Annotated in this window: 151 protein-coding genes (1 of these 151 running past the window's edge); 87 read left to right on the top strand and 64 right to left on the bottom strand. The window is 39.0% G+C overall.

The genetic code is table 11. From position 1 onward, the window contains the following. Positions 1-638: 638 nt before the first annotated feature. From H6G59_RS05720 to H6G59_RS05630, 19 genes are all read left to right on the top strand, one after another. Positions 639-2,063: a sugar transferase gene (locus H6G59_RS05720; RefSeq protein ID WP_190712277.1), complete on the top strand. Its 1,425-nt coding sequence runs from the start codon at positions 639-641 to the stop codon at positions 2,061-2,063. 42 nt (positions 2,064-2,105) lie between these two features. Continuing rightward, on the top strand, positions 2,106-3,071 hold the full coding sequence (locus H6G59_RS05715) for a glycosyltransferase family 2 protein (protein WP_190712275.1): 966 nt from the start codon (positions 2,106-2,108) through the stop codon (positions 3,069-3,071). Between the two features lie 80 nt (positions 3,072-3,151). Next, positions 3,152-4,594 (top strand): flippase, encoded by a 1,443-nt coding sequence (locus tag H6G59_RS05710; RefSeq protein WP_190712273.1) that lies wholly within the window; start codon positions 3,152-3,154, stop codon positions 4,592-4,594. A gap of 2 nt (positions 4,595-4,596) precedes the next feature. Beyond that, complete coding sequence (locus H6G59_RS05705; protein WP_190712271.1) at positions 4,597-5,682, top strand: glycosyltransferase family 4 protein; 1,086 nt, start codon at positions 4,597-4,599, stop codon at positions 5,680-5,682. A gap of 83 nt (positions 5,683-5,765) precedes the next feature. After that, positions 5,766-7,433, top strand: a complete 1,668-nt coding sequence (locus H6G59_RS05700; protein WP_190712269.1) for an alkaline phosphatase family protein — start codon at positions 5,766-5,768, stop codon at positions 7,431-7,433. 64 nt (positions 7,434-7,497) lie between these two features. Beyond that, on the top strand, positions 7,498-8,133 hold the full coding sequence (locus tag H6G59_RS05695; RefSeq protein WP_190712267.1) for a hypothetical protein: 636 nt from the start codon (positions 7,498-7,500) through the stop codon (positions 8,131-8,133). A 160-nt stretch (positions 8,134-8,293) separates the two neighbouring features. Beyond that, a complete protein-coding gene (locus H6G59_RS05690) occupies positions 8,294-9,232 on the top strand; it encodes an aldo/keto reductase (RefSeq protein ID WP_190712265.1) in 939 nt (312 codons plus the stop codon). Positions 9,233-9,246: 14 nt separating this feature from the next. Continuing rightward, a complete protein-coding gene (locus tag H6G59_RS05685) occupies positions 9,247-10,293 on the top strand; it encodes a glycosyltransferase family 2 protein (RefSeq protein WP_190712263.1) in 1,047 nt (348 codons plus the stop codon). Positions 10,294-10,353: 60 nt separating this feature from the next. Beyond that, the gene (locus tag H6G59_RS05680; protein WP_190712261.1) at positions 10,354-11,793 is read left to right on the top strand and encodes an oligosaccharide flippase family protein; all 1,440 of its coding nucleotides are present in this window, start codon (positions 10,354-10,356) and stop codon (positions 11,791-11,793) included. A 3-nt stretch (positions 11,794-11,796) separates the two neighbouring features. Then, positions 11,797-13,035, top strand: a complete 1,239-nt coding sequence (locus H6G59_RS05675; RefSeq protein WP_190712259.1) for a hypothetical protein — start codon at positions 11,797-11,799, stop codon at positions 13,033-13,035. A gap of 24 nt (positions 13,036-13,059) precedes the next feature. Beyond that, on the top strand, positions 13,060-14,436 hold the full coding sequence (locus H6G59_RS05670) for a right-handed parallel beta-helix repeat-containing protein (RefSeq protein ID WP_190712257.1): 1,377 nt from the start codon (positions 13,060-13,062) through the stop codon (positions 14,434-14,436). A 231-nt stretch (positions 14,437-14,667) separates the two neighbouring features. Then, positions 14,668-15,927 (top strand): O-antigen ligase family protein, encoded by a 1,260-nt coding sequence (locus tag H6G59_RS05665; protein WP_190712255.1) that lies wholly within the window; start codon positions 14,668-14,670, stop codon positions 15,925-15,927. 93 nt (positions 15,928-16,020) lie between these two features. Then, a complete protein-coding gene (locus H6G59_RS05660) occupies positions 16,021-17,088 on the top strand; it encodes a glycosyltransferase family 4 protein (protein WP_242038793.1) in 1,068 nt (355 codons plus the stop codon). A 39-nt stretch (positions 17,089-17,127) separates the two neighbouring features. Beyond that, positions 17,128-18,321, top strand: coding sequence for a glycosyltransferase family 4 protein (locus H6G59_RS05655; protein ID WP_190712252.1), 1,194 nt, complete (start codon positions 17,128-17,130; stop codon positions 18,319-18,321). Positions 18,322-18,365: 44 nt separating this feature from the next. Next, the gene (locus tag H6G59_RS05650; RefSeq protein WP_190712249.1) at positions 18,366-19,544 is read left to right on the top strand and encodes an endo-1,4-beta-xylanase; all 1,179 of its coding nucleotides are present in this window, start codon (positions 18,366-18,368) and stop codon (positions 19,542-19,544) included. Between the two features lie 119 nt (positions 19,545-19,663). Next, positions 19,664-21,874: a GumC family protein gene (locus H6G59_RS05645; protein ID WP_190712247.1), complete on the top strand. Its 2,211-nt coding sequence runs from the start codon at positions 19,664-19,666 to the stop codon at positions 21,872-21,874. Between the two features lie 36 nt (positions 21,875-21,910). Further along, entirely contained in the window at positions 21,911-22,957 is a 1,047-nt protein-coding gene (gene lpxD / locus H6G59_RS05640) for a UDP-3-O-(3-hydroxymyristoyl)glucosamine N-acyltransferase (protein WP_190712245.1), read from the top strand. A gap of 492 nt (positions 22,958-23,449) precedes the next feature. Then, on the top strand, positions 23,450-24,337 hold the full coding sequence (locus H6G59_RS05635) for a TIGR02587 family membrane protein (protein ID WP_190712243.1): 888 nt from the start codon (positions 23,450-23,452) through the stop codon (positions 24,335-24,337). After that, positions 24,334-24,726 (top strand): TIGR02588 family protein, encoded by a 393-nt coding sequence (locus H6G59_RS05630; RefSeq protein ID WP_190712241.1) that lies wholly within the window; start codon positions 24,334-24,336, stop codon positions 24,724-24,726. The genes H6G59_RS05635 and H6G59_RS05630 overlap by 4 nt, the downstream gene beginning before the upstream one ends. Before the next feature lie 352 nt (positions 24,727-25,078). Here H6G59_RS05630 and H6G59_RS05625 read toward each other — a convergent pair whose 3' ends face one another. Next, the gene (locus H6G59_RS05625; protein ID WP_190712239.1) at positions 25,079-25,984 is read right to left on the bottom strand and encodes a CoB--CoM heterodisulfide reductase iron-sulfur subunit B family protein; all 906 of its coding nucleotides are present in this window, start codon (positions 25,982-25,984) and stop codon (positions 25,079-25,081) included. 286 nt (positions 25,985-26,270) lie between these two features. Between H6G59_RS05625 and acpP the strand changes: the two genes are divergently transcribed. The 3 genes from acpP to tkt all read left to right on the top strand — a co-directional run bounded on the left by acpP (position 26,271) and on the right by tkt (position 30,418). Then, positions 26,271-26,522, top strand: a complete 252-nt coding sequence (gene acpP, locus H6G59_RS05620; RefSeq protein WP_190712237.1) for an acyl carrier protein — start codon at positions 26,271-26,273, stop codon at positions 26,520-26,522. A gap of 259 nt (positions 26,523-26,781) precedes the next feature. Further along, on the top strand, positions 26,782-28,032 hold the full coding sequence (fabF, locus tag H6G59_RS05615; RefSeq protein WP_190712235.1) for a beta-ketoacyl-ACP synthase II: 1,251 nt from the start codon (positions 26,782-26,784) through the stop codon (positions 28,030-28,032). Between the two features lie 373 nt (positions 28,033-28,405). After that, positions 28,406-30,418 carry a transketolase gene (gene tkt, locus H6G59_RS05610; RefSeq protein WP_190712232.1) on the top strand — a complete coding sequence of 671 codons (2,013 nt, stop codon included), beginning with the start codon at positions 28,406-28,408 and terminating at the stop codon, positions 30,416-30,418. A gap of 242 nt (positions 30,419-30,660) precedes the next feature. On the opposite strand, the gene H6G59_RS05605 is transcribed toward tkt, so the two are convergent. The 4 genes from H6G59_RS05605 to H6G59_RS05590 form a co-directional block, all read right to left on the bottom strand. After that, positions 30,661-31,974: an MFS transporter gene (locus tag H6G59_RS05605; RefSeq protein WP_199331937.1), complete on the bottom strand. Its 1,314-nt coding sequence runs from the start codon at positions 31,972-31,974 to the stop codon at positions 30,661-30,663. Between the two features lie 298 nt (positions 31,975-32,272). Further along, positions 32,273-33,151 carry a ferric iron reductase gene (locus H6G59_RS05600; RefSeq protein WP_190712231.1) on the bottom strand — a complete coding sequence of 293 codons (879 nt, stop codon included), beginning with the start codon at positions 33,149-33,151 and terminating at the stop codon, positions 32,273-32,275. 121 nt (positions 33,152-33,272) lie between these two features. Beyond that, a complete protein-coding gene (locus H6G59_RS05595; protein ID WP_190712229.1) occupies positions 33,273-34,250 on the bottom strand; it encodes an iron-siderophore ABC transporter substrate-binding protein in 978 nt (325 codons plus the stop codon). Between the two features lie 139 nt (positions 34,251-34,389). Continuing rightward, entirely contained in the window at positions 34,390-37,419 is a 3,030-nt protein-coding gene (locus H6G59_RS05590; RefSeq protein WP_190712227.1) for a TonB-dependent siderophore receptor, read from the bottom strand. 605 nt (positions 37,420-38,024) lie between these two features. Between H6G59_RS05590 and H6G59_RS05585 the strand changes: the two genes are divergently transcribed. The 14 genes from H6G59_RS05585 (at position 38,025) to H6G59_RS05520 (ending at position 83,624) form a co-directional block, all read left to right on the top strand. After that, the gene (locus tag H6G59_RS05585) at positions 38,025-43,331 is read left to right on the top strand and encodes a non-ribosomal peptide synthetase (RefSeq protein WP_190712225.1); all 5,307 of its coding nucleotides are present in this window, start codon (positions 38,025-38,027) and stop codon (positions 43,329-43,331) included. Positions 43,332-43,402: 71 nt separating this feature from the next. Continuing rightward, the gene (locus H6G59_RS05580; protein ID WP_190712223.1) at positions 43,403-44,269 is read left to right on the top strand and encodes a TauD/TfdA family dioxygenase; all 867 of its coding nucleotides are present in this window, start codon (positions 43,403-43,405) and stop codon (positions 44,267-44,269) included. 89 nt (positions 44,270-44,358) lie between these two features. After that, positions 44,359-50,358: a type I polyketide synthase gene (locus tag H6G59_RS05575; protein WP_190712221.1), complete on the top strand. Its 6,000-nt coding sequence runs from the start codon at positions 44,359-44,361 to the stop codon at positions 50,356-50,358. After that, positions 50,355-51,782 carry a condensation domain-containing protein gene (locus H6G59_RS05570; protein WP_190712219.1) on the top strand — a complete coding sequence of 476 codons (1,428 nt, stop codon included), beginning with the start codon at positions 50,355-50,357 and terminating at the stop codon, positions 51,780-51,782. The genes H6G59_RS05575 and H6G59_RS05570 overlap by 4 nt, the downstream gene beginning before the upstream one ends. A gap of 42 nt (positions 51,783-51,824) precedes the next feature. Beyond that, complete coding sequence (locus H6G59_RS05565; protein ID WP_190712217.1) at positions 51,825-52,859, top strand: TauD/TfdA family dioxygenase; 1,035 nt, start codon at positions 51,825-51,827, stop codon at positions 52,857-52,859. Between the two features lie 23 nt (positions 52,860-52,882). After that, the gene (locus tag H6G59_RS05560) at positions 52,883-57,457 is read left to right on the top strand and encodes a non-ribosomal peptide synthetase (RefSeq protein WP_190712215.1); all 4,575 of its coding nucleotides are present in this window, start codon (positions 52,883-52,885) and stop codon (positions 57,455-57,457) included. A gap of 14 nt (positions 57,458-57,471) precedes the next feature. Then, complete coding sequence (locus H6G59_RS05555; protein ID WP_190712213.1) at positions 57,472-61,569, top strand: condensation domain-containing protein; 4,098 nt, start codon at positions 57,472-57,474, stop codon at positions 61,567-61,569. Positions 61,570-61,809: 240 nt separating this feature from the next. Beyond that, complete coding sequence (locus H6G59_RS05550) at positions 61,810-68,178, top strand: non-ribosomal peptide synthetase (RefSeq protein WP_190712211.1); 6,369 nt, start codon at positions 61,810-61,812, stop codon at positions 68,176-68,178. Beyond that, complete coding sequence (locus tag H6G59_RS05545) at positions 68,175-72,995, top strand: non-ribosomal peptide synthetase (RefSeq protein WP_190712209.1); 4,821 nt, start codon at positions 68,175-68,177, stop codon at positions 72,993-72,995. The genes H6G59_RS05550 and H6G59_RS05545 overlap by 4 nt, the downstream gene beginning before the upstream one ends. A 56-nt stretch (positions 72,996-73,051) precedes the next feature. After that, on the top strand, positions 73,052-80,692 hold the full coding sequence (locus H6G59_RS05540; protein WP_190712207.1) for a non-ribosomal peptide synthetase: 7,641 nt from the start codon (positions 73,052-73,054) through the stop codon (positions 80,690-80,692). 42 nt (positions 80,693-80,734) lie between these two features. Continuing rightward, a complete protein-coding gene (locus tag H6G59_RS05535) occupies positions 80,735-82,141 on the top strand; it encodes an aspartate aminotransferase family protein (RefSeq protein ID WP_190712205.1) in 1,407 nt (468 codons plus the stop codon). Between the two features lie 193 nt (positions 82,142-82,334). After that, a complete protein-coding gene (locus H6G59_RS05530) occupies positions 82,335-83,084 on the top strand; it encodes a class I SAM-dependent DNA methyltransferase (protein ID WP_190712203.1) in 750 nt (249 codons plus the stop codon). A gap of 36 nt (positions 83,085-83,120) precedes the next feature. Further along, complete coding sequence (locus H6G59_RS05525; RefSeq protein ID WP_190712320.1) at positions 83,121-83,345, top strand: MbtH family NRPS accessory protein; 225 nt, start codon at positions 83,121-83,123, stop codon at positions 83,343-83,345. Between the two features lie 90 nt (positions 83,346-83,435). Then, the gene (locus H6G59_RS05520; protein WP_190712201.1) at positions 83,436-83,624 is read left to right on the top strand and encodes a hypothetical protein; all 189 of its coding nucleotides are present in this window, start codon (positions 83,436-83,438) and stop codon (positions 83,622-83,624) included. Positions 83,625-83,723: 99 nt separating this feature from the next. Here H6G59_RS05520 and H6G59_RS05515 read toward each other — a convergent pair whose 3' ends face one another. The 4 genes from H6G59_RS05515 to H6G59_RS05500 form a co-directional block, all read right to left on the bottom strand. Further along, entirely contained in the window at positions 83,724-86,357 is a 2,634-nt protein-coding gene (locus tag H6G59_RS05515) for a CHAT domain-containing protein (protein WP_190712199.1), read from the bottom strand. Between the two features lie 90 nt (positions 86,358-86,447). After that, positions 86,448-90,269: a two-partner secretion domain-containing protein gene (locus H6G59_RS05510; protein WP_199331936.1), complete on the bottom strand. Its 3,822-nt coding sequence runs from the start codon at positions 90,267-90,269 to the stop codon at positions 86,448-86,450. Between the two features lie 197 nt (positions 90,270-90,466). Then, positions 90,467-92,218, bottom strand: a complete 1,752-nt coding sequence (locus H6G59_RS05505; RefSeq protein WP_190712194.1) for a ShlB/FhaC/HecB family hemolysin secretion/activation protein — start codon at positions 92,216-92,218, stop codon at positions 90,467-90,469. Next, on the bottom strand, positions 92,215-94,740 hold the full coding sequence (locus H6G59_RS05500) for a two-partner secretion domain-containing protein (protein WP_190712192.1): 2,526 nt from the start codon (positions 94,738-94,740) through the stop codon (positions 92,215-92,217). The genes H6G59_RS05505 and H6G59_RS05500 overlap by 4 nt, the downstream gene beginning before the upstream one ends. 719 nt (positions 94,741-95,459) lie before the next feature. Between H6G59_RS05500 and H6G59_RS05495 the strand changes: the two genes are divergently transcribed. The 6 genes from H6G59_RS05495 to H6G59_RS05465 all read left to right on the top strand — a co-directional run bounded on the left by H6G59_RS05495 (position 95,460) and on the right by H6G59_RS05465 (position 103,974). Beyond that, entirely contained in the window at positions 95,460-96,200 is a 741-nt protein-coding gene (locus H6G59_RS05495; RefSeq protein ID WP_190712190.1) for a hypothetical protein, read from the top strand. A gap of 341 nt (positions 96,201-96,541) precedes the next feature. After that, positions 96,542-97,954: a DUF4231 domain-containing protein gene (locus H6G59_RS27240; protein WP_242038792.1), complete on the top strand. Its 1,413-nt coding sequence runs from the start codon at positions 96,542-96,544 to the stop codon at positions 97,952-97,954. Between the two features lie 120 nt (positions 97,955-98,074). Beyond that, positions 98,075-98,410, top strand: coding sequence for a hypothetical protein (locus H6G59_RS05480; RefSeq protein WP_190712189.1), 336 nt, complete (start codon positions 98,075-98,077; stop codon positions 98,408-98,410). 620 nt (positions 98,411-99,030) lie between these two features. Further along, positions 99,031-99,903, top strand: coding sequence for a hypothetical protein (locus tag H6G59_RS05475; protein WP_190712187.1), 873 nt, complete (start codon positions 99,031-99,033; stop codon positions 99,901-99,903). Positions 99,904-100,033: 130 nt separating this feature from the next. Continuing rightward, positions 100,034-103,174, top strand: coding sequence for a TIR domain-containing protein (locus tag H6G59_RS05470; RefSeq protein ID WP_190712185.1), 3,141 nt, complete (start codon positions 100,034-100,036; stop codon positions 103,172-103,174). 35 nt (positions 103,175-103,209) lie between these two features. Beyond that, entirely contained in the window at positions 103,210-103,974 is a 765-nt protein-coding gene (locus tag H6G59_RS05465; RefSeq protein WP_190712183.1) for a DUF928 domain-containing protein, read from the top strand. Between the two features lie 202 nt (positions 103,975-104,176). On the opposite strand, the gene H6G59_RS05460 is transcribed toward H6G59_RS05465, so the two are convergent. The 7 genes from H6G59_RS05460 to H6G59_RS05430 form a co-directional block, all read right to left on the bottom strand. Further along, the gene (locus tag H6G59_RS05460) at positions 104,177-106,294 is read right to left on the bottom strand and encodes an acylase (RefSeq protein ID WP_190712316.1); all 2,118 of its coding nucleotides are present in this window, start codon (positions 106,292-106,294) and stop codon (positions 104,177-104,179) included. Between the two features lie 34 nt (positions 106,295-106,328). Further along, positions 106,329-107,126 (bottom strand): ABC transporter ATP-binding protein, encoded by a 798-nt coding sequence (locus H6G59_RS05455; RefSeq protein WP_190712181.1) that lies wholly within the window; start codon positions 107,124-107,126, stop codon positions 106,329-106,331. Positions 107,127-107,233: 107 nt separating this feature from the next. Then, positions 107,234-108,274, bottom strand: coding sequence for a FecCD family ABC transporter permease (locus H6G59_RS05450; protein WP_190712179.1), 1,041 nt, complete (start codon positions 108,272-108,274; stop codon positions 107,234-107,236). After that, a complete protein-coding gene (locus H6G59_RS05445) occupies positions 108,271-109,272 on the bottom strand; it encodes a FecCD family ABC transporter permease (RefSeq protein WP_199331935.1) in 1,002 nt (333 codons plus the stop codon). The genes H6G59_RS05450 and H6G59_RS05445 overlap by 4 nt, the downstream gene beginning before the upstream one ends. Positions 109,273-109,293: 21 nt before the next feature. Next, positions 109,294-109,692 (bottom strand): ExbD/TolR family protein, encoded by a 399-nt coding sequence (locus H6G59_RS05440; RefSeq protein WP_190712177.1) that lies wholly within the window; start codon positions 109,690-109,692, stop codon positions 109,294-109,296. Beyond that, a complete protein-coding gene (locus H6G59_RS05435; protein WP_190712175.1) occupies positions 109,676-110,329 on the bottom strand; it encodes a MotA/TolQ/ExbB proton channel family protein in 654 nt (217 codons plus the stop codon). Before H6G59_RS05435 ends, H6G59_RS05440 begins: the two co-directional genes overlap by 17 nt. Before the next feature lie 582 nt (positions 110,330-110,911). Then, a complete protein-coding gene (locus H6G59_RS05430; RefSeq protein WP_190712173.1) occupies positions 110,912-111,715 on the bottom strand; it encodes an ion transporter in 804 nt (267 codons plus the stop codon). Between the two features lie 89 nt (positions 111,716-111,804). On the opposite strand from H6G59_RS05430, the gene H6G59_RS05425 reads away from it, so the two are divergent. After that, positions 111,805-112,230: a nucleoside deaminase gene (locus H6G59_RS05425; RefSeq protein ID WP_190712170.1), complete on the top strand. Its 426-nt coding sequence runs from the start codon at positions 111,805-111,807 to the stop codon at positions 112,228-112,230. 101 nt (positions 112,231-112,331) lie between these two features. On the opposite strand, the gene H6G59_RS05420 is transcribed toward H6G59_RS05425, so the two are convergent. The 7 genes from H6G59_RS05420 to H6G59_RS05390 all read right to left on the bottom strand — a co-directional run bounded on the left by H6G59_RS05420 (position 112,332) and on the right by H6G59_RS05390 (position 118,189). Further along, positions 112,332-112,886 carry a protoglobin domain-containing protein gene (locus tag H6G59_RS05420; protein ID WP_190712169.1) on the bottom strand — a complete coding sequence of 185 codons (555 nt, stop codon included), beginning with the start codon at positions 112,884-112,886 and terminating at the stop codon, positions 112,332-112,334. Positions 112,887-113,083: 197 nt separating this feature from the next. Beyond that, the gene (locus tag H6G59_RS05415) at positions 113,084-114,001 is read right to left on the bottom strand and encodes a DUF4388 domain-containing protein (protein WP_190712167.1); all 918 of its coding nucleotides are present in this window, start codon (positions 113,999-114,001) and stop codon (positions 113,084-113,086) included. A 130-nt stretch (positions 114,002-114,131) separates the two neighbouring features. Then, on the bottom strand, positions 114,132-114,671 hold the full coding sequence (locus H6G59_RS05410; protein ID WP_190712165.1) for a GTP-binding protein: 540 nt from the start codon (positions 114,669-114,671) through the stop codon (positions 114,132-114,134). Between the two features lie 166 nt (positions 114,672-114,837). Continuing rightward, a complete protein-coding gene (locus H6G59_RS05405) occupies positions 114,838-115,209 on the bottom strand; it encodes a roadblock/LC7 domain-containing protein (protein ID WP_127052581.1) in 372 nt (123 codons plus the stop codon). Positions 115,210-115,313: 104 nt separating this feature from the next. Further along, complete coding sequence (locus tag H6G59_RS05400; RefSeq protein WP_190712163.1) at positions 115,314-115,784, bottom strand: hydrocarbon-binding protein; 471 nt, start codon at positions 115,782-115,784, stop codon at positions 115,314-115,316. A gap of 537 nt (positions 115,785-116,321) precedes the next feature. Further along, complete coding sequence (locus H6G59_RS05395; RefSeq protein ID WP_190712161.1) at positions 116,322-116,984, bottom strand: response regulator; 663 nt, start codon at positions 116,982-116,984, stop codon at positions 116,322-116,324. Further along, a complete protein-coding gene (locus H6G59_RS05390) occupies positions 116,984-118,189 on the bottom strand; it encodes a sensor histidine kinase (RefSeq protein ID WP_190712311.1) in 1,206 nt (401 codons plus the stop codon). Before H6G59_RS05390 ends, H6G59_RS05395 begins: the two co-directional genes overlap by 1 nt. Positions 118,190-118,506: 317 nt before the next feature. On the opposite strand from H6G59_RS05390, the gene H6G59_RS05385 reads away from it, so the two are divergent. Next, positions 118,507-118,986 carry a P pilus assembly/Cpx signaling pathway, periplasmic inhibitor/zinc-resistance associated protein gene (locus tag H6G59_RS05385; protein WP_127052585.1) on the top strand — a complete coding sequence of 160 codons (480 nt, stop codon included), beginning with the start codon at positions 118,507-118,509 and terminating at the stop codon, positions 118,984-118,986. Between the two features lie 508 nt (positions 118,987-119,494). Here the strand turns inward: H6G59_RS05385 and H6G59_RS05380 are convergent. Next, positions 119,495-122,326, bottom strand: a complete 2,832-nt coding sequence (locus tag H6G59_RS05380) for an ATP-binding protein (protein ID WP_190712159.1) — start codon at positions 122,324-122,326, stop codon at positions 119,495-119,497. Positions 122,327-122,380: 54 nt separating this feature from the next. On the opposite strand from H6G59_RS05380, the gene tmk reads away from it, so the two are divergent. Both tmk and holB read left to right on the top strand, forming a co-directional pair. After that, on the top strand, positions 122,381-123,010 hold the full coding sequence (gene tmk / locus H6G59_RS05375; RefSeq protein WP_190712157.1) for a dTMP kinase: 630 nt from the start codon (positions 122,381-122,383) through the stop codon (positions 123,008-123,010). A 175-nt stretch (positions 123,011-123,185) separates the two neighbouring features. Then, entirely contained in the window at positions 123,186-124,151 is a 966-nt protein-coding gene (gene holB / locus H6G59_RS05370; RefSeq protein ID WP_127052588.1) for a DNA polymerase III subunit delta', read from the top strand. A gap of 230 nt (positions 124,152-124,381) precedes the next feature. Here the strand turns inward: holB and H6G59_RS05365 are convergent, their stop codons facing one another. The 4 genes from H6G59_RS05365 to H6G59_RS05350 form a co-directional block, all read right to left on the bottom strand. Further along, positions 124,382-125,362: an ABC transporter ATP-binding protein gene (locus H6G59_RS05365; RefSeq protein WP_190712156.1), complete on the bottom strand. Its 981-nt coding sequence runs from the start codon at positions 125,360-125,362 to the stop codon at positions 124,382-124,384. Between the two features lie 227 nt (positions 125,363-125,589). After that, positions 125,590-127,263, bottom strand: a complete 1,674-nt coding sequence (locus H6G59_RS05360; RefSeq protein WP_242038791.1) for an AAA-like domain-containing protein — start codon at positions 127,261-127,263, stop codon at positions 125,590-125,592. A gap of 493 nt (positions 127,264-127,756) precedes the next feature. Further along, positions 127,757-129,400 (bottom strand): ABC1 kinase family protein, encoded by a 1,644-nt coding sequence (locus tag H6G59_RS05355; RefSeq protein WP_190712154.1) that lies wholly within the window; start codon positions 129,398-129,400, stop codon positions 127,757-127,759. Between the two features lie 258 nt (positions 129,401-129,658). Further along, positions 129,659-130,723 carry a mannose-1-phosphate guanylyltransferase gene (locus H6G59_RS05350; protein ID WP_190712307.1) on the bottom strand — a complete coding sequence of 355 codons (1,065 nt, stop codon included), beginning with the start codon at positions 130,721-130,723 and terminating at the stop codon, positions 129,659-129,661. A 238-nt stretch (positions 130,724-130,961) separates the two neighbouring features. On the opposite strand from H6G59_RS05350, the gene H6G59_RS05345 reads away from it, so the two are divergent. The 4 genes from H6G59_RS05345 to murJ all read left to right on the top strand — a co-directional run bounded on the left by H6G59_RS05345 (position 130,962) and on the right by murJ (position 136,033). Then, positions 130,962-132,479 carry an LCP family glycopolymer transferase gene (locus H6G59_RS05345; protein ID WP_190712152.1) on the top strand — a complete coding sequence of 506 codons (1,518 nt, stop codon included), beginning with the start codon at positions 130,962-130,964 and terminating at the stop codon, positions 132,477-132,479. A 130-nt stretch (positions 132,480-132,609) separates the two neighbouring features. Beyond that, a complete protein-coding gene (locus tag H6G59_RS05340) occupies positions 132,610-133,116 on the top strand; it encodes a pentapeptide repeat-containing protein (RefSeq protein ID WP_190712150.1) in 507 nt (168 codons plus the stop codon). Between the two features lie 209 nt (positions 133,117-133,325). Then, complete coding sequence (locus tag H6G59_RS05335) at positions 133,326-134,264, top strand: hypothetical protein (RefSeq protein ID WP_190712149.1); 939 nt, start codon at positions 133,326-133,328, stop codon at positions 134,262-134,264. Positions 134,265-134,428: 164 nt separating this feature from the next. Next, positions 134,429-136,033, top strand: a complete 1,605-nt coding sequence (gene murJ, locus H6G59_RS05330) for a murein biosynthesis integral membrane protein MurJ (protein ID WP_190712147.1) — start codon at positions 134,429-134,431, stop codon at positions 136,031-136,033. 140 nt (positions 136,034-136,173) lie between these two features. On the opposite strand, the gene H6G59_RS05325 is transcribed toward murJ, so the two are convergent. From H6G59_RS05325 to H6G59_RS05305, 5 genes are read right to left on the bottom strand one after another with little or no spacing between them, the layout of a single operon-like run. Continuing rightward, positions 136,174-136,569 carry a hypothetical protein gene (locus H6G59_RS05325; RefSeq protein ID WP_190712144.1) on the bottom strand — a complete coding sequence of 132 codons (396 nt, stop codon included), beginning with the start codon at positions 136,567-136,569 and terminating at the stop codon, positions 136,174-136,176. Further along, positions 136,533-136,865, bottom strand: coding sequence for a hypothetical protein (locus H6G59_RS05320; protein WP_190712142.1), 333 nt, complete (start codon positions 136,863-136,865; stop codon positions 136,533-136,535). The genes H6G59_RS05325 and H6G59_RS05320 overlap by 37 nt, the downstream gene beginning before the upstream one ends. A 40-nt stretch (positions 136,866-136,905) precedes the next feature. Then, positions 136,906-137,118 carry an antitoxin gene (locus H6G59_RS05315; RefSeq protein ID WP_190712140.1) on the bottom strand — a complete coding sequence of 71 codons (213 nt, stop codon included), beginning with the start codon at positions 137,116-137,118 and terminating at the stop codon, positions 136,906-136,908. A 58-nt stretch (positions 137,119-137,176) separates the two neighbouring features. Further along, positions 137,177-137,611, bottom strand: a complete 435-nt coding sequence (locus H6G59_RS05310) for a type II toxin-antitoxin system VapC family toxin (protein ID WP_190712138.1) — start codon at positions 137,609-137,611, stop codon at positions 137,177-137,179. After that, positions 137,608-137,910, bottom strand: a complete 303-nt coding sequence (locus tag H6G59_RS05305; protein ID WP_190712136.1) for a hypothetical protein — start codon at positions 137,908-137,910, stop codon at positions 137,608-137,610. The genes H6G59_RS05310 and H6G59_RS05305 overlap by 4 nt, the downstream gene beginning before the upstream one ends. Positions 137,911-138,001: 91 nt before the next feature. Between H6G59_RS05305 and H6G59_RS05300 the strand changes: the two genes are divergently transcribed. From H6G59_RS05300 to H6G59_RS05285, 4 genes are all read left to right on the top strand, one after another. Next, positions 138,002-138,583 carry a Uma2 family endonuclease gene (locus H6G59_RS05300; protein WP_190712134.1) on the top strand — a complete coding sequence of 194 codons (582 nt, stop codon included), beginning with the start codon at positions 138,002-138,004 and terminating at the stop codon, positions 138,581-138,583. A 437-nt stretch (positions 138,584-139,020) separates the two neighbouring features. Continuing rightward, positions 139,021-140,250, top strand: a complete 1,230-nt coding sequence (locus tag H6G59_RS05295) for an ARMT1-like domain-containing protein (RefSeq protein ID WP_190712132.1) — start codon at positions 139,021-139,023, stop codon at positions 140,248-140,250. A gap of 32 nt (positions 140,251-140,282) precedes the next feature. Continuing rightward, positions 140,283-141,851 carry a metallophosphoesterase family protein gene (locus H6G59_RS05290; RefSeq protein WP_190712130.1) on the top strand — a complete coding sequence of 523 codons (1,569 nt, stop codon included), beginning with the start codon at positions 140,283-140,285 and terminating at the stop codon, positions 141,849-141,851. Beyond that, entirely contained in the window at positions 141,815-142,555 is a 741-nt protein-coding gene (locus tag H6G59_RS05285) for a class I SAM-dependent methyltransferase (RefSeq protein WP_190712128.1), read from the top strand. Before H6G59_RS05290 ends, H6G59_RS05285 begins: the two co-directional genes overlap by 37 nt. Positions 142,556-142,743: 188 nt before the next feature. Here the strand turns inward: H6G59_RS05285 and H6G59_RS05280 are convergent, their stop codons facing one another. Further along, a complete protein-coding gene (locus H6G59_RS05280) occupies positions 142,744-143,025 on the bottom strand; it encodes a hypothetical protein (protein WP_190712126.1) in 282 nt (93 codons plus the stop codon). Positions 143,026-143,033: 8 nt separating this feature from the next. Continuing rightward, on the bottom strand, positions 143,034-143,480 hold the full coding sequence (locus H6G59_RS05275) for a VOC family protein (protein ID WP_190712124.1): 447 nt from the start codon (positions 143,478-143,480) through the stop codon (positions 143,034-143,036). Between the two features lie 71 nt (positions 143,481-143,551). Here H6G59_RS05275 and H6G59_RS05270 point away from each other — a divergent pair, with 71 nt between their 5' ends. Next, positions 143,552-144,013: a DUF4385 domain-containing protein gene (locus H6G59_RS05270; protein WP_190712122.1), complete on the top strand. Its 462-nt coding sequence runs from the start codon at positions 143,552-143,554 to the stop codon at positions 144,011-144,013. Between the two features lie 48 nt (positions 144,014-144,061). Here H6G59_RS05270 and H6G59_RS05265 read toward each other — a convergent pair whose 3' ends face one another. Beyond that, a complete protein-coding gene (locus H6G59_RS05265; protein ID WP_190712120.1) occupies positions 144,062-144,655 on the bottom strand; it encodes a Uma2 family endonuclease in 594 nt (197 codons plus the stop codon). Between the two features lie 106 nt (positions 144,656-144,761). On the opposite strand from H6G59_RS05265, the gene H6G59_RS27800 reads away from it, so the two are divergent. Then, positions 144,762-145,028 (top strand): TPR end-of-group domain-containing protein, encoded by a 267-nt coding sequence (locus tag H6G59_RS27800; RefSeq protein WP_422601876.1) that lies wholly within the window; start codon positions 144,762-144,764, stop codon positions 145,026-145,028. Positions 145,029-145,061: 33 nt separating this feature from the next. On the opposite strand, the gene H6G59_RS05255 is transcribed toward H6G59_RS27800, so the two are convergent. Genes H6G59_RS05255 through H6G59_RS05245 form a run of 3 tightly spaced genes read right to left on the bottom strand, consistent with a single transcriptional unit; the run spans position 145,062 to position 146,711 of the window. Continuing rightward, entirely contained in the window at positions 145,062-146,081 is a 1,020-nt protein-coding gene (locus tag H6G59_RS05255; RefSeq protein WP_190712118.1) for an aldo/keto reductase, read from the bottom strand. Positions 146,082-146,094: 13 nt separating this feature from the next. Continuing rightward, positions 146,095-146,430 (bottom strand): cytochrome c6 PetJ, encoded by a 336-nt coding sequence (gene petJ / locus H6G59_RS05250; RefSeq protein ID WP_190712116.1) that lies wholly within the window; start codon positions 146,428-146,430, stop codon positions 146,095-146,097. Between the two features lie 56 nt (positions 146,431-146,486). Next, positions 146,487-146,711, bottom strand: coding sequence for a hypothetical protein (locus H6G59_RS05245; protein WP_190712114.1), 225 nt, complete (start codon positions 146,709-146,711; stop codon positions 146,487-146,489). 188 nt (positions 146,712-146,899) lie between these two features. Here H6G59_RS05245 and H6G59_RS05240 point away from each other — a divergent pair, with 188 nt between their 5' ends. Continuing rightward, a complete protein-coding gene (locus H6G59_RS05240; RefSeq protein WP_190712112.1) occupies positions 146,900-147,694 on the top strand; it encodes a histidine kinase in 795 nt (264 codons plus the stop codon). Between the two features lie 235 nt (positions 147,695-147,929). Here the strand turns inward: H6G59_RS05240 and H6G59_RS05235 are convergent, their stop codons facing one another. From H6G59_RS05235 to H6G59_RS05220, 4 genes are all read right to left on the bottom strand, one after another. Further along, positions 147,930-148,121, bottom strand: coding sequence for a YqaE/Pmp3 family membrane protein (locus H6G59_RS05235; protein ID WP_190712110.1), 192 nt, complete (start codon positions 148,119-148,121; stop codon positions 147,930-147,932). 92 nt (positions 148,122-148,213) lie between these two features. Continuing rightward, positions 148,214-148,603 (bottom strand): phage holin family protein, encoded by a 390-nt coding sequence (locus tag H6G59_RS05230; protein ID WP_190712108.1) that lies wholly within the window; start codon positions 148,601-148,603, stop codon positions 148,214-148,216. 166 nt (positions 148,604-148,769) lie between these two features. Next, positions 148,770-149,096 carry a 2Fe-2S iron-sulfur cluster-binding protein gene (locus tag H6G59_RS05225; RefSeq protein WP_190712106.1) on the bottom strand — a complete coding sequence of 109 codons (327 nt, stop codon included), beginning with the start codon at positions 149,094-149,096 and terminating at the stop codon, positions 148,770-148,772. A 101-nt stretch (positions 149,097-149,197) separates the two neighbouring features. Continuing rightward, positions 149,198-151,357: a Tex family protein gene (locus H6G59_RS05220; RefSeq protein WP_190712104.1), complete on the bottom strand. Its 2,160-nt coding sequence runs from the start codon at positions 151,355-151,357 to the stop codon at positions 149,198-149,200. 398 nt (positions 151,358-151,755) lie between these two features. Here H6G59_RS05220 and H6G59_RS05215 point away from each other — a divergent pair, with 398 nt between their 5' ends. After that, positions 151,756-151,962: a hypothetical protein gene (locus H6G59_RS05215; protein ID WP_127052628.1), complete on the top strand. Its 207-nt coding sequence runs from the start codon at positions 151,756-151,758 to the stop codon at positions 151,960-151,962. A gap of 20 nt (positions 151,963-151,982) precedes the next feature. Here the strand turns inward: H6G59_RS05215 and H6G59_RS05210 are convergent, their stop codons facing one another. The 6 genes from H6G59_RS05210 to H6G59_RS05185 all read right to left on the bottom strand — a co-directional run bounded on the left by H6G59_RS05210 (position 151,983) and on the right by H6G59_RS05185 (position 176,463). Beyond that, positions 151,983-154,616, bottom strand: a complete 2,634-nt coding sequence (locus tag H6G59_RS05210; RefSeq protein ID WP_242038790.1) for a chloride channel protein — start codon at positions 154,614-154,616, stop codon at positions 151,983-151,985. A gap of 557 nt (positions 154,617-155,173) precedes the next feature. Next, on the bottom strand, positions 155,174-156,487 hold the full coding sequence (locus tag H6G59_RS05205; protein WP_190712102.1) for a TldD/PmbA family protein: 1,314 nt from the start codon (positions 156,485-156,487) through the stop codon (positions 155,174-155,176). 213 nt (positions 156,488-156,700) lie between these two features. Further along, a complete protein-coding gene (locus H6G59_RS05200; RefSeq protein WP_190712100.1) occupies positions 156,701-157,561 on the bottom strand; it encodes a Tab2/Atab2 family RNA-binding protein in 861 nt (286 codons plus the stop codon). Between the two features lie 62 nt (positions 157,562-157,623). Continuing rightward, positions 157,624-167,472 (bottom strand): non-ribosomal peptide synthetase, encoded by a 9,849-nt coding sequence (locus tag H6G59_RS05195; protein ID WP_190712098.1) that lies wholly within the window; start codon positions 167,470-167,472, stop codon positions 157,624-157,626. A gap of 163 nt (positions 167,473-167,635) precedes the next feature. Next, positions 167,636-174,691, bottom strand: coding sequence for an SdrD B-like domain-containing protein (locus H6G59_RS05190; RefSeq protein ID WP_190712096.1), 7,056 nt, complete (start codon positions 174,689-174,691; stop codon positions 167,636-167,638). Between the two features lie 887 nt (positions 174,692-175,578). After that, on the bottom strand, positions 175,579-176,463 hold the full coding sequence (locus H6G59_RS05185; RefSeq protein WP_190712094.1) for an alpha/beta hydrolase: 885 nt from the start codon (positions 176,461-176,463) through the stop codon (positions 175,579-175,581). A 220-nt stretch (positions 176,464-176,683) separates the two neighbouring features. Here H6G59_RS05185 and H6G59_RS05180 point away from each other — a divergent pair, with 220 nt between their 5' ends. Continuing rightward, positions 176,684-177,664 carry a lysophospholipid acyltransferase family protein gene (locus H6G59_RS05180; protein WP_242038789.1) on the top strand — a complete coding sequence of 327 codons (981 nt, stop codon included), beginning with the start codon at positions 176,684-176,686 and terminating at the stop codon, positions 177,662-177,664. A 69-nt stretch (positions 177,665-177,733) separates the two neighbouring features. Here the strand turns inward: H6G59_RS05180 and H6G59_RS05175 are convergent, their stop codons facing one another. Beyond that, positions 177,734-180,778 carry a leucine-rich repeat domain-containing protein gene (locus H6G59_RS05175; protein WP_190712092.1) on the bottom strand — a complete coding sequence of 1,015 codons (3,045 nt, stop codon included), beginning with the start codon at positions 180,776-180,778 and terminating at the stop codon, positions 177,734-177,736. A 137-nt stretch (positions 180,779-180,915) separates the two neighbouring features. Here H6G59_RS05175 and H6G59_RS05170 point away from each other — a divergent pair, with 137 nt between their 5' ends. Continuing rightward, positions 180,916-181,980, top strand: coding sequence for a DUF6765 family protein (locus tag H6G59_RS05170; RefSeq protein ID WP_190712090.1), 1,065 nt, complete (start codon positions 180,916-180,918; stop codon positions 181,978-181,980). A gap of 277 nt (positions 181,981-182,257) precedes the next feature. Here H6G59_RS05170 and H6G59_RS05165 read toward each other — a convergent pair whose 3' ends face one another. Beyond that, entirely contained in the window at positions 182,258-183,703 is a 1,446-nt protein-coding gene (locus tag H6G59_RS05165) for a hypothetical protein (protein WP_190712089.1), read from the bottom strand. Positions 183,704-183,960: 257 nt separating this feature from the next. Here H6G59_RS05165 and H6G59_RS05160 point away from each other — a divergent pair, with 257 nt between their 5' ends. From H6G59_RS05160 to H6G59_RS05125, 8 genes are all read left to right on the top strand, one after another. Next, positions 183,961-187,077 (top strand): alpha-mannosidase, encoded by a 3,117-nt coding sequence (locus tag H6G59_RS05160; protein WP_242038788.1) that lies wholly within the window; start codon positions 183,961-183,963, stop codon positions 187,075-187,077. Next, positions 187,074-188,228, top strand: coding sequence for a DUF58 domain-containing protein (locus H6G59_RS05155; RefSeq protein WP_190712087.1), 1,155 nt, complete (start codon positions 187,074-187,076; stop codon positions 188,226-188,228). The genes H6G59_RS05160 and H6G59_RS05155 overlap by 4 nt, the downstream gene beginning before the upstream one ends. Positions 188,229-188,405: 177 nt before the next feature. Further along, the gene (locus H6G59_RS05150; protein WP_016952086.1) at positions 188,406-188,771 is read left to right on the top strand and encodes a ferredoxin thioredoxin reductase catalytic beta subunit; all 366 of its coding nucleotides are present in this window, start codon (positions 188,406-188,408) and stop codon (positions 188,769-188,771) included. Further along, positions 188,768-189,157, top strand: a complete 390-nt coding sequence (locus H6G59_RS05145) for a DUF309 domain-containing protein (RefSeq protein WP_190712086.1) — start codon at positions 188,768-188,770, stop codon at positions 189,155-189,157. The genes H6G59_RS05150 and H6G59_RS05145 overlap by 4 nt, the downstream gene beginning before the upstream one ends. 290 nt (positions 189,158-189,447) lie before the next feature. After that, positions 189,448-189,945 carry an LptA/OstA family protein gene (locus H6G59_RS05140; RefSeq protein WP_190712085.1) on the top strand — a complete coding sequence of 166 codons (498 nt, stop codon included), beginning with the start codon at positions 189,448-189,450 and terminating at the stop codon, positions 189,943-189,945. A gap of 28 nt (positions 189,946-189,973) precedes the next feature. Continuing rightward, positions 189,974-190,702: an LPS export ABC transporter ATP-binding protein gene (lptB, locus tag H6G59_RS05135; RefSeq protein WP_190712083.1), complete on the top strand. Its 729-nt coding sequence runs from the start codon at positions 189,974-189,976 to the stop codon at positions 190,700-190,702. A gap of 377 nt (positions 190,703-191,079) precedes the next feature. Continuing rightward, positions 191,080-192,195 carry an LptF/LptG family permease gene (locus tag H6G59_RS05130; RefSeq protein WP_190712301.1) on the top strand — a complete coding sequence of 372 codons (1,116 nt, stop codon included), beginning with the start codon at positions 191,080-191,082 and terminating at the stop codon, positions 192,193-192,195. Between the two features lie 191 nt (positions 192,196-192,386). After that, on the top strand, positions 192,387-193,430 hold the full coding sequence (locus H6G59_RS05125; protein WP_190712081.1) for a hypothetical protein: 1,044 nt from the start codon (positions 192,387-192,389) through the stop codon (positions 193,428-193,430). Positions 193,431-193,570: 140 nt separating this feature from the next. On the opposite strand, the gene H6G59_RS05120 is transcribed toward H6G59_RS05125, so the two are convergent. The 3 genes from H6G59_RS05120 to mfd form a co-directional block, all read right to left on the bottom strand. Next, a complete protein-coding gene (locus H6G59_RS05120) occupies positions 193,571-194,323 on the bottom strand; it encodes a hypothetical protein (RefSeq protein WP_190712079.1) in 753 nt (250 codons plus the stop codon). 6 nt (positions 194,324-194,329) lie between these two features. Further along, complete coding sequence (locus H6G59_RS05115; protein ID WP_190712077.1) at positions 194,330-195,607, bottom strand: AAA family ATPase; 1,278 nt, start codon at positions 195,605-195,607, stop codon at positions 194,330-194,332. Between the two features lie 227 nt (positions 195,608-195,834). Continuing rightward, entirely contained in the window at positions 195,835-199,332 is a 3,498-nt protein-coding gene (mfd, locus tag H6G59_RS05110) for a transcription-repair coupling factor (protein ID WP_190712075.1), read from the bottom strand. 318 nt (positions 199,333-199,650) lie between these two features. On the opposite strand from mfd, the gene H6G59_RS05105 reads away from it, so the two are divergent. The 3 genes from H6G59_RS05105 (at position 199,651) to H6G59_RS05095 (ending at position 203,211) form a co-directional block, all read left to right on the top strand. Next, the gene (locus H6G59_RS05105; RefSeq protein ID WP_190712073.1) at positions 199,651-200,961 is read left to right on the top strand and encodes a hemolysin family protein; all 1,311 of its coding nucleotides are present in this window, start codon (positions 199,651-199,653) and stop codon (positions 200,959-200,961) included. Between the two features lie 112 nt (positions 200,962-201,073). After that, positions 201,074-202,549: an AAA family ATPase gene (locus H6G59_RS05100; RefSeq protein ID WP_190712071.1), complete on the top strand. Its 1,476-nt coding sequence runs from the start codon at positions 201,074-201,076 to the stop codon at positions 202,547-202,549. Positions 202,550-202,551: 2 nt separating this feature from the next. Then, a complete protein-coding gene (locus tag H6G59_RS05095; protein ID WP_190712069.1) occupies positions 202,552-203,211 on the top strand; it encodes a DUF4276 family protein in 660 nt (219 codons plus the stop codon). An 11-nt stretch (positions 203,212-203,222) separates the two neighbouring features. On the opposite strand, the gene H6G59_RS05090 is transcribed toward H6G59_RS05095, so the two are convergent. After that, on the bottom strand, positions 203,223-204,404 hold the full coding sequence (locus H6G59_RS05090; protein ID WP_190712068.1) for an aldo/keto reductase: 1,182 nt from the start codon (positions 204,402-204,404) through the stop codon (positions 203,223-203,225). Positions 204,405-204,479: 75 nt separating this feature from the next. Then, positions 204,480-205,190, bottom strand: a complete 711-nt coding sequence (gene rpiA, locus H6G59_RS05085) for a ribose-5-phosphate isomerase RpiA (protein ID WP_190712066.1) — start codon at positions 205,188-205,190, stop codon at positions 204,480-204,482. Positions 205,191-205,416: 226 nt separating this feature from the next. On the opposite strand from rpiA, the gene H6G59_RS05080 reads away from it, so the two are divergent. The 3 genes from H6G59_RS05080 to H6G59_RS05070 all read left to right on the top strand — a co-directional run bounded on the left by H6G59_RS05080 (position 205,417) and on the right by H6G59_RS05070 (position 208,926). Then, positions 205,417-206,088, top strand: a complete 672-nt coding sequence (locus H6G59_RS05080) for an S-layer homology domain-containing protein (protein ID WP_190712064.1) — start codon at positions 205,417-205,419, stop codon at positions 206,086-206,088. A 149-nt stretch (positions 206,089-206,237) separates the two neighbouring features. Further along, positions 206,238-208,145, top strand: a complete 1,908-nt coding sequence (gene dxs / locus H6G59_RS05075) for a 1-deoxy-D-xylulose-5-phosphate synthase (protein ID WP_190712061.1) — start codon at positions 206,238-206,240, stop codon at positions 208,143-208,145. A gap of 301 nt (positions 208,146-208,446) precedes the next feature. Further along, positions 208,447-208,926, top strand: a complete 480-nt coding sequence (locus tag H6G59_RS05070; RefSeq protein ID WP_199331932.1) for a helix-turn-helix domain-containing protein — start codon at positions 208,447-208,449, stop codon at positions 208,924-208,926. Positions 208,927-209,012: 86 nt separating this feature from the next. On the opposite strand, the gene H6G59_RS05065 is transcribed toward H6G59_RS05070, so the two are convergent. Together H6G59_RS05065 and H6G59_RS05060 are read right to left on the bottom strand one after the other, a co-directional pair. Next, positions 209,013-209,375: a hypothetical protein gene (locus H6G59_RS05065; RefSeq protein ID WP_190712059.1), complete on the bottom strand. Its 363-nt coding sequence runs from the start codon at positions 209,373-209,375 to the stop codon at positions 209,013-209,015. Positions 209,376-209,565: 190 nt separating this feature from the next. Further along, positions 209,566-210,276, bottom strand: a complete 711-nt coding sequence (locus H6G59_RS05060) for a hypothetical protein (protein WP_190712057.1) — start codon at positions 210,274-210,276, stop codon at positions 209,566-209,568. Positions 210,277-210,807: 531 nt separating this feature from the next. On the opposite strand from H6G59_RS05060, the gene H6G59_RS05055 reads away from it, so the two are divergent. The 4 genes from H6G59_RS05055 (at position 210,808) to hetR (ending at position 217,196) form a co-directional block, all read left to right on the top strand. Next, on the top strand, positions 210,808-211,854 hold the full coding sequence (locus tag H6G59_RS05055) for an alcohol dehydrogenase catalytic domain-containing protein (protein ID WP_190712056.1): 1,047 nt from the start codon (positions 210,808-210,810) through the stop codon (positions 211,852-211,854). 168 nt (positions 211,855-212,022) lie between these two features. Next, positions 212,023-213,282, top strand: a complete 1,260-nt coding sequence (locus H6G59_RS05050) for an inorganic phosphate transporter (protein ID WP_190712054.1) — start codon at positions 212,023-212,025, stop codon at positions 213,280-213,282. Between the two features lie 477 nt (positions 213,283-213,759). Further along, positions 213,760-216,042 carry a DMT family transporter gene (locus tag H6G59_RS05045; protein ID WP_190712052.1) on the top strand — a complete coding sequence of 761 codons (2,283 nt, stop codon included), beginning with the start codon at positions 213,760-213,762 and terminating at the stop codon, positions 216,040-216,042. Positions 216,043-216,296: 254 nt separating this feature from the next. After that, positions 216,297-217,196, top strand: coding sequence for a heterocyst differentiation master regulator HetR (hetR, locus tag H6G59_RS05040; protein WP_127052682.1), 900 nt, complete (start codon positions 216,297-216,299; stop codon positions 217,194-217,196). 366 nt (positions 217,197-217,562) lie between these two features. Here hetR and H6G59_RS05035 read toward each other — a convergent pair whose 3' ends face one another. After that, positions 217,563-218,138, bottom strand: coding sequence for a hypothetical protein (locus tag H6G59_RS05035; protein ID WP_190712050.1), 576 nt, complete (start codon positions 218,136-218,138; stop codon positions 217,563-217,565). A 515-nt stretch (positions 218,139-218,653) separates the two neighbouring features. Between H6G59_RS05035 and rpsD the strand changes: the two genes are divergently transcribed. Then, entirely contained in the window at positions 218,654-219,262 is a 609-nt protein-coding gene (gene rpsD / locus H6G59_RS05030) for a 30S ribosomal protein S4 (RefSeq protein WP_127052685.1), read from the top strand. A 120-nt stretch (positions 219,263-219,382) separates the two neighbouring features. Here rpsD and moaA read toward each other — a convergent pair whose 3' ends face one another. Beyond that, positions 219,383-220,369, bottom strand: a complete 987-nt coding sequence (gene moaA / locus H6G59_RS05025; RefSeq protein WP_190712048.1) for a GTP 3',8-cyclase MoaA — start codon at positions 220,367-220,369, stop codon at positions 219,383-219,385. Positions 220,370-220,472: 103 nt separating this feature from the next. On the opposite strand from moaA, the gene H6G59_RS05020 reads away from it, so the two are divergent. From H6G59_RS05020 to H6G59_RS05010, 3 genes are all read left to right on the top strand, one after another. Further along, on the top strand, positions 220,473-220,835 hold the full coding sequence (locus tag H6G59_RS05020) for a hypothetical protein (protein WP_190712046.1): 363 nt from the start codon (positions 220,473-220,475) through the stop codon (positions 220,833-220,835). Positions 220,836-220,840: 5 nt separating this feature from the next. After that, positions 220,841-221,671, top strand: a complete 831-nt coding sequence (locus H6G59_RS05015; RefSeq protein ID WP_190712044.1) for a FecR family protein — start codon at positions 220,841-220,843, stop codon at positions 221,669-221,671. Between the two features lie 520 nt (positions 221,672-222,191). After that, on the top strand, positions 222,192-223,205 hold the full coding sequence (locus tag H6G59_RS05010) for a hypothetical protein (RefSeq protein ID WP_199331944.1): 1,014 nt from the start codon (positions 222,192-222,194) through the stop codon (positions 223,203-223,205). A gap of 84 nt (positions 223,206-223,289) precedes the next feature. Here H6G59_RS05010 and H6G59_RS05005 read toward each other — a convergent pair whose 3' ends face one another. The 3 genes from H6G59_RS05005 to H6G59_RS04995 form a co-directional block, all read right to left on the bottom strand. Then, on the bottom strand, positions 223,290-223,583 hold the full coding sequence (locus H6G59_RS05005) for a 4a-hydroxytetrahydrobiopterin dehydratase (RefSeq protein WP_190712040.1): 294 nt from the start codon (positions 223,581-223,583) through the stop codon (positions 223,290-223,292). 46 nt (positions 223,584-223,629) lie between these two features. After that, entirely contained in the window at positions 223,630-223,911 is a 282-nt protein-coding gene (locus tag H6G59_RS05000) for a transporter suffix domain-containing protein (RefSeq protein WP_190712038.1), read from the bottom strand. 270 nt (positions 223,912-224,181) lie between these two features. Next, complete coding sequence (locus tag H6G59_RS04995; RefSeq protein WP_190712036.1) at positions 224,182-225,009, bottom strand: carbohydrate ABC transporter permease; 828 nt, start codon at positions 225,007-225,009, stop codon at positions 224,182-224,184. A 281-nt stretch (positions 225,010-225,290) separates the two neighbouring features. Here H6G59_RS04995 and H6G59_RS04990 point away from each other — a divergent pair, with 281 nt between their 5' ends. From H6G59_RS04990 to folE, 5 genes are all read left to right on the top strand, one after another. Continuing rightward, a complete protein-coding gene (locus H6G59_RS04990; RefSeq protein WP_190712035.1) occupies positions 225,291-225,980 on the top strand; it encodes an aldehyde oxygenase (deformylating) in 690 nt (229 codons plus the stop codon). A 330-nt stretch (positions 225,981-226,310) separates the two neighbouring features. Beyond that, positions 226,311-227,330, top strand: coding sequence for a long-chain acyl-[acyl-carrier-protein] reductase (locus tag H6G59_RS04985; protein WP_016952716.1), 1,020 nt, complete (start codon positions 226,311-226,313; stop codon positions 227,328-227,330). Between the two features lie 86 nt (positions 227,331-227,416). Beyond that, positions 227,417-228,397 (top strand): acetyl-CoA carboxylase carboxyltransferase subunit alpha, encoded by a 981-nt coding sequence (locus H6G59_RS04980; RefSeq protein ID WP_190712034.1) that lies wholly within the window; start codon positions 227,417-227,419, stop codon positions 228,395-228,397. A 345-nt stretch (positions 228,398-228,742) separates the two neighbouring features. Next, the gene (locus H6G59_RS04975; protein WP_190712033.1) at positions 228,743-229,468 is read left to right on the top strand and encodes an SDR family oxidoreductase; all 726 of its coding nucleotides are present in this window, start codon (positions 228,743-228,745) and stop codon (positions 229,466-229,468) included. A gap of 229 nt (positions 229,469-229,697) precedes the next feature. Beyond that, positions 229,698-230,405 (top strand): GTP cyclohydrolase I FolE, encoded by a 708-nt coding sequence (gene folE, locus H6G59_RS04970; RefSeq protein ID WP_190712032.1) that lies wholly within the window; start codon positions 229,698-229,700, stop codon positions 230,403-230,405. Positions 230,406-230,509: 104 nt separating this feature from the next. Here folE and H6G59_RS04965 read toward each other — a convergent pair whose 3' ends face one another. Further along, positions 230,510-230,686, bottom strand: the 3' end of a protein-coding gene (locus tag H6G59_RS04965) for a phosphoribosylanthranilate isomerase (RefSeq protein ID WP_190712031.1). The gene runs 453 nt beyond the window's last position; the window shows 177 of its 630 coding nt (coding positions 454-630); its start codon lies beyond the right edge, outside the window; the stop codon is at positions 230,510-230,512.

The following is a 230,686-nucleotide window of genomic DNA, read 5'->3' as shown; positions in this document are numbered from 1 at the left end:
CCCCTAGGGATACGTGCCTCAACCCAACCTTGTATCTTAGAGGTATTGGTTGAATAAATCAGACATCAGGTGGAAAAGGCTTAAGGAAAATTCATGTAGCCGCAGGCTTCCCAAAGGGTATTGTCCCTACTACAAGGGGTTTCGGGCAATACATAATGACTTTTGTCTCCTATGTCTAATTAATACTAAACATCCTTATGTGATGAAAATAACGTAAATTTTTGTGAAAGATACTGAAAAGTATTTCAAAATAAAAAAATGCTACGTGTTATGAAGATAACGTAAATCTTTGTGAAAGATACTGAAAAGTATTTCAAAATAAATAAAAAAAATGCTACTTTAGAAGGATGACAAATTTATACTAACTGTACTGTGAGTGTTCAAAATCTCAAGTATTACTTGATATTGACTCTCTCCTAGCACAAATAAATTTGGATCTTGCGTTGTTTTTATGGTGATAGAAGATTGATTATAACGAAATCCTTACGGGGCAAGGGTTATAAACAATTATGACCATATTTTTAATGAAATGCCTACACAATAAGGCTTTCAACGGTTTTAAAGCAGGTTTTTCATAAGAAAAACTGAAGAAGCATAAATTTTTACCCAAGACTACTTTATTGAAAATGAGAGGAAATATGTTAGATAAAAATGTAGCTAATAGCCAATTAAGTGAAGCGCCTCTAGACTTACGCGCTCCCATGTTTTCTAGAGTTAGAAAAGGAGGATGGTGGCTGCGACTGATCACACTAGTTACAGTAGATTTGACTGTTTTAATTAGTGCCTGGATATTAACAGAATTGCCTTCTCTGTTGTATACAGAAAGTGTTTATATCTCGATGTTTGCTGCTATATTTATTCAAATAGGGGCGTTAGCTATTCAAGGAATTTATGCTCCAGGCAATAAGCGTCATGACTACCTAAATATTATCAAAACCATGATTTTTGCTCATGGGATAATCCTACTAGTTTGTGTTTTGTATCAACCAATTGAAGATCTTTCCCGCCCAACATTAATAGTGTTTTGGTTCACAAGTACATCTTTTGTTTGTGCTGGAAGATTAATAATTAATTCTGCCCTGGAATATTGGCGACGTAAACAAGTATTAGGTAAAAATCCTATTTTCATTATTTGCAGTCAAGAGGAAAAAGAACAAGTTATTGGCTTTATCCAAAAAGAATCCCGTTACAATATTGTAGGCAGCGGCAATTGTGATTCATTAGATAAATTAAATCGTCTACAAACATTAGAAAAAATTAATGCCTTGGGGGCTACAGAAGTTTTAGTTTCTTGGAATGTTATCAAAGATAGAATGTATTTATGCTGGTTATTTCAAGCATCAGGAATCATGTTACACATTGTCCCTATGGAATTGAAACCCATCTATAGAGACATAGTATTTCATAATATTGGGGGCATGACCTGTTTAAGTTTTATTTCTCCAGTAATTACAGGTAGAGATTTTTGGTTGAAGAGAATTTTTGATTTTTGTTTTGCAGCTGTATTTCTGATCCTGACTTTCCCCTTATACATATCTATTGCTATAGCTATCAAATTAGATTCTCCAGGTTCAATATTCTACAGACAAACCCGCATAGGTTTACATGGGAAAAAATTTCAAGTTTGGAAATTTCGTACCATGAGACCTGACGCTGATAAACTGCAAAAAGAATTAGAAGCCTTAAATGAAGTCAAAGACGGCATTATTTTCAAAATCAAAGATGATCCTCGTGTGACTCGTATAGGTAAATTTCTCCGTCGTTATAGCTTAGATGAACTACCTCAAATATTTAATGTTGTTCTGGGAGAAATGAGTCTAGTGGGTCCTCGTCCTTTACCTACTAGAGATGTAGATAAATTTTCTGAACGCCATTTTATCCGTCAAGAAGTTTTACCTGGTATAACGGGAATGTGGCAAGTTTCAGGACGTTCCGATATTTTAGACTTTGACCAAGTGATGAAACTTGACCTTAGATACATTGAAAATTGGTCATTGTGGTTAGATTTTCAAATTTTGGTCAAAACAGTGCAGGTAGTTTTAAACAAAGAAGGAGCTTATTGAAAACAATAGTTATCAAGCAAATAATCCATGTAGAATAAGAATATGAATCCAGTAGTATCAGTCATCATTCCTGCTTATAATACAGAAAAATATATAGGCAAAGCCATTGAATCTGTATTGCAACAAACACTGGATAATTTAGAAATCATTGTAGTAGATGATGCCTCGACTGATGCTACATTAGCACTAGCTAAAAGCTTTAGTGATCCGCGAGTTAAAGTGCTAACTAATCCAGAAAATCTAGGTGCTGCTGCTGCACGCAACCGCGCTATCAGAGCAGCAACTGGAAAATGGATAGCCTTACTCGACTCAGATGATTGGTATGCTCCATATAGATTGGAAAAGCTTTTAGCTGTGGCAAATTCTCAACCAGTGGATATGGTCGCTGATGACATATATCATATCAATGACGGCGAGGAATTTCCTTGGAGTACATTATTCAGAGAAAGTGGGGAAAAATTTGATGAAATCATGCAAATTGAGCCGGTATTTTTTGTGGAAAGTGATTTACCTGGTGTAGGTGGATTAACTCTTGGACTTACAAAACCTATAATCAAAAGGGAATTTTTATTAAAACACAGAATTGAGTATCTCAATAATATTAGACTAGGGCAAGATTTCTGGTTTTATTTAAGCTGTTTAGCTAATGGCGCTCGTTTTTATATTATTCCCCAAGCCTATTATTTTTATCGTAGCCGTCCAGGGGCATTAACCAAGAAAACTAAAATAGAACGACTTAATCAATTTGTTACTGCTAACCTATGTTTCAGTGAACAACCCGTTGCCAAAAAAAATCCTCAGTTATTAGATGCTTTATCTAAGCGTATAACTAAATTAGAAAAAATTAGGTCATATTTTATTGTTGTTGATGCCATTAAGCAAGGTGAATTTTTAAATGTATTGTTGTTAATGAGAAATAATCCTTACTTCTTTCTTCACTTTATTAACCAACTTCCCAGGATACTATCAAGAAGATGGAATTATTTTCTAGCTAAATTAGTTCATTGAATAAATTAAATTGATCGATGAACATAGTTATCTTGTATCTAAGGCTTGCTAAATATATCTAAAGGAATTAACTTATTCAGATGGCATGGACAACAAAATTACTTGGAAATTCTATTTCATTACTGACTAATCGGGTTACACAAAGTGTAACAAGCTTTGTATTAGTTGCATTCATAGCTCGGATTCTTGGAGCTTATCAACTAGGACAGTATACTCTTGCGTTTAGCTATTACTTTGTGTTTATGACCATTACTGCTGGGGGGTTTAAAACACTATTTACTAGAGAAATATCGCGCCATCCCCAAGAAACACCACTTTACTTAGTAAATGGTACTCTATTGCAGTTAGTATTTAGTCTGATTGGTTATCTAGCAATGGTAGTGTTAGTATTTGCACTACCATATAATTCTGAGACATCTACTGTCTGCTACATTTTGGGCTTAATGATTGTCCCCTTTTCCCTTTCTAATATCACGGAGGCAATTTTTCAGGCTTACGAAAGAATGTACTTGATTACTATCAGTACAGTACCTATTTACATCCTGCGCTTGTTCCTCATGATCTGGGTAATGAATCTCAAGCATGGGGTGAACTGGTTAGTCGCAATTATGGTAATTTCTGAAACTTTAATTGTGTTGATTGAATGGGGTTTTATTCTACAATTTGTTACACCCCAATGGCAAATTAATAGTGATTTTATACGCAGGACTGTCAAAGCAGCTTGGATATTTTTATTCATTGAAGGAATGAATGTGATCAAGGATAGGATGCAAATTCTCATCCTCTCATTATTAGGAGGAGAGGTAGTTGTAGGAATGTATGGTGCTGTTGTACAGTTAATGCAACCTTTTCAATTGATTGCCTATAGCCTAGTAGTAGCCGTATTTCCAAGAATGTCAAAAACAGTTGATTTAGGGCGAGAAAAACAGCGTCAATTGTCAGAAAATGTAGTAGAAATGCTGCTAATTGTTTCCCTTCCATTAGTTGTCGGAGTTTTATTTCTTGGACAAGATTTACTAATTTTAATTTATAGTAATCCTAACTTTACTCAGGCAACTACGGCTTTGAATATACTTGCAGTGGGTCTAGTGGCATCATCTTATACCAGACCACTCAGTTATGCTTTGGTGGCAAATGGATTTGAGAAACTTAACTTAATTACAGTAATAATAACTTCTATTTTAGGGATATTATTGAGTATTATTCTGGTTAATAAATACCAGCTAAATGGTGCTGCTATTTCTAGCTTATTAATACAAATTATTGCCGGTTTCGCATATATTTATCACGTCTACAAAAACCTATTTCATCTACAAATATTAATAACTATAAGACGACCAATAATAATTACTATGTTGATGTTAAGCCTATTTGTGATTTTAGAAAGATTCAGTCTCAATATTTTATTAAAGATGCTGACTGCTACGTCGTTTTACATCGTCATAGTCGCTTACATAGCCATCCAATCCTCTGGTGGTTTTCGTGTAGTATGTGAGAAATTTTTATTTAAAAAGCGGTCATAATTATGAAAATTTCACTTTTGCATTTCTGTTTTAATGAATATACTATTGAACTAGCAAATGGGTTGGCCAACTATGTGGATTTAACCCTGATACATCCACAAGAATTATCTGCCAAATCTCAGAATTTACTAGATCCACGCATCCGCGTACTAAACTTTCAAAAACCTCGTATTCGCGACGTACGCAACCTATTAGCTATGGGTGAGATGATGGAGATTATTCATCAATCACAGCCGGATATACTCCATGTTCAGGAAACTAATGATCCTTGGTATGACTTGACTTTATTTCTTAACAAAATGCCCCCATTAGTAACAACAATTCATGATGTCTTTCGTCATCCTGGAGATCGAGGGAGTATTCCTGGTTCAGAGTACACCCGGCGGATAGCTTTCTACCGTTCCCAACAGATCATTATTCATGCTGAAAACTTGAGAGATGCGATGATCACACACTTTAAAATTCCTGCACAGAAATTAAATGTTCTTCCCCACGGAGAACTTGGTAGTTTGTATAAGCGATTAGCAAAAACAAAAGATGTAGTTAAAGAACCTTATACACTGCTATTTATTGGTAGGATTTGGCCATATAAAGGATTGAAATATTTATTAGAAGCTATGCCATTAGTCGCTGCCAGCATCCCAGAGGTTAAATTAATTATTGCGGGACGGGGAGAAAATTTAGACCGCTATTTTCCCCAAGGTTATGATGATCAACGCTATGAAATATTAAATCGTTATATTGAACGGGAAGAAATGCTAAGTTTGTTTCAGCGCAGTAAAATTTCAATTCTTCCTTATATTGAAGCATCTCAGAGTGGCGTAGCCGCTTTATCCTATGGCATGGGAATACCAGTCATTGCTTCTGACGTAGGAGGTTTAAGTGAGATAGTTCAACATAAAAAAGATGGATTATTAGTTCCACCAAGTGACGTTAAAGCTTTGGCAGATGGTATTATTAATTTATTGAAAGATAATCAATTATATAGCCAGATGCAAACAGCGACCGTCAGGCGTTGCCAAGAAGATTTGAATTGGGCGAATATTGCTAATAAAACGGTAGATGTTTACCGAAAAATATTGAAGTAAGTTAGCCTTATTTGCCTAGCTTAAGCATAGATTTTGCATCTTTATAAGAATAAATCCTAGCTAAATTGGAATTTGGAAATAACATGAAAAATCCTGTAATTGCAATTGGAATGGACGCTGGAGATCCAGTTTTAATAGATAAATGGATCTCCCAAGGACATCTAAAAAACATTAGTAAACTGCGACAGCAAGGAGCCTATGGATTGATAAAAAATACGGCTAAATACTGCGGTAATCCAACAGAATATATAGTAACTGAAGGATTGTGGGCGCAATTTTCCACAGGTTGTGGTGCAGATAAAACTGGATATTGGGACATCGTTAAGTATAAACCAGAAAACTATGAAATTGATTGTGATCTGTTTCTGAGTGGTTACGATTACAAGGAATACCCTCCTTTTTATGCCCTAGGAGATAACTATAAAGTTGCAGTTTTTGACTTACCTGTAAGCAGAATTTCTGAACAAGTTAATGGATTTCAAATGCTAGGTTGGGGAGGACATTTTCCCTATGCTACTAGTGGTTCAAACCCTCCTGAACTTTTCCCAGAAATCATTCGTCAGTATGGAGAAAATCCAATCCTGTTTAATGATACTGGTGTTTGGTGGGATCTAGATTATGTAAAATGGCTGCAACCAGCACTCAAAGAAAGTATTAGCAAACGCACAGCGATTTCTTGCGACTTACTACAGCGAGAACCTTGGGATTTATACTTAACTATTTTTGGTGAGCCACACACAGCAGGCCATGATATATACAATTACAGCCAATCAGATCACCCACTTTACCCGTACCTGAGCAAAAATGGTACTGTTCCTGACCCACTATTGGAAACATACCAAAATATTGATGCAGGGATAGGAAAAATATTAGCTGAAGCACCGGAAAACGCTTATATATTGTGTTTTTCACTGCATGGCATGGGTACTAATTACAGCGATATACCAAGTGCAGCATTTTTGCCAGAAATACTTTATCGCTTTAACTTTCCTGGCAAAACTGCTATTGGATCAGGAAATTTACAAGTTTCTCCTCCACCCATCACAACCAATCCTATTCGTAACTCTTGGCCAGGTGAAGTATGGATTAAGAACTATGAACCCAATCCCATCAAGCGGTTACTGAAACCCCTAACTCCTAGCAAGTTTTTACACTCTGATCAGAATGGTTTAGCTTCTCCCTACCGACTCATGGAAGAATCAGTTCCTTTTGGTTGGATGCCTGCTAGGTGGTATCAACCTCTCTGGTCTCAAATGAGAGCCTTTGCTTTACCATCTTTTGCTCATGGACATATTCGGATTAATCTGCAAGGAAGAGAGGGAAATGGAATTGTTTCACCTTCCGAGTATGAGGCTCTGTGTGATGAACTGACTCAAGTTCTCTATCGTCTCAAAGATGGTAGAACGGGTGAACCTTTAGTCAAACAAGTAGTCCGAACGCGGAAATCTGCGACTGAAAATAATCCTAAACTGCCAGATTCCGACTTGTTGGTATTATGGCATGAGCGGATGACAGATGTTGTCGATAGTCCTGATGTTGGACGCATTGGCCCTCTCACTTACTTCCGTGCTGGTAGTCATTGGAATCGGGGATTTTTGATGGCTAAAGGTCCAGGTATTACCCCTGGTTCTAACTTGCCAGATGGTGAAAGTGTGGACTTAGCCCCAACTATTTTGGAACTAATGGGTGCGCCAATTCCTGATTACTTTGATGGTAAGTCCCTTTTAAAAAATACTCCAGTTAATAACTAAAACAACAAGCCACTATTAGAGGATCTGAGATTTAACTTTAGGAATATAAATTGAGGAATAAGAGATGAAAAAGTCAGCAGAAATTGTGTCCTTGTTTAAAAGAGTCGCGGTTTATCTTCTGAGAAAGTTAAAACTAAAACAAAGTTTTAGCAAATCTGATTTACAAGTTCCTCCCGATTTTGAAGTTTCAGATGCTTCTCAGCATTTTACACGTAAATGGTTTGAACAACTATACAGTGAACTTAGTGATGGCACTCCCTGTTACCGCCCTTTAAATACTCCTAATTATGATGGTGGTGTTTTAAAGGGTTGCTATTGCTGCCCAGCCAATACGAGACTCAACCTCTTGCCTAATGAAGAAAAGATGTTTACAGATGTTATTAATGACTGGGATTTTCGTTTGACTGATCATGAGGAGTTGCCAGGGAGAAAAACTATTTACTGTAGCAAAATGGGTTTATGCAATGGAAATAAACCATTTATTTGTCGAACGCACCCAGTATACTTTTCTGAAGGGGCTATTTTATTTGTTGAAAGTCAATGCCGCTTACCTGCTTACAAATTTTTACAATTTCATCATGAGGCAAGTGAAAAAATTCGCAGTGTAGTATTTAAATATGGCTTAGAAAAAGTTATCCTTGGCTATGCTAAAAAAAGTGTTTTAGAAAATGGTCAAGAAGTTGTAGATTTCCATTGCTAATTCACAAACTTAGTCTCATCAGCCAATCAAACTCAAATTTGCATATTTCTGTTTTCTAGGATGGGCATTTTGCCCGTCCTTACTATATAAGTTAAATCTCCCCTAGCTTACCAATATGATCTGAAAATACAGCAAATTAAGAACAAGAGAGCTTAACTAAATGGAAATAAAAAAACTCGGTAATACCAGTGTTAGCATCAGTGAACTTTCCCTTGGAGCTATGGCACTATCTTTAATTACTAAACCACCTGAATTACAAGCAATAGAAACTATCCATCGTGGTCTCGATTTTGGCATCAATTTAATTGATACTGCCGACTCCTATTGCCGGGATGAGTCAGACAAACATGATAATGAGCGATTAATCCGCAAGGCTTTACAACAATACAACGGTGATACAAGTAATGTTTTCATAGTCACCAAAGGCGGTTACACTCGTTCAGGAGGAAATTGGATACTTAACGGTAATCCTGATCATCTGCGGCAAACAATTCGAGAAAGTTTTGAGGCACTCGGTGGTGATAAACCGATAGATATGTGGCTGCATCACAGACCTGATCCAAATTACACGATTGAGCGATCGCTTACCCCAGCTAAAGAAGCAGTCAAAGAGGGAATTATCCGTTTTGTGGGACTGTCCAACTATTCGGTAGAAGAGATCAAACGCGCCCGTGAAGTCGTTGAGATTGTGGCTATTCAAAATCAGTTTAATCCCTGGTATCGCCATCCTGAATTTGACGGAGTATTGAAATACTGTGAGCAAGAGGGATTAACCTTTATGGCCTCAAGTCCTTTTGGTGGTATTAAAGGTGCGCGTCGTACCAGCCCTCTAGAAAATCTCTCAGTTTTCACTCAAATAGCTGAAGAAAAAGGAATTTCTATATATAACTTGATGCTGGCATGGTTACGAACCAAATCACCTATAATTGTTCCCATTATTGGAGCTAGTAAGCCTGCTAGTGTGGAAGCATCAGTGAATGCTCTGACAATCAAGTTATCCAGTGAAGAAGTAAATCGGCTTGATAGATCAGTACCCTTTAATCACTTGAAGGAAAAACTGAAATTGATTAAAAAACAGTTGAAACAACTTATTAAATAATAGAAAAATTCAGCATGAATCCAGAAGTATCTGTAATTATTCCAGCTTATAATACCTCAGCCTATATTTCTCGTTCAATCGAGTCAGCACTGGGGCAAACTCTTAAAAATATTGAAGTAATTGTTGTAGATGATGCCTCGACTGATAACACATTAGAAGTTGTGAGTAGCTTTACAGATGAACGGCTGAAAGTATTTATTAACTCTGAAAACCTGGGTGCTGGTGGTACACGTAATCGAGCAATTGAGGAAGCTAAAGGCAATTGGATTGCTGTTTTAGATTCCGATGATTGGTATGCGCCCGAACGACTAGAAAGACTTGTGCAGTTAGCATACCAAGAAAATGCAGATATGATTGCGGATGATTTATATCTTATTAAAGATGGTGAAGAATCACCTTGGAGTACCCTAATTCAAGAAAGTGGAGAATCTATACCCACAACTAAGCAAATAGATCCAGTCTTTTTTGTGGAAACAGATATATATAGAAAACCAGGTCTGCATTTAGGCATATCTAAACCTTTATTCAGACGTGAATTTCTGATTCAACAAGATATTAAATATGATCCAGGCATAAAAGTATCTCAAGATTTTTGGTTGGCTTTAACTTGTTTAGTCAGAGGAGCGCGGTTCTTCCTTGTTCCCGAGCCATATTATTTTTATCTTTCTCGCTCAGGTTCTCTAGTTTTTACAGCTAAAGTAACACGTCTTACTCAAGATTGTGAAGCAACAATAACTTTCATGGATAAAGAAGAAATACTTAAGAAACAACCCCAGTTGGCTCATGCTTTATCCATAAACTATACAGTTTTTAAAAAACATTTAGCCTATTACCGTGTTATAGAACCTCTCAAGGACAAAAAATGGTTAACCGCATTGAAAGAAATGCTATATAACCCCTACTTTTTCACTTATTTAATTCGCAACATTCCCGGTATTATCAATCGGCGCATTCAATTATATCTTTTTGGTAACAAAGCAGCCTATGATATTTTTTATTCGACCAAAAAACAAAGAAAGTTATCAAATATTTCCGTAAAAGCATCAAATAAAATAGAGTAATTTTTATGAAAATAAGGATTTATGTCTATGTACTAGATAATAACTAAATTTATAAAAAAAATGGCAAAATACCAATTAGCAAAAAATACTGTATCACTGTTAGTCACCCGATTAGTACAAAGCATTACCACCTTTTTAATCACAGCAGCCATATCTCGTACTTTGGGAGCCTATGTATTAGGGCAATATATCCTCGCATTCAGCTACTACTTTATTTTTGTCAGTATTGCTTCACAAGGTCTCAAGACCTTATTTACACGAGAATTATCTCGCAACCCTGAAGAAATATCTGTTTATTTAGTAAGTGGTACTTTCTTACAGTTGGTATTAAGCGGTATTAGTTATCTAGTATTAGTTGTTGTGGTGTTCATACTTCCTTATAACTCTGATACCTCAACAGTTTGTTACATTATGGGTTTAGCAATCATTCCTTTTGCCCTTTCTAACATCACCGAGGCAGTTTTTCAGGCTGAAGAGAGAATGGATTTGATTGCCATTTCTACAGCACCTATTTATATTCTGCGATTGCTAGTAATGCTTTGGTGTATGCAACTGAATTATGGAGTGAATTATTTAGCTGGAATATTTGTAATTTCGGAAACATTAATTTGCCTAATTGAATGGATTTTTACTACACGAATAGTTACACTAAAATGGCAGATTAATAAAGATTATATATGGCGACTTTTCAAGTCAGCGCGTACATTTTTAGCTATTGATGCAGTAGGAATGATAGCTAGTAAAATGGAAATACTCATTATTTCACTTTTAGGTAATGAGCTTCTAGTCGGTCTTTGTGGTGCTATCGCGCAATTACAGCAACCTTTTATGATGATTGTCAATAGTTTAAGTTTAGCTATTTTCCCCCGCATCACCAAGGCAGTAGACAAAACACAGGAGAGCCAGCTTCATGTTACTGAAAATATTATTGAAATCCTGATGGGAATGTCATTACCATTTGTGATCGGAATTTTTTTTGTGGGGGGAGATTTACTCAAATTTATTTATCAAGATACCAATTTTAGCGATGCTACTTTAGCTCTTCAGGTCAGTTCATTAACACTGATTGTCTATCCTTTCGTAAGAATATTAAATTATGTTCTTTTAGCTAATGGACTTGAGAAGATAAATCTCATTGAAACGATTGCTACAACTGTTATCGGAGGGATGTCAGGTGTGATATTAATTTCTCAGTATAAGTTAATGGGTGCAGCCGTTATGGAAGTAGTAGCATCTACTACTGCTTTTTTAATACTCCTTTATACTGTTCATACTCGGCTATTTTATTTACGTTTATGGAAAATAATGTTTCGACCTATTTTGATGAGTATAGCAATATCAATAGTATTTATTATACTTAAAAAATGGCATTTAAATTTGGTTTTAAATATTACAATCGCTATGTTCTTCTATGGTTTATTTGGAATTGGTTTTCTAATTCATGAACTAGGAGGAATAACAGCTACATGGAAACAATTATTCAATCAAAACTCAAGGTAAATTATGAAAATTAGTAACTTTAGAAGTGAACAAGAAGGAAATTTATTCAAAGTAGCAGCGACTATAGTTTGGGAAGATCGAGATCGCTCTCCACAAGATATATACATTGCTACTACCCAAGAATTTGCTAAGGACTTATCATGCAATCCGCATAGTTTTTTAGTTGCTTGTATTATGGTGGCTTTCTACTATGGAGAAAAAAGAATTTACATAGATGCGGAGATTTGTCCACAGTTAATAGAAAATTTAAATACGGCGACGGCTTTGGTAAAACACTGGTACAAGAGTGACCGTTCAAGACTTAAAATTGAAGCCAAAATTAAAACCAGCATAGAAACACCAACCACAGATGATCGAGCAGCCATATTTTTTACAGGTGGGATAGATACATTAGCCACTTTACGACTGAACCGAACTAACTACCCCTTAACACACCCTGGATCAATTAAAGATGGACTGTTTATTTATGGGTTTGCGGACACTACTCTAGAAAATTTTGAAAAAGCATACAATTCTTTTGATGAAATTACAAAAGATGCGGGAATTACCCTCATTCCTGTTTATACAAATATCTATTCTCATATCAAAGATTTGGAATATGAAAGTATAGGATTTTGGAGAGATTATCAAACTGGTGCTGCCCTATCTGCTATTGCCCATGCTTTCAACAAGAGAATAACTAGTGCATCTATTAGTTCCAGCGATGAAATTCAGTACCTAGCACCCTGGGGAACCCACCCTCTGCTTGACCCCAACTATAGCAGTTATGATTTGAAAATTCGCCATGAATATATTAACTTTTCCCGATTTAGTAAAACCAAAATAGTCTCGGAATGGGATGTAGCTCTACAAAATTTAAGGGTGTGTGATGAGTTAAATTTGACTGCCGGATATTTAAATTGTGGTAAATGTGCAAAATGTGTGGTGACAATGACTCAACTATTGAGTTTAGGACTTTTAAAGAAAACTAATGTTTTTCCAGTTAATGATATTTCCGCAGAATTAATTATCAAAAAAGCCAACATTAAGCATTGGGATGAAGAAGCTTATTATCTAAAATTAGTTGATTTACTGCAAGATCAAAATCGTGATGACTTAATACAGGCGATCAAAAAAATAAGTGTTCAATTTCGTTTGAAACAAGGCATCAAAAAAGTAGACCATAAGATTTTTAATAATGCTTTGTACAATTACTACGAAAATACAATAAAAAAGATACTCTTAAAACAGAGTAATATATAATACATATCCAAGGATTTTGATTTTATGGCCATTCATGGATTCAGTTTGACAGCATCCCTTGTGCTTCCTTGTCTACTTAGCAGCATGGTTAGCACAGACAGTATCACAACTTCTTTGTCTGACCAGGTAAAATTATTCACCCAGAATAAACCAACACTTTACAGCCAAGCCACAAAGAAAACCTACTACGTCAGTGCTACTGGTAGCGATAGCAACAATGGACTCTCCGCTACATCCCCCTTTAAGACTATTCAGAAGGCCGCAAATCTCACTAATCCGGGAGATACAGTCTTGATTATGAACGGAGTATATACAAATACTGGCTCTGCTGGACAAGTAGTAAAAATCACTCGTTCTGGAACAGCAAGCGCATGGATTACTTACAAAGCGTATCCTGGACATTTCCCGAAACTTCAACACAACGTATGGAATGGCATTTTAATTCAGGATGGAGCATCTTATATTGAAATCAACGGTCTTGAGGTAATTGGTAACAATGCCAAAACAACCCTTGCTTACGCCCAGAGTCAGAAAACTAATACCTCCAACCCTCTAACAAGTGGTAACTGCATTAGTATTGATGGCCGCAAAAATGGTCGTTCACATCACATCCGTATTCTCAATAATAAGGTTCATGACTGTGGAGGGGCAGGTATTTCCTCCATTCAATCGGATTATTTGACAGTGGAAGGTAATGAAGTGTTTAATAACGCCTGGTACTCCCCTTATGGCAATAGTGGTATTTCTTTGTATCAAAATTGGCGTTTTGATAGCAATACAGGATATAAAATGTTTGTCAGAAAAAACAAAGTCTATAACAATCGTCAATACATTCCCTGGATTGCTACTGGAACTATCACAGATGGCAATGGTATTATCATCGATGATTCCAGAAATACTCAGAACGGCTCGACATTAGGTGCTTATACTGGACGGACTTTAATTGAAAACAATATCATCTACAAAAATGGCGGATCAGGTATTGTTACTTATTTAAGTCAGCGTGTTGATATTGTCCATAATACAGCTTATTTAAATATCCAGAGTCCAGAACTAGAAGCAGGAGAAATATTAGCCCATGTTGCATCTGACATCAAAATTTTAAATAACATTCTCTATACTTTACCTAACAAATATGTTAACAAAAATTGGCAGAATACCAACGTTATCTACAATTACAATATATACGCCAATAGCACTTTGATAGCTATCAAAGGAGCTAATGATATAGTGGCTGATCCGAAATTTGTTAATCTCTCAATTGGTGATTTGAGACTCCAGGCAACCAGTCCAGCAATTAATAAGGGTTTTGCTTGGACGAGCTTAAAATCCGATTATGCGGGAAATGTTCGTCCTTCTGGTACTGGGTATGATATTGGGGCTTACGAATACAAATTTTGATATAGCAGTCACCATAAAGATTAGGATATAAATTCCTGTTTACCCGATAATGATAAGCCTATTTTTTGTCCTAAACACTTTGTCCATTGCTATAACTTTTACTATAAATTAAGTGATGAGATGGGAACTTAAGCTTTTTCAAAAACCAGTTGAAATAGGTTTCTCTTGGTATCTGGTTTTTCTAGCCAAAACTGCAAAAAATAGAAATTTCAACCCGGATGAGGCTTAGTGATGAGAAAGGTAATAATTTTTGCAGAACAGGGCTTCACAGTAGCAGCTTTAATAATTTATACAGGTGCTATTTTAAACCTTGTTCTATCAGGAGGAGCGCAACAGAATGAGTTTGTTGAGTATGATAGCTCATTGATTAGGATTATTAATTTACTACTCTATATAGTCACATCATTACTTTTAGTTTTGCGTTGGAAAAAAACTCTCTTTGTTCTGATTAAAGACCGATGGATATTTCCTTTACTTCTGTTTTCCGCCTTTTCTATTTTTTGGTCTTTTGATCAAGCAACAACATTAAAAAATAGTGTTACTTTGATTGGTTCCAGTTTATTTGGGCTGTATTTAGCCTCCCGTTACACGATCAAGCAGCAACTGAATTTACTGGCTTGGGCATTTGGAATTATTATATTATTGAGTTTTATTTTTGCTGTAGCCTTGCCCTCCTATGGGATCATGGGTGGTGTTCATAAAGGAAAGTGGCGTGGAGTTTTCCTACACAAAAATGGACTAGGAGCAAAAATGGTCATGAGTAGTATGTTTTTTTTACTTCTTGCTTATAAAAGTAAAAAAAACAAGTGGCTTGTCTGGGGTGGATTCAGCTTATCAGTGTTGCTGATGTTGCTTGCCTCTTCAACTTCATCTCTTCTCAACCTATTAATGTTGATATGTGCATTTTTTATGTTTCAGACTGCCCGCTTACCATATCTACTGATGCTACCAACACTAACTTTAATAATAGCCATAGGTCAGGTTTTATATGTTTGGTTTGTCAGTAATTCTGAGAAAGTTTTTGCCTCATTGGGTAAAGATTCTACACTTACTGGTCGAGGCGACTTGTGGCCATTTGTGTTTGATATGATTTGGAAACATCCTTGGATTGGTTATGGTTATGGTGGATTTTGGCAAGGATGGGATGGTATAGGTTCTGCCTACATTTGGCGTGCAACTGGATGGTCACCAACCCACCCCCACAATGGTTTTTTAGCTCTCTGGCTTGATGTAGGTTTACTAGGGTTAGGGTTCTTTTGTTTAGGATGTTTGCAGACTTTCCTAAAAGCAATAGCTTGGGTACGGTTGACTAAAGATACAGCAGAAATGTGGCCTATTATGCACATAACATATATGATTATAGCTAACCTTACTGAAACCGATTTACTAAACTCAAATAGCATTGTTTGGGTACTCTATGTTTCTGCTTCTATGTCATTGTCAAACAATAGAATTACGAAACCAGATATAATGGTTGAAACTAGTTATTAATTAACTGGTAAGTACATGATATAGAGAAAATTCATTGAGTATTTAATAGTAGAAAATAAAAATAACCTAGTTATGCAGAAAATAAAAATTATTATGTTAGGTCCAAGTTTATCCCAGCAAGGAGGAGTTGCTAATTACGAGAAACTCTTCTTGCAATATGCCCCTGAACAAGTGCAAATATCTCATATTATTACTCATCAAGAAGGTTCAATAGCCGCTAAAATTTGGGTATTTTTAAGTGGTATATTCAAATTTATCGGAGTTTTATTAACTCAAGAAGTTGATATCGTTCAGTTAGAAATTTCCCAGCGTGGCAGTGCTTTCCGACAAGCAATTATGACATTTATAGCTTGGATATTCCGTAAGCCAATTATTGTTCATGCTCATGGTAGTCAATTTCATGAGTTTTACTTGGGACTATCTCAATGGATGCAGCAATTGCTGAGTTGGATATTTGGTAAATGTCAAAGGTTTATAGTCTTATCGGCAAGTTGGCAGGAATTTTATACAAATACCTTTGGGCTAAAGCCTGAACAAGTAGTAGTTTTATATAACCCAGTCAAAGTTCCGTCCTCAGTTCCACACCGTGCCGATGCTCAAAAAGTTAATCTCCTCTTTTTAGGAAGAGTGGGAGAACGAAAAGGAGCATTTGATTTAATTAGAGCTTTTTCTCTTTTACCTGAACAACAAAAGATTAAATCTAGTCTAATTATGGCAGGAGACGGAGATTTAGAAACAGCGCATAATTTGGTTAAGACTTTAAATCTGGAGGATTATATAAAATTGCCTGGTTGGATAGGGGCGGAAGCACGTGATATTCTTCTATCTCAAGCTAATGTTTTTATCTTGCCATCTTACAACGAAGGTTTACCATTAGCCATGTTAGAAGCAATGGCTTGGGAGTTACCAGTTATTGTTACTCCAGTGGGAGGTATATCGGAAATAGTCATTCATGGAGAAAATGGACTCATAGTTAAACCTGGTAATATTGAGCAGCTATCTAATGGGATAAACTCTTTAATTGAAAATGAAAACTTCAGACTTTCTCTAGGCTCTCAAGCCAGAGTAAGCATGATTCCTCTAGATATCAAAAAACATTGGGAATCTTGCCTAGATTTATATAACTTAGTGTTAAATCAGAAAGGTAAATTTTCCAGCTAACAAAGGTCTTTATTAAACTTATAAAGGATTTAGATTATTATGGCATCAGCAAAAAAAGTCTTAATCATCGTTGAGAATCTGCCAGTTCCCTTTGACAGACGGGTATGGATGGAAGCAACTACTTTAAAAAAAGCTGGATATGAAGTTGCTGTGATTTCACCCACAGGTAATGGCTTTGAAAAACAATATGAGGTAATTGAAGATATTCATATTTATCGTCATCCTTTACCGCCGGAAGAAAGCTCAGTTATTGGCTATCTTCGAGAATATAGTTGGGCAGTTAATTGGCAATTCCGTCTAGCTAAAAAAGTATGGCGAGAGCGTGGCTTTGATATTGTCCATATTTGTAATCCCCCAGATTTATTATTCTTAATAGCTGGATGGTTCAAATTATTTCATGGTGTAAAAGTTATTTTTGATCATCACGATCTCAGTCCAGAAATGTATGAAGCTAAATATCAAAGACGTGATATTTTTTATTATGGACTCTCCTGGGCTGAACGCTTAACTTATGCTACTGCAAACATAGCAATTTCTACCAATGAATCTCATAAAGAAGTGGCTCTCACTCGTGGACATAAGCAGCCAGAAAATGTTTTTGTGGTGCGTAGTGCGCCTGATTTGGGACGTTTTCAACGCATGACTCCTAACCCTGCATATCGTCAAGGTCGAAATTATTTAATTGGCTATATGGGTGTCATGGGTGAACCAGAGGGAATTGATTATCTGTTAAGAATGGTACGTTATATTGTGCGGGAAAAAAAACGCCAAGATATTCATTTTATGCTGATTGGTAGTGGACCAGCTATCGAAAAACTTAAACTTTTATCGGCAGAATTAGACATTACTGATTTTGTAGAATTTACAGGATTTAAACAAGGCGAAGAACTTTTAGAACGTCTTTCTAGTTGTGATGTTTGTGTAGAACCATCTCCAACTTCTTCTTATAATGAAAACTGTACAATGAATAAAATTCTTGAATATATGGCAATGGGAAAACCAATAGTTCAGTTTGATTTGCGAGAGGGAAGACGTTCTGCACAGGAAGCATCTCTCTATGCCAAACCTAATGATGAACTGGAATTTGCTGAGAAAATTCTCGAACTTCTAGCCTCTCCTGAACTCAGAGATAAAATAGGAAAAGAGGGCAGATATAGAATGGAAAAAATTCTGGAATGGAAATATCAAGCCCCAAAACTTTTAGAGGCTTATGAAAAGGTTTGCCAAAGTTGATAGTTACTTGAAATTATGAATATTGAAGTTAACTAATAATCTTTATGTCCAACAATTGGAAATTTAATAAACGGCGAGATTTCTTATTGGGATTAGCAGGTATAACGGGTATGGTTGCCCTGGGAAAAGGGCAATCTATATATCTAAATTATAGTATTCAATCTCTTGATAACCAAGCCAGAACTTTTTACGTTTATGGTGAAAAGTCGTTAAAAGAACGTGCTGCTACTAAAGGTTTAATTTATGGTGCAGCGGCTTCTCATGACAACTTAATCTCAGATTCTGAATTTGCCAAAGTTTTTATTCAACAATCTGGCATGATGGTTCCAGAATTGGAGTTTAAATGGTCTTCTGGTAATAAAAGACTGCGTCCTGATCAAAACAGTTTTGATTTTAAAGCAGCAGATTGGATGATAGAATTTTCCCAAAAAAATGATCTACTTTTTCGTGGTCATACTTTAGTTTGGCATCATGCTTTACCAAACTGGTTTGAAGAGCAAGTTAATCGCCAAAATGCTGAATTATTATTAACAAAGCATATTCAAACGGTGGTAGGACGCTATGTTGGAAAAGTTCATTCTTGGGATGTAGTTAATGAAGCAATTGCTCCCTCACATAATATCTTTAATGGTTTACGTAAAACGCCCTGGTTAGATTTGCTCGGAACGGATTACATTGATCTAGCTTTTCGTTTAGCTGCTCAAGCTGATCCTAGTGCTTTATTAGTTTATAACGATTTTGGATTAGACTATGATAATTCTAAAGATGAAGCTAAACGTCAAGCTGTATTAAGTTTATTAGAAGGTTTAAAGTCGAAAGGAACACCAATTCATGCTCTTGGTATTCAGGCACATTTATCAGGAGACAGTCATAGTTTTAATCCACAAAAGTTTAGGGATTTTCTCAGCAATGTGGCCAGTTTAGATTTAAAAATCCTCATTACTGAAATGGATGTCAAAGATCAAAATTTACCTTTTGATACAGCTATGCGCGATCGCACTATTGCCGCAGCTTATGAAGATTATCTCTCAGTTGCGTTGGATGAAAAAGCTGTAATTGCAGTTCTCACCTGGGGATTAAGCGATAAGTATACTTGGCTAAATGAATTTCAGCCTAGAAAAGATAAAACACCTGTCCGTCCATTACCTTTAGATGCTCAAATGCAGTATAAGTTAGCTTGGAATGCGATCGCTCGTGCTTTTGATCATGCCCCTAAACGCTGAGAACTTTTTCCTCTACTGAAATTATTAGTTTATACTATTCTATAAAAGTAGAATTACTGGGACTAGACCATCTTCGACAAACAATAACTTAGTTACTTTCTTAAAAAAATTAAAAAAATATGTCGAAAATATCTATGGAATCAAGAGAAGATATTGATTTAGACTTGAGTCGTTATCTATTGATGATCAAACGGCAACGTCTACCTGCTATCAGTATTTTTATCACTACAGTTGCTCTCAGTTTCTTTGCTACAACTTTGCTAAAGCCATCTTATGAAGCGGAAGGAAAACTATTATTCAAGCTTCCCTCTTTTCAAGTCTTAGGAGCCAATCTTTTGCCTAGTTCTGGGGGAGAAACAGGAGATTTAAAACCGCTAGTATCAAGTCAAAATCCTATTAATACAGAGATGGAAGTAATTTCCTCACCTGCTGTATTGCAAAATACCATAAACCAACTAAAACTGAAAAACCAAACAGGTGAACCCATAGAAGTTGAAGACTTAGCAGCATCTCTAACTTTGAAAATTGTTGGAGGCACGGATGTGTTAAAGATTTCTTATGCAAGCCGTGACCCTAAAGAAACTGCGGCAGTAGTCAACACAGTGATGAAACAGTATTTAGAAAATGATATTTTGACTAATCGTGCTGAAGCTGAAAAAACCTATAAGTTTATGGCTTTGCAACTGCCAACAACTCAAGCTGCTGTTAACAGGGCTGAAGTAGCATTACGCAAATTTAAACAACAAAATAATATTGTTGATTTACCGGAAGAAACTAAATCAGCCGTTGGGATTATCAGCAATTTAGAAAATGAGATTAATACTGTTCAAGCACAGCTAGAAGATTTAAATGCCCAAAGTAATATGCTGCGTCAAAAAATAGCTCTAAATTCTCAAAAAGCTATCGCTGTTAGTTCTTTGAGTAATTCACCCGCAGTCCAGGGAATTCTGGCACAACTCCAAGACATAGAACGACAATTAGCAAATGAACGTAGTCGCTACTTTGATGATAACCCAATTATTGTGAGTCTCGAAGCTAAAAAAGCTAATTTAAATAATCTCCTCAAAACCCAAATCGCCCAAACTACTGGTAGTTCTACACCAGTCCCAGAAAGACTATTGCAAATTGGAGAACTTCGACAAAAATTAATTCAGGATTTTTTACAAGCAGAAGTCCAACATATTGGCTTGTCCAAAAGATTAGCTTCTTTGTATGCTTCCCGTTCTGCATATCAACGTAGGGTGAAAGGAATACCCATGCTTGTACAAAATCAGCGTGATTTAGAACAAAAGGTGGAAGTTGCTCAATCTACCTACGAAACTATCTTGAAAAAGGTTCAAGAATTACAGGTAGCACAAAATAAAAATACAGCCAACGCCAGAATTATCTCCCTAGCTAAAGTTCCTGAAAAGCCAGCAGGAGGTAAAAAACCACTGGTATTAGCTCTTGGTGTGATGTTCGGACTGTTTTTATCAACTGGTTTTATTTTCTTGATCGAAATGCAAGATACCTCTCTCAAAACCCTGCAAGAAACAAAAGATATCTTTGGATATACCTTATTAGGGATTCTGCCATTATTATCAAAAAAATCTCTTTTCCGTCAGAATGCAGACTCTATAACTCCAGAAATTGCTGCTAAGGATGCACCCCAATCTTTAACTAGCGAAATGTATCGAGTTACTCAAGCTAATCTCAGATTATTGAGTTCAGATAAAGTAATTAAAAGTATTGTTGTTACTAGTTCTATTTCTAAAGAAGGTAAATCTACAGTTGCAGCTAATTTAGCCACGGTTATATCTCAATTAGGACGCAAAGTTTTACTAATTGACGCAGATTTAAGAGTTCCTACTCAACATCATTTCTGGCAGATAAGTAATTCACCTGGATTAAGTGAAGTCTTAGTTGCCCAGGCTGAATACAGCGATTCTATCTTTCGAGTAATGGATAATCTTGATGTTTTACCTGCCGGTGTTAGACCTCCCAACCCTTTAGCTTTACTAGATTCTAAACGAATGGCTGCACTAATTGAAGAGTTTTCATCGGCATATGATTTTGTAATTATTGACACTCCTCCTTTATTAGTTGGTGCTGATGCACTAACTGTCAGCCAAATGACAGATGGTATTTTGTTAGTAGCTCGACCTGGGGTGATTGATTATAATAATGCTCACACTGCTAAAGAAATGTTAAAACGCTCTAATTATAATGTCTTGGGTTTATTAGTTAATGGCATCATTGAGAAGAATGAGCCTAACAATTATTTCTATAGTCCAGAAGAATACTATTCTGCTTCTAAAACTGTAACCAAAAAAGATCGGATTAAGGCATGATTAGTTGGATAGTTATCAGATTCTGAACATTAAATTATGCGATTTAGTGAAATTATCAGTAAATTAAGCGACACGATTACAGACCACAGCCTGATTACTAACCGAGAACAAAACCCAGAAATTACTGGGGTAGCACCTGTGGATGAATCTAGTAGCGGTACTATTAGCTATATAGAAGGTGCAAAATTTGCCTCATTAGTCAGTTCTACGGGTGCTAGTGCTTTAATTTTGCCCCAGAATGAACAATTGCAGATGCAAGCCACAGAAAGAGGTATTGCCTGGTTATCAACCCCAGAACCAAGATTATTGTTTGCAAAAGCGATCGCTCTTTTTTATCAACCATACCGTCCCAATCCCGAAATTCACCCTACCGCAGTTATTCACCCCACAGCTAAAATCGGTAATGATGTTTATATTGGCGCTCATGCTGTGATTGAATCAGGGGTGGAAATTGGCAACGGTGTAGTTATCCATCCCAACGTCGTCATTTATCCAAATGCGAAAATTGGCGATCGCACTATCTTACACGCTAACTGTACAATTCACGAACGTACCATCATCGGTGCAGACTGCGTAATTCATAGCGGTGCTGTCATCGGTGCAGAGGGTTTTGGCTTTGTTCCCACCCGCACAGGTTGGTTGAAAATGGAACAATCTGGTTACACTGTCTTAGAAGATGGTGTAGAAGTGGGTTGTAACTCTGCTATTGATCGTCCCGCAGTAGGGGAAACCAGAGTCGGACGCAATACCAAAATTGACAACTTAGTGCAGATAGGACATGGGTGTCAAATTGGTGCTGGTTGTGCGATCGCAGGTCAAGCAGGTATGGCTGGAGGAGTGAAGGTTGGAAATCGGGTAATTTTAGCTGGACAGTCAGGAATTGCGAATCAGGTCAAAATTGGAGATGGTGCGATCGCATCTGCTCAAGCTGGCATTCACAACAATGTCGCACCAGGAGAGATTGTTTCTGGTAGTCCAGCAATGCCACATAAACTATATCTCAAAGTATCTGCTGTTTATAGTCGCTTGCCAGATATTTATCAATCTTTGAAACAATTGCAACGTCAATTAGGACAAAAGTAAACAGTTAACTCAACAGTCCTAGATAGTTTTTGGGAAGCACTGCTAAATAAAGTAGGGTTTCCCTGCCTGATTACAATACAGATTGACAGATGCGATCGCGCCTCCTCAAAAAATTAAAGGTTAGTATACAATCGTCCGCACGCTTTAGATTTACTTTATACAGCAGAATTCAGGAGTCAGGAGACGCTTCGCAGACCTATGGCTTACGCCACGCTGCGCTATCGGTTCAGGAGACGCTTCGCAGACCTCCGGTTCAGGAGTAAAAATGGTTTGGTGTCTAGGTTTCAATTTAGATTCTGTACCTCATTGATCTGCAATCTGCTGTAAATCAACTCTAACTTACCAAAAAGCAATTTCTTGTGTGTCTACCGCAGGAAGTATATAACCATATTTATAAAATAACGTAGGATAGATGTGAAAAATATATATTTCATGAGACATTCTACAACACATTAAAATATTACAAATAAAATAAAGAGGTATATATTAGTAGTGGCTAAAAAACATAATAAAAAAAATACTGGGAAACAAGAAATAAATGATATTGTGCGTGGTACTTGTGGAGGTTTTTTATTTGGTATTCCACTAATATATACTATGGAAGTATGGTGGATTGGATCGCTAGCAAAACCAAGGTTGATCTTCATAGCAATTGTCTTAATGTTTATTGTAGTTCTTGTACTCAATTATACAGAGGGTTTTCGTAAACGTAAAAATAACTGGCGAGTTGATGAAGCAGCGATAGATACTGTAGAGGCAATGGCAATTGGATTTGTTTGTTCTGCATTTGTGTTGTGGTTATTGCAAGAAATTACGCCAGAAACATCCATGAAAGAATCTCTGGGTAAAGTTGTATTTGAAGGTCTACCATTTACGCTAGGTGTGGCATTAGCCAACCAGTTTTTCCAAGAAGGTGATCAAAATAATTCAATATCAATCACTCCTCAAGATAACGGTATCCGCGAACATAAGCAAAATGATTTACACGCCACCTTTGCTGATTTAGGTGCAACTCTCATTGGTGCAATTGTGATTGGTTTTAATATTGCACCAACCGATGAAGTTCCTATGTTAGCAGCTGCCATTTCACCACCTTGGTTATTGGCACTAATGGCTGCATCTTTAGTAATTTCCTACGCTATTGTCTTTCAAGCTGGTTTTTCAGACCAACAAAAACGCAGACAGCAAAAAGGGATTTTTCAGCGTCCATTAAGTGAAACTACTATATCTTATTTAATATCTTTACTAGCAAGTGGATTAATGCTATTTTTTTTCCAAAAGGTAACTTTGGCAGACCCCTGGATGATGTGGTTAGAACATATTCTAGTATTGGGATTACCTACAACTATTGGCGGCGCGGCGGGTAGGTTAGCAATATGATAGAAACAGAACCAAAACGTTCTCTAGCTGAGTGGATAACATTCCTGATTTCCTTATCTATTCTCGCAGTCGTTATTAGCTTAGTAGGGTATATGTGGCTGAATGAAAAAAATCAACCTCCCATCTTATCGGTGCATAAAAAACAAATGATTCGAGAAATTGATGGTAAATTTTATGTTCCCTTTGAAATAGTTAATACTGGTGGTGAAACTGCTGAATCAGTGCAAATTGTCGCTGAGTTACAAATTGCTGATAAAGTTGTTGAAACAGGAGAGCAACAAATTGATTTTTTGTCTGATGGCGAAAAGGAAGAAGGAGCATTTATCTTTAGCCAAAATCCGCGTCATGGTCAATTAACTATGCGGGTTGCTAGCTATAAGTTGCCATAATCCAAATAAAAAGTGCAATCTCTAATATTGTAAATTGGGTTAAGAAGTGACCAGTTTTTGATGGGTTTGATGTCTATTCCTTGCACCTTGTTTCCCTTTTTCCAACCTCAATCCCTTGATTAATCTAGGTTCTATCTTTATTCAGAAAGCCCTATTTACAAATATTAACATTATTGCTGTTGTTGATATTTATTTGTTGGGTTTCATTTTATTCAACCCAACCTACAGTGCTTTAAATAAAACTGTCTGAATCAGGATTTCCAGGATTTAAGGATGAACAGGATGAAGTCAGGGATTTGATCACCAATTACCTTTTTCCCTGCCTCAACTAGATAACTAGCAACTTGGGTTATTAAAATCCCAATTTTTCTAAAACTGGTTTTGTGGAAACAATGTGACGTTCTAAACCCAATTCTTTGGGACTAACTCCTAAAGCCAAAGCAATTAATTGAGGTAAATGTAAAACAGGTAAACCTAATTTTTTACCAATTACCTTTTCTACTTCTGGTTGACGAGAATCTAAATTCAGATGACACAAAGGACAAGGGGTAACAATACAATCCGCATCATTTGCTAAAGCATCTTGAATATGCATTCCTGCCATTTTGAAAGATTCATTAGTAGCGTAGCTAGATAAAGGCCAACCACAACATTGGGTGCGACCACGATAATATACAGGTGTTGCACCTACTGCCCGAAACATATTTTCCATCGCTTCTGGCTGGAATGGATCATCATAGGGCATGGATTTTTGAGCGCGGAGGAGATAACAGCCATAAAAAGCTGCACATTTTAACCCACTTAACTTGCGGGTGACACGGTTGGTAATTTCTTCTAAACCGTAATCTGTGACTAAAGCATAGAGAAGATGTTTAACTTCAGTACTACCGCGATAAGGTGAACAGCCTTCTTTTTGTAACAATTCATTAACTTGATTGAGATAGGCTGGGTTATTGGACTGACATTGTTTCAAACTTTCATCTACATGACCAATCACACCTTGGCAAGTGCTGCAATGAGTCAAAAGAGGGAGATTTAATTCTTCTGCTAGAGCGATATTTCTGGCATTAACTGTATCTTCCAACAATTGGGAATCTTCTTTAAACGTACCCGAACCGCAGCAGGAAGCTTTTTTTAATTCAATTAGTTCAATACCCAGTTTTTGGGTGAGTGCCTGGGTTGATAAATATAGTTCCCGACAAGCACCTTGAGCAACGCAACCGGGATAGTAAGCGTATTTTAGCGTTTGAGATAGCATAGAATTATGTTTGGGTTAGAGCGATCGCACTAGATAATTACAAAAATCATTACTGAAAGCCCTACGGCTGTAACCCCCTGATCATATCGTTGATTGAGAATGGATACTTTATTTACGCCGTATTGTACTAGCTCCGGCGCGAACCAGGAACAGCAGCTAGAATTTTCTTTGATGAAAAACCCACAGCGGTATACGGAAGATCACGCTTTCCGATAAGATGTATATGCTCAAAAAAACATTTCCCATAAAGAGCAAATCATAGCAACTGGTTAAGGACTTTATATCTATGAGCCAAGCAGATATTTTTGATAAGGTAAAGAAAGTTGTCATCGAGCAACTAGACGTTGAATCTGAAAAAGTTGTACCTAGCGCTAATTTTGTCAACGATTTAGGAGCAGATTCCTTAGATATCGTGGAATTAGTGATGGCTTTGGAAGAAGAATTTGAACTCGAAATTCCCGACGAAGCTGCTGAAAAGATTTTAACGGTACAAGAGGTAGTGGATTACATTAATAGTAACGTTGCTGCCTCAGCCTAAAACTGTACTGAGTCTTGAGGAGCCAGTGCATTGAGTTTTGACAGTACCGTGGGTTCCCTGACTTGAGGTAACTTTGATCGGCGCTGCTGACTGATAGTAACTGGCATTGCTAAGTGCTGAGTATATAAACTCTAGACTTTTCTTGAGAAAAGAATCGAGTCAAAATGATCAAACCAATAGTAAACTCTTGACTCAGGACTTAGAACTCAGCACTCTTGATTGTTCTGCCTGCTGCTTTTTCGCCACCTTAAACTGAATCATGACAGACTATAAACGTAAACGCGTTGTTGTAACTGGTGTTGGCGCGATTACACCTATTGGTAACACAGCATCTGAATATTGGGAAGGATTATTAAGTGGACGCAATGGCATCGACTACATCACTGCTTTTGATGCGTCTAAGCATGATTGCCGCATTGCGGGTGAAGTAAAAAACTTCGATCCACATGACTACATGGAGCGCAAAGAAGCCAAGCGGACGGATCGGTTTGCTCAATTTGCGATCGCAGCTTCAAAACAGGCTGTGGGAGACGCGCAATTAGTTATCAATGACCTGAACGCAGAACATATAGGTGTCATGATCGGCTCAGGCGTTGGTGGGATTAAAGTGTTAGAAGACCAACAAACTATCTACCTAAATCGTGGGCCTGATCGCTGTAGTCCGTTTATGATCCCGATGATGATCGCCAACATGGCAGCCGGGTTAACGGCAATTCATACTGGTGCTAAAGGTCCAAATTCTTGTTCTGTAACAGCCTGTGCTGCTGGTTCCAACGCCATTGGGGATGCATTTCGCCTGATTCAAGGGGGATATGCCCAAGCAATGATTTGCGGAGGATGTGAAGCCGCAGTTACACCCTTATCTGTGGCTGGGTTTGCCTCAGCTAAAGCGCTTTCGACTCGCAACGATGATCCGGCTCATGCTAGTCGTCCTTTTGATCGCGATCGTGATGGCTTTGTCATGGGTGAAGGTTCAGGAATTTTAATTCTCGAAGAACTAGAACACGCCTTGAGTCGGGGCGCTCGTATTTATGCGGAAATGGTGGGCTATGGGATGACCTGTGACGCTTACCATATGACCGCCCCAGTCCCTGGAGGCTTAGGTGCGGCTAGAGCGATAGAACTGGCACTCAAGGACGCAGAACTCACACCAGAAATGATAAGCTACATCAATGCTCATGGGACTAGCACCTCAGCTAATGATGTCACGGAAACAGCAGCAATTAAGAAGGCTTTGGGCGATTATGCCTATCAGGTAGCAATCAGTTCCACCAAGTCAATGACAGGTCATCTGTTAGGTGGTTCAGGAGGAATTGAAGCAGTGGCTACAGTCCTAGCGATCGCTAATGACCAAATTCCCCCCACCATCAATCTAGAAAATCCTGACGAAGGGTGTGACTTAGATTATGTACCTCACGTGAGCCGCGCTCAAACAGTAGCGGTAGCACTATCCAATTCTTTTGGATTTGGGGGTCATAATGTCACCCTGGCTTTTAAGAAATACATCTAATAACTTAAGTTGCTAGTAAGGTAATAGGTAACAAGTGATAGGTGACAGGTGACAGGTGACAGGTGACAGGAAGAAATTTACCAATTACCAATCACCATATGCCTAACGGTAGGCTACCGCCAACACCAATCACCAATTACCAATTACCCTGCCTGAAATGAACATCGGAAAGTATCTCAGATATCATTCCCATCGACATTAAGGGTTCAGCCTTACCAAATTATCAGCCTTATTCATCACCAGAAACTCAGAAGATTTCGCTTGTCCATCGACAAGGGAGAATGGGATGATGAGGATAGTGGGATCACTTTAAAATGACCCCAGCAAGAGAAAGCTACAAACAATGTTAACCCGTCGTTAAAAACAAGAGATTATGGCTGTTGCAACCCAATCCATCCAAGAACTTTGTATTAATTCAATTCGATTTTTGGCTGTTGATGCCATAGAAAAATCCAAATCGGGACACCCTGGACTACCAATGGGCGCGGCTCCAATGGCTTTTGTCCTTTGGGATAAATTCATGCGGTATAACCCCAAAAATCCCAAATGGTTCAACCGCGATCGCTTTGTCTTGTCCGCTGGTCATGGTTCAATGTTGCAGTATGCCTTGCTGTACTTGACAGGCTACGATAGCGTTACCATAGACGACATCAAGCAATTTCGTCAATGGGGGGCTAAGACCCCAGGCCACCCCGAAAATTTTGTCACAGATGGTGTAGAAGTAACAACAGGCCCCTTGGGTCAGGGAATTGCCAATGCAGTTGGTTTAGCCGTAGCCGAAGCACACCTGGCTGCTAAATTCAACAAACCCGATGCCAAGATTGTTGACCACTACACCTATGTAATTCTTGGTGATGGTTGCAACATGGAAGGAATTTCCGGTGAAGCTGCTTCCATCGCCGGACACTGGGGATTAGGTAAACTCATTGCTCTTTATGACGACAACCACATCTCCATTGATGGTTCTACAGATGTAGCATTCACAGAAGACGTTTCCAAACGATTTGAATCCTACGGTTGGCACGTTCTGCACGTTAAAGATGGCAACACCGATTTAGAAGGAATTGCCAAAGCCATCGAAGCAGCAAAAGCTGTCACCGATAAACCCACCATGATTAAGGTGACAACCACCATTGGTTATGGTTCTCCCAACAAAGCTAATACCGCAGGTATTCACGGTGCTGCGTTGGGTGCAGATGAAACAGCATTGACTCGGACAAACTTAGGTTGGAACTACGCACCATTTGAAATCCCCGCAGATGCCCTCAACCATACCCGCAAAGCAGTAGAACGCGGTGCTGGTTATGAATCCGAATGGAATAAAACCTTTGCAGACTACAAAGCTAAGTACCCCACAGAAGCGGCTGAATTTGAACGCTTCGTTAGCGGCAAATTACCAGACGGTTGGGATAAAGTATTACCTACCTACACAACCGAAGACAAAGCCCAGCCCACCCGCAAACATTCAGAAATTAGCCTCAACAAACTAGCGACTGTTTTACCGGAATTAATTGGTGGTTCTGCTGACTTAACCCATTCCAACTTGACCGAACTCAAAGGGGCTGGGGACTTCCAAAAAGGACAATTCCAAAACCGCAACATTCACTTTGGTGTGCGCGAACACGCAATGGGTGCAATTTGTAACGGTATCGCCTTACATCGTTCAGGCTTAATACCCTACGGTGCGACCTTCCTGATTTTCACAGACTATATGCGGGCTGCTATTCGTTTAGCGGCTTTGTCTGAAGCTGGCTCAATTTGGGTAATGACTCATGATTCCATTGGCCAAGGTGAAGATGGTCCCACACACCAACCCATTGAAACCCTAGCTTCTTTGCGGGCTATTCCTGATTTAACAGTAATTCGTCCCGCAGACGGAAACGAAACCTCTGGTGCTTACAAAATAGCAATTGAGAAGTCTAAGGAAAATGCTTCCACTTTATTGGCGTTCACTCGTCAAAACGTCCCCAACTTAGCAGGTACATCTATTGCAGGTGTGGCTAAGGGTGCATACATAGTTGTGGATAGCCAAGGTACACCAGATATTATCTTAATTGGTACTGGTTCAGAATTGAGTCTAGCTGTCACCGCAGCGGAAAAACTCACAGCGGAAGGTAAGAAAGTTCGTGTTGTTTCTATGCCTTCTTCCACCTTGTTTGATACACAAGATGCAGCTTATAAAGAATCTATTCTACCTAAAGCTGTTACCAAGCGTTTATCTGTAGAAGCTGCTAGTAGCTTCGGTTGGCACAAGTATATCGGTAGTGAAGGCGACACCGTAAGTATTGATACCTTTGGTGCTTCCGCTCCTGGTGGTATTTGTTTGGAGAAGTTTGGCTTCACTGTTGATAATGTGTTAGCTAAAGCCAAAGCATTGTTGGGTTAATAGCAACAGTATATTCTCTGAATGTGTGGGGTGGGCTAAAAAGCTCACCTTTTTTTTGATAATTGCTTTTCCCAATTACCAATTTTCCTATCATATATAGCAGGAGTCAGGAGACGCTTCGCAGACCTCCGGTTCAGGAGTAAAACTGGCGAATGTGTATAGGTTTCAATTTTGATTCTGTACCTCATTGATCTGCAATCTGCTGTATTTTTTTGCTGAATGCCAAACCAATTCAAATAAACCTATCTACCATAGTCAGGTAGAATATCTTCCACATCCCGCAGCAGAGGTATAAAGAAACCTAAGAAACCAACCAGCAACATACATAGCGCACAAATCACATACAACAGCGCAATTCCTGCACCACTACCAGACCCAAATAATCCTCCAAGAATGCCAACTAGAACACCCTCTGATTGGAATGCAGGTGTAAAAACACGATCTGCCAAAGGTCCGGCTATTAAATAGCCTACAGCAGAAGCTATCTGTAAAAGTAGCGATCGCGCCGCAAAAACTCTTCCTTGTACATTTGCTGGTACTTTCTCTAACCAAATGGCAGTATTAGAACTACCATTTAAAGGAAAATTCAAAGAAGAAAAAAATTGTGCAGGAATCCAAATCGAAGGTGTTCTACCAAAACCAAAAACTATTTTACTGAAACCTGCACCTATCATTCCCAGTAAAACACCTTTGATTTTCCGTTTAAAACCGCCCCAAGTGCTAACAATTATTGCGCCCGTCACACCACCAAAACCAGCCGCAGCAGCTAAACTACCTAGCACTAAAGTATTGTTATTAGTCCGTGACAAAATCATGGGTGAGTAGAGGGAATTACCAATGTCATGGGGTAGCCAAAATAGCAAATTAATAATTAACAATGCCAGTAAAATCTGGTGAGTGGCAATATAACGCCAGCCACATCCCAAATCTTGCCATATATTAGCTACATTTTCATTTGTATTAGTTGGTACTGGTTGCGGAATCTTCACTAACAATAAACTGCCAATTGCGATCGCAAAAGTACAGATATCAATTAACCAAATTCCTGAAAAACCAATGATTGTGTAAAGATATCCTGCCAAAGCAGGTGCGATAATTTGACTACCGTAACCAGATAAGAATTCTAGGCTACTAGCACGGGTATAGTGTTGTTTAGGAATCATCAGTGATACCGATGCTGAATATGCCAAAGACTGAAATTGATTGAAAGTTCCGACAATTGCACCTGTTAGATAAAAGTGCCAAATTTGTAAATTATTGGTGAGATGTAACAACAAAATGATAATTGTGCTGAAAACGGCAACTGTATCACCCACCATCATTAAAAATTTGCGGTTAAATCTGTCTACAATTACACCACTGATGGGAGTAATAATAATACTAGGCAGCAAACTAAAAAAACCTACCAGAGTAAGTGTTGTTGCTTTACCTGTGATTTCCCATGCCCAAATTTCAATCGCAAAACCGGTCATATTACTACCGATGGTAGACACTAGTTGACCAAGCCAAACAATGAGAAAATTACGCATACTGGCTGGGTTTGGTTGTTGTGGCATTTTGATGTAAAAGGAGTGGGTAAATTTTGTTTACAGCAGATTGCAGATCAATGAGGTACAGAATCAAAATTGAAACCTATACACATTCGCCAGTTTTACTCCTGACTCCTGAACCGGAGGTCTGCGAAGCGTCTCCTGAACCGGAGGTCTGCGAAGCGTCTCCTGACTCCTGAATTCTGCTGTATTAATACGGCTATAGCAAATAAATCAGGTACAAATATCAATAGTAAAAATTTGTTGGGGCAGGTATCTTGCCTACCCTTTTCTACCTGATTCAGATGAAATTATCTGTATGACTTTAGTCAGTTTTTGTCATGTATTTTTTCATTTGGGCAATTCGTTCTTGTGGTTTGAATAGAGGACAGTTGGTGCATTTTTCATCACAAGGAGGAATAAAAGCATATAAACAGCAGGTGAGACGGACTGTAGTTGTAGCTGGTAAACCTGGTTCGTTAATTTTTTCAGTGCGGACTAAATTATAAAGTGGGTTACGTCCTGGCATAACTGAACTATAGGGTTGTTCATATAAAACGGAATAATCTGTTTTTATTGATTCTAAATTTGTACATTTACTAATTTCCGCAAACTGTCTTTCCGACGCATTTACCGCATTACCCCACATAGTTTTTTTAGAAAGTTTAGTTAAACTATAAACCTGTGCTATCATGGGTGAAAAATTGCGCTGGAATAAGCTAGTAAATACAGTTTCGTGTAAATCTTCCACGCTATTAACTATTTTTCCTGGGTAGTTTTGGGGAATAGGGATAGGTAATCTTGGCGGATAAATTACAGTATCACTCAGATCATGAAACCATAACGCCTTGGGTTCACCGTTTTCTAACACAAAACTCACATTATCCAGTTCAGCATTTAAGCCTATTCCCGCCCAAGTCATCAAAGCTAAAACACCCGGTAACGTTTTCCAGCTATATACTTTGTTCCAGATAGATGCAGTAATGCGAATGTCTTGAGTTTTTTGGTATATATCACTTGCTTGCCATTGAGATAAAAGTCTATTTGGTTGTAGGTAATCATTAACTGAGATCACCTCAGCACCATCAGGAGGCTGAGTCAAAATTATGAGGTCTGTATAGAAACTATCTAAATTTTTTTGAGCAAGAGTAAATATTTCTTCTAAGAAATCCAGTACAGTGTTGTTCGCTAGTTGCTGAAGCATTTTCAGTATTTCTCCATTATGGGAGGTAACAGGGAATAGCATTGAAAGTCTTTGGAAATTTGAGTTTGATGATGACTCTATATTCTCCATAAACTCACAACTGCTATATTCTAATTAATTATCATGATGCTTTCACTAAATATGTAAACAAATCATCTAAAATAGCATTGGCTGCAAGAATATTGCCAAAAATCCAGTAACTTGAATCAACAGTATAAACTCGTTGATTTTGAACAGCTTTCAGATTTTGCCATAGTGGACTATTTTGATACTTTTGAAAATTCTGTTCTGCACCGGGATCTAAAACTATAAATAAAATATCAGCATTGATTAAATCCAGACGTTCTAAACTAACTGAAACTAGAGGTTGATTTTCATTAGTAAGTTGATATTGAATTTCTGGTAGAACTATTCCCACCTCTGTCAGTAGACTGCCAGGAAATGAATATTTAGTGCGAAATTCCGTAAATTTATTACCAGCATAAAAGCGACTCACAGAAACAGTTTTCTCTTTGAGTTTATGATTTATAAACGTGCGCAATTCTTGAACTTGTTGCTGATATTCATCAAGTAATTTTTGTGCTTGTTCACTTTTGCCTGTGATTTCAGCAATACTTGAGAAAGCATCTTTCCAACCATTTTGAATATAATCAAGTGTAATTGTAGGGGCTATTTGGGAAAATAATTTGTATTGTTCTGCGTTGAGAGAAAAACCCAAAATTAAATCTGGATTTAACAGCACCATCTTTTCTATATTTGGTTGACTATTTTTTCCTAAATAAACTATTCCCTCAGCTTTTTTACCTAACTTGGGTATGATACTACCTGTAATATTCGGTTGTGTTGCTGCTATTGGTTTTAAGTCCAGTGCTAACAACGCTTCCATAGAAGTTTCATCCAAAGCAATAATGCGTTGAGGTTTTAAAGGAACACAAGTTTCTCCCCAAGTATGCTTGATTACTTTGCACTCAGCCGCATCTAAGTTTGCTCTGTTTAATTCTGTGATTTTAGTGAAATTGCTGTAGCAACCCTGTACTAAAATGACAATCAAAGTGATGAGAAAAAATATTTTAATATAACGATGCGAGAATTTTCTCATTATTTAAACTACAGTTCATTTTCTCTAGGGTTTGTTATGCTATGGGCTAACTTGCTACGATCATTAGTGTTGTATATTTAAGATAATTTAAAATGGTGCGTTACGCCACGCCACAACAAACCCTACTGAAACAGACTAATTAAAATTGCCAGCCCAATGTTAATTTTACAGTCAGCGGCGCGCCGTAAAAAACACGTAAGCGGTTTTCAGCCATTTCAAAATACTCAGTATCAAACAAATTTTGTAGGTTAAGAGCGGCTCGGAAGTTATTTCGGCGATAAAATAATGCTGCATCAGTGCGTAAATAACTAGGCAAACTAAAAGTATTGTTTAAATCTCCCTCCCTTTCTCCTACATAAAAGAGTCCTAAACCAAAACCTAAACCTTGTAAATTACCTTGTTGAATTTCATAGGTATTCCACAAACTAATAGCGTGTTCTGGAACGTTATTAATGCGGTTTCCAACTGGAATATCATTGTCTTGAGTTACTTGTGCATCAGTGTAAGCATAACCACCAATTATTTTCCATCCAGGTAGTATTTCACCAACAATATCTACTTCAAAACCACGACTTCTTTGTTCCCCGGTTTGGATAGAGAAATCCGGATCTCTTGGGTCAGAAGTAAGCACATTAGAGCGTGTAATTTGATACAGAGAAACTGTTGATGAAAGTTTATTTGTCCAATCAAATTTAGCTCCTACTTCATACTGAGTTCCTCGCTCTGGTTGAAATAAACCGCTATCAAAAGTTGTTCCTGTTACTTGCTGAAAGGAACGGCTATAATTAGCATAAAGTGAAACTAATTGACTAGGTTGATAAACCATACCAATTCGAGGACTAAATGCTGTATCTTCCTGAAAAGAAGTAACTGCACCTGCTGAATCTTCCTGCTTTTGATTTACAATATCCAAACGTCCCCCAATTACTAATTTAAAATTATCAGATAGGGAAATTTGGTCTTGTAAATAAAATCCTAAACCCTCTTGAGTATATGGTTCATTAGGAAATTCAGCAGTTACATCACCGATGTTTTGTGAACCGTATACAGGATTAAATAAATCTAGAGGGCTAATGTTAACTCTCTGACTAGTACCTTTATATATCTCTCTAGATAAATCAAACCCAAATAACAGCTTGTGTTTGATATTTCCAGTATTAAAGTTCCCAATCAAGTTAGTATCTAAAATGTAGCTATCGACAGATGCTTCAGCGATAATCAAGTTACGGTTTAAAGTGCGATTATCAGCTGCTAATGATCTGGGAGAACCAGAATTTTGCTGACTTGTTTGAAAGGAAGAACGAAAGCTATTTTGTATTTGCCAATCTTCATTAAAACGATGCTCTAGATTATAGCCTACTCGCCATATTTGGCGATTGTTCTTATCAATAGAAGGCTCATTTGTAAACCTATTTCTTGGTATTTTGCCGTTAGGGTTGGGTAAGATAGTACCAACTGCTGGTATACCTCTGTCATTACGTTGTTGTGTATCGAAATACTCTGCTTCAAAAGTCAGTTGAGTATCTTGACCAATTTTCCAAGTTAAAACCGGAGCAATCAAGTAACGTTGAATGTCAACAAAATCTACAAAGGTATCTGTACTAGAAGCAGAAGCATTGAAACGATACAACAGAGTTTTACTATCATTCAGAGGACCTGTTAAATCAACTGAACCACTATATGAATTGTAGTCGCCAATTGTTCCTTCTACTGAATAAAAGGGTGTTTCTAGAGGTTTTTTAGTAACAATATTTACTGTACCCCCTGCTCCACCTTGACCAAAAAGAACCGATGCTGGACCCCGCAGCACTTCTATCTGCTCAATGTTGGCAATTCCAGAACCAGCAGTAATGTTGGTGTCATCTCTTAAACCATTGCGGATAATATTACGATTGCTAAAGCCTCGAATGTCGAAACCATCAAATACATTTCGTTCTGAAGAGTTAGTAATTACACCAGCAGTATTTTTTAATGCGTCACTTAAACGTTGTACTTGCTGTTCCTGAAGGACTTGCTTGGGGATGACTTGAATTGCTTGAGGAATATCGCGGATTGGGGTGTCAGTTTTTGTACCAGTGGAGGCGTTAGGAACTCGGTAGGTGTCTTGTTCACCTGTGACAACCAATTCAATAGGTTCATCACTCTCGGCTGTTGGTTGTTCTGGTTGAGTTGGATTTTCTGACTGGGGCGTTGGCGTGGGTTGGGTTTCTGGTTGAGAAGTGGATGCAGTGGAAGTAACACCAAAAATTAAACCTTCCTCACTATCAAATAATTCTACTGCGGGTGTATTATCTGTTCCCGTAACGGTAACTCTAATGGTGTTGCTATTAAAGTTAGTAACTGTGATGTCGCTAACTCCTGCAATGGGTTGTTTTTGGCTAACTGTATCACCATTGGGTAGACTAAGTTGGGCTGAAGGAACGTCAACAATGAATGTGTTACCGTCTTTTTTCGGGGTTACTTGTAATTTTTCACCTTCTGGAGTCGCTAAGATTATTTCTAAGCCATTGGTTGTAGTGTTAAATTTAACTTCCCTAATTTTGACTAATGTTTGACTTTGCTGTGGTGGATTGGTAGCAGATGCCACGGGAGCAAGTTCAAAAATTAAGCCTTGATCACCATCAAATAATTCTGCGGTGGGTACACCTTTTTCACCTGTAACTGTTAGTTGGACGGTGTTAGCGTTAGTTTGGGTGACGCTGATATTGCTTATACCCGCGACTGGATTTTTTTGGTTAAAACTGTTTTGTTTACCCAGTGATAAGACTGTATTAGGTATCTCTACTATAAAATTGTTGCCTTGGCTTTTATTTACTGGCTTGAGTGCTTCTATATTAGGACTTTCTAAAATTACTTCAATTCCTTTATCAGTGGTATTAACTTTAATATCTGTGATTTTAGTAACTAATGTATTGCGGGTTTGTGCTAGTAATTGCGCGGCGCTGGTTGAATAATGTTCTTTGTCTTCAACGCTAGATATTTCTTTTGTTTGCTTTTCTGCATAAGCGGGTTGTATTAAGCTACCGATAAAAGCTAGTGCTAATCCCGCCGAACGTATCTCATTCATTAACTCAAACTTCATTACCGTTGCTCCTTCCCCTACACCTGTAAACAGAGTTTTCCCTAAGTTTTGTTGTTGTGCGTTTCCACATCCAGCAGAAACTTTCACGCCATTCATCTATGACGCAAGAATTTCTTAATAGTAAGTTCTCTCTTGTATAGAAGATTTCTCACTTAGTAGCTGCGAGCTATTTGCAGTTAAAGCTGTCGCTATTAAGAAGTATTATCATAAAGCTTTTGATAAAGCAAGTATTTTTTCCAACCGTCTATAGCTGTGCTGACTGAAGGGGACGCAATAGTACAAATGGATAAATTGTGTTTTAATCCTTATTTTACAAGGTTTTTATGCGATTGCGTAGACAAAAAACCTGTTGCTTTTAAGTGATAGCACTGTGATATGAGAGTTGATGATTTGTCTACAGAAGCAATTTGGGAGGGTGTAAAAAACTTATACTTGACCGGAATAGTGATAAGAGTTATTGATTAGTTTCTAGTTGTAATTTTTAGCTAATTGCTATAAGGTGAGATCTGTAATTGAAAATAAATAGCAATAAATACTGGCTGACTGCAAGCAACAGACTAACTCGAGGCGAATGAGACCCTGCTAATAACTGCAAACTCACAAGTCAGCACTGGCGCGATCGCTCTTAGAATCAGGTTTTTCAACTGGCTTCAATTCAATTTTCTTGTGTGCATCAAGGCTGTGAAAGTACAATGACTCAATCTGTCAATGATTTTTCTACCGTTGTAGAGTTACTGCGTTACAAGTGTTTAGAACAACTAAATACTGAGGCTTTTACGTTTCTGCCAGATGGAGAAGCACAAGCAAAGTCCTGGACTTATGGAGAATTGGATTGTCAAAGTAGAGCCATAGCTTGTCAGTTGCAAGGATTAAATTTAACTGGACAAAGAGCATTACTGCTATACCCACCGGGTTTAGATTATCTAGCTGCTTTTTTCGGTTGTCTGTATGCTGGAGTGGTAGCAGTTCCTGCTTATCCACCACGCAACCAGCGCAACACACCCAGAATTGTAGCGATTTTAAAAGATGCACAAGCCACAGTCATCCTGACGACATCAGGTATATTCTCACAAGTAAAAACTTTACTTATCGATAAATTTGATACAAATAATATTCATTGGCTGACCACCGATAACCTTAATCCAGGCATAGAAGCAGCTTGGCAACAGCCTTTAATCAATCAAGACACTCTAGCTTTTTTACAATACACATCTGGTTCTACTGGCACACCCAAAGGTGTAATGCTCAGTCACCGCAACCTGTTACACAACGCTGCTGTGACACGCCAATATATGGAACATACCTCCAGTAGTAAATTTGTAACTTGGCTACCTGCCTATCATGACATGGGACTCATTGGCGGCATACTACAACCTTTGTATGGTGGTTTTTCTTGTATCATGATGCCACCTGCATCCTTTTTGCAACGTCCCTATCGGTGGTTAAAAGCGATTTCTGATTACAGAGGTACAACCAGTGGCGCTCCCAACTTTGCCTATGAGCTATGTATTGAAAAAATCACCCCAGAACAACGGTCAACACTAGACTTAAGCAGTTGGAGTGTAGCATTTAACGGTGCTGAACCAATTCGCCAGGAAACCTTAGAAAGATTTGCCGAAACCTTTGCTGAGTGCGGTTTTCGTCCAGAAGCCTTTTATCCTTGCTATGGCATGGCAGAAGCAACCTTAATGGTTTCTGGTAGTGTTAAATCTGCGTTAGTCAGAACTAAGACAATACAAAAAACCGCTTTAGAATGCAACCATGTAATTGATGCTGCTGATAACGCAGAGAACGGTATGCAAATAGTTAGTTGTGGTCGAGTTGTACCGCAACAACAGATCGTTATTACCAACCCAGATACCTTAACCCGTTGCGCTGCTGATGAAGTTGGCGAAATTTGGGTATCAGGCCCGAGTATTGGTCATGGTTACTGGAACCGTCCAGAGGAAACAGAGCAAACATTCCACGCATATTTGCAAGATACGGGAGAAGGACCATTTTTGCGGACTGGAGATTTAGGATTTCTGCATAATGGTGAACTCTTCGTTACTGGACGAGCGAAAGATCTAATCATTATTAGAGGACGCAATCTTTACCCTCAAGATATCGAACTCACAGCAGAACGCAGCCATAAAATATTGCGTGTGGGAAGTGTTGCGGCTTTTGCAGTGGAAGTAGAAAAAGAAGAACGGTTAGTAGTAGTACAAGAACTAGAATTTCGTGCCAAACCGAATATAGAAGAAGTTACCGCAGCTATTCGTCAATTAATTACAGAAGAACATGAAATACAAGTTTATGCAGTTGTTTTAATCAAAGCTGGTACTATTCCCAAAACTTCCAGTGGCAAAATTCAACGTCGAGCCACAAAAGCCAGATTTTTAGAAGGTACATTAGAAGTTGTTGGTAGCAGCATTCTGGAAATTAACCAGAATACAGAAATAGAAGTTTTGACACGTGCAGAATTATTAGCGGTTCCATCAGAACAACAACAGCAGTTATTAAAATCTTATTTACAAAAGCTAGTTAGCAGTATTTTGGGGGTTAAACCTTCCCAGTTAAATTATCAACAGCCTTTGAGTGGTTTTGGTTTCGATTCCTTAAAGGTATTTAGTGTCAAAAACCAAATTGAGGTTGATTTAGAAGTAGTTATTTCTGTAGCGGCTTTCTTTGCAGGTGCGAGTATTGAAGATTTGGCAAATCAAATTTCAGACCAAATTAATAATAATCTTATTTGTAAGTATTTACCTATTACTAAATTAGAGCAAACTACTAACCAACATCCACTAGGCTTTACCCAACAGCAGTTATGGTTTATCAATCAACTGCAACCAGGTACACCAGTTTATAACATTTCCGTGGCTGTTCATATTCCAGGAACTCTGGATGTATCAGCGTTAGTTAGGAGTATTAATGAAATTATTCAAAGACATGACATTTTACGGACAAGCTTTGAAATAATAAATGGTGAACCAGTCCAAAAAGTTGCAGATGTTGTCAAATTAACTTTACCAGAAGTTGATTTACGCCATATACCTGAAGAACAACAACAGGCTGAAGTGCAAAAATTATCACTGCAAGCTGCTCAGGTCTCTTTTGAATTAGAACAACCTCCCTTATTAGCTGCAAAACTGCTGTACTTGCCAAAAGAATCAATATTAATTTTAACGGTTCATCACTTGATTGCTGATGGTTGGTCGATTGATATTTTAGTTCAAGAACTATCAGCAATTTATCAAGCTTTTGCTCATGGGAAGCCGTCACCATTAGCAGAACTTCCTGTACAGTATGCCGATTTTGTACATTGGCAAAGAAGCTTATTACAAGGGGAAATATTAGACAGTCATTTAAGTTATTGGCAGCAGCAGTTAAGCGGAAATCTGCCTGTATTGCAATTACCTACAGATCGTCCTAGACCTGCAATTCAAACTTTTAAAGGAGCGCAGCAAAAAATTGTCTTATCCCCGGCTTTAACTGAAGCAATTAAACAGTTAAGTCAGCAGGAAAATGTAACTTTATTCATGACTTTGTTGGCAGCATTTAAAACCTTACTTTACCGTTATACCAGCCAAAAAAATATTATTGTTGCCTCACCAATTGCTAACCGTAACCAAACTGAATTAGAAAAATTAATCGGGTGTTTTGTCAATACTTTAGTATTGCGTACCAGCTTAGATGGAAATCCCACCTTTAAAGAATTACTGGAACGAGTAAGAAAGATAGCAATTGATGGCTATACACATCAAGATTTACCTTTTGAAAAGTTAGTAGAAACCTTACAGCCAAATCGAGATTTAAGTTATAATCCATTATTTCAGGTGATGTTTGTTCTGCAAAAACAAGCATCAGCAAGCCTTTGGAAAACAGAAGAAATAGCGACAGAAACAGCCAAGTTTGATGTACTGCTATCAATGATTGAAAGTGAGGCAGGATTAACAGGAACACTGGAATACAACACCGATTTATTTAATGCCGATACTATTAGCAGAATGTTGGGGCATTTCCAATCATTGCTAGAGAGTGTAGTTAGTGATCCCAGTCAGCGTATTTATGAATTATCAATATTAACATCTGCTGAACGTCAAACATTGCTAGTAGATTGGAATAATACTCAAGTTGATTATCCGCAATTTGCTTGTATTCATCAGTTGTTTGAAGCTCAAGTAGAAAAGACACCGGATACTGTAGCAGTAGTATTTGAAAATCAACAACTTACCTATCAGGAGTTAAATAAAAAAGCCAATCAACTAGCGCATTACCTACAAAACTTAGGAGTTAAACCAGATACTTTTGTTGGTATCTGTATGGAACGCTCTTTAGAAATGGTAATAGGAATATTAGCAATTATGAAAGCTGGTGGCGGCTATTTACCATTAGATCCTAGCTATCCTCAAGAGCGTTTAACGTTCATGTTAACAGATGCTCAATTATCATTTTTGCTAGTACAAACCCATCTAGTTGAACAACTACCACCACACCAAGCTCAAGTTATAAATGTAGATAAAAATTGGGTAGAGTTTGCTAATTACAGTCAAGTTAATCCAGATAGTAATGTACAATTAGAAAATATTGCTTATGTGATTTATACTTCTGGTTCAACAGGAAAACCCAAAGGAGCAATTAACACCCATCAAGGTTTATGCAACCGCTTACTGTGGATGCAAGATACTTATAAATTGACATCCAGCGATAAGGTTTTACAAAAAACACCTTTTAGTTTTGATGTCTCTGTTTGGGAATTTTTCTGGCCTTTATTTACTGGTGCAACTCTAGTCGTAGCTAAACCAGGTGGTCATCAAGATGCGAGTTATTTAGTTGAGTGTATTCAGCAACAACAAATTACAACATTGCATTTTGTCCCATCTATGCTGCAAGTGTTTTTAGAAGCACTAGGACTGGAAAGTTGTCACAGTTTAAAACGGGTTATTTGTAGTGGTGAAGCATTACCTGTGGAACTACAAACACGATTTTTTGAATGTTTGAAATTTATAGGTTTAAATAATGTAGAATTACATAATCTCTATGGACCAACGGAAGCTGCAATTGATGTAACTTCCTGGAAATGTCAACCACACAATAAGGAAAATGTTGTTCCTATTGGTCGTCCTATTGCTAATACACAAATATACATATTAGATTCACAATTGCAACCTGTTCCTATTGGTATCGCTGGTGAGTTGTATATTGGTGGTGTGGGTTTGGCAAGAGGTTATTGGCAAAGGGCTGAATTGACTAAAGAGAAGTTTATTTCTAGTCCTTTTGATTCTGAAAAACGCCTTTACAAAACAGGTGATTTAGCACGCTATCTTTCTGATGGCAATATTGAATATTTAGGCAGAATTGACCATCAAGTGAAAATTCGTGGTTTCCGTATTGAATTAGGAGAGATTGAAACAGTATTAGTACAACACCCAAATGTTAGAGAAACCGTAGTAGTAGCTAGAGAAGATATACCCAAAAATCATCGCTTGGTCGCTTATGTAGTTCCGCATCCAGAGATGCCATTTTCTGCCCAGGAATTACGCGATTATCTCAAAGATAAACTCCCTGATTTCATGGTTCCTTCTGCCTTTGTGGAGTTAAACGCATTACCACTTTCACCTAATGGTAAAATAGATCGTCGAGCCTTACCTGTGCCAGACATTCAACGCCCTGATTTAAAAGAGGCTTATGAGGCACCAAATTCTGAAGTTGAAAGAGCGATCGCTCAAATTTGGCTAGAGATATTGTACATCAAAAAAGTAGGCATAAATGATAACTTTTTTGAATTGGGTGGTAATTCGTTATTAATGGTTCAGGTTAACCATAAATTACGAGAAGTTCTACACTGTGACATTTCAGTTGTAGAAATGTTCCAGAACCCAACTATTAAATCTTTGGCTAAGTATATAAATCTTAAATCAAAAGAAATATCACCTTTTGAATCTCTAAATAATCGCATTCAAAAGCAACGAGAATCTGTAAATAGGCAAAAAATATTGATGAAGCGCAGTAGAAATTAGAATAAATAACCAATTATGATTTTGGTTAAGTCAAAAAATACCAATCAATTAAATTCGGGATTCTGAGTATAATGATGGAAACTCATACATTATCAAATAGTAGTGCAAAACTAATTCACAACAATAAAGAACAATCAATTTCTCAACTACCCATTCCAGACACATTAGAGAGTTTTAAAACCTTTGGTGTTGTACTATTCCGAGGTTTTGGAGTTGATTATCAACAAATGAAGAATTTCGCCGAAAAATTCAGTTCCAGATTTGTCTTAGATAAAGACAGACCAATAGTTGATCCACGCAATAAATATGTCACTCTAGTAGACCCAGGAATGCACTATGTTAGCCCCCATTGTGAGAATGCTAACTCTCCATTTCGTCCCGACGTAATCTGGTTTTGTTGTGGGGTACCAGCTGCCCAAGGTGGTGAAACGTTATATTGGGATGGTATCAGAGTATGGCAAGAATTGAGTGAGGAATTGCGACAATTATTTATTTCTAAAAAAATTAAATTCTTACAAAAATTTCCTGCTGCTGACTGGAAGCGTTTTCTAGGAGTTGGTGCTACTGTAGCTGATGTTAAACGCACCCTCAATGGTATTCCCGGATTAACCTACAATATCAACGAAGATCAATCTATTTCTATAGAATATGTTTGCTCGGCTGTAGTTAAGACTAAATATGGTAATCAAGACGCATTTGCTAATAGTTTAATTGCTGAATATAAAAATCCTAGAGGAGTAGTTACTTTTGCCGATGGTTCAGCTATTCCATCCACAGTAATCAACCAAATTCAACAAGTAATGAATAATTTAACTGAAGTAATACCCTGGCAAGCAGGTGATTTAGTGATGATTGATAATTCTAGATTTCTCCACGGTCGTCGCTCATTTACTGACAAAAATCGGAGAATTTACTCTCTCCTGAGCTATTTAAAATAATTCTCAAAAACTCATCCTTCTCTCTGCGACTCTGCGCCTCTGCGTGAAAAAGAAAAAATATATTTTAAACTCAACCCAAGCGAAAGAAAATGGGTAACACAAATATTGACGAATCAATGGAAGGAATAGCAATTATTGGTATATCAGGGCGGTTTCCTGGAGCTAATAATATAGAAGAATTTTGGCACAACTTACAAGCTGGAGTAGAATCAATTTCTCGGCTGACAGATGAAGAGTTATTATCAGCAGGTGTTTCTCCTAGTTGTTTAGACGATAGTAACTATGTCAAAGCCGGCGGTGTGTTAGAAGATATTGATTTATTTGATGCTGCATTTTTTGACCTTAATCCTAAAGAAGCAGAAATTACCGATCCACAACACCGTCTATTTTTAGAATGTGCTTGGGAGGCTTTAGAAACTGCTGGTTATGACTCTAATAGATGTGAAAGTCGGATAGGAGTTTATGCTGGTGCTAGTTTGAATAATTATTTATCATTTGACTTAAATAGTGACCAATTTGGATCTGCACAATCTTATCAAAAATTAATTGGTAATGATAAAGATTTTCTGTCTACCCGTGTTTCTTACAAATTAAATTTAACTGGCCCAAGTCTAACTGTGCAAACAGCTTGTTCTACTTCATTAGTAGCAATATCTCTTGCTTGCCAAAGTTTAATTAATTATCAATGTGATATGGCTTTGGCGGGAGGGGTTTCGATTCGAGTTCCTCACAAAACAGGTTATTTGTATCAACCAGGCGGAACTTTATCACCTGATGGTCATTGTCGTGCTTTTGATGCCCAAGCCCAAGGTATAACTGTTGGTAATGGTGTGGGAGTTGTTTTGCTCAAGCGGCTAGAGGATGCGATCGCAGATGGCGACCATATCTATGCAGTCGTTAAAGGTTGGGCAATTAACAATGATGGTTCAATGAAAGTTGGTTATACAGCCCCTAGCGTTGATGGACAAGCAGAAGCGATCGCTGAAGCCATCATGTTAGCCGGGGTTAAACCGGAAACTATCAGCTATATTGAAGCGCATGGTACGGGTACAACTTTAGGCGATCCCATTGAAATTGCAGCTTTAAGCAAAGTTTTTCGCTCCAGCACAGACAAAAAAGGTTTCTGTGCCATCGGTTCTGTGAAAACAAATATCGGTCATCTAGATGCAGCGGCCGGAGTCACAGGAGTCATTAAAACAGCTTTAGCTCTGAAACATCAACAAATACCACCTAGCTTAAATTTTACAGAACCTAACCCCCAGATTGATTTTGACAACAGTCCTTTTTACGTCAATACAAAACTGACCCAATGGAAACCAGAACTATCTCCCCGTCGTGCGGGTGTCAGTTCCTTGGGAATAGGGGGAACAAATGCTCATGTAGTATTAGAAGAAGCACCAATTATTGAGCAGGGGTGCAAGGGTGCAGGGGTGCAGGGGAAAAAGCATAAATTATTGGTACTTTCTGCTAAGACTGAATCTGCATTAGACACAGCTACCGATAATTTGGCGCAACATCTTAAACAGCATCCTGAATTAGATTTAGCGGATGTTGCTTATACACTGCAAGTAGGGCGCAAAGAGTTTAATCATCGTCGTGTCTTGGTGTGTGAGGATATTGAAGATGCCATCAATACCTTAGAAAATAGAACTTCTCAACGAGTTTTCACTGCTGATCAAGAATCATGCGATCGCCCGATTACCTTCATGTTTCCAGGACAAGGTAGTCAGTATGTCAACATGGGCAAAGAACTCTATCAAACAGAATCAATCTTTCGTGAATCTGTAGATCGCTGCTGTTTAATACTTAAACCTCTATTGGATTTAGATTTACATACAGTCATCTATCCCAGTGAAGCTGACACAGAAACTGCACAAGAAAAACTCAAACAAACATCCCTCACCCAGCCAGCATTATTTGTCATTGAGTATGCCTTAGCGCGGATGTGGATGTCTTGGGGCATTTCTCCCAGTGCAATGATTGGTCATAGCATCGGAGAATATGTAGCTGCTTGCCTTGCTGGTGTGATGTCCTTAAAAGACGCATTAACTCTTGTTGCCATGCGTGGGCGATTAATGCAGCAATTACCCAGTGGGAGTATGCTGTCAATTCCCCTCCCAGAAGCAGAGGTTAAACCCTTATTAAACGAAAACTTATCTTTAGCTGCGAGTAATGCACCATCTTCCTGTGTAGTCTCAGGAACCCATGCAGCGATAGATGAGTTGTCTGAGCAACTATTAGCCCAAGGGATAGAATGTCGCCGTCTACATACTTCCCATGCTTTCCATTCTCAGATGATGGAACCGATTTTGCAGACATTTATCGCCGAAGTTAAGAAAATTACTTTAAATTCACCGCAAATTCCCTTTATTTCCAACCTCACCGGCACTTGGATATCAGCACAAGAAGCTACTGATGCGAATTACTGGGCAAGTCATTTACGGCAAACAGTGCGGTTTGCAGATGGTATCTCTGTGTTACTGCAAGAAGCAAACCGGATTCTTCTAGAAGTAGGGGCGGGGCGGACTTTATCAACCTTTGTCAAACAACAAGCAGGAATAACTCAGCAGCCAATACTGCCTTCCTTACCACATCCCAAGGAAGAACCAGCAGATGTTTTGTTCTTGCTAAATACACTTGGTCGTCTCTGGTCTTTGGGAGTATCAGTAAATTGGTCTAACTTTTATGCTTCTGAGCGCCGTTATCGTATTCCTTTACCTACCTATCCTTTTGAGCGTCAAAGTTATTGGATAGAACCCCAGAGAAAATCTAGTCACTCTCCTACTACCAACCAGAAAAAGCCCAATATAGGAGACTGGTTTTATATACCAGTTTGGAAACAAGCGATTCCCCTTTGGGGACGCTTCGCAAACGCACCCCAACCTGAGAAATGTAAAAAACAGGTGTTGCTATTTGCTGATAATTGCCAAGTAGGTACACAAATAGTCAAACGTTTAGAAAGTGAAGGTAACAACGTTGTTACTGTTTGGCAGGGAGGGCAGTTTAACAAACTGAATGATAGTGAATATACTATCAATTCCAGCCAGCCTGATGATTATGATTCTTTAATCGAAGAGTTGCAATTTTTTGGGCAAATTCCAGATACTATCCTCCACCTCTGGAGTATTACACCAACTGAACAAACAACATCAGGAATTGAGTATTTTGAAAATTGCCAAAACGCAGGTTTTTATAGTCTGTTATTCCTGGCACAGTCTCTTAGTAAACAAAATATTACTCAACCTGTAGATATCTTGGTCGTAACCAATGATATTTACGACGTGACAGGTTTGGAAAAATTAACTCCAGAGAAAGCAACCGTCTTAGGAATGTGTAAAACCATTCCACAAGAGTATGCAAATATTTCCTGTCGCAGCATTGATATTGTCATTCCTGCTGCTGGAACTGTTGCAGAAAACCAACTATTAAACCAACTTCTAGAAGAATTAAATACTAGAGAATTTGAGAGTTTAATTGCTTATCGTGGTCATCATCGCTGGGTGCAAACTTATGAACCACTACAGCTAGATAACGACCAACCGCCCAAACTGCGGCAACAAGGAGTGTATCTAATTACTGGTGGTTTAGGTGGTATCGGTTTGGAAATTGCTGAATATTTATCCAAGACAGTACACGCAAAATTAATATTAGTTATTTCTTCAAATTTCCCTCACCAAAATGAATGGGAAGAATGGCTGGAAAACCATGACGGACAAGATAAATTCAGCATTAAGATTCGCAAATTACAGGAACTAGAACAACTGGGTGCAGAGATTTTGACCTTGAGTGCTGATGTAGCCAATGCAGCCCAAATGCAAACCGTTATTACTCAAGCTATAAATCATTTTGGTCAAATCAATGGCGTGATTCATGCTGCTGGAATTAAGCTATTTAGAACAGTTCAAGAAATAACTAGAAGTGAATGCGAACAACAACTTAAAGCTAATGGTCATGGACTGTTAATTTTAGAAACAGCGTTGCAAGGAATAGAGCTTGATTTTTGTATTTTGGTTTCCTCCTTATCATCTGTTTTAGGTGCATTGGGCATGGCAGCTTATCCAGCAGCCCATCACTTCACTGATGCTTTTGTTTATAAACATAACCAAACAGGCTCAACACCTTGGCTGAGTGTGAATTGGGATAACTGGTTAACCAGTCAATTGGTTACAGAATTGGCGAATAAACCAGAAATTTCTACTGAATTGTTCATCAAAAATCAAGAAGGTGTAGAAGTATTTCAACGAGTCTTATCTTTAAATAAAGTCAACCAAATAGTTGTCTCAACAACAGATTTACAAGCCAGAATTGAACAGTGGATTAAGCCTTCAGAAATTATCAATCAACCTAATTTATTAACATTACACGCCAGACCACACTTACAAAATAATTATGTTGCTCCCCGCAACGAAATAGAGCAAACTATTGCTAACATCTGGCAGGAAATTCTCGGCATTGAACAGGTAGGAATTGAAGATAACTTTTTAGAATTAGGGGGTGATTCTTTACTCAGTATTCAGATTACTGCTAGAGCAAACAAAGCAGGATTGCGATTTACTAATCAGCATTTGTTTGAATACCCAACTATTGCCCAATTAGCAGAAATAGCAGGTAGAACGCAAACAGTTTTAAGTGAACAGGGAATAGTAGAAGGAGAACTGCCTCTGACACCGATTCAACACTGGTTTTTTGAGCAGAATTTAGTTGATGCACACCACTGGAATCAAACAGTAATTTTAGAAGTGCAACAATTTCTGGATTCAGAATTATTGCAACAAGCGGTTCAATATTTACTGATTCACCATGATGCTTTGCGTCTGCGTTTTATCAAAGAAGCATCGGGTTGGCAGCAAATAAATGCCAGTCCTGATGAAGTTGTACCTTTTAAAAAGATAGATTTATCAGGACTGTCACCACAACAGCAAGAACAGACATTTGAGGCATCTATTCAAGAGATCCAAAACAGTCTCAATCTTGCTTGTGGACCCCTAAAGCGGGTTGCCTTTTTTGACTTTGGAACTCATCAACCAAGTAGAATATTGTTTGCGGTTCATCACTTGGCCATTGATGTTGGTTCTTGGCGAATTTTGCTGGAAGATTTGGAAACTGCATACCAGCAACTCAGCCAAGGAAAAGTAATCAAGCTACAGCCAAAGACAACTTCATTTAAACAATGGGCAGCGCGGTTAACTGAATACGCCCAGTCAATAGAGTTACAAAGAGAACAGGTTTATTGGTTAGCCGCAGAACGTGACTGGGTAACACCTTTGCCAGTAGATTATCCAGAAGGTGCTAATACTGTAGCCTCTGCTGAGACTATTTCTGTAACCTTGAGTGTGGAAGAGACACAAGCACTACAGGAAGAAATTGCTGCAACTTATCGAGTGCAAACCGATGATATTTTACTTGCTGCTTTAGCAAAGGCATTTAGTACATGGACTAGTAAACAATCATTGCTAGTTGACTTAGAGGGAAATGGCAGAGACGTAATTTTTGATGATGTTGATTTATCTCGTACAATAGGCTGGTTTACTAATATTGCCCCCATGCTTTTAGATATTGGGGAGAGTGAAGAAACTGGGAAAATTTTAAAGCAGGTAAAAGAGCAACTCCGTAGTTTCCCGAATCAGGGTTTGGGTTATGGTGTGTTGCGGTACTTGAGTGGTGATGAAATTATTACCGAAAAATTGCGTTCTTTACAACCAGCAGAGGTACTTTTCCTTTATCTTGGCAACTTTGAACAAACTTTACCTGAGTCTTCTTTATTAAAAGCGCCAAAATCAAGTGGTTTATCTCGCAGTTCTCGCGCCCAACGCAGCCATCTCATAGAAATTAATGCCTTCATAGTCCAAAACCAACTCAAAATTGATTGGATTTATAGCACAAATGTCTATCGTCAAGAAACAATTGCCAGGTTAGCTGAAGATTTTAAAACAGCACTGCAAGCATTAATTACTAACATTCAGTCTTCTTCATCCAAAAACTTTACACCTTCCGATTTTGCGGAGTTTAAGTTAAGTCAATGGAATCAAGACGACATTGATAATATTTTGGCAGCCATTAATCAAGTTATCAATTATCAGACACTATGAACACCATTGAAGATTTCTATCCGCTTTCACCAATGCAGCAGGGCATACTCTTTCATACTCTTTCTGCCTCAAAATTCAAAATGTATTTCCTTCAGTTTGGCTGCACAATCTGCGGAGATTTTCATACTTTAGAGTTTAAGAATGCTTGGCAGCGAGTAGTAGAAGAATACCAGATATTAAGAACTTCATTTATTTGGGAAGGTTTAAAAGAGCCTGTTCAGGTGGTACACCGAGAAGTAAAATTACCTTGGGAGGAACTAGATTGGCGAGGCTTAGAAAGTCAAGAACAACAGGAGCGTTTACAAGCATTTATAAAAGCAGATCAGGAGCAAGGCTTTGAACTTGCTCAAGTACCACTAATTCGTTTTACGTTGATTCAGCTTACTGAAAAAGACTACCAATTTATCTGGAGCTATCATCATTTACTAGCAGATGCGTGGTCTGCATCATTAATATTAAAAGCAGTATTTGAATATTACAACGCATTTATTCAAGGTAAAGAATTAAATTTAGAAAATCCTCGCCCTTATCGTGACTACATAGCTTGGCTACAGCAGCAAGACTTGTTAAAAGCAGAGATGTTTTGGCGACAATGGCTCAAGAACTTTACTGCTGTTACTTCTTTAAGAAAAGACCAAAAAATCAGCAGTGTAGACAGTCAAGACGGTAGTTACAATCAACAGTTTATTCAGCTATCAACCGCAACAACAGCAAAATTACAGTCTTTAACTCAGCAACAACAGTTAACGCTCAACACCTTAGTACAAGGAGCTTGGGCTTTGATATTGAGTAGTTATAGTGGTAAAGAAGATGTTGTTTTTGGAGTTATTTGTTCTGGTCGTTCAGCGACACTACCAGAGATTGATTCTATGGTGGGTTTATTTTTCAATACTTTGCCAATGCGGGTACACATCGAACCGGAAAAAGGCCTTGTCCCTTGGTTAAAGCAACTGCAAGTGAAACAGGCTGAAATGCAACAGTACGAATTTAGCCCACTCGTAAAAATCCAAAGATGGAGTGACGTACCTCTCGGTTTGCCTTTATTTGATACCACCTTAAACTTTCATAACTATCCTCTAGATGTTGCCTTACGGGAAGGGCAGTATCAGAATTTCAAACTTGATAATTATTGGTCTTTTGCTAAAGTCAACTATCCCTTATGGGTAGAAATATTTTCAGGTCAGCAATTATTAATACGTATTACTTATGATAGTTGCTGTTTTGACACAGATATGGTCAATGGGATTTTAAAACAGTTTGAAAGTATTTTATGCACAATGGTGACTCAACCTCATATTAAACTCGATGCTCTGAAAGCAATTATGAATGAAGTGAACAAAAAACAACAAATTGCCAAGGAAGAAAAGCTGAAAGAAGCTCGCTTGGAAAAATTCAAAAAATTGAAAAAACAAAAAGTTAGCTAAAAATAACAGCAAATAAAATTGCACAATTTTGATGATAAAAAGATGAAAAAAAAGTTACCTGATCGTCAAAGACAAGCTGTGACTTTATCACGGCAAGAATTAATTAAATCCGAACCATTACAGGATAATAGGCTTCTACCTTTGTTGATTCAACCAACGGTAGAAAATTTGAATCTCTTAGGTTGGGCTAAAAGTAACCTAGATGTTATTGAAAGCAAGTTATTACAACATGGCGGAATATTATTTCGTAATTTCAAAGTCAATGGAGTAGCTGACTTCGAGCAGTTTATCAAAGATGTTTCTGGAACTGTGCTTGAATATCGTGAACGTTCATCACCCAGGAGTTTAGTTAGTGGTAGTATCTACACTTCCACGGATTATCCTGCTACTCAAAGTATTTTTCTACATAATGAAAATTCCTATCAGCATACTTGGCCTTTAAAAATATTTTTCTTTTGTATCACACCTGCACAACAAGGTGGAGAAACATGGATTGCTGACGTTCGCAAAATTTTTCAACATATTGATCCGAAAATTAGAGAACGTTTTGAACAGAAAAAGGTAATGTACATCCGCAACTTTGGAGAGAGATTTGGTTTACCTTGGCAAACAGTATTTCAAACCAATAACAAAGAAGAAGTTGAGGAATACTGCCATATTCATGGTATTGATTTTGAGTGGAAAGATGGTAATCGCCTCAGAACTCGCCAAGTTCGACAAGCTGTGATGAAACATCCTCAAACCGGTGAAGATATCTGGTTTAATCATGCAGCTTTTTTTCATGTATCAACTTTAGAACCAATGATCAGAGATGTTTTATTGTCAGAGTTTCCAGAAGAAGAACTCCCAAATAATAGTTACTATGGCGATGGTTCACCGATTGAAGTTTCTGTTTTGGATCAAATTCGTGAAGCTTATCGAAAAGAAACAGTCATTTTTCCTTGGCAACAACGAGATATTTTGATGCTGGACAATATGCTAGTAGCACATGGACGAGCGCCATTTATAGGGACAAGAAAAGTTGTAGTAGGGATGTCTGAACCCTATTCTTATTGTGGCAAAAACAACAATATATAGCACCAATACAAGGAGAAGTTGAGATGGTACAAGCAACAATTAAGGGTTTTCAGATTTCACCCCAACAAAGGCATCTATGGTTATTACAGCAAGCTCAGACAATACCTTATCTTGCCCAGTGTGTTGTGCAAATTGATGGCAATCTCAATCCAGAAATTTTCAAGAAATCAATAGAGAAGATCGTCAATCGGCATGAGATTCTTCGTACCTATTTTGACTGCTTACCTGGTATGGAATTTCCCATGCAAGTTATAAATATTAGTAGTATTCCTTTGATTAATAACCATGATTTTAGTCATTTAGATTTCCATCAACAGCAAGTAAAAATTGAAGATTTGTTTGAGGATGTAGGAAAACAAACTCTTAAGCTTAAACAAGATTCACTTTTGCATTTAGATTTAATTAAACTTGCATCTGACAAATATATATTGATTTTGAGATTACCTGCTCTTTGTGCTGATAAAATGAGCATGAGCAACATAGTTCGTGAAATGAGTGAATTATATGCAGCCTATTCCAATGGTGAGGAATTAATTAATGAAGATGAAAAAATACAGTACGCTGATATTTCGGAAATTTTAAATGAATTAATTACATCAGAAGACACAATAGCAGGTAAAGAGTATTGGTTTAAACAAGATATTTATGATTCTCTTGATCTAAAACTGTTGTTTGAAAACAATCAGAATAGTAAGCCAGAATTTTTACCAAAATCTTTGCTTTCATTAGTTGATTCAGAATTAACAGTAAAACTCAAGGCGATCGCATCGGAATATAATAGTTCAATTTGCGGAGTTATTTTAACTTGTTGGTTGATTTTAGTTGGACGTTTGACAGGAAAATCAAACCTAATCATTGGTACAGCTTTTGATGGTCGGGAATATGAAGGACTCGAAGAAGCATTAGGTTTATTTGCCAAGTATTTACCACTCCAATGTGAGCTAGAAGAAAATTTGCAATTTAGCGAATTATTGGAAAAAGTCAATGCTTTAACTTGTGAATTAGGTGCATGGCAAGAATACTTTGCCTGGGAAGAAATTAACCAAACAACAAATAATCAGAAAATAGCTATACCATTCTTTCCCCTTTGTTTTGAATTTGCAGAACAGCCGGAAACATACTCGATTGGTAATGTCTCTTTTTCTATCTGTAAAAGTTATGCAAATATTGATAGATTTAAATTAAAACTTGTCTGTGTTTGTAGAGAGGATGGGCTGAGTTTAGAATTTCATTATGATAGTCATGTTTTCTTAAGAGAAGAAATTCAACTGCTGGCAGAACGGCTGGAAACACTACTAAATAGTGTGGTGAAAAATAGCAATAGTGCCATTGCGGAGTTTGATATTTTGAGTCCTACCGAGCGGGAGCAATTATTATTTGAATTTAACAACACGAAAACCGTTGAACTAGCCTATCAATGCGTTCATCACTGGTTTGAATCTCAGGTAGAATCTACGCCCGATAAAATTGCGGTTGTATATGCAAATCAACAATTAACCTATAGTCAACTCAATCAAAGAGCTAATCAACTCGCCCATCACTTGCAAAAACTAGGAGTCAAGCCAGAAGTGTTGGTAGGGATATGTGTTGAGCGATCGCTTGATATGGTGGTGGGAGTGCTAGGTATACTCAAAGCGGGTGGAGCTTATGTACCCATAGATCCAACATATCCCAAAGAGCGATTAGCTTTTATTTTGGAAGATACCCAAGCGGCCGTATTGCTAACACAGCAACGACTATTAGAAATTTTGCCTCAACATCATGCTCAAGTCATCTGCTTAGATAGAGATGAGGAAAAATTTGCATCAAATCAGACTTTATCGAATCCCAGCAGCAAGACAAATTCTGAGAACTTAGCCTATGTTATCTACACCTCTGGTTCTACAGGTAAACCCAAAGGAACATTAATCACCCACAAAGGACTAGTCAATTATTTAAGCTGGTGTACCCAAGCTTATCAAGTCAACCAAGGAAACGGAACTATAGTTCATTCTCCTTTGGGGTTTGATTTAACAATTACCAGTCTTTTTTCTCCTTTGCTGGTAGGTTCTCAAGTAGAGCTACTTCCAGAAAATCAGAGCATCGAAAGTCTGAGTAATGCACTACACCGTAGTTCTAACCTCAGTTTAGTTAAAATTACGCCGGCTCATCTCGAACTACTCAAAGGACAATTCTCGCCTTCAGAAGCAGCAGGCCGGACACGGGCATTTATCATCGGTGGAGAAAACCTACTAGCTGAAAACATCAGCTTTTGGCAAAATGCGGCTCCCGATACCATGCTCATCAATGAATATGGCCCAACAGAAACCGTAGTTGGTTGCTGCGTTTATCAAGTACCAACGAAACAACATCACTCCGGTTCAGTTCCCATTGGTAAACCTATTGCTAACACCAAGCTTTATGTACTAGACCGACATGGACAACTAGCGCCTATTGGTGTGGCGGGTGAATTGCATATTGGTGGATTCGGACTTGCTAGGGGTTATTTGAACCGCCCTGATCTGAGCAATGAGAAATTTATCCCCAATCCCTTTAGCACAGAACCAGGAGAGCGCCTTTATAAAACTGGTGACTTAGCTCGTTATCAATTAGACGGAACTCTTGAATACCTTGGACGTATTGACGACCAGGTAAAAATTCGCGGCTTTCGTATTGAGTTAGGAGAAATTGAGGCGGTACTTTCTCAAGCTCCAGAGGTAGAAGATGCTGTAGTGGTAGTTAGAGAAGATATCCCAGGAAACCAACGGTTAGTTGCATATATTGTTTTTCACCAGGAATCGCCCTCCTCTATTAATCAGTTAAAAGTATTTCTCCAGCAAAAGCTACCTGATTACATGATTCCTTCAGCTTTTGTGTCATTAAATAAATTGCCACTCACCCCCAACGGTAAAGTTGATCGGCGAGCATTACCAGCACCAGACAAAGTTAGATCCGCACAAACTTACGTTGCACCACGCACCCCCGTGGAAGAGATTTTAGCTACTATCTGGACTGAGATACTTGGTCTTGAGCGAGTCAGCATTGATGATAACTTTTTAGAACTGGGGGGAGATTCTATTCTCAGTATTCAGGTGATTACCAAAGCCAAGCGGGCTGGTCTACAGCTTACCCATCAGCAAATTTTTGACCACCCGACAATTGCTGAATTAGCGACAGTAGTCGGAAGTAACTTGACTATTCATGCTGAACAAGGTTTGATAACTGGGACATTGCCCTTAACACCGATTCAGCATTGGTTTTTTGAGCAAAATTTGCCAGATCCACATCATTGGAACCAAGCAGTTCTACTGGAAGTAAATCAAGCACTTGATCCAGTTCTTTTGGAGAAGGTGTTAGATCAATTATTAGAACATCACGATGCACTACGTTTGCGGTTTGAATGCTCTGAATCTGGCTGGCGGCAGGTGAATGCTAACTTAGATCAGGCGATCGCGTTTACTGTGGCAGATTTATCAATGCGATCGCCAGAACAGCAAAAACTCATCATAGAGGAAACCACAGCAAAACTACAAGCCAGTTTGAATCTATCCCAAGGTCCACTTGTACAAGTCGCCTTATTTGATCTGGGACAGCAACAAACAGCCCGCCTGTTGATAATTATCCATCACCTAGCAATGGATGGTGTTTCTTGGCGGATTTTACTAGAAGATTTGCAAACCAGCTATCAACAACTTCAGCAAGGACAGAAAATAGATTTGCCTCCTAAGACAACTTCTTTTATGTACTGGTCTAAGCAGTTGCCAGGGTATGCCAATTCCACCTCACTACAACAAGAATTGAACTACTGGTTAGCTTTACCTCAGCAACAACCAACAATGACCGTAGACTTTATGAGAGGAATGAATACAGAAGCCACGAAAGCAACTGTATCACAAAGATTGAGTGTGTCAGAAACTCAAGCTCTGCTCCAAGAATTGCCAGTAGCTTATCGCACACAAATTAATGATGTCTTGCTAACAGCATTAATGTATAGTTTTAAACAATGGACAGAACAGACCTCACTGCTGATAGATTTAGAAGGTCATGGTCGTGAAGATATTTTTGAGGATGTTGATTTATCCCGCACCGTAGGCTGGTTTACCACTATTTTCCCAGTCCTGTTAGATATAGGAAATACTGCTGATCTCTCAGATGCAGTGCAGAAGGTCAAAGAGCAATTGCGTGGTATTCCCAATCGTGGCTTCGGTTATGGTGTATTGCGTTACTTAAATCACCAATTACCAGCACCACCACAGCCGCAGGTAATATTCAATTATTTAGGACAATTTGACCAAATACTGCCCAACTTGTCTTTATTTAGTCCAGCTAAAGAATCAATTGGCGCAACTCATAGCCCACTAGGAAATCGCTCTCATTTGCTGGAAGTAGAGGGAATGGTGATCAATGGTCAGTTGCAATTGCAATGGTCTTATAGTACGAACTTACATCGTCAAGAAACAGTGGAAAAATTGGCTGAAGGTATGGTGGAAGCATTGCGATCGCTAATTGTCCACTCTCAAACTACTGAAGTCAATAATTATACTCCAGAAGATTTTCCTGATGCAGATATCACTCAAGACCAACTTGATCAAGTTTTTGCAGAACTCGCTTTAGATTAATATCCAAATCTGCCATGAATAAGAAAAATATTGAATCAATTTATCCTCTGTCACCTACCCAACTGGGTATGCTTTTCAATACTTTATCTGCTGCTGATCACTCAGGCATTTATGTTGAGCAGCTAAGTTGTACCTTAAATGGTAATCTGAATTTGCCAGCTTTTGAGCAAGCTTGGCAACGGGTTATCGAGCGTCAACCAGTATTAAGAACAGTTTTTGTCTGGAAGAATTTAGATGAACCCAGACAGGTAGTTCTGCGACAGGTAGAAGTTAGCCTTGATTATCAAGACTGGCGAGGACTGGAAACATCACTTCAACAACAGCAACTAGAAGATTTTCTGAAAAGCGATCGTCAACAAGGATTTAACTTATCAAAACACCCATTGATGCGTTTAGCACTTTTCCAGTTAAGTAATGCCAGTTACCAGCTTGTATTGAGTCATCATCATATCTTAATAGATGGCTGGTGTCTGTCGATTCTCTTTAATGAATTACTGGCATTTTACCAAGCAATTAGTAATGGTCAAAATTTGTACTTAGAACCAAGCCGTCCTTATCAGGACTATATTACTTGGCTAAGACAACAAAATTTAGTCAAAGCAGAAGAGTTTTGGCGCAAGACGCTGCAAGGTTTTACCCAAACTACAGCCTTGGGATTACCAGTACAACCAGATAGTTTATTATCAAAAGCAGGAGAAGGCTATGGTGAATTACAAGCTTCACTGTCAAACTCAACTACAGCTGCCTTAAAATCTTTAGTCAGACAACACAGAATTACATTCAATACTCTCATTCAAGGTGTTTGGGCGTTACTCCTCAGCCGCTATAGTAACATAGCAGATGTAGTATTTGGAATAACAGTTTCTGGTCGCCCTGTGGATTTGGTTGGTAGCGAATCAATGATTGGTTTGTTTATCAACACCTTACCACTACGGATTAAAGTTACTCCCTCTGCGTCCCTATGGTCTTGGTTGCAAGATATTTACACCCATAATTTAGAACTTCGGCAATATGAATATAGCCCTGCCGGACAAGTATATCAGTGGAGCGAAATACAAGGGGGACTTTCTCTTTACGAAAGTCTGTTAGTCTTTGAAAACTATCCTATTGATGATTCTATTTTACAATCTTCTGACTTAGAAATTAATATCTCTAATATCTATACCAAAGGATCACAAACCCAATATGCGCTAACAATATTAGTTAGTGTTGATGCCGAATGCAAGTTTTCTATTATTTATGATCAGCATCGTTTTGACAGCATTAATGCTAATTTGATTTTGAAAACTTTTTTATTTTTACTTGAAAGCATTGTTGCTGATGAAAATGTCAATTTAGCAATGCTCAAAGAAAAAATTTCTCCTCACCAAATCCCTTATATTCGACCAAAATTAAACAGCAAAAATCGGGAATTAAAAGACACTGTATTTAATCCGCGTAATGCTGTTGAAGAAATTCTCAGCAAAATTTGGACTCAGGTATTAGGGCTAGAGCAAGTAGGTATTCATGACAATTTTTTTGAATTGGGTGGACACTCTTTGTTAGCTACACAGATGATGTCTCAAGTACGTCAAGTTTTTCAATTAGAATTACCCCTTGGACAACTTTTTGAAGCTCCCACCATAGCAGGTTTATCAAAGCGAATTGAGAACGCTCAACAAATAACATCTAGTCTTCAGAGTCCTCCCCTAGTTGCTGTAAGTCGAACAGATAAATTACCTCTCTCCTTCGCTCAAGAAAGATTGTGGTTTTTAGCACAATTACAGTCTGGTAATGCAACTTACAATGAATTATTTGCACTCCGATTAATTGGGTTTCTCAATAGGGAAGCCTTAGAGCAAAGCCTGAATGAAATTGTACGTCGCCATGAGGCTTTACGTACTGGTTTTTATACTGATGAAAATGGAAAACCATTTCAGGCGATCGCATCAAATCTAAATATAAAATTGTCAGTCATAGATTTGAGTCATCTGTCAGTAGCTGAACAGGAAATAGAAGTTCAGCATTTGATAGATAAAGAATATCAAAACCCCTTTAACCTTTCGCAAGTCCCGTTATTGCGATGTACGCTGCTACGCGCCCATGACCAGGAGCATATCGTATTATTTAGTATTCACCATATTGTTTCTGATGGTTGGTCAATGGGGGTATTTGTACGGGAAATAGCAACACTTTACACCGCTTTTGTATCTGGAGAACCTGCTGTTTTACGAGCTTTACCCATCCAATATGCAGATTTTGCAGTTTGGCAACGTCAACAGTTACAAGGAGAAAGACGAGAAACTTTACTCACTTACTGGAAGCAGCAATTAGCTAATTTACCTGTATTGCAACTTCCTACAACTCGTCCCCGTGCCGAGGTGAAAACTAACCGGGGTGCTATTCACAAATTCTTCATACCTGCTACAATATCACAGCAATTACAAAAGCTTTCCCAGCAAGAAAATGTCACCTTATTTATGACGCTGCTGGCAAGTTTTACAATTTTATTGCAACGCTACACCAACCAAGATGATATTGTTGTTGGTACTGATGTTGCTAACCGTAACCAAACTGAAATAGAACCATTAATTGGCTTCTTTATTAATTTATTAGTTCTTCGCACTGACTTAACCGGCAATCCCACCTTCCTAGAATTATTACAACGAGTTCGCACCCAAACATTAGCAGCTTACGCTCATCAAAATTTACCCTTTGATGAATTAGTTAGAGAATTACAACCTGAACGCCATTTAAGTAATACAGTTCCCTTATTTCAGGTGTTATTTGTCTTGCAAAATACACCAGATTCAGCCTTAGAATTACCAGGACTTACCTTAAACTTACTAGAGGTAGAAAGCAAAACAGCCAGATTTGATTTAGCCCTATTCCTCACAGAAACTGAGCAAGGTATAGAAGGTAAATGGCAATATAACGCTGATTTATTTGCTTTAGATACTATCACTAATTTAACTAATCATTGGCAAACATTAATAAATAGCATTGTGGCTAAACCTCAAAGTCGCATCAATACATTAGAAATGCTCACAGAAACAGAAAAGGAACAACAAACCATGCAACAACAGGAACGTAAAACTGCTAAAAGACAAAAATTCATGAATATTGCTCCTAAAGCAGTAAGTTTATCACTAGAGCAATTAATTAAAACCGATTATCTGCAAGAAGGGCAAAAATTCCCGCTCGTAATTCAGCCCAATAGTGCAGAAATTGATATAATCTCTTGGGCTAAAAATAATCGCGAATATCTGGAAACAGAATTATTTAAACATGGAGCGATTTTATTTAGAGATTTTGATGTAAAATCAGTTTCAGATTTTGAAAATTTCGCTCAAACAATTTGCCCTAATTTATTTGCTGAATACGGAGACTTACCCCGCACAGGTGAAGGTGGTAAAGTTTATGGCTCAACTCCTTACCCAGCAGATAAAGCGATACTTTTTCACAATGAAAGCTCCCATTTACATTGCTTCCCTTTAAAGATTTGGTTTTACTGTGTTCAACCAGCCGAGAAAGGTGGAGAAACTCCAATTGTTGACTGTAGAAAAGCTTATCAATTGCTCAGTCCCCAATTGCGAGAAAAATTAGCCACTAAACAGCTAATGTACACCAGGAATTATGCTGAAGGTTTAGATGTGAGTTGGCAAAACTTCTTCCAAACCACAGATAAAAATGAAGTAGAAAATTATTGTCGGCAAGCAAAAATTGAATTTGAATGGTATGATGATAATGGTTTAGTTACTCGACAAATTCGCCCAGCTTTAGCAGTACATCCCAAAACTGGTGAACCTGTATTTTTTAACCAAATTCAATTACACCATATCGCTTATTTAGATACAGACGTTAGAGACTCACTGTTATCTATTTTTGGAGAGTCAAAATTACCCCGTAACGTTTATTTTGGTGATGGTTCACCAATTACACCGGAAGAAATTTCCGAAATTAATGCAGTTTATCAGCAAGCACAAACTAGTTTCCCCTGGCAAAAGGGCGACATTATTATGTTAGATAATATGCTGGCTGCTCACGGCAGAAATCCCTTTGTGGGACAGCGTAAAATCGTTGTAGCAATGGCAGAAATGACTAATGCTACAGATACAGTAAATGTCGTGTGAGTGAGATACAGCTTGGCGGGCAAGATGCCCGCACCACAAGAGTTTTCTTATCAAGAATAAGTTTTTGTAGGTTGGGTTAAGCGACAGCGCAACCCAACAAAAGTCCCTAAATTTTGTCCATAAATGTTGTGTTTCCTAACGTCAAACGCCATTCGCCACAAGCTGGGAAACCCGTCCAAGGCGATGGCTCCCCAACCTACTGGTTAAAAAATAAGTTCAAAATAAGTATTCTTCAAAACTATGCAAACTCAAAAAATTAGTGGATTTCAACTTGCTGCTCAACAGAAACGTCTATGGCATTTACAACAACATAGTTCTGCTTTCTGCTCCCAATGTATTATTTTAATTGACGGTAATCTCCAACCAGAGATACTGCAAAATGCTATTGAGGAAATTATCAATTATCATGATATCTTGAAAACAAGTTTTTATTGTCCTCCTGGTCTAAAAACTCCAGTCATGGTAGTTGCAGATAAGGGTTCATTTAATTGGGAATATCTAGATTTAAGTGATTCCTCTCAGGAAGATATTGCTACAAAAGTTCAAGAAATATTCTGGCAAGAAAGACAAGAATATCAAAAATTTGAACAAGTTTCTCTACTGAGATTATATTTAATCAAATTGTCAAATAATCAGCATATTTTAATTATTTCTCTACCTGCTTTATGTGCTGATACTAAAACCATTAAAAATCTAGTTAATCAAATTAATCAAGCTTACGCTCAATATTGCCAAGGTCAAGCATTAAGCGCAGACTATGTACAGTATGTACAATTTTCTGAATGGCAGAATCAACTACTAGCAGATGAAGATGCAGAGAAAGCAAAAGCATATTGGCAAAAACAAAAAATTAGCTCTTTATCAGCATTAAAATTACCTCATGAACGGCAAGGAAAGAGTGAGCAATTTATACTCGATAGTTATCAGTTAGCTATTAGCCAAGAATTATCTGATAAAATTTATGACTTTGCCCAAAAGTATGATAAAACTTCTGATGTCATATTACTAGCCTGTTGGCAAATATTAATTTGGCGAATCACACGAGAGTCAGAAATTGTCATTGGTACGGCAACTAGTCGCCGTGAATATGAAGAACTTAATGACGTACTTGGTTTGTTAGCAACTTGGCTACCAATCAAAACTCAATTTACCCCTAATTTAAACTTTACAGAAGTATTATTTGCAGTAGCCCAAACATTAGACAACGCTGCTGAATGGCAAGATTATTTTGTTCCTGAAGCTGTAGAAGAAAATAACTGGATAGCTTTCCCTATTGGCTTTGAATTTGCCAACATTTCTGAAACTAAATCTGATAATAAAACTGTAAAATTCAGTTTACAAGATATCTATAGCGTTATTGAACCTTTTAAAGTCAAACTCACTTGCTTACAAGATAATCGTGGTTTGATTACAGAGTTTGACTATGATAGTAATTACTTTTCTCAGGAAACAATTCAACGAATAGCCAAAAATTTTCAAACATTATTGATAAATCTTATCAATAATTCTGACACACCTATTAGTCAATTAGGAATACTCAGCGCCAGTGAACGCCAACAGTTATTAATTGAATTTAACCAAACAACGTCTGATTATCAGAGAGAGATATGTATTCATCAGTTATTTGAAAAACAGGTAGAAAAAACACCTGATGCTGTTGCTGTGGTGTTTAAGAATGAAAAAATTACATATCAAGAATTAAACGATCAAGCTAATCAATTAGCGCACTACTTACAAAATTTGGGGGTTAAACCAGAAGTAGTAGTAGGAATTTGTGTAGAGAGAAATATCAAATTTATCATCTCTTTATTAGCTGTTCTCAAAGCTGGTGGTGCTTACCTGCCACTAGATCCCACCCTTCCCCAAGAGGCGTTACAGTTCCGCTTACAAGATGCTCAAGCAGCAGCGTTGATTAGGGAAACGGGAATAGTTGATGGGGAACATTTGTTAGACATTACAGAAGTAAATTTAGAGAATGATTGGGAAAAAATTTCTCAAGAAAATACAGATAATCCTGTTAATAATGTCCAGCCAAAAAATCTAGTTTATATCATCTATACTTCTGGTTCTACTGGTAAACCTAAAGGTGTGGCGGTTGAACATCAACAATTGCTTAATTATTTGTATGGAATTTTGCCAAAATTGCAACTTCCAACTAATGCTAGTTATGCAACTGTTTCTACATTTGCGGCTGATTTAGGTAATACCGTTATTTTCCCTTGTTTGTCTAGTGGTGGCTGTCTGCATATTGTATCTTGGGAACGCGCATCTGATCCGGCGGCATTAGCTGATTATTTCCGCCTTCATCCTATTGATTGTTTAAAAATTGTTCCCTCTCATTTAGCAGCTTTGTTAAGTTCTGAATTTTGGGAAATTGTACCCCGTCAGTTATTAATACTTGGTGGTGAAGCTGCTGATTGGAATTTGATTGAGAAAATAGAAAAGAATGCACCCCATTGTCGAGTTCTTAATCACTATGGACCGACAGAAACAACTGTTGGTGTACTTACCTATTGCTTAGGAGAGAAAATTCAGGATACTGCAACAGTTCCTATCGGTAAACCCATTGCTAACACCCAGGTTTATGTATTAGATGCAAATTTGCAACCAGTTCCTTTAGGAGTAGCAGGAGAACTATACATTGGTGGTGAATCTTTAGCAAGGGGATATTTAAACCAATCGGAATTAACTGCACAAAGGTTTATAAATTGTCAATTTATTGATAGTCAAAAAAGATTATATAAAACAGGCGATCGCGTCCGTTATCTATCCAATGGTAATTTAGAATTTCTCGGTCGTCTCGATGATCAGGTGAAAATTAGAGGTTATCGCATTGAACTAGGGGAAATTTCCACAGCTTTAAGTCAACACCCAGCAGTTAAAGAAAATGTAGTTATCGCTAGGGAAGAAACATCAACAGAAAAGCGTCTTGTTGCTTATATAGTTCCTACATCTCATGCAGTATCAGATCATGATTTCCGCGACTTTTTAAAAGCAAAGTTACCGGAATACATGATACCCACATCCTTTGTCATTCTTAAATCATTACCTCTCACCGCTAACGGTAAATTAGACCGTCATGCTTTACCTGCACCAGAAGAAGTAGTCAGTAGAGAAACAACTTTTATTGCTCCTCGTACACCTGTAGAAGAAGTATTAGCAGGTATTTGGACACAACTATTAGGAGTAAAACAGGTAAGTATTAATGATAATTTCTTTGAGTTGGGTGGACACTCCCTATTAGCTACTCAGGTAATTTCTCGCATTCGTACCACCTTTAATGTAGAAATACCTTTACCACAACTGTTTGAATCTGCAAATTTAGCAGCATTAGCAGCGCAAATTGAAATAGCAATGCGGGGTGAACAACAGGAAATTAAAACTATTACCCCCGTTCCTAGAAATCAAAATTTACCTTTATCTTTTGCTCAACAAAGACTGTGGTTTTTTGACCAATTTGAACCAGGTAGCCCATCATATAATCTGCCTAGAGCAGTCCGGTTACAAGGTAAACTCAACATTGAGGCACTTTCCACCAGCCTCAACGAAATTATTAAACGACATGAAATTTTACGGACAAGTTTTGTAATATCTGATGGGCAACCAATCCAAGTTATTTCTCCCTCAGTAAACTTAAAATTACCATTAGTAGATTTACAAAATATTCCCCAAAAACAGCAAAAAGCGGAACTATACCGACTCGCTAATGAAGAAGCACAAACAGGATTTAATCTCACCCAAGCACCATTATTAAGAGCGAAACTGCTGCAATTAAATGGGGAAGATTTTGTAATTTTGTTGACTCTACATCATATTGTTTCTGATGGTTGGTCAACGGATATATTAATTCGAGAAGTAGCTGCACTGTATACAGCTTTCTGTGCGGGTAAACCTTCTTTTCTGCCACAATTACCTATACAATATGCTGACTTTGCAATTTGGCAAAGACAATGGTTAGAAGGAGAGGGATTAAAAAATCAACTTGCTTACTGGCAACAGCAATTATCTGGTGAACTCCCCATATTACAATTACCTACTGACCGTCCTCGTCCCACCGTTCAAACTTATGCTGGTAAAACTCTATCATTCGTATTACCAACAAGTTTAAGTGAAGGATTAAAAACTCTTTCCAAGCAAGAAGGTGTCACTTTGTTTATGACACTATTGGCAGCATTTAAAACCTTACTCTATCGCTACACAAATCAGACTGATATATTAGTTGGTTCGCCTATTGCTAACAGAAACAGAGCCGAAATTGAAAATTTAATTGGTTTCTTTGTTAATACTTTAGTATTGAGAAGTAACCTTTCTGGTAATCCTACTTTTCGTGATTTTCTCAAACAAATGCGGGAAGTAGCCCTGGGTGCATACACTCATCAAGATTTACCCTTTGAAAAATTGGTAGAAGAAATTCAACCAGAACGTAATTTGAGTCATAATCCTTTGTTCCAGGTAATGTTTGTGCTGCAAAATGCGCCAATAAGACAATTAGAATTACCTGGATTAAAGGTAGAACCTTTAGAAAATAAAGGTACAACAGCGAAGTTTGACCTGACTTTAGTTATAGAAGATGTAGAGCAGGGATTAATTGCTAATTTTGAATACAATACAGACTTATTTGATGAAATAACGATTTCACGGTTAGCGGCAAACTTTGAAGTTTTACTAACAGGAATTGTTGCTAATCCTCAGCAGCAAATTAGGGAGTTACCTTTATTAACCGCTACTGAACAACAGCAGTTATTAGATTGGGGTAAAGGTGAAATTAGTTTACAACCAGAATTATGCTTACATCAATTATTTGAAGCACAGGTAGAGAAAACCCCTGATGCTGTAGCAGTGGTATTTGTAGACGCGCAAAGCGCGGCTTCTCAAAGAGTGAATCAGCAATTAACATATCGGGAACTGAACACCAGAGCAAATCAACTCGCACATTACCTGCAAAAACTGGGAGTAGAACCAGAGGTACTAGTGGGGATTTGTGTTGAAAGATCCTTAGAAATGGTAATTGGACTTTTAGCGATTCTCAAAGCGGGTGGTGCTTATATTCCCCTAGATCCAGCCTATCCCAAAGAACGCTTGGGTTATATGTTGGCAGATTCTCAATTATCAGTTTTACTCACACAAAAATCTTTATTAGAAAATTTACCAATCCATCATACTCAGGTAGTTTGTTTAGATGTGGAAGGGGATAAAATTTCCCAACAAATTGCTGACAATCCTATCAACAAAATTACTCCCGAAAACTTAGCATATTTAATTTATACTTCTGGCTCGACTGGTAAACCCAAAGGTGTACAAATTTCTCATGGTGCTGTTGTCAACTTCTTAATAGCAATGCGCCAAAAGCCAGGATTAACAGCACAAGATATATTACTCTCAGTTACTACATTATCCTTTGATATTGCTGGGTTAGAAATATATTTACCTTTAACTGTAGGCGCTCAAACAGTCATTGTCAGCCGTCAAGAAGCATCCGATGGAATTCAATTATCAAAGCGGTTAAATTCCTGTGGTGCTACAGTCATGCAAGCTACCCCAGCAACTTGGCGAATGTTGTTGTCTGCTGGCTGGATAGGTAATAAGCAATTGAAAATTCTTTGTGGTGGTGAAGCCCTTGACTACACTTTAGCTCAACAATTACAGGAACGGGGTAAAGAAGTTTGGAACTTGTATGGACCGACAGAAACCACCATTTGGTCAGCAGCATCTCAGGTACAAAATAGCGTTGCGATCGCCAATCCTATTGCCAACACCCAATTTTATATTCTTGACTCATATAATCAATTAGTACCTATTGGTGTAGCTGGTGAATTACATATTGGTGGTGCTGGTTTAGCTCGTGGTTATTTGCATCAACCAGAACTCACAGCCGAAAAGTTTATATCCAATTCCTTCAATCAAAATGCTGCTGATCGATTGTATAAAACTGGGGACTTAGTACGCTATCAACCAGATGGCACAATTGAATTTTTAGGACGCATTGATCATCAAGTTAAAATTCGTGGTTTCCGCATTGAGCTAGGCGAAATTGAATCAGGCTTGAATCAGCATCCTGATGTAGAAGCTTCTGTAGTGATAGTCCGGGAAGATAAACCGGGTGATCAACGCTTGGTAGCTTATATAGTTAGCAAATCACAGCCAGAAATTAATATTATTGAACTTCGCAGTTTCTTACAAGAAAAACTGCCTACCTATATGCGACCAACGGCGTTTGTCATATTAGATAAACTGCCTTTAACCCCTAATGGGAAAGTAGACCGTAAAGCTTTACCTGTACCAGATACATCAATTGGATTAGAAGCAAGCTTTGTCCCACCCCGCACACCCACAGAACAGATAGTAGCTGATATTTGGGCTGATATTTTAGGACTAGAAAAAGTAGGCATTTTTAACAACTTCTTTGAGTTAGGAGGACATTCGCTTTTGGCTACGCAAGTTATTTCTCGATTGCGTGAAGCTTTCAAAATTGATTTACCTTTACGTAGCTTTTTTGAAAATCCGACAATTAAAAATCTAGTTGAGCGCATAGAGGGAATTCTGGCAGTACAACAATTACAGGCTGTAAATGAGCAAATAACAGAAGACAGAGAGGAAATAGAACTATGAAAACAATTGAGAAATTTTTGTCTGACCTTTGCAGCCTAGATATAAAATTATGGGTGGAAAATGACCGCCTGCGTTGTAGTGCGCCAAAAGAAGCCCTCACACCAGATATCAAAGCAGAATTAGCAACACGCAAAGCAGAAATAATAGCTTTTATTAGCCAAGCGAATCAGGCTTTAGAATCAAAATCAGAATCTATCCAACCTGCTTCACGCCAGGGAAATATACCTCTGTCTTTTGCCCAGCAGCGACTGTGGTTTTTGAGCCAATTAGAACCAAATAGCAGTGCTTACAATATACCCGCAGCAGTCAGACTGACAGGTAAATTAAATGTAGCTGCATTGTCTAAAAGCATCAAGGAAATTATCAGAAGGCATGAGATATTAAGAACTACATTTACTGTAGTAGATGGGGAAGCTATACAGGTAATTAGTAAAGGTGAAAACTTTACTTTTTCAGTTATAGATTTACAGGCACTTGCGGAAGATGAAAAACAACAACAAGTACAAAATTTAGCTGTATTAGAAGCACAAAAACCCTTTGACTTAGTACAAGATTTATTAATCAGAGTCAGCTTACTCCAACTATCGGAAACAGACAATGTAATATTGTTGACCATGCACCACATAGTTTCTGATGGTTGGTCAACGGGGATATTCATTAAAGAACTCACAGCACTTTACACAGCCTTTTCTCAAGGTCAACCTTCCCCACTTGCTCAACTTCCAATTCAGTATGCTGACTTTGCTATTTGGCAAAGAAAATGGTTACAAAACGAGGTTTTGCAAACTCAAATCAATTATTGGAAACAGCAGTTGGGTGGTAATTTACCAATTTTAGAATTACCAACTGATAAACCCCGTCCAGCAATTCAATCTAAAAACGGAGAAACACAGTCTTTCCAATTATCTAAATCCCTAACAAAGCAACTTAAAGACCTGTCACAGCAGGAGGGTGTTACCCTATTTATGACTTTGCTGGCAGCATTTAAAGTGTTGTTATACCGCTACACCCAGCAGGAAGATATTATAGTTGGTACTCCCATTGCTAACCGCAATCGTCCAGAAATTGAAGGGTTGATTGGCTTTTTTGTCAATACTTTGGTACTGCGGACAAACCTTGGTAATAACCCCACTTTTAGAGAAATTTTGCAACAGGTACGCGAAGTAAATTTAGATGCCTATGCTCATCAAGATTTACCTTTTGAAAGATTGGTAGAAGAACTACAAATCAAGCGTGATTTAACTCATAATCCCTTGTTTCAGGTGATGTTCATTCTGCAAAATGCACCCGCAGAAGTTATTGAGTTACCAGAATTAAATCTGGAAATATTAAAAGCAGAAAAAAATACTACTAAATTTGATTTAACTCTCTCACTATCAGAGACACAAGCAGGATTAAAGGGAGATTTAGAATACAATACAGATATATTTAATGGTGACAGAATTAATCGAATGATAGGTCATTTTCAGGTATTGTTGGAGGGAATTATAGCCAACCCTGAACAACGCTTGTCAGCTTTGCCATTATTAACAGCAAATGAACAACATCAATTATTAATAGAGTGGAATAATACAGAAACAGATTATCCTCAAGACCAATGTATTCATCAATTATTTGCAGCACAAGTAGAAAAAACACCTGATGCTGTAGCAGTAGTATTTGAGAATCAACAATTAACCTATCGGGAACTCAACACCAAAGCAAATCAACTTGCTCACTACTTGCAAAAACAGGGAGTAAAACCAGAAGTATTGGTGGGGATTTGTGTTGAAAGATCCTTAGAAATGGTCATAGGACTTTTAGGCATCCTGAAAGCGGGTGGTGCTTACGTCCCCCTAGATCCAGCCTATCCACAAGAACGGTTAGGTTATATGTTAGCAGATGCCCAAGTTCAGGTATTATTAACCCAAAAACATCTATTAGAAACATTACCCACACACAACGCCCAAACCCTGTGTTTAGATCAAGACGAAAATATATTCATCACCCAAAGTACAGCTAACCCAATTAGCAACGCTACATCGGAAAACTTAGCTTATGTGATTTACACCTCCGGTTCTACAGGAAAACCCAAAGGTGCAATGAACACACACAAAGGCTTATGTAACCGCCTATTGTGGATGCAAGATACATATCAACTAACAGCCAGCGACAAAGTTTTACAGAAGACACCATTCAGCTTTGATGTCTCAGTGTGGGAATTTTTCTGGACTTTATTAACAGGTGCAAGTTTAGTCATAGCTAAACCAGGAGGACATCAAGATAGTAGGTATCTAGTTCAACTAATTGCTGAGGAGAAAATTACAACACTTCACTTTGTGCCTTCGATGTTGCAAATGTTTCTAGAAGACACAGAACTAGAGAAATATAGTAGTCTCAAACGGGTAATTTGTAGTGGTGAAGCACTATCATTTGACCTCAAACAACGCTTTTTTGAAAGATTAAATGCCGAGTTACACAACCTCTATGGACCTACAGAAGCGGCGATTGACGTAACATATTGGGCTTGTCAACCCAATACTAATGAGACAATAGTTCCTATTGGTCGTCCAATTGCCAATACACAGATATATATCTTAGATAAACATTTACAACCTGTTCCCATTGGCGTAATTGGTGAGTTACATATTGGTGGTGTAGGATTGGCGCGTGGTTATTGGCATAAACCTGAACTCACTCAAGAAAAGTTTATTTCTAGTCCATTTGCAACCGGAAAATATTTATATAAAACAGGTGATTTAGCTCGTTATTTACCTAATGGAAACATTGAATATTTAGGACGTATTGATTATCAAGTAAAAATTCGTGGTTTCCGCATTGAAATAGGAGAGATTGAAGCAGCAATTCATCAACACCCAGAAATCAGAGAAGTTGTAGTTATAGTCCGAGAAGACAAACAAGATGACAAACGTCTTGTAGCTTACGTTATTCCCCAGTCAACAGATGTTTCTGTATTAGAGCTACGTAACTTCTTAAAAGCTAAATTACCAGATTACATGATACCTTCTGCCTTTGTAGTGTTAGAAGAATTTCCTCTGACACCCAATGGCAAAATAGACCGTCGCGCTTTACCTGCACCAGAATGGTCACAAAGAGATTTAGAAGCAAATTATCTTCCTCCCCGTACTCCAGTAGAAGAAATTATCGCTAACACCTGGACTCAAGTGCTGGGTGTGGAACAAGTAGGAGTGAATGATAACTTCTTTGAATTAGGAGGACATTCTCTTTTAGCAACACAATTAATTTCTCGACTACGCCAAGTTTTCCAAATCGAATTACCCCTCCAAAAAATCTTTGAATTTCCCAAACTGGCAGATTTAGCAATGGTGGTAGAAGCTATCAAACAAGCACAGGAGTGTCTTGTATCTCCTCCCATCTTACCTGTGAGTAGAGAAAATCATCTGCCTTTATCTTTTGCCCAACAAAGACTGTGGTTTATAGAACAATTACAACCCAATAACGCCGCATATAACATTACCAGTGCTGTCCGTGTTCTTGGTAATCTCAACATCACAGCACTAGAATCTTGCTTGAATGAAATCATTAAACGTCATGAATCTTTACGTACTACCTTCATTGCTGTAGAAGGTTTACCCATACAGGTAATTACTGAAAACCTGCAATTATCTCTACCTGTAATTGATTTACAGACTCTATCAAAATCAGAACAAGAAACTCAAATACAGCAATTTATCAATCAAGAAACTCAACAGCCATTTGATTTAAGTCAACTACCCTTATTAAGGGTAATTCTTCTCAAACTAAGTTCAACAGAATATGTGGTTATATTCACAATGCACCATATAATTTCTGATGCTTGGTCTACGGCTGTTATGATTCGGGAAATATTAGCCCTATACCCAGCCTTTGCTGAAGGTAAATCTTTTGCTTTACCAGAATTACCAATTCAATATGCTGACTTTGCTGTTTGGCAGCGTCAATGGTTGCAAGGACAGGTATTAGAAAATCACCTTGCTTATTGGAAACAAAAATTAGGTGCTGCTTTACCAGTTTTAAAGTTACCCTATAACCAAAATCAAACAGTAACTCCAAGCAATAAAGCAGGTATTCAAACCTTCAGTTTATCACCGGAATTATCACAAGCACTAAACGCACTTAGCCGCCAGGAAAATGTCACCTTATTTATGACAATGGTAGCTGCTTTAAAAACTTTGCTATATCGCTACACTGGGCAAGATGATATTGTCATTGGTACAGATGTTGCTAATCGTAATCGAGGGGAAACAGAAGGTTTAATTGGCTTTTTTGTTAACTTGCTAGTATTACGCACTGATATATCAGGTTATCCTACTTTTAGAGAATTATTACAACGGGTCAGAAAAGTAACTTTAGAGGCTTACAACCATCAAGATTTACCTTTTGACAAATTAGTTGAAGAACTAAGACCAGAACGCCATTTGAGTAATACACCTTTATTTCAAGTGTTGTTTGTCATGGATAATGTGCCAACGCAAAACTTACAACTACCAGGATTAAGGTTGCCACCAATAGAGGTAGAAACTAAAACAGCGAAGTTTGATATAACTTTATTCATGTCAGAAACCGAAGCAGGAATTACAGGCAATTGGTTGTACAAAACAGATTTATTTGAAAAAGAAAAAATTGCTAGTTTGTTTGAGAATTTTCAAGCTTTACTGGCAAGTATTACGACTCAACCAGATGCCAGAATTAACACTTTAGACCTGCTCACAGAAACGCAAAAACAAGAACAGTTAATAACTGAAGCTAAACATGAGCAAGGCAAACTCAAAAAATTGATGAAAGTTAAACCTAAAGCTATGAAATTAGCTGAGTAGCAGCAATAAAATTTGTCAGTTTGCTAAAAACCAGAAATAAAAAGAGGACATACAAGATGACAGTTTCAACTATTGAAGGATTTCGTTTATCTCCACAACAAAGACATCTTTGGTTACAGCAAAAAAACAATGCCGATTATGTGGCTCAAGCTGCATTTTTAATTGCAGGTAATCTGAATATTGAAGTATTGCAAGAAGCTATAAAAGTAGTGGTTAATCGCCACGAAGTTCTGCGTACCACTTTCCACAGTTTACCCGGTGTAAAAATCCCTGTACAAGTAATTCACAATAATAAATTATCTGACTGGCAGAACATTGATTTCAGTCAGTATGATAGTGATGAACAATTAACAAAAATAGAGAATTATTTAATTACAGAAAGACGATTAGTTAATGAAAGTGATAATGACTCTCTTTTACGTTGGAGTTTACTTACTCTTGCACAAGATAAATATCTTTTAGTGCTAACATTACCGTCTGTATGTGCTGATGGTTGGACACTGAATAATTTATTTTCAGAAATCAGTCATACCTATAGTTTATGCTTAGAAAATCAAAATTTATTAGATATAGAAGAACCAATCCAATATATCCAATTTGCAGAATGGCAAAATCAATTATTAGAGGATGATGAAGCAGAAGCAGGAAAAGAATATTGGCAACAACAGGACTTTAGCAATCAGAATCCGTTAATATTGCCTTGGGAAAATAATTTAATTGGAGAAAGTCAATTTGCCTCGGTAATTTATCATCAAAAAATATCCGCAGAATTAACTGCTAAAATCTCTGATGTTGCGACTCAATACAATACTACAACTTCTAACTTTTTACTTGCTTGTTGGCAAACACTGATATGGCGACTAACCAAACAGTCTCATATAGTTATTAATACTGTATTTAATGATAGAAAATATGAAGAGTTGCTGGAACTAATGGGATTAGCTGCTAAATCTTTACCTGTGGAGTGTGCGTTTCAGCAAGACTTTAAATTTTCAGAAGTTTTAACTCAAATTAGTGAGAATATCCGCCAGATTAATAAATGGCAAGAATATTTTAGTTGGTCAGATAATGTAGAAGGTGTAACCAATTACCAAAATTTACCCATTGGGTTTGAATTTCAAGAGTTACCTGAAGATTATTTAACTGGCGATTTAACTGGGGATATTTTATTTTCTTTATGCCATCATTTTTCTAATTTTGCTCCTTTTAAATTAAAACTTAATTGTTTGCAAAAAGCAGCAGGAATAACTTTAGAATTGCAATATCAAACTGGTTTACTATGTGATAGTAACATTCAAAGGTTATTTACATATTTTTTAACTTTAGTCACCCATGCAATTCATAATATTTATGTTCCGGTTTCTGAACTAGAAATTATTAGTAATCAAGAACGTCATCAGTTATTAGTTGAATTTAATAATACGTACAAAGATTATTCGACTATTCAATTTATTCATCAACTATTTGAGCAGCAAGCACAAAAGAAATCTGAAGATATTGCTGTGGTTTTTGAAGGTGAAAAACTGACCTATTCTCAACTCAATACCAAAGCCAATCAACTTGCACATTACCTCAAAGGTTTAGGGGTTGGTGCTGATGTTTTAGTAGGGTTATATGTTGAAAGGTCTGTTGATATTATTGTTGGTATATTGGGCATTCTTAAAGCGGGTGCTGCCTACCTACCATTAGATCCAAAATTACCAGGAGAAAATCTAGCTTTTCGCTTACAAGATGCCCAAGCACCAATTTTATTAACACAACAGTCCTTAGTAGAAAAACTTCCCCAAACAACAGCGCAAATTATTTGTTTAGATACTGACTGGGAAACTATAGCGCAAGAAAATCAAGAAAATCCACAAATTTCTGTACAACCAGACAATTTAGTTTATGCTATTTTTACCTCTGGTTCTACTGGTAAACCCAAAGCTGTAGCTATAGAACATCAACAACTTCTTAATTACCTCTACGGCATTTTAGACAGACTTAATTTACCAGCAGCAGCGAGTTTTGCAACTGTTTCGACTTTTGCCGCAGATTTAGGTAATACAGTGGTGTTTGCTGCCTTGTGTACAGGGGGATGTTTACATATATTGTCTCAAGAAAAGGCATCTGATGCACAGGCGATCGCAAATTATTTTCAACAATATCCTATAGATTGTCTTAAAATTGTCCCCTCTCACCTCACTGCACTTTTAACAGCTTCTTCCACCCAATCAATTCTACCCCGTCAATGTCTAATTTTAGGGGGAGAAGCCAGCACTTGGGATTTAATTCAAACTGTCAAAAAACTAGCACCTAATTGTCAAATTTTCAACCACTATGGACCAACAGAAACTACAGTAGGTGTACTCACTTATCCAGTTGAATTTTCTCATCCTCAAACCAAAACAGTTCCGCTAGGAAAACCTTTAGCAAATACTCAGGTTTTCGTACTCGATGAACAATTGCAACCTGTCCCCATAGGTGTACCGGGAGAACTTTATATTGGGGGTGCTTGTTTAGCTAGAGGTTATCTACATCGTCCTGAGTTAACACAAGATAAGTTTATTCAAAATCCCTTTGTTAATTTACAATTACCCGCAGGTAAATTTAGTCAGAGAATCTATAAAACAGGTGACTTAGTTCGTTATTTACCAGATGGTGATTTAGAATTTTTAGGTCGAGTTGATAACCAAATCAAAATTCGTGGTTTTCGGATTGAATTGGGAGAAATAGAAGCCACACTCAAAGAAAATATTGATGTTCAATCTGCTGTAGTTATCCCAGAACAAAATCAGCGTTTAGCAGCTTATATCGTTCTTAATTCTGAATCAAACCGCAACCAGAATCAGCAGTCAGAAATCATCAATAAATTACACAGCTTTTGTCTACACAAACTGCTTGATTATATGATACCGTCAGCGTTTGTGCTACTCAAGGCATTACCTTTGACACCTAACGGCAAGGTAGACATCCAAGCATTACGATTACTAGAGAAAAGCCGTCCTGGATTAGAAAAAATATATGTAGCACCACGTACATCAGAAGAAACTCAACTAGCAGAAATTTGGGGAAAACTTTTAGGTATCAAACAAATTGGCATCCACGATAACTTTTTTGACTTAGGTGGACATTCGTTAATAGCTACTCAAATTATTTCCCGCATTCGCCAGAATTTTAAAGTTGAATTACCTTTGCGTTGTCTGTTTGAAACGCCAACTATTGCTGGGCTTGCTGCCAGTATCCAAGCATTACTACAACAAAAACAAAATACACAAACACCCCCTATATTAGTGTGTTCGCGTCATCAAGAATTACCCTTATCTTTTGCCCAACAAAGACTGTGGTTCTTGAGCCAATTAGAACCAGAAAGTAGTGCCTATAATATTCCCTCTGCCATCCGTTTAACAGGAAGGCTAAACATAGTTGCTCTCGAAAACAGCATTAATGAAATAGTCCATCGTCATGAAAATCTACGTACTACATTTACAGTTGTAGCTGGGGAAGCTGTCCAGGTAATTAATGCACCAACTAAGCTAAAATTACCAGTAATTAATTTGCAAAATATTCCTGAAACTGAAAGAGAAGCAGAAGCCATAAATTTAGCCAATTTAGAAGCACGAAAACCATTCAATCTTGAAAAAGATTCACTATTGCGGGTTAATTTATTACGTCTTGGTGAAACAGACCATGTAATCTTGTTCACCATGCACCATATTATTTCTGATGGTTGGTCAACAGGAATACTCATCCGTGAACTGACAACACTTTATACCGCTTACGATAGCGGTCAAGCATCCAATTTACCCCAATTACCAATTCAGTATGTAGATTTTGCAGTTTGGCAACGTCAATATTTACAAGGAGAAGTTTTACAAACTCAATTAAATTACTGGAAACAAAAACTAAGCGGTAATTTACCAGTATTAGAATTACCCGCAGACCGTCCACGTCCAGCAATTCAAACTAATAACGGTGCAACTCAAACTTTTACACTTTCCCCATCTTTAACAGCAGGTTTAAAAAACCTCTCCCAGCAGGAAGGAGTTACTTTATTTATGACTCTGCTGGCAGCATTTAAAGTCTTGCTGCACCGTTATACTCAGCAGGATGATATTTTAGTTGGTACTCCTATTGCTAACCGCAACCGTGCAGAAATAGAAGGATTAATTGGCTTTTTTGTTAATACTTTGGTACTGCGGAGCAACTTAGCAGGAAACCCAACTTTTAAACAATTACTAGCACAAGTACGCGAAGTTACTCTTGGTGCTTATGCTCATCAAGATTTACCTTTTGAAAAATTAGTTGAAGAATTACAACCGGAAAGAGATTTAAGTCATAGTTCTCTGTTTCAGGTAATGTTCATTCTTCAGAATGCACCTACAGAAGTTTTACATCTACCAGATTTAACCCTCAAACCCTTACAAGCAGAACGTAAAACAGCAAATTTTGATTTAACTATCTCAATGGTAGAAACAGATGCAGGTTTGATGGGGTCAATAGAATACAACACAGATTTATTTGATGCTGACAGAATTACCCGAATGTTAGGGCATTTCCAAACCTTATTAACGGGTATTATTGCCCATTCCGATCAAAATCTGTCTGACTTACCCTTATTAACAGCAACAGAACATCAGCAAATACTAACTACCTGGAATAACCATCACATCTCTGTACCTCGGCAGTGTATCCATACATTATTTGAAGCACAAGTAGAAAAAACGCCTGATGCAGTAGCAGTGGTATTTGTAGACGCGCAAAGCGCGGCTTCTCGAAGAGTAAATGAATCTTTAACCTATCAACAACTCAATCAAAAAGCAAATCAATTATCACATTATTTACAAAATCAAGGGGTAAAACCAGAAACTTTAGTAGGAATTTGTTTAGAACGCTCTTTAGAATTAGTAGTGGGAATTTTGGGAGTTCTCAAAGCAGGTGGAGCTTATTTACCACTTGACCCAGCATATCCCCAAGAACGCTTGGCATATATGTTAGAAGATGCTCAAGTATCATTTATTCTCACTCAAGCAGAACTGTTAGACAGTTTAAAATTTGCCAATAAAAACATTATTTGTATAGATTCAGATGGGAAAGAAATTGCTAACGAATCTATAGAAGATGCGGTCAGTAAGGTAGATATAAATAATCTTGCTTATGTGATTTATACTTCTGGTTCTACTGGTAAATCTAAAGGAGTAATGATTGAACATCGTAGTTTAGTAAATGCTTATCTTGCTTGGGAAAAAGATTATCAATTACCAAAAATTACTTCCCACTTACAAATGGCAAGTTTCTCCTTTGATGTCTTTTCTGGTGATTTAGTTCGCGCTCTTTGTTCTGGTGGTAAATTGGTACTCTGCCCCCGCGAGTTATTACTTGAACCAGAAAAACTTTATCAACTCATGCTACGGGAAAAAGTAGACTGTGCAGAATTTGTGCCTGGAGTATTGAGAAACTTAATCCAATATCTAGAACAAACTCAGCAACGTCTTGAATTTATGCAGTTACTAATTTGTGGTTCTGATAGTTGGTATGTGAAAGAATATGAAGAATTCCGTCAATTTTGCGGTGAGAAAACTAGATTAATTAATTCCTTTGGGTTAACTGAAGCAACCATTGATAGTACCTTTTTTGAAACCGATACAACTCAATTATCTGTAGAGCAGCTAGTACCCATAGGGAAACCATTTGCTAATACTCAAATTTATATTCTAGACCGCTACTTACAACCCTTACCTGTGGGAGTAGCTGGAGAAATTTATGTAGGTGGTAATGGTTTGGCACGAGGCTATCTCAATAGACCCGACTTAACCGCAGAAAAATTTATTCCTCATTTCTTCACCCAAGAACCGGGAGAATTTATTTACAAAACAGGTGATTTAGGGCGTTGGATAGCAGATGGAAATATAGAATTAATTGGTCGAGTAGATAATCAAGTTAAACTGCGGGGATTCCGTATTGAATTAGGAGAAATTGAATCTATAATTGGTAAACATCCGATGGTCAAGGAGTCTGTAGTTTTAGTACGGGAAGATAGACCCAAACAACAGCAATTAGTGGCTTATGTTGTGCCAGACTTAGCATATCTGAATCAGATAAAATCCAGGGATTTGCACCAGTTTTTACAAGAGCAATTACCTAGCTATATGATACCTTCTGCTTTTGTATTTTTGGAATCTTTCCCCATCACACCTAATGGTAAAATTGACCGTCGCGCTTTACCTAAACCTGACCTTCAAGAGATTGAAAATACTTTTACTGCTCCTCGCACTGAAACAGAAATCAAGCTCGTACAACTTTGGTCTGAAGTGTTGGGTGTGGAAAAAATAGGTATTAATAATAATTTCTTTGAGCTAGGAGGTAATTCTTTATTAACAACAAAATTAATCTTGAAAATTCGTGCAGCTTTTCAGGTGAATTTACCTTTACGTGTTTTATTTGAATCGCCTACTGTAGCTAGTTTAGCCATTCATTTAGACAAATCTCAACAACCCAACTCTACTAATGAATTAAGTCCAGAAAATATGATAGAGTGGGATAAAGAAACTATTCTTGACTCAACAATTTACCCCAAAGTTTCTTATCAAAAACCGGAAACTGAACCAAAGCATATTTTATTAACCGGTGTAACTGGCTTTTTAGGTGCTTTCTTATTATGGGAGTTATTGCAGCAAACTAACGCCAATATTTATTGCTTAGTCCGCGCTCAAAATTTAGAAGCAGGTAAGAAAAAAATACAAAAGACTCTAGACTCTTATTTAATCTGGAATCAGAGTTTTAGTCAGAGAATTATTCCTGTGATTGGAGATTTATCTCAACCATTACTGGGATTGAAAGACCTAGAATTTCAAGAGTTAGCTCATCAAATTGACATTATTTACCATAATGGTGCTTGGGTTCATCATATTTATCCCTACTCAGTTTTAAAAGCCGCAAATGTTCTGGGAACACAGGAAGTTTTGAGATTAGCTTGTGAAGTTAAAACAAAACCAGTACATTTTATTTCCACTGCTAGTATTTTTTCACCCTTGAAAAACTCGGAGGTTACAGTAGCCACGGAAGCAGATAATATTGATGATTATCCAGTACCTAATAATGGTTATGTGCAAACTAAATGGGTATGTGAGAAGTTAATTCAAACTGCTCAACAAAGAGGTTTACCAGTTAGCAGTTACAGAATTGGTAGGGTTTCAGGCCATAGCAAAACAGGAGTTTTTAACATTAATGATTTTCTCTACAAACTAATTATTGGCTGTATTCAACTTGGCAGTGTTCCCGACCGTGATATTCAAGAAGATATCATGCCTGTGGATTATGTCAGCCAAGCTATTATCCACCTATCAAAACAACAAAAGTTTCTAGGACAAGCATTTCATTTAGTGAACGATCAACTTTTACATACAAATACTCTACTTGAGGTAATTCAATCATTTGGTTATCAAATTCAACAACTGCCTTACGAAAATTGGCGATCGCAATTAATTAACATCGCTGGTGCTTCACCTGAACACCCTTTATATCCACTTGTACCGTTTTTCTCAGAGGATACTTCTCAACAGAAAAAACCTGTAAAATCAGGCAGTTTAAAAATTGATTGCCAAAATGCGATCACTGGCCTGTCTAATTCACAAATCATCTGTCCAGATATTGATGAAAAATTATTGTCTACCTATATTTCATATTTAGGTAAACAAGGTTTTTTCAACAATAAATAACTACCAATTCATAAATAACTTCAATACAACTAACTCAAAATCATGCAAACACAAGACAAATTACAACCCCAAGCTAATCAAACTCCACAGCAATATCTTAGTGATTTTATTCAACGCTACAACCAAAAAACAGCAAAATCTAAACAACAAGCGCAAACATACCGTCATGTTTTAGCTGATGTCAGAGGTTCAGCCGGCTTTCAGGCTGCTATTAAAGAAATAGTCTATCCTATCGTTGGTAAATATGCCTCTGGGTCGCGGATGTGGGATATAGATGGCAACGAATATATAGATTTAATGATGGGTTTTGGTGTCAATTTGTTTGGCTATAATCCTGAATTTATCAAAGAAGCTCTGACAGAAAGATTAGAACAAGGTATTCACATTGGACCACAGTCAGACTTAGCCGGTGAAGTAGCAGAATTATTTTCTGAACTAACAGGAATGGAGCGAGTTACATTTAGTAATACTGGCACAGAAGCTGTTATTACTGCTTTGCGACTAGCACGAGCAACCACAGGTCGTAACAAAATAGCGATGTTTTCTGGTTCCTATCATGGACATTCTGATGCTAGTTTAGTGAAAGTCCAAATTCAGGATGAAACTACACAAGTAGTACCAAAATTTCCAGGGGTATCTCCTAGCGTTGTTGCAGATGCCTTAGTTTTAAAATATGGTGATTCTGCATCTTTAGAAGTAATAAAACAACATCAAGAAGAATTAGCGGCTGTTATTGTTGAACCTGTACAAAATAGCCGTCCAGATATTCAACCAAAAGAGTTTTTACAACAGTTGAGAAAATTAACACAAGAGGCAGGAATAGTGTTGATTTTTGATGAAATGCTCACTGGTTTCCGTATTCATCCAGGTGGGGCGCAAGCATGGTTTGATGTACAAGCTGATATTGCTACTTACGGAAAAATTGTTGGTGGTGGTATGCCCATTGGTGTTATCGCTGGCAAAGCCGAATATATGGATAGAATTGACGGTGGAATGTGGAATTTTGGTGATACATCTAGTCCCCAAGTCAAGCAAACATTTTTTGCTGGTACTTACTGCAAACATCCTTTATCTATGGCAGCAGCAAGAGCAGTTCTTAAATATCTCAAAATACAAGGACCCACTCTGCAAGAACAATTAAATCAACGTACTTCCCAATTTATTCAACAATTAAATTCCTATTTTCAAGAGGATGGAGTGCCAATTAAATTGTCGAATTTTGGGTCAATTTTTAATGTTGTACCTTTCGGTAATCCATCTAATATTACCAATTCATCTGGGTCAGGAAACATGGATATAATTTACTATCACCTGATTCATAAAGGAGTTTTTCTACGTCCTGGTGGTGGTTTGTTATCTACAGCCCATACAGATGATGATTTAGATTTTATTATCCAAGCGGTAAATGAGAGCGTTAAAGACTTGAGAAATGGTGGTTTATTACCATAGTTATTAGGACTTACGCAAGATTGGACTAAAAACCTGATTCTTGCGTAGGGGTAATTCATGTAGCTTGCTTCCCGCAGGGTATTACCCCGACATTCGTTCTGTTTTGCGTAAGTCCTGGTTATGACAAATTATCAATTATCAATTATCAATTGATAACTCAGCCTTAACTTGCAAAAATTAGGAGATTAATAAAATGGTGACAGTCAACGCAGATGCTAAATATGATGCTTGGGCAAACATTTACAATCAATATTGGGGTGTAAGATATTGTGAAAATAACTTGCCACCATTTGAAGAATTACTACAAAAATATCAAATTCCTCAAAGAGCAAATATTCTTGATTTATGTTGTGGTACTGGACACATGGCACAACATTTAATTGAGCAAGGTTATCAAGTTACAGGTTTAGATATTTCCGAGGCAATGTTGCGATACGCCCGTGAAAATGCTCCCAATGCTCAATTTATCCTTGATGATGCTAGATTTTTTAATTTGCCACTTACTTTTAATGCTGTAATTTCTCCTAGTGGTAGTCTCAATCACATGATGACCATTGAAGAACTAAAACAGGTATTTACACAAGTGTATAATGCACTGCTAGATAACGGCATTTTTTTGTTTGGTTTGAATTTAGAAGATGGTTATAAATCATGGAATGGTGCAATTACAGATGGAGATGTAAAAGAAGATTTAGCTTGGGCTTGTTGTGATAATTATGATCCAGTAGAAAAAATAGGTTCATTTAAAATAACTATCTTTCAACTGTCAGAAAAAGGTTGGCAACGTTTTGATATTAATAACCTAGTAAGGGCTTATTCTCAAGCTGAAATTGTATCTGCTCTTGAGTGTGTGGGCTTTAAAAATATCAATGTCTATGAGCGCAATGGCAAATTAGCTGACTCTGAATGTAAGAAGTTTGCTATTTTTTCAGGTGGCAAATAGTGTCATAAATAAAAATAAGCTGGAGATAAATCAATAATAAGCAGTAAAGAATTAGAAGATACCACAATTAACAAAGTTGTAGTTAACCATGAGGAACAATATTCTATTTGGCCTGCTGATAGAGAAAACGCCCTGGGATGGAAAGATGCAGGTAAAAGTGGACTCAAATCAGAATGTCTAGAATACATTAAGGAAGTGTGGACGGATATGCGACCTCTAAGTTTAAGAAAGCAAATGGAAGAAGCTGCTAGTACAAATTAATCATCACTAAGTTCTCAATTGCTATTTGTAGAGAGGGTTAACTTCTCTACAATAATTGTATTTAGGAAAGAGCAAAGCAATTTTAATGTAATGAAATCCAATGTAAATACCCCAATTTTATCAGGACAAAATCTAGGTAAACAAATCCAAAATCAATGGTTATGGCGAAATTTAAATTTTGAACTTTTATCAGGAGAACAAGTTGCTGTGGTTGGTGCTTCAGGTTCTGGTAAGAGTGTAAGAATTCAGGAGTCAGGAGTCAGGAGTCAGAATGCTTAATATACCCCGCTATCGTTCACTATGTACTACTAGCTAGGCTTTTTTGATATGTGACAGTTCAGGGTACGGAATGTGGGATAAAATTCTTAAAGTTTGTCATCACAGCCAACTACCAACTAAGACATAGGGGGCCCAATAACGAGGGTGGTCATATTTGGGGTTTTTGAGTAGAGATTGCTGTGCTAAACGCAATGCTTCGGCTCTGCTAATATTGCGTTGCCCTAAATGTTGATATAATTCCTTAATAAATGGAACGCTGGCTTCATCGTCTAGATCCCACAAACTGGCGATCGCACTACTAGCCCCAGCTTGGACTGTAGTTCCAGCAATACCCATCACTTCTTGGTCGTTACCTGTAGCTGTTTGGCAAGCACTAAGGATTAGTAACTCAATTCTGTGATCACGCTTTTGCCCTTGGTTAAGAAACAATTGATCAAAGTCATCTATCTTCAACTTGCCATCTGCTGTCACCACAAAAGTATTTTCTCGGTCTGCACCAAATAGACCATGAGTAGCTAAATGTACAATTTCAAAATTAGCAGCATTGAGTTTATTGTTAAAGTTTTTCGTGGTAAATTCTTGTTCAGCGAGCCAGTTAACAGTCAATCCCGTATTTTTAATTTCTTTTATTTCTTGCTCAACATTTGCTAATCGAGAAAAGCCAGAGACTTCTCGATTATTTGGTGGTTGAGTCAAGCTAGCAGCCAAAACTTTGATTGTTGATCTACCTAAAGGAACAGGTTCACGTACTTGTAACCCCAAAGCTAAGGAGGCTGCATATTTTTCTACTAGATACTGCTGACCATCATAGAGACTAGCCATAGGAATTTTTCTCAAAGGGCCATCCAAGACAAAAATCAAATTCTTGATTTTACTCTCCTTTAGCTCTTTTTCTATTGGTTGAATCAGCCAGTTATAGACTTTTTGACCATCTTGTTGTAATTCTTCATAACTTCCCTCTTCTTGCAGATTTTCGTATAGTCGGCTGACAACTTCTTTAATTTTCTGTTGAGGTGGGGTAGCATAGTGGCTAAGTTTTTGATTAGGTCGCTTGAGGATAACTTCTAAACGGTCATCCAAAATAATTGCATAGATAACAGCCGATGTTTGGTCTTGAAAGTCAATCACCTTGTCGATTTCTAATTTCGTATCTTCACAAGCTTGTTGTAAATAGTTTTGCAATTTCGCTACTTGCAGTGCTTCAATAACATTACGGGCCTGGATCAGATTCTCTTGACTTGGCGTTGATGATTGCAGTAACAAATCTACTAAACGGCGATATACAGGTTCTACCGTTTCCCGAAAAGAAAACTGCACATTTTTATTGGTAGCAATCAAATCGCTACGGATATTTTGTAGAGTATTAAATGCTTGTTGATAGGCAGCGATGGCTCCTGTAATATCTCCCTGCTGATTACATTGGGGTTTACCTTGGCAAAGAATACGTCCTAGTTGCCAATACCAACGATAGGCGATATCTGGTGCTTGAATTGACTGGGATAAATTTAGCGCCTGTTTAGTCAAATCCTGGGCTATAGACCATTGTTGAGATAATTCATATAGATGTCCCAGATTACCTAATACAAAAGACTCTGAGCGTATATCTTGCAATTGTTGCGCCTGCTGACGTGCCACAGCCAGGATTTTACCAATTGTTTCTGGGTTGAGTTCAGGGAATTTCTGCCTCATTTCTAAAAGGCGTTGAGCCAAATTTACCTGAGCGTAAATCGCCGAACGACCAAGCGGCAGGTTAGCAATTTGACTTTGAATTTCGGGATATAATGCTTGTGCTGCTGACCATTGTTCCAACTCAATTAATAGGCGTAAATGGTTAAGTTGAGATGGGATTTTGCTAGTCGCAATAGTTGATGAAACAACTGCTTTTTTGTAATAAGCTAGAGCAGTCTTTTTTTGTTCTGATTTGCTACCGGGAATATAAGCAAGATTACCCAAACTCAAGTAAGCTGTAGCAATGGTTTCTGCTGATTGTAGTTTTTGGCCAATCTCCAGACTTTGTTGTAAATGTTTTTTTGCCTGCTCAATATCGCCAGCCAGCGCTAGCGCCTCACCCAAGTTGCGAAAACTAGCTGCCTTAACCAGAGAGTCTGGTTGTTTTTGCAGATCCTCTGTCAAATTCTGGAGTAGAGAAATTTCTCGGCGATAGAGTCCTAAAGCCTGCAATGCTTGTGCTTGGTTAATTTGGGTGAGGATAGCTCTATTGCTATCTTTTAATTGTTGGTAGAGTGATGCGGCTGTTTCCCAAGATGACAAAGCTGCTTGAGCTTTACCCTGTGCTAATTCCAGATTCCCTTTGATATCCCAAACTTGCGCCCAAACTGGCAGACGTTGTGGTGAATTGGGAGTATTTTGTAAGATAGCGATCGCTTTTTCAATTGCTTCGGTTGCGGCTTGCATCTGTCCTAATTGCTGGAAGTTCAAAGCCAGATTACTGAATACAACAGCCTGTCCAATGGTATTATCATTACCTTGATAAATCTGCAATACCTGCTGTAACACAGTCACCGCTTCGGCAAAGCGTCCTGCTGTATATAGGTTTTTAGCTTCTTGCTCTTGAGTAAGATTAGCAGCAATGGAGACGGTAAACCCTTGATTTGTGGTATCACGAGCTATAACAGGCGAGACAAATATACACAATAAAGCAGTTAGACAAGCCAAAATCACATAGGCAAATTTCTGGCGGGCATGGGGCATGGGGCATGGGGTATGGGGCATAGGTCATGGGTAATTGGTAATTGGTAATTGGTAATTGGTAATTGGTAATGGGAATTTCTCTCCTTGTTCCCTTGTCTTCTTGTCCCCCAACTACTTTTGTGTCAGGTGGCAGAACTGGGCAGGTAACGCAGATTGATGCAGGGTATTTACAGGTGGCTGGGTAGTGAAAACAATGTCACCATTGGCATTGCGGATCATACCTTGAGCTTCTACTAAAGGGGCAGAATCTAGGGGGGATGATACAGCGTTGCTGTTCACCAGTGGTCTTGCACTAGAATTATTGCTGAAAGTTTCTGTTTCACTTGTTACCCAAGTGTTTGGTACTGTCCCCGCAGTGAGGACATCATCAGGGCTGGGAGGCAGCCCACCCCTGCCAGTGATCACAAATTCACTTTGACCTTTGGCGGTGTGACTGTTGCCACCACAGGCAGAAGCAATCAACCCGGTAGGATCGATTAATTGAGTAGATAGTTGCACTAGTCCCTGGCTGGGGTCAACGTTGAGGTTTTCAACTGTGACTTGTCCTTGAGTACCGACATCAGAACTGGCGCTGATATCACTGCTGCCGTTTTTACGTATGTTGTCCAGTGCCTCTCGTCCCTGAAGTTGGAATCCTAAGATGCGGTTGGCTCTCATATTAATCTTGCCACCGTTGCCGCCATAGGCATTGGCAATGATATCGCTATTTTCCGACGGTACTGCAATCACAAACCCATCTTTGAGGTTGATATCAATGTTGCCGCCATTACCCTCGCTGTTTTGAGTTCCGGCTGAGGTGGAAATAGTGCTGTTGTCACGCAGCAGTAATAAATTGTTCAGCTTCAAATTGATATTGCCAGCCTCACTTTGCTTGCTTTCAGAGATGATTTGCCCTCGATCTAGCTTAAGGGTTTCGGCTTGGATGTCGATACTACCGCCTTTGCCAGTATTTTCCGCAGAGGCAGAAATTTTGCTATCACCACTTACAGTAACGGAGTCGCCAGTAATGTTGATATTACCCCCATTTCCTTGAGCGCTGGTGTTAGCGATAATTTGACTATTATTGAACGTTACTAGACCTGGGCTAGTTATCATTACATTCCCGGCTGAGGCGTTGCCTTTGGTGTCACTTTCAATGCTGCTATTGTTGAATGTGAGATTTCCTGAGCTTTTGATGGTGACATCTCCCGATTGACCTGCCTTACCAACATCTAAGGTGATTGTTCCATTATTAGGTATTTTCACCTTCAACTGCCCACTAGTCAAAATCTTGTTATCACTGAGCGATAAATTCCCCAAACCCTCTACTTCAACCTTCCCGGCTTCTGCGGAAGAAGAGAAAGTTAATATGTCTAGATTGCTGACATTGTTTTTAGCTTGTATAGTTATGTTTCCACCTTTTCCTGCGGTTCCGTGCTGAGAAACCGAAAAGGAGTTAAGCATTGGATTGCGAAATTTTTTTACAAAATCTTTTTGGGAATCATCATAACTGTAGGCTTCAATGGGAGTTCCCACAATTTCCCCATTTTTAGCACTTAGAAAAATCGCTCCCCCAGTTCCGCTATTACCAGATTTCGAGTACGAATACGAGAATGAGTTGAAATCACCTTTAGCTGTAATATTACCGCCAGCAGTCAGGGCGATTGCTCCCCCATTGCCAAAATTACGGTCAGAATATTCATAGAAGGAGGAGTTGATATCGTTGGTAGTGATGTTACCGTCAGCTTTGATGGTGATCTCTCCCCCATTTTTACCAGAGGAGTTGATATCGTTGGTAGTGATGTTACCGTCAGCTTTGATGGTGATCTCTCCCCCATTGCGATATAAGGAGTAGGAGTAGATCTGGGTGGTTTCGACGATGTTACCGCCAGCAGTCAGGGCGATCGCTCCCCCATTCCCCTCAACTGAGAAGGAGTAGATACCTTCGGTAGTGATGTTACCGTCAGCTTTGATGGTGATCTTTTCCCCATTCCCATACCAGGAGGAAGAGTTGATATTTTTGGTAGTGATGTTACCGTCAGCTTTGATGGTGATCTCTCCCCCATTCCTAGAACCGGAGGAAGAGTTGATATTTTTGGTAGTGATGTTACCGTCAGCTTTGATGTCGATCGCTCCCCCATTCCCAGCACCGGAGGAGGAGTAGATATCTTCGGTAGTGATGTTACCGTCAGCTTTGATGGCGATCGCTCCCCCATTTCTATACCAGGATTGGGAGACGATACCTTTGGTAGTGATGTTACCGTCAGCTTTGATGGTGATCGCTCCCCCATTCCCAGTACCGAAGGAACCGGAACCGGAGTCGATCTTTTCGGTAGTGATGTTACCGTCAGCTTTGATGGTGATCTCTCCCCCATTTCCAGAACTGTAGGAGGAGTCGATATCGGTGGTAGTGATGTTACCGCCAGCAGTCAGGGCGATCGCTCCCCCATTGCCATAAGAGGAGGAGGAGTCGATATCGGTGGTAGTGATGTTACCGCCAGCAGTCAGGGCGATCGCTCCCCCATTTGCCACATTTCCAGATTCAGAGTATGAGTAAGACAACAAATTACCAGTATTAACACTGCCCTTGGTAGCTTCAATATTAATCGCACCTCCGATGGCGATCGCGTCATCACCATAGTTAAGAACATCTTTTTGCCCATTGGTGCTAATGAGTTTGGTATTCACATCTCCCGATGCTGCCGTCAGGCTAACTATCCCCCCAATTTCATTAAACGGCTGTAAAACAACGTCTCCATCCAAAGTAATTCCCTCTGGCACAGTACCATTGCTATAACTAGGTACATTGCCAAAATTCACACCCCCATAAGCCAGAGTACTTTGTCCAGATCGCAGAATTAATGCGGAATTCTTTGTTAAAGTCTCAGTATCTGGCCCCAATGGCAAGCTGTTATTATCCGCCCCAGTAATGTTGATATCACCCTGAAAACGAATATTACCCGTTGCTTCCACTAACAGCGATGTTCCAGTATAAGAGGCTGCCACATCGACATCGCCATTGGTGCTAATAATTGGGTCATATAAACTGACAAAATTTGCCAGTCCCCCTGACACAGGAGAAATCGCAAAATTGCCACCACTACTAAAGTGAGCATCAAGCGAAATCTTGCCATCACTGATAAAGCTGAGATTTCCCCCACTCACAAATGGCGTTTGTGTCGGGTGGTTCAACGCTAAGATATCAATACCGCCATTTCCTTGAACTGTGAAATTCCTACCCGCAGAGGCAATAAAAGGTTTTGTGACACTATCTCGCACTTTTACAGTATCCTGAGCAAACAATGTCAAATCCCTGAGAGCGTGCAACTGTCCCTGCAAATCCAAATTTCCCGCCGACAGCGTTAAATCTTCTCCAACAGTTAAATTACCGCCTTCATTGGTAATTGTTCCTCCCGCCCCTGAAGCCCCCCACTGGACTCCGGGAGTGGCACTCATCGTCAATAATGGCGGTGCAGTCGGATTTTTGGCATTAAACTCGCTACCATCAGGAAACACAAAGCTGTTTGCTGTACTTGCTACAAATGAACCCTGAATATCTAACTGGGCATTTGTCCCAAACTTTATACCATGCGGGTTGAGGAGAAATAGATTTGCCCCACCATCAACACCCAAGGTACCTAAGATATGAGACAGATTCGCGCCAGTCACGCGGGTGAAGATATTGGTAATCCCAGCAGGATTGCTGAAATAAACGCGCTGTCCATTGTTGACATTAAACTCCGAAAAACTGTGGAACAACGCACTACCGCGAACTGCCCCGCCATCAATGCGATCTGCCTCCAATCCTCTAATCATCACATGAGAATTTACTTGCGAGCTTTCAGTCCCTAAAGTGGCATCAGGTGTAATTTGTCCTATGCAACTTGTATTAGTAAATATTAGTACTCCTAACAGTTGAGTGGTTGTGCTAAATCCTGTCTTCACCCAACTCATACCATTTTGGATTTTAGATTTTAGATTTTGGATTGGGAATTGCTGTCTAAGACTGAGTTTTGTCAATTCATTTGTCGCAATCATTTTTCCAATTGGTATCAAATATCTTCTTTTACTCTGGTTTTCCCCTCTGCTCCCTGCCCCCTGCCCCTTTTCCTCTTGATCAGCCAGAGGGTGGGGGTAACGGTGTCGCAACCTCAAAAAGGTTTGTAAATAACAGAAAAATACAAACCATTTTCTTGCCATGTGTCCCCCTTAGAATCTCTTGATGTCAGTGGAATTCCCCAATCTAAACGCGCCGTCAAATTATCACCTTGATGCCAAAGCAATCCCATTCCCGTACTAACTAAAGTGTTAGTCCGGGGATTTGAACCGCCATTATTCCAGCCTGTACCGATATCTACAAAAGGCGTGAGTTGCAAGACTCCTTGAGGAACTCGCAGAATCGGTAAGCGAACTTCTGCGGTTGCTTGCACACCATTATCTGTTAACAATTGATCCTGACGGTAGCCTCGTACAGTTGTTTGTCCGCCGATACCGATTTGTTCGAGTCCTAACAGTTTTCTATCTGATAATTGCATATCAGCTTGCAACAGAACTAAGGTATCAGGCGCTAGTTGGCGCAACCATTGTGCTTGTCCTCGCCAGCTAAAAAAACGGCTATCGGGTTCATCTTGATTGATTGTGGCATCTAAGACACCTAAGCCGAAACTAAATTGCGATCGCGCTGCTATTACTTGTTGGCTACTGCGTTGAGTCCATTCTTGAAAAAATCGGATCGCAGAAACCCTTGTGTTTCCTTGGTCATCAGCACCAACCGCTAGGGGAAACGCCCCGATATCGTCATAACCTAAAAATGTTTGACTTGCTTGGTGGCTGGCGGTAATTCCTAAAGTAAACTCTTGGTTGGGAGTTTGTAAAAGAGGTTGACGGAAGGTTAATTCATAGTAGCTGGACTGAGAATTAATATCCAAAGAGTTAAAAGGACGTTCTATAACATCACTATTAGTATTGCCATAGGTAAAAATCAGCTTACCGTTGCGTGGGTTAACTGGTAGGTTATAGCTAACATTAAAGCCATTACTACCATCTGTATTGGTGTAACCAACACTTAAACCGTCTCCTAGCCCTAACAAATTCGCTTCGGTAAGATTGATGCGCCGGCGAAAACTGCCCACACTCGGACTGCGTTGGTTATCTAGCACTAGCTGAGTGCTAAAAGAATTGGCTTCAGTAACTTTAACTTCTAATATATTAGTACCCGGACGTATGCCGGCTTGTAAGTCAGTAGATATACTTTTAATTAAAGGATTTAGTTGTAATAGTTGCAGTCCTGCGAGTAGGCGATCGCGTGATAGTGGTTTACCAGCAGCAATGGCGAGGCGATCGCGTATATAGCTGGGGTTGAGGCGGCGCGTACCTGTCACATTTATCTTTTCTATACTTCCTTCTACCACCTGCATTACCACTACTCCACCTTTCACCGTTTGGGGAGGAATAATTACTCCAGAAGTCACATAGCCTCTATCTATATATAACTTCGTCAGTTCTGAACGTAGTTGGAGTAAATCATTAAAGGTAATTGGGCGTTTGAGATAAGCATCTGTCACACTCGCCAGTTCTTTATTGCTAAAAACTGTGTTTCCCACAAACTCAAACCGTTCTACAACCAAGGTTTCCGCTAATGTCTGCGGATTAACATCTGGTTGAGTTGGTGACTGAGGTGCAGTGGGTAATAGCTGTTCTGGAGGTGGTAGTTCTGGTAAAGGTTGCGGTTCGGGTAATGGTTGTATGGAAGGCGGTTTTACCTCAATGGGAGCCTCTTGAGCAGCTAAGGGTTGTGGATAAAAGCCGAGAATGAACCCTGTCACTAAGAATAATATATACACCTTAGTTGAATAGTCTGGATATAGATTAGGCGATCGCCTACCCAGCCAGTCGTTGATCATCGGACATTCCCTTGAGTAACATTACAGGCTTGAGTAGATAACCCCGACTGCAACAAAGTAGCCGTTGTTGATTGAGCAGTCAAAACAATATCTCCATTTGCACTGCGTACCATACCTACTGCTTCTACTAAGGGAGCGGAAGTATTTGATGATAATTGCTTTAAATTCGTCTCAGTCATATTTTCAAAATTATTACTACCATTAACCGTATTATTGACTACCCATTCTGGTAAAATAGCCCCAGGCTTAAGAGTATCATCAGGACTAGGAGGTAGTCCGCCACGTCCAGTAATTACAAACTCACTTCGTCCTTTAGCAACGTTACTATTGCGATCGCAACCTTGGGCAATCAATCTAGAGGGGTCTACTAAATTTGTCGGCAGTGCAACAAGCCCTTGAGTAGGATCAATACTGAGAGTATTAAGCAATATTTCTCCATTTTCACCCACATCAGAACTGGCACTGATATCACTAATGCCATTATTCTCAAGATTCTTCAGTTGTTCTGAACTCAACTTTTCCTGGTTTTGAAATCCTAGAATGCGGTTGGCATTAATCTCAATCCTGCCACCATTACCTCCAAAGGCATTGGCAATAATATCGCTATCTTCCGATGGTACTGCTACAACAAATCCATCCTTGGCATCAATCGTAATGCCACCGCCATTACCAGGATGATTTTCTGAACCTGCGGTAGCAGTAATTTTGCTTTGGCGACGAAGTAACAAATTCTGTGCTTCAATAGCAATGCTGCCACCATCTCCTTTTCCATAGGTATCTGCCGACAAACGACCCCGATCAGTCATTATTAGCTTATTTGTCTCGATTGTAATGTTTCCTTTGCCATTAGAGGAACGCAATTCACCTTCTTTGCGAATTTGAGTGAAAATACCAGTCTGTTTATCATCTGTGTCCTTTAGTGTCAAATCGCCCTGGAGGAATATATTATTCGCCTTAATCGAAATAGTGCCAACTTGATTTCCTTTGCCAGTCAGACTGGAGTTAATCTGAGCGCCATTAGTCAGAGACAAGTTGTCTGTGGTGATCACAATATAGCCATTATTTCCCTGACTAAATATCTTGCTGCCGTTGAGAATAGATATTTGGTCACTAGCATTAATTATGATAAATCCAGCATCTCCTGAACCATTATTATTAGTATTTATTTCTGATTTATTATCAATCAAAACGTTTCGAGGTGTATATATTTTATTAAAATCCACATCAAGATTTATTGATTCATTATCCTTAATCAATACTATTGGATTAATACCAATCAATAGGACTCCATTATTTCCCTGACTAAATATATTGCTGCCATTGAGAATAGATATTTTCTCACTAGCATTAATCATGATACCTCCTGCCTCATTTGAACCTAAACCATTACTATTCGTATCTATTTTTGAATTATCAATAATAATGTTTTGAGGTGTATATATCTTATTACGATCAATAGCAAGTTTTATTGTTCCATTATTATCAGTCGATATTATTAGATTAATACCAATGAGTAGTGTTCCATTATTTCCCTGACTAAATATCTTACTGCCATTGAGAATAGATATTTCGTTACTAGCATTAGTTATGATATATCCTGCATAGCCAGAACTCTTGTTATTGGTATTTAATTGAGAATGATTTAAATCTAGTGAACCTTTCGTAGAATTAATGGTGATGTTATTATTATATGTTTCGCTCTCATTATTACTAATGGCTGTTATATTGCTATTAGCAATAGATATATTTCCTAACGCTTCAATAGTGACGCTTCCAGTAATTCCGTTGGGGGCTTCAGATATAATATGCCCATCTCTAACTTTTAAATTATTCTGCGCCTGTAATTTTAAATTACCACCAGCTTGCAGCGTTCCTTGTAAATCCAAATTTCCTGCATTCAGCGTCAAATCTTTTCCTGTTACCAAATGCCCTTGATTGGTAATACTTGCCGTTGGCTGTGAACCAAACTGCACACCAACGGGTACACTCATTGTTAAAAGTGGCGGTGCTTGGGGATTAGTAGCACTAAATTCACTACCATCAGGAAACACAAAACTGTTAGCTGTAGTAGCCAGGAATGAACCTTGAATATCTAACTGGGCATTTGTCCCAAAAATAATGCCATTGGGATTGAGCAAAAATAAATTAGCCGCACCATTTACGCCCAAAGTCCCCAAAATATTAGAAGGGCTACTGCCAGTAACTCGACTCAAAATATTATCAACGCCTGTAGGGTTGGCAAAGTATACTCTTTGGCCATTGTTGACATTAAATTCTAAAAAACTGTGATACAGGTTACTGCCTCTTTGGACACCACCTTCAATTAAGTCAGCCCCATGTCCTTTAATATTGACACCAGTCATTACACGGGAGTTTTGATTTCCCAATGTGGTGTCAGGTGTGATTTGCGCTAGGCAAGGACTGCTGGCCAATATCGATATTACAGCGATCGGAATTATAGTTCTCTTTGCTAGGAACAATCCAGGGTTACCGTAAGCAAAATTCCTACTGTGATGATTCACTGTGCGTTCAAAGTTATTTTACTGTAAAAGACAAAAAGCAGACATGACTTACGCATTGAAAAATAAGTCAATAAATAAATGTAGTGTAGAAAATAAGGAAAAAATAAATTACCCAAAAATCGTAGGGTGGGTTACGGACTACCGTCCTAACCCACCATAAAAGTAGGGCATTTTTCTATTTGGAAGTCCCTTACCCGACAGACATCGCTAATCAGTAGGGGACTGAAAAGATAGATTATTTACACTGTCTCTCTATTGAGGGAATGGGCAATCAGAGTAACGACATTCAAAGTATGCTTGACTTTTCAATTCAATAGTTCAGTTAAATTCAGGACTTTTAAAACTCAGTTTAACTCAGTTTAACTCAGTCAAACTCAGTTAAATTCAGGAATTATAGTAATTCTATTGAATTAATGTATAGTTTTGTCGTATGTTTAAAGTCAGAAGTGATGATAAAGTGTCACTAAACAAATGTAAATTAAATGAACTAAGCCTATGATTGCAGGTAGTTTGAAGAATTTTGACTATAGATATATTTGGCGAAGTTTTACAATACCAATTTTATGTGAAGTTGCACATAATTCTGAAATCCATTGATTTATCTGTCTTTATCCGCGTTTATCTGCGTGCATCCGCGTTAAATTATTCTATGCAACTTCATATTAATCTGGTATTAGTACTGTAAATACTTAAATTTTTGCAAGCTCTACTCCGAATAAATGGTCAATTTTTTCAGCCTATCTTTAAATCCCAAGCAAGCAGCAGTAGCAGTTACGGTATCCGAAGCCGCCGAATTACCCCAGGCTCTATCGCAATTAGGGCTAAGTAATTCCCGTCCCGTCTTAGTGATAGTAGGGGGCGCTAGTAAAATTAGCGAAGCAGACTTCTTGCGTATTCAAAAGCTATTTGTAGAAGTCTTAGCGCCAATAGCTCAACGCTTGGGGGCTTATGTGGTGGATGGTGGTACTGATGCGGGAGTGATGCAATTAATAGGTAAAGCCCATAGCCAAATCAATGCCGACTTTCCCCTAATTGGTGTAGCTCCTACAGCAAAAGTAATTTTACCTATGCAAACCACTGTCTTGAGTGAGGATGCTACACCTTTAGAAGCACATCATACTCATTTTGTGCTAGTTCCTGGCTGTAATTGGGGTGATGAATCTCCCTGGATAGTGCAGGTAGCAACCCTTTTAGCTAATGGTGCGCCCTCAATTACAGTCCTCATTAATGGTGGTGAGATTACTTTTATTGATGCGTTAAACAGCGTCATTGCTGGGAGGTTAGTGATGGTGATTGCTGGTAGCGGAAGAACAGCAGACAAGCTAGTTTCTGCTTTGCATGGGGATGCTACTGATGAACGAGCCAAACAATTAGCAGCGTCAGGCTGTTTACAAACAATTGACTTAGAAGCAGCAAAAGAAGATTTGATTAGTACAATTACAAACTTACTGTTGACTTAGGTAGGAAACAATTATGGCGGAGAAAGACCTTATCAAGAATTTTTTAAGCAGAAATTTACAAGTTTAATTTATTCATTAATAGGAGTTATATATTGACAAAAACCATCAAATATAAATTATGCATTTTTGTCCTTTTTAGGGTTAGTCAGACCTGATAATTTGGCAAAAAAGAGATGTTTGTTCTCTGTCTGATGCAGCTTCCTGATATGGTATTTTAAAAGCCTGAAACGGCGCAATTTTATTCATACATATCATGGTAAGTTTGTAGCGGTTCAAATACTCTTTAAAAAGTGATATTTTTATGTTAAGTATAGCTAGAAACTTTTGAGAAATTTAAAACTATGGCTAAGAAAAACGACTATGGTCAATACCTGAAACAGAACTTCTCTGGACTGATTGACCGACTCGACTTGTCAGACTTGCGAAAAGACTTTCTGAAAAATCGCTGGCTCGACCAAGTCATGTGGCTGGAGGGACGAGCCACCAAAGAACGCAATGCTCATCACAACCTCAGAATGATTACCATCATTGGCGGGGTAATTGTCCCAGCACTAATTGGTTTTCAGAAAGGGAACCAGAAGTGGCAGGAAATTGTTGGCTGGTCGGCTTTCGGTTTAAGTCAGGTAGTAGCCGTTTCTGCTGCGGTTGAAGAGTTTTTTGGTCATGGTGAGAAGTACCGCAGCTATCGTAATACTGCCGAAGGCTTGAAAATTGAGGGGTGGCAGTTTTTCCAAATGGCTGGTCCCTATCGTCAATTTAATACCCATTCCGATGCCTACACCATTTTTGCTGAACGCGTCGAACAGTATATTCAGCAAGACTTACAGGGCTTTATTTCCCAGTTAACAGAACGGCAAGAGGAAGGCAAGAAAGAGGCTGGAGAAACAGCCACCAAGAATGCTGAACTTGCTCTGTCCAACCTTAACGAGCAGTTGGAGCTACGAGCGCAGTATGAAGCGCAACTTAGGCAACTAGAAGCCGAAAAGCAGCGCGTCCAAGCTGAAAGGCAGCAGTTGGAACAAGAGCGCTCTGCTCGACAACAGAGCGATAACGAAAAACCAGCACTTCTGGCAGCCCCAGTGGAGTCAGATAAGCAACCTAACTTAAGTCCTGTTGACAGTTTATCTCAAGAGGATGAAGAAGATCGTGACAGCAGCAGCCTAAACGCTGATTCAGTACAGTATCTCAGTGCTAACGAGATTCTGGCTAAGATTAAGAGCAATCCTATCAGCAGGAACGGTACAGCAGCAAACCATCTCACTAAAACTAAACAAGTCTCCACAAGTATACCTATGTGTGGAGTTGAGCTAATTAAAAAGTTTGAAGGTTGCTATCTTAATGCATACCCTGATCCTTTAAGTGGAGGGATACCAATCACAATTGGCTGGGGTACGACTAGGAAACGTGACGGTAGTCCGTGGTACATGGGAGAGAGTATTTCCCAACAACAAGCTGATGAACTGTTGATCTATCAGTTGGAAACAAGCTACTTACCGGATTTAGTGAAAATACCTTGCTGGGGCGAACTCAACCCTAACCAACAAGGTGCCTTACTCAGCTTTGGCTACAACTTGGGGAGTAAATTTTACGGTGCCGCTAATTTTGAATCAATGACTAGAGTCTTAAAGAATAAGGATTGGGCTAATATCCGCGAAACTTTCATCAAGTATCGCAATCCTGGATCAAATGTTGAGCAAGGACTTAGGAGACGAAGAGAAGCTGAAGCTGAACTATTCCTGAAACCCTACCCCTAATGATATAGGATTTAAATTCTGCGGGATTAATTTAGAATAAATCTCCGTAAGCACGCTTTAAGCCAAAATAAATTTGCCTCAGTAAACAAAAGATGAAAGCAATCACCGCAGGACAAAATTATGATTCGTAACAGCAAAAAGTATTCGATCGACGTAGACAAAATGGGGACAGACGTTGCGATTAGCATTTCTTTGGAAATAGAAATGAGTCCTGAGCTAATTGATCTAGTGTTGCATGACTTAAGAAGCGATGCCAGAGACTTTAATGAAGCCCGCATCCTGGCTGAAATCATCCGTGACCCTATAATCATCTACAGCCTCTGCCGACGCATAGAACAGGTTAAAAATCAAGATATTAGATATCAAGAAACCCAGCATGAAGACATGAGCAATCAACAGCTAACAAATCCAAACTGGAGCTTGAACACAGCAAGCTATACTTCAAACGACTCATAGCTGGACTTTTTAAAAGCGGATGCAAGTGTTGCGTGTTCAAGCTTTTGGCGATGATTGAAAACTAAAGCTCGAAGCCGCTTTTATTACAACAAAATTTTGCTGTTCCTTACTTAATCTATGAACAGTTACAAGCAAACATTACAAAAATGGCCAATATTGTATCTATTGAAGAAAAATATACAGAACTATGGCAAGCCTGCAAGCTGCAATCAAATCTCTTGCCAGAGTTAGAAAAAATTGCTGAGAAACTGTATTATGATCGCGGCTTTTACGAGAAAATCGAGTGGTACTATCCCAACCTACCTTGGTACTGGGCAGGAATAATACACGCTAGGGCGGATTTTCAGGATGCCACGCAATTCTTCGATCAAATCACACAAAAATTAAGGAAGATTCAGGGCGAACAGATACCAACAAGGCTCTCAGCCCGTTTACTCGCCTTCGATGCGTGTAACGACTTCCAGGGCAAAGATAGCGAGGGAATTACACCGTTTGTTTGGGCTGGGACTAATCACACCAAGACGATTGATTCCGTAGCTGGTTGTGCGGCAATTTTGTACTTTCTGCAAGCGATAGGACTCAAGGATGACCAAACCGAGCAGGGGCAATTTAATCTCAAAGTGACTTCTGACACAGTGTTTAAAAGCTGCTCATTGCCCTCGAACAAGCTCGAAGCATCGGAAAAAGCCACTGTCCAAGCGGGGAGACAGTTAGAAATTACCGAGGTGGCGATCGCAGATGCTCACCATGTCCGAGTCATGCTCAAGGCTCCAGTTCAGGATCGGCGCATTTGGTTTATCTATGGTGGGCATATCCAAATTGACGGCTGCAAAATTGCCACAGTCACAACCAAGCCTAAAACTCTAGAAGAGAAAATCATTGCCTATTGCGAGAAGAAGGGCTACAAAATTGACAAAGAACCTGGATACAAGAATATTATCTACATCGAAGGCATGAACCCGGACGGAACGCTCAATAACAACGCCCTCAATGTCTGGAACGACCTCCGCATCGTGATTGAGTTTAAAGACGGCAAGCCTAAAATGATTGGCTGTTGGGAAGCCACAACCAACCCAGGTAAATACTATACCTTCAAACCCATGAACCCCAAAGGTGCGGCTATTATCGCCTTCGGGCAATACAAAGCATGGCAGGTAGGAATTCACACACCAGGTGGTGGACATGAAGCTCTTGTGCAAACGGGTGGTTCGGTAACTGTCCATCGTGATGCAAATCGGTCAGGCACCCGCGATGCAGGTGACACCATTGATTCAGGTATGTTTGGCATTAACCAACATTGGGGAGGTGATAACCCTAAGTCCGACGTGGGCAGATGGAGTGCTGGCTGTCAAGTAGGTAGGACAAGACAAGGACATCGAGAGTTTATGTCTATCGTTAAATCAGACCCACGCTACCAAGCTAAACGTAGTTTTACCTTCACTAGTACCATTATTGACGGCAAAGACCTCCTGGCACAGTTTCCTGCAAGTTGATGTTCTCCTGACAATCTGAATCATCTGTGGCGATCGTGTGCAAAGGTTCGGTGACTTCTACTAACAGATAGCGATAATTTTGATTTTGAACGTGATGCCAAACAAATGAAAATGAATATTAATAATTAATATGAATAACTTTAAAAATGCCTTTATTTCTTATGGGAGAGCAGATAGCAAAACCTTTGCAACTAAGGTATATCAGCGACTTATAGAAGCAGGGTTGGACATTTGGTTCGACCAAAATGATATCCCTCTAGGTGTTGACTTTCAAAATCAAATAGATGATGGCATTGAGAAAGCTGACAATTTTCTGTTTATCATTGCGCCCCACTCAATTAACTCCCCCTATTGCGGTAAAGAAATAGAGTTAGCACTCCGCCGTAATAAACGTATTATTCCCTTGCTGCACGTAGAACAAATTACTCAAGAAACTTGGCAAGAACGCAATCCTGGACGGGACGCTAGTGAGTGGGAACAATATAAAGCCAAGGGATTACACTCTAGTTTTCCCAATATGCACCCAGCTATTGGCAAAATTAACTGGGTATACTTCCGTGAAGGTATAGATGACTTTGAAAAATCCTTTGCGGGACTGCTAGAACTATTTTCCCGCCATCAAGATTATGTCTATCAACACACCTACTTTTTAGCTAAAGCCTTGGAGTGGGAACGACAGCAACAACACTCACAATACCTGTTAATTGGTGACGAGCGAGTACAGGCTGAAAACTGGTTAAAAATTCGCTTTAAACATGAGCAACCACCATGTGAACCAACAGATTTACACTGTGCTTTTATATGTCAAAGTACAAAAAATGCTAACAACCTGATGGCTCAAGTGTTCCTCTCTTACTCAGAAAAAGAGAGGGCAGTTATGGAAAAAGTTGCCAAGCTCTTGATGCGTAAAAGCTTCACGGTTTGGACAAACAAAACAGATATTCAGTCTGGCACAGATTTTGTCGAGTCAATTTATCGAGGTATTGAAGAAGCAGACAATTTGGTGTTTCTGATGTCACCAGCCTCTTTGCAATCAGAATATTGCCAAATGGAAGTGTCTCATGCTTTTTCTTTGAAAAAACGAATCATTCCTGTGTTAATTGAACAAGTAGATATAGAGCAGATTGCCGTTGAATTACGGACTCTACATTTCATCGACTTGACAGAGCCACAACAGCAACAAGCCAATATTGACAAGCTAATTAATGTGCTAACTCAAGATGCGGCTTACTACGAACAGCATAAAACCTTATTAGTCAAAGCTCTGAAGTGGGAACGACAAAAACGCAATTCTAGTATTCTGTTGCGGGGTTATAATCTTCGACAGGCAGAAGCTTGGTTAAAAATAGCTCAACAAAAAACCCAACATCTGCCTGTACCTTTACAAGTAGAGTTCATCAGCGAAAGCCTCAAGCAACCGCCTCTGGTAGCACTAGATGTATTTATTTCCTACTCTCTTGCTGATTCTGATTTCGCCCGCAAGCTCAACGATACATTACAAATTCAAAACAAGACTACTTGGTTTGACCAAGAAAGTGTCGCCTCTGGTACTGACTTTGCACAAGAGATTAATAAAGGGATAGAAAGCGCTAACAACTTCCTATTTATTATTTCGCCAGACTCTATCAATTCACCTGACTGCAAGGCTGAGGTAGAGTATGCGATGAGTTTGCATAAGCGAATCGTTACTGTATTGTATCGACAAATTAATACTGGGGAGCTTTTTCCAGAATTGGCAAAGGTGCAGTGGATTGATTTTTGTCAGCATAGTGCAGACTTTCTGACCAAATTTGGAGAATTAACCAGAACATTAGATGCAGATCCAGATTACGTGCGATCGCACACTCGGCTTTTCCTCAAAGCCAAAGAGTGGGAAGATGCTAAACGTGACGATAGTTTTTTGCTCCGGGGTAAAGATTTAGTCGCCTCTGAGGAATGGTTGAATCAGTCTGTTGACAAACAACCAGCCCCCACCAATTTACAACTAGAATATCTTGCAGCCAGTCGCGCTCTCCCCTATCGCAAAATCAAGCTCCGCACTGTGCTGCTGAGTAGCTTGGCTGTGACAACGCTCATGTTCATTGCTAGGTTTTTCGGACTCACCCAGACTTTAGAACTAGCAGCTTATGACCAGATGATATCCTTACGTCCTGATGAACCAAAGGACGAACGATTTTTAATGGTCGATGTTGATCCAGAAAGCCTTGAGAAGTTGAATGAAAGCGGGAGATATCCGGGTGGTAGAGGTTCTATTCCTGATGCAGCTCTAGACGATTTACTCAAAAATCTTTCTCAACATCAACCTAGTATGATTGGGTTGGATTTTATCCGGGATTTTCCAGCTGAAGGTAGCCTAAAACAACGTTTACAGCAGACGAAAAACTTCATATCAGTCTGTAAAAACAGTTATGAAAATAGCCGGGGAGAAAAAATTCTTGGCTTTAAAAACGCGCCAGAAGTCCCGCTAGAGCAAGTTGGCTTTAGTGACTTGGTTGATGATGATGCGAAAGGTGGTCGTTATGTGCGCCGACAATATTTGATGCAAAAGCCAGACCTTAAATATTGTCAGACAAGGGAAGCTTTGAGTCTAGTAATTGCTCGTCGCTACCTAAAAGCTCAAGGTCAGTCTTTCACCTCTCCTCTAAATCTCCAAACCAAAGCTTATGACCAGCCTATGCAGTTTGGTAAAACCATGATTCCCCAACTACTGGGATTAGGAGGTGGCTACCAAGACATGGATAATCAGCTTCAAGGTTATCAAACGATGCTCAAATATCGTACCTTTGGCGGCGACCCCAGTAATTTCGCACATAGAGTCAATATTTTGGAGGTTTTGGACAATAAAGTTGCTGCTGAACAAATTAAAAATCGCATTGTACTGATTGGCTTTACTGACAGGCAAAACAGACAAGCTGATTACTGGAGTACACCCTATGGTGACGTTGCTGGAGTCACGTTGCATGGGCAAATGATCAGCCAGATCCTGAGTGCAACCTTAGATAATCGCTCGCTCATTTGGTGGTGGTCTCTTGGTTATGAAACAATCTGGATGTTTGGCTGGGCGTTGATAGGTGGTCTTGTCTGCTGGCGATTTAACCGCAATCTTTATATCGGTATAGCTGTAGTAGGTTCTGCTGGAACTTTATACATTATATGTTCTGTAATTTTGGTGAGCCAAAGCGGTTGGATACCTTTTATTCCACCAGTTTTGGCATTATTAGTAAATGGAGCAACAGTATTATACTTAACTGATAAGCTCCGTAAAAGTTAAATCAACAAATTAGGAAACTAAGAGGTAATTACACAATGCTCCGTCCCCATTTATCGATTCGACAGTCAACTGTTTTGATCTGCTCTGTGACAACTGCTGTTTGTGTGAATTTTTTGTCGCCTATTTTTGTTCACAAAGCCCAAGCACAGAATTTTCTTGAGCGCATTGGCCAGATGTTTAACGGTTCCAGAGGCGAGGGAAATGCTTCTGGACGTTCACGAGGAGGAGCCACGCGATCGCAATGCTCTCAAATCGATAATAACAACCTCATGGCCTTAGTTCCTAATAACAATGGTGGCTCGACTACTCAGGATTATCCCCAGATCTGGTTTTATTTACCCTTCGGTAAAACTTCCCAGTCACGTCCAGCTACATTTAGATTATTAGATGAACAAAAAAAATCTGTTTTGGCAAAGCCTTTGTTGTTCTCTTTACCAGATAAAAAAGGTATTGTCAGCATAAGTATTCCCTCTACTGAAAAACCATTATTGCTTGGAAAAAGATATCAATGGTACTTGAAAATTACTTGTGTCAATGATCAGGGATCTAACACAAATATTAGTGTGAATGGTTGGATTGAAAGAGTGGAAGCCAGTCCTGAGCTAGTACAAAAAATTAAGCAAACAGGAAATCAACAGCAGTACATTCCTTATGCAGAAAATAAGATTTGGTATGACACTGTTAGTCAATTAGCTTACAACCGTGCCGTTTATCAACAAGAATGGACTAATTTATTATCACTTTTTCAGCTTAAGGAATTTGCTAATTCCCCTGTTTATGAACTCCAACTACAAAAGTAGTAAGAGTGTTCCAACTAAAAAATGATCCAAAAGTTCACTCACATCGATAAAAAGATTTCAACCCACATCTCGCCTTGACTTTTGTCTAAATACTACGACAAAAAGTGGACTCTCGGTCTAAGGCATTGAGGGCAATGGTAACCGTTGTCATGGCATTTCCAGCCAGAGACTGGAAACGAGATATGGTGAGAATTTTACCCCATCAAAATACTTTTCTTCCTTCTAAATGAGCATTAATTTCCTGTTTTGTTCGCCACACTGGACGCAATTTTTTCTCAGCGAATAGTGGTAATTGGTCGCTAATATGAGATGAACCCGGTTGAGTCGCATTGCCATAACTATTTAGTGCCATTGCGCAGACTGGCTGAGAAAACTCAACCGCAGCGACAAAGGAATCACCACTCACCGCTTGAAAACGTCCCTCTGTGGGGGCAAAATCAACAACTCGAAATATTCCCAAATATCCCTCAGCACCGTTAGCTGGTAAGTCTAAATTACCAACTCGTAAACGAAAAACTTCACCCCAACTAACATCTAAGCTACCGTAGGTTGCTTTGATTTCTTGGGCAACTTTTTCTAATAGTTCTACAGCCGCTTTCGGGTTAGCTAAACCATCGGGGGTTGTGCGTGGTTGGCTTTCATTCCAAGGTTGACTGAAGGCTGTATCAAAGTCTAATTTGTCTGCCCAAGCAGTAAATAAAACCGCACCTTTACTATTAGCATTTGCCTGTCTGTCCCATTTTGCTAAGACCTCAGCGGCTTGTTTTGCTAATTCATTTCCTTGTTGTGCAGCCGGGATTAAATCATCAAGAATTCGGTCTGCTAATTCCATTCGAGTGGAATGCTTGTAGGTAATCATTTCCTCAAAGGAAATACTTTCATCTTCTGCTAACATTCTGGCAGAACGCTGGGGGCGGAAATCCATTGGACCCCGTGGTGCCATATAAGATGGATAATTATCTGCTTTGATAGCAGCAGGAAAAGTAGTTGTCCAAGGTGCATCATTGGCATTTTGTAACCAACCACTGGGCGGGTCAATTACTTTTGGTAAATCTTGATAAGGATGAAATTTAGTCCATAAAGTTTTGGATGTGTCCCCAGGAATAATGCTTTGCCAATATTTAAAGTCTCCCTCTTTTCGCACGGGAACTAAACCGTTGAACAGGTGCATAATATGCCCTTTACGGTCGGCATAAATGATGGTAAACATCGGCAGTTGTAACTTTTGTACTGCTTTTTCAAAGGTGCTGATATTTTGGGATTTGGCCATATCCCACCACTGTTCTAATATACCTGCACTATCTTGACCAACTACCCGTAGCGCCACGGCTTTACCGTTTTTCTCGCTGACTACAGACCCATGAATAGAGTTTTTAACTGTGAATAATTGCTCTCGGAAAGAGCCATTTTTTTGTTTGACTTTTAGGAAAAAGGTTGTTGTTTTAAAAGCGAGAACTTTGTTATCGAAAAGATAACCATCTTTTTGTAATTTCAGTTCGTAGGCATCCCAGCCATCATGGGTGTTAACCGTGTGAGTCCAACCTAAATGATCATTGAAGGCGATCGCTAAAACGGGAACACCTACCAATGTCGCCCCATAAGCATCAATTCCCGGTGCGGTAATTTGTGCTTCGTACCATAGAAATAAGTCTCCCCAAGGTAAATGAGGATTTGCCAACAACATTGCTTTACCGTCAGCAGAACGTTTTGGTGCGATCGCCCAACCATTAGAACCAGGAGCAGACTTTGTATCATTAATATTTGCCACTCTTCCCGGATCAACGACAAACGTGAACAACAATACCCTTTGCAGGTGACTGAGTACATCCTGCGGTGTCACAGGTAGTACCATTTTTACTTGCTCATCAATTAAATCAGGATGTTCTTTAGCATAGGCATTAATCCCAGCCGCAAAAGCATTTAGATTACTGCGAAAATCAGAACTTTGTGCTTCATACCAAGAACTAGCACGTTTGGGTACATCCATTCTCAATACCCATTTGTCAGACTCTAAATACTTCTCTCCCCAATATTCAGCCGCCCTTCCTCGTGCTTGTCCATAGAGACGTAACAGCAAGTTAGCGTGACTTTGCATTTGCGCCCAACCAAATGCTTTAAAAGCACCTTGATGGTTATTACCGTAAATATGTGGGATGCCGTAAGTGTCCCAAAGGATTTCTGTTGTTTTGGGGACTGCACTAAAAGTTTGACTACTCACCACCAAAGTAAAGATGATGCCAAGTAAAAAAGGTAAAAATCTTCGTGATTTTTGTCGCCAGTCTAGAGAATGATCAAATTTAGTTTTTGCAGCAATAAACATTGTATTCATTTGTAATAAATCTCTCCACATTCTTCTAGTTAATTCCTTTACCCTTACGTCCTATTGGCACACACATGGGAGTACCCACAACCGGGTCAGCAACAACACGACAATCTAAACCAAACACCTCTTTTACCATTTCCTCATTCATCACCTGTTTTGGTTCTCCGGCAGTAAAAATTCTGCCTTCTTTAACTGCTACTAAATAATCAGCATAACGACAGGCTTGATTTAAATCATGCAACACCATCACAATAGTTCTGTCTTGAAATTTGTTCAAGTCATATAACAAATCTAAAACTTCTATCTGATGTGCTAAATCTAAAAAAGTAGTCGGTTCATCTAATAGTAAAATATCCGTATCTTGAGCTAATGCCATAGCAATCCAAGCACGTTGTCTTTGTCCACCTGATAAAGTATCTAATGCCCGTTCAGATAACTTGAGTAAATCCGTAATTTCTAATGCCTGTTGAACAATTTTTTCATCTTTCTCTGACCACTGCTGCAACCAACTTTGATAAGGATAACGTCCTTGGGCTACTAAATCTTTGACTGTTAAACCTTCCGGTGCGACTGGACTTTGAGGTAAAATTCCCAATTGTTGGGCGACTTCTTTTGTGGAAAGTTGAAAAATAGATTCTCCATCAAGATATACAGCACCACCACGAGGTTTAAGCAATCTCGCCAAACCTCTTAATAAAGTAGATTTTCCACAACCGTTTGCACCAACTAAAGCACTAATTTTTCCAGCAGGAATCGCTAAATTTAGATCCCAGATAATGGTCGCACCATCATAAGCTAAAGACAGACCTTTTGTTGATAATCCTTTCATAATAGGTAATTGGTAATTGGTAATTGGTAATTGGTAATTGGTAATAAATAATAATCTATTCGCTATTTTCTATGCTCTCTTAACTGTCACCTGTCACTTCCTGTCACCTATTTTTTCCGATTACGAATTAACAAATACAGAAAATAAGGAGCGCCCACAGCAGCAGTAACCACACCACAGGGAATTTCAATAGGTGCAAATAAAGTTCTTCCTAATAAGTCTGCAACGACAACAATCATTCCTCCTAACAGTGCGGAAGTGGGAATCAAACCTTGATGATTTGTACCTACTAATTGTCTTCCTAAATGGGGTGATATTAAACCGACAAAACCGATCATTCCCGCAGTCGCTACTGATGCACCTGCTAAAGCTACTGCTACCAACAACAGTAAACTACGCTGCCATTCCACGCGACTACCTAAACTTCTCGCTACATCATCCCCTAAATTTAAAGCGTTCAAATGTCTGGCTAATGTCAAAGCCATCGGTACAAAAATAATCAACCAAGGTAAAAAGGAAAATACCTGTTCCCAAGTTCGCCCATAAACGCTACCAGCTAACCATACTAAAGCATCATTGACGCTGTTAATTTCGCCAAAGGTAATCATTAAACTGGTGAAGGCACTAGCGATCGCAGATAAACCCACACCCATTAAAATTAATAAAATCGGCGAACTGCCATTATTCCAAGCTAACCAATAAATTAAAGCCGCCATTAACAAAGCACCAACAAAGGCTGATAAAGGCAAGATGTAAACTGGTGCAGAAGGAAATAAGACAATAACTGTAACTGCGGCTAGACTTGCCCCAGAATTGATGCCAATAATACCAGGATCAGCCAACGGATTGCGTGTTAAACCTTGGAAGATAGTTCCAGAAATGGCCAGCGCCATTCCCACCATAAAAGCCACAACAGTACGAGGTAGACGCAGGGTATTAATAACGAATAAATGATCAGGGTTCCCCGTATTTACACCCAATATAGTTTTAATGATATCTAGGGGAGAGATAGGATATTCACCTCTACCCACATTTATCACCATTGCCACGCCAATAACTGCTAGTAAAAATAACAGCATTATTGGTACACGCCGGTCTATACGAAAAGATATTGCAGAGGAACGAATAACCAACCAATCAACCTTCATTTTTTCACCTTTGATTTAGCCAGATAGACAAAAAAGGGAGCGCCCACCAGTGCAGTCATCACACCTACAGGTAATTCCTGGGGTTTGAGGATGATACGGGCGGTAATATCTGCTACTAAAAGTAAGGTTGCCCCGACAATGGCGGAATAAGGCAAAATCCAGCGATAATCGGTTTTAATGAAAAATCGGACAACGTGAGGAACGACTAAACCAATAAAACCGATGGGACCAGCCAGGGCTACTGAACTTCCTGCTAGTAAAACTACGCTGATGGCAGTCAGAATTTTTATCCAGGCTGTTTTTTGGCCTAAACCTTTGGCTACATCGTCACCCAGACTCATGGTGGTAATTTGTCTACCCAAAGCCAAGGCAATTACTAAGCCGATGGTGACAAAAGGTAGTGCGGAAACGAGTATAGTGGCATCTCTACCAGCTAATGAACCGGCTAACCAAAATCTAATTTCTTCTAATGTGCGTTGACTAATGATTAAAATAGCAGTAGTCAGGGAAGAAATTAAAGCTGTCAGGGCTGCTCCTGCTACTGTAAGATTAAGCGGTGTTGCTCCTCCCTTTCCCAGTGAACCCAAGAAGTAGACTAAAGTTGCTGTGATTCCCGCACCCAAAAAAGCCGCAATTGTCAAAGTAGTAACTGATGAAGTACCAAACACAAAAATTGTCACAACTACGGTGAGTGCTGCGCCGGATTCAATGCCTAAAATACCTGGATCTGCTAAAGGGTTGCGTGTTAAACCTTGCATCAATGCCCCGGAAACTGCTAGGGATGCACCGACGAGAATGGCAATAAGCGATCGCGGTAATCTGACTGTTTGAATAACCAAGTGTTGATATGAACCATCAAAGCTGACAAAGGATGTCAAAATCTGATCTATTGGTATATCCGCTGCTCCCAATGTGACACTAGATACTAAACAAACTAGCAGCAGCATCAAACACACAACTAAGCTAAATACAGGTTTAGCCGCAGAATTAATCAACATCCTAAACTCCTGACTCCTTGACTATTTGCGTGTGGCTATACCTAATTTCACTCCTTCTACCTGTCGCACTTTATCCATCACCGCTACGACTTGTCCGTGATTAACAGCTTCATCTGCATTTAGTATCACCATCAACTGTGTTTGCGGTTCTAACTTTTCTCTCACTCCTATTTCTAATTGTTCTAAACTAATTGCTTTTTTGTTCAAAAATATCTCTCCATTATTATTAATTGTCACCGTCACCTGTGCGGGGCGATCTGTTTTTCCCGTAGCAGCTTGAGGTAAATTAACTGGTAAACCCTCGGAACGAGTTAAATACAATGTTGACATGATGAAAAATGTCAAAATTGCAAAGATAACATCAATCATCGGCACAATGTTAATCTGTGCTGGTATTTCCGGTTCATCTTGTAGACGCATATGCTTTTTCTCCTCTTTCGTAGCGACGACGGTATAGTAGTTCTAACTGTCCACCATATTCTTGAATCAAAGCCATTTGCCGTTGATAAAATCCCCGGAAGGTATTAGCAAAAACAAGGGTAAAAATTGCCACAATTAATCCAGTGGCTGTAGAAACTAAGGCTTCACTAATACCGCTAGTTACCCCCGCAGTTTTTGTTCCCCCAACATCACCAAGATTGAGTGAAGCAAAAGAAGTAATTAACCCCAATACAGTACCCAGTAATCCTAACAAGGGTGCGAGTGCAATAATAGTATCAAAAATCGTATTAAACCTTTTGAACAAAGGTATTTCTGCTTGTGCTTCACTTTCTAAAGCCAAGCGAAATTCTTCTGGATTTGGTTCTTCTAACTCTAAAGCCGTCAAAAATATCCGCGCAATAGGTAAATCTGCATTCTTTCTCAATGTATCAATTGTACTTACCACATTATCCTGACGATACAGACTCAATACATTTCTGACTACCTGTTGCTGACGGGTACTGATTTTTACCCAAAATTTGATCCGTTCGATAATTAACCCTACCGCCAACACAGAAGAGCCCAGCAGGGGCCACATTACAACACCACCTGCGATAAACAGATTTTTAATATCCATGTCCGATTTTCAAGCCTTTCGGTTAAATTTACTGACTAGTTCAGCAAGATAGCTGATATAAGTTCTCAATTTAAATTAGAGCAAATGAGAATATCTGTCAATCTTTTGATACCTTTTAGGGGAAGTATACAGTCTGCGCTGGGGTCAGAATCGCTGTAATGATTGTCTAGCAAGAAATTTAGCTAAAACTCGTAAATGCAAAAGCTCAAATTTAATGATTGACATTTGTAGATTATTTCTGTTACTCTACCAAAATTACTGAAAATATATAGCAATAAATTATGAGTTTTTCCAGCACAGCCATAGTAGTCTATCAACCCAAAAATGACGGGTGAAGGCAGGGAGCGCTCTTGAGGTAAAGCAAGCAGAGGAAAAATAGAATTTTTTTTCCTAGTTGCAGAACTTACAGCAGAATTCAGGAGTCAGAATTCAGGAGTCAGGAGACGCTTCGCAGACCTCCGGTTCAGGAGTCAGGAGTAAAACTGGCTTGGTGTCTAAGTTTCAATTTAGATTCTGTACCTCATTGATCTGCAATCTGCTGTAATTACGAATTACGTATCCCTAACAGGACCAGAGGTATTATTACGAATTATTTTGAAAGTAGTCATCTTTTTGTAACTTAGTTCCGCACCTTTTACAAAACACAGCATCTGCATCATGAAAAGCTAAACTGCAACCTGAACAAATTGTTTCTACCTGATTGGCAGTCTTGACTAATCGCTTAATTAAATCTCCCACTTGCCAAGGAATCAGCGCTACTCCTGTTAGAATCATCAAAACCGTGAGTAAACGACCTAATTCAGAAACTGGTATGACATCACCAAAGCCTACAGTTGTCATCGTCACAACTGAAAAATAAAATGCATCTAAAAAAGTGCCAAAGTTTTGCTGATTAACTGGATGCTCAACTTGATAAATTAAGCCAGAATAAACAAAAATAATTGCAAATAAAGTAAATAATATCCGCGCAAAAATTACACCATCTTCGCTGCTAATACTACCAAATAAGATTTTTTTGTCTATAAACCTGATTAATCGCAAAATTCTGAACCACCGTAATAAGCGGATAAAACTGATATCCACTAAACCAATAAAAGATGGTAATATCGCCATTAAGTCAATAATTGAATAAAAACTAAAAATATACTTGATTTTGTCTTCTGCACTCCATAAACGCAGTAAATATTCGACAGCGAAAATTATTAATATGCAAGTATCTAATGCTTTTAGCTCTAGGTGAGCATCATCAGAGATATTATAAGTTTCCGCCACAAAAATTCCTGATGATAATAAAACTAGCGTCGCAATGGTTAAATTAATTGCTTTACCAATTGGTGTTTCTAGGTCTGTTAAGTAAAATTCAATTTTTTCTCGATTTAGTAACATATATAACCAAAATAAATGAACTACTTCACAGCAATAACAGCAAAAATGCGCTATTGTAGGAGGTTATTCTGTTAAACTCTCCTGTAAAGATGAACCAAGAATATTTTATGCGTCTAGCGCTAGAAGCAGCAAAAAAAGGAGATGCCCTTTATGGTGCGGTGATAGTTAAAGATAATGAAGTAGTTGCAGCAGCGTATAATACCGTAAATAGAGACAGTGATCCATCTGCCCATGCAGAAGTCAATGTCATTCGTAATTTAACAACTCAACTAAAAAACCCTTCTTTAGAGGGTTATTCTATATATACGACTGGTGAACCTTGTCCAATGTGTGCTACTGCTTGTGTATGGACTGGAATATCAGAAATTATCTATGGTGCTTCAATTCAAGATTTAATTTCGATTAATCAAGCTCAGGTGAATATATCTTGCGAAGAAGTAATCGCTAAATCATTTAGAAAAATAAAGGTAACAAAAGGGATTTTAAAGAATGAATGTCTACAATTATTTGCATAAAATAAAGCCCTGTTAGATATCCAGGGCTTGTGTATATTGCTAAATGCAACAAGTTTTCAGAACTCAGCACTGTTTTAGTGATGAATGTTGAATGCTTGCGCTTACATACTAGATGCACCAGTAGCAATGAGACGTTTGAATAAAGCTTCTGACCAACCAGTTTCTCTGAGTACAGCAGAGGAAGAAACTTCTACATAAGCCTGCTCAATAAAAGCTAAATCAATCATACAAATTCTGCCCAATGCGTATTGCAATTCCTCAGACTTGCCATCAAGTCTGAGCTTTTTACCAACTTCATGGACGACAACTGCCATAGCTGGAACTACGTGCTGAGGGGCAATTCCAATTTTCACATGAACAAGCCCAATATGCCAACGACAATCGGCATAGTCTTTACCCCAATCATCCATTCCTGTAAACATTTGATGAAACCATTGAATAAATGTTTCATGTAGGCGATGAATTCGTCCCTCACTTTTATTTAAAATGGCATTCATTTCTTCATCACGTCCTAGATAAGCATAGAAGTGATCAGCCATTGTTGAAGCAATATCTTTTCCCCAATCTGCACTGGATTTAAGAATGGTTTTATCTTCGGGAGTTAAACCAATTCTTTTTTCCATTGTTGCCATAAAAACGGTAGGTTCAATAGCCATAGTTAATCCTTTCACAAGATAAATGTAGTTGATTCAGTTATCAGTTATTACTGTTTACTGTTTGCTTAATTAAGTCTTTTATATGCTCTGTAAAAGAGTATAGTGCAAGATTATGCTCTTTGCTCAGAGTTCCAAAAATATGCAACTTGTATTATTAACTTTTGCCTAAGATGAAGATACAAAAATTGCCTTTTAAGTTATGATTTTTTACTGCGTAGAAAACCAACTAAATTTTGCAGAAATGATTGACTAACAGGTGGCTTTTCTGCTGGCTTTTCTATAGGTTTAGTTGCTGGTACAAGTTCCTGCACTGGTTCTGCAAAAGTGATGGTGGGAGTAGAAGTAGAAATAGGCTCTTCTACAGTGAATGTGGGTGTAGCAGCAACCATAAAATACTCTTCTGCTAAACCAACTACAATCAGTCGGAAAGCAATTTGCTGCACAGTTGCTATGGGTATTCTCAGTTGATTGGCAATGTGCTGTAGAGAAACCTGTCCGTTGACAAATTCCCACACTTGCCATTCTTGAGCATTTAACTGCATTCTGGGCTGTTTCACCATAAACCCTGACAAACCGGAAGTTGGATCTGGGAGCTTTTCTTCTAAAGCCGTCCAATCTCGCAGCGCACGGAGTCCAATTAATATCACCTCAGTTGCAGACATACTCAAACCAGTCATTTCCCCCAAAGGCAATGATGATGTTGGCTCAAATCTAAACAGAGCATCTTTGACTTGGAATAAAGAACATACTGGACGTAGCACTTGGCTATTAAATAGCAGTTTCAATTGTTCTGGTTGTACCAGTCCTTGGGATTTTAAGCATAGCCCTAATGGTGAGTTGATAAAACAAGAAGAAATTTGAGTGACTCTAGAGATTACTCGCTCACTTATCCACCCTCTTTGGGCAATCATTGATGTTAAGCCTTGTTGGTCTAAGCGATCAGCTGCGGTGACTATACGACCTTGATGCAGCCACATATAATAAACTTGTTTTTTCCGATTTTCATCCCCTTCAGGCAAAAACTCAATAAAAAGTAGTCCTGTTTTTTTTCCTTGGTCTAAAAACTGAAGTAGTTCTGGCAAGGAAAAATCGGTAAAGTTACCAGTAATAGTCATAATTTACCTCCTTTATCAAAGGATCTAAATATTAAACAAATCAGAATAAAAATATTCTGAAATTCAACCTCAAAAAATTCTTATTTAATTTAGAGAATATTCCTAAATTAACTAGGATTGATGAGATAGATTACACTGCACAACTTTCCATCAAATACTGTACTAGGGCAATGACTGCCTCTGCTACAGAGTCTCCTTCGTTGGGATTGACTCTAATCATAGGAGGTCTTTCGGCTTCATTAACGTATCCAATGGCAAGATATACATCTTCTTCAGACCAGGCTCCTGGACAATCGGTATGTGTTAGACCAATGATCATCGGAATCTGAGCGCGTTCCTGCATAAAGTTGAGAATTTTACGCGCCTGACGGAATTCTCTAGCTCGATGTGCTGCTATCAATAAAATATAAGCGTGAGCTTTGCGGATCAAAATATCCCACATGAAATCAAAGCGAGATTGACCAGGTGTTCCATAAAGGTGCAGTGCCATATCAGGGCCAAATTGCAGCCGACCAAAATCAAAAGCCACGGTGGTTCTTTGTTTCAGCAATGCTGTTTCATCAGTTGCACGGGTATCTGTATCTACGACCTCAATTTCACTAACAGAACGGATAAAAGTGGATTTACCAGATCCTACTGTTCCCGTGACAATTAAGCGCATAATCTCCATGTTTATTTACTCCATAAATAAACAAATAATGAGTGATTATTCACTAGTTTAAACAAACTCCTTAATGGTTTTGATAGTTGTTTAGTATTGGGTAGAAAGTTCCCTCGCTTAACCTATATTTTCTCTACAAGGGAACTTGTATTGAGTTGGCTTTAGTATGGATAATTTAGCTTAAAACTAATTTTAGTTCTGCAAGAACTCGTTTGATTTCTAGCATGAGTAATCCCTGTTTTGCAGTTTCACTAGCCAATACCAGCAATACCGCATCTTCACCACAACCTGTCAAGATACCAAAGCCTTTGTTACCTTCTACAAAGATTCGGTCTACGTTTCCCCTAGCTAACTCAACCCCAATCCGTTCACCTAGGGACAGCATAGATGCTGACATTGCTGAAACACGTTCTTCATCCATCCCACCTGGTAGACTTGCGCTCAAAGGTAGACCATCGGGAGTAACAAGTGCTGCTCCTTGAACGTCAGTAGTTGCAGTTACAAAGTGCTGTAAAATCATGCTCAGTTTTTCTGTGTTGATTGCCATAATAATTTCTGCTCCTGGTAGGTTTATATTTGGGACTGAGTCAGGAATTTTTATTAATTCCTAATTCAATAAGTTCTTGATCTGTAATTCAAGTTAGAGACTTTTTAGTCTAAAGGTGTAAATTCAAATACGTCGTGATTACTGCCCCTTAACACAGAATCAGTATGTACTCCTCTAAAACGCTTACCAATTACTTGTTCTAAAGCGCCCCAAACTGCACCCATTGTAAAGGTACACTGGCGTTGTGAATTTTGTGGTTCACCGGCTGAACAAATGGTTTCAGAGGTGTATACTCTAATAGTCTCACCCTCTGTAACAATTTTCTCAATAATACAGAGTCTAGTTCCTTCTTTACCTAATGCGTGGGACAATTTGGCTGCTACATCATCTAAGGTATTTACTGTTCCCACTAAACCCATATCTGCCGCTAGTTTTTTCCCCCGCGATCGTCCGGCAGTGGTTAAAGCAATGGCTGTGGCTTTTTCTCCTAACGCATCTTCCATGCCGATAATTACTGCTTTGAAACAGACAATGCTATTGAAATCTCCTAGTTGTGGCCTTAATAAATTTGGCATATATTTACCCCGATTTTATTTTGAGGACTACAGTGTTTAAACAGAGGAAAAATTTTAAATTGGCTGTGTTTATAGCTCCACTTTTTATTTTCACTAGAGTATGATTGTGTAAATAAGTGCGTCTGGCTTAGTTCCCTATTGACTCAATTATGCTGAAATAATGGTTAATATAATACCGAGAAATTACTGAATTTAGTTTTTTTTATATCAGTCATAAGTTAAGCAAATATAAGGGATTACTTTTTTTGGCTTAGGCTTTGAAACTCATGCAGGGTAAAGAATGTGGGATTTAAGCTCAAGCCTAGTACCGCTCTCTCGGAATTAAAACTTAAAAATTACAACAGCAGATTACACAGGTTTTTTAGTAATTCTTAATGGTAGTTTTATTTCCACCCTTGTGTACGATTGCAGATTCTAGTCTGTCCTTAATTTTTGTGTATTAATTTAATACAGTAAAATTTTTGATATTTAAAATATCTTATGTATCTTAAATGACTTAAATAGCAAGAACTTTTAGAAATACAGGTAATACTGAAATTAAGTATCTTGTTGCAAGTAGGATGAGAATGTATTGGCAAGAATAGCGGCTTGAGTGCGATCGCGCAAATTTAATCGGTTTAAAATATTGGTGACATGATTTTTGACTGTTCCCTCAGATATGTAGAGTTCATGGGCGATTTCTCGATTACTAGCACCTGTAGCAATTAACCGCAAAACTTCTTTCTCTCTGGGTGTCAGTTCAGCTAAACTTGGTGGTACAGATGTTGTCGGCTTTGATAAACTGGAAGGAAATTGAGTCAACAGTTTTTTAACTATTTCTGGATCTAGTTGAGAATAGCCTTTATCAACAGCGCGAATGGCAACAGCTAACTCTTCTGAGGGTGTATCTTTGAGTAAATAACCCATTGCACCATTCTGTAAAACTGCTTTCACATATTCATCATCATCAAAAGTTGTCAATACTAAAACTTTGGTATTAGGAAAGCGTTTTTGAATTTCTTGTGTAGCTGCAACTCCATCCATGATCGGCATTCTGATATCCATTAAAACTACATCTGGCTGTAATTGTTCAACCAAATTAATGGCATTTTCACCATTTTCTGCTTCTCCCACTATTTCTAAATCAACTTCTAATTCTAATAATGCTCTTAAACCTTGACGAATTAAACTTTGGTCATCTACAAGTAAGACTTTAATCATTATTTTGACCGAGATAAGGGAATATCAACTATTATTTGACAACCAGAACCATGAGCGCTGTTAATTGTAAATTCTCCTCCCAGTGATAAAGTGCGATCGCGCATACTTTGTAAACCAAAGCCAGTAGTATTTTGTTGTACATCAAAACCTCTACCATTATCTTCAACTATTAGTTTTAAAGCTGCTGTTGTTGTAATTAATTCTAATTTAACTTCTGAAGCTTGTGCATATTTAGAAATATTGGTCAATGATTCTTGAATAATGCGATAAATGGGGTTAATTATTTCACTATGCAAGGGAAATTCCAGAGAAATATTACACTTTATTAAAACATTATTTGAGCGGTGAAAATCATCTGCCAAAATACTAATTGCCTGTTCTAAAGATTGCTCTTGTAAAGGGTGTGAACGCATTTTGGAAACCGAGTGACGTACATCTTGCAATGCTTTTGAACCTAACTCTTTAGCTGTTGCTAAGAATGTCAAAGCTCTAGGTATATCAGATTTTGCCAGCTTTAAAGCAGTTTCTAATTGTAGATTTAGAGCAGTTAGAGAATGTCCCAAGGAATCATGAATTTCCCTGGCAATGCGATTACGTTCTTCTAGGGTAGCTTGATTTTCAATTTTCAGAGCATATTGACGCAGTTTTTCATTAGCAATAGCTAGTTTTTCTCGACTTTGACGTTCAGATAATACTGCATTCATCAATAGTAAGACAAATACTAAACTTAACCCGAATAAAATTGTTAAACTAAAACTGAAAAAACGAAACCGTTCTTGAGCTAAGGGAGATAATCTAAAAGGCGTTGAGCGATTATTAAGTGTGATCAAAAATAATATAAATGATGAAAAAGTTACAGTCAAACGTCCAGGTAACTGAAAAATCAAACAACTGCGAGTTACTAAAATAAGATAAAGAAAGGGAAAAAGTCTAGTGGTTTTACCACCGAAAAAGCCAATTATTAAAATTAGGACAACTTCACTAGCTGTATATATTATTTTAGAAAAATTATTATTTGTAGGTAATCTTAAGCCCATCAAACCAAAAATAGCCAAGCTACAAATAGTCAATTCTGGGAAATGCACAGAAAATCGAGGCGATGGGGAGGGTATGATTACCATCAATACCGAAAGCCCTAGTAATGCCCACTCTAAATAAAGCAGAAAGCGAAAGGGATGATTATTAACCTGAATTGGGGGAGACATAAGTAGGTAGGCGTAAATAATTATATTATCGTTGAGATCAGGCAGGGAGCAGGAGAGATAATTACGAATTACGTTAGCGTTCGCGTAGCGTGCCGTAGGCATAGCTCCTCTGAAAGAGGCATTACGAATTACGAATTATTTGAGTTTGGTTTAATATATAAGTACACTTACTTTAATTTCTACTTTATAACTAGTCACCTTTGTCAGGACTAAAACATTACTTTAGTCATGGGTGTAGACGTGACTTTATCCTCATGTAGTAGCTGAGATCAGTTCTTATGATAGTGACATCGAACTAAAAAAACACAAGCTTATTTATGAAACTCAAAACATTATCATTTATGGCTGCTGCGCTGGCGCTGACTGTAACTGCAATTCCCTTTGCAGCCCAAGCACAACAAACTCCCCCTTCAGGCCAACCAGGTAAACAATTTGCACAAAAGGGTCCTTGGCAAAAGCTGGGACTAACTGAGGCACAAAAAACCGAAATGCAGAAAATTGGCCGTGATACACGCGCTGAAATTGACAAAGTCCTGACAACAGAACAAAAACAACAGCTAAAAGCAGCAATGGAAGCCCGTCGGAGTCAGTCTCCACAGCAAAGAGGTGAGCGTCAAGGTAAAAAAGAGCCTTTCGCTTCTCTAAATCTGACGGAAGCGCAGAAAACCCGAATCAGTGAAATCAAAAAGTCTTCAAAACAAAAAATGCAAGCAGTCCTAACTCCAGCACAGCGGGAACAACTCAAGCAAAGTTGGGAGAATAGACAATCGCGCCGTCAACAACGTAATTCCCAATAATATCGTGTCCCGTTAAATACTTACAGCAGGGAACAGGGAACAGGGAACAGGGAACAGGGTTAAAACTCTCTTTTTCTATGGCTTTGTTCTTAAATTTTGTACCTCATGTACCTGAATCTGCTGTATCATTAGGGAACCGCACGGAGATGGGTCGAGTTTTTTTGATAAGCAATTAGCCAGACTTGATATAATATCAAATTTATTTATATCGGTATTATTATCAGAACCGAGGAAAGCAGAAAGTAGGATTAGAGGAAGTTAGGAAAATTCTTTCTATCCCAATTTCTGCACTTCATTAATTATTTAGGGTTTGCTGAAAAAATGCAAAACGCAGATAAATCAAAAGTTTGAGGCTGATAAATAGGAAAAAAGTGCAAGGGTTTTGAAGGATATACGTGAAAAAGTGTGCATTTTTTGGTATTTCGAGAGATGGGAAAGGAATTTTCAAACCTCCTCCTGACTCCTGACTCCTGACTCCTGACTCCTATCCCCTCACGGAAAAACTTTCTCAGCAACCCCTATTTAGGTGGCAATTTTTTTGTTTTAAGGGAATAATAATCACAAATTCTGTGCCAATACCAGGTGCAGAAACACATTTTAAACTGCCTCCATGTTTTTCGGTAATAATTTTATAACTAATAGATAAGCCTAATCCTGTACCTTTACCCACTGGTTTTGTAGTGAAAAATGGCTCAAATAAATGCTTCTGTACATTTTCATTAATACCAGAACCATTGTCTTTGATGCAAATTATTACTTCTTTGTCATTAGTAATTTCTGTATAAATTTCTATTTTGGGATTGTCCATTGTGTTGCCATTGACCATTGACAAATGACCAGATACATATGATTCATCTATAGCATCAATCCCATTAGCAAGAATATTCATAAATACTTGATTGAGTTGTCCAGCGTAGCACTCTGCCATCGGTAGATTAGCATATTCCTTAATAACTTCAATTTCTGGACGGTTAGATGTAGCCTTGAGACGACTTTGTAAAATCATCAGTGTGCTATCAATACCTTCATGGATATTTACTGCTTTCATTTCTGCTTCATCCAAGCGAGAAAAGTTTCGCAGAGATACGACGATTTCTTTAATTCTTTGTGCGCCAACATTCATTGAATTTAGTAATTTAGGCAAGTCTGCCATTAGAAAATCGAGATCGATAGTTTCAATTTCATTTTGTATTTCTGCATTGGGCTGGGGATAGTGTTGCTGATAAAGTTGGATGAGTTTAATTAAATCTTGAATGTATAAATTAGCTGGAGTGAGGTTGCCATAAATAAAGCTAACTGGGTTGTTGATTTCATGGGCTACACCTGCTACCAATTGTCCTAAACTTGACATTTTTTCACTTTGCACCAATTGAGCAGCTAATTGTTGTGCCTCTTGGCGTAATTGAGCTTCTGAATTTAGCAATATTTCTTCAGCTTGCTTGCGTTGGGTAATGTCATGGACAATGACGACGTATTCTTGAAAATCTTGATGTGGTCGATCTGAGATGGAAACTTCCAAAGTTCTGATTTTCTGATAATCGCATAGAGTATGTTCTCCTCGTTTGTCCCATTGTTCTGGATATGCGGTTAATTCGGGTAGGAATTTTTGCAGGTGATGCCCCAATAATTGCGATGGATTACAACCAAAAAAGTCTTCTGTTGCGGGGTTTGCTTGGCGAATAACACCCTGTTCATCTACTACTAAAATTCCATCTTGGGCAACAGTAAATAAGTGTTCTGCGGCTTCTCGTGCTTCTGCTAGAGCAACTACTTGGGGTAAACTTGTCCAACAAGCGATCGCAACTCCTACAAATGCTACTGTTATCAACAAAATAACAACCAGATTTTTCACGGTTGTGATCGGGGCTACATTCAATAACCAAACAAATAAGCAACCCACCAAAACAGCACCGCAGAGTAGAAACATTAATATCCCTACTTGCATAGCTAGGGGGTCTTTAATTGAGGTTCGTCGGTGTGATTTATACAGTTTTATCCACCAATGGGAACGGAAAACAGGGATGGGAAGATAACGCACTAAGGCATCAATCATTAATACAACAAAGGGCGCTAACAATCCTGCCAGAAAATCTTGCCAAACCCAAGCATAGGCAGTCACTATTAGAATTACGGCTTCTATGATAAAAAAGACTAAAGATATTTTTGGCCACAATATATCTGGCTGATTTCGTTTTTTCCATAACCCTAAATGCATGAGCATGAACGCTAAAAACCAGGCAACATTTCCCACTATGACAATTTGAGATATGTCTCCCCAAAGAAAATAGACCATGCTGATGCATAAACTCAGAACCAAAGATGAACCAAATACCCCACGAGATGAAACTAGAGAAAAGACTGGTGCTAAGTGTTTATCTACAGCTAACTGGTAGATTATTCGGGGTGAATTTGAAATTGCGGTTGCTGAACCTAGTAAACAGCAACTAGTCAGTAAAAAAGTTACGGTTATTGGTCCAAAGTCTCCCCAAAATGATACAGATGCTACGGCAAAATTAAGATAAGGATTATCTTCTAGACCTTCAATGGTGCATAATCGGATAATTACCCAAGAACCACCGATAAAAATGGGCAGCATTAACCAAGCAGCAATATCGAGAAAATTTAAAGTTTGTTTGGGGTGACGACTATCAGCTACAAAGGATGAAATAGTTTCACAACTATAGGTGGTATAGCTGATGAAAAAGAACCACTTAGCCCAATCTATAAAATTTAACGATGTCCAATGCTGAGGAAAAAAGCTGGGACTATTAGGAGAGAAAGCTAAAAAACCCAATCCTTGGAGACAAAATAATAAGATCAAAAGTAAGGCAGGAAGTGAAAATAATAGATGTAAAATACTTAAGGCACGACTGCCGCTAAAGGCAACAATAAAGGGTAGTAAGGTAAAACCGAGTTTAAAAATTAGCTCTGGACAGGGAATACCCAGTACTTCTAGATTAGAAGTAATCATATTTGTGAGTACCACCGAGTTGAGTGGTACAACTGAAAGCCAGGATATGAGATATCCAATGGCTGCATAGCGGGCAATAATGGGGTAGCCTTGCCACAAACGAGTTATGTAGTTAGGAGTTCCCCCAGCTACATTTAAAAAATTTCTACCTAGATGTTTGACTTGATAGTTGATTAGCATTCCGACTATGACAGCGGGAACCCAAACGAAAATAGCTGCTGTTCCCAAGTCCGCATGAACAGTTGGTACTAATGTTGTCCAACTGAGATGATTTGTAACACCAAAAGTCCAGGTTTCCAAAGTACTCATACTTCTTGGTAAGCTTTGGAATGCAAACTGATGATCAACTGGACTATGGGAACGTGACATAAATCTCTATGCTGTCTTAGGGTAAAAAAATCGGTAGGAGAAAAATTTCAAAACATGAGTGGTAAATTAATTGTATTTGAAGGAGTGGAAGGCTGTGGTAAAACTACTCAGATGCAAATGTGTAGTTTATGGCTAGAGAGTCAAGGCGTATCTGTGATTCTAACTCGTGAACCAGGGGGAACGGAGTTAGGTTCACATTTACGCCGACTACTGCTGGAAAAGTCAGAGGATAAGCCTGTTGGGGAAGTGACGGAATTGCTGTTGTACGCTGCTGATAGGGCGCAACACATCGAACAGGAACTCAAGCCGAATTTAGCAATAGGGAAATATATTTTGTGCGATCGCTATACTGACTCTACCATTGCTTATCAAGGTTATGGCAGGGGTTTAAGTATGAGTATAATTAATCAGCTAAATAACATTGCTACTGATGGATTAGAAAGCGACTTGACTATTTGGCTAGATGTCGATGTCGAGGTGGGACTATCTCGCAAACGTGGTCAAGCTACACTAGACCGTATTGAAGAGGAAACAATTGCTTTTCATCGTCGTGTACAACAAGGATATACAGAATTAGCTGCAACTTACCCATCAAGAATTTTCCGAGTAGATGGCAGTTTGAGTCAAGAAGTTGTCCAAAAAATGATCCAGGAAATTTTAAAGGCGCGCTTGTTTAATTCGTAATTGAATACTAGAGGGGCGTTGCTGAGTGAATGTATGGAATTTGCCTCACGCAGAGACGCAGTGAACCAGCGCTACAGGAGGGTTTCCCTCCGCAGGCGACTGGTGTTCACCGAAGGTGTGCCGGAGGCATCACCCGAAGGGAGGCTCAGAGAGTAAGAGTTTGAGAGTACGAATTATGTTTTCACCATTAATAGGACAAAAACAAGCAATAGAATTATTAACCCAAGCTGTCAAGCAAAACCGAATTGCACCAGCTTATATGTTTGTTGGTTCTGAAGGTGTGGGCAGAAGTTTAGCAGCTAGATGTTTTATTGAATTGCTGTTTTCTAGTTCTGTAGAACCACATCAAATTCCCACTTTGCAAAATCGTATTCGTCAAGGAAATCACCCGTCTTTGTTTTGGGTAGAACCAACTTACCAATATCAAGGACAACGACTCACAGCCGCAGAAGCAGCAGAGAAAGGAGTTAAACGAAAAGCACCTCCTGTAATTCGCCTAGAACAAATTCGAGAAATTACTCAATTTCTTTCCCGTCCACCTTTGGAAGCTTCTAGAAATGTGGTTGTATTAGAACAGGCGGAAACAATGGCGGAATCGGCTGCAAATGCTTTATTGAAAACTTTAGAAGAACCTGGACAGGCGACATTAATTTTGATTGCACCTTCACCTGAATCTGTGTTACCAACTTTAGTATCACGCTGTCAAAAGATTCCTTTTTATCGTTTGGATAGGTCTGGGGTTGCTCAAGTATTGACACAAACAGGAAATGAAGAGATTTTGCAGCATCCAGAAGTGTTGAGTTTAGCTGCTGGTAGTCCAGGAAGTGCGATCGCATCTTATCAGCAATTACAAACCATTCCCAGTGAGTTACTCCAACAGGTAACAAAAACACCTACATCTTATCGCAGCGCCTTGGAATTAGCCAAAAAAATTGATAAAGAATTAGATACAGAAGCCCAATTATGGTTAATTGATTATCTACAACAATCTTACTGGCAGCAAATACATCAACCAAGTATTATTGAACAATTAGAAAAAACTCGCAAAAATCTACTTTGTTACGCCCAACCCCGCTTAGTTTGGGAATGCACATTTTTGTCAATATTTCAAATGTCGCGTAGTTACACCAACCCTCTATGATAGCTTGCGTGGCGTAGCCATAGATGCGCCTAATTATTTTGGAACATAGGGAATTATCTTGATAAAATCTCTGCGTACCTTTGCGCTAACCTCTGCGTACCTTTGCGTTTAAAAAAGATAGGATTTGGCGCAACTTCACAAAGAAATGGTATTACACCAGCCCTTAGTATGTTAGTTTTTCTGTTAAGAGTTCCCTCTCTCCAAGAATGAATTTAATTTTGTCCCATTGCTTATACAAACCCAGTCTTAAACACTCTTCCAATTACTTCTTCTACAGGTGGTTCAGTTACGGTTAAATCAATAACTTCCAAATCAGCTAAAATTTGTGATACGGTGCTGGTAAGTGCCTCTCGCTGGACTATAAACCGCACGGTTCGACCTTCTAAAAGTTGGATATCACCATAGGACATAAGTTTTTCTGCTGGTAGTGCTTGAGCTAATTCGACATAGATTTCTCGGTAAGGGGCAAAATTTTCTAATAGTCCATCTAAGCTACCATCATACATTAATTTTCCTTGGTGAATTACCAGCACTCTTTGGCATAAAGCTGTGATATCCGCCATGTAATGACTTGTTAATAATACAGTAGCTTGATAAAGTTGATTGTAATTTTTTAAAAAGTCGCGGACTCCAACTTGAGCATTTACATCTAATCCTAAAGTTGGCTCATCTAAAAATAAAACTTGGGGACGGTGTAAAAGTGCTGCTAACAGTTCGGCTTTCATCCTTTCACCTAATGATAGCTTGCGTACTGGTTGGTTAAGCTTCCCTTCTAAAGAAAGCATTTCTGTTAATTCACCGACTCGACGATGAAATTCTTTATCAGAAATGTTGTAAACTGCGGCGTTAATTTTTAGAGAATCTAATGCTGGTAAATCCCAAATTAACTGCTGTTTTTGTCCCATCACTAAGGTGATTTTTTGCAAAAATGCTTCTTGACGACGAAAGGGAACTTGTCCAGCGACTCTGACTGTACCACTAGAAGGATGAATTAGCCCGGTGAGCATTTTTAAAGTAGTAGTCTTACCAGCACCATTTGGCCCCAGAAAACCAACTACTTCACCGGGAGCAATTTCAAATGATACATCCTGAACGGCGTTAATGTGTCGATAGGTACGGCGAAAAAAGTGGCTGATGGTTCCACGAATACCCGGCTCTTTAATGGCTACTGGATAAGATTTACTCAGGTTTTCAGCGATGATAATTGACATAAAAAATTATTTCCTTCTACCTTATGCCTTCTGCTTTCTGATTTCTGATTTCTGCCTCCTCTAAGGATCGCACAGATGGTGTTCAGAAAGCTTCTCTCTAGTGGAATCATTTTTTACTAATTCTTGACGATGCTGGAAATAATCCCTCAGCCAATTATAAGTATAATTTAATTAATAACTTAAGAAGGTGGTGGGGTATCCCCATCAATAAAATTAATATAGAAGTATCATTTATCACTTGGTTTATAATAACAAAATTTTGAACTCAAAATAGTGCGATCGCGCCCCACTTGCTTGGCTTGATATAGTGCTTGATCAGCTGCTTCAAATAATTCCTTTAAACCTAGAGAGGCTTGAGGGATAATACAGGCAACTCCTAAACTAATTGTTACCTTAGCTATATTTATTTCTTGACTATATTTAGTGAAGCTAGAAATTTTAATCTGCCATAATTTGACTTTTTCTCTAATTTCTTCCGCAATTATTATCGCCCCTTTAGCGTCAGTCTGTGATAAAATTATAGCAAATTCTTCACCACCATAACGAGCAACTAAATCATCTGCTCGTTTGATTACGGAACTAATTGCTTGAGCAACTTGACTTAAACAATCATCTCCAGCTTGATGTCCATAGGTATCATTAAAAAGTTTAAATTTATCTATATCTGCTAATATCAATGCTATGGGTTCTTGGGTACGTTCCATTCTTTCCCATTCTAATTGGAAGCGATTATCAAAATACCTCCGGTTAGCAATTTGAGTCAGTGTATCAATATTCACTAAAAATTTTAATCTTTCATTTTCTTCTTCTAGTTGTTCTAACCGAATAGAAGTATTATTTTCTGCTATTAAGTTTTCTTTTTGAAAAAATAAACGATACATTTCACAAGCAGGTTGAAAATTATCACTTCCTAATTTTTTAATAAGTCCCAAACTATCTAATCTATAAATTAAATTTGCCGATATATGGGTAGATTTTTGGGAATCTATAACTTGATAAAAAGCTTCAGATAATTCTTTATTACTTTGTAATATCGTCAATAAATACCTTAAATGATTGCTATAAATGCCGTTGTGGCTGATAGCAGTTGCTAGTAGTTCTGGAAAAGAAATTTTTTGTTGCTGGAGATGATATAAACTTAGATGAATTAAATAAGGATGTCCACCGACAAGCTCCATTAATTGTTTTACAGCACTACTATCAAACCAATTCAGTTCGTGTTGTCTAGCAAATTCTGTTACTTGCTCTGCATTAAATTCTGGTATTTTTAAGCATAATCCGACATTAAAGGGAGATTGATTTACATTTAAAGGAATATAAACTTCTGTAGAGTGAATTACTACCAGACGCAATTTTTGCCAAATTTTAGTTTGTTTGGCTTTTTCATGCCAACTTCTTAACAAAGGCAAAAAATCCTTAGCAATTTGCAGATGTTCAAAAATATAATTGACTTCATTCAGAACTAAAACTAATGGACTTTGAATTTGTTTTAATAAATATCCCTCAAAATAAACTGAAGCACTAACTTTACTGCCGATGTCTTCATCCCAATAATCGTTTAGATTTGGTGTCAGGGACAACTGACGAGCAACATTAATACAAAACCAGCGTAAAAATTTGTCAAGACTAGTAAAAATTTGGCTATCTGCTTGTTGGAAATCTATACTCACTATTGTGTATCCTTGATTCATGGCTTGGTGAATTAACCGCAACATCAAGGAACTTTTGCCCATATTGCAAGATGCTCTAATGCGTAATAATCCTCCAGGTTTGCTCAACTCTTTATAAGCATCACTTTCAATTGGAGGACGTTCAATGTAAAATCGGGAATTGAATGGCAGTGGATCACCTGGTAAAGGGATATTTTCCTCCATCTGCAATATACCTTGTGGATATAACATGAATATTTGTTTCTCAACTGAAATTAATGTGATATTATAGCGATTCTCATTCAAGTGACGTACACCGAAGAAAGAATTAACCGCAGATAGAAGAGGATAGACGCAAAGAGACGCAGATAAATTTGTACCTCAGCAGACTAGGAAATGCTATATATCTATTAATTCCAAATACTTATTTAAGTATAATTATCTAAGTAATCTGAGCTTATGTAAACCCCTTGTGAAAATTATATATAAAAGTTAACATTTGCGTAAGTATTCAGGATAGAGACTTCTCTAAGTCAGGAGAATAAAGACTTTTCGAGTCAAATTTAATGATTTTGATAAAATCTTGCTTCTCTCTATTCTTCATTTCATAAGCATTCTGACTCCTGAACGGCAGTTGCTTTATGCCGGGGAACCCGTCCACCGCACTGCCTCCTCCTGACTCCTGACTCCTGAATTCTTACACATTTACCATCTAGTATTGCCCACCTTAGTTAAGTTAATTAAGTTACCTTAAACGCCCTGAGCGCAAAATACTAATAATTAACCACAAGCCTAACAAACTAGCGGCAGCAAATAGAACATTACTAACAAATGATAACTGAGATGTTTGGGCTTGACTAGAAATAATAGCTGCACCCATAATTAGGGAACCTACTAATATACTAAAAGAAAGTCGGTTAGCGACATCGTCCATTGTGCGGCGCATACCGTCTAAACCCTGAAGTGATAAGTTCCACTGAAAGGTTTCTGATGTTACACGGTCTAAGAATAGTTCAATTTGGCGGGGAGATTGTAAAGAGAGACTTTTGATATCTAAAGCGGTGCGTAAGAGCGATCGCACTGGATTATCTCCCAATAACTGCTGACGAAACAAGTCTGTGATTAATGGTTTAATTTCATCAAATAAATTCACTTCTGGGTTAAAGGTACGCGCTACCCCTTCTAAATTTGCTAAAGTTTTAGCATACAAGCCCATATTGCTAGGTAAGCGAATTTTATTATTGCGGGCAATTTGTAAAATTTCATAAATTATCTGACTGAAATTTATATCAGTCAAGCTGGCATTGTAGTATTTTCGCAACATCCGGTCATAATCGTTTTCTAACCGCGACAAAATGACTGGTTGAGCAGAATCGGAAAGTTGCAAAGTTAACTGAGCGCACCTCTGAGCATCCAAATCTACAATTGCTAACAACATTTCTGTTAAGATTTGCTGGGTACGAGGATCAAGTCTGCCCACCATACCACAGTCTAACAGCGCTACACGCCCTGATGTGAGATAAAACAAGTTACCTGGATGGGGATCAGCGTGAAAAAAGCCATCAATATATAGTTGCTGAAAAAATACTCTAAATAATAAAGTAGTGATCGCTGTTCGTTTGGCGACAGCATCCTGAGGATTTTCGTTACTTAAATCGGCTGACAGCAGGGGAACGCCATCTAACCACTCCATCACCAATAATTTTTCTGTTGTCAAATCCCAGTTAATTTCTGCAACTACTATTTGTGTGGGATCATACCAACGACTTTGGGATAAGTTACGCCGGAGTTGGTCTGTAAATCCTGCTTCTCGTGTAAAGTCTAACTCAGCTTCTAGGGCTTTAGTAAATTCTTCAGCAGTGGATTTGATGTCGTAATTTTGGCCAAAATCAGTCCGCGCGACTAAATCCGCGATTCCTTGAATTAAAGCAATATCTTGAGCAATCGTCGCATCGATCCCCGGACGTTGGACTTTAAGAGCAACTTCCCTTCCGTCTGCTAAAGTGGCACGATGGGTTTGAGCAATTGATCCCGCTGCTACTGGGACATGATTAATGGTGTTGAAGGTTTCTTCTAGTGGGCGTTTTAGCTGTTTACGGATCACTACTTCTACTTCAGCCCAAGGAACTGGGGGTACTTCGTCTTGGAGAGTTGAGAGTTCTTCAATGTAACCAGCGCTAAGTAAATCGGGACGGGTAGAAAGTAGCTGTCCGAGTTTGACGTAAACTGGCCCCAAATCTACCAAGATGTTTTTTAAGACCGCAGGTGTAGGTAGTTGGGGTTGATCAGCTTTACCACCGGTGAGCAACCTTCGCATATAGTCCCAGCCGTTGCGGAGGACTACTTCAATAATTTCTCGTTGTCGGGGAACAGTTTGGGTTAGGAACATTTTTTGGGAAATGAAGACAAAAAATTAAAACTTAAAAATTAAAACTTAAAAATTTAAAAAAAACTCTTGCCTACTGGTTTTTTAGCCACTATCTTTGATGAAGAAATATGTTTTTGTTTAACAAAAAGTGAATTTCATAGTGATCCCCAGGATTCAAGGCTCAAAGTTGTTGCTTAAGCTAAATGTCACAGAATACTATAGACAATCTAGTTATAATTGGGAACAAGACTTTTGAGCCTCTACCAAGGGTGTTAACTTTTACAATAGGTTAGTAAACCGGGGATCACTTTGCAGGATTTTGAGGATCTGCTTAATTTCTTGGGTACGTTCCTTTTTTACTATCAGGGTAACATTGCGATCGCGCACAATGACCACATCATCTAGCCCAATAGTCACAACTACATCATCTGGATTGGAGGCATAAATAATCGCTCCCTCAGTATCTAGTCCTACATGAGTAGCTAATTCAACATTAGGATGATCTTCTTTTTTGAGTAAGCGTTCGATCGCATTCCAATCGCCTAAATCATCCCAACCAAATTCCACTGGTAAAACATATGCTAGACTTGTTTTTTCCATCAACGCGTAATCTATACTTTTTTTAGGCAACTGGGGGTATATATCAGGGCCTTGTTGCTCTAAGGGTTCGATGATTTCTGAGGCATGGGTACGCAGTTCTTCCAGAACGACTCCAGCCCGGAAGACGAACATACCACTATTCCAGCTAAATTGTCCCGTAGATAAAAAAGTTTCTGCCGTTTCCCGGTTGGGCTTTTCAGTAAAGCGGTTGACGTGATAAGCTGGCAACGCATTAAAGCTACCAATCTTTTCACCTTGTTCAATGTAGCCGTAACCAGTTGATGGGAAAGTAGGCTTGATCCCCAACGTGACAATCGCTGCTGTGCTAGTCGCAAGCTCGGTAGCTGCACTCAAGGTATGTACAAACGCATCTTGATCAGCAATCCAGTGGTCAGCAGGGAAAAAGCCAATTACAGCATCTTCTCCGTAACGCTTTTTAATTTCCAAACTTGTCCAAGCAACGGCAGCAGCTGTATCCCTACCTTCTGATTCGATCAGCAAATTTTGCTCTGGTAGATTGGGTAGTTGTTCTCGTACTCCTTGAGCTATTTGACTAGAAGTAATTACCCACAGGTGATCCCAACCACCTGCAAGTGTTAGTAGTCGATCAGCAGTTCCTTGGAGTAAGCTTCTAGAACTACCATCGAGACTTAAAAATTGCTTGGGTCGGTGGCGGCGACTGAGAGGCCAAAAACGCTCACCTTTGCCGCCCGCAAGAATTACAGGGATCAGTAAACTATTCATGTTGTCATATACACCTGTTCCAGAACAATACAAGTGTACATTCATTCAATTTTGGTTGGGATAGTGTTTTTTAAATGTTTTATTTATCACCTAGTTAAAACTAAGAGGGCAACCGTACCCAAAAAATCTAAACTCGGCTTTTCGGAAATCTAAAATTCTTACAGATACATATTACTCTGGCAAAATTTGTAGCTTGGATTAACATACCTTTAGGGAGTGGTTGAGTGGGGAGAGAATTGTGATAAAACAAGTTCAATGGTCGGAAAATCAAGTTATACCTCAGCAAGTACCAGCTTTAGATCCAGGAGTGCGATCGCCACAATTTCCACGGACAGAAAATCAGGTCATACCTCAACAAGTCCCAGAATCACAGGCAGAGGCAATCCCAAAGCCGCCAATAAATGATTCTCAGAATGTCATCGATTCAGTGGGTGCGCTTCCTAACCAGATATATGAGCGGTTGGGTTTGACGATGCCCCACTGGCTACTGTGGATATTAACCTTTGTTTTAGGGATCATTTTATCCGGGTTGCTAGTATCAAGTTTAGCACTTTGGACTCCTCTGTGGAGTAATTTAGATCAGGTCAAAGATGATGATTTTGCCTCTAATACTAAAGATCAGGTAAAAGTACCTGGGTCTTTATGGAGTACACTCTCCAATCACCACCATAAGTACCAACTAACAAAACCCATGAACATTTTAGTTATGGGTATTGAACCAGTTAAGGGTACTGTTGATGGCTCCCCAGAAAGTTTTGCCGGTAGCAGTGATACGATGTTACTAATACGGCTAAATCCCAGCGATCAATCTATTCGCGTGCTTTCAATTCCCAGAGGGACAATGATCTCGATCCCCGAACAGGGACTAACTCAGGTATCTGAAGCTAATGCCAAAGGTGGTCCAGTATTAGCCGCACGGGTAGTTAGCCGCACCTTGAACAATGCGCCTATTGATCGCTATATTCGCATCTCTACTAGTGGACTGAGACAATTAGTTGATCAGTTGGGTGGGGTAAATGTATTTGTACCCCAAGAGATGAATTATAAGGATCAAGCTGGTGGTTTATCGGTAAATTTAGTCAGCGGTTGGCAGACTCTTAATGGTGAACAAGCCGAATTATTTGCCAGATTTAGGGAAACAGGTTTAGGAGATCTACCACGGGTGCAGCGACAACAAGCACTCATAACCGCTTTGCTGCAACAAATCAATAGTCCCACAGTTTTACCCAGGTTGCCCCAATTAACTCGCATTATGCGAAAGTATTTTGACACCAACCTGAAAATGCAAGAAATGATGGCGTTGGCTCATTTTGCCGAGAAGGTAGAGCGGGATAATTTTCAATTAACCATGTTACCAGGTACATTCAGCAAATTCAGTAAAGACCCCAATAGCTATTGGCTGAATATGAATGGACAACAAAGCTTATTGAATGATTATGTTGGGGTGAATGTACCCGGTCTGAAGCCAGATTTAAGACCTGTGTATCGCCTCAAAATTGCTATTCAAAATGCTTCCAATCAACCTCAGTTAACGGAACAAGTTATTACCTATCTCAAACAAAAAGGTTTTACAAATATTTACACCGTTCCTGATTGGCCTGATACCCAACGTCAAACACAGATAATTGTCCAGAAAGGAACTCATCAAACAGGAGTTGACTTACAACAAGTCTTAGGCTTGGGTCAAATCAATGTGTCAGCAACTGGAGATTTGGAATCTGACTTGACAATTCGGATTGGTAAAGATTGGAAATAGTCATTGGTCATTGGTCATTGGTCATTGGTCATTGGTCATTGGTCATTGGTCATTGGTCATTGGCAAAAAATAAGTAACAGTAAGGGTTTAGCATTGCGCTTTACCCCTACAAATGAAAATTAATAAACTTATGAAAAAGATTTTGTTGAGATTATTAAGTTTAATATTAATTTTGATGTTGGCTTTATTCTGGGTAATTATTAATCCCAAACCTGCTTTTGCTCAAGTCAACACCATCAACTATAACAACGCCTCTTTAGAAAATGGTGATTTTTCTCATGCTGATTTAGTCGGTGGGACTTTTGTCGCAGCCGAAATGCGAGGGGCAAATTTTCAAGGTGCGAATTTAACTAACGCGATTTTAACTAAAGGCGTTTTGTTAAAAGCGAATTTAGCAGATGCAAATTTAACAGGTGCTTTAGTTGATAGAGTGACCTTGGATGGTGCTAATCTGAAAAATGCCATTTTCACAGAAGCAACCTTAACCCGTAGTCGTTTTTATGACGCGGATATCACAGGTGCTGATTTTACAGATGCTTTGATTGACCGTTATCAAGTATCCCTATTATGTGAACGGGCAGATGGTGTTAATTCTGTAACTGGGGTTTCAACACGGGATAGTTTGGGGTGTCGTTAATGCATACTCAACACTGTAATTGTCTGAGTGTAGTGTTAAGCATAAATTTGTGAATACGTAGCTTGCGGGTCAGCATTGAAAATATAAATAGTCGTACAAAATCAATTGAATATTTAGGGGAAGGAATAGGCAATAGGGAATACTAAAGGAATACAGAGATTTTTATTTTTTGGCAAAATGTCTAATTAATTTTGCTGAGGTACTTAAATATGGATAGTAAAGATCCTCTCTTACAAGCTGTATTATTGATTACTAACTTGTGGTTATATTGGTATTTTATCAGGGGTAAGACAATAAAAGTTGATGAGCAAACACAAGATAAATTGAACTTTACTATTCAACCCAAGTTTCTTCGGTTTATTGGTTTGTTTATTGGACAAATAGCAATAATTTGCTTATATTCTAGCTTGATAGCTACACCTATCACACAGCTTAATTGTGACCGTGTTCCAGAAAATATAGATATTCCAATTATTGCTAAAAGCACTGAGCAGAAGACATCATCAGTTATATGTAAATTGGTAGAATTTGATTGGTTTAGTCATGAAAAAAGCCAGAAACATATTTCTGAATTAATTGGAGCTAATTTGGAAAAACAAAGTGAGACTGATAGCGATGGAAAAATTTACTATAAATATCGAATTCAGTTAATCACCAATACAGAAAGTTTTCCTTTTGCACAAGCATACAGAGATAGATTTAGTCATGAACAATTAAAGTCAATAATATCACAAATTAATAATTTTTTGGCGCAGCCATTAGAAAAGAAATTACTAGTTCAGAAAGATGATAGGTCACTTATTTATTTTCTAGTTGAAATAACAGTATTTTTTAGTTTATTAGCTCTAATAATAATAGGAGCAGGTTTATTTATTAGCTGCAATTTAAATAAAGAAGCAAATAGCCTAATTCTGAGCAGCTACCGATGGTTTGGAATATTTGGCAAGAGTTTTTCTCAGTACTCATTAAATGAAATTGTTAATATTAAAGTTGAAAGTTCTGATGCTGATGAAGGTGGATTTACTTATAGAGTGATTTTAATTTTAGAATCTGGAGAAAGTGTACCTTTAAGTCATGTCTATAGTTCTGGGTTTGAAGAGAAACAACAAATAGTTAATATTGTCAAAAGTTTTCTAAGTCAAAAATAGTACCTGTTTTCCCGATAACCGAAATAGAATAGCCGCAGTAGTCAGCATTGCTCATCAGATGCTAAATTACTAACTTAACTTATCAAAATTTACCTGACAGATGTTAAGATTTCAGGTTAAATATTCTTAGATATACACTCTGCAAGAGTTTTCGGGTATTATTAGTGACACAATCAGAACAAAAACCTTCTCGTTCTTTCGCTGGTATCGCTGGTATTGTTGCCGCAGCGACGTTAATTAGTAAAGTCTTTGGTTTAGTAAGACAACAAGCCATAGCTGCTGCTTTTGGTGTTGGTGCTGCTGCTACTGCTTATAGTTACGCCTACATTATCCCCGGCTTTCTATTAATTTTACTAGGTGGTGTAAATGGACCTTTACATAGTGCCATTGTTAGTGTTTTAGCCAAACGCAAACGGGAAGAAGCCGCACCTTTAGTAGAAACGGTGACAACCATAGTCGGTGGGTTGCTGTTGGTGGTGACAGTTGCTCAGATTTTCTTGGCAGAACCAATCATTGATATAGTTGGGTATGGGTTAGAGCCTACCACGAGAGAAATAGCTATTCGTCAACTGCAAATAATGGCTCCTATGGCCTTATTTTCTGGTTTAATAGGGATTGGGTTTGGTACTCTTAATGCCGCAAATCAATATTGGCTACTTTCCATAAGTCCTTTATTATCCAGTATTACCGTTGTTATTGGTATTGGTATTTTGGCTTTGCAATATGGCAAAGATATCATCAAGCCAGAATATGCTTTAATCGGTGGCATGATATTAGCTTGGGGAACCTTAGCAGGTGCGATTCTCCAATGGTTAGTACAATTAATTGTTCAGTGGCGGTTAGGTTTAGGAACATTAAAACTGAGATTTGATTTTAAATCTCCCGCAGTTCAAGAAGTAATTAAAATCATGACTCCGGCAACAATTTCTTCAGGAATGATGCCGATTAATGTTGCCACAGATTTATATTTTGCCAGTCCAATTAAAGGTGCAGCAGCAGGTTTTAACTATGCCAATTTATTAGTACAAACTCCCTTGGGGATTATTTCTAATATTATTTTACTGCCTTTATTACCCATATTTGCAAAATTAGCAGAACCAGAAAACTGGCCAGATTTAAAATTACGCATTCGTCAAGGACTTTTATTAACTGCTGTCACCATGCTACCTTTGGGTGCGTTAATGATAGCTTTATCTGAGCCAATTGTGCAGGTAATTTATCAACGAGGAGCATTTAAACAAGAAGCTACACAGTTAGTATCTTCTCTGTTAGTTGCCTATGGTATTGGGATGTTTGTCTATTTAGGGCGTGATGTTTTAGTTCGGGTATTTTATGCTTTAGGTGATGGACAAACACCTTTTAGAATTAGCATTTTTAATATTTTACTCAATGTTGGTTTAGATTTTATTTTGGTTAAGCCTTTTGGTGCGCCTGGTTTGGTGTTAGCTACAGTTGGGGTAAATTGTAGTTCAATTTTAATGTTGTTGTGGTTGTTAAATCGTAAATTAAACGGTTTACCTTTGCGGGAATGGAGTTTACCAATTCTGGGTTTAACTGCTGGTAGTGTGGTTGCTGGAGTTGCAAGTTACGGGACTTTGGTTGCTTGTCAACAGGTTTTGGGAAATAAGGGTTTAGTTATTTTGTTGGTTGAGTTGTCTATTTCTGGTTTGGTAGGAATTGGGGTATTTGCGGTTATTGCTGCTTGGTTGAGAATACCGGAGGTTAATAGTTTTGTGGTGAAGATGCGGCAGAAGTTTTTGAAGAGGTAACTTAATTCAGCTTTTCAACAATCTGGCAACCCTAGTTAATATATAGCAATCCTAAATCATTCGTGAGAACAAAAATGGCTGAAAGTCTTGTAAATAGGTACTTTTTGTCTCAATATTTTCTCACATTTCAATTCGGATTGCTATATATCCAGATTAGTTTTTACCCAATCAACAAAATCTGTAAATGTCATTTCTTCAGTTAAAAATAGCAGATTTTTATCATCTCGATGCAAATGAGGAATATATTCATTCGCATATTCTTTGCCAATTCGACCATATTTTAAGCGAATAGCACGAGGATCGGGACTATTATCAAAACCAGCTTCAACCCAATCACCTCGCAAAACATAGTATCTATATTTTCTCAATTCATCACTGAACAATTCTGTAATTAACACCCGATACTCTCCATACTGTGCTTCTAAACGCAAGATGGCTCGTTTTGGAGTTGAGTCTATTGTATGCTTAACCGACTGAAAATTAACCTGAGCGATTTTTACTATGTCAGCAAAATAGTCTGTAATTTTTGTATCCAATCTTCAACTCCTTTGTGGCAAAATTCCCAATCAGCCAAATCAATCTCCCATGTTTTATTTACAGAATTTTCTACTTGTTTGATAAAGTCTTCGTCTTCATATATTTTTTGACAAAACTTAGAATAATCTAGCTGATATTTTTCTTGATACTTAATATCTCGTTGACGAAGTTCAGCAATTTTTGCTGCAATCTTATCAAGAGTATATTGTTTAAGGGCTAAATCCGTTGATTCTTGTAAATCTCCTAGCGCAGATAAAACTTCAATGTATTCATCTTTAATTGATACTGTTACCATAATTTTTACCTCATCATTAAGCTATTTGGTAAATTGCAGGTTAATCAAGATGCGGTTGTTCTCTGGTAATCATAAAGTCATCAGAGAAGTTATCTAAACTATAAATTAGAGATTGCCACGGGTTATCTTTGGCAATGATAACAATAGCATTACCAATCTTTTTGATATAAATTTCAGTGCCTGTGAGTTTAAATTCTTCTGGCAAAATTACGACTTGATGAATGCCGTCAGTGCTTAGTTTAGCAGTATTCATGGTGTCTTTTTCCTCAAATTAGCTTTATGAATAGCAAGATTGACGACAAATATCGCACTTAATCAGGGACTCGCACCATATCAGCGATCGCACTCCCTAAACGAGTAAAATGATTCGGGTTAAGCGTTAGGAGAACATTTACTTCTGCCTTTATAGCAGCTTGAGCGATTAATGCGTCAAAAATACCACCACCGGGAAGGTTTAAATTTGCCATTTGTGCGATCGCTGTCTGATAGTCATTAGATAGTAGTGGAATCGCCTCAAGGTACTGGGAAATATCAACTATAATGCTCTGAGCTTGTTGGGGAGTAAGACGTGGCTGAATAGGTAAGCGAGTGATTACAGAATAGGTTTCCGCTAAACTGTGAGTCGAGATAAAGCCTTGAACTTTTCTAGATTCTGCTGACTTCAGCCATGAAAAACACATAGAATGGTTTGGGTGATTGACAATTAATGCAGGAACTAAGACAGATGTATCAAATAAAACTTTCATAAAGCCATCTGATCTCGAATGCGCTCTTCTCTCAATTCATCTATGAAGGTATTGAAATCAAAGTTTTCTGGTAATTCTGCATCTACAACCAAAATCCCCTCTTTTCGATATACCTTAGCTTGGTTCAGAGGCGTTACATTAGTTGTATCAGAGTTTTGTTCAGTATCTTCTTCAACCTTTTTTTGAGTCAACGCATGAATTTTTTCGGTAACGGCTTGCAAAACAAACTGCTCAGTCGATATTCCCTGACTGCTTGCCAATTTTTCTATCTTTCGTTGTATTTGTAGAGGAAAATTCATAAACATTAAAGGAACAGAATGTACATAATTCTAACATTTAAATATGATAAAATATCACTAATATCACAATAATTAACTCCCTGTTGATATTATGCAAACACAAATCCGGCACTATACCCCAGAAGAATATCTAGAACTAGAAGAGAAAGCAGAATATAAAAGCGAATACCGCGACGGAGAAATTATACCCATGACTGGAGGAACAACAAATCACAATAAAATTGCTCTTAATTTCGCTGCTGCATTAAAATACGGCTTAAGAAAGAAAAATTATGATGTGTATATTGGTGATGTGCGTTTGTGGATACCGCGTTATCGTCAATATACATATCCTGATGTGATGGTAATTCAAGGAGAACCTATTTACACGGGAGCAAATACAACTACCGTCATGAATCCTTTATTAATTGCGGAAGTTTCATCTAAATCAACTAGCAATTATGATCAAAGTGATAAGTTTCTTTATTATCGGTCAATACCAGAATTTAAAGAATATATTTTAATCAATCAATATCAACATCATGTCATGCAATATGTAAAAACAGATGATGGTAAATGGATATTCACAGAATATGAATCTGAATCGGATATTTTAAAACTGCAAACGGTTGATTTTGAAATTGATTTTAATGACTTATATGAGCAAGTTAATTTTAAACAAAGCGAAGAATAATTAACTAGTAAAAGGTTAATCAATGTTGCTATGTCATTAACTGTTTGCAAATTACAGCAGATTGCAGATCAATGAGGTACAGAATCAAAATTGAAACCTAGACACCAAGCCAGTTTTACTCCTGACTCCTGAACCGATAGCGCAGCGTGGCGTAAGCCATAGGTCTGCGAAGCGTCTCCTGAATTCTGCTGTAACACTTTTTTCTAATTTTCAGGATGATAAATTTTCATACCCTAAAAGACAGAGATTTGAACTTTTACAAGATTACGAAAAAACCTAAACGTGTCGTAGGGGTTTAGCATTGCGCTTGACCCCTACCTTATGGAATCAAAGGATTTAGCATTTTTGACAAAGTTAATTTTTGAACAGCTTTGAGTAGAACTATTAATAAAATCAGGTTAGAATAACTAAAAATTCGCGGGAGGTAACAGTTTTTAGTGCATAAACCTCAAATTCCCAATTTACCAATACCAGCACCGCTTGTAGGTTCAGATGCTGGCTCTTTTACTGAGTATACAGTTACTCAACGGATGCCAGATATTGCTCGTCGTGTGATTATAGAAAATAAATTCCCCACGGAAATAAATCAAAGCTTGGAAAAACTAGCAGCAGAACTACCAAGCGGATATTTACAACCTTTAGTAAATGACACGGGTGCAGATTTTTCGGACTGGGAGAAATATCTAGAACCATATAAAAATCAACGTTGGGTAGATATTCCTTGGTTTGTTGCAGAAACTTATTTTTATCGTTTGATTCTGAATATTACTAATTACTTTAAACCTGGAGAATGGCAAGGTGTTGATCCATTTGAGTTACAAAAAACTCAAGGTTTAGAAACATCAATTGACTCAATTATTTCTTTGTGTACTCAATTGCAGCAATGGTTAAATGAGTCGCAACAAGAAAATCAACCTAGCAAATCTTCTCTAATTGCTTTGTTGTATTTTGCATTGTGGGGAAATCGGGTTGACTTAAGTTTATGGTCAGCTTTTGAAGATGACAGGAGTCGTTTTAATATTCAGACTCAATTAAATAATATCTTAGTAGATGATACCTTTGCGGTTACTAAGTTATTAACAAAATCACAGGATAACTGTATTGATTTGGTTGTTGATAATGCTGGTTTTGAGTTAATTTGTGATTTATGTTTGGTGGATTTTCTCTTAGGTAGTGGCTTTGCAAATCAGGTTTATCTTCACTTAAAACCCCATCCAACTTTTGTATCTGATGCGATGATCAAAGATGTGCATTATACGAAAGATTTTTTATTGCAAAGCGGCAATATTCAAGTTCAAGCATTGGGACAGAGATTAACAGAAAATCTAGCTTCAGGTAAATTAGTTTTAACTGAAGATTACTTTTGGACTTCACCATTACCATTTTGGGAAATACCAAAAACCCTCAAAAATGAATTAGCAAAATCTAACTTAATAATTGTTAAAGGTGATGCTAATTATCGGCGCTTGTTGGGCGATCGCTATTGGGATTTTACCACCAAATTTGCAGATATAGTTTCTTATTTACCTGTACCAATGGTGGCTTTACGTACTTTAAAATCGGAAGTTGCCGCAGGTCTTAAGTCAGAAGTTATAGTGGAATTAGCAACAATAGACCCTCATTGGTTGACGAATGGACAATGGGGTGTAATTCAGTTAGTAGACTAAGCTATTTAGATAAGCGTTAGCTAATTTCAGTTATGAGATTAATTTCTGAACCATCGGTTCCTGTAAAAATCCAAAAAATGAAGCAACGGGTGCGATGGATGCATCCTAGCATTAAAGAACGGGGAATTGACCAAACCTGCATGATTTTAGATGATGGCAGGGAGGAAAGTCTAGATTTTTCGTTTATGGTAATGGGCGATACTGGCACTAAATCCCATTACGGACAACATCCTCAACGTCAAGTTGCGGAAATGATGCTAAATCATAGCGATGATTGCCGTTTTGTGCTTCATACTGGTGATGTAATTTATACGATTGGTTCCCGTGAATATTATCCGACCAATTTTATTGAACCTTATCGGGAATTTTTGTTAGGTGGAGAAAACCCCAAAAATATTGCTTATGACCAAATGGTGTTTAAGTTACCAATCTTGCCTGTTTTAGGTAATCATGATTACTATGATGTGCCTTTGTTGTATCGCTTAATAACAGGTTCAACTTTGCCTCTACGCCGGATGTTACGCTATAGAGATATTGAAATTGGTTGGCATGGTTCCAATCAAGGAGATGCTTATACAAGGGCGTTTATTGATTATTTAGCGGCGTTTTCCCCAACGGATTTAGAACATCATTTAGACACACATTACACTGCTAAAAGTGATACAGGACGATGTTTACATTACCAACCGGGAAAATTTACTCGCTTACCTAATCGGTATTATACTTTTCGTTATAGTGGAATTGACTTTTTTGCCCTTGATTCCAATACTTTTAATACACCAGAACCTTTACCAGAAAACCAAGCTGGAGATATTTACCGTCGAGAATTGCAAGAACGTTGTCAAAAAATAGACCAAGAAGAGTTACAAATTTTGGCAGAGTTAGACAAACTCAATCCCGAAAACCCTACAGAAGCTGAACAATTGGCTGATTTAAGTGGGAAATTAGACCAAATCAACGAAGTAAAAATTGATATTGAAAAACAATTAGAATCTCACACAATTGCTGATGTGGATTTTGAACAACTTGATTGGTTGCGAAGTCGGTTGATTGAATCTTGGCATAATTCAGAAGTGCGGGGACGGGTAATATTTTTGCATCATCCTCCTTATGTTACAGAAGCAACTAAGTGGAATCAAGGACAAACTTTAGCAGTACGTCATCGTTTGCGGGGAGTATTTGAGCAAGTAGCGGCAACTTTGGGTAATATAACTCAAGAACGTCCCATTGTAGATGTAATTTTTAGTGGACACGCCCATTGTTTGGAATATCTGCGGACTGTGAATACAGGATACGCTGATTCTCATACTAATTATATTGTTTCTGGTGGCAGTGGTCGTCGTCCCCGTCGTCAACGGGAAGAAGGGACGGAACTGATGGAAACTTTTAATGATGTTGCTGATGGTTCTACTCGGAAAGTTGCAGACTCATTGCTATATGTGGGGAGGAGTGGTTACGGTTCCGAGAGAAAAAAGCCTTATTCCTGCGTGCGGGTGGATGTAAAAGCCGGGTTCCCTGCTAAGTTTATTGTTACACCACTAGTTACGGAACGAGTTGAGGGGAAATGGTGCGATCGCTCTTTAGAATCTTTTATAATTTAACATTGATCATATTTCTCTGTTGGGGAATATTACTCGCTTTCTCCAACGTTTCCATAGCAGCGTCTCCCGTTTACGAACTTCGACAAAACCACAGTCCTGATGGTATCGGTAAATACTACATGGGGCGAGAAATTGCCCAAGTCATGGGATATACGGGTGCAGGTTGGTTAGAAAGACCTAACAGAGAAGCGGAAGAAAAACCCAGTCAAATAGTCAATCTACTGAATTTACAACCTGATAACGTTGTTGCAGATATTGGTGCTGGTACAGGTCATTTAAGTTTTTTAATCGCACCTTTATTACCACAAGGTAAGGTTTTAGCGGTAGATATCCAGCCAGAAATGTTAGAGATTATTGGTTATTTTAAACAAGAGAAAAACATCAATAATGTTGAGCCAATTTTAGCTACTTTAACTAATCCTAACTTACCACCACAAAGCATAGATTTAGCAATTATGGTCGATGCTTATCATGAATTAGCATATCCTCAAGAAGTGATGACAGAAATTGTTAAAGCCTTAAAACCAGGTGGTAGAGTTGTTTTAGTAGAATATCGGGCTGAAAATCCCTTTATTTTGATTAAACGTTTGCACAAAATGACTCAACAACAAGTGAAGAAAGAAATGCAAGCGGTAGGTTTAGTTTTACAGGAAAGCATAAATTCATTACCACAACAGCATTTACTTGTTTTTGCAAAACCATGAATTAGATTTTTATCTCACGCAGAGTCGCAGAGAAGAACGCAAGAGTTTTGATATAGTTTAAAAAATCTTTTTCTTCTCTTTCTTACCTTCGTGTCTTTTGCTTCTTCGTGGTTTATTAAAAAAGAGTTTGTGAAACATTATTAATAATTTGTTGGGTTGCGATGTCGCTTAACCCAACCTACTATAATTTATAACATTTGCGGAATTAAACTAGCTTTTTTAGTTGCACTATCCCACACTATCCAATTAATATTATCATCTAAATCAACTGCATTAGTGGTGACTTTAAAATACAGCTTTTCTCCTCCTTTAACTTCCACAGCAAAATCACCTTTTTGGGCATAAACAACAATAAAACCTCTATCCCGTAAACAATACATCGCCCAATTTTTTAAAGATTGTTTGTAGGGTTCGTGAGGAATAGGTGGGTTGGTAATTACTTCATTAATAACTTTTAAAACTTTTTCCATTTTCTTATTTAATGAGGATCACAACGAATTTCAATCATAAACCCATCGGGGTCATAAAAGTACACCCCTCTACCTGTAGGACGGGTAACTGGGCCATGTGCGATAACTAAATTATTTTCCTTGATAACGGATACAGCTTGATCAAATAATTCTGGGTCAATATCAAAGGCTAAATGATATGCTCTAGTAAAGGACTTACTGGGGTCAGGATCTGGTGGTAATAATTCTGGTTCTCCAAATAAATCAATAATCGTCCCGTCGGGAGTGACAAAATTAGCGACTTTTCCAGCATTGACAAGTTCTATTAATGTTTCTGGTACTTCTTCTCCTGTGAGTTCGTGTAAGCCTAAAATATGACCATAAAAATGGCGGGATGCTTGCATATCAGCAACGTTTAAAGCGATATGATGGATTTTGCGTAGATTACCGGGTGTCAGGACATTGCTAGATAACATAACCAACAAATTTATTTACTAAGATAGAGGTTAAAAGAAGTTTCAACTTTTATCTTTAGTATAAACCCATCATGCCTTTTAATTATTCTTTAGATTTTAAGTCCATAGACTTTCGCCAAAATCCAGAACTCTATCAGGTAGGTAAAGGCGAACAGGGAGTATTGTTGGTAGAACCCTATAAATCAGAAATCCTGCCCTATTGGCGCTTTAAAACTCCTGATATCGCCAGAGAATCTAGTGAAAAAATTTATAGTATGTTTCTAGATTATCTGGAACAAGACGATTTTGTTGGAGCAGATATGGCTAGGAAATTCTTGCAAATGGGATATACTCGTTCCCGTCGCTATGCTAATCACAAAAGCGGCAGAAAATATAATCCTAATAGCACATCATCAGATCATAAAAAAGAGATATTGCCTTATGATACAGACCCAATTAAGGCTGAATCGGCGGCAATATTTAAAGCTAAATGGATAGAAGCAAAAAATAATGATAAATATCGTCAAATGCTAGCCAATCATAAACGTAAATAGCCATTGGGAATATTTTTTTCGATAAATTATAATCCATAAATTTAAAATCTATGGATTTAAAATTATCTGCAAATCGAGAATAAAGCCAGGTAAAATATCTTCACCAGAAACTTTTGGTGGATTGTGAAAATCAAAGTTCAAAATTTCTACATTTTTTCCTGGTCGATAAATTTCTACTAAGGGTGTTTGTGGATCAATTAACCAACCTAAAAGTGCGCCATTATCTCTATATTCTCGCATTTTGATCCGTAATTTTTCTAAAGTATCAGTTTCCGAACGTAGTTCAATTACAAAATCAGGACAAATGGGGGGAAACCGTTTTTTTTCCTCTGTAGTTAAAGCTTCCCATCTTGATAATTTTACCCAAGCAGCATCAGGACAACGATAAGCACCACTAGGTAATTTAAATTCGGTGGAAGAGTCAAATACTTTACCTAATTTAGTTTGACGATTCCATACACCGAGTTCTATGTTAATATCTGAATTTCTAATTCCGCTTTCTCCACCAGTGGGGGGCATAATTATTAATTCTCCTGTTTGGGTCAGTTCTAATTTCCAGGGTTCGTTAGCGATGCAAAGTTGATAAAACTGCTCATCTGTTAAACCTACTGCGGGAGGTATGTTTAAGGTGAGGGTTTCCATAGGTTTTACTCAAAGAGGTTAATTTTATTATCAGCTAAATATTAGCTAAAGTCTAAATCTCAGTATTTTTGCGCTAAAATACCGCTAGGTGGTGAGATTTTGTACTATGACTTCAGATTTTGCTTTTTTAAAACGCCTACATAACGCTTTTGACCCATTCCGTCCATTACCTGCTGGTGATCCTGCTTATGTTAACTGTCAGGAAGTGCGGGGAGATGGTGACATTTTAGAAGCTGTAGGGAGAGAGATTTTATATTCTGACAGAGCAATTAGGTTAAGTCCTGATGAGTATCGTAAAATGGCAAAAATTGACCCAGATTTTAATGCTATTCGGCAAGATGAATCCTTTCAAGCTTTGATTCAAGACGAATAAATTAGGGGTTAGTTCTTCCCCAACCCCTGAATTCTACCTTCGATACTCATCCCCACAGTCACCAATTAACTGATACAAATCCCGCGACTGCTGCGAAACCGCATCTATCTTTTCCACATCCTCAGCATCCAAACTAAACCCAAACAACCGCGCATTATCTGAAATATGTTCCGCAATTCCTAATCTTGCACCGACAATTACACCTCCTACCGCTGGCTGATTTAAAATGTAATTTACAGCCACATTAGCAATACTCACTTGATGCTTATCTGCAATTTCTTTAAGAGTAGCTAGTAAGATTTGAAATAATCCCCAACCACCCCAATTATCAATCATTTGTTTGTATTTTCTCAAGCTGGTAGTGTTTATTTCTAAGCTTTTTGGTTCTGGTTTACCTAAATATTTTTCTGATAACAAACCACCGCAAACACTACCATAGGTAAATAATTTGATATCATGTTCTTGACAGAATTTAACCATATTTACTTGTGGTCTTCTGTCAACCAATGAAAACTGAACTTGATTAGAAACAATCTTGATTCCTGCTTCGGTAATAATTTGCAAATGTTCTGTATCAAAGTTAGTTAAAGCTAAATGTTTGATTTTACCTTCAGTTTGCAATTCTGCCATATATTTAAGCGCATCTAAATAACCAGAATCTCGATATTCCCACCAATGGAACTGCATTAAATCTAATGATTTAACATCCATTCGACCCAGGGATATATCAATATTTTTCTCGACAATCTCTTTCGTCATCTTTCCAGGACGAGGAACCCATTTTGTAAAAGCTTGAATATTATTTACAGCTTCTTCACCACGAGTCGCTATGAGTTGACGACGAAATTCACCAATGAAATCTTCTGCTGGGCCATAATGGTCTGCTAAATCCCAAGTTGTAAAGCCAGCATCGACATATTGAAACATTGACTCAATAGCGGTTTTCGGGTTAATGCGTCCATGTCCTCCAGAAACCTGCCACATTCCATTTAAGATGCGGCAAATCTTTAAATCAGGAGTAAATTGTAAATAGCTTTCTTGAGGTAAAGTCATATTTTTTGTATTGTTATTTCCAATCTTTTTCTGCTTGTTCCAAAACATAAGCTGCAACGTTTTGAATTTCCTCTGTTGTTAATCTTTCTTTGTAGGCTGACATATTATTTTTACCATTAGTAACAATGGATGTAATCGCCTCTAAAGAATCCATCCCATATTTTTTAAGTGCATTCTTTTTGAGATTTTTACCCCATCTAATAATGTTACCGCCATCGATATGACAACCAATACAATGCATATTAAAAACTTCTGCACCATTTGTGGTATCTACTGCATTAGCAGGTAAAATTAAAATACTTGTCCATAACGAAAGGGTAACTAATATAAATGTTAGTAATTTTATCACCCAACTTCTCCAAATTTTGTGATGACAATTTACAGCAATAAGCACCAAACACAATATTACAGTGATTCAAAGTCGGATGTAAATCCGGCAAATTCTGCACATTCTTCTTGAAAGGCTTCTGCTTCGCTGACATCCTCGATTTTATAGGACATGATACGGATACCATTTGGCATTTTTTTAGAACCAATCAATTCACCTTGGTATTTAGCTGCGATAGCTTTAAAATCAACGCCATAAAGCTTCCAGGCTTCACCGTCACAAGTGATATTTACACGCCACATAGTTAATTTGCAATTATTACTGGTACATATTCATCATCTCACAAATAGGTAACACAGTAAAAATCATCTCTTTGATGCTGTGGTTTTCTATCTAAAGGAAGTGTTTATCTAAAAAATACCGCGTCATAATGTAAATGTAGCATCATGTCCAATTGCTATCCAAATTAGCTAAATTTCTAAGGGTAAACATGACTAACAACATCAAAGAAAAAATTCAAGCGGATTTACAGGCAGCCAAAGCTACCGGACAGTTAAGAACAGAGAACGTTCGTGAAATCGTCAAATCCGCAGTTTCTCAGGTAGCTGCTGAATTGAAAGAAGGTTCTAGCGAATTACGGACTTTAGTTAAAGATGCTGTTTCGGCAGTAATTGAAAATTTACAAGACAAAGGTAACGAAATCAAAGAAGAAGTGACAGCTTCTATTGAAGGTGCATTAGAAGGTGTGAATAGCAAAAGACACGAAGCTATTGTCAAAACCCAAACTGAACTGAAGACGCTACAAGCGCGACTAGATAACGAAGAAGAACAACTTCAGCAAGAAGTTGACGGAATGTTAGCAGAGATAGTAGAAACTGGTAAAGAAACATCTGCTAATACTAAAAGTACAATTGAATCGGCGATTAATGCGATTAAAGATAGTGAAGAAGTTAGTTTGTTAAAGAAACGTTATGCACAACTGCAAGCACAATTAGCGATTGTTAGAGCAAATTTAGCTGCACGTTATGGCGGGCGTTCTGGGGAAGTAAAAGACTATTTAGATGAAGCAAAAACCTGGTATGATCAAGCGCGTCCCCAGGTAGAATCTGTGGTTACACAGGTGGGAGAAAAACACTCTCAATTAGAAAATAAACTGGGTGAAGCAGGTGCTGTGTTAGCTAAAAAAGAGCGTCACTTCAAGCAAATATTGAGAGATTTACTCTTAGCAACGGCTGACTCATTTAAAGATAAAGAACCTGAAGACAAGAAAACACTGACTAAATAAGTATCCATAGCAATCTTTGCGGAGGTTTTAAACATCTTGTAGGTTGGGTTAGATGCGGTAAATAACTGATAACGCTCACAGATAAATCACAAAACTGCGTCGTAACCCAACATCTAATATAAAATATGTGTTCATGAATAATATAAAATCGCTAGATAAATTTTCTTATTTTAAAATGTCATCAAAAAATGGTAATTAGTCAAAAATTAATCAGACTAATTACCAATTACTAAAATTAGTAAATACCTTCCTCTCTATTCGGGTTTTCATTATGTTTAGCAATTACCCAAATTGCATGAACACTACCGGGTAGCCAACCCAGAAGGGTAAGCAAGATGTTAATGAACAAAGTTGGACCAACTCCAACGGTGAGAAAAACTCCTAATGGAGGTAAGAAAAAACCAAGCAGTAAACGGATGATGTTCATGATATTTTGCGAATGTTTTAACTTGGCAGTAACAGCAAATGAGCAGGATTTTTCAACCTGCGTTGGCAGGTTTTTGGAGTGAAAGATGCGAATTAAGAGGATATTTTGGGGTTAGTAGGAGTACTTTGTAATTCAGGATTCTTTTCAGCAAAGTATTTACTGATGAAGGTGTTGGCCAAAGATAGGACTACTGGACCGAGAATAAAACCAATAATTCCGTGAACACTAAAGCCAGGAACTAAAATTGATGCTAACCAAAAGCAGATTCCGTTGACTATTAGGGAAAATCCACCTAATGTTAAGAACGTCAATGGTAAAGATAGTGTGGAAATGATTGGTTTGACTGAACCGTTAATCAAACCAATAGCTAAACCTGCAATTAAAGCTGAAGGAAAATTGGCAAGATTAACGCCTGGAACAATTAAATCAACAATTAGCAGGCTTAAAGCTGTAGCGAGTATAGTTAGAAATGTTCCCCACATTGTTTTTACCTTTGAGTAACAGCAACACATATACTGTTTCTATCTTCTAGTAAAATTTAGGTTTTAACCTCTGGTTTTAGACAGAATTGGTTTATGTCGGAAGGAGGATTTTTTAAACGCAGAGGAATGCGGAGGTTAACGCGGAGGAATGCGGAGGGTTTTTTAGTTATTCAGGTTTATGGTAGAGGGAGGTTTTATATAAATGTTGTTCTTGATGTGTTTCTAATACGCAATCAGATAAGGGATAACTTACGCAGGTAACGACATAACCAGCTTGGATTTCATGGGGACGGAGAAATTTTTGTTCACTTTGATCAATTTCACCGCTAATAAGTTTAGCTACACAAGCTGAACATTCTCCTTGTTTACAACCAGATGGTATGCGGATGCCTTTTTCTTCTGCTATATCTATAATATATTGATCTTCTGGTACTTGAATTGTGCGATCTAATTTTAGTTTTTCGTTGATTAATCTAACTTGATAAAGTGTCATATCAATTTCGGAGATGTCTAATAGTTGAAGATATGATTTTTTTCACGCAGAGACGCAGAGGCACAGAGAGAGTTTTTTTTGTCTATGCGTGAAATTTTATGCTATTGTTTGACTGCTTTCATGGATAAACCTATGCGTTTTAATTTTTCGTTAATTTCTAAAACTTGCACTTTAACAACTTGTCCAACTTTGACTATTTTTTGAGGATCATCTACGAATCTATCTGCAAGTTGGGAAATATGTACTAGTCCATCTTGGTGTACACCAATATCAACAAAGGCACCGAAGTTAGCAACGTTGGTTATTATTCCTTCTAGTTCCATTCCTATTTGTAAATCTTTGATTTCTTTGATTCCATCTTTGAATGTGGCATACTTAAATTCTGCACGAGGATCTCTTCCTGGTTTTTCTAGTTCGCTGAGGATGTCGCGCAGTGTTGGTTCTCCAATTGTGTCGGTGACGTATTTTTTGATGTTGGTTTTTTTGAGTTTTTCGGCAATTTCTGTGACTTGATTTAATGGTACTTGTAAATCTTTGGCTATGGATTCTACAAGTGCGTAACTTTCTGGATGTACTGCTGTATTATCTAGGGGGTTTTCACTACCGCGAATTCTTAAGAAGCCTGCTGCTTGTTCAAAGGCTTTTGGTCCCAATTTGGCTACTTTTAATAGTTGGCGGCGATTTTTAAAGGCTCCGTTTTCGTTGCGATAGGCAATAATATTGTTAGCTACTGTGGGGGTAATTCCCGAAACAAAGGTGAGAAGTTCTTTGGAAGCGGTGTTTAAATCTACGCCAACATAGTTAACGCAGCTTTCTACGGTTTCATCTAATTTCTTTTTCAGCAATTTTTGGTCAACATCGTGTTGATATTGTCCGACTCCTATGGATTTGGGATCGATTTTTACTAATTCGGCTAAGGGATCTTGTAATCTTCTGCCGATGCTAATTGCACCGCGCACGGTAATATCTAAATCAGGAAACTCTTCTAGTGCGACTTTGCTGGCAGAATATATAGATGCACCTGATTCGTTTACCATGACTTTAATGGGTTTGCGTTCGCAGTTTGCTAATACTTCTACCACAAATTCGTCGGTTTCACGGGAAGCTGTTCCGTTCCCAATTGCAATTAATTCAATTTGGTATTTTTCAATTAAGTTCTTGATGGTTTGTGCTGCTTTTTTGCGTTGTTCGACAGCTTGGTGGGGAAACACTGCTTGATATTCTAAAAATTTGCCGGTTTGTTCTAGTACTGCTACTTTACACCCTGTTCTAAAACCAGGATCTATTGCTAAGGTTGGTTTCATTCCTGCTGGTGCTGATAAGAGTAATTCTCGCAAATTCGCTTCAAAGGTTTTGATGGATTCAATATCAGAGTAGGTTTTTTTCTCAGAAATTACTTCCCCAATCAGAGAATTTTTCATCAATCGGTTAAATGCATCTTTCAACATTGCTTGATAAAAATCTCGCACGGTGCGAACTTTGGTTTTAATTTCTTGTAATTCTAAATAATCAAGTACGAAATCTTCATCAAAAGCAATTTCAAAGTTTAATATTTTTTCGGCTTCTCCCCGACACAAGGCCAGCATATTATGAGGGGCTATATTTTTAACTTTGATTTGATAGTTGCGGTACATTTCAAATTTGGTTGTACCTTCTGGATGTTCATCTTTGATGCGGGAAATAAACAAACCAGATTCTAAAAGATAAAGCCGTAAATAGGCGCGTAATTCTGCTTTTTCTGCTACTTCTTCCGCTAAAATGTCTGATGCACCTTTTAAAGCTTCTTCTGCGGTTTTTACGCCTTTTTCTTCAGAAATATATTTCCTTGCTTCGGCTTCTAGGGAAGCTGTGACACCATTTTTGACGTTTAATGATTTAATAAAAGCTGCTAGGGGTTCGAGTCCTTTCTCTCTAGCGATAGTGGCGCGGGTGCGACGTTTGGGTTTATATGGTAAGTATAAATCCTCAAGTTCTGTTTTTTGTAAGCAGGAGGTAATTTTGGCTTTTAATTCTTCGCTGAGTTTACCTTGTTCAGCGATCGCATTCAAAATCACTTTCTTTCTTTCTTCCAATTCTGATAGGTATGTATACCTATCAGATAAATCCCGCAACTGCACTTCATTCATCTCATTGGTGCGTTCTTTGCGATAACGTGCAATAAAGGGAATTGTCGCACCTTCGGCCAAAAGTTCCAGCGCGTTTTGCACCTGATAAGGTTGAAGTTGTAGTTCAGTTGCTAGTAGTTGAGGAATGTTCAGCATTGGGTGTTTACGTTGAAAATGCTACTTTGGTAAGATGTTAGGTGTTGGCAGTAGAATAGCGTAATTAAACTTAAGATATACGTAACGCCAAACCTTTTTCCTACTACAGAAAAGGAGAAGTTTAGGTAAAAGTCTTATGTTCAAATAATACCACATACTTACCGAAGAAAGGCAGAGGGCAGAAGGCAGAAGGGAAGAATACAATTGATTCTCTGCCACTTTCTTTTCAAGCCCCTAAATTTATTGATGAAAAGAATATCTGAGATTCTTCATATCATAGCTTTAAATAAAATATTGTAAAATCAACTTACTTACGTGTATGATAAATAGTTGTTCTCAAGTATTAGGTTGATTCCGCCGCTGTCAACCTATAGTCTGTTAGCATAGGATTTGGTAAAATGCCTCTATTTTTTCTGATTCCACTATTTACTGCTTTAATAACTGGCTATTGTTGTCAAAAAAGTACGGATGAAATTGCATACATAGCGCGTGTATTTACCGCGATTAGTTTCATTTTGAGTTTAGTTTTAGCACCTTGGCAGATTCAATTGCTATTGTTGATGATTATCCTCATTGGTAGTGATAAACTTTTGCGGACAAATTAAAACAATCAGCTGTGAAAATATTAGGAATTAATCGCCCCTCTTACCAAAATGACTGTACTTTCGACACCAGAAGCGATAGTTTCAGGAATATTACCTTGAATTGCTTGTTGTAATAAGCCCTCACGAGAAGCACCTAAAACCACAACATCATAACCTTCCGTGTTGACAACATTAATTACCTCTTCGGCCACAGCATCTGCTTGTACTGATGTAGCGGTAACTGTACTGTGTAAATTGCGGTGACGCATGAGTTGACGAGTAGATGCTTCTAAAACTGTCAGATCAGGCTGCAATTCTGAGGGTTTATCTGAAGGTTTAAATACCTGCATGAGACGAATTTCAGTATCATGACCTAATGTTACTAAAGCAGGTAATAATTTAATAGCTGACTTGGAATTGGGGCCTCCAGCCATTGGTACTAGCCAGCGGTTGAAGTGGGAAGAGTCAGAAATATTACCTAACTTGACTAAGACAACATCACAGATGGCTTGTCGAATTATACTATCTACGACCGTGCCAAAAATCCGCCCAGGGGTAGAAGTGTTGCCTTTCCAACCCATAAAAATCAAATCAATGTGTCGTTCCTTAACTGTCTCTAAAATCGCTTGGGCGACATCATGGGCGACTCGAATTTGCGTATGGATGGGAATTTGCCATTTTTTCCCTAAAACTTCCGCCTGTCTCAGTAAACGGCGACTGTTTGTAGTCTTAACTTGGGTTTCGGCTGGGGAACTATGACGGGAGATGAGGATGATTTGTAAACACTCTATTTCATAATAGCGATCGCGGGCAATAGTGGCTGCCATTTGTAACAGAGTCTCTGCTGTGTCTGGGTTAGCGAGTGTTACCAATAATCTGCCTCTGCCAATATTAGGCGATCGCGTCTGGTAAACTACATAAGAAGGTTCTGGTTGTGGTCCACTAACCCCACTTTCACAATTAATATGGTCTGCTTCCGCCCGGATAATATCTGCACGGGTAATAATTCCAATCAGTTTTTGTCCTTCCACCACTGGTAAACGACTGATTTGATAACGATCAAGTAAATACAACACATCACTCAGTGTTTGCTTGGGAGTGACAGTCACCGGTTGGGGTGTCATCATTTCCCTTAAAGGAGTATCCCGACTCTGAGGAATTTTCTTTAAATCTGTTTGAGTGACAATTCCTACCAACTTGCTTTCTTCCACCACCGGAAAACCACGATGGTGAGAACGGGAAAATGCTTGAATAACTTCATCAAAAGCCATCTCTATATCCAGAGTTTCCACCCGTTCCTGCATCACATCTTGGGCTGTTAACTGAGTTAATATTCCTACTATGGGAGCATCTTTTTGAATTTTGATACCATTTAATTGTAAAAGTTTGTCGTATAGCGAACCAGGTACTACGTTATCAGCCACTAGATAGGATGTCACACAGACAATCATTAACGGTAACACCAGATTGAAATCTGTCGTCATTTCAAACACAATCACAATCGCTGTAATTGGTACTTTGGAAACAGCGCTAAAAAATCCTCCCATTCCCGCTAAAGCATAGGTAGTCGGAGAACCTAACCCCCAAAGATGAAACTCACATACCCCAATAATGTGTCCTAAACAAGAACCTAAAATTAGACTCGGTGCAAATAATCCCCCAGGTGCGCCCGAACCAAAAGCAATTAAAGTTAAGATAAACTGAGCGATGAAAGTAATTGCTGCAAAAGGAGCATTAGCATTACTAGTAATCAAATACTCCCGTAAACCAGCATTATCTCGATAAGATTCCGGAAGTAAGGCGACAATTACACCAGAAACCAAGCCAGCTAAAGCCACCCGTAGCGGTAAGCTAATGTGCAATCGACGGTAAGCTTTAATACTAAAAATCAGTCCCCGATTAAATAACCCAGCCAGCAAACCTGCTAAAACACCCAACAGCAAGAAAATCGGAATTTCTAGCACAGAGAAACTGCTAGAATAATTCATTAATTGCAGATTCAGTTGTAGACTCCCACCACCTAACCACCGGGAAACTACCCCACCAATAAAAGAGGCGATAATCGCAGTTCCTAAAGTCAGTCCTGATAAATCTTGTAGTAACTCTTCAATAATAAATAATACCCCTGCTAAAGGTGCATTGAAAGCAGCTGATAAACCCGCACCAGCACCCGCCGCAATCATTTGTCGTCGGTGTTCTGGGGAAGTAGGAACCCAACGACTCATTCCCGCTGCTAACCCTGCACCGACGTGGACGGTGGGGCCTTGCCTTCCCAAGGTAATTCCCGAACCCAAAGCAATAATCGCGCTGAGTAACTTAATAAACGCCACCCGCCAGGATAATTTAATTGGCACATTAGCGAGACTGGCTTTGACTTGGGGAATACCACTACCCGCTGCTTCTGGTGCTAACCTTTGCACCAACCAACCAGCCAAAAACCCAAAACTCATGCCAATTAAAGGTAAAGTCAGCCAAGCTGGTAAAACGTGGGTACTATGAACTCGCCATGTTCCTAACCATCCTGAACCCACTTTCAGTAATACCGCCGATAAAGCTGCGACAAGACCAATAATACAAGCTTCGGCGTTGGCGTACCCCATAGAAGATATCGCTAAACCTCTTCTAGGCTGCCAAAAATGGCGAAAGCGTTGAGTCAGCATTGTTAGCGAATTCATAAATTTTAAATTTTAAATTTTAAATTTTAAACTTTAATATTCCCAAAGTTATACAGCATTTTTCAGGGAATTAGTAATAAGTAGTCGCCCCTTAAAAATTGCATATTTAGGAGAGGGAACAGGAAACTCTTAACAGGGAATAGTATAGGAATACAGAGATTTTTATTTTTTGGCAAAATCTATAATTAATTTTGCTGAGGTACTTATCAAAACTGGATAATAACTTATCATTAAAATCTCTTTGCGTAAGAGCGTCACCCCGTCGTCCCTAATGATCAGTATTCAACCGGACATAATACGATTGACGATGCCGGAAAAATTGCAGAAATTAGGACGAAGCTGATAGCGTAGCGTATGACTCCTACGTCGTCACGCAAGCTATAGCCATATAAACCTGAAACCCCCTATTCATCAAGACTTAAAGGGATATTAGAGGTGGAAAAGGTGCAAGTAATTCAGACTTGAACGTGTTAAAAGCTATGCACTTATTAACCCGATACCCGGATTGATCACAAATGGAAATGATAAAAATACTATTCCTCATTCCTTATTCCCTATTAATTATTTTTGCCATTGATGGAAAGTCCTTCTACGATTAGAGAAGGCGTATAACAAGCACCATTCCAATCAGCATCTCCACCTAATTGAACTAATTGTTTGAGGGCTGTGTAGATGTTACCAGCGACCATTGTATCTTTAACTCTGCCAATTATTTGCCCATTTTTTACCCTATATCCTAAATCAATATTGATAGAAAAATCACCAGAAATGCCACCGCTTTCTCCTAATATTTGATCGACAATTAAGCCATCTTCCAGATCGTGAATTAAATCTTGTAAGGATGGGGAACCGGGTTGAATGAGAAAGTTAAATAAACCGGGAGTGGGATAGCTACCCAACCCAGGACGAAAACCATTACCAGTAGTGCCAATATTTAATTGTCGTCCAGTAGTGCGATCGCTATAAAAATTCCGTAAAATTCCGTTTTCAATAAACACCAAAGACTTTGTCGGATGGCCTTCATCATCAAAAGGACAGCTGTAAGGCCCTGCTTCTGGATCTTGGTAAAGAGTCAGAATAGGTGCAACCACTGGTGTACCTAACCTTTCTCCCCAAGGGGAAGACTTTTCTAATATCCGCTTACCGTTCAAAGCGGCTTGGACAGTTCCCCAAAGCATATCCGCCGCTTTGGAAGTGAACAAAACGGGAACACGACCTATTGGGGTAGAAACATTGTCTTGCGCCCAATCTAATCGTTGTAAAATTTGGTGAGCTAATTTCTCTGGATTGAGTTCTCCTCGCTGGGTTTGTCCATCGGAAATACTCAAAAAGTCATCACCTCTGACCCATTCTGCTGACATATAGCAGCTGAGAGTAGTATCACTGTAGTGACAACTCAAACCTTTACTGTTAATTAACCTGGTATTTTCTACATCACATTCCCAATCACTGCTACAGAGAACATCAGGATAGACATCACGAATCAGCGCGATCGCTTCCTTGCCCCAGTCTATCAGCACCTCAACTGGCACTGATTCCCCTAAATCAGGGTAAGAGGTATGAGAATTACTGACTAATTCTACTGGTTCTGGTTGGTTGAGTTGACTCAGAGCCAGCGCTCGCTCTACCATCACTTGCGGATCGACAGAACCATAAGCCACCATCAGTCCCGGACAACCATTTAGCCACAGCCGTAGTGCTGTACCTTCAGATTGACTGGTTTCTAGTTGTTTAAGGCGATTAGCCTCAAATAAAACTGGACGAGAAAGCGATCGCGATTGATACACTTCCGCAGCTTCAGCGCCAGATTTTAATGACAGTTCTAGCAGATGTTCGGCTAGTGTATCTTGTGACAAATTTGCAGAACCCATTTCCCTTGATGAATTGTGGATATTGGATTGTAAATCCCAGATATACGCAGTCCATTATCCCATCAGCGTGTCTTAACAGTTGTAAATTTCGTGGGAATTGGGAATGAGTGATTGGTAAGTCGTTCGTTGTTAGTTATTATTCTCAGTTCCTAACCTCATCTCCCTCATCCCCTACTTCTTCCCTGTTCCCTGTCACCTGTTCCCTGTCACCTGTTATAAATTCACCTCTTGTAGCAGCCAAAATCCCGCAAAAGTCTGAGATTGGGGATCAGACTGCACACCAATAAAATGTACCCCATTGGCTTTTTCCTTTGCTTGTGCAAAGCCTTTAGCCTCAGCTAGGAGTTGAGGAGTTCTGATATTAGCTACAATCCAGCTTTCTGTTGCGCCGGTTTCTAAAATTAATCTGTCCCCTTGCTTGGTGTCAAAGTGCAAATAAGCCATCTCTAAACCAGACATCCAACCAGCCAAAGGTAAAGCTCTAGGTGAGAAAATCAAAATACCAGGAATGCGAGCTTCAGGCGATAATTGCGCCAACTCTAGGGGGAAAGATTCACCAAAGCCAATTTCCCACTCTGGCATTTCTGCCAAATCCGCAGCTTCTAAAGTCACAAATGCCCACTGTTTACCTTCCAAAGCATCTGGTAAGCGCTGAGGTAAAGGTCTATCCAAACGCACCGAAGCATTAGTTCCCCCTTGATACCCTGGTTCCTGGGGATAAACTTCCTCACTCCGCTGTTGTAACCACTGATTAAGAACCAAAGTGCGACGACTAGATAAAGCAGGAATACCCACATCCTGACAGGCTTTAGTGATCATGTTATTCATTTGGCGGCGGAAAAAGCGAATTTTAATCGGCGCTTCCCCTGCTTTCTCAATAGCTTCCTGTAACGCCGTCCGCAACCAACCCGAATTTACCTGAGTACTGGGGCAATATTTAGCGTAGCGAAACAAAGAATCAGTTTTGGTGCGAATATCTGAAGGACTTTCACAAACTAAAACTTCCCAAACTTTTTTTTGATTTTCGTCCAAAATCGGACGGGAGTAAAAATCGAGTTCCCAAATACTGCCCATGTTTTGCGGTGAAATCTGGCGAGTTTATATTTTTCTATATTTTTACTCTACCAGTTGACTGCTTAAGTCTGTAAACAGCGCCTTAACTTTTCAGCCAAAACCGAAACATGAGGTTCGGCCATCAGAGTATCATGATTACCAGGAATATCATGAATTTCTAAGCCACCAGCAGCTAATTCCTCCCACCTTTGCAGATAACGAGCATATTCTTGAGATTGATCAACTGCTTTAAAAAATATAACTTTACCTGGATAAACTGTTGGACAATAATTTCTGTAAGCTTGTGCGATCGCATCTCTAATAGCTAAGTGGCGCAAAGAGTGCGGTAAAGGCAGATTCCTCTTTACATAGAATTGATAGACAGTTTCCGTGATTCTATCCTGAATTCGCCGATTAATTTTTTCCCAAATGACACTCACCTGCTGTTGAAGTGTCAAATTAGTCAAATTGTGGCGATTACGCTGAATCATATCCATTAAATACAACAATGTAAATTTACTGATACGAGACTTTCTTTTGACTGGAAATAAAGAATTAACAACTTTAGGGGATGAAGGTATCATTTTCGGAGGAAAAGCATCAAAAATCGTGAGTAATTCAACAGTCTCACCTTGAGCATAAAGTTGTTGCGCCATTTCATAAGCGATCACTCCTCCTGCACACCATCCTCCCAGTAAATATGGTCCATGCGGTTGAACAGTTTGTATTTCTTTAATATAGTGAGATGCCATATCTTCAATACAAGTATGAGGAGACTTTTTCCCATCTAATCCCTGTGCTTGTAAACCATAAACTGGTTGATCAGCATCTAATTTAGATAACAAATTCAGGCTGTATATCAAACCTCCATAAATAGTATGAATATAGAAAAAAGGACGTTTTGAACCATGAGGTTGAATTGGCACCAATGAAGACCAAGAACTGGTGTATCCTTCATCCCGAAGCACATTAGCTAATTGTCTAATTGTCGGAGCTTGGAAAAGAATAGTCAAAGCAATATTTTTACCAAATATTTTCTCAATTTGAGCAAATAAACGGACAGCTAAAAGTGAATGTCCTCCTACATCAAAAAAGTTATCATTTAACCCAATAGGTTGAACACCTAAAACATTTTCCCAAATTTTGGTGAGTTGCAGTTCTAAATTATCGGCTGGGGTTGTATATTTATCTTCTAATTTAAAATTATCAAATTTAGGAGCAGGTAAGGCGATTCTGTCTAATTTACCATTCACCATTAGAGGGATAAAATCCAAAACTACAACAGCTGTCGGTATCATATAATTTGGTACTTTCTTTTCCAAGAAAACTCGCATTTCCTGAGTTGAAAATTTTTGGTTTTCCTGGAGAACAACATAAGCAACCAAGCGTTTATTGCCTGGGCTATCTTCTCTGGCAATGACAACAACTTTTTCCACCGATGGATGTTGACCGAGAATTGTTTCAATTTCTCCTAGTTCAATTCGGAAGCCGCGAATCTTGACTTGATTATCTATGCGACCCAGATGCACAATCTGACCGTCTGATAAATAAATTCCTAAATCTCCAGTCTTATACATTCTGGCTTTTGGTTCATTGCTAAAGGGATTGGCAATAAACCGTTCAGCAGTTAAATCGGGTTGGTTCATATAGCCACGAGCGACACCAACACCTGCAATATATATTTCCCCTGGAACATTAACAGGTACAGGCTGTTGATAGGTATCTAGTAAATAAATCTGGGTGTTAGCAATAGGATGTCCAATGGATGGTTTGGTTTTGCTATCTTGGTACTGACCACGAGTAGCAGAGACACTCGCTTCCGTCGCTCCGTAAGAATTGAGCAGTGTCCGGCCAGGTAGCCAACGTTCTAAAACCTCAGAGGAGGAGGGTTCTCCCATGACTGTAATCACAGACAGCAAAGGAAAATTAGCATCAGGCATGGCTGCTAAAACTGAAGGAGTGGTTTTAATGTGAGTGATAGCATACTCCCGTAGCCAATAAGCTAATCTTGAACCAGGTAGGAGGTCTTCTTGTCTGGCAATATAAAGGGTTGCTCCTGCCATGAAGGTCATGAATATTTCAGATAAGGAAGTGCTAAAACTCAGAGAACCAAACAGAAGGACGCGGCTATCGGAGTTAACGCAGTAAGCTTGTAGCCTTCCTGGTGCGGCAAAACCACACAAGCTATGGTGTTCTACCATCACACCTTTGGGCTGGCCTGTAGAACCGGAGGTGTAAATAATATAGGCAAGGTTATGGCTTTTGGCGTTACTTATGGGTTTGATAGAGCTTTCTTTGTCAATTTCCTGCCAGTCCTGATCTATGTAGACTACACGCCCTTTGAAATCAGCAAAATTTTGGGCTAAATGCTTTTGAGTTAACAAAACTCCTACGCCCGTATCCTTTAACATATAGTCTAGACGAGCCTGTGGCAAAGCCGGATCGAGAGGGACATAAGCCCCACCAGCTTTGAAAATACCGAGAACGCCAACTATCATTTCTAAGGAGCGCTCAACAGCAATCCCTACCGTCACCTCTGGACTTACACCCAATTTTTGCAAGTAGTGTGCTAGTTGATTGGCACGACAATTAAGTTCCTGGTAGGTTAATTTTTGTGTTTCAAACACCACAGCTATAGTATTTGGTGTTTGTGCGGCAATGGACTCGAATAGATGATGAATGCAAGTATCCTGGGGATAAGGTGAATAGGTATTGTTCCACTCCACAAGCATTTGTTGCCGTTCAGTCGCTGTCAATAGTGGTAATTGGGCGATGCCTAGGTTGGGTGTTGGTGTAGCCTCTTGTAGGGAAGCGATCGCATCAGATGAATGAGCAACAATCCCCTCTAGTAAGGTCTGAAAATGCCCTGTCATCCTAGCAATGGTGCTACTTTCAAATAAGTCAGTATTATAAGTCCAGTTACCGATCAGGTGATCATCTGTTTCCGTTAAGCTGAGAGTTAAGTCAAACTTCGCTCCTGGGCTGTCAGTTTCTAAAAAACTCAAGCTTAGACCAGAAAGTTCTAAATCGGATTTGGGAGTATTCTGAAGAATAAACATCACCTGAAATATCGGTGAACGGCTCAAGTCCCTTGTCGGTTGTAGTTCTTCAACCAACTTCTCAAAGGGCATATCTTGATGTTCATAAGCTCCTAAACAGACTTCACGCACTCGCTTCAACAACTCTGCAAAACTGGGGTTGTCATCTAGCTGAATTCGCAAGCACAGAGTATTGATAAAAAATCCAATTAATGACTCAGTTTCTAAACGATGCCTCCCAGCAATGGGAGTACCGATGATAATATCCTCTTGTCCACTATAGCGGTAAAGTAGGGCGTAAAACGCAGCCAGCATGGTCATAAACAGGGTTACTCCCTCTTGCTGACTGAGAGTTTTCAGAGACTGAGTGAGGGATGAAGAAATTGGAAAGGATTGTCTTCTACCATGAAATCTCTGTATACTGGGGCGCGGTCTATCAGTTGGTAACTCTAGGAATGGTAACTGACCACCTAAATGCTGCTTCCAGTAATTCAATTGCGATTCTAAAACTTCCCCAGCAAGCCACTCTCTTTGCCACAGAGCAAAGTCCGCATATTGAATAGGAAGTGGTGATAATGGTGTTTCTATAGCGTCTGGAAAAGAGGGATTATCTATAGAAAAGGCTTGATACAGTGCAGCCAGTTCCCGTCGAAACACATCACTAGACCAACCATCGAAAATAATATGATGAAAATTAAATAACAGCCAATGTTCTGTTTGATTGACACGCAACAGTTTGACACGGAATAGAAAATCTTCAGCTAAATTAAAAGGTTGCTGTGCTTCTTGATCAGCGATTCTTTCAGCTTCTGCGGATCGTTGCTCATCAGGTAGAGATTGTAAATCAATGATAGGTAAATTGAAATTAATTTTGTTAATAATTACCTGAATTGGTTGTCCATCTATTGAAATAATATTGGTTCGCAGAATTTCATGACGCTGTATGATTTCACTAATACTTTGTTCCAATGCACTAATGTTCAGTACTCCCAAAAACCGCAGCGTATAAGGCATATTATAAGCAGTGCTATTGGGTTCTAATTGGTCTAAAAACCAAAGCCGCTGTTGAGCAAAGGAAAGTGGCAGATTTTCTTGTTGTTTTCTCGGTTCAATCTGTGGGACTGGTAGACTATCATTGTTGCCAATTTGTGAGGATAATTGGGCAATAGTGGGAAATTCAAATAGTAAGCGCAGTGGTATTTCTAAGTTAAAGCTTTGTCTGATACGAGATATAACTTGGGTTGCTAGTAATGAGTGTCCACCTAATTCAAAGAAGTTATCATCAATGCCGATTTTTTCTACCTTGAGTACCTGACTCCAAATATTAGCGATAATTTCTTCTCTAGGAGTTCTCGGAGCAATATAATAATTACTTTGATTAGCTGAAAAATCGGGAGCAGGAAGAGCGCGATAATCAATTTTACCATTAGTAGTTAAGGAGAAGGACTCTAACACCACAAAGGCAGAAGGAATCATGTAATCTGGTAACTTCTGTTTGAGGTATTCACGAATTTGCTGCGATATTTCCCCTTGAGTATTTTCCTTGGAATTGGGAATAATATAAGCAACTAATCTTTTATCACCAGGAATATCTTCTCTGGTAATAACTTTAGCTTCCCTCACAATAGAATGTTGGTTTAATACTGCTTCTATTTCTCCTAATTCTATTCTAAAGCCGCGAATTTTTACTTGGTTGTCAATCCGTCCTAGATATTCAATCTCACCATTAGGTAAATAGCGAGCTAAATCCCCAGTTTTATACAATCTACTCCCTGCTGTCTTATCAAACGGATTAGGAATGAATTTCTTTTGTGTTAACTCTTTGGCATTGACATAGCCTCTTGCCAATCCCGCACCCCCAATGTGCAATTCCCCAGGCATATTAATGGGAACTGGTTGCAGATATTCGTCTAAGATGTAGGTTTTGACATTAGCTATAGGACGACCAATAACTGGCTTGATCTTAGCTATTTGTATCAAACACACCGTAGTATCTACAGTGCATTCTGTAGGACCGTAAACATTATAAAAATTAATATTTTGAGCTTGTGCTAAAGTTGTCCACATAGATTCATCAATAGGTTCTCCCCCTACGAGTACATATTGAGGAGCAGCATCACTTTCCAGCAATCCTGCTGCAATCAACAGTCCCAGATGCGATGGTGTGCAGTCCAACACATCTATTTTTTGCTGCTGCAAGTAGGACAACATCGCATTTCCATCAAATCGCACCTTTTCTGGCACTATGTTCAGACTATGACCATATATCAGTTGAATAATCTGTTTAACAGAAGTGTCAAAAGTTAAAGACCCATTCAAACTGACTCGCAATGGAGAATTCTGGTGATCACAATAGATAGCTTGATGTAGGCCATTGGCAAGATTCACAACGGAGGAATGCTGAATCATTACTCCTTTTGGCTCCCCTGTAGAACCTGAAGTGTAGATTACATAAGCCAAGTTTTCAGGTTGAATTTCACAGACAGGATTTGATTCTATTGCTTGAGAGATCAAAAGCCAGTCAGTATCTAAGCAAATCATTTCTACTTGGTGTTGTGGAAGCCTTTTACTTAGATGTTTTTGGGTCAACAGCACCGCTACTTGAGCATCATCAAGCATACGGGAAATACGCTCCTGGGGATATGCAAAGTCAAGCGGTAGATAAGCTCCCCCAGCTTTGAGAATACCTAACAATCCCACAATCATTTCTAGAGAGCGTTCAACACAAATTCCTACTATCTTTTCTGATTGTACTCCTAATATTTGCAAATAATTTGCTAATTGATTTGCACGTTGATTAAGTTCTCGATAAGTAAGTTGTTCATTCTCAAACACCACTGCAACTGCATCAGGTGTTTTCTCTACCTGTTCTTCAAATAACTGATGAATGCACTTATTTTGAGGATAATCGGTCTGAGTCTGATTCCACTCAACTAATAAATGATGTCTTTCTCTTTCGGTTAGTAAAGGTAATTTCCAAATGTTTTGATCTGGAGTAACCAATATCCCAGATAATAACATTTGGAAATGCTCTATCATTCTTTCTATCGTTGAACCATCAAATAAATCTGTATTATATTCCCATTCACCTATTAATTGTCCATTTTTTTCTTCCATCAATAGAGTCAGATCAAATTTAGCAGTTTGTTTTGGTGGTTCTAAAGCTGTTAAATACAAATTTGGTAATTCTAATTCTCCTATTGGTGTATTCTGCAAAACAAACATCACTTGAAATATCGGAGTATGACTTAAATTTCTTTCTGGTTGCAGTACCTCAACTAACTGCTCAAAAGGTACATCTTGATTAGTGTATGCTTCTAAACATACTTGTTTCACTTGACTTAGTAATTCTCGAAAAATAGGATTATCACTTAAATCCGTCCGTAAAGCCAAAGTATTTACAAAAAAGCCCATCAACCCCTCAATTTCTCTGTGGTTACGTCCCGCTATTGGAGTTCCCACAATCACATCTTCTTGACCACTGTAGCGACAAAGTAAGACTTTAAATGTTGTGAGTAAAGTCATGAACAAAGTCACACCATCTTGTTGACAGAGGGATTTTATATTTGCAGTTAATTCCGGTGATAAGATGAAGGTTTTTGTGGCTCCTGCGTAGGTTTTTATTCTGGGACGAGGACGGTCTGTTGGTAATTCTAATATGGGTAAAGTCCCACCTAATTGTCTTTCCCAGTAATTTAACTGTGATTCTAAAACTTCTCCAGACAGCCACTGTCTTTGCCACAGAGTAAAGTCTGCATACTGAATTGGTAGTGGTGGTAACGCTAAAGTAACACCCTCAGAATAAGCTGTATAAAGTGCTTTTAGTTCTGCAAATAAGATACCAAAAGACCAACCATCGAAAATAATATGATGAATGTTAACTAACAATATATGCGATTCGGCATTCAATTGCAATATTTTGATGCGAAATAGAGAATTTTCAGCTAAATTAAAAGGTTTTTCTGATTCTTGTTTAGCTATTTTTTCTACTTCTAGTTTCTGTTGATACTCAGGCAAGGATTGTAAATCAATAAGGGGTAAACTAAAGGTATTTTTGGCAGTAATTACCTGTTTTGCTTGTCCGTCTATAGAAATAAAATTCGTGTGGAGTATTTCATGACGTTGAATAATTTCACTAATGCTTTTTTCTAGGATGCTGATGTTCAGTAAACCCTGAATTTGTAATCTATAAGGGATATTATAAGCGGTACTATTTGGTTCTAATTGATCTAGAAACCACAGTCGTTGTTGAGCAAAAGAAAGTGGTAGATTTTCTTGTTGTTTTCTCGGTTCTATTGCTGTTACAGCTAGGTTATTAGTTGTGCTGATTTGTGAGGATAATTGGGCTATTGTGGGTGATTCAAATAGTAACCTAAGTGGGATTTCCCTATTTAAGGTTTGTCTAATACGAGAGATTATTTGAGTGGCAATTAATGAATGTCCTCCTAATTCAAAGAAATTATCATTTATGCCAATGGTTTCTGTTTTGAGTACCTGACTCCAAATATTGACAAGAATTTCTTCTGTGGGTGTGCGTGGTGCAACATAATTATTTGCAGCAGATGAAAAATTAGGCACAGGAAGTGCGCGACTGTCAATTTTGCCGTTGGGTGTTAATGGGAAGGTTTCTAACATCACAAAGGCTGAAGGAATCATGTATTCAGGTAGTTTCTCTTTTAAATATTGACGTAGTTCAGTAGATATTTCTGATGGAGAGTTTTGGTTTGATGTAGATATAATATAAGCAACTAATCTTTTATCACCAGGAATATCTTCTCTAGTAATAACTTTAGCTTCCCTTAAATTTGGATGTTGATTTAATACTGCTTCTATTTCTCCTAATTCTATTCTAAAGCCGCGAATTTTTACTTGATTATCAATGCGACCTAAGAATTTAATATTACCATCTGGCAGGTAGCAAGCTAAGTCCCCAGTTTTATACAATTTTGTTAGCGAAGTTATTCTTAAAGAGGTATCGTCAAAAGGATTAGTAATGAATTTATCTTCTGTTAATTTCGGTTGATTTAAATAACCCTGTGCTAACCCTTCTCCACCAATATATAACTCTCCAGCTATACCGATAGGAACGGGATTTTTTTGTTGATCAAGAATATATACCTTGCGGTTTGGTAATGGACGGCCAATGGGAATATTTGTGGAAGATTTTATTGATGTATTTTCTTGAGTAACTGTAAAAGTGATTGCTGTTATGGTTGTTTCAGTTGGTCCATAAGCATTGATTAAACGTATTCTTCTGAGTGGACTATTTTGCCAGATTTTCAAACTTTCTACTGGCAATGCTTCACCACCGCAAATAACTAATCTGAGTTGATGGGGAACAATAGTAAAAGCATTTTCTGCTAAAAATAGTAACCATTGAGTGAAATAAGCTGGAGGGATATTAACAACTGTTAAATTATAATCAATTAATTTTTGATTAAATTCCCAGATAGTTAATAATTTTGTATCAACTAAGATTAAGGTTGCTCCAACTGCTAAGGTTGGTAAAATTTGCTCTAAAGAAACATCGAAACTCAGAGATGCAAATTGTAAAATGCGATCACCGGAGGTGGAACGTTCACCATTGCTTGAATTGAGTTGATAATGTGCAATGATATTCTGAGAGTGATGTGCGATCGCTTGATGGGAAGTTAAAACCCCTTTTGGTGTTCCTGTTGAACCAGATGTATAAATAACATAAGCCAGATTTTCCCCAGTTACACAACTTTGTAGATTATTTGTAGATTCTCTGGCAATTTTCTCCCAATCTGCATCTAAGCTCACAACTTGCAGGGAATTTTCTGATAACTTAGTAGCTAGAGATGCTTGAGTTAGAACAATGGAAACCTGCGAATCCTCGATCATAAATCTGAGACGTTCTTGAGGATAAACCGGATCTAGCGGTAAATAAACACCCCCAGCTTTGAGAATTCCTAATAACCCAATAATTCTAGCTAAGGATGGTTCTAAACACAATCCTACTAATTTATCGGCATTGACTCCTAATTTTTGCAGATAATTTGCTAATTGATTAGCACGTTCATTGAGTTCTTGATAAGTAAGTTGTTCATCTACAAACACTACTGCAATAGCATCTGGTGTTTTCTCTACCTGTTCCTCAAACAACAGATGAATGCATTTGTCTTGGGGATAATCTACCTCAGTCTGATTCCACTCAATTAATAATTGATGTTTTTCTCTTTCTGTAAGTAGAGGAATATCAGCAAGAGTTTTTTCAGAAAGATTAATTATATTTGTTAATAAAGTTTCTAGATGTCCTAACATTCGAGCTATGGCATCATCTGCAAATCGAGTTTGTTGATAATTAATTTTTAGTAATAAATCTGATTCTGCATCAACAGATAATATCAATGGATATTCAAAACATTCTAATTTTTCATAGTTTCCAAATATTACCAGCATCTCAAATAATGGTAATTCTGGGGAAATTTCACTATATTGTCGAATTTGTTCTAGAGGAATATATTCATAGTCTGTCAAAGTAGACCATTGTTTCTGTATATTTTTCAACCACGATAAAACTGAGACATCAGCTTCAACGGAAACTCGCACAGGTACAATATTAAAATCAGGTTCTTCAGTAGTTGAACCAAACAGAATATCTGTTTCTCTCGTATAGTGACTCAAAAGTAAAGCCACTGCGGCTTGAATGAGAGTATGAAGGCTTAATTTATTGTTTTTACCAAAAGTAATCAAATCCGAAGTTTTACTGTTTGACAGGCGAATTTCTTGGGTTTTACGGGCTGGGTGGGATGAGGAATCAGGTGACAGCGCAGGTAATGTAACAGGGGCTGTAAAACCGCGCAAGAAACCACGCCAAAATCTTTCAATATTTGAGCAGGACTTAAAAGAGGTATCTTCTATATTTTTCATAATTAAGCTAATTTTTTACTAAATTAATACTTTGGGCAGATTTTTTTAATTGCCCATAACAAAGATAATGATTGTGGGAAACCCCTGCCAAAATTTGAGTTTAGCAGGGGAATCTTTAGTTCAAGCAGAAAGCACTATCGCCGAAATTGCTATTGCTAGTGATTTATGGGTTTCCTCCGTAGAAAACATTATCTGCAAGACCCAAACCATTGTTGTAATTATCCAGGTTGGTATTAATTACACTACCAGACTCTAAAGGATAGAGAACATTGGTGTTGGTGTTATAAGGACTTGGTAAATTGGAGGCACTAGAAATACCTAGATTCCAGTAGCTATTAGCAAGCTGAGGGCTACTGACACTGCTGCCAGTCATTTGATAAATTGCGCCATCACCTTTCTTATCACCATTTTCGTCTGGAGTGAAGCCTTGTAACCAGTTGATGCCTTCGTTGATATAGTATCGTTCATCCTTATCAGTTGGATTGGCGGTGTCAATGGGGTTGCCAGCGAGATAATTCAACCAACCAGCAACCAAGGAACGACCAAGATCGTAACGCTTATCTCCATTGGGGTGGGCTGAGGCATCAACCATCTGGAGTGCTTGGGCGCGGGTGTAGAAGAGAGTATCTTCACCTGCATCAGTTTTGCCATTGCGGTTGAAGTCACCGATGAGTAAGCCTATGTCGTACTGTCCGCTCACTGGATCAAGAACTTTTCCAGGCTGTGCGGAGTTGGTATAAGGCGCGAATAGAAGATCGCTCTTAGCGAAATTGGGCTGTGTTTTTTGTGCTGGTTCGTTGCCTTGGATACCATCCCAGAACTTCTGCCACTCTGTGTTTTGCCAGAATCCGGGAGTACGCACACCAGGGGCTGATGGGACAGTTGGAGCAGCAGTCACTGTGTCAGTATCGGTAGCGCTGTTATTGCTGGTGTTGGTGTCAGTGAAACCAGTCGGAGCCGTTACTGTGGCAGTGTTAGTCAGAGAAACGGTTGCTGGTGCAACAGGTTTCTGAATATCTAAATAGCGAATCTTGAAGTTATCGTTTGTATCATCTGTCTTAGCGGCGATAACTAAAGTGTTACCCAGGTAATTACCAGCATTGATATCTGCCCAGCGATCGCTGCCACTACCTAAGTTAACTTCGGTGAACCCAAAGCTATTGAGAACAGAGTCGCTTAAAGTCGTGATGGTATTGTTAAAGTTACCAATCCAGACAGATGTATCACTGTCGGTAACGACGTATTGCAGGTAAGCGCTATCAACAACAACCGCTTCCGAGAATTGGAATAGGACGTAGTTATCTCTGCCACCGCCGTTATCAACGCGATGATAACTAGTGCTTTCGCTGCTATCGGTAACACCTAAGCCACCAGTATAGCTACCCAGATAAGCCTTACTCCAAGCTCCATTTGTGCCATCTACACGGCTAAAGGCACGTGCTGTAACGGTAATATCATCCTTCGTGAAGGTTCGAGTATTTCCATCTGTGCCATCGGACGAACTATTGCCATTGAAGTCAAATCTAGTGTCTGTATAAGTGGGGGTAGAGGATACAGCGTTGGCGGCTACTGTACCGTTAACTGTGTAAGTGATGCTACTACCACCAGTCAGGGTCACATAATCGTTGATGCTGCCTGTTCCACTGGTTTCGTTGCCTGTAGCGCCTCCACTGGCTACGCTAGTCCAAGTGACGTTTGTCAGCAGAGCGGGCATTGCATCGGTCACTAGGGCGTTGGTAGCGGTGATGAAACCATTGTTGCTGACAACGATGGTGTAGGTTAGCTGCTGTCCGGCAGTTACTGTCGTCAAACCGTTGGTTTTGGTAATCGACAAGTCGCCGATATTTTTGATGAGTCCAGCATCAATGGTGAGGTTATCAGTTGTACCGACTAAGAATTGTGCCGTTGTGCCGTTGGCATTGACAACATCACTATCAGCCCCATCGTTACCTACGTTGGCGGTAGTGAATCCACTGAAGCCAGTGGGTTGGACGAATTGAACGCTGTAGGTGCTATTGGTGTTGACATTGAATTGATAGAAACCATTGGTATCGGTGGTTGTTGTCCCGACTTGAGTACCTGCTTGGTTAAAGAGATTAACAGCTACACCGGCAACACCAGCTTCACCCGTCTCTTGGATACCATTGGCATTCGTATCGTACCAAACGCGATCGCCAATTCTCACCGTGGCAGAAGCAACAATCGTGTCAGTATCGGTGGCACTGTTGTTGTTGGAATTGGTATCTGTGAAACCAGTTGGAGCAGTGATAGTGGCAGTGTTAACAAGAGAGCCACCGGTCTGAGTCGTTGCTTTGAGAATATCAAGAGACTTGAGCTTAAATTCATCGTTCGTGTCGCCAACTTTAGCAGCGATTACCACAGCGTTACCGACAATGTTGCTGGCATTGATATCCGCATTGCGATCGCTACTACCACCTAAGTTGATTTCAGTAAAACCGAAGCTGCTGAGAACCGAACTATTTAAAGTCAGGTGATTGGTATAAGGATTGTTGAAGTTGCCAATCCATACAGAGATATCACTATCTCCAACCACATAAGATAATGCCGCCTTGTCAATCACCACTGACTCAGAGAATTCCAGCAGAACGTAGTTGTTACGACCATCATTATCAATGTGGTGGGTGCCATTACTACCATTTTCACTGCCATCTGTTACCCCTAAACCGTAGCTACCGTAAAGACCTAAATAGGCTGTATTCCAAGTTCCTGTACTGGTGCTACTAAAAGCACTAGCATTGACGGAAATACCATTAGCAGAGAAATTACGGATGTTGCCAGCAGTACCATTGAGCGCACTGCTAGAGTTACTGGTCAAGTTGATGGTGGTAGGCGTGTTGTAGACCGGAGTCAAGGCATTGGGCGCTACCGTCCCTGTGACTGTATAAGTAATGCTGCTACCACCTGTCAGAGTCACATAATCGTTAATGCTGCCTGTACCACTAGTTTGATTATCCGTTGCCCCACCAGTAGCCACGCTTGTCCAAGTGACATTGGTCAGATTGCTGGGTATGATATCGCTCACCAGGGCATTGGTAGCAGTTATCAGACCATTGTTTTGAGCCACAATGGTGTAAGTTATCTGCTGTCCGGGGCTTACTGTCGTCAAACCGTTGGTTTTGGTAATCGACAAATCACCGGCATTTTGATAAATCCCTGCATCCAAAGTGGTGTTATTTTCACCAGAAGCAAGAGTGACAATCTGGGTTTTGCCAGTGCTGGTATTAGCATCGGAATCTAAAGCATCATCAGTACCTGCATTAGCTTGAGTAAACTGATATCCTGTAGGTAAGTTAGAGAATTGAACTTGATATTCTTGACCAGGTGTGAGTCCAGCGAAGTTGTACTTGCCACTAGTATTGGTAGTTGTGGTGATAGTGGTGTTGTCCGCAGTAGTGCTAATCAGTCTATCTGCTCCCCCACTAATCAGAGTCACAGTTACACCTGCTATTCCTGCTTCTGATGCCTCTTGAATGCCGTTGTTGTTGACATCGTTGAATACGAAATTTCCTAATGAAGCTGTTTTGTAGAAGCCTGCATCAACTGTGGTGTCATTTTCTCCAGGAGACAGGTTCACAACTCCAGTGGTTAAGTTACTAGCCGCATCACTATCAACGCTATCATCACCACCAACATTGCTCGGACTTACAGCGTTAAAGCCAGTAGGTTGAACAAACTGAACTTTGTAGTCTCCTGGTTGCAGATTTGTGAAGGAATACAAGCCATCACCGTCTGTAGTGGTGGTAGCAATGACATTACCTGCTGTATTCAACAGCTTGACACTAGCGTTAGCAATGCCTTGTTCCCCTGCATCTTGAATGCCATTAGCATTTAGATCATGGAAAACTTTGTCTCCCAAGCTGGCTAGTTGTACCAAACCTGCATCTAATGTGCCGTTGTATTCTCCACTTGTCAGAGTAACAGTTTGGGTTAAGCCTGTGCTGGGGTTGGCATCACTATCAACAGCATCATTTCCACCTTGGTTAGCTGCGGTGAAACTGTAGCCTGTTGGTGATGTGAATTTAACTTGGTAGTCTCCGGGGGTTAAGCCTGTGAAGGTGTAAGCACCAGCCCCATTTGTTGTGGTTGTACCAATGACACTGCCATTTACAGGGTTGATTAACTCGACTGTGACTCCACCTATTCCTGTTTCACCTGCATCTTGGATGCCGTTGTTGTTACCATCGTTGAATACGAAGTCTCCCAGTGAAGCTGTCTTGTAGAAGCCTGAATCAACTGTGGTGTCATTTTCTCCAGGAGACAGGTTGACGATATCGGAGATGAGTCCATCACTATCAACGCTATCATCACCACCAACATTGCTCGGACTTACAGCGTTAAAGCCAGTAGGTTGAACAAACTGAACTTTGTAGTCTCCTGGTTGCAGGTTTGTGAATGAGTAGAGTCCGTTACCGTCTGTAGTTGTGGTGGTAATTACGTTACCTGCTGTATCCAACAGCTTGACACTAGCGTTAGCAATGCCTTGTTCCCCTGCATCTTGGATGCCATTAGCATTTAGATCATGGAAAACTTTGTCTCCCAAGCTGGCTAGTTGTACCAAACCTGCATCTAATGTGCCGTTGTATTCTCCACTGCTCAGAGTGACTGTTTGGGTTAAGCCTGTGCTGGTGTTGGCATCAGAATCTACAGTATCGTCTCCACCTTGGTAAGCTGTGCTGAAGACATAACCTGTTGGAGATGTGAATTTAACTTGGTAGTCTCCGGGGGTTAAGCCACTAAATTGATAGCCACCATTATCATCGGTGATGACACTGGCAATGACACTGCCATCTGCGGGGTTAATTAACTCGACTGTGACTCCACCAACTCCTGCTTCACCTGCATCTTGGATGCCGTTGTTGTTGCCATCGTTGAATACGAAGTCTCCCAGTGAAGCTGTCTTGTAGAAGCCTGCATCAACTGTGGTGTCATTTTCTCCAGGAGACAGGTTGACGACATCCGAGATGAGTCCATCGCTATCAACGCTATCATCACCACCAATATTGCTAGGACTTACACCATTAAAGCCATCGGGTTGAACAAACTGAACTTTGTAATCCCCTGGTTGCAGGTTTGTGAAGGAATACAAGCCATCACCGTCTGTAGTGGTGGTAGCAATGACATTACCTGCTGTATCTAACAGCTTGACACTAGCGTTAGCAATGCCTTGTTCCCATGCATCTTGAATGCCGTTGGCGTTGCTATCTTCAAAGACAAAATCACCCAAGCTGGCTAGTTGTACCAAACCTGCATCTAATGTGCCGTTGTATTCTCCACTTGTCAGGGTGACTGTTTGAGTCAAGCCTGTGCTGGTGTTGGCATCAGAATCTACAGTATCGTCTCCACCTTGGTTCGCTGTGCTGAAGACATAACCTGTTGGTGATGTGAATTTAACTTGGTAGTCTCCGGGGGTTAAGCCTGTGAAGGTGTAAGCACCAGTTTCATCTGTTGTGGTTGTTGCAATAACACTGCCATCTGCGGGGTTGATTAACTCGACGGTGACTTCACCAATTCCTGCTTCACCTGCATCTTGGATGCCGTTGTTGTTGCCATCGTTGAATACGAAGTCTCCCAGTGAAGCTGTTTTGTAGAAGCCTGCATCAACTGTGGTGTCATTTTCTCCAGGAGACAGGTTGACGACATCGGAGATGAGTCCATCACTATCAACGCTATCATCACCACCAACATTGCTCGGACTTACACCGTTAAAACCAGTGGGTTGAACAAACTGAACTTTGTAGTCTCCTGGTTGCAGGTTTGTGAATGAGTAGAGTCCGTTACCGTCTGTAGTTGTGGTGGTAATGACATTACCTGCTGTATCTAACAGCTTGACACTAGCGTTAGCAATGCCTTGTTCCCCTGCATCTTGAATGCCATTAGCATTTAGATCATGGAAAACTTTGTCTCCCAAGCTGGCTAGTTGGACTAAACCTGCGTCTAATGTGCCGTTGTATTCTCCACTTGTCAGGGTGACTGTTTGGGTTAAGCCTGTGCTGGTGTTGGCATCGCTATCTTTGCTGTCATCTCCCACATTCGCTGTGCTGAAGACATAACCTGTTGGAGATGTAAATTTAACTTGGTAGTTTCCAGGGGTTAAGCCTGTGAAGGTGTAAGCACCAGCCCCATTGGTTGTGGTTGTACCAATGACACTGCCATTTGCGGGGTTGATTAACTCGACTGTGACTCCACCAATTCCTGCTTCACCTGCATCTTGAATGCCGTTGTTGTTGCCATCGTTGAATACAAAGTCTCCCAGTGAGGCATACTTATAGAAGCCTGCATCAATGGTTTGGTTGAATTCTCCAGCGTTTAAAATGACCACATTGGACACTAAACCGTCGGAATCTTTTGTCTGACTGCCTCCTTGTTGCCGAGGACTTACCGCATCAAATCCAGTAGGAGTAGCGAATTGTACCTGATAGCTTAAACCTGGGGTCAACCCTTTGAATTCATATAAACCACCTGCACCAGTAGTGGTGGTTGCTAAAATTTCATTATTTTCGATGATTCCATTGCTATTGCTGTCCCGTGTCAAATTGACGGTGACTCCTGCAATTCCTGATTCACCTGCATCTTGGATGCCATTGGCGTTGAGGTCGTGCCATACCAAGTCACCCAGTTTTGCTGCTCTGACTTGAGCTATCAGTGGCTGCTTGGGTGTCACCGAGCCATTACTATTAACTACAAACGGGTCAAAAATGACTCCAATAAATTGATTGGTGTCAGGAACAAAGTTTTCACCGTTTGCCTTAGCCAGATTGACGATAGAATTAACATCGCTGGCAACTACAGACCCGTTTCTTGTTAGATCTGAACCACTGGAATTATAGGTGTCACCCAGTAATGTCCAAATGGCTGCCTGAATTTCACCATAGTTATATTGAGGATTAGCCGTAAAGTTTTGGTTAATTATCCAGTTCACCAAATCTAAATTATACAGGTTGCCTATCCTTGCAGGCGTTCCCAATGTTGCCAATGGAGCTAGTTCATAGCTGGAATAGACATTAGCTGTATAAGTGGCATTAGCGTCAATGGGAGTAGCACTATCAAGACACCAAGCATCAATAACACCTAGTTGGTTGAAATAAGTGTAAGTATTATCTGTGCCAACACCAGTAACTGATACTACATCCTTGTAGCTAGGTGTATTCTGTGGTCCGCCGGCAGGGGTAACTGTGATTTTTACTTGAGGTCGTGACATAATTTTTTACACTCGATAAATTAAATCAATCTGGTCGCTAATACGGCAACTTGCAATCAACCCTGCCACAAATAGAAATGACAAAAATCAGTATCAAACTTCATTCTGCAATTAATTTTTGTAGCGGTTTTGATCTCAAACTGCTGTAAAATCAGGATTCACATCGGCTCTAAAATAGAGCTATTTCCTTTTGAATTGTTCAAATTTCTATTTATATAGAGTAACTTATATGACTGCATCAATTTTTAAAGCTTGGGCAAAGTTACACAAAAAGCCATAAAGTTATAGTAAAATAATATCCATTAGCACAATGTAGGGCATCAGAGATTTCACTTAATTCCCTTAAAATAAACTTAGTCTTGTGGGGGAGAAGTTTAGTGTACTTAACACATTGATAAATCAGGTTTTTATTGAAGCGTTAGCAGACATAATTTTATGCACAAAACAGCGAATCAAAAGCTATCTTATTTAGTTTTAAATCAGAGTCTATACCTATAAGATTGGTGATAATAGACCCATTAAATGTTGCTGGTTGATGATATATCAGATCCGTGTTTAGATAGAGTGTCACGATAGTACTGTTAAAAATATTAGTATCTTTAAATATAAATTTTCCTAATGAAGCTGTTTTATACAAGCTTGCATCAACTATGATGTCATTCTCTCCTAGAGACAGGTTGATAACTCCAATGGTTAAGTTAGCTGCCGGCTATCAATGGCATCATTCGCACTAACATTAGCGGAACTTACACCGTTCAAGTCATTAGACATCTCCAGTTAAAAAATTAAATATGCGTTATCTAGAACCCTTGTAGGGATGTTTCCTGGAACGGTTCTACATTCTTTTTCACCAGATGTCTAAACAACTGACTACTAACTTTCACCTATCACTCATTACTCATCACTGGCTCTAATTGTCCCACTTCAATGGACAAATGCTGATCCATCCAAGTCTCCAAATCAGTCAGCACTTGATGATAATTGATGTCACAGTGTAAATCATGATAGGCTCCCGGATACTCAATACGTTGCTTATCTGGGTAAGTCACTCGCTGGTAGAACAGTTCACTTCCCCCAGGTAACGCTACTCTGTCCGCACCACCATGTAAAATTAACAGAGGTACTTGCCATTCTGCCGCATGAGCATGAATCCAAGCTAGTGTATTAAAAAACTCTGTAGAAAACCGGGCTGTGGCACGGGTATGGCGTAACTTATCTTGAGTGTAGCTGGTCAAAATCTCCTCATTTCGTGAACCAGCAGTTGTGTCTAGTCCGGTATTTAAGGAAAAACGCGGCCACACCCGCGAGAGCATTTTTCCTAAAAGTATTCGTATCGGTGATACTCCCACCTCTCCAATACTTGGTGCAGATACAATCACACCTTGCAATGCAGATGCGTCCTGTGGATAGCGCAGTGTGTAGTCTAAGACTATCATTCCACCCATGCTATGACCAAAAAGGAAAATTGGGCATCCTGGTTGCTGCTTTTGTATCATCTCTAAGAAGGCTCGGACATCATCACGAAACTCAGCCCAGGTATTGATGTAACCTCTTTGACCGGGTGAGCGTCCATGACCACGCAAATCTAAGCCATAAACAGCATATTGCTTAGGTAACAAATGCTCAACTATATTTTTATATAGACCGCTGTGTCCTCCTAGTCCATGTACTAGTACTAGTATCGCCCTTACCTTACCCTCTGGATTCCAGTTTTGGTAATACAGATCAAGTCCCCCAACACCTTTAAACGTGCCGACGCTGTGGTAAATCATATGTTAATTTTTTACGTTTTTTCCCAGCAAGCTATTAGCCTATCTATCAAGGTACATTGTAAGGAAAATTGCTGCTAACTGTGGGAGGAATTACAGATAATTTGCGTTTTTGGGACTTTTTTTCCTAAATTTTGGGTGGAGGAAATGATACATGATATAGTTTTCGACTTTTAATAACCTGTTTTACATTTGAGGTTGTTGGCAACTTTTGGGGATAAATATGGATAGTTCTTCTAGCAAATCTTCTCCTCAAACCCCAGCTGATGCAGATTTGATATCCAATCATCAGCCAGAATCAGAAACTTTACCAACTTTGACTGACGCAACTATCCAGCGGGTGCGGGAAGGTGTAGCTGCGGCAAGCGATCGCACTATTCGTCATACTATAGAAACAACTCTCCTTCAGTTATCTGCTATTACTCAGGAACATTGGGAACCGCGAGTTAATGCTAATATCAGACGTTGGGTAGTGCGATCGCTCATTCATTCCCTATTCTGTGTCAAAGTCGAAAATATTGAAAATATCCCCCCCACACCAGCTATCTTAGCTGCTAATCATCTTCACCACATCGACCCATTGGTTTTACTTGCAGAAATTCCCACCCAGCCCCACTATTATATTCTCGGTGATGCTCGCACTCTCTATAACAAATGGTGGAAACGCTGGATTTTAGGTTTTGCCGGTGGTGTTATTCCTTTAGAAAGAATTTGGGGTGAAGAACAGGCTGTTATTGCTGCTGCTAAAGCCGGACGAGATGATTTACAAGAACTTGCTCAAGTTATTAAAGATACCGTTAACCCTGGTGGAGATATCCAGACTATCCGCCGCATAGACCGCATTGTGGCCGCAATTTTAGCCCGTGGAGATGGGCTGATGATTTTTCCTGAAGGACGACTGGGAACTGCTGAGGGTTATTTGCATCCTTTCAAACGCGGAACTGTAATTTATGCTTTGCGGGCTGGATTACCAATTATTCCCATAGCATTAATTGGTACTCATGACTTATTTTTGAGGAAAAAGTTAACAATTCGTGTGGGTGAACCTTTATATTTTCCCCCAACTACAAGGCCGAAGCGTCAGGAAATAGATACAGCTTTGGAAGCGTTACAAGAAGCGATACAGGCTTTGTTACCTACAGATTATCAAGAACCACAGGGGATAAAGTTGTTACAGCGTTTCTTGAATCGGATGTTGTTGTAAAAGGAAGTAAAAATTCAAGATTTTTTCTCACGCAGAGGCGCAGAGGCACGGAGAGAAACAAAGAGTGATTTATTCTGCTTCCAAAAATCCTTTGATGGTTTCTGCTGGAATACTAAAAACAGGATGATTAAATATCGCTTTTAATGCTTCTAGTCCACCAGCTTTAAGTGCCGCTATTAATCTGGTTTTTAGTGTTGGGTTGCTTTTAATTTCTTGATGAATTGCGTTTGTAATTCCTTCATTTGTAGATGTTTGGTTATTTTTAGATAATTGATGAAGCAGTTGTTGGATTTCTGTGGCTGCTTCTGCTAAATTCTGTTTTTGTTCTGGTGTGTAATTATTTTGATTAAATGTGACATTACTACCAGATTGGGCTGTATCTAAAAATTGGTTATTTGCATTTCTTTGGTCATATTTAGATTGATAAGATTCTGACATTGAATTACTCTCTGAGTTTACGTGGTTATGAATATTAATTACATTAAATGATTCTTTTTTCTGGTTGTCAAGTTCATTTTGTAACGGTGTAACTGGGGTTTGCCGTTCTCGATTTAATTCTTGTGTTGGTAAATTTACATCATCAATTAACCTGCGAACATCAACCATTTCAAAACTATTTTCGCACTCAATCTGATACCGCCCCGCATACAAACGCTTGCGTAATGATTCTAAAGTATAAGCATGAGGTGTCTGGCTTCCTTCACATTCTTTGCAGTTACAAGGAACAAGAGTATCATATTTCAAACGCTCAAAAGAACGATGAATTTTATCGAGTTCGTGTGTGATAACAGTCAACAATTCTTTTTTACGACTTCCGACTACACGGATTTTAATTTCTTTTTGATTGTAGTTTTCAATCACTTCAGCACGAGTTTGATATTGGTTGAGAATAACGCCACTTCTCCAAGCAAGTTTTTGTTCTTCAATCCAAGGGTGTGTTTCGACAATTAAGCGAGTGAGAATACCTTTGGGCATGAATTCGTATTTGTAGCGTAAAATTAAATTATGCGATCTATCCCAGTTGTATTCAGGTTGATTAATATCGAGTAATTGGGGGGCAATATATTTGCCATAACAATGAGGAATTGGGTAACAAAGTTTAAACCGCATCATCAATTGCAGCAATTCATCTCTCACGTCGCTATATTCATCATCTTTCCAAATTTCTGCAAGATTATCTTGAGTAAAACATCCTAAATTTTTAATAACTTTTTTATTATCCAACACTTTGTAAACTGCCGTAGTTCCCCACTCTGGTTTGAGGATAACATAATGTTTTAGTGTCGGGTCATCTTGAAAATGCAAGCAAACACCAAGATCATGTAAATAGCCACTTAGCAAATCCATATCCTTACGGTTAGTTAAATTATTGAGTCTGCAAAGATTGTAATATTTTTCACGACTAATATAGTTGTGGGAATCATTTTCTAAGTCAGAACGTATTTTCACCCAGGTTTTTGGTAGAGGTGTCCCAACATGGGGAAGTTTGGCGATGTATTGCTGAATAGCATCTTTAATTACTGTTAAGCCGCGATTAGTAGCTAAGTTGGTAGCTAAAACTTCTTTAAGATTTAAAAATTCTCCCCGCAATTGGCGTTCATTGACTTCGCATTGACGTTCTTGTTTTTCGTTTTTAATAATGATAACTGGACTATTATCACTCAACAGTTCAACAACTTTTAGCCAATAATAAAAATCAGTATTGTCTTGGCGTGTATCCGCAACTAAAGTATAAAGAGAACGTTTAGTCAGAAAAAATTGATGGGTTTGGTGATAGATTTCTTGTCCACCAAAATCCCAAATATTAACTCTAAATTCATTACCATCATCTAGGTTAAATTTCCACTGTATGACATCAATACCTTCGGTTGATTTTTCATCTGATAGAAGTTCATAATTTTCATTTTCAATTTTCTTTGCTAAAGAAGTTTTACCCGCACCTCCTTCACCGACAATTAAAAATTTTGCTTCATATAAACGTTCAACGGCTTGTTCTAGCTGTTGCCGATAAAAGTTAAGAATTGCTTTTAATCCTTTTTCTCTTATTTCCGGTGGCAGATTGCTTATTTCGTTGTCTCGAAGTTCAAGCCTTTTTAATTTGGAGAGTTGTCCTATTTCTGCTGGCAGACTGCTAAGTTGATTGCGACTGAGGTCGAGGGTTTGGAGGTTGGAGAGTTGTCCTATTTCTGCTGGCAGACTACTAAGTTGATTGCGACTTAGGTAGAGGGATTGTAGGTTGGAGAGTTGTCCTATTTCTGCTGGCAAACTGCTAAGTTGATTGCTACTAAGGTAGAGGGATTGGAGGTTGGAGAGTTGTCCTATTTCTGCTGGCAAACTGCTAAGTTGATTGCTACTAAGGTAGAGGGATTGGAGGTTAGTGAATTTGAGTATTTCCCTTGGCAGATTGTTGAGTTGATTGTTGCTGAAGTCCAGGGTTTGTAGGTTGGTAAGTTCGACTATTTCCCTTGGCAAACTGCTAAGTCGATTGCTACTAAGGTAGAGGGATTGGAGGTTAGTGAGTTTGAGTATTTCCCTTGGCAGATTGTTGAGTTGATTGTTGCTGAAGTCCAGGGATTGGAGATTAGTGAGGTTGAGTATTTCTAATGGAAGACTGCTGAGTTGATTGCCACTGAGGTAGAGGGATTGGAGGTTAGTAAGTTTGACTATTTCTCTTGGTAAACCGCTGAGTTGATTGCCGCTGAGGTAGAGGGATTGGAGGTTGGTGAGTTGTCCTATTTCTCTTGGTAAACCGCTGAGTTGATTGCCGCTGAGGTAGAGGGATTGGATGTTGGTGAGTTGTCCTATTTCTGCTGGTAGATTTCTAAGTTGATTGTTACTGAGGTAGAGAGATTGGAGGTTGGTGAGTTTAAGTATTTCCAATGGAAGACTGCTGAGTTGATTGCCACTGAGGTAGAGGGATTGGAGGTTAGTAAGTTTGACTATTTCTCTTGGTAAACCGCTGAGTTGATTGCTACTAAGGTTGAGGAATTGGAGGTTGGAGAGTTTGACTATTTCCCTTGGCAGACGGCTGAGTTGATTGCCAGTGAGGTTAAGTTTTGTTACACCATCTCTTGCTGCTTGTTCGATCGCTTGTAGTAGTTCTGCCTCAGTCATGAACAATTACTGAACTGTGATTACTAGAGTTTACCAAACAGATGTCGCAGTTTGAAAACCGCTATCAGGTAAAAAATTACGCAACAGCGCCCAAATTGTTATAGTCTATACGTAAATTCCCTCATAACTGACTCAAGATGCAAATAGACTTTCATCATGGTGTCACCTACGTAGTAGCGCGACTAGCGGGTTTTGACCATGAGGATGCTAGTATTGTCGCTTACTGCGCCCAGTATGTAGATGATGCTATCAATAGCGGTTTAATCCGATTTGATAATGGTGCGATGTTTACCCGCATCAGTTCTGCCCACAAAATGCTAGATTATCGCAATTTTCAGGAGTTAGCAATTCATCATGTTTGGATTCCTTTTCATTTTTTACCTGGAAATGGCGGAAAACCAGCAGGTGAAGATCCGGAAGGGAAGTTTATCGAAAAGTTGATTTGTCGTCCTAATAGTCATGTCGCACAGCAAATGGTGAGGGAATGTATCCAACGCCGTGAAAGTGCTTATAGTTTACATCGTCTGGGGATTACTATGCACGTTTATGTTGATACTTGGGCGCATCAAGGTTTTGCTGGTGTTAATCATCGAGTTAATGAAGCGAAGAAATTACTTGATGAAAATGACCAACCAGATCGTAATTTGATGGATAGATTGAAAAATTATTTTGTCAGTGAGGCTTTACCTTTAGGACATGGTGCGGTTTTGAGTCATCCTGATAAGCCGTTTTTACGTTGGGGTTATATTAACGGTAGGGGTGAAAAAATTAGCCGCAATAATCCTGAAGATTTTCTGGAAGCTGCTGATAAGATGTGTAAAGCTATGCAGCGTTATTTAAAAGGTGATGCTGATGCGATTGTTCCAGGATTACCAGAACCAGATAAAAATTTAATTGCCTTGATGTTGGCTAATATTAAAGATGTTAAAGGTCGTGTACGACATCAAAAATGGTTAAGTGCGATCGCACAAGGTCAATTTAGTTTTGGTGCAGCTAATATTAGTTATATTCCCAAGGGTAAAGATTCCTGGAAGTACCTGGCTTTGGGAACTGAAAGCCCGGTTGATAAAGATAATGAAATTTTTCCCTATCATCCCAGTTTCCTAGTCAGCAATTGGAAATTATTTCACGATGCTTTACAAGCACATCAATTCTATATTATTCACGATTTGCTACCCCAATATGGAATTTGTGTCGCGTGATAAGAAGGTAAGAGGATATATACTAAAAGCGGTTGGAAATTTTACTTTTAAACGCAGAGGTTCGCTGAGGTAAACGCAAAGTGACGCAGAGTTTTTATTGAAGTTTTCGCGTAAGGATTTTGTTATCCTCATAAAGTCGAGATATTAACGGTTTTTAGTATAGTACGGTTTTTCAAAAATCAAAAAATCAAATAAGAATCCTCATCTTTAATCCTGCTAATCCTTAAATCCTGTAAATCCTGTTCGTGAAACGTGGCGTAAGCCATTTCTGACATTTTCACCTTACTTGCAACAACCCTTTAAAGAAGTAAATCATATTCATAAATATCATTTCTAGCCAAAGCATAACATGATCTAACCATGCTAATATTTGCTCTAATGGGTGTTTTTCATACCCTAAAAATGTGGCGGTAGTTTCTATCCAATCTGGCTGTGCTTCATATTGATCTTTTTCGGATTTTATCTCAATTTCAACTTGGGAACTAGAAGCTACTTTGGCAAATTTCTTACTTCTTAATAAATCCCGTCGTGATTTTGATGATAATTCGTAATGAGTATTTTCTGTGACTAAATTAGTATCGGAATTTGGACTGACATTTTTAGAGTCTAATTCTATTTTAGCGAATAAGTCATTCCATGTCAACCAATTATTTAATTTATTGAAATTATTTAAATCGGCTGCTGACAATTGATTATTTTGATCAACTTGATTTGATGGTTTACCTGGTAATTTTTCTGGAGTTGGTTGAGAATCAATGTTTTGAAGATTTTTACCACCAAAAAAGTAATTTATCGCAGCTGCAATTAATTCGGAAATATTCAGAGTCTGATTTTCCAATTCACCAGGATTAATTGCTATTTTTCCTCTGGCTTCTAGCTGTTCTCTCCCATAAATAAAAATATCAAACTGAGTTTTAGCAACTTGAATAATTTTCTGACTGCGCTGTTGTACGGGTACTAAAGCCTGAGATTCTAATTTAGCGATAACTGTATCTATTAACGCCAAAAATTTACCAGGATAATCTTCTATATGTACTGGAATTTTGGTTTCAGCTAAATCTGTTAGGTTTGGGGTATCATTAGTAGTTAGCTTTGATAAGATGCGGTTGATTTCTGGTAATAATTTCTGCTGTTGTTGAATTTCAGCTAATTTGAAAAAATGCCAATATTTAGCAACTTCGCTATTAATTTTATTTGTTAATTTTTCCTGCTGTTGAATTGTCAAAACATCTAGAATTCTGTTATCGTTGCTCACAAGCACCAAATGACGATTTTCCAATTGTGCAGCAATTCCTAGCACTGTTGGTATGTGGTGCTGAAGAGTTTTTTCTGGTTGTAGAGATTGAGGAAGACGAGAATTTTTTAACCACCCTAGACGTGTAGCTGCTTCCCGCAAAGTATCACCCAAAAACGCCAATGGTTTGACTTTTTGTGAACTTTGTGAATCAGCAGCTGCGGCAGATGGTAAATTTTTAACTAACTCTAGTACCTGCTGAATAGGTGCGTCAGCTGGTGGAGGAGTTTCTGGTGGTAACTGTTTTCCAGCAAGTTCATTGGGCTGAAACATCTGGTACAGTGGATAAAGTAGCGCTTCGACACTCCATTTAGTAGCAACTTGCAAATTTCGGAAGGAGTTTTCCCACTGTTTTGTCAACCGCTGAGAATGCTGGTTGAAAAATTTAAAGATTTTACTTTGATAAGGACCGGAGGAACCAGAAGACATGGTAGAAATTTGTTAGTTTGAGTATTTTTGAGTTTTGAGACTCCCACAAAACTGTTACTTATCGTCAGTCAATGATATCAAGCCTGTTTGAATATTTATCATATCGTTGGGGTAGAGAATAGGAAAACAGATATTATCACTAATTAGCCGGACTTGATATAACATCATGATAATGGAAAATAAGCTCAAGTAAGTTTAATTTAGACAATCCCAAACCCGAACCTCATTTTTACATTAATTGTTAATCTTTATTGATTATGACTCTATCTCTATCCCATACTAAATATATATCAGACGCAATTGAGAATTTACGTGCTTGCTGTCAAGTTAATATCCAGTCTTCTTGGTTGTATCAGCAGGTTGACTGGGGAATTACTGAAGTAATCAATTCGGATTTGTCTCTTTGGGAACCTGTAAATCTAAATGATAAACTACATATTCCTTGGAAAGCGGGAAAACAAGTGTTGTGGTTGGTGCAAAAATTAGTTGTTCCCCAGGATTTACAAGGTTATGATTTAACAGGTTTATGTTTGCGGTTGGCTTTGGTTTGGTGGGCGGATGCGGCGGAAATTTATATTAATGGTAAGTTGGTATTGGTTGGTGATTTGTTTGATTGTTCTCCGCGAGTGCTTTTAAGTCCAGGGGTTTCAAGTGGGGAGGAGTTTGTTGTTGCTTTGCGGTTGGTGAGTCCGGGACATTGTGATGGGGCTTTGGTGCGATCGCTCCTCGTTTACGAGTCTTTAGATTATAATAGGTTAGATCCGGGTTTTTTGGCTGATGAGTTGGCTGTTGTTCAAATATTTTTGCAGCAGTTAGCACCTGATAAGTTACCTGGTTTGGTTGCGGGGATTGAAGAAGTAAGGAACCGCAAAGGGACGAAGGAAGAAGGGAAGAAGGAAGAGTGGGAAAGGTTTCTGTTAAATATACGAGAATCTTATCTGTGTTCATCTGCGTTTATCTGCGTTTCAAAATCTAAAATTCATTTGTTAGGTCATGCTCATTTGGATTTAGCATGGTTATGGCCTGTTGCTGAAACGTGGAAAGCCGCAGTCAGTACTTTTGAGTCGGTTTTACGTTTACAGGCTGATTTTCCTGAGTTGGTTTTTTGTCATACTACTCCGGCGTTGTATGCTTGGGTTGAGGAATATCGTCCAGATTTATTTGCGGAAATTCAAAACCAAGTTAAAGCGGGAAAATGGGAAGTTTTGGGTGGGTTTTGGGTGGAACCGGATTTGAATTTGATTTCTGGTGAGTCTATTGTCCGTCAGTTATTATATGGTCAGCGTTATTTTCAGGAACGGTTTGGAAAAATATCTCCTGTGGTTTGGGTTCCTGATACTTTTGGTTTCTGTGCAACTTTACCTCAGTTTTTCGCAAATGCGGGAATTGAGTTTTTTGTGACTCAGAAGTTACGCTGGAATGATACTACTAAGTTTGATTATGGCGCTTTTTGGTGGCGATCGCTTGATGGTAGTCAAATATTTAGTTTTATGTCTGCACCCATAGGCGAAACTGTTGATCCTGTTAAAATGGCAACCTATGCCTGTGATTGGGAAACTCAAACGGGTTTACATGATTCTCTTTGGCTTCCCGGTGTCGGTGATCATGGTGGTGGTCCGACTCGTGATATGTTGGAAATAGCAAGGCGTTGGGAACATTCCCCCATTTTCCCCAAGTTGGAATTTACAACTTCGGAAAAATATCTCCAACAGATAAAATCCCAAAGTCACAATTTACCTGTTTGGGAAGATGAACTTTATTTAGAGTTTCATCGCGGATGTTATACTACCCACGCAGACCAAAAACGCTGGAATCGCAAATCTGAAAATCTTCTATATGAGGCTGAGTTATTTGCAACTTTAGCAAATGTTGTCTTTGGGGTGCAATATCCTCAAGATGAAATTGAAGCTGCTTGGAAAAAAGTTTTATTTAATCAGTTTCACGATATTTTACCCGGTTCTTCCATTACTCAAGTTTATGAGGATGCTTTACCGGAATGGCAACAAGTGGAACAAGTGGGAAATAATATCTTAGATGAATCCTTGAGTGCGATCGCATCTCATATCACTTTACCACAACCACCCCAACCCCATAGCATACCTATCATAATTTTTAATTCGCTCAACTGGCAACGTTCCCAAGTCGTCAGCGTTACTTTACCCCAAAATAACCAAACCTGGGAAATTTACAACATTGACGGAAACCAACTTCCGTCCCAACAAAGCGAAGACTCTTTATTCTTTCTCGCAACTGTTCCATCCATAGGATATCAAATATATTGGCTTTCTCCAACATCCGAAAATCCCCATATCCACAATTCCCAACTTCCCCAAAACTGGATATTAGAAAATGAATATTTGCGAGTTCAGGTAAACCCCGAAACCGGAGACTTAAAATCTGTCTTTGACAAAATCCAACAACGGGAAATTTTAAATGGTGCGGGAAATCAACTTCAGGCTTTTGAAGATAGCGGACAATATTGGGATGCTTGGAACATTGATCCCGATTATACCACAAAACCTCTACCTGCAACGGAATTAAAATCAATTCAATGGCTAGAATCTGGAGAAATACAACAGCGTTTGCGGGTAGTGCGTCAACTGGGAAATTCAGAGTTTTGTCAAGATTACATTCTCCAAACCGGTTCACCACTTTTGAAAATTGCCAATACTGTAAATTGGCAAGAAAATCAAGTATTAGTGAAAACAGCATTTCCTGTCAACGTCGAAACCGATTTTGCAACTTATGAAATTCCTTGCGGTGCAATTCGGCGTTCAACCAACCCCCAAACCCCCGCAGAAAAGGCAAAATGGGAAGTACCCGCTTTACGTTGGGCAGATTTAACCACAAACACGGAAACCGGAAAATACGGAATTAGCTTACTGAATGATTGTAAATATGGTTACGACTGCCGCAGCCATCAAATCCGCCTCACTTTGCTCAGAAGTCCTAACTGGCCTGACCCAAAAGCTGACAGAGGTATACATGAATTTACTTATGCTTTGTATCCTCATGTAGATACTTGGGAAACGGCACACACTGTTAGATATGGATATGAATTAAATATACCATTAAAAGTATTAGTTAATCCACCAAATCAAAAATCTGCATTTAACATTTCTCAAAGCCAAAGTTTTCTGAATTTATCAGCAGATAATTTGATTCTCATGGCTTTAAAACCCAGTGAAGATCATCAACAAAAAATCATAATGCGCTTTTATGAATGTCACGGAAAAACAGCAGAGTTATCTTTACAAAGTGATTATTTCAGTTTAGGAACAGCAGTTGATTTATTGGAAACACCGATAAATCAAGAAATTGAGAAAATTGCTCCTTGGAAAATTAGTACATTCGAGTTAAAAAAGAAACTATGAAAATTACCAAAAACATTACTAATTGGCTAGAAATCCACGCCTCATCACCTACCTACGGCGGTTGGGTATTAATAGGCGTTGCTATTTGTTATTTAGGCGCTGCTATCAACACGATGGCGGGGTGGTTATATGTAATTAGTGGGGTTTGTCTTGCCCTTGTGGGTGTATCATCTTTCTTAGCACCGCGATCGCTCAAAAATTTAATTGTTAAACGCTCTCCTATCCCACCAGTCACCGTTGGCGACGAAATCACCGTTGAGATAGAAGTCCATAATCCCACCCCAACACCTGTCACCTTATTGCAAGTTGCCGATATACTTCCCTTCATTTTCGGCCAACCAGTCAAACAACCAATTGACACCATTGAGGCAAAAGACTCTCACCGTTGGATATATTACCACCCGACCCAACGCCGAGGCTTGTATCGTTGGGAAACAGTAGAATTGGCAACTGGTGCGCCTTGGGGCTTATTTTGGTGTCGTCGTCAGCGAGAATGTCAAGCCAGAGCGATTGTCTATCCCACAGTTTTACCTCTAACCAACTGCCCCCTAGTTGATGACATTGGGCAAAATGAGAGTCAAAAAAATGATCCTCGTGGTGTACCATTACAATTAGCTGCAACAGGATTAGTGCGATCGCTCCGTCCTTATCGCATTGGTGATCCTACCCGTCTCATCCATTGGCGTACCAGCGCCCGTTACGGCGAATTACGAGTCAGGGAATTAGAAGTTATCACAGCAGGACAGGAAATTATTATTGCCCTTGATAGTGCAGCTAATTGGGAAGAAGAACAATTTGAGCAAGCAGTCATCGCTGCCGCCTCATTATATTTTTATGCCCACCGCCAAAAATTACAAGTAGAACTTTGGACAGCAGCCACAGGTTTAGTCAAAGGTGATATTCCCGTTCTGGAAACCTTAGCAGCAACCAACCCCCTAGAAGAAACAAATACACCACCAGATAACTACCCCTTAATTTGGCTCACCCAAAACCCCAAAACCCTATCCGAGTTACCCCTGGGCAGTCGTTGGGTTTTATGGGAGAATATAAATCCATCCTCAGAACAAGTCGTAGTTAATCGAGATTATCCTGGCATCATCCTCCAGAGTGAACAAGAACTGCAACTTCAGTTGCAAAAACCATTACAATAATTCGTAATTAATAATGCCTCTTTCAGAGGAGCTTCGCTAACGTAATTCGTAATAGTGCCTACGGCAGGCTACCGCTAACGTAATTTGTAAAATTTACCCTCGCCTCCTGCCCCTGCCCCTGCACCCTGGCTGATGTACAATGCAAAGAAATATTTAAAATTATGAGCGTCCGAGCCAATGATTCCATCAGAAGTTAACACTAAATCCAGCGATAAAAGCCTAGAGGCAATGCGGCATTTTTCCGAGCAATACGCCAAGCGGACTGGAACGTACTTCTGTTCTGAACCTTCCGTTACCGCAGTTGTGATAGAAGGACTAGCCAAACATAAAGACGAACTCGGTGCGCCTTTATGTCCCTGCCGCCACTATGAAGACAAAGAAGCAGAAGTCAGCGCTGCCTATTGGAACTGCCCCTGTGTACCCATGCGAGAACGCAAAGAATGTCACTGTATGCTGTTCCTCACCGCTGAGAGCGACTTTGTTGGTGACACACAAGAAATATCTCTCGAAACCATCAAAGAAGTGCGAGAAAGCATGGGATGAGTGAAAACCTGCCTCAAGAGTTTTGGCAAGGCGTAGAACAGTTCAACTCTGGGCAGTTCTACGCTTGTCATGACACTTTAGAAGCCCTGTGGATTGAAGCAACTGAACCAGAAAAAAGTTTATATCAGGGTATTCTGCAAATCGCTGTAGCACTCTATCACCTCGGTAATCGCAACCTGCGAGGAGCAATGATTCTATTGGGAGAAGGTAGCAATCGTCTGCGACGCAACCCAGCCAGTGACTACGGCATCAATGTGGAAAAATTATTAAATCAGAGTGTGGAATTGTTGAAAATACTCCAACAAAGTGATCCCGAAAAAATACTTAGTAGTGATGGGGGTGAAAATATAGCCCTGCTTTTACCCACGATTTCTATAACTAACTGAATTAGCATCAAGAAATACCAAAGATAATTTGTGGGTTTTTCCTGAATGAAACCTTCTGGGGAGAAAAACGTCAATAGTCTTCAGTAGCCAGCAAATCCAGCAAATATTTATCTACAAATATTCTTAATAGTAGATTTTATTTTTGGATAAACTGCTGGAGATAATAAAGCCGTGGACAGGGTGGTTAGGACATCAATTGATAATGAAACTCCCACGACAAAAGGGTTTTACTCCTGACTCCTGACTCCTGCTATAAGAACATAACTTCAAATTTTCTATCCCCAATTGCTATGATACCTCCCTATCAATTACCAAGTTCACAAATACGGCGCTTTGGGTTAGCCTTGATGCTACCAGTCGCACTGTTGGGAGCAATTGCCTTCCCTAGCCAAGTACAAACTGCTACCGCTCAATCATCAGGGGGAAATCGCCCACTCACTATCCGCTCTGATGTGCAAGAATATGACTCTAAAACCCAAGTAATCACCGCTCGTGGTAACGTGCAGATGTTGTATCCCGCTCGCCAGTTGCAAGCAACATCTGCCCAAGCACAATATTTTAGTAAAGAACGGCGAATTGATTTCAGTGGCAACGTTTATATTTTGCAACAAGGTAACAATAGTATTCGGGCGGAGAAAGTAACTTATTTGATTGATGAAGGCCGATTTATTGCCTTACCCCAGTCCAACCGTCAGGTAGAATCTGTCTACATGGTGGATGACGCTAATGTGAACGGACAAACTGCTAAACCTGCCCCAAAAACACCAGCCCTCAAACGTTCTAATTAATATCTACCACCTCAGCAAGACGTTAATAGTGAAAATTGTTTTAGAGAATATTCACAAATCCTACGGCAAGCGCGTAATTGTCAACCGTGTTAACCTTTCTGTTGATCAAGGTGAAGTTGTTGGCTTACTCGGACCAAACGGAGCCGGGAAAACAACAACATTTTATATCGCCACAGGCTTAGAAAAACCTAATCAGGGAAGAGTTTGGTTGGATAGTTGGGATATTACAGGAATGCCAATGCACAAACGGGCCAGATTGGGCATTGGCTATCTGGCACAGGAAGCCAGTGTTTTTCGCCAACTCTCAGTCCGGGATAATATTCTCCTGGTATTTGAGCAAACTAATGTGCCACGATGGGAGTGGTCGAAGCGGTTGCATAATTTATTAAGGGAGTTTCGCTTAGAAAAAGTGGCAAATAGTAAAGGTATTCAACTTTCTGGGGGTGAACGACGAAGAACTGAGTTAGCCAGGGCTTTAGCCGCAGGGAGAGAAGGTCCAAAATTTCTCTTTTTGGATGAGCCATTTGCGGGAGTTGATCCCATAGCAGTTGCGGAAATTCAGGAAATTGTGGGACAATTGCGCGATCGCGGTATGGGTATTCTCATCACCGATCATAATGTCCGCGAAACCCTGGCTATCACTGACCGTGGTTACATTATGCGGGAAGGACAAATACTGGCTTTTGGTACTGCCGATGAACTTTACAATAACCCACTCGTGCGGCAATATTATTTAGGTGATAACTTTTTCAACTAAATCAACTCAAGAAATGGGAAACAAGGAATAGGTGATAGATTTTTTCCAATCTCATTTATAGCTTTCTGAAATTTAAGCTGCATAGAATAAGATTTCCAGAACAATTAACCGCAGATGTACGCAGATAAACACAGATGAATTAATCGACGATTGGATGATTCTGTGCAAATTCACATTAAATTGGTATTTAGGTTTTTTATGTGATTTTTAATCATCAAATATTTAAGATTTTGTCAACATATAAATTCCTATATATAAATATATTCAAAAATCTCTAATGCACAAAAGTTGTTACTATTTAAATTTTCCAGTTACTTATGATATCTAAACAGATTAAATCTTTTTACAGCCTCAGTTCACTGCTGCCTTTTTCCATCATGGATCGCTATTTGGCTATGCAGTTGCTCCCTCTATTTCTCTTCGGTGTCGGGGCGTTTACTTCTGTAGTATTGGCAATTGATAGCTTATTTGAATTATTGCGAAAAGTAGTGGAATCAGGGCTACCAGTTACTATTGCTCTGAAAGTTTTTTTATTAAAGCTGCCTTATGTCATGGTTTATTCTTTCCCTATGTCCACCTTACTTGCTACTTTGATGACCTATAGTCGTCTTTCTAGTGAAAGTGAACTAATTGCCCTGCGTGGCTGTGGGGTAAGTGTCTATCGCATGGTATTAACTGCTGTATTATTAAGCAGTTTAATCACAGGCATGACATATGTTTTTAATGAGCAAATTGCACCAGCGGCAAATTATGAAGCAACTCGTACCCTAGAGCAAGCACTGAAATCAGATCAACCTTCATTTAAACAACAAAATATTTACTATCCTGAATACCGGGAAGTTAAAGAAGCAGATGGGAGCAAAAATAAAATACTTTCACGCTTGTTTTATGCTGACCAATTTGATGGTAAGCAAATGAAAGGTTTAACAATTATTGACCGTTCTCGAGAAGGACTGAATCAAATTTTAGTTTCAGAATCTGCCCAGTGGAATGGCTCACAACAAGTTTGGGATTTTTATAATGGTACTATTTATTTAGTCGCTCCAGATAGTTCCTATCGCAACATTTTGCGGTTTGAACATCAACAATTACAACTACCCCGTACACCTTTAAATCTAGCAGAAAATAGCCGAGATTACGGGGAAATGAATATTTCCCAAGCCCTAGAACAACTAGAAGTAGAACGCCTAGCGGGGAATCCCCAAAAAATTAGAAAATTAGAAGTACGGATTCAACAAAAAATTGCCTTTCCTTTTGTATGTATAATTTTTGGTTTAGTTGGCTCCGCAATGGGAACTATACCTCAACGTACTGGGAGAGGAACTAGTTTTGGTATTAGTGTCATAGTTATTTTCACTTACTACTTACTATTATCAGTTTCTGGGGCTTTAGCACAGGCAGGTATTCTCTCTCCCTTTATAGGTGCTTGGTTGCCCAACTTTTTTGGTTTGGGAACAGGTTTATTTCTATTGACGCGAGTCGCGCAAAGATAAATCAGTCCTATTGACGGTGTAAAAAAAAGTAAATTTTTGAGTCATAAAACTTTATCGTTAATGACTAATAACTTATGAGGGGTTAAAATGATATCAGTATTCAATATATTTATGCTTTTCATGAGCTAGTATCAGGTCGCATCAACTTGTATGAGTTTGTTACTTAATTCAATTACCAAAATTATTATCTCATGCCACATCGTCACTATCCTCCTGCCTACTTACGCTATTTCAAAGCCAGGTTGTCCAATTTCTTGCGTCCTAGTTTTTGGGGAACAGGAATTTTTTTATTGGTTGTATTAGTGGGAATTCGAGAATATTGGATAAATCCAGAGCTTTTTACTAAAATACAAACTAAAAAAACTGAGGAGAAAAGTGCTGTTGAAAAAACTGCTGACACTTCACTTTCAGATGAAGACAAAGCTATTGCCGCAGATATTGATAATATGCCGAATTTTTTGACTGATTTTGAACAAGCGGCTTTATCTGCAAATGTAACTCCCTTCCCAAGTAAAATTAAGTCAAATAATAGTGACTTTTTTGTAGAGGATTTAATTAATAAAAAAAATACTGCTGATGAAGGAAAATTTAAGTCTAGCCTGGGGATAACTAATAATATTAGCTTACAACCTGAAAAAAATCCTTTTGTGGTGCAGTCTGAAAATTTATTAAAATCTGACAATCGTGATCTGAAAACTCAGTTTTCTGATACGAATAACTTGCCGATATCTCCAGAACCAACAGCAATAACAGATGTCTCTAATTTGAATAATGCATTAACTAATCAGACTACAAATAATCAAAGCACTGTTGTCATTAGTCCTTTAGAAGCAGCAATCAAAAAATCTAGTAATACGCAACTAAATCCTTCTCTTAGCAATGTAGGAGTAAGCCCAATTTCACCGACTAACAACTTACCTAATCAGGGTTTACCCTCTGGTTCGATTATGGGCTATAATCAACTAAAAATAACTAACTCACCACAAAATTCCTACGGTAATTTGAATAGCATTCCGACAGCACCCAATGTAGTAACACCAACAACAGGAACATCTGCTGTACTTAATAATACTTATCCTGTGCAAGTTCCCAGTCAAGGTGTTGTCAACTCAACGGCTCCAGTCGGATATGGAATTAATGCTAATAATAGTTTACAACAGCCTAGTCAATTACCGCAATCTAATTTAAATTATCCTGGCCAGGTGCAACAGTATCCTAATGGTTCTCAAAGGTAAACGTGAGGATATTTAATTTGATCAATATTTAGATAGATATGGATATTCATGAAATAAATGTTCTGACGATATAACTACTATATATCGTCTTCAGTTAATTCTGCAATTTTCATGTAGGAAATACAGATGATAGTGTTATTTTAGTTGATGTATTTTTCACAATTAGATTTACCAGTTAAAAAACAACGTTTTAATCCCAAGGATAATGTTTGAATAAAGAATCTTGACTCAGGTAAATCATTAAATATATTGTCTATACTATCTGGTGTGATGTAATTCAGAGCTTGTTTTTCTATTTCTTCGTCTTGAGGATATTCGGTTTTGTACAATAAGATTTTCCACTCCCGTGGAGTTTTGCCATAATTTTTATTTAATTCCCCTTTTGCAGCAGCAACAATAACTTCTATTGAAGGAAATGTTGCTAAAGGCATAATTATAGGTAAATATTTTCTAGGATATCCATTTCTAGCTTGAATAGCATAAAATTTTTCAATTGATTCTCTCAAAATATGTGATAAGCTGATTGCCCAAGTATCAAAATATTGATTTTTATCTTTAAGAATATGTTCGGTATCAGTAGTTATTAAGAGAATATCGCTATAGCAGACTTCTACATTATCATTAAACTCTTCACAGGCAGCGAGTATTGTAGCACATATATTATCTCTTAGTTGCATTGCTGTTTCACTTGGCAGATAATGCTCAACAGCATTTTTACGACAGGCATTTTTGTATTTTTGAACATGATCAAAAATATTTTTTCTAATCAGTGGTATGGCATTAATATTTATATTTTCTGATGTTTCTTCCAACAGAATACATTCGACAATTTTACCAAAAACCTTATAGTCAGTTAGCCCGTCTCCCACGATTCCCACATTAATAATATTCATTATATTTTACCCAATTGTCCCTGAGTACCAAAGTTCGGCTAACTGATATTTCGGTATTTTTATTAACTGTTTACCTGTGTTTTCTTCAGTTTCATATTCTACTTCATCATCTTTAATTGCTCCAATTCCCACCAGGGTATCAAGTGCAGTATTTAAGTTTCTGACATCGCTTTGACGACTACGTTTATCTAAACGGACTGTATAAACATGATCAGGATGTTGATTAAATTCTCTTAGAACAGAGGGACTGTGGGAAGTTAAGATAAATTGTGATGTTGTAAAACCATCTTGACTAGGTGATGTTGCTTGCCAAATCCAATTCATCAGTTGTTGTATATTACCTGGATTAATACCATTTTCTATTTCTTCTAACATGATTAAAGCAGGTGGTCTTCGCAATGATGCAAGCAAACTTATTGCAGCAATTTTCATAAAGCCATCTGATACAACATCTGGCATAAATTCTTCAATAGTACCCTTACGTCCCAAATCAAATTCCCAAATTAGACTGAAACGAGTTGAGTCATAACGAACTCCAATAAAACTTGTATCAACAGTCCTCATTTTTGCAATAAATGATGAAAATATCCGTTGTTCTTTTTCTTTTACATGACGGAGAATTGATTGAAAGTTCTCTCCTCTTTCTCCCAAATCTGCTGGTATTTTAATTCCCAAATTTTCAAAAATATGATTTATTTCATTATCTTTTTTTTCATATTCATTTTGATTGTCTTTAATTCTTCCTTTGAGGAACGTAGGTTGAAAATGATAACTAAATGTACTGGCAAAATTAGCAAAAAATGATTCGCATATTTCTTTTATTTTTTCTTGTAAAGACGAGTATGATTGGATTTTTTGTCTTAATTCTAAGATATCTGTAGGCTGATTATAACCACTAGTAATTTCTTGAGGTATTTGACTATTAGCTAATTTCACAATTATTTTTTCCTTACAACTAGCATAACCTCTAAAATTATCATTTTCATATATTTCTATTTTATAATTAATTTCTCCATCTTCATTGTTCCATAAAATTGAAAATGACATCGGTTCTTCATTTTTCGCAAGCCTGTATTTATGTGGATATAAATCTTCCACAGCACTCACTGATCTAAAATCATGATCAGAATGTCCTCTTCCGACAAGATTAGAAAAATGTTGTATTCCTGCTAGAAGGTTTGTTTTACCAGAATTATTATTCCCAATTAACAAAGTTACTGGATATAATTCTATGGTTGTTAATTTGTGAGTTCTAAAATTCTCTAAAGTAACTTGTCTAAACATTGTAACCTCCAAAAAATATTATCATTCTTACCCTACTATTTAATTAATACTAATTAACAGCAATTTTCATGTATTTAGACCATACTCTTGATTCCTCTTTGCGCCTCTGCGTGAGACAAAAAAATGTAGTTCATTTACCCGAAAATCGCTGTAAGCTATTATTCTATTCTACATGAGAATTTAATCGGTTAATTAAAAAAATGGTGGGCATTGCCCACCCTACGAAATTAAACCAAAGCAGCTTCAGAAATTGCACCTTGCATTTTTCCGAAAGCCTCTATTAAAGTCTGCAATTGTTGTTCAGCTTTAAACACTCCTAAACCTCTTGCTGTCACCTTCCCAGGAGAATAAACAAAACGAGAACGCATACTTTCTTTTAAATTTTCTGCTAACAGATTCCAAGCTGGTTCTTCCATAGGAGTTTCTAAAACAATGTGCTGTTTATTCTCTGGTTTAATGCGACTAAATCCCAGATTTTTGGCTAATTGTTTTAATTCCATTACTCGCAATAATTGATTTGCTGGCACAGGTATAGTCCCATATCTATCAGTCCATTCAGCAGCAATTAATTTTAATTCATATTTGGATTTTGCGGTGGCTACAGCGCGATAAGCACTCATCTTTTGATCAAGATCGGTAATGTAGGTTGAAGGAATAAATGCAGTGAGATTAAGGTCAATTTGAGTATCTTCAACTTTGGGTATTTCTTGACCTCTAATTTCTCGAATTGCTTCTTCTAACATTTCCATGTACAAATCAAAGCCAATTGCGTCCATTTGACCAGATTGTTCTGCACCTAGCAAATTACCCACACCGCGAATTTCCATATCTCGCATTGCTAATTGATATCCAGAACCGAGTTGGGTAAATTCTTGAATTGCTCTTAATCTTTGTCTGGCTGCATCGGATAATTCTCTTTGTTTGGGATAAAATAACCATGCGTGAGCTTGAATGCCGGCACGTCCTACCCGTCCCCGTAATTGATATAATTGAGATAAACCAAAACGATGAGCATCTTCAATTAAGATGGTGTTGACTCGCGGAATATCTAAACCAGATTCAATAATTGTTGTACAAACAAGAATATCCGCATCATTATTTCCGAAAGTGAGCATGGTTGATTCTAACTCGCTTTCGTCCATTTGACCATGTGCGATCGCAAATCTTCCTCCTGGAACCATTTCCCGCAGATTTGCAGTGGTTTCTTCAATTCCTTCTACTCGCGGAACTACATAAAATACTTGTCCACCCCGATCTAATTCTTGACGAATTGCACTTCTGACAATTTCCGGGTTTAAAGGTGCGAGATGAGTTTGAATTGGTCTTCTGGTGGGAGGTGGAGTTGTAATTAAACTCATTTCCCGAATTCCAGATAAAGACATATATAAAGTTCTGGGAATGGGAGTTGCAGAAAGAGTTAAAACATCAACTTGAGTTTTGAGACTTTTGATTTTTTCTTTTTGATTAACTCCAAATCTTTGTTCTTCGTCAATTACTAAAAGTCCTAAATCTTTAAATTGCACACCTTTTCCTAATAATTGATGTGTACCGACAACTATATCTAATTCTCCAGTAGCCAGACGCTTTTGAATATTGCGTTTTTCTTCGGGACTGCGGAACCGATTCAGTAAACCGACATTTACAGGATAAGGGGCAAAACGTTCTTTAATTGTGTGATAATGCTGTTGAGTTAAAATTGTCGTTGGGGCTAAAAGTGCAACTTGCTTTCCTGCGGTGACAGCTTTAAAAATAGCCCGAATTGCTACTTCAGTTTTCCCAAAACCGACATCACCACATACTAACCGATCCATCGGTCTTTCGCTTTCCATATCCCGTTTAACATCTTGTACGGCTTTTAGCTGATCTGTGGTAGGTTGATAGGGGAAAGAATCTTCCATTTCTTCCTGCCAAGGCATATCTGCGGGATAGGAAAAGCCTTGTTGTTGCGATCGCGCTGCATACAACTTTAACAAGTCTACCGCTAGTTTTTTAATCGCTTTACGGACTTTGTTCTTCGTATTATCCCAAGCTTTTCCGGTCATTTTATGTAATTCCGGGGCTTTATCTCCACTGACGCGAAAACGAGACAAGGAACCAACTTGGTCAGCAGCAACTCTTAACAAACCATCGGCATATTGAACAACTAAATAATCACGGGTTTCATCATTAATTGTCAAACTTTCTAACTTGACAAATTTACCAATTCCATGACTACGATGTACAACAAAATCCCCTGGACGTAATTTGTTGGGATCAACTTGTTTAGATGCAGCTTGACGACGTTTACGGACATAGCCAAAATTAGCTAAAGAATGTTGTCCGTAAAACTCTCTATCTGTGACAATAACCAAACGGAAAGAAGGTAAAATAAAACCTTCTAATTCTGCCAAACCGGAATATTTAAGCGCGGTAGGTGTATGATTAATTTGCAGTTTATCAATAGCTTGATAATCGCGGGGATTGGGGATAAACTGCGCGGGACAATCGTGTTCTTGGAGGAGAGAAACCGAACGGGAAGGTTGAGCCGAAAGTAACCAAATCGAAAAATTGCGATCGCGCTCAAGTCTAATTGTCTCAGCTAACTTGGCAAATTGGTGAGGTGTCACCGGTAAAGGTCTACTCGCTAAATTGAGACCACCATTTTCTTCAGCCAATTCCGATAAATATAACTTGTTAAAATTGCCAGCTTCAGCTATGCACTCATCAAACGAACTATGAATTTTGGGTAATTGGTCATTTTCTCCGTTCCCGGTTAAGAGTTCCCACTGTTCTTGGGCATTTTCCACCCAGCGATCGCTATGAGCATAACATTGTTCTGGTTCGTCAATGGCAACGAGAGTCTTTTCTGGTAAATAATCCAGCAGAGAAGCCGGTTTTGCAAAAGCCAAGCCTAAAAATCGCCGACTACCTTCTAATAGTCCAGAGTGCTGAGTACCGAGTACCGAGTCGGGATTTAATTCAGGATGTAGTGATTGGAATTCATCGCTATCTTTAAGTGCGTCTAAAATAATCGGTGCAAAGCTAGTAGGAGTCAGAGTTATTTCATTAATCCTATCCAGTGCAGAACGCTGAGTAGAGGGGTCAAATTCCCGAATTTGTTCAATATCATCTCCAAACCAATCCAAACGCACAGGTAACTCAGAGGACACCGGAAACACATCAACAATATCCCCGCGTCTACTCCATTGTCCTTCCGTTTCCACCAGCGGAACTCGTTCATACCCCAGCATGGTGATTTTTTTGCTAAAAGCATCTAAATCAAATTCCAGCCCCTTCTTCAAAGTCAGACAGAAAGATTTAAACACTGCTGGCGGTGGTAAATGTGGCTGTAAAGCGCCCACAGTCGCAATAATCGCCATTTTTGGACTTTGCCTGGTTTCCCCGCCCCTACTGACCAAATCAGCCAAAACCTGCATTTGACCCCAACTTAGTTCATTTTCTGGGTCAAAAGGTTCATAAGGAGAAGCTTCAGATGTAGGGTAAAAGTGGACAGTTTTCCATCCCATTGCTTCCATTTGCGCGAAAACCCGGCCAGCTTCCTCTAGAGTGGCACAGACCACACACAAATCCTTGTCTTCCTGGGTTGCTAAAGCTGAAGCTACCAACCCCTTCGGTAGACGTGAAATGCCATTTAACCGCAATTCCTGTTGTTTGTTGAGTTTAGTAATTAGTTCTGCTGTGAGAGGCAATCGCGCCAAAGCACGCACAATAGAAGAAAAAGCCATAAATTCTTAGCTTAGTTGGAAAGTCGTTATATCAATTCACTTCATCAACGCTACAAATGAATCTCCGCGTCCCCGTGTCCCCGTGTAAGAGCGTCTGTCCATTTGTATCAACCTTAAAGTAAAACGGTATTAGGGGATGAAAAAATCTATAAGAAGTTTATGTTAACTATTCTAAAAGGGTTAACAGCCGCTTTGCGAATAAAAGGGCATAATCATAACTACTACTTTATGTATACTCATAGCATTTATAGAAACGTCTTTAATACTAGATACTAGGGTTTGAGCTACCTTCGCTCTTTTTAACGGCAATTATCAACAATGTCTTCCATCACTTTTGAAATTTTAATCATTTTAGTGCTAATTTTCGCCAACGGCGTATTTTCTATGTCCGAAATGGCCGTAGTCTCAGCCCGAAAAGTTAGACTACAACAGTTAGCTAATCAAGGAGATGTCAACGCCAGGGCTGCATTAAAACTAGCAGACTCGCCCAATCATTTCTTGTCTATCGTCCAGGTGGGAATTACACTGATCAATATTCTCAATGGTGTCTTCGGCGGTGCGACCATTGCCAAAAGACTAGAAGAGTATGTGAAGCTAGTCCCAGTTTTAGCAAATTATAGTGGTGCGATCGCTTTTGGTGTAGTCGTCTTACTGATTACATATTTTTCGCTCATAGTTGGTGAACTCGTACCCAAACGGCTGGCATTAAACAACCCAGAAAAAATTGCCGCCCTTGTCGCCGTCCCCATGCGAGCTTTAGCAAGTATAGCTTCACCCATAGTATATCTTTTGAGTGCATCTACAGATTTGGTACTGCGAATATTGGGAATTACACCCTCTACTGAACCCCAAGTAACTGAAGAAGAAATCAAAATTTTAATAGAACAAGGGACAGAAGCCGGAACCTTTGAGGAAGCCGAACAGGATATGGTAGAACGAGTTTTTCGTTTAGGCGATCGTCCTGTCAGTTACTTAATGACACCACGTCCTGATATAGTCTGGCTAGACTTAGAAGATGCCCCAGAAGAAAACCGCCAGAAAATGGTCGATAGTGCCTATTCTCGGTATCCAGTTTGTCAAGAAGGACTTGATAATGTCCTGGGTGTAATTCCCGTCACCGACTTATTAGCCCGCAGTTTTCGGGGTGAACCTTTAGACTTAACAGTAGGATTACGTCAGCCTGTGTTTGTACCCGAAAGCACCCGTGGGTTAAAAGTTTTAGAGTTATTCAAACAAACTATCACTCACATGGCGCTAGTAGTCGATGAATATGGCGTAATTCAAGGCTTAGTCACTCTCAATGACATCATGAGTGAAATCGTCGGTGATGTACCCGCAGGCCCAGGACAGGAACAACCAGAAGCTGTACAAAGGGAAGATGGTTCCTGGCTTGTAGATGGAATGTTGCCTATAGAAGAGTTTTTGGAACTTTTCGATCTCGACGAATTGGAACCCGACGAAAGAGGTAGTTATCAAACATTAGGTGGACTTGTGATCACCCATTTAGGACGTATCCCCGCAGCCGCAGACCATTTTGAATGGGAAGGTATGCGTTTTGAAGTCATGGACATGGATGGAAATCGTGTGGATAAAGTACTAGTCGTGCCAAAAACGAATCATCATGGGTAATTAGTGATAGGTGTTGGCGTTAGCCTGCCGTTAGGCATATGGTAATGGGTTAAGATTGCTGATCTGAACCATTATCATTCATCTATTAACTAACCTTTTATTACGTAGTATTATGCTGACCAGGTTAAAAGTTTCTGGTTTTAAAAACCTTGTCGATGTAGATGTTCGATTTGGTTCATTTACCTGTGTAGCAGGTGCTAATGGAGTTGGCAAATCTAACTTATTTGATGCTATTAGATTTTTGAGTGCGATCGCAGACCTTCCTTTAATTGATGCTGCCTTATCTGTGCGAGATGAAAAGGGACGAACCGCTGATGTACGTAGTCTATTTCACCGCTTTGGTGATGAATATGCAAATGAAATGTCCTTTGAGGCAGAAATGATTATACCTGCCGAAGGTGTAGATGATTTGGGTCAACAGGCAAAAGCTAGTATAACCTTTCTTCGCTACTCCATAACTCTTGCTTACCGTTCAGATGATAGCTTGCGGTCTTTAGGTTCACTAGAAATTATTAAAGAGGAGTTAGTTCACATAAATCTTGGTGATGCCAAGAAAAACTTATTGTTTACTCACAGTGTTAATTGGCGTAAATCCGCAGTTAAAGGAAAACGCACTTCACCATTTATTTCTACTGAAGTTGATAAAGAAAAAACCATCATTAAACTACATCAAGATGGTGTTAAAGGAAAACCTCTATCTCGACTAGCTGAACATCTTCCCCGAACTGTACTTTCTGTAGCTAATGCTGCTGAAAGTCCTACAGTTTTACTAGCACGAAGAGAAATGCAATCTTGGCGGCTACTACAATTAGAACCTTCAGCACTACGTCAGCCAGATGAATTTACATCACCGACAAAATTAGATATGGATGGTTCTCATCTAGCTGCTACACTTTATCATTTAGCAAGGTTAAATAAAAATTATTCAAAAAATGAACTTACGGAAGATGAAGCAGAATCACAAGTTTACAGCCAAGTCGCTAATCGTTTGGCAGAACTAATTAATGATGTAGGTGAAGTCAAGATTGATCGGGATGAAAAACGCCAACTTCTAACATTAATAGTTACTAATAGAGATGGTACATCACATCCAGCAAGGGCGCTATCAGATGGAACTTTGCGTTTTTTAGCTTTAGCAATTTTGGCATTAGACCCAGAAGCAAAAGGTCTTTTGTGTTTGGAAGAACCGGAAAATGGCATTCATCCAGCACGTATTCCCAAAATACTCCAATTACTTCAAGATATTGCAACTGATGTTAATTATCCCATTGATATAGATAATCCATTGCGTCAAGTAATCATCAATACTCATTCACCTGCTGTCGTTATGCAAATACCTGATGATAGTCTATTAGTTGCTGAATTAAAGGAAACGGTAAGTTCAGGAAAACGGTTTAAAAGGTTGTCTTTTGGTTGTTTACCAGATACGTGGCGAGAAAAATCTCCTGAAGGAGTAAATGTTGTTTCTAAAGGTAAACTTCTTGATTACTTAAATCCAGTAGTAATGGACGAATCAGAACCCAATCAACACCGAGTTGTAGATAGACCTGACCTTCAATTTCTAATTCTTGGTTCTCTGACTGAATAGGTATGAAAGAACTTGTCTACACTTTACTATCAGATGGCAGTTCAGACAAAGCATTGATGCCTATCCTCACCTGGCTATTACGAGAAAATCAGGTTAATTGTGCTATTCAACCACAATGGGCTGATTTAGGACGCTTACGTGAAGTTCCAAAAACTCTATCACAAAAAATTAGCAAAAGCCTAGAACTCTATCATTGTGACCTTTTATTTATTCATAGAGACGCAGAAAGAGAACCACGTCAAAACCGTGTAATTGAAATTGAGAAAGCATTAGAAGAAGTTCAAAAATCTGTGATAATCCCAGTTCATGTTTGTGTTATTCCAGTTCGGATGTTAGAAGCATGGCTGTTATTTGACAACTTAAGACTACGAGAAGCTGCGGATAATCCTCGTGGTCGTCAGACATTACAATTACCAAATATTCATACAGTTGAACAACTATCTGACCCTAAAGAAGTTCTTTATCAACTATTACGAGAAGCTAGTGGTCTTAATGGTCGTAGACTCGATAAATTTCGGGTAAACGAACGTATTCACCGTTTAGCAGACTTAATAGATGATTTTTCTCCTCTACGGGCTTTATCTGCTTTTCAAGAATTAGAAGCAGAAATTCAACAAGTTGTAGAAATTCAAGGTTGGAATTCCTATTCAGAAGATTCTTAATAAAATAAAATTCAACTTTGAGACAACCGCTTCACCTCTGCACCCCCTAATATCTCCTGGGCTTTCGCTAACATCTGCGGAATTTTTTCAGCGTGGGGACTATTAACAAGACATTCTCGCAAATCTAATTCTGCTAACTTATCAGCCTTATTACCAGGAAACCAGGAATTACCATTACCTAAAAGGTTATAGCGCATTTTGCCATACTCGATCATGTCATAGGCTAAAGCTAAATTTAATAACCACAAAATCACCCGTATATTTATTTGTCCTGGTGTTTTTTCCCAAGTTGGTAAATTAGTTTCCCAGGTTTTTACCCAATCTTTTCCTAAAGTTTCTATGGCTGCATTTTCTAACCGTTCAAAAATCGGGGGTAAAATTTCCTTGGCTTTATCTAACAATTCTAAAGTTTTTAAATGTTCATCAAAATCAGTTGGGTTTGCTGCCCCTATACTCAAAGTATGCACCTGATGATGACTTAAACAAAATAAATCATTAAACACCATTGGACTCAAAGGCGCACACAAATCAACTAACTTTGCAGATGGTTGATATAATAGCCCACCTTTATTAGATGGACTAATAATAAACACACCCATATCTAATTTATTAGCAGCTTCAATAGCAGACCAATTCCATTGATTAATATAGTACCAATGCAAATTCACATAATCAAATTGATTAGTATTAATTGCTTGTAAAATTATATCTGTGGGCGCATGAGTAGAAAAGCCAATAAATCTAACTTTTCCCTCAGCTTGTAACTGTTTCGCTACTTCTAAACAACCATCTACACGAATACTATAATCTAAACTTTCTTCATCATTAATGCCATGTAAACCCAGCAAATCAACATAATCTAACTGGAGATAAGCCAAAGATTTTTCAAAAGTTTGGCGGAATTCTTGAGGATTTGCCACAGGAGAAACCTTAGTCTGAACTATTAATTTCTCACGGGGAAACTGAGGTAATATTTTACCCAATTGCATTTCTGATGTTCCGTAACCACGGGCAGTTTCAATGTGATTAATCCCAACTTCTAATGCACGACGAATCGTCGCTTCTAAATTTTCTTGATTATCTGCTGGAATTTCTTCTGGTGTAACATCTTGCCATTTAAATTGATATCGCATTCCTCCACAAGAGAACACTGGGATTTGTAATTCTGTGCGTCCAAATCTTCTGTACAACATTATATTTAAAATTCTAATCTTTCATTTTTAGGTTTTAGTTTTTCAGGTGGGAATTGCCCACCCTACTTATTTTAACTACATTTGGCGGACAACAGGCTTACCATCGATAACTTCGCCAATCAGAACTAAATCAACACAATTTACAAAGATCCCATTTTCCAAAACACCAGGAATATTATTCAGTGTTTTCTCTAAATTAACAGGGTCGTTAATATTGTCAAATCTCACATCTACAACCATGTTACCTTGGTCGGTGATGACTGGGCCGGCTTTTCTTACACCCATGCGGAGTTCTGGTTTACCACCGAGTTTTTTAATCGCATTGAGAACGGGGGTAATAGCCATAGGGATAACTTCCACTGGGACAGCGAAACTAGAACCCAAGCGGTCTACTAACTTACCACCATCGACCACAACAATGAACTGCTCTGCCAGATAATCTACCACTTTTTCGCGGGTATGTGCTGCACCACCGCCTTTAATCAAGTTTTTGTGGGGATCAACTTCATCAGCACCATCAATAGCAATATCAATATGGTCAATAGCGTCGAGAGTGGTAAGAGGAACACCGTACTGTTTTGCTAGAACTTCCGACTGAAAGGAGGTGGGGATACCAACAATATCTGTGAGTTCACCAGACTTGAGGCGTTCTCCTAAATACTGAATTGTGTAGGCTGTAGTTGACCCCGTACCCAATCCAACTATAGAACCCGATTTTACCAGGGCGGCGGCGGCTTTGCCAACTTCTTGCTTCATCAACTTCACGGGGTCTGCTGCTACGGACATTCTCAAAACTCCTGAAAAATTAACTTTGGGAAAGACACTATCACAGCCGACTATACTACAAAATTGGTAATGGGTAATAGGTAATAGGTAATTGGTTATATTTCCCAGATAAAAACTTTCAAATTATACATAAAAAATACTCATAATTAATGATATAAAAAATCGGCAACTTCAGTTATTCAAAAAACGTCAACACCAATCATGCGTTTCTAAAATCATAGTTGACATGAAAAAATTACTAGGTACATTGAGTTTAGTCAGCCTACTGCAAACCTACCCAGTAATTGCACAGGCAAAAACAACAGAACAACTACCTGTGACAAGTGCAGATTATATCCAAAAGGTGATTAACGCCAATTTAATTACCAATTCTCCAGATGGTCAATTTTATCCAGACAGCTTAATTAGTCGGGCTGAATTAGCATCAATTTTAGTTAAAGCCTTTCATTTAGAAAAGCGCCAAGCTATTGCACAAAAAAATGCAACACTGATACCAGATGTTCCCAATTCTCACCCTGCATATCAAGATATTCAGATAGTTCTCAAAACCGACATCATGAAAGGCTATCGCGGGAATATGTTCTTTCCCAATCAAAAGGTAACTAGGGCTGAAGGCTTGGCAATTTTTGCCCAGGCCTATGGAGTGTTTCAGTTCCCCAACGATACCGTCAACGAAATTTTGACAGCACACCCAGATGCGGAGACCATACCCACTTGGGCAAGAAAAGCGATCGCTACCGTAGTCAGTGAAGAATTTATCAACACAGATAGCCAAGGTAATATTAACCCATTACGCCCCATGACCCGTGGTGACATGGCTTACGTCTTAAGTAAATATTTGCAACGCCAACAGAAACAACCAGAGACACCAGTAGTCCCTGGTGTACCCCAATTATGATCGGGAAACGGGGAGAAATGGCTGCGGATAACTAACCAAAGTTATACTTCTACAAACGACATTAATAACTGCCAGCTTTTTGTAGCCACCTGAAGTGGGAAAATCTAATTAATGCCAAAAGTAGAGTATAGAGAGGAAAACCGTATAATATGCACCTGAGTGAAATCACCCATCCTAACCAGTTGCATGGTTTGTCGATTCGCCAATTGCAACAAATTGCTCGTCAAATTCGAGAAAAGCACTTACAAACCGTAGCAGCAACTGGGGGGCATTTAGGCCCCGGTTTGGGAGTTGTAGAACTAACCCTTGGGCTTTACCAGACGTTGGACTTAGATCGAGATAAAGTCATTTGGGATGTGGGACATCAAGCTTATCCCCACAAACTACTCACAGGACGCTACAGTGACTTCCACACTCTCAGACAAAAAGACGGAGTTGCAGGTTATCTCAAGCGTTGTGAAAACAAGTTTGACCACTTTGGTGCTGGACACGCTTCTACCAGTATCTCAGCTGCCCTAGGTATGGCTTTAGCCCGCGACTTAAAAGGGGAAAAATTTAAAGCTGTTGCTGTCATTGGAGATGGTGCTTTAACCGGTGGTATGGCCTTAGAAGCCATCAACCACGCTGGACACTTACCCAAAACTAACCTGTTGGTGGTTCTCAATGACAATGAGATGTCCATCTCCCCCAACGTCGGTGCTATTCCCCGCTATCTCAACAAAATGCGCCTTAGCCCACCGATGCAATTTATCAAAGATAATTTAGAGGAACAGTTCAAACACATTCCTTTTGTTGGTGAATCTCTTTCCCCAGAACTAGAACGCATTAAAGAAGGAATGAAGCGTTTAGCGGTTCCTAAAGTAGGTGCAGTTTTTGAAGAACTGGGCTTTACTTACATGGGGCCTGTAGATGGGCATAATTTAGAAGAGTTGATTGCTACCTTCCAACAGGCACATCAAATTATTGGCCCGGTTTTGGTTCATGTGGTGACAACTAAAGGTAAAGGCTATGAACTAGCTGAAAAAGACCAAGTAGGCTACCACGCCCAAACTCCCTTTAATTTAACCACTGGTAAGGCTATTCCTTCCAGTAAACCCAAACCTCCAGCTTACGCTAAAGTCTTTTCTCACACTTTGGTGAAACTGGCAGAACAAAATCCCAAAATCGTCGGGATTACGGCAGCAATGGCTACCGGTACAGGTTTAGATAAACTCCAAGCTAAACTACCCAATCAATACATTGATGTGGGTATTGCTGAACAACACGCCGTCACTTTAGCGGCTGGTTTAGCCTGTGAAGGAATGCGCCCTGTTGCTGCTATCTATTCCACTTTCTTACAACGCGCCTTTGACCAAATTATTCACGATGTCTGCATCCAAAACCTGCCTGTATTCTTCTGTTTAGACCGGGCAGGTATTGTTGGTGCTGATGGTCCGACTCACCAAGGTATGTATGACATCGCCTATCTACGTTGTATTCCCAACATGGTAGTGATGGCTCCCAAGGACGAAGCGGAATTACAACGGATGGTGGTGACTGGTATTAACCACACCAGTAGCCCCATTTCTATGCGTTTCCCTCGCGGTAATGGTCATGGTGTCCCTTTGATGGAAGAAGGTTGGGAACCTTTGGAAATCGGGAAAGGGGAAATTCTCCGCCAGGGTGATGATGTGTTAATCGTCGGTTACGGCACGATGGTTTACCCAAGTATGCAAGCAGCAGAAATTCTCAGCGAACATGGCATTGAAGCTACTGTGATTAATGCCCGGTTTGTTAAGCCTTTGGATACTGAGTTGATTTTACCTTTGGCTCAACAAATTGGCCGAGTTGTCACTTTGGAAGAAGGCTGTTTGATGGGTGGCTTTGGTTCTGCGGTGGCTGAGGCTTTAATGGATGCTGATGTTTTGGTTCCTGTGAAGCGAATTGGTGTACCAGATATTTTGGTAGATCATGCCACACCCGATGAATCTTATGCAGCCTTAGGTTTAACTAGTCGGCAAATTGCAGAAACTGTTTTGCAAGCTTTCTTTAAAAAACAAGCTGCTGCTGTTGTCTAAATAATTTTCTTTTTCTCGTTCCCATACTCTGTATGGGAATGAATTCTTGAAGCCTCTGCCTTCCTTTATCCTAGAGTTGCAGCCTCATTACAGTTTTTTATAAATAAGCATCATTTTATTGTCTGAATCAGGATTTACAGGATTTGAGGATTTACACGATGTAATTATTTTTATCCTGTGCATCCATAAATATAGCGTATCTTGAGTCTCATAAAATACATTTTTATTTGATTGCCGTTTCGGATATTGCGTTTAGAGAATATAAAAGATATTATCTAAATACACTATGAATCTATTCACTATGAAGACCATCATATCTGGGCAAAACCTGCCCTTAGAGTCAGTGATGGCTCAAGAACAGGAACAATCATCCATCAAGCACCTTGAACGTATACTTCAGCTTGAAGGCTCCCAACCAAAACTAGTAGGAGCAGACGGTAAAGAAATTCACATTCCCGAATCTGTTTATCAGGTTTTACATCAGGCTGTTCATGCACTGGCATCAGGTAAAGTAATATCTGTAGTCATTCAGGATAAAGAACTGACGACCCAAAAAGCAGCAGACCTTCTTAAAATTTCACGTCCCCATCTGATTAAGTTATTAGACCTGGGTGAAATTCCTTGCATTAGAGTAGGAACACATCGGCGTGTTCGTTTTGACGATTTGATGAAATATAAGGAACAGCGCAATATCAAGCGTCGGGAAGGACTGAAGCAATTCACTCAATTTTTAGAAGCTGAGGGGTTTTATGATGATGAGAGTAGCGAATTAGATCAGTAAAATGGTACTCTCTGTTATTTTAGATAGATTTTTGTTGGGTTTCCTCAACCCAACCTTACATTTCATGTGGAAATGCAATATCATTCTTAATTTTTCTTAGTTTTTTGCCAATCTTCTAACGCACTAATAACAAAGCTGGCCGCCGGGTGGTTAAGGAATTGCTCAAATGCAGAAACACTACCTCCTTTTAGAGCGCTAAGTATCCGTGCAGCTAAAGTTGGATTGCTGTCAATTTGGCTGATAGTTTCTGTAGCAATTGCCTTTTTTCCTGCTGTAGTTTCAGTAGAGTATGACTTCCCTAATTGTTCAAGGAGTTTTTGGATTTCAGCAGCGGCTTCACTGAGGCTTTGTAGTTGTCCTGCGGCATAGTAATTCCCTTGGATGTAGTTACCCTCAATGCGTTCGTTATAGTTACCACCACCAGTATTAATGGTACGATCACCTGCCATATATTTATCTCTTTTATACAGAAGTATTAGCTATATTATATATGAAATTACTGTATGTCTAATAGAAATTTGATGTAAAAAATCTTAATTATGTCGTCATTTTTAGTAAAAAACTATACTTTTTGGATAAGTAAACTTTAAAACATTCTAATTAAATTACTACTAAAATACGTAATTTTTTTATTAAAAGTTAGATGCTTTCCTGATTATGAAATATTTCTGTTAGTTCTTTATCAATTTCCTTCTTAGCTTTTGTAATAGCAGTTTCTTCTCTATATGACCCTCCTCTCTTAATATTTTCCAAAAAGGTGTTATCTTTTCGCTTAATCTTATATATCCATCTATTATTTATACCATTGAGTAATTCAATTGTATATCCTCTATAGGGTATATTATTTTTATAATCTTTTTCACTATCGTATTGATTGTCAATAGGTTTTATGTTCATCAACCCATTGCTAACATTTATATTTTCTAATTCAGAAGAATCCTGTGTAAGCAATATTCTAATTATATTATTTACTAGTTCTTCTTCACTGCTATCATATTGCACACTAAAATTTATTTTAGCTTCTGGATTTCTGCGTAATTCTTGAACTAACTCCTCTGTAAACTCAGATATTGCTTTTCTTGGATCTGAGCTTTTAGCTATCATCTCAGTCAGTATATCTTTAAAATCGTAGATTGTCTGAGAAATATCGGAACTGATTTCTACTTTCTGCCCTCCAATAGTAATAGACTGATCTATATAATCTCTTTGAATATAGTTACCATTAATATTTTTATTATAATTACCACCATTTGTATTAACTAGATTGTGATTATTTGTTGCTGGTATTATCTCCTTCATCGGTGCTAATCTAGGTTGATAATTAATTATATTAGATTGGCTTTTGACCATATTTTGATTCTTAAAATGTAAAAATATGCCTGATAAAAATAAAGTTAATCCTAATGTTGCAAAAACCGTATTTGCGGTAAATGCAGTATGGATTAATGCAAGTGATAACGAGAGACAAAATGAGTAAAATACTATAAACAAGAATGAATTTCTTGATTTGATCTTCAGAAAAAGCATCTAAATAATCAGTAAATAGTAAATAAGTTATTAAATATTTATAAGACGGTTTTAACCACACTAAACTACCAGCTAATTAAATTTAGTTATGTAATATATAACACTATACATTTGTGATTTAAGTCATTGAAAAGAAATGAATTCAGTCTGAAAACCCACGTTAAACATCTGGTAAAAATTAAATATGCTTTATCTCAAACTCTTGTAGAGACGTTCCATGGAACGTCTCTACATTATTTACTAGATAAATTAAGTAACCAAATACCAGGATTTGTTCAAAAAATCCATACTTTCATAACCTAAAGTTCACCACAAAATGCTAAATCTAGTAACGTTGAACGATAAGAAACCAACGTGAAAGCACAAGTATTTAGAGGCGTAAATCAATTATCCTACGAAGAAGTCCCAGTTCCGACACTAGAAGCAGATGAAGTGCTAGTACAGGTGCGGGTTGTGGGTTTATGTCAGTCAGATATTAAAAAAATTCGTTATCCTTTGTATGAACCGCCACGTATATTTGGACATGAAACGGCTGGAACTATTGCAGCGGTAGGTTCCAAGGTTAAAGATTGGACAGTAGGACAACGGGTTGCGGTGATGCACCATATACCATGTATGCGTTGCGCTTACTGCTTAAATGATAATTTCTCCATGTGCGATGTTTATAAAAATATCTCGACTACCGCAGGTTTTAACGCTAGTGGTGGTGGTTTTGCGGAGTATGTGAAAGTACCAGGCCATATTGTTCAGAATGGAGGTTTAATTCCTATTCCCGATGATATTAGTTTTGAAGAAGCAAGTTTTGTAGAACCGACTAATTGCTGTTTAAAAGCGGTGAAAAAGGCTCAAATTGCACCGGGACAGACTGTGTTAATCACTGGGGCTGGGCCAATTGGGTTAATGTTTATGATGTTGGTGAAGTATTTTGGAGCCAGAGCGATCGCTACTGATTTACTTCCTTCTAGAATTGAAAAAGCTCTAAATGTTGGCGCAGAAGCCGCTTTTGATGCTCGTGATCCTGATTTACCTGCCAAAATTCAAGCTTTAACTGGGGGTATGGGTGTTGATGTCACCTTGTTAGCTGTTCCCAGTGATAAAGCATTTTTTCAAGCTTTAGACTGTACCCGCAAAGGTGGAAAAATCCTGTTTTTCGCGGAGTTTCCCGATGAATTGACAATTCCCGTGAATCCGAATGTTCTGTATCGTCGGGAAATCGACTTGATGGGTAGTTACAGTTCATCTTACCGTTTACAAAGTCTTTCCGCCGATATTGTCTTTAATCGCCGGATTGATGTCAAAGCCTTAATTAGCGATCGCTATCCCCTACAAGATTTATCACAAGCCGTAGACCAAGCGATCGCACCCACACCAGAAACTTATAAAATTCTAATTTATCCATAAATCAAGTTGGGATTTGGGGATTAATCCTGTAAATCCTTAAATCCTGTAAATCCTGATTCTGACAATCATCCAGTAAATCCTGAAAATCGCAAAATCCTGTAAATCCTGATTCAGACATCATCCTCTAAATCCTGATATGGCTACGCCACGCTACGCTATCAGACAACTATGATTATTCTCGCCTTCTTAGCTTTTTATGTAGCTTTTAATCTTGGCGCAAATGATGTAGCCAATGCAATGGGGACTTCTGTAGGTTCTAAAGCCGTCACCCTCAAACAAGCCATCATTATTGCCGGCATCCTCGAATTTACAGGTGCAGTATTATTTGGACATGGGGTAACGGAAACTTTAGGAACGAAAATTGCCAACCCTGATTTATTCATCACCACACCGCAAACCTTACTTTTAGGGATGGTAGCGGTACTGATATCATCTGGAGTTTGGCTACAAATTGCCACATCACTCGGTTTACCTGTATCCTCATCTCATGCCGTAGTCGGTGCGATCGCTGGATTTAGTTGGATAGCCTTGGGAATAAATGCTATAGATTGGTCATCTATTGGTTTAATTAGCATCGGTTGGATTTTAACACCTGTAATTAGTGGTATCGTAGCGGCTTTTTTTTACAGTCTCATTCAGCACTGGATTTTAGAACAACCGAATCCCCTCCTCCATTTACAAGAATGGATTCCCTGGTTAAGCGCCATTTTACTGAGTGTATTTGGTGTAATTGTTCTACCATCCCTCACCCAACCACTGACAAACTTTTTAATAGAAGAAGTCGGTTTAAATCTACCCCCCCACGACATCCCCATCTTTACAGGTGCAGCCGCAGCCATAGGACTGACACTTTATAGCTGGCGACAATTAGATCACAGCACAATCCAAAATCTAAAATCCAAAATCCAAAATCCAGTAGAGAGCTTATTTGGAAGATTTCAACTCCTGAGTGCTTGTTTTGTCGCCTTTGCACATGGTTCAAATGATGTTGGGAATGCGATCGCACCCCTAGCAGTTATATCCTATATCCAGCGCACAGGTAGCGTCCCCAATAACGGACTAAACATCCCCATTTGGATTCTCATCCTTGGTGGCATTGGCATTGTTGCCGGTTTAGCAATTTGGGGTAAAAAAGTTATTGCCACCATCGGCGAAAATATCATATCCTTACAACCTAGTAGCGGATTTTGCGCCGAACTTGCCACCGCCACCACCATCTTACTAGCCTCTCGCTTAGGCTTACCAGTATCCACCTCCCATGCCCTCGTTGGCGGCGTAGTGGGCATTGGACTAGTGCAGAACCTTAAATCAATTAAATTTCAAACCCTCCAAGGAATCGCCGCCGCCTGGATAATTACAGTCCCTATCAGTGCCATTCTCAGCGCTGCTATCTTTAGCATTATCCGGATGATCTTCAATTCAAAATGAAATTTATGGAGATTCTTACATACTGGTTCTCATTTGAATGCAATACATTTTAGGGAAACAACGTAAGTAAGATTGCTGTTTCACTACAAAATTTTCGGTGCTGTACCCCTACCTAAAATGGGAATCCTACCCAATCAAAAACCGCTATATTCTGCAATTATTCCTAAACAGCATATTTTTGCAGAATTGTTGGTCATTTACTAGAATATTGTGCAGGGGATGGCAATATCTTCTATTTTTCCTAGAAAAATACTTTAATTCCTCAGAGCAACGGAAACTGTCACGCAATTTACACTTCGCACAGATTGTGGTTTTTAGCAACCTACCCATCTGCAAGGCTTTGAAACAGTTATCAGTGAACAGTAAACAGTAAACAGTGAATAGTTATCAGTAAACAGTAAATAGTTATCAGTCTGAAAATTGATAACTGACAACTGATAACTGATTTATCGTCAAGGTGTTAGAGGTTAGAAACTCATGGGGCGATTTGAGAAGCGACCAGACAACCCACGAAGCAGGGGCGACTTACCTAGAGCAGCAGAAAATGCCCTCTGGGACATAGTTGAAGATTTAGAAAATTTGCAACAGAATGTTCTCCGGTCGTTGCAAGATGATGTCAAGCGGTTGGAGGCTGAAAAAACCCGTTTAGCTAACGACATTCAACGATTGATAGAAGAAAAAGAAAAGTTACAGCAAGCTCGACAAATTACTGAACAGCAAGTTTTAATTCGTCAGCTGGCGGAAGTTTTGGCAAAACACATATCTTCACAACTACAATCTTCCCTGAAGACTTTAGCTACTCAATCAATAGAAGGTGAATCTTCTGAACGATCTGCGTTGAAGTCTGCTGAAGTTACCACTCATTCGAGCAGTCAGATCAATGAGAATGTCGGCCAAATGTTGGACAATCTTGATGATACTGTCACGATTGCTTTTAGCTCGCTGCAACAAGAACTAAAAAATTATCAAAGTCATCTTTCTCAGCAGTTGTCCCGAATGTACGACCAACAGCAGCAAGGGGAAGAGATTTTAGCCGAGTTCATTAATCGTCTACGCGGTGAACTGGACAAAACCAAAGAAACAACTACCCTCAAGGTTGTCACAGGAGGTGCGCCAACTGTATTACAACTGACTGAGCCTTACAAAAATGGTTTTTTGGAAAAATCCTCAGAGAGAATAATTACTGAACCTATTTCTCTGCTACCCCAAGAATTACCAAACACCGAAACTACATCAACAGAGGCTGTGGTAACTTTACCTCCACCGCCGGAAAATACAACAGAGTCCAGTTCTGTTCTGACTCCAAGCTTGTCAGAAAGCACAACTACAACAGAACCACCACCGCCGGAAAATACAACAGAGTCCAGTTCTGTTCTGACTCCAAGCTTGTCAGAAAGCACAACTACAACAGAACCACCACAAAAGGAAAATACAACAGAGTCCAGTTCCGTTCTGACTCCAAACTTGTCAGAAAGCACAACTACAACAGAACCACCACAAAAGGAAAATACAACAGAGTCCAGTTCCGTTCTGACTCCAAACTTGTCAGAAAGCACAACTACATCCCCACCTCCTTTTGCATCAAAACAGCCACAAGCGGAAAATAAAACAGAGCCAATTTCTGTTCTGACTCCAAACTTGTCAGAAAGCACAACTAAATCTCCACCTCCTTTTGCACCAAAGCCAAAGCAGGAAGTCACCACCCGCCGACAAAGATCCCGTAGCGCCCCAAACTGGTCTCCGGTTCAGCTAGGCTTTTTGTTGGTTGTTTTGTCAACGGTGGTATCGTCCCTTTATAACGTAGCTATTAAGGCGCTTTTTTATAAAGATTCTCAGCTTCTGGGAGAGTTTGAGACACAGCAATTCATCTCACCAACCTTGGGTAATATTTTCCTGATTTTGATGCTGAGGTTATTAGTGGTTGTGCCATTGATGCTACTCTTGGCTCCTATATTGCATCCACCAATTTGGCAAGATCTGCAAAATCTATTTGATTCAGTGGGCAGAAATGCCACTTCTAATAGTGCCAAAACAAAGCGGGTTTTAATATTGTCAGTGGTGAGTGGCTGCTTTTTGTTTTTGTCCCAAGTACTTATTTACATTGCCATTGGTACAGTAACCACAGGAATTGCGATCGCACTGTTCTTTGTCTATCCCGTGATTAGTGGACTCTTGGCCTGGTTTCTGTTTAGAGATCGTCCTAATTTAATCAGTGCTGGGGCTTACGCTACCATTTTCTGTGGTGAATTAATAATCCTGGGTAGTTATTCCACAGCCATGAGCAATACTTCTTTGGGAACCATCTCCGGAATTATGTCCGGAATAGCTTTTGCTGTGTATGTAATTTTTACTAGGTTATGCGCCACTCAACTGCATCCAGTTTCTTTTGCTTTAATTAACTTCGCCACTATGTTACTGTTAAGCTTTATTTGTTTAATGCTTCCCTTACCTAGTGATTGGAGTTTAGCAATTAGATCATCCAATTTACTGGAAGTGATTCTAAGTGCTTTTATGTTGGGTGTCTTAACTCTTTGCGGTTATTTGTTCAATAACTTTGGGATTCGCAAACTAGGTGCGCCACAATCAGCAATTATTGGCGCTACTGTACCAGTTTTAACAGTGATTTTTGCTGGCTTAATGATTCAGGAAACTTTGGATCTGTTACAAATTCTGGGAGTTTTATTAGTAACCTTAGGTGCTGTTGCTTTCAGCTTTGAAAAAATGCAAAATCAAGTTAAATCTTCTAGTCCCAAGAACTAAATCACCAAGACCAATGAAACTCAACATCCTAGAGCTTGACTTTCCCCATTCTCAAAATGCGGAGCTTCAAACTCGTCATTTTTCCTAGGCTAAATCCTGGGAAAATTGTTAATGTATCTAAGAATCACAAAAAAAGTCATGATTCAAACATAATTAATTATCTGGACGGAAGACTTATATTGCAGTTTGGTGTATACTAGATAATTTAATTTGAATCCCACTCTTGTAAACGTGCCATTCATCTGTCTGTGAATATGAGTAACGACATAGATCTGATCAAACGTCTTGGCCCAAGTGCGATGGATCAGATCATGCTTTATCTAGCTTTTAGTGCCATGCGCACAAGTGGGCATAGGCATGGAGCATTTTTAGATGCAGCCGCAACTGCCGCTAAATGTGCAATTTACATGACTTATCTGGAGCAGGGGCAAAACCTGCGAATGACAGGCCATTTGCATCATCTGGAACCGAAGCGAGTCAAAATCATTGTTGAGGAAGTCAGACTGGCGCTGACTGAAGGCAAATTGCTAAAAATGCTGGGTTCTCAAGAACCTCGCTATTTGATTCAATTGCCCTATGTCTGGATGGAAAAATATCCTTGGCTACCAGGAAGATCCCGTGTACCTGGTACAAGTCTGACAAGTGAAGAAAAAAAACAAATTGAGCGCAAGCTGCCTAAAAATCTGCCTGATGCCCAGTTAATCACTTCCTTTGAGTTTCTAGAGTTAATTGAATTTCTACACAAGCGATCGCAAGAGGAGTTACCACCTCACCACCAAATGCCCCTGAGTGAAGCCTTGGCAGAACATATCAAGCGCCGTTTACTATACTCAGGTACAGTGACACGCATTGATTCTCCTTGGGGAATGCCTTTCTACGCTCTGACTCGTCCTTTTTATGCCCCAGCAGACGATCAGGAACGCACTTACACAATGGTAGAAGACACTGCTCGATACTTTCGCATGATGAAAGATTGGGCAGAACGCAAAGCCAATGCCATGCGTGCTGTAGAAGAACTAGATATTCCTCCCGAACGATTAGATCAGGCTATGGAGGAACTTGATGAAATTATCCGCGCTTGGGCAGATAAATATCACCAAGATGGAGGAATGCCAATGATCTTACAAATGGTTTTTGGCAGTCAAGACGAATAAAGTCGCAAAAGTTAGAAGTAATCTTCTAATTTTTGGAACTCCCACCTTGACTAAACCATTTGTGCCACAGCCTCCCAGTCTAATCGAGGACGAAAATCAAGCCAGATATTTTTGATAGCCCTTTTTCATGGCATGAGCGCGGCTAATATGTGTAGCAAGCAAAGTTCTCACATAGTGGTAGTAGTCGGTTAAAGTTACACTCCCACCCCTAAAAGAGATAGCAACCCAAAATTCAACAGGAGGCAGGGGAGCAGGGAGTGTTATAGCATGGGGATCTTACCCCACCTAAATTAAAGTCAGTGCAAATTTAAGTAAGCGGCTCCCACCCTTGCTTCCCCCAGTTGCCTTCACCTATTATGGTTGGGTTTACTTTCCAATGGGGGTAAATCCTGGTGGTGTTGTAGACCCATAACCGATACTGATAGCTCGCTCAGTAGCATCAATACAAGTATCTAAAGCTTGAATCGGGGTGAAATCGATTTCCTTACGCAAGCCAACTACACACTGAGCAAAATTCACAGGCAACAAACTACGTCCACAGTAGGCTAAAGCGGCTGGATTGACAGCCTCCTGGGTACTTTTGCTAATGCCAACTACACAGGCAGCTAAATCCTCAGGACGGCGGGCTTGACTACAGGAATTAAATGCATCAGCAGGATTAATTTGCGTCTGCTCTTTAATTTGAGCTACACAAGTAGACAACTCTTTGGGACGTAGAGCTTTGGCACAACCTTGAGATGCTGCTTCTGGTGTAACACCCGCACTCAAAAGTTTTGCGGCACAGACTCGGTAATCATTTCCATAGGAATCTGTAACAGCTATACTCGGGACAATAGTTGTCAATAATCCAGCTAGGGCTAAAACTGGTGCTGTCAAAATTCTCAAAGTACGACTGCCTTTTTGGTTCTGAAAACTGCGAGTTTCTTTTTTGGTTGCTAACATAGTTATTCTCCAAACACCCAAGGTTATGCTAACTTAGAATCTGCTCAAACTCCTCTACAATCAAGGAATTTCGGCGCAATTGTCTGCCTAAGATAGCTCCAAAGGCTGATGATCGTATTTTTGTCCATTGGCACCGGGGATTAAATTGGTCTTAGGTTAGACTATACTGGGTAGTTTGTGGCGAAAACGACTTAAATCATAGTCAACGTTGCGTAAGCAGTGTTTTCGCAACATCTAAGTTAAACGTACCGTGGGACGCATGGGAACGCAGGGTCATGCCCTGAAAGCTTGGAAGATACTGCTTTTTAGGTCAAGACCTACTGAAAGTAAGTACAGAAGAGATGAAGTCTTTTGTAAGTATTTCAACTCATTACTTAGTTCAAGAGGACGAGTATTTAGAGATAGCTTTTCAGAAGAAATCTCATTCAACCAAGAATCCTCTAGCTAATTGGTTCGGGGAATGTCATAATAGAATATTTGGGTAAAGTTTAAACAGGATTAAATTAAGGAAACTCATGTCCCGATATAGAGGACCACGCCTCAGAATTGTCCGTCGCTTAGGCGACTTGCCTGGATTAACTCGGAAAAGCGCTAGACGTGCTTATCCACCAGGACAACATGGTCAAAACCGTAAAAAGCGCTCTGAGTATGCTATCCGTCTAGAGGAAAAGCAAAAACTCCGCATGAACTATGGTTTGACTGAAAAGCAACTGCTACGCTATGTGCGGAAAGCAAGACGTGTAACTGGTTCTACCGGACAAGTATTGCTGCAATTGTTAGAAATGCGTTTAGATAACACGGTTTTCCGTATGGGTATGGCTCCCACCATTCCCGCAGCGCGTCAACTGGTAAATCACGGTCACGTAACTGTGAACGGTCGTGTAGTTAATATTGCCAGCTATCAGTGCCGCCCCGGTGAAGAAGTTGCTGTCAGGAATAAGGAAGCATCCAAGAAATTAGTTGAAGCTAACTTGCAATATCCTGGTTTAGCTAACCTCCCTAATCACTTAGAATTTGATAAAACCAAATTGATTGGTAAAGTCAACAGCGTGATTGAACGAGAATGGGTAGCGCTTCAAGTTAATGAACTACTTGTGGTGGAATACTACTCTCGTCAAGCGTAAGAGTCAGGAGTCAGGAGTCAGGAGTCAGGAGTCAGGAGTCAGAGACAAAAGGCAAAAAGCAATAGTTTATTCTTTGGTTCTGTTCCCTGTTCCCTGTTCCCTGTTCCCTGTTCCTAATGACTAACCCCCAATTTGCGACATGGTACGGGTGTAAGTGCCGACAGTACCAGAGTCGCGCTGTTTAAAGTTAATTTCTGCTTTGATGTCGAGTATGTGCTTAACTTGCTGCTGTAATTGAGCAGTGCTAACGCCGGCACGTAAACAGGTTTTTAAGTCAATTTGACCAGTTTCGTTTAATAAGCAGGGACGTAGCCAACCATCAGCAGAAAGACGCATTCGATTACAGCGATCGCAAAAACATTCTGACATCTGGCTGATAAATCCTAATGTTCCTTTAGCTCCCGGAATTTGAAACACATCAGCAGGTCCATTACCACGAATTTGAGATTCTGTCAATCCCCAACGTTCGCGGATGCTGTGACGTAAATCTGCGGAAGATATCCAACCGCGATCGCTAAATAATTGATCATTACCAATAGGCATAAACTCAATAAACCTGACGTGCCATTGTTTGTCAATGGTCAAAGCCGCTAAATCCAAAATTTCATGGTCATTAACACCAGGAATAACCACCACATTTAACTTCAGTGGGTCAAAGCCAGCATGATAAGCTGCTTGAATTCCTGCCCAAACTTGTTGCCAACGTCCACGTCCATGATTACCGATAATTTGCTCAAAGGTATCTGGAGCGAGAGAATCTAAACTAATATTAATCCTTTTTAAACCTGCATTATAGAGATTTTGCGCCATAGGGGCTAGTAAAAACCCATTGGTAGTCATTGCTAAATCTTGGGTTTGGGGAAGATTGGCAATTTTTCTGACTAACTCCACCACACCAGGACGTAATAGGGGTTCCCCACCAGTCAAACGAAAACGGGTAAAACCTATCGGGATAAATACCTCTTGAATTAAGGTGAGGAGTTCATCATCAGTTAAAAGTTGTTGCTGGAGAATATAGTTCAGTTCTGCACCTTCTGGCATACAGTACTGACAACGGAAATTGCAGCGATCAATTAAACTAATGCGGAGATAGTCTACCTGGTTCATGATTTTTTAGCTCAAAGCTTGGTGAGACTGAATTCTAGACTATCTCATCGGTTCCTAATCAGTAGTATAGTGGCAAGGGTAGCACGGCAGTATTTTTAATGAGATGAAATGGTCAATTGTGATAAGTTCAGTAATTGCACTGAGTTGGGAACTAATGGGAACTACAGCCTACGCAGACAATTGTTTTCCAATTTCCAGTTCTTCACAGCAGTTTAATAGAGTCCAGCAGGGGAAAGTAATTGTTATAGGACGAATATCCAAATACCCTTACGTTGTCGTAGTTCCGGGAGATGAAGAAATAAAACTAAAATCTATACAACAGTGTGTAACAGATGCGTTTATTTCCCAGAACCGACTCGGTAAATTTATCCATGCAGGTGCATTTGATAATTATGCCTCAGCAAAAGGGTTAGAAAGAGTCTTGCGATCGCGTAAATTAGATGCAAGGGTGGTCTACTTTCGGTGACGTAAATGAAAAAGCGCTGGCTGTTATTAACTGTACTTGTAATTACAATATTGACTATCAGTCGAGTATCGGCTCAGAATAACTTCCAGCTAAGAGTCAACCGCTACATAGAAGTTCGCCGTGTTTCTGGAGATGTAACCTATCAAAATGGAAAAACTTCCCAATCGGCGCGCATAGGCGTAAAACTAAAAAATGTAGGAGATAGCATCAGCACCGGCCAGCGTTCTAGTAGTATGCTGGCGCTGGATACTGGTATTGCCTTTGTTCAAGTTGCCGAAAATACAAAACTCGAAATTCAAAAACTCCAACAGACTAGAAATGGTGGACACATCACCAATTTACAAGTGAGAAGTGGACAGGTACGGCTCAAGGTGCGTCCCTTTACACATAAAGACTCCAGCTTGCAAATAGAGACTCCAGCAGGGATTGCAGGTGTGCGAGGTACAGAATTTGGTGTGAATGTCCAACCGACTGGGAAAACAGGGGTAGCGACTCTCAGCGGCAGTGTAGCAACCACGGCTCAGGGTCAAAGCGTGTATATTAATAAAGGTTTTCAGAGCTTAGTGATTCCAGGAGAACCACCATCAGCACCGTTGCCATTGCGGAATGATACAAGCTTAAACTTGCAGATACTAGAAGAGGAAGGAAATCAACAAGCCCGAATTGTTGGTAAAGTTGATCCAGTTAACTTGGTCATTTTTGCAAATCAACCGCTGACTACTGATCGCAGTGGAAAATTTGATATTACCATCCCCATGCCTGCTAACCGCCGCGTTGCAGTAACAGTGACAACACCTTTAGGTAAAAAACAAGATTATGAATTAGTAGTTCCTTAATCTTTTCTGAAATACAGCAGAATTCAGGAGTCACGATTGAAGAAGACACGGGGACACGGGGACACAGAGACGCGGGGACACTCTTACACCCCATGTCTAAAGCCAGGGGATTCCAGCAAAGAATGTCTTTTTTCTTCTCCACGACTGTAGTCGGGGGCTTGAAACCATTTGCATTGATCTGCAATCTGCTGTAATGATTAATTTGTACAGTGCATAAGTTTTATGAACTATTTGATATTTGGGCATTGCATAATTGCGGGATGATTTGAGAATCTGCATCAATATATAATCACCGCGTCTCCGCGTCAGCCTCAATCATCTCCTTATTCAGCAACGCCGATATTTGATATCGTGTTCGGTTCAAGACTTATAACAGCAACACACGTCAAGTAAAAATCTGGATTTGTCTAATTCACGTAATTTTAAATTTATCAACTATAATACTTAACTGCTTATTGTTTGTCGCAATCGGCTAATCGCATACACCAACCAGCTATCCACCGTGCAAGATACCGACTCTATGAATGACCTTGCTGCTGCACTGCAACAGCCAGTAGACTTAGACTTTGAACTACCAGATCCAGAAGATGAACAGATTCTGGAGTCTGACTTTTTACAGCAGCTAGATGTAGCATGGCAAGTATGCGATCGCTTTGATTTACAAACAGAAATTTGGCGTGGTCGCATTTTGCGTTCTGTCCGTGACAGAGAGAAAAAAAACGGTGACGGACGCGGTGCAGGTTTTCTCAAATGGCTCAAAGAAAGGGAAATTAGTAAAACTCAAGCTTATAGTTGGATTCAACTCGCAAATAGTGCTGATACCCTGATTGAAGATGGCAAACTTGACCCAGGTACTGTCAATAACTTTAGTAAACGGGCGTTTGTAGAAACCGCTAAAGCCGCCCCAGAAGTGCAACAGATGGTGAGTGAAGCCGCGCAAAAGGGCGATCGCATCACCCGCAGAGAAGTCCGTCAACTCACTGACGAATGGACAGCTATGTCCTCAGATTTATTACCAGAGGAAGTGAGAGAAAAAGCCGCAGATAATACCTTGCCACCGCGCTACATTGCCCCTTTGGTGAAGGAAATGGAGAAACTGCCCGAATCACACCAAAAGGCATTACAAAGAGATATAGCCGCTAGTCCTGATGTTGATACTCTCAAGCAGGCAACCACAGAAGCGCGTCAATTAGGCAAATATCTCAAATCTGCTGTCCAAGTCCAAGCGTTGACAGAAGAAAATGTGGATATTGAAACAGCATTAGAAGAAGCGCAAAGAATCGGCTGTTTGAGTATCGCTGCTGATTTGGTAAATCAGGCATCGCAGATGGAACAAAGCATTGCTAAGTTATATATGACTTGGAAAAAAATCAGTAACTTAGCAGATAGATTGTATGTTGACACTGGTGCGAGTACACCCAATCTGCGATCGCTCCTCACTTGCGTAGAACCCCTTGGTGGGGAAATCATGGAACTGCAACTCAGTGGCGCAACACAACACACCATTAGATTACAGATTCAAGAGACGAATTAGGTAATGGGTGATTGGTGATTGGTGATTGGTGATTGGGAAGTTGAGGAGAAGAATTAACTCCTATTCCCAATTACGAATTACGAATTACGAATTATAGATTTCCTCCATTTTCTTCGCCAGTTCCACATCTAAATTGCTGATAGCATTACCGATGTCGTGGGTAACAAGATTCACCCGGACGGTGTTATAAACATTAAACCATTCGGGGTGATGTCCCATTGTTTCAGCGTGAACACCAACGCTAACCATCCAACCTAACGCCGTTGGGAAGGAGTTAAATTTATATTCTTTGTATAATTTACCTTCTTTAATTTGCCATCCAGGTAAACTACTCAGGGCTTGTTGTAGTTCTGTTTCGCTCAGTTTGTGTACTGCCATTTTACTAATAACCTATACAGAGATTTCCCATATTTATTTTATCGAATTAAAAGCGTTTATCTGTATAACCTCTGTTCCTTCTTCCGCGCCTGAATTTTCTTAGCAGTATCTTTAGATAACGAAAACTCAAATAACGTTTATACCTTTGGGCGACTTCTTTACCTACCAATAGCACACCCAACCAAAATATAATTTCAGCTAAAACTAATAACGCTGGTACTAATAAAGCTTTTTGGGCTACGGAAATTGGCAGAAATGGCACAATTACTGCGATCGCTAACCACGGAAAAAATGAGACAATAATTAAAATCAACCCCAGCTTTTGCATAATTCCTGATTGTAACAAAATCTGAGTTTAGTGTTTTTATATGGTTACTTGGAGTGGCTTAATTTACATTGTGGATTTTTTGTTTCACGCAGAGACGCAGAGGCGCAAAGGAAAGAGCGCAAAGAATTGTTTATTTCATTTGCATAAAATCTCTGAGTAATGAAATGATAGAGCTACAATTGCGTGGTAATAGTGAACACACTATTGATATGTAATTTCTGACAACTTAGAGAAGGGGAATCGGTTACGGGAGGCGTAAGCCATTTCTGACTAATTCTTAATTCCCGTTGTCGCAATACCTTGAATAAATTGCCTTTGACCAATCAGAAATAACACCATCACAGGTACAGTAGAAATTGTCACCGCTGCCATCATCAACGGCCAATTATTGGTAAATTGTTCTTGAAATTCTGCCAAAGCCAGTTGTACAGTTCTTAACTCTGGTCTAGTGGTAAATACCAAAGGCTTAAATAAATCATTCCATTCCCCAATAAAGGTGAACAAAAACAGCGTTACTAAAGCCGGACGTGCTAAAGGTAACATAATGCGCCACAAAATTTGCAGTCGGTTCGCGCCATCAATGGCTGCTGCTTCTTCCAATTCTACGGGAATTGTCTGGAAATATTGACGTAACAGAAAAATTCCAAAGCCGTTTACCGCACTTGGTAAAATCAAAGCCCAGTATGTATTGATCATGTGTCCCCACTTCAATACCAAAAAGATGGGAATCACCAATAACTGAAAGGGAATTACCAAAGTTGCCAAGACAACTAGCAGTATTGCTTGTCTTCCCCGAAATTTCAGCCTTGCGAGGGCGTAACCTGCCAAAGCAGATGTGATAATTTGAAAAGCCGTCACTGCGATCGCTACCAAGGTAGAATTAGCAAATGCTAGTAAAAACTTCCCTCTTTCCCAAGCTTCCCGGTAATTAGCTAAAGTCCAGTTATTTTGTCCCAAAATTCCTGGAGTTGTACCTGTAGCAGCAAAGGAAGTGAGAAAGACTACAATTAAAGGTAGTAAAACGATCAATGCTCCCAGCAGTAAAACTATGAGGCTCAAAAAATTCCCGGTTTTCAGATTCCAGTTCGGTTTGGACATGAGTTATGGCTTTCAACACATTGGTTTTTGGAGTAAAAGCGCAGCATTGCAGAAATAACTTGACAATCATAAACCACGCAAAATCCTATGTTACAAGCTTTTTTATCTCTAGGTTCTTGCCTTCTGCCTTTTAGGACAAATGCATCACCTCCAGTAAAAACTAATCTAATAGCTATAATTTCTTGTTAAGTTAAATTAAACCACAGTGATAATTATCTTAAATTACTAGGGTTGATTAAATTTTCGTATCAAATGATTCAGTGTTCCGGAGTAAACATACCATGCAGCAGCTTGTTGAAAAAATTGATTTCCAAAGTGAAAAATACAAAGACGCATATAGTCGCATTAATGCAATTGTGATTGAAGGGGAACAAGAAGCCCATGATAATTACATCCAACTGGCTGAACTGCTGCCGGAAAGTAAAGAAGACCTGATTCGCTTATCGAAGATGGAAAACCGCCACAAGAAGGGATTTGAGGCTTGTGGACGCAATTTGCAAGTCACACCAGATATGCAATTTGCTCAGGAGTTTTTCTCAGGACTGCACCAAAATTTTCAAACCGCAGCAGCAGCAGGTAAAGTAGTTACTTGCTTGCTAATTCAAGCTTTAATTATCGAATGTTTTGCGATCGCTGCATACAACATCTACATCCCCGTTGCTGATGATTTTGCCCGTAAAATCACAGAAGGTGTAGTTAAAGAAGAATACAGCCATCTCAACTTTGGTGAAGTTTGGCTGCAAAAACACTTTGCAGAATCAAAAGCCGAAATAGAAACAGCCAACCGCCAAAATCTGCCCCTTGTCTGGAAAATGCTCAACCAAGTAGCAGATGATGCCCAAGTTTTGGCAATGGAAAAAGAAGCCTTAGTGGAAGATTTCATGATTCAATACGGTGAAGCATTAAGTAACATCGGCTTCACCACTCGTGATATTATGCGTCTCTCAGCTTACGGACTCATGCCTGTCTAAAATATCGCCATAGGGGTGACTAACCTGTTACCCCTGATGAAAAAATTAAGGTGTCATCGATCTTCCCAACTAAATGGCTAAAACTGGGAGTGTAATTACGAATTACGAATTACGAATTATTTGGACACTTTGTGTAGTATTTTTAAGAATTAGACATAATATACCATCCCAACTTGGCATAGATTAGTATTGTTTGCGATTTCTGGAACAGTCTTTTAATCAAAACTGTGAATCCAAAATCCAAAATCCAAAATCCAAAATCTAAAATCCAAAATTGGTATTACCCACTGATTACAAGCTTTTGACAGCACACGCCTAATATATCACTACATGTTTGGTCTAATTGGACATCTGACTAGTTTAGAACACGCTCAATCCGTAGCTCAAGAATTGGGATACCCAGAATATGCCGATCAAGGGCTAGACTTTTGGTGCAGCGCCCCGCCGCAAATTGTTGATCATATCACAGTCACCAGCATCACTGGGCAAAAAATTGAAGGACGGTATGTAGAATCTTGCTTTTTGCCGGAAATGCTGGCCAATCGTCGCATTAAAGCTGCAACACGCAAAATTCTAAATGCTATGGCTCATGCTCAGAAGCATGGCATTGATATTACGGCTTTAGGTGGATTTTCCTCAATTATTTTTGAGAACTTTAATTTAGAGCAGTTTAGCCAAGTCCGTAACGTCAAATTAGAGTTTGAACGCTTCACCACAGGCAATACCCATACAGCTTACATTATCTGTCGGCAAGTAGAAGAAGCCTCCAAACAACTAGGAATAGAACTGTCGAAAGCAACTGTGGCAGTGTGTGGTGCGACTGGGGATATTGGTAGTGCAGTTACACGCTGGCTAGATAAAAAGACAGATGTCCAAGAACTACTGCTGATAGCCCGTAACCAAGAACGTCTCCAAGAATTGCAAGCCGAACTGGGACGAGGTAAAATTATGGGTCTACAGGAAGCACTACCCCAAGCCGATATTGTAGTTTGGGTTGCCAGTATGCCCAAAGGCGTAGAAATTGACCCGACAGTGTTGAAACAACCCTGTTTGCTGATTGATGGTGGTTATCCGAAAAACTTAGGGACAAAAATTCAACATCCTGGTGTGTATGTGTTGAACGGTGGAATTGTCGAACATTCCCTAGATATTGACTGGAAAATTATGAAAATTGTCAATATGGATGTACCAGCACGCCAGTTGTTTGCTTGTTTTGCTGAATCTATGTTGCTGGAATTTGAGAAGTTATATACAAACTTTTCTTGGGGTCGTAATCAGATTACCGTAGACAAAATGGAGCAAATTGGTCAAGTATCGATTAAACACGGTTTTAGACCATTATTAGTTTAGTCATTGGTCATTGGTCATTGGGAATGAGCGACTGATATCTGTTCCCTGTTCCCTATTCCCTATTCCCTATTCCCTATCCCCTAACTATGGCAATTACTGAGCGCAAACCGCTACTGTTGGATTTTGAAAAGCCGTTAGCAGAACTAGCTACCCGGATTGACCAAATTCGGAAACTTGCAGAAGAAAATGGCGTTGATGTTTCTGGTCAAATTCGCCAACTAGAAACAAGGGCTATGCAGCTGCGGGAGGAAATTTTTAGTAGTCTTACCCCTTCTCAGAGACTACAAGTAGCTAGACATCCACGCCGTCCCAGTACTCTAGATTATATTCAGGCCATCAGTGATGAATGGATGGAGTTACATGGCGATCGCTGTGGAGGTGATGATCCAGCTTTAGTTGGTGGTGTTGGTCGTTTGGGTGGACAACCTGTAGTCATGTTAGGACATCAAAAAGGCCGGGATACCAAAGATAACGTCGCCCGGAATTTTGGTATGCCTGCTCCTGGTGGCTACCGTAAGGCATTACGATTCATGGAACACGCCAACAAGTTTGGTATGCCCATTATCACCTTTATAGACACCCCAGGAGCTTGGGCGGGTATAGAAGCCGAACATCAAGGACAGGGAGAAGCGATCGCTTACAATCTACGGCAAATGTTCTGCTTTGATGTGCCAATTCTTTGTACAGTCATAGGTGAAGGTGGTTCTGGTGGGGCTTTGGGTATTGGAGTAGGCGATCGCTTATTGATGTTTGAACACTCTGTTTACACCGTTGCTACCCCAGAAGCCTGTGCCGCTATTTTGTGGAAAGATGCCAGCAAAGCTCCTCAAGCTGCTGTGGCATTAAAAATAATCTCCCACGATTTGAAAAACTTGGGAATTATTGACCAAATATTGTCTGAACCCATTGGTGGCGCTCATTCCGACCCCCTGAGTGCAGCTACAACTCTCAAGCAAGCCTTGTTGGACAACTTAGACGAACTCAATCGTTTAACCGCCCCAGAACGCCGCCAACTCCGCTATGAGAAATTCCGCAAAATTGGTGTCTTTACCGAACTCGCTCACTAACTAAAAATCATAACCACAATCCCATAGCACTACAGCAGTGCTATAATTGCCTAGGGCTGCTTAAAGATTTTTAACAATCTGATCAGCTGTAGGCATTTGTGTGTTAAGCAAATTAATTCCATTTATGGGTTAATTTGCGTAGTATTCAGTAATCGGCCTTGAGTTGACGACCAAATTTTCCAGGCAGATGCTTGTTCTCCTGACTGGAAAAGCTAATGGTAGGAAATATACCCATAATGGCAATGCATTATAGCACTTGTCAGAAAACAATAATCGGATTTTTAGATTTATTTAACTTATGGGTGGCTGGTGGCTCACAGCACTGCCAAAAAATGGGGAGATAAAATGAGTTTTGAGCAAAAACGACGCGCTCTGATTACCGGAGCCAGCAGCGGAATAGGCAAAGCCACAGCTTTAGCCTTTGCAAAGGCGGGAATAGATGTCGCCTTGGTTAGCCGTTCTGAGAATAAATTGGTGGCCGTGGCGAAAACAGCTACAGAAATCGGTGTGGAAGCAAAAGCCTTCACTCTGGATTTAGCTTGCGTTTCCCAAGTACAAGCCAAAATCCAAGCGATCGCTCTTGAATTTGGCAACATAGATATTCTGGTAAACAATGCTGGGATAGGATACACCGCCAACTTAAGCGATACTCCCCTAGAAGACTGGCAGCAGGTGATTAACTTAAATCTCACCAGCGCCTTTCAATGCATGATGGGAATTTTGCCAGAAATGCGGCAACGGGGTACAGGCACAATTATCAATGTCGCCTCCATAGCAGCCAAACAAGCCTTTGCTGGTTGGGGAGCCTACTGTGTTAGCAAAGCTGGCTTACTAGCCCTTTCTCAAACCCTGGCTCAAGAAGAACGGGTTCACGGCATTCGTGTAACTGCTATTTGTCCAGGTTCTGTCAATACTGAAATTTGGGACACAGAAACAGTTCATGCTAACTTTGACCGTTCAAAAATGTTAACCCCAGAAATTGTGGCTCAGACAATTCTCCACACGGTCTTACTTCCACAGCAAGCAGTGATTGAAGAATTAACTCTAATGTCGAATGCTGGTGTTCTTTAACTGGTAATCGAGTCATTTTTTTTCATGACCAATTACCCTTCGGGTTCGTCAGTCACTCATGGGGGAAACCACGCCAGTTCCTTCAACGGGGAAACCCCCGCAACGGACTGGCTCCCCAAGACCCTTACGGGTTCGCCAGTTCCCTAGGTTGGAAAACCCGCCTTCAGGACTGGACTCACCGCACTGACTCACCAATTACCAAATTTACCAAATTTACCAAAATCCAATCATGACTATCGCTAGTTCCAACGGTTCCAATCGCTCCACATCTCCTTTAATTCCTGACTTGGCAGAAGCCATTGATACCAGACCTGACCGAAATACCCATGATGGGCGGCAACCAAATTTGCATCCGCCTACAGAGGAACATACGGAACACATGATGGAGGCAGTGCGGGCAATACTAGTAGGCGTAGGCGAAGATCCAGAACGAGAAGGACTGCTAAAAACACCCAAGCGCGTAGCCGAAGCCATGCAGTTTCTCACCAGTGGCTACAACCAATCTCTAGAAAAACTCGTTAATGGTGCCATCTTTGACGAAGGGCATGACGAGATGGTGCTAGTAAGAGATATTAACTTCTTTAGTTTGTGTGAACATCATATGCTGCCATTTATGGGCAGAGCGCACGTTGCTTATATCCCTAATCAAAAAGTTGTGGGATTGAGTAAACTAGCGCGAATTGTAGAGATGTATTCTCGCAGGTTGCAAGTACAAGAAAGACTAACCCGACAAATCGCTGAAGCAATTCAGACCATTCTCGAACCTAAAGGGGTTGCCGTTGTCATGGAAGCCAGCCATATGTGCATGGTGATGAGAGGTGTGCAGAAACCAGGTTCTTGGACAGTTACCAGTTCGATGGTGGGTGTATTCCAAGAAGAGCATAAAACCCGCGAAGAATTCTTCAACTTGATTCGCCACCAACCATCATTTTTCTAGGCATTGGGGAGATGGGGAGATGGGGAGCAGGGGAAGCAGGGAAGCAGGGGGAGAGTATGTATTGATCTTTCTTGTGTCACCTGTCACCTGTCACCTGTCACCTGTCACCTGTCACCTAGCCTTTGAAACAATAGAGCGACTTTGTCTAAATCTTTATCACCGGGTGAACGTTCTACACCGCTTGATAAATCAATACCATTGGGTTGTACCTGACTTAAAGCGTCCACAATATTATCTGGTGTCAGTCCTCCAGCCAAAAACCAAGGACAAGAAGGGCTGAA

Origin of the sequence: Anabaena lutea FACHB-196 (assembly GCF_014698305.1) — a bacterium.
GTDB lineage: Bacteria > Cyanobacteriota > Cyanobacteriia > Cyanobacteriales > Nostocaceae > Anabaena > Anabaena lutea.
The sequence above is the reverse complement of the archived record's forward strand: the minus strand, read 5'-3'. Positions and strand labels throughout refer to the sequence as shown.

Bases quoted from the DNA above. Each gene is read 5' to 3' on its own strand.
- H6G59_RS05720 (WP_190712277.1), top strand. From the start codon at position 639: ATGTTAGATAAAAATGTAGCTAATAGCCAATTAAGTGAAGCGCCTCTA.
- H6G59_RS05715 (WP_190712275.1), top strand. From the start codon at position 2,106: ATGAATCCAGTAGTATCAGTCATCATTCCTGCTTATAATACAGAAAAA.
- H6G59_RS05710 (WP_190712273.1), top strand. From the start codon at position 3,152: ATGGCATGGACAACAAAATTACTTGGAAATTCTATTTCATTACTGACT.
- H6G59_RS05705 (WP_190712271.1), top strand. From the start codon at position 4,597: ATGAAAATTTCACTTTTGCATTTCTGTTTTAATGAATATACTATTGAA.
- H6G59_RS05700 (WP_190712269.1), top strand. From the start codon at position 5,766: ATGAAAAATCCTGTAATTGCAATTGGAATGGACGCTGGAGATCCAGTT.
- H6G59_RS05695 (WP_190712267.1), top strand. From the start codon at position 7,498: ATGAAAAAGTCAGCAGAAATTGTGTCCTTGTTTAAAAGAGTCGCGGTT.
- H6G59_RS05690 (WP_190712265.1), top strand. From the start codon at position 8,294: ATGGAAATAAAAAAACTCGGTAATACCAGTGTTAGCATCAGTGAACTT.
- H6G59_RS05685 (WP_190712263.1), top strand. From the start codon at position 9,247: ATGAATCCAGAAGTATCTGTAATTATTCCAGCTTATAATACCTCAGCC.
- H6G59_RS05680 (WP_190712261.1), top strand. From the start codon at position 10,354: ATGGCAAAATACCAATTAGCAAAAAATACTGTATCACTGTTAGTCACC.
- H6G59_RS05675 (WP_190712259.1), top strand. From the start codon at position 11,797: ATGAAAATTAGTAACTTTAGAAGTGAACAAGAAGGAAATTTATTCAAA.
- H6G59_RS05670 (WP_190712257.1), top strand. From the start codon at position 13,060: ATGGCCATTCATGGATTCAGTTTGACAGCATCCCTTGTGCTTCCTTGT.
- H6G59_RS05665 (WP_190712255.1), top strand. From the start codon at position 14,668: ATGAGAAAGGTAATAATTTTTGCAGAACAGGGCTTCACAGTAGCAGCT.
- H6G59_RS05660 (WP_242038793.1), top strand. From the start codon at position 16,021: ATGTTAGGTCCAAGTTTATCCCAGCAAGGAGGAGTTGCTAATTACGAG.
- H6G59_RS05655 (WP_190712252.1), top strand. From the start codon at position 17,128: ATGGCATCAGCAAAAAAAGTCTTAATCATCGTTGAGAATCTGCCAGTT.
- H6G59_RS05650 (WP_190712249.1), top strand. From the start codon at position 18,366: ATGTCCAACAATTGGAAATTTAATAAACGGCGAGATTTCTTATTGGGA.
- H6G59_RS05645 (WP_190712247.1), top strand. From the start codon at position 19,664: ATGTCGAAAATATCTATGGAATCAAGAGAAGATATTGATTTAGACTTG.
- lpxD (WP_190712245.1), top strand. From the start codon at position 21,911: ATGCGATTTAGTGAAATTATCAGTAAATTAAGCGACACGATTACAGAC.
- H6G59_RS05630 (WP_190712241.1), top strand. From the start codon at position 24,334: ATGATAGAAACAGAACCAAAACGTTCTCTAGCTGAGTGGATAACATTC.
- H6G59_RS05625 (WP_190712239.1), bottom strand. From the start codon at position 25,984: ATGCTATCTCAAACGCTAAAATACGCTTACTATCCCGGTTGCGTTGCT.
- acpP (WP_190712237.1), top strand. From the start codon at position 26,271: ATGAGCCAAGCAGATATTTTTGATAAGGTAAAGAAAGTTGTCATCGAG.
- fabF (WP_190712235.1), top strand. From the start codon at position 26,782: ATGACAGACTATAAACGTAAACGCGTTGTTGTAACTGGTGTTGGCGCG.
- tkt (WP_190712232.1), top strand. From the start codon at position 28,406: ATGGCTGTTGCAACCCAATCCATCCAAGAACTTTGTATTAATTCAATT.
- H6G59_RS05605 (WP_199331937.1), bottom strand. From the start codon at position 31,974: ATGCCACAACAACCAAACCCAGCCAGTATGCGTAATTTTCTCATTGTT.
- H6G59_RS05600 (WP_190712231.1), bottom strand. From the start codon at position 33,151: ATGCTTCAGCAACTAGCGAACAACACTGTACTGGATTTCTTAGAAGAA.
- H6G59_RS05595 (WP_190712229.1), bottom strand. From the start codon at position 34,250: ATGAGAAAATTCTCGCATCGTTATATTAAAATATTTTTTCTCATCACT.
- H6G59_RS05585 (WP_190712225.1), top strand. From the start codon at position 38,025: ATGACTCAATCTGTCAATGATTTTTCTACCGTTGTAGAGTTACTGCGT.
- H6G59_RS05580 (WP_190712223.1), top strand. From the start codon at position 43,403: ATGATGGAAACTCATACATTATCAAATAGTAGTGCAAAACTAATTCAC.
- H6G59_RS05575 (WP_190712221.1), top strand. From the start codon at position 44,359: ATGGGTAACACAAATATTGACGAATCAATGGAAGGAATAGCAATTATT.
- H6G59_RS05570 (WP_190712219.1), top strand. From the start codon at position 50,355: ATGAACACCATTGAAGATTTCTATCCGCTTTCACCAATGCAGCAGGGC.
- H6G59_RS05565 (WP_190712217.1), top strand. From the start codon at position 51,825: ATGAAAAAAAAGTTACCTGATCGTCAAAGACAAGCTGTGACTTTATCA.
- H6G59_RS05560 (WP_190712215.1), top strand. From the start codon at position 52,883: ATGGTACAAGCAACAATTAAGGGTTTTCAGATTTCACCCCAACAAAGG.
- H6G59_RS05555 (WP_190712213.1), top strand. From the start codon at position 57,472: ATGAATAAGAAAAATATTGAATCAATTTATCCTCTGTCACCTACCCAA.
- H6G59_RS05550 (WP_190712211.1), top strand. From the start codon at position 61,810: ATGCAAACTCAAAAAATTAGTGGATTTCAACTTGCTGCTCAACAGAAA.
- H6G59_RS05545 (WP_190712209.1), top strand. From the start codon at position 68,175: ATGAAAACAATTGAGAAATTTTTGTCTGACCTTTGCAGCCTAGATATA.
- H6G59_RS05540 (WP_190712207.1), top strand. From the start codon at position 73,052: ATGACAGTTTCAACTATTGAAGGATTTCGTTTATCTCCACAACAAAGA.
- H6G59_RS05535 (WP_190712205.1), top strand. From the start codon at position 80,735: ATGCAAACACAAGACAAATTACAACCCCAAGCTAATCAAACTCCACAG.
- H6G59_RS05530 (WP_190712203.1), top strand. From the start codon at position 82,335: ATGGTGACAGTCAACGCAGATGCTAAATATGATGCTTGGGCAAACATT.
- H6G59_RS05520 (WP_190712201.1), top strand. From the start codon at position 83,436: ATGAAATCCAATGTAAATACCCCAATTTTATCAGGACAAAATCTAGGT.
- H6G59_RS05515 (WP_190712199.1), bottom strand. From the start codon at position 86,357: ATGCCCCATACCCCATGCCCCATGCCCCATGCCCGCCAGAAATTTGCC.
- H6G59_RS05510 (WP_199331936.1), bottom strand. From the start codon at position 90,269: ATGAGTTGGGTGAAGACAGGATTTAGCACAACCACTCAACTGTTAGGA.
- H6G59_RS05505 (WP_190712194.1), bottom strand. From the start codon at position 92,218: ATGATCAACGACTGGCTGGGTAGGCGATCGCCTAATCTATATCCAGAC.
- H6G59_RS05495 (WP_190712190.1), top strand. From the start codon at position 95,460: ATGGTCAATTTTTTCAGCCTATCTTTAAATCCCAAGCAAGCAGCAGTA.
- H6G59_RS27240 (WP_242038792.1), top strand. From the start codon at position 96,542: ATGGCTAAGAAAAACGACTATGGTCAATACCTGAAACAGAACTTCTCT.
- H6G59_RS05480 (WP_190712189.1), top strand. From the start codon at position 98,075: ATGATTCGTAACAGCAAAAAGTATTCGATCGACGTAGACAAAATGGGG.
- H6G59_RS05470 (WP_190712185.1), top strand. From the start codon at position 100,034: ATGAATAACTTTAAAAATGCCTTTATTTCTTATGGGAGAGCAGATAGC.
- H6G59_RS05465 (WP_190712183.1), top strand. From the start codon at position 103,210: ATGCTCCGTCCCCATTTATCGATTCGACAGTCAACTGTTTTGATCTGC.
- H6G59_RS05460 (WP_190712316.1), bottom strand. From the start codon at position 106,294: ATGTTTATTGCTGCAAAAACTAAATTTGATCATTCTCTAGACTGGCGA.
- H6G59_RS05455 (WP_190712181.1), bottom strand. From the start codon at position 107,126: ATGAAAGGATTATCAACAAAAGGTCTGTCTTTAGCTTATGATGGTGCG.
- H6G59_RS05450 (WP_190712179.1), bottom strand. From the start codon at position 108,274: ATGAAGGTTGATTGGTTGGTTATTCGTTCCTCTGCAATATCTTTTCGT.
- H6G59_RS05445 (WP_199331935.1), bottom strand. From the start codon at position 109,272: ATGTTGATTAATTCTGCGGCTAAACCTGTATTTAGCTTAGTTGTGTGT.
- H6G59_RS05440 (WP_190712177.1), bottom strand. From the start codon at position 109,692: ATGCGTCTACAAGATGAACCGGAAATACCAGCACAGATTAACATTGTG.
- H6G59_RS05435 (WP_190712175.1), bottom strand. From the start codon at position 110,329: ATGGATATTAAAAATCTGTTTATCGCAGGTGGTGTTGTAATGTGGCCC.
- H6G59_RS05430 (WP_190712173.1), bottom strand. From the start codon at position 111,715: ATGTTACTAAATCGAGAAAAAATTGAATTTTACTTAACAGACCTAGAA.
- H6G59_RS05425 (WP_190712170.1), top strand. From the start codon at position 111,805: ATGAACCAAGAATATTTTATGCGTCTAGCGCTAGAAGCAGCAAAAAAA.
- H6G59_RS05420 (WP_190712169.1), bottom strand. From the start codon at position 112,886: ATGGCTATTGAACCTACCGTTTTTATGGCAACAATGGAAAAAAGAATT.
- H6G59_RS05415 (WP_190712167.1), bottom strand. From the start codon at position 114,001: ATGACTATTACTGGTAACTTTACCGATTTTTCCTTGCCAGAACTACTT.
- H6G59_RS05410 (WP_190712165.1), bottom strand. From the start codon at position 114,671: ATGGAGATTATGCGCTTAATTGTCACGGGAACAGTAGGATCTGGTAAA.
- H6G59_RS05405 (WP_127052581.1), bottom strand. From the start codon at position 115,209: ATGGCAATCAACACAGAAAAACTGAGCATGATTTTACAGCACTTTGTA.
- H6G59_RS05400 (WP_190712163.1), bottom strand. From the start codon at position 115,784: ATGCCAAATTTATTAAGGCCACAACTAGGAGATTTCAATAGCATTGTC.
- H6G59_RS05395 (WP_190712161.1), bottom strand. From the start codon at position 116,984: ATGATTAAAGTCTTACTTGTAGATGACCAAAGTTTAATTCGTCAAGGT.
- H6G59_RS05390 (WP_190712311.1), bottom strand. From the start codon at position 118,189: ATGTCTCCCCCAATTCAGGTTAATAATCATCCCTTTCGCTTTCTGCTT.
- H6G59_RS05385 (WP_127052585.1), top strand. From the start codon at position 118,507: ATGAAACTCAAAACATTATCATTTATGGCTGCTGCGCTGGCGCTGACT.
- H6G59_RS05380 (WP_190712159.1), bottom strand. From the start codon at position 122,326: ATGTCACGTTCCCATAGTCCAGTTGATCATCAGTTTGCATTCCAAAGC.
- tmk (WP_190712157.1), top strand. From the start codon at position 122,381: ATGAGTGGTAAATTAATTGTATTTGAAGGAGTGGAAGGCTGTGGTAAA.
- holB (WP_127052588.1), top strand. From the start codon at position 123,186: ATGTTTTCACCATTAATAGGACAAAAACAAGCAATAGAATTATTAACC.
- H6G59_RS05365 (WP_190712156.1), bottom strand. From the start codon at position 125,362: ATGTCAATTATCATCGCTGAAAACCTGAGTAAATCTTATCCAGTAGCC.
- H6G59_RS05360 (WP_242038791.1), bottom strand. From the start codon at position 127,263: ATGTTATATCCACAAGGTATATTGCAGATGGAGGAAAATATCCCTTTA.
- H6G59_RS05355 (WP_190712154.1), bottom strand. From the start codon at position 129,400: ATGTTCCTAACCCAAACTGTTCCCCGACAACGAGAAATTATTGAAGTA.
- H6G59_RS05350 (WP_190712307.1), bottom strand. From the start codon at position 130,723: ATGAATAGTTTACTGATCCCTGTAATTCTTGCGGGCGGCAAAGGTGAG.
- H6G59_RS05340 (WP_190712150.1), top strand. From the start codon at position 132,610: ATGAAAAAGATTTTGTTGAGATTATTAAGTTTAATATTAATTTTGATG.
- H6G59_RS05335 (WP_190712149.1), top strand. From the start codon at position 133,326: ATGGATAGTAAAGATCCTCTCTTACAAGCTGTATTATTGATTACTAAC.
- H6G59_RS05320 (WP_190712142.1), bottom strand. From the start codon at position 136,865: ATGGTAACAGTATCAATTAAAGATGAATACATTGAAGTTTTATCTGCG.
- H6G59_RS05315 (WP_190712140.1), bottom strand. From the start codon at position 137,118: ATGAATACTGCTAAACTAAGCACTGACGGCATTCATCAAGTCGTAATT.
- H6G59_RS05310 (WP_190712138.1), bottom strand. From the start codon at position 137,611: ATGAAAGTTTTATTTGATACATCTGTCTTAGTTCCTGCATTAATTGTC.
- H6G59_RS05305 (WP_190712136.1), bottom strand. From the start codon at position 137,910: ATGAATTTTCCTCTACAAATACAACGAAAGATAGAAAAATTGGCAAGC.
- H6G59_RS05300 (WP_190712134.1), top strand. From the start codon at position 138,002: ATGCAAACACAAATCCGGCACTATACCCCAGAAGAATATCTAGAACTA.
- H6G59_RS05290 (WP_190712130.1), top strand. From the start codon at position 140,283: ATGAGATTAATTTCTGAACCATCGGTTCCTGTAAAAATCCAAAAAATG.
- H6G59_RS05285 (WP_190712128.1), top strand. From the start codon at position 141,815: ATGGTGCGATCGCTCTTTAGAATCTTTTATAATTTAACATTGATCATA.
- H6G59_RS05280 (WP_190712126.1), bottom strand. From the start codon at position 143,025: ATGGAAAAAGTTTTAAAAGTTATTAATGAAGTAATTACCAACCCACCT.
- H6G59_RS05275 (WP_190712124.1), bottom strand. From the start codon at position 143,480: ATGTTATCTAGCAATGTCCTGACACCCGGTAATCTACGCAAAATCCAT.
- H6G59_RS05270 (WP_190712122.1), top strand. From the start codon at position 143,552: ATGCCTTTTAATTATTCTTTAGATTTTAAGTCCATAGACTTTCGCCAA.
- H6G59_RS05265 (WP_190712120.1), bottom strand. From the start codon at position 144,655: ATGGAAACCCTCACCTTAAACATACCTCCCGCAGTAGGTTTAACAGAT.
- H6G59_RS27800 (WP_422601876.1), top strand. From the start codon at position 144,762: ATGACTTCAGATTTTGCTTTTTTAAAACGCCTACATAACGCTTTTGAC.
- H6G59_RS05255 (WP_190712118.1), bottom strand. From the start codon at position 146,081: ATGACTTTACCTCAAGAAAGCTATTTACAATTTACTCCTGATTTAAAG.
- H6G59_RS05245 (WP_190712114.1), bottom strand. From the start codon at position 146,711: ATGTGGCGTGTAAATATCACTTGTGACGGTGAAGCCTGGAAGCTTTAT.
- H6G59_RS05240 (WP_190712112.1), top strand. From the start codon at position 146,900: ATGACTAACAACATCAAAGAAAAAATTCAAGCGGATTTACAGGCAGCC.
- H6G59_RS05235 (WP_190712110.1), bottom strand. From the start codon at position 148,121: ATGAACATCATCCGTTTACTGCTTGGTTTTTTCTTACCTCCATTAGGA.
- H6G59_RS05230 (WP_190712108.1), bottom strand. From the start codon at position 148,603: ATGTGGGGAACATTTCTAACTATACTCGCTACAGCTTTAAGCCTGCTA.
- H6G59_RS05225 (WP_190712106.1), bottom strand. From the start codon at position 149,096: ATGACACTTTATCAAGTTAGATTAATCAACGAAAAACTAAAATTAGAT.
- H6G59_RS05220 (WP_190712104.1), bottom strand. From the start codon at position 151,357: ATGCTGAACATTCCTCAACTACTAGCAACTGAACTACAACTTCAACCT.
- H6G59_RS05215 (WP_127052628.1), top strand. From the start codon at position 151,756: ATGCCTCTATTTTTTCTGATTCCACTATTTACTGCTTTAATAACTGGC.
- H6G59_RS05210 (WP_242038790.1), bottom strand. From the start codon at position 154,616: ATGAATTCGCTAACAATGCTGACTCAACGCTTTCGCCATTTTTGGCAG.
- H6G59_RS05205 (WP_190712102.1), bottom strand. From the start codon at position 156,487: ATGGGTTCTGCAAATTTGTCACAAGATACACTAGCCGAACATCTGCTA.
- H6G59_RS05200 (WP_190712100.1), bottom strand. From the start codon at position 157,561: ATGGGCAGTATTTGGGAACTCGATTTTTACTCCCGTCCGATTTTGGAC.
- H6G59_RS05195 (WP_190712098.1), bottom strand. From the start codon at position 167,472: ATGAAAAATATAGAAGATACCTCTTTTAAGTCCTGCTCAAATATTGAA.
- H6G59_RS05190 (WP_190712096.1), bottom strand. From the start codon at position 174,691: ATGTCACGACCTCAAGTAAAAATCACAGTTACCCCTGCCGGCGGACCA.
- H6G59_RS05185 (WP_190712094.1), bottom strand. From the start codon at position 176,463: ATGATTTACCACAGCGTCGGCACGTTTAAAGGTGTTGGGGGACTTGAT.
- H6G59_RS05180 (WP_242038789.1), top strand. From the start codon at position 176,684: ATGGATAGTTCTTCTAGCAAATCTTCTCCTCAAACCCCAGCTGATGCA.
- H6G59_RS05175 (WP_190712092.1), bottom strand. From the start codon at position 180,778: ATGACTGAGGCAGAACTACTACAAGCGATCGAACAAGCAGCAAGAGAT.
- H6G59_RS05170 (WP_190712090.1), top strand. From the start codon at position 180,916: ATGCAAATAGACTTTCATCATGGTGTCACCTACGTAGTAGCGCGACTA.
- H6G59_RS05165 (WP_190712089.1), bottom strand. From the start codon at position 183,703: ATGTCTTCTGGTTCCTCCGGTCCTTATCAAAGTAAAATCTTTAAATTT.
- H6G59_RS05160 (WP_242038788.1), top strand. From the start codon at position 183,961: ATGACTCTATCTCTATCCCATACTAAATATATATCAGACGCAATTGAG.
- H6G59_RS05155 (WP_190712087.1), top strand. From the start codon at position 187,074: ATGAAAATTACCAAAAACATTACTAATTGGCTAGAAATCCACGCCTCA.
- H6G59_RS05150 (WP_016952086.1), top strand. From the start codon at position 188,406: ATGATTCCATCAGAAGTTAACACTAAATCCAGCGATAAAAGCCTAGAG.
- H6G59_RS05145 (WP_190712086.1), top strand. From the start codon at position 188,768: ATGAGTGAAAACCTGCCTCAAGAGTTTTGGCAAGGCGTAGAACAGTTC.
- H6G59_RS05140 (WP_190712085.1), top strand. From the start codon at position 189,448: ATGATACCTCCCTATCAATTACCAAGTTCACAAATACGGCGCTTTGGG.
- H6G59_RS05130 (WP_190712301.1), top strand. From the start codon at position 191,080: ATGGATCGCTATTTGGCTATGCAGTTGCTCCCTCTATTTCTCTTCGGT.
- H6G59_RS05125 (WP_190712081.1), top strand. From the start codon at position 192,387: ATGCCACATCGTCACTATCCTCCTGCCTACTTACGCTATTTCAAAGCC.
- H6G59_RS05120 (WP_190712079.1), bottom strand. From the start codon at position 194,323: ATGAATATTATTAATGTGGGAATCGTGGGAGACGGGCTAACTGACTAT.
- H6G59_RS05115 (WP_190712077.1), bottom strand. From the start codon at position 195,607: ATGTTTAGACAAGTTACTTTAGAGAATTTTAGAACTCACAAATTAACA.
- mfd (WP_190712075.1), bottom strand. From the start codon at position 199,332: ATGGCTTTTTCTTCTATTGTGCGTGCTTTGGCGCGATTGCCTCTCACA.
- H6G59_RS05105 (WP_190712073.1), top strand. From the start codon at position 199,651: ATGTCTTCCATCACTTTTGAAATTTTAATCATTTTAGTGCTAATTTTC.
- H6G59_RS05100 (WP_190712071.1), top strand. From the start codon at position 201,074: ATGCTGACCAGGTTAAAAGTTTCTGGTTTTAAAAACCTTGTCGATGTA.
- H6G59_RS05095 (WP_190712069.1), top strand. From the start codon at position 202,552: ATGAAAGAACTTGTCTACACTTTACTATCAGATGGCAGTTCAGACAAA.
- H6G59_RS05090 (WP_190712068.1), bottom strand. From the start codon at position 204,404: ATGTTGTACAGAAGATTTGGACGCACAGAATTACAAATCCCAGTGTTC.
- rpiA (WP_190712066.1), bottom strand. From the start codon at position 205,190: ATGTCCGTAGCAGCAGACCCCGTGAAGTTGATGAAGCAAGAAGTTGGC.
- H6G59_RS05080 (WP_190712064.1), top strand. From the start codon at position 205,417: ATGAAAAAATTACTAGGTACATTGAGTTTAGTCAGCCTACTGCAAACC.
- dxs (WP_190712061.1), top strand. From the start codon at position 206,238: ATGCACCTGAGTGAAATCACCCATCCTAACCAGTTGCATGGTTTGTCG.
- H6G59_RS05070 (WP_199331932.1), top strand. From the start codon at position 208,447: ATGAAGACCATCATATCTGGGCAAAACCTGCCCTTAGAGTCAGTGATG.
- H6G59_RS05065 (WP_190712059.1), bottom strand. From the start codon at position 209,375: ATGGCAGGTGATCGTACCATTAATACTGGTGGTGGTAACTATAACGAA.
- H6G59_RS05060 (WP_190712057.1), bottom strand. From the start codon at position 210,276: ATGGTCAAAAGCCAATCTAATATAATTAATTATCAACCTAGATTAGCA.
- H6G59_RS05050 (WP_190712054.1), top strand. From the start codon at position 212,023: ATGATTATTCTCGCCTTCTTAGCTTTTTATGTAGCTTTTAATCTTGGC.
- H6G59_RS05045 (WP_190712052.1), top strand. From the start codon at position 213,760: ATGGGGCGATTTGAGAAGCGACCAGACAACCCACGAAGCAGGGGCGAC.
- hetR (WP_127052682.1), top strand. From the start codon at position 216,297: ATGAGTAACGACATAGATCTGATCAAACGTCTTGGCCCAAGTGCGATG.
- H6G59_RS05035 (WP_190712050.1), bottom strand. From the start codon at position 218,138: ATGTTAGCAACCAAAAAAGAAACTCGCAGTTTTCAGAACCAAAAAGGC.
- rpsD (WP_127052685.1), top strand. From the start codon at position 218,654: ATGTCCCGATATAGAGGACCACGCCTCAGAATTGTCCGTCGCTTAGGC.
- moaA (WP_190712048.1), bottom strand. From the start codon at position 220,369: ATGAACCAGGTAGACTATCTCCGCATTAGTTTAATTGATCGCTGCAAT.
- H6G59_RS05020 (WP_190712046.1), top strand. From the start codon at position 220,473: ATGAAATGGTCAATTGTGATAAGTTCAGTAATTGCACTGAGTTGGGAA.
- H6G59_RS05015 (WP_190712044.1), top strand. From the start codon at position 220,841: ATGAAAAAGCGCTGGCTGTTATTAACTGTACTTGTAATTACAATATTG.
- H6G59_RS05010 (WP_199331944.1), top strand. From the start codon at position 222,192: ATGAATGACCTTGCTGCTGCACTGCAACAGCCAGTAGACTTAGACTTT.
- H6G59_RS05005 (WP_190712040.1), bottom strand. From the start codon at position 223,583: ATGGCAGTACACAAACTGAGCGAAACAGAACTACAACAAGCCCTGAGT.
- H6G59_RS05000 (WP_190712038.1), bottom strand. From the start codon at position 223,911: ATGCAAAAGCTGGGGTTGATTTTAATTATTGTCTCATTTTTTCCGTGG.
- H6G59_RS04995 (WP_190712036.1), bottom strand. From the start codon at position 225,009: ATGTCCAAACCGAACTGGAATCTGAAAACCGGGAATTTTTTGAGCCTC.
- H6G59_RS04990 (WP_190712035.1), top strand. From the start codon at position 225,291: ATGCAGCAGCTTGTTGAAAAAATTGATTTCCAAAGTGAAAAATACAAA.
- H6G59_RS04985 (WP_016952716.1), top strand. From the start codon at position 226,311: ATGTTTGGTCTAATTGGACATCTGACTAGTTTAGAACACGCTCAATCC.
- H6G59_RS04980 (WP_190712034.1), top strand. From the start codon at position 227,417: ATGGCAATTACTGAGCGCAAACCGCTACTGTTGGATTTTGAAAAGCCG.
- H6G59_RS04975 (WP_190712033.1), top strand. From the start codon at position 228,743: ATGAGTTTTGAGCAAAAACGACGCGCTCTGATTACCGGAGCCAGCAGC.
- folE (WP_190712032.1), top strand. From the start codon at position 229,698: ATGACTATCGCTAGTTCCAACGGTTCCAATCGCTCCACATCTCCTTTA.